This is a genomic window from Aliivibrio wodanis, assembly GCF_052920805.1.
On the sequence record NZ_JBREXA010000002.1, the window covers coordinates 403,699 to 634,384 of the forward strand.

Here is a 230,686-nt window from a genome sequence, read left to right on the forward strand (position 1 = left end):
TGAATGTTTTTTGTTGTGATAATTTGTAATTTTATATTCGCATAGTTTTTTGTATGTAAAGAATGGGCGCTGGCTATAATGTGGTCACTTATGCTGTAAAACGTGATAGTTTTAAAAATTATCACATGTTTTGTGACAAAAATGTGGCAAATTACTTCAATGGTTGCTAATCTTGCCCACAATTCTTCGAAGGATTTATCTTTTTTCAGACGGATTTAACGTTTTTTAGAAGGTTTATGATTGGCAAGTCGTTATGCCCGAAGAGTGTCATGGATGCTAAATAAAATGTATTGGAGTTAATGCATGTATAAGAATAAAATTACACAAGCAATCTTGCTTGGTGGCCTGTCACTAACACTAGCTGGCTGTGGCGATAAAACCGCAGAACAACCAGTTAAAGAAACAAAACCTGCTGAAAAAGCAGTATCAACTGAAACTACTTATGCCGATGTTCAAGAATTGACTCGTGGGAATGGTACTGAAGTTGCTACTCTTGACCCTCACAAATCTCAAGGTGTGCCAGAGTCTCATGTAATTCGTGATTTAGTCGAAGGTCTTGTAAACCAAGATGCTGACGGCAATACGATTCCTGGTGTCGCAGAAAGCTGGGAAACAACAGACAACAAAAAATTCATTTTCCACTTGCGTAAAGACGCTAAGTGGTCAAATGGCGATCCTGTGACTGCGGATGATTTCGTATACAGCTTCCAACGTGCTGTAGATCCAGTAACGGCATCGCCATATTCTTGGTATATGGAATATACTAAGATGGTAAATGCAAAAGACATTATTTCTGGTAAAAAAGACAAGAGTGAGCTAGGTGTTAAAGCGGTTGATGCACACACACTAGAAATTCAACTTGATACAGCAGTACCATACTTTGTAATGATGATGGGTCACACAACTGTGAAGCCTGTACATCAAGCAACCGTTGAGAAATTCGGCGACAAATGGACTAAACCAGGTAACTTTGTTGGTAACGGCGCATTTGTTGTAAATAGCTGGGTTGTGAATGAGCGTCTAGAGTTAGTTCGTAATGAACAGTACTGGGATAATGCAAATACTAAGCTTGATAAAGTGACGTATTTACCAATTGAAAACCCAGTTGCTGAAATGAACCGTTTCCTATCAGGTGAAATCAGCTTTACTTCTACGTTGCCAACAGAGCACTTTAAGCGCCTAAAGAAAGAGCACCCAGAGTCAGTGTCTGTTGAAGGCAGCTTGTGTACTTATTACTACTCATTCAATACTCAAAAGAAACCATTTGATGATGTTCGAGTACGTAAGGCAATTTCTTACGCAATCGATCGTGATATCGTATCTGGTGCTATCTTAGGTCAAGGTCAAAAACCGGCTTACTTCCTAACACCTGAAATTACAGCGGGCTTTAACCCTGAGCTTCCAGCTTACGGTAAAATGACGCAAGAAGAGCGTAATGCAGAAGCAAAACGTCTACTAACAGAAGCTGGTTTTGGTCCTGAAAACCCACTTAAGTTTACGCTTCTATACAATACCTCTGAAAACCACAAGAAAATTGCTGTTGCAGCAGGTTCTATGTGGAAAAAGACACTTGGGCTAGAAGTTGCTCTTGAAAACCAAGAGTGGAAAACCTACCTAGATTCTAAAGATCAAGGTGAGTTTGAAGTTGCTCGTGCTGGTTGGTGTGGCGATTACAATGAAGCGTCTTCTTTCCTAACATTAATGGTTAGTAAGAATACGACAGGTGGTAAGCACTACCTAAGCGCTGAATATGATGCACTTATCGAGAAAGCACTGAAATCAACTTCTGAAGAAGAGCGCACCGCTATCTACATGCAAGCTGAACAGCTTCTTGCAAAAGATATGCCTATCGCACCTATCTATCAGTATGTTCGTTCACGTCTACTCTCTCCACAAGTAGGTGGCTTCCCATCTGAAAATGCGGAAGAGAAAATCTACTCGAAAGACCTATATATCAAAGCTAAGTAATCATTAGCAAATAAAACTATAAAAAAAGCCACTACACGCAGGATAGCGTGTAGTGGCTAGATCCATCTTTATTTTATTTTTTGTCACAGACTGGAAGAGTGAATTATGTTTCAATTCATTATCAAACGGATACTTGAAGCAATCCCAACTATGTTGGTATTGATCACAATCTCTTTTTTCTTAATGAGATTTGCACCTGGTAACCCATTCTCTACTGAACGCCCACTTCCACCAGAAGTTATGGCGAACATCAATGCAAAATACGGTTTAGATAAGCCTGTATTTGAGCAATACACCACTTACCTTGGCAATATTCTTCAAGGTGATTTTGGTCCTTCATTCAAATACCAAGATTACACAGTTAACGAACTTGTTGAAGCGGCACTGCCTGTTTCTGCAAAAGTAGGTTTCTTTGCCTTTATCTTTACGGTTGTACTTGGGGTATCGATTGGTACGTTAGCCGCCTTGAGGCAAAACACCTGGCTCGACTACAGTATCATGTCCACCGCCATGGTTGGGGTGGTAATGCCATCCTTTGTGTTGGCACCAGCCCTTATTTATTTATTCTCCATTGAACTTGGTTGGTTTCCCGCAGGTGGCTGGCATGATGGTTCATTCAAATACATGTTCTTACCAATCTTGGGTATGTCATTCCTTTACGTTGCAACCTTTGCTCGTATTACTCGTGGTAGCATGATTGAAACTCTTAACAGTAACTTCATCCGTACTGCTCGTGCAAAAGGCTTGAGCTACCGCTACATCGTTCTAAAACATGCGTTAAAACCAGCAATGCTGCCTGTTGTTTCTTATATGGGTCCTGCATTCGTAGGTATTATCACCGGTTCTGTTGTTATCGAAACTATTTTTGGTTTGCCTGGCATTGGTAAGCTATTCGTAAACGCAGCTTTCAACCGCGATTATTCGTTAGTAATGGGAGTTACCATTTTAATTGGTTTCCTATTTATCTTATTCAACGCAATTGTTGATGTATTACTAGCTGTAATTGACCCGAAAATTCGTTTTTAATAGGGGACGGACGTATGTTAACTAAAAAAGAAAATTTAGAAGCGATCGAAGCTTTCTCTGAAAATCTTGAGATCGAAGGTCGTAGTTTATGGCAGGATGCTCGCCTACGTTTCATGAGAAACAAAGCAGCAATGATCAGCCTTTGTGTACTTACGGTAATGACATTAGCTGTTATCTTTTTACCAATGTTCAGTCAGTATGCTTATGATGATACGGATTGGTATGCATTGCATGAGGCACCAAGTGCTGCTCACCTTTTCGGTACGGATAGCTTAGGTCGTGACTTATTTGTTCGTACTCTTGTTGGTGGCCGTATCTCATTAATGGTAGGTATCTTAGGCGCATTAGTTGCGGTACTTATTGGTACACTTTATGGTGCAACATCAGGTTTTGTTGGCGGCAAAGTTGACAGAATAATGATGCGTTTTATTGAGATCCTTTATGCGGTTCCATTTATGTTCCTAGTAATTGTACTAGTGACTTTCTTTGGCCGTAATATTGTACTTATCTTCGTCGCTATCGGAGCGATTGCTTGGCTAGATATGGCTCGTATTGTACGTGGACAAACACTAAGTCTACGTAGTAAAGAATTTATCGAAGCAGCCCACGTTTGTGGTGTGAGCAAGTGGGGTATCATCACTCGCCATATCGTTCCAAACGTATTAGGTATTGTTGCAGTTTACTCTACACTACTAATTCCAAGTATGATCTTAACGGAATCTTTCCTATCTTTCCTAGGTCTTGGTGTTCAAGAACCAATGACCAGTTGGGGTGCTTTGCTTCAAGAAGGCGCTCAAACAATGGAAGTTGCGATTTGGCAGTTAACTTTCCCCGCTTTATTTATGGTTGTTACCTTATTCTGCTTTAACTATGTAGGTGATGGTTTACGTGATGCGCTGGATCCAAAAGACAGATAACCCTCTGTATGGACAGTTAGTTATTAAACAAATTTGAGCAGGAAAGAATTATGAGTTTATTAGATGTAAAAGATCTGCGTGTAGAATTTACAACTCAAGATGGCAATGTAACCGCAGTAAATGACTTAAACTTCTCACTACAACAAGGTGAGACATTGGGTATCGTAGGCGAATCAGGTTCTGGTAAATCACAGACTGTATTTGCCTTGATGGGACTATTGGCTAAAAACGGTATTATTACTGGCAGCGCAAAATTTGAAGGTAAAGAAGTTTTAAACCTTCCAGAAAAAGAGTTAAACAGCATTCGTGCTGAGCAAATGGCGATGATTTTCCAAGATCCAATGACGTCACTTAACCCATATATGAAAGTTAGCGATCAGTTAATGGAAGTATTAATGTTGCATAAAGGTATGGGTAAATCGGAAGCATTTGAAGAATCAGTTCGCATGCTAGAAGCTGTTAAAATTCCTGAAGCTCGTAAGCGTATTACTATGTACCCACATGAGTTTTCAGGTGGTATGCGTCAACGTGTAATGATTGCGATGGCATTATTATGTCGCCCAAAACTATTGATTGCTGATGAACCAACAACGGCGTTGGATGTAACTATTCAAGCGCAAATCATGCAATTATTGAATGAACTAAAAAGTGAGTTTAACACCGCTATCATTATGATTACTCATGATTTGGGTGTGGTTGCAGGCTCGTGTGACAAAGTATTGGTTATGTACGCAGGTCGTACCATGGAATATGGTTCAGTGAATGAAATTTTCTATGAGCCAAGCCACCCATATGCCGAAGGCCTACTAAAAGCGATTCCTCGATTAGATCAAGAAGGTGAGATTTTACCAACTATCCCTGGTAACCCACCAAATTTACTTCGTTTACCTACAGGCTGCCCTTATCAAGAGCGTTGCCATCGTGTAATGGACCGTTGTAAGCAAGAAGCTCCGATCCTGCAACCATTTGCAGACGGTCGATTACGTGCTTGTTTTTCTGATCAGGAGACGTGGTAATGTCAGCAGATAAAAAATTAATACTAGATATAAAGAACCTAAAAGTTCACTTTAGCATTCCATCAAAATCAGTATGGCCTTGGGCTAAACCTGCAAATTTGAAAGCTGTAGATGGTGTTAACGTTCGTTTATATGAAGGTGAAACACTGGGTGTTGTAGGTGAATCAGGTTGTGGTAAATCAACATTTGCACGTGCCATTATTGGTTTGGTAGAAGCAACAGAAGGTGAAGTAGTTTGGCTAGGTCAAGATCTTACTAAGCTGGAAGATGAGCCTTTGCGTCAAAAACGTAAAGAAATTCAGATGATCTTCCAAGATCCATTAGCTTCACTAAACCCACGTATGACGGTTGGTGATATCATTGCTGAACCATTACAAACGTTTTATCCAAAGCTTACAAAAGATGAAGTAAAAGATAAAGTTAAAGAAATGATGACAAAGGTGGGCTTATTACCTAACGTTATTAACCGTTACCCGCATGAATTCTCTGGTGGCCAGTGTCAGCGTATAGGTATTGCTCGTGCGCTTATTCTAAAGCCGAAGATGATTATTTGTGATGAGCCGGTATCTGCACTCGATGTTTCGATTCAAGCTCAAGTAGTTAACCTACTTAAAGAGTTACAAAAAGAACTGGGTTTAAGTTTGGTGTTTATTGCTCACGATTTATCAGTAGTAAAACACATTTCTGATCGTGTATTGGTAATGTACTTAGGCAACGAAGTTGAGTTAGGTGAATCCGATGCGTTGTTTAGTGAACCTAAGCACCCATACACTAAAGCGCTAATGTCAGCCGTTCCAATTCCAGATCCAAAACTTGAAAGAGCAAAAGTGATTGATATGCTAGAAGGTGATCTACCTTCTCCTATTAATCCACCATCTGGTTGTGTATTCCGTACACGTTGCCCACAAGCAACTGATGCGTGTGCAGAAACAAGACCAGAGCTAAAAGGAACAGATGTACATGCTGTTTCTTGTTTGGCAGTAACAGATATTTAATACTTTAAAGACCATCATAATAGGATTATTTATGATGGTACTTTTATCAGACTTAGAAGTATTCAGCCTGTGACAGGCTTAAGCGCGATAGTTATTTATATCGCGCTTTTTTTGTATCTAAAACAAGTGGTAATTATTTTTGGTTAATAAATTCGCTTTAATGTTTATAAAAAGTTAAATTTATTTTAAATCTAGCCGATATTAATTTAATCATAATTAAATAGCTTTTGACTAAAATAATTATAACTGAGCTCATATTAGAAGGATATTATATGCAGTCACTTTCTCTTCAATGGAAAATTACTTTAGCAGCTGCTATTGGTCTTTTTCTTTTAACCTCATCATTGATTGGCTTTTCTATTTTTTCTTCACTTGATAACCAAGCTGTTGTGCAAAAGAAAATGTCGGATTCTGTTATTCATCAAACTCAAGCTCGATTAATCTCTGAAGCCAAAAACCAATCTAAACAAATCCAAAAATATTTAGATGAGGCGATATATAGAGCTGAAATGCTGACTGAAAGTGCATTATTTTTCAGACAGAGCGCTGAAGATACTTTTATGGACAGTAGTGATTTACGTCAGTCTCTAAGTGACATGCTAAAAAGGCCTGTTGAAAAATATGAAAATATCTATGGGACATATAGTGTCTATAAGCAAGATAGTTTAGATGGCGAAGATTTTAATTATCATAATGCAGAATATGTGAGTTCAAATGAGGTTGGTCGTTTTGCACCTTATTGGTTTAAGTCTTCAAATAATGAAGCTAAAAAACGTATTTTTACAGAAAAAGAGTTAAATGGTGACGGAAATTATTGGTTTACATGTAGCTTAACGGAAAATCGATTATGTATTGTTGATCCTTTTTATTATGAAGGAAACGGGGTAAGAAAACTAATTACCTCGATTACGCTACCACTAATTACAGAAGATGAAACTGTTGGTATTCTCGGTATTGATCTTGATATTGATCGCCTATCTTATTTAGTTGATGAGGCTGATAAGGCCATTTTTGAGGGTAATGGGGCAATCTATGTAGTGAATCGAAAAGGTAATATTATTCTTTCCGATCAAAAAAATATTTCTTTTGGTGACTCATTAGCGTCATTACACTCGGCGTTATCGGTTTTGCCTACGTGGCTAAATCAAGATAAGGCACAGTTATTGTGGTCTGACAATCAAGACAAGTTATTTGTGTTTGTTCCCATTAAATTAAAAACTGAATATTGGGGGATTATCATTGAAGTTGACCGTACTTCGGTCTTTACTGAGGTTGATGAACTAGAAAGTGTACTGATTGAGAATGGAAATGAATTCTTATTCATGCAGGTTGGTGCTGGCTTAGGATTGACCTTTTTAGTTCTGACGGCTTTATGGTTTGCAACTAGACAGATTGTAAAACCTATTTCAGTTGTCGCGGAACGTTTAAAAGATATCGCTTCTGGTGAAGGTGACTTAACCCAGCGTCTTGTCATACAAAGTAAAGATGAAGTAGGGCAATTAGCGCATTGGTTTAATGCTTTCTTAGAAAAACTGCAATTTACAATTAAAGATGTCGCTCAAAGTAGCGATGAATTGTCTAATGTGGCCGCGCGATCTAGTGTTATTGCAAGTGAGTCTAAAGAAGGGAGCGATATTCAATTTAAAGAAGTGGATATGGTTGCTACTGCTGTGGAGGAGTTAACTCAAACAGCAAGTTTAGTTGTTGATCATTCTACATTGGCAGCCGATGCGGCTAAACAAGCAGAATCTGCATCAAACCAAGGAAAAGAGTTAATACTAACGACCGAGTCGGTGATCCAATCTTTAGTCTCTAACATGGAAAAAGCCGTTCCAGTAGCTCAAGAATTAGAAAGTAATAGTATTAATATTACGACGATATTATCGGTTATTGAGGGTATTTCAGAGCAAACAAATTTATTAGCACTGAATGCAGCGATTGAAGCGGCTAGAGCGGGAGAGCAAGGGCGAGGATTTGCAGTTGTTGCTGATGAAGTTCGTCAGCTTGCGAGTCGTACTGGTGATTCTGTTGATGAGATCCGCACGGTTATAGAGCAGTTACAATCAGGAACTAAATCAGTCGTTTCAGCTATCAAAGAAGGTAATACAATTGGATTAGAGGGTGCTTCAACCATTAAATTATCAGTAGAGAGCCTACAGCAAATTAGTGATGCAGTGGTAACGATACAAGATATGAACATGCAAATTGTGAGAGCCGCAGAAGAGCAACAAGCGGTGTCTAATGAAGTAAATCAAAGTGTCAGCAATATCAGAGATACAAGCCAGAAGATGCTAGAGCAAGCGAACTTAGGTGAAGAGGTAGGTTTAGAACTGTCTTCTTTATCTACGCAGCAAAAAGAGCTGATGTCACAGTTTAAAGTTTAAGAGTTTTTAAGATAATAAAAACGCCCATAGATTTATATCTGTGGGCGTTTTTTATTTAGTAGGTAAATCAATATAAGTCGATTTACAGTGATTATCGTCTATTCTTCGTCTTCCTCTGATTCTACAAACCAGTAACCAATGTTTACAAATTGCAGTAAGTTAGCGACTGAATGTGGATCTTGAAGTAAGTTCTCAACATCAAGCAATGTGAATTCTGGTGTTTCACATAATGCGATCACATCATTTTTTACTGTTAGTGGGAATACATAGCTATCACCATCAATATAAAGTGTCATGTTATCTTCACATGCTTCTGTTTCATGATAGAAAGCACGGACTCCAGCCACTTTAATCAGAGCTTGACCTGATTGTAAGTAGCTTAATAATTCTTCTGTCGTCCATTTCTCAGAATCAGGAAGGATGTTTAAATGATGACGAGAGTTACTTAAATATTCCCCCATAAACTGCTTTAAACTTTGCTCATTAGACATGGCATTTAACATCATGGCTTTTAAGTCTTCAAAGCTTTGTGTTGTAATTTCAGTACCGTGAATTTGCGCTTGAAGATTTGGATTATGGTAATGAACATCACTCTGTTCATTTTCAATAATGAAATCAGCAAAATTACTGACTAATTCTTGTTCTTTTGGAGAACGGAAACCAGCGGAGTAACTCATTGATGGTTCTAGGGCATAGCCGTCATGTGGGAAGCCTGGTGGAATGTAAAGAATATCACCAGGTTCTAAAATTTGATCAATAATAGGGTCAAATCCAGTGATTTGTTTTAATGCACCATGACGGTGTTCTTCTTGATATTCACCGATATCACCCACACGCCAATGACGCTTACCTTGACCTTGAATGATGAATACATCGTATTGATCAATGTGTGGACCAACGCCACCATCGGGCACTGAATAGCTGATCATGATGTCATCAAATAACCAGTTTGGCATTTGTTTGAATGGTTTAAATAGCTCAGCTGCACCTTCATGCCAGTGGTTAGCCGCTTGAACAATAATAGACCAATTGGTTTCACCAAGAGTATCGAATAGTTCTTCGCTTAATGGACCGTGTTCTGCTTTCCATTCGTTGTTCAAGTTAGAGACAAAGCGAGAATCTACATCACTTTCTAGCGTTAAACCGGCTAACTCTTCAGGTGTTACTGGATCTTGAAAGTTTTCAAAACCACCTTTGATGATAACTGGTTTTTTCTGCCAATATTCAGAGAGAAATTCTTGTAGGGAAAAGCTTAGTTGATACATGATTTTATTTCCAATAAAAATGCCCGATAATCGGGCATTTAGAATAAATTTAGGGTGAAGTTCGAGCTTAGAATTTCACGTTATTATGGTATTGGTTTAGGACTGCAACCATTTTTTCCATCGTCTCTTTTGGAGGAGGATTCACGCCATCCAGAGGATACTTAAGGCCCATAGCTTCCCATTTGTGGGCACCTAATTGGTGATAAGGTAGTAGCTCTATTTTTTCGATGTTATCCATATCTTTAATGAATTCACCTAACATATGCGCTGATTCTTCATCGTCCGTATAACCTGGGACAATTACGTAGCGAAGCCACGTTGTTTTTCCAATTTTTTGTAAATAACGAGCAAAATCAAGCGTACGTTTATTTGAGACACCAATGAAATCGTGGTGGATTTCATCTTTCATATGTTTGATATCAAGCATTACTAGATCTGATGCTTCTAATACTTCATCAATCACATCGGTGTGCTTACGAATATAGCCGTTTGTGTCTAGGCAAGTATGCATCCCCTCAGCTTGTGCTGCACGGAAGAAATCACGAACAAATTCAGGTTGAAGCATAGCTTCGCCACCAGAACAAGTAATGCCGCCACCAGACGCTTTCATGAAGTGGCGGTAGCTTTTGGCTTCTTCAATTAATTCAGTAACGGTGACTTCTTTACCTTCATGAGTATCCCAAGTATCGCGGTTATGACAATACATACAACGCATTAAGCAGCCTTGTAAAAATATGATGAAGCGAATACCTGGACCATCAACGGTACCACAAGATTCAAAAGAGTGAATACGACCTACAGACATGACGACATTTCTCCGAACTATAATTATCCTGTTATTTTATTATACTTTGGGGTAATTAAGTAGGGTAAACCAGAGAGAAATTAGGGGATTTAAGGGGAAAACAGAAATAAAAAAGCCCCACCAAAATGGCAGGGCTCAATGCTACTTAATTAACGCTGAAATTATAGAGTTTCAGTGAAAGTACGTGCGATTACGTCTTTTTGTTGTTCAGTAGTTAGAGAGTTAAAACGCACAGCATAACCAGAAACACGGATAGTCAGTTGTGGGTAGTTCTCTGGGTGCTTAACTGCGTCTTCTAGAGTTTCACGGTTAAGAACGTTTACGTTAAGGTGTTGACCACCCTCTAGGTTCGCTTCGTGGTGGAAGTAACCATCCATTAGGCCAGCAAGGTTAGAACGACGGTTGTCATCGTCTTTACCTAGGAGCGTTAGGAACGATAGAGAATGTGTAAGAGATACCATCTTGTGCATCAGCAAACGGTAGTTTACCTACTGATGTTAGTGATGCTACTGCACCTTTCTCATCACGGCCGTGCATTGGGTTAGCACCAGGAGCAAAAGGAGCACCTGCTTGACGACCATCTGGTGTGTTACCAGTTTTCTTACCGTATACAACGTTAGAAGTAATAGTAAGGATAGATTGAGTAGGGATAGCATTACGGTACATAGTAAGCTTACGGATTTTACCCATGAACGTAGAAACTAGTTCACATGCAATATCATCAACGCGAGCGTCATTGTTACCAAATTTAGGGTAATCACCTTCGATGTCGAAATCGATAGCGATGCCATCTTCGTCACGAATTGGTTTAACTGTCGCGAATTTGATTGCAGATAGTGAATCGGCTGCAACAGATAGACCAGCAATACCACAAGCCATTGTACGACGAACGTCACGGTCATGAAGAGCCATTAGAGACGCTTCGTAGCTGTATTTGTCGTGCATGTAGTGGATAGAGTTCAATGCTGTAACGTATTGAGTTGCTAACCAATCCATGAAGTGATCTAGACGATCCATTACTTTAGCGTAATCAAGAACTTCATCAGTCATTGGCGCTTCTTTAGGGCCAACTTGGATTTTCAGCTTCTCATCAACGCCGCCGTTGATAGAGTAAAGCATTGTTTTCGCAAGGTTAGCACGAGCACCGAAGAACTGCATTTGCTTACCAACGATCATTGGAGATACACAACAAGCGATTGCGTAATCATCAGAACCTAGGTCAGGACGCATTAGATCATCATTTTCGTACTGGATAGAAGACGTATCGATAGATACCTTCGCACAGAAACGCTTGAAGCCTACAGGTAGTTGCTCAGACCAAAGAACCGTGATGTTTGGCTCTGGAGAAGGACCCATAGTGTAAAGGCTGTTTAGGAAACGGAAGTTAGTACGTGTAACTAGTGTACGACCGTCGATACCCATACCACCCATAGATTCTGTAGCCCAGATTGGGTCACCAGAGAACAATTCATCGTATTCAGGAGTACGTAGGAAACGAACCATACGAAGCTTCATTACGAAGTGATCGATCATTTCTTGAGCTAGTTCTTCAGTTAGAAGACCTGCTTCGATATCACGTTGGATGTAGATGTCTAGGAAAGTCGATGTACGACCTAGAGACATTGCTGCACCATTTTGAGATTTAACAGCAGCTAGGTAGCCGAAGTAAGTCCACTGAATTGCTTCTTGAGCAGTAGTAGCTGGCTCAGAGATATCACAACCGTATTTAGCTGCCATAACTTTGATTTGACCTAGAGCACGGTGTTGCTCAGCAATTTCTTCACGAAGTTGCATTGTTGCTGTTAGATCTTCGCCTTTTTCAAAACGTTCTTGTAAAGAAGCGAATTGAGCTAGCTTGTCTTTGATTAGGAAGTCAATACCGTAAAGTGCAACACGACGGTAATCACCAATGATACGACCACGGCCGTATGCATCAGGAAGACCTGTTAGAACACCTGATTTACGACAGTTTAGGATGTCTTTAGTGTAGATATCGAAAACACCAGCATTGTGTGTTTTGCGGTATTCAGAGTAGATTTTTGAAACCATAGGATCAAGTTCACGATCATATGCTTTACAAGAACCTTCAACCATACGTACGCCACCGTTAGGGATGATTGCACGTTTTAGAGGAGCATCAGTTTGAAGACCAACGATTGTTTCTAGGTCTTTGTTGATGTATCCAGCGTCATGAGCTGTAATGGTAGAGATAAGAGAAGTATCAAAATCAACAGGTGCATGAGTTGCGTTTTCCTGTTTGATGCCTTCCATTACTTTAGCCCAAAGCTTGTTAGTTGCTTCAGTACCTTCAGAAACTAGGAATTCTTCGTCACCTTCATAAGGTGCATAGTTCTTTTGGATGAAATCGCGAACGTTAACTTCGTTTTGCCACTCACCGTCTGCAAAACCTGTCCAAGCTTTAGCAAATTGCTCTGCCATGATATACCTACCTTTTTAGTAGAAAAAATACGTACTATTTAAGTGGTGTTATGAATAGACCACAACCCGTATGGGCAAATAGTACACTCTAATATTAATAACAATATGGATGGTTATAAAACCTAGCCTATAAGCATTCATATTGCGACTAACCGTTCGATTTTTCAAGAATACATTAAACTTTTTTTGTAAACCTTAAACTAAATCAATAAATCTTCAATTTTTTTAATAAAGATGGGGTAACTGTTGACGCTACCCCATAAGTATTATAGGTCTGAACCTAGATTACCATACTAAGTTACAGAAATGCAGGAATGCCATACTGACCTTCAAGCATACCAACCGCTAGCATAGCGATTAAACAAATCACTAATACACCACCAGGAATAACAATACGGTCAATAAAAGAAAGATTCTTAGGACGTTCTTTATCGCCGATTAAACCGTTATTATCAAGTAGCATTGTCATAGCCCAAGCTAATACTGGGTTGGCAACAGCAGCAGCAAAGATACAGATACCCGCAGATTGCGCATCTTTACTTTCTTTAACCATCTGGACACCAGCTTCAAGCATTGGTAAGAATACACCAACCAATAGAGCCATACACATTACTGGTGGCCATACTGCTACATCCATTGGGAAACCAAGGATAGCAATAGTCATTACAATAATACCAAGAAGAATTGCACCGCCTGGAATAGGACGTTTAGCAATAGCCGCTGGGATCATGTATGTCCCCCAAGACGATGTAATGTTACCACCACCAACAGCAGTACCTACCATTTGACGAATAGAACACATAGTCATTGTATCATCAACATCCATCAATACTTTTTCAGTACGACGTGGGTAGTTTAGCTCTTGGAAAATACGGTGACCAAGGAAATCTGGAGACCACATTGCAACAGCAAGAATAGCAAATGGTAAAGAAGCTAAGAAGTGTTGTAGGTTTGGAAGACCTAACATCCAACCTTCAGTCGTAGAGCCCCACCAATAAACTGGGTTTAGGTTAGGAATACCCATTTGAGTTTCAAACTTAAGGTCAAAACCTGCGCCCAGTGCAAGCGCTACTGCTAAGCCAGCAAATGCACAAGCAGGGATAGCTAACCAGCGTTTGTTAATACGAGCAAGGTAAGCGTATAGAACGATGTTTACTGCTAACACGATTAAGCCAATATAGCCCAAACCACCTTCAAGGCCAGTAGACCAAGATTGGATTTTTCCAATTTGACCCATTGCACCGCTAAAGCCTAAGAAAACAAGAAGGCCACCAGCGACCCCTTCAGAGGTCAAGTTAACAAGCTTGGAACCTCCTTTGAAGTAACTTAATAGTAAGCCGAATACACCTAATAAAATGGCAAGAGCAAGAGGGTGTGCACCAGCTAACGCGATCGCACCGATAAGTGGGATCATTGGGCCGTGGTTACCTGCAAGGTTAGCGCGAGGGTTGAAGAAACCAGAAGCTAAAATACAGAATAAAAACGCAGGGATTAGCATTTCAACACGAGCAACTTCAATGGCAAATTCTTTACCTAAGTTGATGTGTGGCCAGGCTTGTGTAAGACCATCGGCCCAAGACATCATCACAGCAGAGTACATTGCGATGATACCAATAGTGCCTGCTAATGCTGGAACAAGATCTTCAAGTTCGAAACGGAAATCACGGCCAGGTAGGTTTAAACCAAAGCGACGTGGCTTCATTATTTGCAGTTCATGATCTAAATAGTCTGAACGGCTATTGAACTCAGAAGCAGGGCGGTGTAACTCGCTATAGCTCTTTTCGTTCTGCTCTTTGTCTATAGACATAGAATCCTCATATTAGAAATATTAAGTAATTAGAAATCAATATTGATAGATATTGATGTTGTTTTTGTTATTTTCGATGAGTGTAGCACATGAAAAATCATCTAATGATTGATCTTGATCACTTTATATTTGTATATGAAAGAAAACTACAAAATGAGAACGTTAATACTTTATAGGTATAATGTTAATTTAATCAGTAGTGATCGTTTTTATCTTATTAAACAGTTGCTTATGTCTTATTTTCTTTAAGGCCGCTCTTTTTCGAGTTCACGTTTTTTTGTTAAAGAATATGAATAAAAAATTAAATATAGCAGTAATTCGATTACATGTGGAACGTGTTTATTGTGGTACATGTGAGTTTTGTGAGGCAAATTTAAAAATCCGCCCCTATTGAATGTTTTAATTTTGTTAACTTGTCATTGTGAATAATTATCTTATAAAACTAACCTTTGTTGAATATAAATTTACAATTGGGTGTATTTTTAGTTTTATTAAAAAGAATTATATTAATACTGAGAGGTCGCTAGTTAACAAATTGTTGCTTGCGCTGTTTTTGAGTGTTAAATTCTACAAATGAACGAAAAATCAAAATAATTAGTGTGTATTTGAATTAGGAGTTATGGCGCATGAAGGATGCTGTCGCGCTAGAAGTGAAAGATTTACACAAACACTTTGGGCAAAATGAAGTCTTGAAGGGTATTTCTTTAGAAGCGAATAAAGGTGATGTGATTTCCATTATTGGATCATCAGGTTCAGGTAAAAGTACCTTCTTACGCTGTATTAATTTACTTGAAACCCCTACTCAAGGTGAAATTTGGGTAAACGGTGAACTCATTGAGATGAAGAATAACCGCTTAGGTGAATCTATTCCTGCGAATGAAAAACAAGTTCAACGAATTCGTTCTCGCCTTGCGATGGTTTTTCAAGGTTTTAACTTATGGTCACACATGACAGTGCTTCAAAATGTGATAGAAGCACCTATACATGTTTTAGGAGTACCGAAAGCAGAAGCTATTGAGAAAGCTGAGCAGATTTTAAAACAAGTTGGCTTGTATGAACGTAGAGACTACTACCCAGGGCATCTATCGGGAGGACAACAGCAACGTGCGGCTATTGCACGAGCTTTAGCGGTTGATCCCGAGGTAATGTTATTTGATGAGCCAACCTCTGCTCTTGACCCTGAATTAGTAGGGGAAGTTCTTGGAGTAATGCGAGATCTTGCTGAAGAGGGGCGCACCATGTTGGTAGTAACACATGAAATGGCGTTTGCTCGTGATGTATCAAATCATGTGATGTTCTTACATCAAGGTTTGGTTGAAGAGCAGGGCGATCCCGCTAAGCTTTTTACTAATCCAGAGTCAGAGCGTTTAAAACAGTTTATTTCATCTATTTATTAGAAGTCGATGAGTACCTGAGTAAGAAAAGAAACACAACAAACAGTATAAATATAAAAATCGTTAGTTACAGGAGCAAGGAAATGAAGAAGTGGTTATTAGCAGCAGTTGTTGCATCTACAGCCGTCACTGGCGCAGCTCAAGCAAAAGAATGGAAGCAAATTCGATTTGGTATTGAAGGAGCTTACCCTCCGTTTAGTTGGACCGAGCCTTCAGGTGAACTTAAAGGCTTTGATGTTGATATCGCGAACGCACTATGTAAAGAGATGGAAGCGCGCTGTAAAATAGTAGCGCAAGATTGGGATGGCATTATTCCATCGCTGCTTGCCCGTAAATATGATGCAATTATTGCCGCAATGTCGATTACTGAAGAGCGTAAAAAGAAAATTGATTTCACAGAAAAATACGCATTGATCCCGAATAAATTTGTGGCTAAAAAAGGTACAGATTTAGTAATGACAAAAGCAGGTCTTAAAGGCGTAACTGTTGGTGTTCAACGTGCAACAACACACGATAAATACCTAACAGATAACTTTGGTAAAGGTGTTGATCTTAAACGTTACGGTTCATTTGATGAAGCATACTTAGATCTTAAAGCAGGTCGTATTGATACGGTTCTAGGTGATGCATCGGCATTAGAAGAAGGTCTTCTTAACAAGGCTGGCGGTAAAGCGTATGAGTTTGTTGGCCCATCACTAACGGATCCAAAATGGTTTGGCGATGGCTTTGGTATTGCGACTCGTAAGCAAGATAAAGACTTAACAAAGCAATTAAATGCAGCGATCCAATCGCTACGTGAAAAAGGTATTTATCAAGAAATTGCTGCTAAATACTTCAACTATGATGTTTATGGTGAATAAACACTAGAGTGAGTAGTAAAGGGAGGAGGCATGTTAAATGTCTCTTCCATTATTTCTAATAGTGATACTTACTCCAATATATATCGAGAGATTTTTATGTATTGGAGTGAGTACTAAAGCGGAAGCTTGGAAGCAGTATGTTAGATTTACAAGGATATGAATCCTCCATTTTAGAAGGTGCAATAGTGACGCTACAAGTCGCACTATTATCCCTGATTTTAGCGGTGTTCTTAGGTTTACTAGGTGCGCTAGCTAAGATGGCCCCTTATCGTTGGGCAAGATCAATCGCAACTGTTTATACAACCGTTGTACGTGGTATTCCCGATCTTGTATTAATGATGTTGTTATTCTTCGGTGGCCAAATGCTATTAAATAATGGCTTGTATGCTACCAATGAATGGATAAATGAGTGGATGACAAACTCAAATCCAGATCATGAGTGGATATCTTATCTTCCAGACTATATTGAAATTAGCCCATTTATTGCTGGTGTATTAACCATAGGGTTCATTTTTGGTGCTTACATGGCTGAAACGTTCCGTGGTGCCATCATGGCAGTTGACCGTGGTGAAATGGAAGCAGCAAAAGCGTATGGCATGAGCGGTCCAATGGCTTTCCGACGTATTTTGTTTCCACAGATGATCAGACATGCATTACCGGGGTTTGGTAATAATTGGTTAGTGTTGCTTAAAACTACCGCCTTAGTGTCGATTATTGGCTTGGAAGATATGGTGCGAGTCAGCTCTATGGCAGCAGGAACAACGAAAATGCCATTTACTTTTTATATGACAGTTGCTTGTATTTTCTTATTATTTACCGCGGTTTCAACAGGTGCTTTAAAACTGGTTGAACGTAAATTCAGCATTCATATGAGGTAAGCATGGATTTTTCAATTATTATTGAGAGCCTACCGATTTATTTAGATGGGCTTTGGACAACAGTTTGGTTAGTAACTCTTTCTCTCGTTATTGGCCTGTGTATAGCGGTGCCTTCTGCGATAGCAAGAAATAGCAATAACCCATTAATTTGGGTTCCTGCTTGGGCTTATATTTATTTTTTCCGTGGAACTCCGTTATTAATCCAGTTGTACCTTATTTACTATGGTATGGATCAGTTCTTCCCTGTGAAAGATACGCTATGGGAACATGCATCGTTTTGTGCTTTAGTCGCTTTTGCTCTAAATACTGGGGCATACACTTCAGAGATTGTTCGCGGTTCAATTAATGGTTTACCACAAGGTGAAATAGAAGCGGCGAAAGCGTATGGTATGAGCCAATTTCAAACCTACAAACGCATTATTTTGCCAAGCGCACTGCGTAGAGCGCTTCCTGCTTACAGTAATGAAGTTATTTTCATGTTACATGGTTCTGCGATAGCGGGCATTGTGACCTTAATGGATTTGACTGGCGCAGCACGATTAGTGAACTCACGTTATTACGCACCTTTTGAGTCATATATTGCCGCTGGTATGTTCTATATGTGTCTAACCTTTATCATTATTTTTGTATTTAAACAGTTAGAAACACGAATGCTTAGATTTATGAGACCATTAAGCTAATTGTATTTTAAGTTATAATCAAAAAGAGCACAGCACTGTGCTCTTTGTGTTTTGATGCAGCAGAACTAGATTATACTTTTGAGGATATCGTTATGAACTTATCATCTTTATTGATAAGGCTAATAAAATTAGTAGTTATTTGCGCGTTGTTTTTGAGTCTTTTTGATTTCATTGAGCATGGTGAAATACTTTGGTACCAACGTTGGTTTTAATGGCAATGATAAAGAAAAAGAGCACTTTTATGTGCTCTTTTTTACTTTATAACCACTGATTAAATTAGTGCTATACAGCGACATCAAAAAATAAATTTACATCAGTCAGTTCACTGATCTCATCCATGTAATTTTTTAGATGTGGAGGAAAATCCAGCCCTTTCACTACAGTCAAATTACGCAAGAATGGGAACAAATTAATGTCATCCCAAGTGATCTTATTGCCTTTTTCTGATGGTAAGGTAATGAAATTCACATCAACTAAAAGAGGTTTTAACGTATTAATGTACTCATCACTTTGAGTAAGCGCCTCTTTAAAGCTCATGCCAATGAAGGCTTCTTTTTTCTCTGTATACCAAGTGACAGCTTCAGGGCGTTGAAACTCTTGTAAATTTAGTTGAGTCCAACGAGGGAATGTTAAGTTAAAGAACAAAGGACGAGCGGTATCTAGCCATTCTGAAATTTCATCAGCATGAGTCGCTTGTTCAATCACAGAGTGATGGTCGTGCTTATCAAGAAATTCTGCGATATCAAGGCTTTCAGCCATGTAACTGCCGTCTTCTTTCTCTAAAATTGGAACCATATTTGCGCCGACTTTCTCGATTCGGCTATCAACATCATCATTTTGCATATAAATGAATTCAATAGGCAGTTTTTTAATACCTGCCACCATTTTAGCTTTCATGCAAAATGGGCAATGTTCAAATAAGAATAATTTCATACTACTTCCTTATTAAAAAAGCCTCACTTTAGAATATAAAGTAAGGCTCAAATCGTTATTTAAATGTAGACCAGATTGGCGCGTGATCAGATGGTTTTTCAATGCCACGAAGTTCGTAATCAATGCCAGCTTCAGTACACTTAGCTGCAAGTGTTGGCGTTGCCATAACAACATCAATACGAAGACCTCGGTTATCAACAAAGCCTTTAGAGCGATAATCAAACCAAGAGAATTGATCGGTTACTTCTGGGTGAAGGTTACGGAAGGTATCTTCAAATCCCCAATCTTTTAAGGTTTGTAGCCATTCACGCTCTTCTGGTTGGAATGAACACTTGCCTGTTCTTAACCAACGTTTTGCGTTCGGCTCACCAATACCAATATCTAAATCAATAGGGCTAATATTAATGTCACCCATTACAATGAGTTCTTCATCGCTATTGTGGTGGGTGTTTAGGTGAGTCATTAAATCTTTATAGAACTGACGCTTATATGGGAATTTGGTTTCATGCTTGATGCTATCACCCTGCGGGAAATAACCATTCATAACAGTAAACTGTGAGCCATCTTCACGTTGATGTGTTGTCATGATCATACGTTTTTGATGTTCTTCAGTATCGGTATCAAAACCATATTGAACAGAGATAGGCTCTTGCTTACATAGCATAGCAACACCGTAATGCGCTTTTTGTCCATGAAAATAGACTTTGTAACCCATCGCCTCAACGGCTTCTACAGGAAACATATCGTTATGTACTTTGATCTCTTGAAGACCAATAACATCAGGGTTGTGCTTATCAATGATAGCTTGAAGTTGATGAAGGCGAGCACGAAGGCCATTTATGTTGAAGCTGATTACTTTCATTGCTTTTGAGACTCCTTGTTTTATATCGGGTTTCGTTAGTTTTCAATGTGTTAGTTATGTGAGCAAAACTAAATAAGGGTAATGAAAACTAATGGTTGTTAACCGCTGCCGCCACTTTGTCGCCATATTTCATGTCGTACTTGGTGGCATTTAATGGGTTTAACGAAACCGCATCATTTAGGTGATCAGGTGCAAAATGTGAATAAGCCATAGTTTGCTTAATATCCTGATGACCGAGGATTTTCTGTAATACCAAGATATTACCACCATTCATCATAAAATGGCTCGCAAAAGTATGTCTCAAAACATGAGTGGCTTGTCCTTTGGGTAAATCAGGTAATGCCAAGGTTAGCCATTTATGAACAACACCATAGCCACAGGTAAAAACTCGGCCAGAAGTTGATTGATAAAGTTCATCGTATAATTCTTTAGAAATGGGAATAGTGCGATTTCGTTTCCCCTTGGTATTAATGTACGTGATCTTATACTCAGATAATTGAGAGCCTTGAAGACTTACCACTTCCATAATTCGCGCACCGGTGGATAAGCAAATTTTGATAATAGAAGAGAGCTGATCACCAATAGGGCTTTTTGATACAAACAAAAGCAAATCATCAATCTGAGCTTTAGATAAAAAAGTGAGCTCACTTTCACCTGTTTTAATCTTCTTGACACCCAGCATTGGGTTTGGGAAATCCCATTCTTTAATTTCAATTAAATGGTTAAATACACCTTGTAGAGAAAGCTGGTCAAAGTTATGCGAGGCTGGTGAAAGTTCACCGCCGCTTCGTCCTGTTCCTCGGCCTCGTGTTTTCCTATTTGCCCGGTAATGAACAAAATCAGTCGGTGTTAAACGTAAAGCGATTGGGTCGTTCAGTTCTTCACATACCATCATTAATCGGCGATAAGTAGTCACGCCAGATCGCAAATGTTTACCATGCAAATTAAACCAAAGAGTTAGCAACTCAGAAAGAGGGCGTTTGTCCTCTTTTGTACCAAGCCATGGTTTGTCGTCAATGGTTTTCATAGTGAATGCTTCAAATGAGGCAGCTTCGCCTTTTGTGGCAAAGCGTTTACGGATCCGTTTACCTTCTCGGCCTGTTGGATAGCACTCACATATCCAAGGCTTCTTACTTCCATCTTTTAAGTTATGTACTGACATACTAAATATCATTAATCATGTATAAATATACAGTGGTTTGCATGGGGTTAAATTGCAATGTTTATGAAGAACGATGGTATACAATGGTAGTTAATGGTGACGCTATATGCCTCAATATGACTCAATACGTATAAATATAAAAATATTTATTTATTTATAACGTCGATTTTCGACGCTCTGTGAATGCTCAGAGTAAATAAAATATTTACTTATGAAACTGTATTGCCTAAATCAAATAAACGTGATTAGGGCTGTCTCTGTGCGTCTAAAGCATACTTTTTTGGGGTGTTTTAGGCTTAAATAAAGAAAATACTAGATGTATATACAGCACAATAATGGGGTATTGACGGCATCGTCAGAATTGTATTTAATGGCAAAAGTTCACGACGGTGGACATTAAAAGACATGTAAAATACTGTTAGGAGTGATTACCTAATAGTATATCTACTAAGGGTGATATCTTAGTAGTTGGAGAAATCCAGCAAGAAGCCGCTTACCGATATGAGCGGCTTTTTTGTGCCTGAAAGAAAGTACAGAGCTATATTGATGTTTTTGTTATTAAAGTTATTAAAATATTTATGAAATGGATCTTATGTTTAAGGCTTGCGCGATAAGTTTGATGACTGTAATATTTACTACATGTTGTAACTTGAGTGTCTAATCAACACAAGATAGATGCAGCTAGAAATTAATTCAGCCATATATCAAGCAGGATTAATTTTGGCGGTTGCTATGTTCGTAGCAGGCGTAATTTTAATGTATATCGGAGGGCTGTCGTAATGACTAGTTCTATTAAAAAATGGGGCATTGCCATGCCTCACCAAAAAATTGGCTGTACTCCTGTGGTTCTTTCTGCAAAGGAAGTAGCTCAACTCTTAAAGCTTTTAGGTTCTACGACTAAAAAAGCACTCGCCTTTCAAGCTATTGCACAAAAGCAAGGTATTCGTACTGATGAAGTACGTTTGTTTGCTAACTGTAGCAACGTTCCGAATGCAGCAATTGATGCAAATAAAAAACTAATGAACTACGGCCTCATGTTGATTTGTGATAAACCAGCACATAAAGCTTATAATTCAGGGTTTCACTTTTGGTATTTAGTTGAAGCACCAATTCAACAGGTTCCTGTTGCTATGGCAATGAATGACAGCCGAATTTAGGTAGGGGTATTAGGTGCTTCTACATAGTAGAGGCACCAACTTTGAGGGCTAGCCTTTCTTTTTATTAATTGTAATTATCAAGTTCGTCTGCAATTGATATTTCTAGCCGTTTTGTTAGTTTAATTTTTTCGTGTTTAGGTCTATTTAGTATCATCTTACGTAATAACATTTTCACTTTATTGCTATATCCATTTTCAGCTGCATCATTTAGTATCCAGTCAATTTCAGTTGCATGCTGTGAATAAAGTAAATATACATCTTGCCACCAGATATCTTTTATTAATTTATGTGTAGGTATTGAACGTAAGTGAACAATTTGGTTAGATGTTAAATACTCCTGAAATCTTAGATGTCCAAAACTATACTCTTTATTATGTTCAAGTAATAAAATTTCAGAAGGAAAGATTAATTCGCTAGCAATTTTTTTTGCAGTGTTTAAATCATTAATTTTATCATTTATAGTTGATACTATAGAATCATAACTTAAGCTTCTTTTTTTACTTCTGTGCATTTCATATGCTAATTGATAGGAGTGTTTTATTAAATCCTCTGGGTCTACTTCAGATCTATTTATGCCCTTAAACTTATCGAAAACTCCACTTAATAGTTCGAAGCGTTTAAAGTATAAGGATGATTCACTTGTAGGTAAATCAACAGATTTCTCTTGAAGGGTTGCCATTATTGTGGAAGATAAAGGATTGGTAATAATATTATTTAATTCTTTATGCACTTCTAGATGAGACATTAAAGGCTCAACCATTGTTGAATCCATATTAAACCATTTATTGAAAAACTCTCTTTTTTGCTGTTCATTAAATGGCAATAACGAAACATTTGTAAAGTTAAGGCTAGATACTTTTGCTACATTAAATCTTGAAGATGTAATTATTTGGCATTTTTCATATAAATTTGAAAAAGAGATTAATTGTTCAATTATCCATTTGTCCTGAACTATAGCTTCATCAATACTGTCTAAAATTAATTTGCACTTTTCCGTTTGTAATTTGTTTCTTATAATTGATTCACTATATTCATACAACCCAATTTTATGTAAGTGTTTCATTAAGCCATGGATTAAACATATATTATCTTTATTTTTAGATAACGATGCTAATTCATTTAATGTCATATATATGATAAGGTCATTTGAATGGTTATTGTATATTTTCTTTGCATAAACTTGTAAATTAGTTGTTTTTCCTGAACCTGAAGCTCCTAGTATTATTGTGTTTAATTCAGTATTTAGCACATCATTTACATGAATCTTATGTTCCTTTTGATTTATATCCTTAGTAGAATATGATATTTCGTTATTAAATAAGGTTAAAATTTCCGTAGCGGTTTCAATGCTTTTTATTTTTAATAAATATTCTTTTAAACCATATTTTTTAGGATCGCATATTTCATTTATTTCACCTATTAGTGAGTTTATTTTATTACATACATATGTTGAGTTAATATCTAATTCAAAGTCTATTTGTATCAGGCTTTGTTTATGGCGTAATAGATTTCTTGTATCTAATTCTATATTTTTTTCATTATATATGATTCTTAATTTAGATACCTCTTCATAAAAAGAGAGTTTGTCATTTTTAATATCACAATCATCATATTTTGAACTTAGAAACTCGGAAAATTCTTTAGGGTTATGGTGTGATGGGTAGTGAGCTTTATAAGGACTCTGAGCAATTTTATGAGCCAATTCATCATTTAGTCTATCAATATTATCTTGTGTGAAATTTATTTTTTTATTTATTACTTTTGATTTGTTGGATAACAATAATCCATTATTTAAGTGTTCATCTTTAAATAATTCAATATTAATTATTCTTTTTAATGTGTTATTATTCTCTGATAATAATTCAAATTGATTTAATTTGGATTTTAATTTGTTATTTTTAGGTATGTATAATCTTTTTAATATATTGTTGTTTTTATTCCCTGCAATTAATTGAGTTTCACAATAAATGTCACATAGGTTTTTCTTATGTTTGAAGTTCAATGCGGACATTAACATTTCATTAGATAGTTTTGATTTTATTTTATCGCCAATGTAGTTCTTGTCACCTAAAAGCCTTCTAACTAATTCTGGTGTATGTTGATTAATTAACTCAACTAACATATCTCCATTAATTATTTGAATTCCTTGCTCAATAAGTGATTTTAATGCACCTTGATGAGAATCATAGGTTCTATCACTTATTGGGTAAGGAGTTATAAAGACTAAAGTTTTAAGTTTGACTTTATCTCCTGTTTTTTGGTCTACAACTCCTTCATTCTTCATTTGTTCAAGTTGAGTCATTAATTGTTGGAAACTATTTATAGAAGAGTTAGGTGTAGCCTTAATTTTCTTAACCTGAACTCCAATATATTCATTAAATCCAATAGGTGATTTATTATAAATGATAATATCTCTACCTTTTTCAATCCCTCCGCCACTGAAATCGACATCACACTGATAGATCTTTTTTAAAAGAGGGATTATGATTTCTTTACTTAAATCATTTTCTTTATAGTTTATTAATTGTTCAATCATTATTTTCCTAGCCTGGAATTATTAAATAAGAGCAATATTATTAATTAGAGGATTTAAATATGTCTATTTATGACTCATTCAACCAGCCTTTTTCTTCTCATCAGCGTTACTAGCCTCATGAATCGGCGTAACCGGAGTGCTTTGCGTTTGTTGGTGTTGCGGTTGTTCTGCCGGTACCATCTTATTAAAGGTCTTCGTTACCGCTGCAAACTCTTTCATTTGTTTGAGGAAATCAGGAACGTTGCTGGTATCAGCTTTACCATCGTTAAATGAATAGAAGTTTTTAATCAATTCACTTTTAATGTCCATTTTTTTATCGTCATTATTAAAGTCAGCAAGGTAAGAGCCTAAAGTTGCCAACTGTGTACCGCGTTGGCGGTATAGGTTTTCTTTATGGCGATGGCTAGCAGATTCTTTTAGTAAATAGATTGCAGGCATAGAACAGAAGGTAAGAGTTAAAAATCTAGGTAAGAACCATGAAAGGTAGCTTGTATTTGCAGGTAGTTCGGTTAATAAAACAAGGAACCAAGCAGCAAAACCAATAAGCACAAATAACAAACCAACACCAAAGAATCGCATCTTATCTGCAGCTGTTTTTTCTTCATCTGCTTGCTTAATATTTTGATCAGATAATTTACCATCACCTGCTATTTTATATAGCTTTTTCATTTCTTCAAATAAAGATCTAAATGCTATCTCATCAGCTTCTACTGTTTTTCTTAACAACTCTATTTCGTTACTTTTTTCTATTACAGTAGATTCGAGTTCCTTTTTTATTAGCTCCGTTAGCTCTGGTACTTTTCTACCTAAAGATAATTCAGAATCATTTGCTGTTTTTATTAATTCATTTATTATTTTTTCGTGTGAATCAAAATTAAGTTTTGAGTAATGTTCAAAATCTTTTTTATAATTAGAAATGTTAGTGTTGAATTCTGATGACTGGTCTGAAATCATTTTATTTGTTTCAGATTGTAAATCTTTTAGAGTATTTATATTATTCGTTAGGTCAAGTATAACCATAGGAAGAACGTCATTACTCATATCATCTAATAATGAGGATATTTTTATTAAATTTGATTCAAATTTTTTGATATCAATAATGCTTAATTTATTTATTGCATCATTATCATTATCATTAATGTAACTAGGGTTTATTATTTTCATGCCAGATGAATAAGACGTATGGCTTAATTTATTTATAGTGTTAACTTCAGACTTTATTATATTAAATCTATATATTGATTCGGAAATTAAATTATATAATATATTGGGTTTACTGTCTTTTTCTATAATGCTAAATATTCGCTCATTTACATATAATAAATTATTGTATATAGGGTTTATGACATTAGGATCTGTGCTTACGACAACTAGTCCAATTGTTTCATCTATTAATGTTGTTATTTTTTCTTTTTGATTAATTATATCCATTACTTACCACCCATAACCAAAACAACCTTACCCAACACATCTAATTGACTCTCATCAATCACAGTATCTCCAAGCATTACCTCGCCCAGTGGCGAACGCTCAAGCTCAACAATTGATGCAATTTTCGTTAAGTAGCTACCGCTAACAATCTTCGTTGTGTTCTTATCAACAAAAAGCTTTTGACCATTAAAAGTAACTGTCATCAAATTATATCTAGCGATCTCTCATCTATATTCTTTATAGAATATCATTATGTATTAAGTAACGTTAGTAATAATTTTTGATATTAGGAAGTTGAAATACTTTATTACGACAGAGTCGGTATTAAAGGATATGCTTGGTTAAATGATGTCTATACCTAATCATTCAGGAAGATCTGAAAAGTTACCCACGGGGTAACTTTTTCAGATTTAATGTCTTTCGCAGTGATATACATACGGATGTAACTCTATAAAGCTGAGGTTTATGCTTTCATAGACGTTAATTTAAGAGAAAGGTTAATTCATTAACCTAGCTGAAGGCTGGCAAGTCTCACAGCGCCAAGTACATTTCTGCTCCCCAAAGCCCGCTTTTATCCATGCCATTGTGACACTTGTTGAAGGGTAGCAAAAAGCCTCCTTATCGCAAAGGCTGCAAGTTTTCCATTTTAATACTGAAGCTCTATTCATATTTAAATTTTTTGTAATCATAAAATAACCCACCAAACCAACACTGTGTTTATATACAGTTATTATTGCAAGGGATTACCTTATTAACAATACAAATTTTATAGGTTAGATCACGGTTAAGTTATTAACATTTTTATCACAGTATGGCATACTTGGATTGTGATTATGTTCGGGGGAATAGTTCACATGTTACTGTCAAAAAATAAACAGAAAGGCTTTACATTAGTAGAGCTTGTTTCATGTATTGTGTTGTTGTCAATATTATCGATTACAGCCTATAGTAAAATGCCATCAAGAAGTAGTTTTGAAGTTGCAGCCTTGTGTAATCAAACTCAGTCGGCATTACGTCGTGTGCAAGTACAAGCCATGAATGATGTTGTTATAGAGCTACAAGATCAATATCAAGTTAATGTATCTGCAACATTGGTTCAGTGGCAGAAGGGAGCTTCATCTGCACTAAATTCGTCAGTGGATTGTGTTGGCGTTAGCTGTTCAAATCTTGTTAACTCTGGTGGTTCAATAGAATTTGATTTAGATCAGGGTGGGGCTTCTCAACTTAAATTTGATGGTTTAGGTCGACCGAGTGATTTGCAAAGTCACACGATCTCTTTTAAAGAGTCAGGCACGGTTCAAAAAAGTTTAAGCATAAATCAAGAAGGTTTTATTGATGGCTGTGTTTAAACAGAGTAATGCTGGCTTTTCTCTTATTGAAAATATTTTAGCTATTGTATTATCTTCTATTGTTGTGGCTGGAATGATCACTATATTTTACCCATTGGCTCAGAAAAGTAGCGATCCAATTATGCAAGTACGTGCAACTGAACTTGCTCAAATGACGCTACAAGAAATTTTTAGTCGAAGATTTGATGAGCAATCGGATCTCGCTGGTAATAATGAGCGCTGTGGGGAAATTCAAAATTGTACCTCTAGTGCAAACCTTGGCACTGATTCTGAGCCAAATAAAAGTCAATGGGATGATGTTGATGACTTTATAACATCAATAAACAATGAGTGCGTTAATCGCAGTGACTTTGTAGCAGCAACAACCATGCTAGGTTTGGGGTTACCTGCGATTTATCAGAATTATAATGTTTGCGTATCGGTGACTTACCCAACGACAACATTGGATGGCGTCACTTTAAATTCAGAGTCATTGATTAAATTGGTGCAAGTTACTCTACTTACGCCAAATAATAGTCGAATCGAATTCTCTGCATTAAGGAGTAACTACTAATGCGAAGTGTTATTAAGTCGCATGGATTTACTCTGATAGAGATGATAGTCAGTATGATTATCCTTGGTATTATCTCTATCGGCTTAATTAATTTTGGCGTACTTGGCGGTCAAACATATGTAGATGTGCGCAATCGTGATGATATGTTGAATCAAGCACGCTTTGCATTAGAAAGAATCAATCGAGATGTACGTCATGCAGTTCCGATGAGTTTACGAGAAGAGGATAATGGAAAGTGTATTGAATTTGCACCGATTGTTTTTTCGAGTGAATTTAATAGCGATGCAATTGTACTCGGTACTAACGAACTTCCTTTTTCTCGAATGCTATTACCAGAAGAAATAACGATAATTCAAGAATCCTGTACTGGCACCTCGTGCTATATGACAATCTATCCATTGAGCCCTGATGATATTTATCTTCCGAATTTAACCGATAGGTCATTTACTTACTCAGGGGTAACTAATAGTGCTCTTACATTACAAGAGCTTATTAATACCTCAATAAGTACAGTAACCAATCGCTTTTATATTTATTCATCTGAAGCTATTTCTTACTGTTTTGATAGCAGCAATCGGTTATTACGAGGCCGCTTTGATATAAATAACCCGACTTCGCCAGTAATTAACGTGCCTGTTGCTTCATATATATCATCGACTGAATCTAGCTTTGATTATGATCCTACCGGATATCGTCAAAATGGATTATTAGAGATCGAATTAATGGTTGAAAAAAATGGTGAGTCACTTGAATTTTATCACAATGCACATGTGTTTAATGGACAATAAATAAAATGAAATCGAATAGAAATCAAACGGGCGGTGCATTAATCATGTTGATATTTACGGTTGTTATCTTATTTAGCTTAGCGGGTTCCATGATGAAACTTTCTGAGAATTCGCAATATTCGGTAAGCTATGAAGTTCTTGGTACCAGAGCGCACTGGACTGCAAGATCCGCAATTGAATATGGAGCTCAGTTATTACGGCCATTAAACTTACCAGTAGCAAGCAGTTGCTTTACCGATATTACAGCTATTTCATTTGAAGACTTTAATGGGATAGAACAATGCACGGCTTCCTTATTATGTACTCAGTATGTCAGATTAGATGAAAACGAACATTTTAGATTAGAGAGCATTGCAAGCTGTACTGCTGGTGATATATCGACTCAGAAAAGAATTCAAGTAGAGGTGAGTTTATGAGAATAACCATTATGACGTTATGTCGATTATTCATTATTGGAATGTTATTTTCTACAGCTACTAATGCGGCAAGTGTTTCCGGTTATATATATGAAGATTATAACTTTGGTGGTGTAGTCCGTCCATATAACTCTTCAAAAGGAATGTCTGTATTATCCCTTGTAGTACATAAAATAAGACTTACGGGAAATGGGTTTAATATAACAACATCATCATCATCTGGTTATTACAGTTTTTCTGGGATCCCATCAGGTATCTATACTATTTCATTATATAGTGCGGTTCCGGGTTACGGTTCAGGGAGTAATGATATGGATGGTTCATTATACTCAGAGCGTGGAGATTGCTCTGATTGTCGTCCTGTTCAAATCTACCCATCCATATCTGAGGGGTTTTCTACAGAAGTATATATTTCTGGGAATACTAAAGGTGTTAACCTTGGTATTAATTATAGTACGATCACTAATAATAACGATAATGGTGATGGCTCATTAAGACAGTTTTTAGTAAATTCTAAATATCTGACAACAGGACGTGGAATAAATGGATTAACTAAGCGTGGGTTAAAGCAGGATAATCATCAGTCTTTCGCTGATAATGCAATATTTTCTCCAACAATGGCAAGTAGTACAATTATACTAAATTCCCCATTAACAATGGATGGTTTTTCATATACAAATATTGATGCAAAACAGTTAAATATTACTTTACGAAATCATAGGCAGCCATTAAACAGTGATTATGGTATTAAGATTTCAAATTCTCATGTAATTAAATTTAATAATTTCATTATGAGAAGTTTTGATGATGCTATTTATTTAGATAGTAGTCAAAGCTGTCAAATTACAGGGAACTCGCTTTATAATTTACGAGATTCAGGTATTATTCTTTGGGGTGGTAGTGAATACAATATCATCACTAATAATATTATTGATTATGCTGTAAGTGGTGAAGATACTCATAATCAAGCAGCATCTATTTTTGTTTACCAGTCAAATGACAATATTATATCAAATAACCATATTTCAAATTCTGGATTTTATAATTCAAATTATTCATGGTCAAACTCAATATCTGGTATAAGAATATTGGAGAGTGATGATAATAAATTAAGTCAGAATACATTTTATAATACAAAAGGTATTGGTATTGATCTCACTGGAGGTGGAACAAATGCTGGTGTTGGCGAGGCTGATACAAATGATGATGTTTATTTCTCTAGTTTAATTAATGCTTCAAATGGATTTATTGATACGCCGATTATTAATCAAGCAGAGTTGAATGGCACGATTCTAAGTATTAGTGGCTACATAGGTACAGGTATTAAGCAATCTACGTTTTCTAATATGACAGTAGAAATATATGAAGCAGATCTCAATGGTGCTTATTTTTCTTCAGGATTTACGGCAGGTAAGCATTATTTAGGATCTTGCATAACTGATTCTGATAGTCATTTTTCATGTTCTATATCGAGTGTATCTGGATTAACTGGAAATAGTAAAATAAATGCGATTACTGTGAATACATTAAATGCCTATTCAGATACATCAGAATTTAGTCCATTTGTTTCATTAATATCTCCATCAGATTACGGTGATACGCCTGAGAATATCAATTTAAATAATGGATGGGGTAATGCCTCTTATCCAACTTATAGAGTCTCATCAGGAGCTAGTCATCAGAAGTCGTTGTTCTGTTTAGGGACTACAGACCCTAATGATTGCCCGGCTTTTTATGATACCGAAGCTGATGGCGACGGCACAAAGTTAACGGCTGATTCGGAAACTACCGATGATGGTGTTTTATTTAATCCAAATGACCCAGTTCTCAGTCAGTCAAGCAATCAGCCAGTTCTACAAACGAATATTATGCATGATGATGGCTCCGTTTCTGTTGTAGAGAATGAGCTTATCATTACTGCCTCTCAGCCTGGTTTTATTAGCATTTGGCTAGATTTGAATCAAGACGGTGACTGGGAAGATACTGCACCAGATGGGACTTCAGAGCATATTATTCAAGGTGCTACGATTGTTCAAGGCAGTCAAAATAGCATCAAATTTTCATTATCGGCATCAACGCCTCATGGAAATAACTATTTACGCATACGATATGCATCGACGGTTTCTGAGATTAGTTCACCGACAGGTATAGCAACTGATGGTGAAGTTGAAGATTATAACGTTGTTATTGCTGCGCCATCTATCTCGTTTGGCGGTTGCTTAGCTGGTGTGCAAAATGGGTCATTTGAACTTAACTATAATAATCAATTTACCCCTGATGATGAAACACCAGGTTGGTCAGTAATACCAGTTGATATTAATCCTAGCGATCAAGAGAATGCAAAAAAAATTGAAATTGCTACATATTCAACATTTGAAGGAGTGACACCACCTAGAGACGGCACTCAAAAAGTTGCCGAGCTTAACGCGTATGTGCCAGGTATGCTGTATCAAGATATTGTGACCCTGCCAGGTGCAGAGCTCTCTTGGTCTTTTGACTATATTCAACGTAGTGCTCAAATGCGGGAGTGTAGCAATTTCGGTTCTTCTGTATGTGATCAAAAAATACGTTTTTCTTTGGGTGGTGTGGATGAAACGTCTCCATCTTATGCGTATTCATACGATGCAACACCAAATTGGTTAAACCATAACTCAACGACAATCAGTCCAAAATACATCGTACCTGCAGGTCAATTTGTTACACGACTTGCGTTTAAAGCTGAAAAACCATCAAAAGGTAATGCAGCGGATTCTGTGGGTAATATTATCGATAACGTTCAGTTTGGCTGCACAGAAGAGTTTGATTATGGTGATGCTCCTAATGAAGATATAAATACAGGTTGGGAAGTGTCAACTTTCCCTGTCACTAAATCTGATGATGGAGCAAGACATTATTATCAACCGGATGTTTTCTTAGGTACGCTAGTTACTAAAGATACTAATGGTAATCCAGAACGAACAGCAAGTAGTGATCTTGGTGATGATGGTGTTGAGATCAATCCAAATAACCGCCTCATCTCTAAAGCAAGAAAATCGATATTTCACACTAATTACCTTGATGATAACGGAATGGAGCAAATCGTTACCAATGAGTTGGTGATCACAGCCTCTAATAAAGGGTTTGTGTCTGTTTGGTTAGACCTCAATCAGGATGGTTCTTGGTCTGGTTTTACTAGAAATAGACAAAGCTACTCAGAACGTGTACTAACTCTTATACCAGTAGAGCAAGGAGTTAATACGATCCCACTTTCTTTGTCTGCCTATGATGTTCATGGTGAATCATGGATGCGAGTTCGTTATTCTACATTAGCAGCAGGTCTCTTAGAGCCAACGGGCGTTGCTTCGAACGGTGAAGTGGAAGATTACCAAGTGTGGATAGCAGCACCATCACTAGATATAGCAAGCTGTGATGCCGGATTACAAAATGGATCGTTTGAACAACTGTATTTAGAACATGGACATAATGGCTATGATACGCCAGAAAGCTCGATAGCGGGTTGGTCAGTGGTTCAAGTAAACCCGAAACTTATGCCTCACTCTGGGAATATTTCTGACCGAAACCAAATCGAGTCAAGCCGTTATGGATTGTTTGTTACTGATCCTCCTCTTGATGGTAGTCCTAATGTTGCTGAGCTTAGTGCCTATCATCCTGGTATTTTATATCAAGATATCGTTACAGAGCCTGGTACTGTATTAACATGGTCGTTTGATTACTCAAAACGTACTATCAATGGTAGCTCATCAGAAATTATGTCTTTGGATATTGGTTCTCCAGACAATACCACTTCACAATTATCTGTTGTAGGGCAACCTTTTTGGCAGACGTTCACTGGATTATACAAGGTTCCTTCTGGCCAATATTTAACACGTATTGCTTTTCGTGGTATCGCGCCAAGCGTCGCTTCAGCGGGTAATATTATTGATAATGCCAACTTTGGTTGTGTAAGCGGCTTTGACTATGGCGATCTCCCAAGTAAATACAATGATAACGACGAGTTTGACTATCACATTGTCTCTAGTCAGCTTTATATTGGCGATAACATTCCTGATGTAGAGACCAGCCCTCAAGGTAATGATACGGCTAGTGGGGATGATACCAATGGGATTAATGATGAAAATGGCTACCCTAATAATCTCTATATCGACACAACACATGCGTGGAGTACAGACGTTACGGTTGTTAATAATACAGGTTCAGATGCCTTTCTTGTCGGTTGGATAGATATTAATACCAATGACAAAATGAACGATCTTGAGAGTACTTATCAGCGTATTCCATCGAATGGCAGACAGACAGTGACTTTAACTTGGAGTGCAACGCAACTAGCCGATGCAGGTTCACAAATGTCGCCAAGTTATATGCGGTTGAGAGTAGGAACACAGCTTGATTTAGATAACGTAATTGACGATAGCTTTATTCAATTTGGTGAAGTTGAGGATCATCGTGTTTATTTAATGCCTCAACCTATTATCCCAGAGAGTACCTGTAGTAGCTTTGTTCAAACTAAAGCAACAGGAAGTAAGTTTTCTTATTCTAAATGGAATGTAAAAAATGGGGTTGTCGAGTTTAGTGATCTTAATAAAAAATTAGCGGTTCCTTGGATTAACGCAATAGGTCTTAATGTTATTGATGGTCTTATTTATGGAATAAGTGCTGAAACCTCAAAAGGCCAAGGAAAGGTTCAGCTAGCGGTTGCTGACCAATCTCCTGGCGCTGAGTTTATCCCTTTAGGCGAAATTAAAGCGGCTCATGATCTAACGTTGATGAATTTAAAACATAAAACGTATATTAGTTATGTAAAAGGACAAACGTTAACCTTTGGTAAAGATGCCTCATCTGTTATCAAAGCCAACCAAGGTGCCGTGACGTTAGATGGTAAGTACTTGATTCTACTTTATCGTCAGTGGGGTGAGTTGATAAAAGTAAACTTAAAAACGCTAGAGTTTACAGCTGTGGGAATTGATATTGCGAAAGGCTTTGCTATAAATTCATTACCATGGGACCCAGACATAGCCTTTACTTTTTATGGTGATCAAAACCTAGTTTATGGGGTGCGGTTAAAATCGAAGAAATATTACACTTTAGATATTAATTCTGGAGAGGTCAAAACCTATAACTTTACTTTTGAAATACCAACTGCATTGGTTCCGGGCGGAAGTTTAGGGTATTCAGGAGGTTATGCAATGGATACCTCTGGGATTATTTATGCGATGACGAATGGCGGAAATCATGACACTGACGGTGATGGCACGTATGATTTAATGAATAAAACAGCTTTATATCGAGTCGATACGACCTCTGGTAAAGCCAGCTTCCAGCTAGAAGGACAGAATAAATCCTTGAATGTGAATGATGCTGCGGGTTGTTTACGACAAGCCGATTATGGTGATGCTATGATTGATGACGGTGGAGACCCCCCTCATCATTACAAATCTAGCTTATATCTTGGCGCAACTTGGAACTCTAACTTCTCTTCATTATGGGATGCAGAGGCTAATGCTGATCTTGATGATGATGGTCTACTATCTATTGATGGTTTATCTGTCGGTCCGATTGATCATCATATTCCACTACAAGATGGTAAAAAACATCGACTTGTTATTAATGCATCTCAAGCTTCAACCTTAAGTATGTGGTTTGATTGGAATGGCTCTCAAACGTTAGAGAGCAGTGAAAAAAGTGTATTTAGTCTGAGTTCAGGTAATAACAGCATTGATATCACAGTACCAAAAGGGACTAAAGGTGATGTGTTAATGCGCATGCGAGCAAGCTCTGTATCAGTGCCTTCAACTGGTTTGGTTATTGGTGGTGAAGTTGAAGATTACTTATTTGAAGTTAAGTCAGCCGTTTCTGATATTAGTGTCGTTGCGGATAATTACAATCCATTAACGTGTGAAGTGGTTACTATCGATGTATCTACTTTAGATGATAATGGAGTGCCAATTAAATTTGATGATGATATTGAAATATCTGTTAATAAACTAAATGGTAACGGGTCATTATCTGGCTCTTGTTGGTTATCTGCATCAAATAGCGACCCTAGCTCTGGCTCTAATAAATGTGATTCACCTATTATTATTAAATATAACAATGAGAGTGTACGACAAGTCTATTTAGAGAGCTATTACGAGGGAATGGAGCTATCAGTTCATGCAGAAGTAGTGACTGATAATAACATTGACGATGATAGTAATGGGATTATTTTCCGCAAAGAAGGCTACGTACTTGATGTAGAGTTGGGGGATAATCATCCTATAGCGTATTCACCTTATTATTTATCTGGTGAACCGTTTACACTCACATTAACAAGACAAACGGTGGTAGATAGTGGTGGTTCACCAGTCTGTCAAACAAACAACGATTATGAAGGCACTAAAAATGTAAATTTCAAGGTTGATTATGCTCAAGGGACACAAAAACCCATGGGGTTACGTGTCGGTGATGTTTCTGCACCAGAAAATGTGTTTGACTCGGGTTATACACCGATAGTAACCGATTTTGTTTCTGGTAAAGCGACTATGGATGCGGCCTATTTTGATGCTGGTGTTATTCAAATTTCGACAGAATATGTACCTGATGGAGGAATGAGTAGAGGTTGGGATCACTCTAAGTCTATGAGCGTAGTTCCTTATGCTCTAGGGCTTGAAACTATTGCGGCAAGCTTGAATGGAGTTGGGGTAGTTAACCCTGTTGGAGTCACTGAGTTTGTACCTGCTCAAACATCATTTGATGTGACAGTGAAAGCGGTTGCTAAAGGTGGGACCCTAACTCATAACTTTAATTATGTAGCTCCAACGGTAATAGGTAGCATTGTTACCCCTGTTAGTAAGACGCTTGGCCAACTAGATATACCTACGACACTTGATTTTGTTGAGGGAATATCTGAAGTTGTCGGTTATAAGTATCATGAAGTAGGTAGTATCGACTTAAATTATGCCGCTGAAAGGTATTTAGGTTTAACAACCACTCATTTAACTCTTGATACGGGTTCTATTGGTCATTTTTATCCTGCGCAGTTTGAAATAGTGAGTCATTCATTTAGCAGTGATATAGAGCACGTTACAGGAAGTGATGAGTATTGGAGCTATTATGGCAAGCCTGATCTTGAATTAGCGTTAACCTTAGAAGCTCAGGGCGCTGAAGGTGACAGTTTAAGTTATTACGACGAGCGACTCTTTACTTCCGCAAGCAGTTTTGAACCTGTGGATATCGAGTTCACTATTTCTAATTCAGGTTTAGATCTTTGTGCAGATGAAATATTGGTAACACAATTATTACCAATTGATTTTACAAGTAATAAGTGTAATTTCTCAGGTCAATGGAGCAGCGGTCAGTATTCTGTAAATGAGAGTAATATGTGGGTCGTTCGTTCGGTAGATGCTCAAGGCGAACCACAAGCTCCTCAATCAGAGATAGAAACCACGCTTCTTTCTAATAATGAGAATGTTCCATATATTCTTAGCGGGCAAACAACCGCGAAGATAAGTCATCAATTTAGTGAAACCTTAGACTTACGATTTGGACGACTGACGTTAAAGGATACTCATGGTCCAACGATGACGCCTTTGCCTATAGAGATGAATATAGAGTTCTGGAATGGCGATAGCTTTGAGGTTAACACTTGGGATAGCTCCAGTGAGACAGCATTAATAGGCAGTTTTACCGCACCTACTACAACACCAAATAATTTGAATGTAATTATTCCTGTCCCAACGTTATTGGAAGGCCTATTTGATTTAAATATTTCTGGTGATATTCAAGGCAGTGCAGTACTGCAATTTGATTTACAAGATATGACAGTAGCAAATGCCATTGATGACGATAGCTCAGATTGGCTAGGTTACTGTTGGAGTTTGGATGAAAATAATACAAACGAAGATGAGTGTAGCGATGCAAATATGTATCAACAAAATCCATCTGCAGTTGTCGTATTTGGCGAGCAACGCAAATCTAATAACTTGATCTTCTGGAGAGAGTTATTTAATTAGAGTAACGTATTTGCAATAGCATTAATGAAATGGCCGATCTTTGATTGGCTATTTTTATACCACTCACAGTAAGTAAGTGATCAGAAATAGCGAAGTAAAAATGCTTGAGAACAAGGCGGCACTTTTCGACAAATAGTTTCGGTAAGTAGTTATCCTACAATCAAAAATTTAAACGCAGTTATCGAGTATTTTAACCAACTAGGATGATCAGTTATTTACTACGATTGGTATTATATCTATTAATATTGGATTGGTATTACAGAAGAAATAGCAGGCACAAAAAAAGCCAACTCATTTCTGAATTGGCTTTTCGATCTCTAACGAGATAAATAATGGTGGGGGGGGACGGATTCGAACCATCGAAGCTTACGCGGCAGATTTACAGTCTGCTCCCTTTGGCCACTCGGGAACCCCCCCAACGAGGATTTTTATACTTAACTAACTCGTTTCCCAACAGAGTAATCAAGTTATCTTAATCGTTAATAACGAGTAAGAAGAATAATGGTGGGGGGGGACGGATTCGAACCATCGAAGCTTACGCGGCAGATTTACAGTCTGCTCCCTTTGGCCACTCGGGAACCCCCCCAACGGAGATTTTTATACTTAATTAATTCGTTTTCCAACAGAGCAATCAAGTTATCTTATTCGTTAATTACGAGTAAGAAGAATAATGGTGGGGGGGGACGGATTCGAACCATCGAAGCTTACGCGGCAGATTTACAGTCTGCTCCCTTTGGCCACTCGGGAACCCCCCCAACGAGGATTTTTATACTTAACTAACTCGTTTCCCAACAGAGCAATCAAGCTATCTTATCCGTTAATAACGAGTAAGAAGAATAATGGTGGGGGGGGACGGATTCGAACCATCGAAGCTTACGCGGCAGATTTACAGTCTGCTCCCTTTGGCCACTCGGGAACCCCCCCAACGGAGATTTTTATACTTAACAAACTCGTTTCCCAACAGAGCAATCAAGTTATCTTATCCGTTAATAATGAGTAAGAAGAATAATGGTGGGGGGGGACGGATTCGAACCATCGAAGCTTACGCGGCAGATTTACAGTCTGCTCCCTTTGGCCACTCGGGAACCCCCCCAACGGAGATTTTTATACTTAATAAACTCGTTTCCCAACGGAGTAACCAAGTTATCTTAATCGTTAACACAATCAAGAAGAATAATGGTGGGGGGAGGGACGGATTCGAACCATCGAAGCTTACGCGGCAGATTTACAGTCTGCTCCCTTTGGCCACTCGGGAACCCCCCCAACGGAGATTTTTATACTTAACAAACTCGTTTCCCAACAGAGCAATCAAGTTATCTTAATCGTTAACACAATCAAGAAGAATAATGGTGGGGGGGGACGGATTCGAACCATCGAAGCTTACGCGGCAGATTTACAGTCTGCTCCCTTTGGCCACTCGGGAACCCCCCCAACGAGAGATTTTTATACTTAGCAAGAGTTTTCCCAACGACCTTGCCAAGTTCGGAGCGAATAATAGCAAACTTCGTTTTTCTGTAAAGCACTTTTCTTTGTTTTTTGGTTTGAATGATTGGTTTTTCGTCAAAAAGGGGTAAAAAGCACCATTTTTGAACAAATAATATAAAAATGGGTCATATGGAAGTGATTGTTTTTACAGTTTATTGCACCATCTTTACATTCATTGACGAACAAAAGCGCTTTCACTTGGTAAACTAGAGCCAGTAAGTAATTTTAATAATTCAAATAATAAGTATCAATATGAATCAAACTAAGTCTATTACTCTTGCGGTTTTATTAGCATGCACTTTATCAACACCTTCTTATGCTAATAAATCAAGAGGAAATCAATCGGTTGCTGTTGTCTCTGAAGAGGTTGCAACTCATGAAATATCTCAATCATTATCTTTAATCGGTAAATTAGAAGCGGCAGAGTCTGTCATTATCTCTCCAGAAGTCTCTGGAAAAATAGACCGAATTACGGTTAAGGCAAATCAAGAGGTTAAAAAGGGGCAGCTTTTAATTCAATTAAATGATGATAAAGCCAGTGCTGCTATTAAAGAGGCACAAGCGTATTTAAATGATGAAAAACGTAAATTGAAAGAATTTCAACGCTTAGCGAAAAAGAACGCCATTACTCAGACTGAGATTGATGGTCAAAAAGCCAGTGTTGATATTGCCCAAGCACGTTTAGAAGCGGCAAATGCAAACTTATCAGATCTTCATATTTCAGCTCCTTTTTCTGGCACGGTTGGATTCATCGATTTTAGCCGCGGAAAAATGGTTAATGTAGGTACTGAATTACTGACCTTAGATAACTTATCTTTAATGCAGTTAGATCTGCAAGTACCAGAGCGTTATCTTTCTATGTTATCTACTGGCATGAAAGTAGATGCTATGAGCCAAGCATGGGGGAAAACGGTATTTTCAGGAAAAGTGGTGGGTATTGATTCTCGTATTAATGCAGAAACCTTGAACTTACGTATCCGTATTGAATTTCCAAATAAAGATCTAAAAATGAAACCGGGTATGTTAATGGCGGCAGAGTTGGACTTCCCAGCGATTAATGCACCAATCATTCCAGTACAAGCATTAGAGTACTCAGGTACAAAACGTTATGTTTACGTAATTGGTGATGATAATAAAGTGACTCGTACTCAAGTTACACTGGGCGCTCGTGTTGAAAATCGCGTAGTGATTGAATCTGGTTTAGAGATTGGTCAAGATATCGTAGTTCAAGGCTTAGTTAATATGCGTGAAGGCGTGACCGTTAAGTTACTTGAGCAAGAGACTCAACCTACCGTTAAAGGACAATAATCATGTGGTTATCTGATACCTCAGTAAAAAGGCCCGTGGTTGCCATTGTTTTAAGTTTGTTGTTGTGTGTGTTTGGTGCGGTGTCGTTTAGTAAACTAGCCGTACGTGAAATGCCTGATATTGAAAGCCCTGTGGTTTCGATTAGTACTCGTTATGAAGGGGCTTCAGCGACTATTATTGAAAGTCAGATCACGACCGTATTGGAAGATCAGCTTTCAGGCATTAGTGGTATTGATGAAATCGAATCAACTACTCGTAACAGCATGTCTCGTATTACCATTACCTTTGATTTAGGTTACGACTTAAATACCGGCGTGAGTGATATTCGTGATGCGGTAGCTCGTGCCCAGCGAAGCTTGCCTGATGAAGCTGATGATCCGGTTGTCTTTAAGAATAATGGCAGTGGAGAAGCGTCTTTATATATTAATTTAAGCTCAAGTGTTATGGATCGAACCGAGCTTACCGATTATACCGAGCGTGTATTGGTAGACCGTTTTAGTTTGATTACTGGCGTGAGTTCGGTTGATATTTCTGGTGGTCTTTACAAGGTTATGTATGTAAAGCTCAAACCTGATTTAATGGCAGGGCGAGGCGTTATTGCTTCTGATATTACCGCGGCGCTTCGTTCAGAGAATATCGAAAGTCCGGGTGGTGAAGTCCGTAATGACGCCATCGTGATGTCGGTTCGAACTGAGCGTCTCTATAACCAAGCAGAAGACTTTAATTATCTAGTTGTCAAAACGGCTAGCGATGGCACATCGATTTATCTAAAAGATGTCGCTGATGTGTTCATTGGTGCTGAAAACGAAAATTCGACCTTTAAAAGTGATGGTGTCGTTAACGTAAGCATGGGGATTGTTCCTCAATCGGATGCAAACCCGTTAGATGTGGCGAATTTAGTTCATGAAGAAGTGGCTAAAATTCAGCAGTTTTTACCTGAAGGCACTCGTTTAGCTATTGATTATGATTCTACCGTATTTATTGATCGCTCAATTTCTGAGGTGTACAGCACACTCTTTATTACTGGTGGTTTGGTTATCTTGGTGCTTTATATCTTTATTGGCCAAGCTCGTGCAACACTAATCCCAGCGGTTACGGTTCCTGTCTCTTTGATTTCGTCGTTTATGGCGGCGTATTACTTCGGTTTTTCAATTAACTTAATTACCTTAATGGCACTGATTTTATCGATTGGTTTGGTGGTCGATGATGCCATCGTAGTGGTTGAGAATATCTTCCATCACTTAGAAAAAGGAGAGTCACCGCTTTTAGCTGCCTATAAAGGTACAAGAGAAGTGGGCTTTGCTGTAATAGCAACGACCTTAGTTCTGGTAATGGTATTCTTACCGATCTCATTTATGGACGGCATGGTAGGTCTATTATTTACTGAGTTCTCTGTATTGTTAGCAATGTCTGTGTTGTTCTCATCATTGATAGCGTTGACACTGACCCCAGTACTAGGCAGTAAGATCTTAAAAGCCAATGTTAAACCAAATCGTTTTAATCTTTTTGTCGATAAACTATTTGCTAGTTTAGAAAGAGGTTATCGTAAATCGGTTAGCAAAGCAGTGGCATGGCGTTTATTAGCTCCTGTTATTATTTTAGCGTGTATTGGCGGTAGTTACGGTCTAATGCAGCAAGTGCCATCTCAATTAACACCGCAAGAAGACCGTGGCGTATTGTTTGCGTTTGTTCGTGGTGCTGATGCCACCAGTTATAACCGAATGAGCTCGAACATGGATATTGTTGAAGAGAGACTGATGCCATTACTTGGTCAAGGATTCTTAAAATCATTCAGTATTCAATCACCCGCTTTTGGTGGTAATGCAGGTGATCAGACTGGTTTTGTTATCATGATCTTAGAAGATTGGGCAGACAGAGATCTAACAGCTCAAGAAGGATTAGGCTTAATTCGTAAAACCTTAGTCGATATTCCTGATGTTCGTGTATTCCCAATGATGCCAGGCTTCCGTGGTGGTTCAAGTGAGCCCGTGCAGTTCGTACTTGGTGGTTCAGATTACAAAGAGCTACAAAAATGGGGTGATGTATTAAAAGCAGAAGCCAATAATAGCCCATTGATGGAAGGTGCGGATATTAACTATTCTGAAAAAACACCAGAGTTAGTTGTGTCAGTTGATCGTAACCGTGCTGCAGAGTTAGGCATTAAGATCTCTGATATCTCAGATACCCTTGAGATCATGCTTGGTGGTAAAAGTGAAACCACGTATGTGGATCGCGGTGAAGAGTACGATGTGTATTTACGAGGTGATGAAAATAGCTTCAATAATGCTGCGGATCTTAGCCAAATTTACATGAGAACGGCGACTGGAGAATTAGTCACTCTTGATACGGTAACTAAAATTAATGAAGTTGCATCTGCTATTCGTCTATCACACACCAATAAACAGAAATCCATTACCTTAAGTGCCAATCTAAAAGATGGTGCGACATTAGGTGATGCTCTGGATTATCTGGATGCAAAAGCAATCGAAATGCTACCGAGTGATATTTCAGTCGCTTATACCGGTGAGTCAAAAGACTTTAAAGAAAACCAATCAAGTATTTTAGTCGTATTCGGATTAGCGTTACTGGTTGCTTATCTTGTTCTGGCGGCACAATTTGAAAGCTTTATTAACCCAATGGTAGTGATGTTTACTGTTCCTATGGGGGTGTTCGGTGGTTTCTTAGGGCTAGTTATTATGGGCCAAGGACTGAATATTTATAGCCAGATTGGTATGATCATGTTGATCGGAATGGTAACCAAAAACGGGATCTTGATTGTTGAGTTTGCGAACCAGCTGCGAGATAAAGGCATAGAGTTAGAGCAAGCGATTGTTGATGCCTCAGCGCGTCGTTTACGTCCTATTTTAATGACTGCCTTTACGACATTAGCGGGTGCGATTCCATTAATAATGTCTACAGGTGCAGGTTACGAAAGCCGAGTGGCAGTAGGTACGGTTATCTTCTTTGGTATGGCGTTTGCGACCTTGGTAACGTTATTTGTTATCCCTGCAATGTATCGACTAATTTCAGGACAGACGCATTCACCGGGTCATGTAGAAGCGTTATTAAATAAAGAATTAGACCATGATATTACAGGGCGTATTTCGCATTAGTGTTGTGAGATAAAGGTTTTTGCAAGATTTAAAGCACCTAAATAATATTTAGGTGCTTTAATTATACCATCAAAGGCTAAAATGATTGCTTAAATTCGTGAGCGGGATTAGCCCTTTATTAAGGCGTTTCTTTAGTAAAAAGAATAACCAACGGAAAGCTGGAAACCATCAAAAGATGTATTCTCCATCGCTTGATCAAATCCTGCATCAGCGAATACGTTTGTATACTCAAAACGTACTAGTACATCATTATGACTATTCCACTGAATGCCTGCACCAGCTTCAAACAATCCTCCCGACTCGCTTGAATATTTCCCATTGTTAATTAAATCAGCCGTATTAATTTTAGCGAATGAAGCTCCGAGCTTAGCAAATATCTCAATTCCTGATTGACCAAAAATAGCAGTTGAAGGAACAATAGCCGCACCTAATTGATGGACTTGAATTGAAAAATCATCAATTGCAAGTTGAGAACTAATATCAAATTCAGTTTCTGAATAACGATAAAAAGTTTCAACAGCAAGGTACTGATTAATATGATAACCAAGACCTAAGCCAAAATTAGGTTTAGTCGTTTCTTCATTTACAATTAGTGTATTTGGTAAGTCTTTTTTGAATTCAACTAAACCTGTATTTAAATAAAAGTAAGATTCCGGTAAGGCATCTTTTTTATTTGTATTAGAGCTCGGCTGTGAATAGTCGGCGAGAGCGCTAATTGGTAATAAGGCTGTTAAAAGTGCAATTTTTTTCATCAAAAGAATTTACTCATGAGTTAGGGGTTTTACTAGACGAATATATTTTACTTCATCTAAACGAGTATCGACTTCTTGTCCATCAAAAAAATCAATAACATAAGCTTTGATTTCTGCATTAGTATTTAAAAAGTCACCAGTAGAAGACCAGTAAGGAGATGAATGCATTGTTGGGAAAATAGATAAATCACTTGATGGAGAATAACAAGAGTAATCTACTAATGATGCTAGTTCATGGATGTTTGGTAAATTAAATTCAGTTACCGTTTGGGCTGCTTCTAAAGCTGATTTCCAATCTCGAAGATCACTAGCTTTGCCATCACAGGCATTTGTAAGTTCATTGTAGTTTTCGCCAAAGTTACACTTTTGCCACACTAAACTATTTTTTACATCAATAATAGTACCGTCATGCTTGTCAACGAATTGCCCTGCGAAGTGACTTTCTGGTACCGTATCTGAGCAGACCTGCGCTAGTAAAGCCGGAGAAGTCATCAATAATGTACTAAGTAGTGTTATTTTCTTTATCATTGTTCTACCCCTCCTCGAACGGCAATAGTTGTATTAAATGTATTTTTATTACATAAGTGTGCTTTAGCTGTTTCTATATCAACACACCAAGCTGAGGCAGGAGTATTGATAGCACTTGCACTAGTCCAAACCAATTGTTGGCTTGATGTGCTATTAATTAATTGGTTTCTTGGTGGAAAGTAGTCAATAGCATTTGGGTTCACTGAAGTATCGAGAATTAAAAATGAACGTAATTCAGACGGTGTTGGTAAACGCCAATCCTTGAAACCACATACACCATTTGAATTTAATTTAGCAATATAAGTATTGCTATTACAATTCTGTGAACTTGGGTCATAATTGGCCATTTCAGAGTCTGGGAAAGAACAAAAAGAGCTAACAGGGTAATCTGAGTGGGTAAATCCACTTCCTAAAGACCCTGGAACATTATTATTTAATGTGGCATCAGGTTCGTACCAAGTATAAACACCAGCAATATTATTCCAACGTGATGATTGTGTTTTGTACTCACTTGGATAACTGTTCGCGTCTGGGTCGTCTTTGTAGTCTTGAATACGCTTATCAATGGTTACAACTGAATCACTTAGCGGTGCAAGATAATCACCTTTGGCTTCAATATAAAGGCCAGTTGTCTGATCTTGAATACAGGCATAATTACTTGAATTCTCATCAAGTGGCTCACCTGCATAATTGTGTTTCAAAAACGAATAACCAGCATGGCCGTCAATAGGGCTAGGATCTGTAATATCTCTGCCTCTTTCGGCATCTTGACCTGGGTATTCAGCATTAGGACCTGAAGCATTAAAAGTATTACCATCATAAACAGTGGTTAAACCGGTATCATTTTGACTTGTATCACCAGCAATAAGAATAGATAGTTTCCCTCTTTCTCCTGGTTGATAAGTTCCGGTGGTATCCATACTAAATGCGATTAACTCACTGTACTCTAAATTAGTATCTGTGTTGATATTTAAATCAATCGAAGAAGTTAATGATTTTGGTTCAATAACAAGAGGAAGAGGGGTTAGTAGTGTGTAATCTTCGTTTGCAGTTGCTGTACCACTTTGCGTAATTATGATCTCTAACCTACTGGTTGTTCTATGGCTTAATGTCAGTGAGTAACTTAAATTACTGTCCCCTTCTTTGGCGTTAGTAAATACGGTATCAAAGTTAACCCCCGGAACAGGATCTGAATTTTTAATATTAATTGCATAGCTATTTTCAGGAATTAAATAACTAGAATTATCAGCAGTAAATGACAGCGTAAAGCTAACATCATTTTCGTGTAATTGATTATTTCTTACTGTAATAGGGAGTTTAACTCTTTCATCACCGATATTGACAGCAACACTTGCATTTGTTGAAGCCTGATAATGATAATCAGAGTTTGATTGATCAGAAGTTGCGGTATCATCAGCAGTAGTGTAATGAATAGTAAAGTCATGCTGACTCGGTTCTGACAAATAGACCTGAATATAATCGACTGAAGTAGCATTAAGTGGTTCAGTTAATGTTGTGCCTTCAGCAATAGAAAGGGTTATTGCTGACTCCGGTGGCACGTTCTTATCCCAGTCGCTAGTTTCATCATTACAACCGATGAGGGGTAAAGAACAAGCGAATAATAGGCAAATCTTTGAATATTTCATTATATAGCCTGTAGTATGAGTAATTATTAATAGAAGAATTATCCCACAAAACAAGCCATTATGTGAATGCTTGTCACAGTTTCACTACGATAACTGTGACAAATAATAAATTTTCTAATTCTTTTTATGTAATTCATTCATGGTATCAAGCTTATTATTTATATAAGTATCTAATCCATTTTGGCGTAATTCGCATGATGGGCAATCACCGCAACCATCCCCAATAACTCCGTTATAACAGGTTAATGTATGGTTGCGAACATAGTCCAGCTTTCCATATTTATCAGCAAGCGCCCATGTTTCTGCTTTGTTTAGCCACATTAATGGCGTATCAATGCGAAGCTTACGATCCATGCCTAAAACAAGAGATTGGTTAATAGACTTTACAAACTCATCACGACAATCAGGGTAGCCAGAAAAGTCAGTTTCACACACACCAGTGATTACTGATTCTGCGCCCAATTGATAGGCATAAATACCAGCAAGTGTTAAGAAAAGAATATTACGACCAGGGACAAATGAATTTGGTAGGCCATTTTCTTGCAGCTCATGAGAAACAGGGATGTTATCGCGAGTTAATGAGCTGGCAGCGAGTTCATTTAATAAGCCGACATCCATCACCTTATGAGAAGCAGCTCCGAGCTCTAGTGCCACTTTTTTAGCGACTTCAATTTCTTGATTATGACGTTGGCCATAATCAAAAGTAATACAATGAACATGGTCATATTGAGTCAGTGCTTGAATTAAACAGGTAGTGGAATCTTGACCGCCACTAAAAACAACAATTGCTGTAGACATAAGGTAATGAATCTCAGTAGGATTATTTATAGGCTATTGTAGTAAAAAAGCCACCGATGATCGATGGCTTTATCGTTATTACCAATTGGTATAATCCTAGCTGGACGTTATTATTTTATCGATTCGTTATAATTGGCCGGTTTTCTCAAAACGAGCTAGTTGATCTAAACATGGTGTTAAATCGCCAATATTATTAGCAACCCACTCGTCATTATAATAAGTATCAAGGTATCGATCACCACTATCACACAGCAAGGTAACAATAGACCCTTTTTCGCCACGTTGTTGCATTTCACACGCTAGTTGTAAGGCTCCAAATAGATTGGTTCCTGTTGAGGCACCTGCTTTTCGACCCAAAATGTTTTCTAACCAGCGAGCAGTTGCAACGCTTTCTGTATCTGCAATCGTTCGCATTTCATCAATAACGCCAGGAATAAAACTTGGTTCAACACGAGGGCGACCAATGCCTTCAATTTTACTGCCGCAGTCTAAAGTTAGCGCTTTATTACCTGTTTTATAATAATCGTGAAATACTGAGTTTTCAGGGTCAACCACACACAGTTTAGTATTGTATTTTTGGAAACGAATAAAACGACCGATAGTTGCAGAAGTACCACCAGTACCCGGATTCATTACAACCCAAGTTGGTTCAGGGTGATCTTCTAATTTCATTTGGTTAAAGATGCTATCCGCAATATTGTTGTTACCACGCCAGTCAGTAGCACGCTCGGCATAAGTAAATTGATCCATATAATGACCATTTAACTCTTCAGCAAGACGACGAGATTCAGCATAAATTTCATCAGAGCGCTCAACAAAGTGAGCTTCACCACCGTAGAATTTGATCATCTCGATTTTTTTGCTGGCTGTTTTACGAGGAACGACGGCAATAAATGGTAATCCCAATAAACGAGCAAAATACGCTTCTGATACCGCAGTGCTACCAGAAGATGATTCTATAATTGGTGTATTTGGACCAATCCAACCATTAGAGATCGCATAAAGGAAAAGAGAACGCGCTAAACGGTGTTTTAGAGATCCTGTTGGGTGTGTGCTTTCATCTTTTAGATATAAATCAATACCATCAAGCATAGGTAAATCAAGTTTAATAAGATGCGTATCTGCAGAGCGTTGGTAGTCCGCTTCAATTTTACGAATAGCGTTGTTAATCCAGTTATGATCTGTACACATGATACTTTCCTCTAAAGGTGATGATGTATCTAATGTACCTATATTTACTGAGAAAAACTTTACTTTAAATCTACTAAATCACCAGTAAAGGAGAAAAAAATTCTATATAAGTGAATTTTTGTAGATTTAAAATGAAATATTAGCAAAGATCACTGAATGATCTTTGCTAAAGATAAGATATTATTGAACTAATTATTATGTGTATAAGGCCCTTCTGTCACTTGCTCTAAAACTGTGCCATTATTATCGAGCACTTTTGAGGAAACATAATAAATGTAGGTTGTATTTTTAGCTCCTGTGAAACTTAGACTATGAGCGGTAGTTTGATTATCATTAGTAAAACTGCCACAACAGTTAAAAATAACTTCGGAGGTTGATACTATGTTAGTATTCCACTCTATCTGAAAATTTCTTCCTTTGAGCTTACTACTTGTTATATTTGAAATGCTGAGATCGTCATTTTCTCCTGTTCCGGTATCTCCTCCATCACCAGTGCCATTACATAACACATCATCGATACCGACTTCATCCCAAGCTGCTGCAACATTTGAGCTAGCTAGAATTGTATTATCCGCAACTGCTAGTGTTGCGTCTCGTGCATCACAGAAAGAAGCGTTAGGAGCTAGTGAGGTAAAAGCATCATAAACAATTTGAGAGGCTTGATGTAATCCAATTCCTTCAACTCTAGATACGGAACTATAAGCAGCATTTACTCCTCCATTAACCAGTAAATAGTACCAATGGTTAATAATACCGCTGTTGATATGAACACCTCCATTGTCGCCAGAGCCTGTATATCTATTTGCATAATGAGTTGGATCACCATGTAAACTTGGATTCGCCATATTACGAATACCATTTCCATTAATAGTTATGTCTTCACCAATGCTCCAGTTACCATGGTTTGTTGCCGTGATTATTTCATTATTCTGCCAGTCTCCATCATTGTAAAAAAATTCAATATTTGTCCCCATAATATCAGAGAAGGATTCGTTAAGAGCACCAGATTCATTTTGATAAATAAGATCACTCGTTGCTTCTGTTAAGCCGTGCGCTAGCTCATGACCAACAACATCTAAATCCCCAGAAAGGTTTGTAAAAGTTACGTTATCACCGTCGCCATAAGCCATTTGATAACCATTCCAATAGGCGTTGTTGTAATTTCTTTTTACATGTGCGGATGAAACCATTCCCTGTTGATAATGGATTAACCAATTAAAACCTAGTTGAGAGGTAAAATAATTATCGGTAATATTGGCGTAGAAGTGAGCATCAACAAGTGCTGCTTGTCCGGGGGATGTCCTACCTTCAATTATCCAGTCATCATCATTATCAATAGCAAGTGTTCCTGGTAAGCGGTTTTTTCCTTTTGCATCGTAAGTGACTATACGTTGATTTGATGAGATTAATTCATAGCGATTACCGTTAAGGGTGGTTAAACCAGTCAAATCTTTTTGGTCTCCAAGTACGCCAATACCACTGCCTGTCGTTAAACCATCATAAGCATTTAAAATAACCCCACTCTCTGAATCAACCCAATGAAACCATCTTGATGTTTCTTTTTTATTTTCAACGATATAAAAATGACGACCGTTAATAGGATTGATATAAAGTGTAGAACGCCATTTTCCTTTTGAACCAATTTTCTGTTTTACCGTTTGAATGGCTGCTGTGTTGTTTAAGTGAATTCGATTAGTCGTGATGAATTTAGAGTAATGACGGCCAATTACGGCTATCTGCTGATTATTTTGATCGCTAATTATCGTGAGTTTTGCTCCAAAAATAGGGATGTCAGTTAGCATTTGTTGGTAATGAGTGGCTTTGAATTTTTTGTTAGATAAAGAGTTCTGCTTTATTAATCTGATGTCAGAAGGAAGTTCGAATAACCATGCATCTTGTCCTTTTAGATTATGGGTATTGAACGTTTTTAGAGGAGGAGCTGCAAAGATAGACATTGAAAAAAATAAAGCAATAATTGTGACTATAATTTTTTGAAACATCATAACCTCCAGTGCTTTTTTATCGAATGACAAATAAGACCGTAGATGCTTTAGCCATCATCAATAAAAAAGTGCTTGGTGTATTGAAAAAATAGTTACCTTAAGCGTAGGGCTGAGTGGCTTGTTATACAAGTTTCATTTTATAGATGAGATTGGGATTTATTTCTAGAAATGCTTTATGATTATCTACGTAATTGAGTAACGAAAAAACAAGCTTTTGAATAATAGGTAAAATAATTATGCGTCATAGTTTAGACAAGGTAGATACTACCTTACTTTCATTACTGCAAAAAGACAGCACAATCTCATTACAAGATCTAGCAGAAGCCGTTAACTTAACTACCACACCGTGCTGGAAGCGATTAAAACGTCTAGAAGAAGATGGTGTAATTGAAAAGAAAGTGGCCTTACTTAATCCTGAAAAGTTAGGATTGAGTTTTAACGCGTTTGTCTTGATTAAAACATCAAACCATTCTCAAGAGTGGTATAACCAATTTGTTGATACGGTGTCTGATTTCCCTGAAGTGATGGAGTTTTATCGCATGGCGGGTGAATACGACTATATGATGAAGGTACTTGCTGAGGATATGAAGTCATTTGACGGATTTTACAAAAAACTAGTGAATAGCATAGATGGAATATCGAATGTAACGAGTACCTTTGCTATGGAGCCATTAAAGTACACGACTGAATTGCCTTTATAGTTTTAAAGTTAACAATGCAGGTAGACTGTAGACCTGCATTGCTTATCACTCTGGTTCTATTTTTTCTTCATTCTCATCACACCTTCCTGCATTGCAGAAGCGACAAGTTCACCTTTCTGGTTGAACACTTCGCCACGAACTAGGCCACGTGAGCCACTCGCATTGGTACTTTCAATTGAATACAGTAACCATTCATCCATCTTAAATGGACGGTGGAACCACATTGAATGGTCAATCGTCGCTACTTGGAAGTTTGGTGTTAATAAGCTGACTTCATGTGGATGAAGGGCGGTAGGTAAGAATCCCCAATCAGACGCATAAGCTAATAAGTATTGATGAATTAATTGGTCGTCTGGTAATTCGCCATTGGCTTTAATCCATAAATGCTGTGTAGGCGCTGCTTTTTTAGGATCTAATGGATTAACAATATTTACAGGGCGAACTTCAATTGATTTTTCACCGCAAAAAATCTTTTGCACAGCAGGAGGGAGTACATGCTTAATAGCTTCGGCAAGTTGTGTTTCTGAAGCAAAGTTCTCTGGTCCTGCAATATTCGGCATGCTTGATTGGTGTTCAAAGCCAGGTTCATCACCATGATAAGACGCCGTTAAATAGAAAATAGGGCGTCCATTTTGAATCGCTTTTACACGACGAGTGCTAAAGCTTCGTCCGTCTCGTAAGTTTTCTACATCATAAATAATGGCTTTTTCAGGATCGCCAGGATAAAGAAAGTAGCTATGAAAAGAGTGCACTGTTCTATCATTATCAACGGTATAGCGAGCGGCTGAAAGCGCTTGTCCAATGACTTGCCCACCATAAACCTGTGGTAAACCAAGGTTTTCACTTTGACCTCTGAATAAGCCTTGCTCTAACTGTTCTAGTTGTAAGAGAGTTAATAATTCATTTAATGGTTTATTCATTTTTTTCCTTAATACCTTTGACGTTATTATTATATTGTGAGGGATATTTTAATTAAGTTCAATAATCTAGATGTGAAGGCTGGTGTCCACTTTTATATCAAAATGGTGTAATTTCCCCCTGACTACGTTAATTTTCTGTCAAAAGTCATTTCAACTACAAGACAGAGTGTAGTATTCGGTTTATATTTGTTTGGTTTTAATCACACAATAATTTTATACCAATGTATTCAGTAGATGACCTATTTATTGAGTTATTTAACTAATAATGAACAGTTAGTTACAGGAATTGGTATTATAAAAAGAGAGAATAAAATGAAAAAAACATTATTGATTGCTCTATCTGTGGTTACTGGAATTACAATGGCTGGCTGTAATTCAACAGATAAGACAAGCAAAGTAGTAAGTGAACAAGAAGTCATTGTGCAAGAAGATACAGCACAAGTAGTCGTTGAAGATAAGCTAGATGTTTCAGAAACGCAAACTGTTACCGGTAGCGTTGGTTACAGAGAACGCATTGCATTACCTGAAAATGCAGTAGTAACGATAACCTTAGCTGACGTTTCTTTAGCTGATGTTGCCTCTAAAGTGATTTCAGAGCAGAAATTTACAACTGCGGGTAAGTCATCACCGTTTGATTATTCTTTAGAGTTTACGACGGCTGATATTCAGGCTAATCATCGTTATTCAGTACGCGCAACAATTAAGGTTGATGGTAAGTTACGCTTTACTACAGATACAAATTACGCAGTGATTACAGATACTGCACAGACGCTACAACAAAATTTAGTGTTAAAAAGTGTTCGTCAATAAATCGAAATACATATTTGTGGATTAAAGAGGTTATGGCGACTTTTTAAAATATAGATTCATTTAAATGTAGGATACTCTCGTTTGTGATGACAGAAAGGTGAGGTGTATCCGTGATAAAAGTCGATATTGCCGCTAAACTGAAATTATACCTAAATAAACAACTCTATACCAAGGAGGGGTGGTGATGTTTCTAGCGGTGCTATCGATTTTATTAAGTTTTATATTAGTTGTCATAGGCGTTTTAGCATTTGGTGTTAGTGAGGGACAGTTACCATTTTTAGCTCTTGCTATTCCGATGTTATGGCTTATTCCTCAAGGTGGAGTGGCTACTTGGATTCTATTAGCTGGTTTTTCTCTGTTTGGTATGACTTTAAACTCTCAGCCTTTATCTCTTTCTGTTGCAGTTTGGACATTGTTTCCATTATTGATGGTGATTTTTTCTCGTCGTAAAAGCATACATTTAATTGCATTTATCGTATCTGTAGTTATTGCGATGGAGGCTGGAATAATGGCTTTACAATATGAAGAAAAATTAGATGGTAGTGCGTATTTAACTTTACTTCAAATTGTAAGTGTTGGTTTAGTGTGGATTGCAGCAAGAAGCTGGAAACCTGTGAATAGCAACGCTTGGTGGCCATTAGTGTTAGTTATCCCTTTATGGATAGGTGGCTTACAACACGCAGCGCTTGTTGCATTATCAATAACAGGATTAATTGTTTGCTTACAAAGTATTGCTCGTTCAAAATACCGTGATTGGTTGTCTATGATGTCGTGGTTATTACCGGTTATAGCTTTTAGTACGTTGGTCATCTCCCCAAAATTTGAAGTGCCAACTGCTATTATGGTGTCCTGGCTAATGATTCTGCTGATAGGTTGGGTAACTGACTTTATGATGCAGCTAGATGATGAGCCTATTGATTAGGCTCACCATTTGTTTATTTTCTATGAATTGATAGAAACGACACTGGCTTTTTCGTGTTCTTTCTTATCGATTGCTGTGGGTAAGGTAGCGTTTACTTCAATCGCTTCTTCAATCTGAGTTTCTGCATTATCCTGATTATGAATAAGATCATCATAATGGCAGGCTTGATCTCGACCGCGTCCCTTTGCTTCATATAAAGCAATATCAGCAAGTTTAGTTAAATCATCAGATTGAAGACCATTTTTAGGATAAGTAGCAATACCAATAGAGACGCCTAGTTTACCTAATGATAGATCTTTAATCGCAAGATGAAGGTCGCGAACGGACTCACATAATTTAGTTGCAACAGTAAGCGCTTCTTCAGCTCCTGTATTAGGCAAGATGATAGCTAACTCTTCACCACCAAGACGACAGATTGTATCTTCACCACGCATAGTATTGAGTAATAACGTTCCAATTGTTTTCAATACGTAATCACCAGCATCATGACCGTAGTTATCATTGAAGCGTTTAAAGTGATCAAGATCGAGCATAAGAATAGACATTTCTTGTTTGTGTCTATGCGCACGCATCAGTTCTTGGTTAATCGTTTCTTCGTAGTAACGGCGATTATACAGACCCGTTAAAGGATCACTGATGGCTTGTTCTCTTAGCTTCTCTTGTAGGTTCAAGTTAGCAAGGGCAAGGCCTAAATGTTCAGCAACGGTAAAAGCAAGCTTTTGGATATTTTCATCTAGCTCTTCTTGCTCACCAAGATAAATATGCATCATACCAATGGTATTACCATGGGCCGTTAATGGAATACAAAGTGTTTGGTCGATCCCTGTGGCTGCCATATGAGAGCAGGGTAGAGTCGTGTATTTATCATTAGCGAGATGAAATTTACCTTTACGTAACGCCCAACACTCTTCTGGAGCGTAAGTTTTGCTACCTGGCCATACTCCGCCCCAATCCAACTTAACAAGCAGTTGGTTACGAGATGAACGCATTAACGAAATAACGCCATTTACGTTACCAAGAATTCGAGGAAGGATATCTTCGACTACCATTTGAGCTTCATTAATGGAATTACAGGCAGCCAGCATAGTCGCAAGGCGGTGCAGTAATTCAATCTCTTGAGTACGCTGCTCAATACGCTCTTCTTGTTGATCTTGCTCATTCTGTACTTGCTGAGTAATAAGCTTATTACTTAATAATGATGAGCCAACAACAAGTGAAATATTAATGCCCATTAAAATCATTAGGATATTCATTAGCTCTTCTACCATTGCGTCTATACGCGTTAATGGTGTAGCTACCCTAATAATGTAAGTTTGACCTTGATAATCTAATGACTTTGCGGAATACAATAAATTTTTAAAGCGAGAAGTACTAAATCGAGTTGTGCTGCCATAACTCAGATTCTTAGCATCAACGACTTCTTTTCTGTTTAAGTGATTTTCCAGTTGTAATACGGCTTCTAAAGAGATATCACTATCTGCAATCGGCGTACCATCAGCTTTGATAATTGTGATGTGATCTTCTTTGGCTAGCTCTAGTTTAGTTTTGATATAAACGTCTAGTGCTTTTAAATCAGAAAAAGAAACTTGATCATCACTTATGTCCTTTATGACGCGTGAGATCTCTTCAGATAAACCGCCTTCAACCTTATTTTCAAGCCAATCTGACAGTGTTGAATTAAATACAAACAAGCCGAGAGTCATGGTGAAAATCATGGATATGATAGGTAAATAAAGCCATTTTTTGCTGATGGTATTTTTTTTCATTTGTCTTACCTATTGAGTCCAGTACCATCAAATGGACTGCCATTCTATATATAAGCTTTAAGAATATATTAAATTAATGTAAATTCCCAGAGAGTTTAAAGAATTAATAAGTATGATAGGCTAATTAATATAAATGAGGAATTAACATTGGTAAAATGATGATGAGTTAAGGAGTTTATATGGCTCTAGGTGGTATTCAGCGTAAGTGAATCTTAGCTAAATTATAGAAATGGTAGGCTGGTTTTGTCTCGCAGGTCAAATGTTGTACGATTATTTAGAGTAATCATACAACATAAAACCAGAGAGTTGTTGCTTTGTGATCTTACAGTTGCTTTCGTAATTCCTGTCTTGTTTCAGCAGAAACAACAGACCAATGAGTGCCTTTTATTGCGCCTTCTAGAGACCATAAAAGTTCAGCACTAACAGAGTTAGAATGGGTTTGCTGAATGGCTTTATAAGCATTTACAGAACCAATATTACGTAGCTCTTCAACAGTAGTAATGCCTGCTTTCTTAAGCATTCGTTCTGTAGCTAGTCGCAGGTTAGGCAGATCTTTAATACGTGTTGGGGCTGCAGTTTTCTGTTTTTCTTTGTCTTTTTTTGCAACGTCAAAAGCAACAACTGCTTGAATTAATATTAAATCAGGTTCTTTCCAAGACTCTGGTGAAATGGCAAAGTATTTGGTAACAACGGGAAAGCCTCGTTTTTTATAAACATAAGGTTCTAACCCTTGCTCTTTAAATAAGTTAATCGTCTCTTCACTACCTCTTAAATGAAGTTTATCTTGCACAACAAGGGCAAACATAGTGTCATCAATAAAGACACCAAAACCGCCAAACATTGAACGAGATGTGACTTTCCCAAGAGAGGAAAGAAGACGAAGTGAATCTTTTAGTATTGGTTTATCCATTGCAATAATTCTCGGTTAGTTAAGTCTATGTCACTAAACAACTGAGCCCGAGGAAATACTAGCAAGTTTAAAGCCCAACATTGTTATATTTAGGTAAAATAACAACATCGAGTGGAATACTTACCATCGGCAACCCCGCTACCATATATATATAAATACGTAGGCCGGAAGCTTTGCGTCCTATGCTTTCACATAGTTTGCCCTGTTTGTGACATCATTGATGATATAGCAATCAACAAAGGGAGTGACTGCAAAAACTCAATAATGTGATATTGGTTCATAAAAACAAGGGTCATTTCTGTTAACTCAGTTCAGGTTTTCAATAAAACCTGAACTTATGACTTGATTTTTATAGAACTCTAGTTTGTTATTTGGTTCTATTATGAACACTATTACGAGAAACAACGGCTGGTTGCATTTCAAAAATACGGCGTTCATGATGTTTATCTTTTATACGCTCGAGTAAAATTTCAACTGCCGTTTTTCCAACTCTTCGTTTTGGTTGGTGGATAGTTGTTAAAGGAGGTGAAAAGTAAGCCGATAATTCAATATTGTCATAGCCAATTACAGAAATATCTTCTGGAACTTTTAACCCTGATTGTTGAATCTTACTGATGGCGGCTAACGCCATAATATCATTAAAACAAAATAGAGCAGTAGGGCGATCTTTTGCTTCGGTTGCTAATACTTTCTCAACTGCTTTTGCTGCTGAAGAGCATTCAAAATCACCTTCTAAAATCCATTCAGGATTAGAATCTAAATTTGCTTCGGAAAGTGCTCGGTGAAAACCATGAACACGTTCTTTACAAGTCAACTTATCTAATTGTCCTGTGATACAAGCAATGTTAGTGTGACCATTTTCTATTAAGTGTTTTGTTGCAAGGTATCCACCTTCTTCAGAGTTATCTATGATTTTATCTGTATGAGGGCTATCAGGTCCCCAATCCATAACAACCATTGGTAATTCGGTATTTTTTTCAAGCAAGGCTAAAAGTTGTTCATTTAGGTCTGAACACATAACCAACAACCCATCAACACGTTTTTCAGAAAGCATACGAAGGTAGTGTTTTTGTTTGTCTAGATCACCTTCAGTATTACACATGAATAAAGTGTAACCTTGTTTATAACAATAGTTTTCAACACCATGCATAACTTCGGCAAAAAAGGGATTGAAAGATTGAGTTACTAACATGCCAATAGTACGAGTAGTATTACATTTTAAACTGCGAGCAACAGCACTTGGTGCATAATTTAACTCTTCAACGGCTTCCCATACACGTTTTTGTGTTGCTTCTGCAACAAAGCGTGTTTTGTTAATTACGTGAGAGACGGTTGTTGTCGACACTGTTGCTAATTTTGCGACGTCTTTAATTGTAGCCATATAAGAGCCTTAAATAGTGATTAAGGGGCTATTTATGTTCCAGCAAATTGTTTTGCTCTATAGAGAACTGATGGAAGATAAATAGGCCCTAAATATCATATGATTAATGATATGGTATAAATAAAAAAACCGCTTTAAAATGCGGTTTTCATTTTATGTTCAAATTTTATCGTTTGCGTTCACATTTTATATGTAAAGCATAGTGCAAACAATTATTGATTTCATAAATTTTATTTGTAACCTGATTTACATCACGTAGTTATTTATTTATGTCATCAATAAAGGCTGTTTTTTACTCACCAGTAAGAAATAGCATGTCTAATTGTAAAAATGTCACAAGAAAATGGGTAACTGCAGCATAGAAACCAAACTCATCACGCTCTTTACAGATTTGGCTGAATCGTGGTGTCCAAGATAATAATTGCTCATTAATAAAATTTTGTTGAGCTGTCATATAAAGCTCAAAGTCTTCCTCTGATGACTGTTGGTTTGTCATCACAATTAGATTACCTAGAAAATCAAGTTCTATTGCAATATGATCAGCAGGCTCATTAAATTCTGCTTTTTGTGCAATATTATACTTTGTAAGTAGCTCACGCATATCTTGCGCTGGTTTAGCATTAAGCAGACCTGATTTATCAAGGTATAGTGAAGCATAAGGCAAAGCACTACTTTTATCTGAACCTAAAAAGGCTTCACAGAAATCAGCTGATAACTCAAGTTGAGCGCCTTCACGAGTTTGTAATTGATTTAATTTATCAATTAAAGTATTTACAGAAGCGGTAAGTTCTGGTGTTTCTGCTAAATTTGATAAAAACGTACGGATTTCAAAGCTGTTATATTGTTCTATTTGTTCTTCTGTTAACTCACTTGCTAATAAGCTAGATAGCCACCAGTAAATTTCGGCACGTTGTTCATTAAATGCAGTTAGATCGTTCATGTATATTTTGCTCCAAGAAATTTATGTGAGAATTGTACTGGATAAGTATGAAAAGGAATAGCACCTATCATTAACAGGGTGTATAAAGATATTTGTAAAGGTTACAACTCAATTTTTGTTTGATAATTGTTTTGAATCAAATAATTTACAGAAATATCAATTGAGAATTGGCATTATTACAAAATATGAATAGAATAAGAAAAGAACCATCCAATATAACCATAAAAGAGAATATTATGAGCTATCACATTTTAGTTGTTGAAGACGAAGTGGTAACTCGCTCTAAACTTGTAGGCTACTTTGAAGCCGAGGGATATCAAGTGAGCGAGGCTGAAACAGGGGCAGAAATGCGAACTATTTTGGCTGAACAAAAAGTTGATTTAATTATGCTTGATATAAACCTACCAGGAGAGGATGGTTTATTGTTGGCACGTGAACTACGTAGCCAATCTAATATTGGTATTATTCTTGTTACAGGACGAACTGATAGTATTGATCGTATTGTAGGGCTTGAAATGGGTGCTGATGATTACGTCACAAAACCAGTAGAGCTACGTGAGTTATTAGTTCGAGTTAAGAATTTATTTTGGCGTATGTCATTAGCGAATGAACCAGTAGAATTAGATGAATCTAATGTCGTTCGCTTTGGTGAGTGGACTTTCGATATTCAGCGCCGTGCACTATCAAATAGCGGTGAGCCAGTTAAATTAACAAAAGCTGAGTACGAGTTGCTAGTAGCACTTTCTTCATATCCGAATACGGTATTATCTCGTGAACGTATTTTGAATATGATCAGTCATCGTGTCGATGCTCCCAATGATAGAACAATTGATGTGTTGATTCGAAGAATGCGAGCGAAAATGGAAGTTGATCCAAAAAATCCACAGATATTTGTTACCGTTCATGGTGAAGGATATATGTTCGCCGGAGATTAGTGGTTAAAACCCCAAAAAAGTTAAATAAAGCCATTCATTTTAAGTGAGTGGCTTTTTTATGCCTATAATTTAATAATAGTAATCAATCTAATTCTGTTCATGATTCAAACGTTTTAAGATCTTTAAGTGAGCAGCTCTATACTGTAGATAGCATGTCAAGAATACGGTACGACTGATAAGGTAACTACTTAAACAGTAGTTGCAGCCTTTTAGTTATTTTTATAAAGTTATCAATAAGAGTCCTAGACTCCGTCTATTCAAATATAATTATTATAGGTCTGTAATGAAAAAATTTTTTAAAATGGCAATAGTTGCTTCTGCTTTAGTTAGTGTTATTGGTTGCCAAAGTACTGCTGAAGAGCCGAGTTCTGTTACGGAGAAAAATACATTAACACCGTCAATTTCTACCTTTAATGAGCTTAATAAACAATACTTATTAGATAAAGTAGCATTTGATTCTGTTGATGAGTTTAAAATTTATTCAGAGGAGGTATATCAGAACTTAAGAGAAGAGTGGGATGAAGCAAAAGAACTCTTTGCTGAAATAGAGAGAGAACCAGGCTTAACAGGTGAGGAATACTCAATGTTTTCATCGGGTTCTTATGCTGCTAAATATATGTCTTTAGTGGCTTCAGCAGATGCGGAGTTCTCTAAGCTAAAAAAATATAAAAAAAATGCAGATGTTGTGCTTTCTGGAGCCATAGCTCAAATGGCTTACCTTAAATCTATGAAGGTAAACAAGTATTTCTCTGAAGAGTATTTAGAATTAAATGAACAATATAAAGAACTGTTTGTTGTTATTGTTGAAGATGATATTGCTGAGGCACAAACAGAGCAAGCAGAATTTTTAACAAGTGCTAAGGTTCTTGAAATAAGAACAGCTTTGAAAATTCATGTCGAACCTTTAGAGAAAGAGTTTTCATCTTTATCCAACGATGGCTTTAAAGCGGTTGCTCCGATTAGTTATGGACAAACAAAAGCGGAATTAGAGAAAACAAAAAAAGCGGTACAAGCAAATAATCGAGATATAATTCTTGTTACCGATGTTGTTGCTAAAACAAGATTCCAACTTGCACACTTAAAAAATATGGCAGCAGAAGTTAAACTATTACAGGCGGTTAAAAAAGGAAAGTTTGAGCAACCAGTATTAGAGTTCGAAAATAAGTTACTTGCGATCTCTCATGCAATTAATGGTGATGATTATAGAGACCAACCTTTAAGAATCCAAACGGAGTTAATTTTATCAGCAGTGCAGCAAATGCACGAAATAAATAATACCGTAGATTTGGAAGATAAAATTAAAGAGCTAAATTCTCAAGTGGGAGCATTAGAAACGACGGTTGAAACACAGACAAATGATCGTGCCGCGGTTCAAAAGCAGATAGTTATTCTAACCCAACAATTGGATCGCAATGACCATTTGATTGATAATCTTAATGCAGTAATTTCATCGTTTAAAGAAAAAGAAAAAGAAAAAGAAAAAGAACTTAAAGAAGCACAATTAAATCAAGTTAAAATAGAAAGTGTTGAAAAAAAAGAAGCAGTAGTTTCAGATAAAGTAACTGAGATTAAAAAAGAAGGATCCGAAAATAGAATAAGTTTTTGTTTTTGTTTTAAATAAGGCGCCCTATCATTTTTTTAGGGCGCTTTTTATTGGATATTCATCCGTTTCTGATACACTGCGGCTGTTCATTTTTTTGAGGTACATCATGACATCACCAGAACCTAAATTAACCCGTTTAAATAAATTTATTAGTGATACGGGTTATTGCTCGCGTAGAGAAGCAGATAAACTGATTGATCAACAACGTATTACCATTAATGGCAAAGTCCCTGAAATGGGAACAAAAGTTGCTGAAGGTGATGAAGTTCTGGTTGATGGTAAACCACTAAAAGCGAAACAAGAGCGAATTTATATTGCTTTTAATAAACCAGTAGGCATTACTTGTACTACAGAGCGTCATGTTGAGGGTAATATTGTTGATTATATTAATCATGAACAACGTATTTTTCCAATTGGACGATTAGATAAGCCTTCAGATGGTTTGATCTTCTTAACCAGTGACGGTGATATCGTAAATAAAATTTTGCGAGCAGGTAATGCACATGAAAAAGAATATGTAGTTCGTGTTGATAAACCAATTACAGATGACTTCTTACAGAAGATGGCTGCAGGTGTTCCTATATTAGATACAGTGACACTACCTTGTAAGATTAAACTAGAATCACGATTTGTGTTTCGTATAACTTTGACTCAGGGCTTAAACCGTCAAATTCGTCGTATGTGTGAATACTTAGATTATGAAGTATTTAAGCTAAAGCGTGTTCGTATTATGAATATTGACCTTGGTAAATTGGCTTCTGGTGAGTGGCGCTATCTAACAGCATCAGAAATGGATGAAATTAATAGTATGATTGGCGAGTCGAGTAAGACAGAAGAAGCCTCTCGTAAGATTAAAGAAGTCGATGGTAAAATTCGAGTGTTAAAAAAAGCAAGTTCAGGTCGTAATCATCATTCGAATAATACTTTTAATGAAAAACGCCGTGAAAAAGCCAGAGATGATCGCTTTGATAAATCAAGTTCAAGCCGTAGTACTGAAAATAGTGATCGTAAACCTAAAGGGAAAGGACAATCAGAAATCAAAGTGTGGCGTGCTAAATAGATTGTTTTTTCAACATGTTAGCTGAAACTTCATCATTTTGATGATAAAGTCTACAAACAGAGGGTTAAATGCAATTTTTTATTTGACTCTTTTTTAAAATCAGTTACATTAAGCCCCGTAAAGAGATGGCGCCTTGGCAGAGTGGCTATGCAGCGGATTGCAAATCCGTGGACCTCGGTTCGACTCCGGGAGGCGCCTCCATTTCTTTAAGTAATACAGATGAATTAAAAATTATTGCGTTAAAGCGATAATTAAAGATGGTGTCAACCTCTCTTAAAAATAGAGACATGGTTAGAAGCATCGCATTGAATTGCGTGCCCTGGTGGTGGAATTGGTAGACACAAGGGATTTAAAATCCCTCGGCGTTCGCGCTGTGCCGGTTCAAGTCCGGCCCGGGGCACCATCTATTCATTAATATTGTTACCATAGACAATATTACGTTAAGAAAAATATGGCGCCTTGGCAGAGTGGCTATGCAGCGGATTGCAAATCCGTGGACCTCGGTTCGACTCCGGGAGGCGCCTCCATATTACAAATAAACCAGCTTAATGCTGGTTTTTTTGTGTCTAAAATTCCTGTTTTTTCTCTTTTCTACTTAGATACTAATCTGAACACTCTTCTTGGTTAAAATTATCTGACTATTTACACTGAACATCCTAGCTGGTTAAAGTGAACGATAACTGCGTTGAAATCTTTGATAGGAATAAGTTTTTAATTTTAACATTTACTTTATAAATGATTGAAGTCTTAAAATCTGCTAAATTGTATTAATGTGTCAGACTAGCCCTGACAAAGTGAAAATTTAGTTATATAGACCTAAAAAATAAAATAGAAAAACTACAGTAGCCTATTAGTATCTTATTGATATTATTGACTTAGATATTATTAGTTTTAGAAAGTTTAAGTATTTACACCTGTAAGTATGAACGGTGAGAATGAATTATGCCGCAACAAAAACTCGTTATAGTTGAAGATGACCTAAAACTTCAAAATATGTTACATGATTACTTTGTAAAACAAGGATTTAATACTATTCTTGTTAGTGATGGTAATGAAGCTCCGAATGTTATCCTTAGTGAAAAGCCAGATATAGTACTACTTGATTTGATGTTGCCGGGTAAGGATGGCCTGACAATTTGTAGACAGATAAGAAATGAATATCGGGGTAAGATCCTTATGCTTACTGCAAGTGATGATGATTTTGATCACGTAGCAGCGCTTGAAACAGGAATGGATGACTTTATTACTAAGCCAGTTAAACCTCGTGTGTTACTAGCTCGCATTCGTATGTTATTACGTAGGAATGAACAATTACCAGAAATCGAAAATAGTCAATTACTTCAATTTGGACAATTGTCTTTAAATAAAGCACGTCGTAGTTGTGAGCTGTTTGGGCAAAATATAGTGATGACAGACAGTGAATTTGATCTATTGATGCTTCTTGCTTCCTCGGCAGAAGAGGTGCTTTCTCGTGATGTATTGACTAAATTACTTCGAGGAATTGAATATGATGGTATTGATCGAACAGTAGATAATAAAATTGTAGCGTTGAGAAAAAAACTAGGTGATGACAGCGTACCACCTAAAAAAATCATTACGGTTCGTGGTAAAGGATATCTATTTATTCCTGATGCGTGGGAATAGTCAAAAATTTATAGTATAGGATTAAAATGCGAAGAATATATCTAGAGTCACTTGTTGGGCTTATATTGTTGTTTATGTTGAGTTTGATTGGTTATGAGGTAGTGATCTATCAATGGAACACTGATTACGATTATGTATTGCAAGAACATAGGGCTGACGCCTATCTAGATATGGTCAATAAAATTTCTGATAATCAAGGTAAAGAGGCTGCTTTGCAGTCAGTTAATGATTATGTGGATAAAACACGCCAAATACTAACGATAATTCCAATAGGTGAAGAGCCTGATATAATTCGACAGAATATGACAGATCACCCTAATAAGCATTGGTATTTTGATGATGACCGAGTGTTTTGGTTTACGATTAATAATAGTGATGATATTTATAATGTTGATGTAAATGTCGATGCTCCTTTGATTCAGAAAATAGACTTTGCTGATAATATAGTTTGGTTATTTTTCCTTTTGGGTTTTGCTCTATACTGTGTTTTATTAATTTGGTTTATTGGACGTAGAATCCGAGCGCTGGAGAAGGTGACGCTTGAATTTGCAAATGGTGATTTAACTGCACGTTCTTCTGAAAAAGGGTCAACAAAGGTTGGTAGCTTAAATCAAAGCTTTAATCATATGGCAGATAAAATCTCTGCATTAATTATTAGTAATCGTGCATTAACCAGTGCGGTTGCACATGAATTAAGAACGCCGATATTTAGAGTTCAGTGGCAAGCTGAGGTACTCGCTGATACTTCATTGAAAACTGAACAGCAAGCAAGCGTGGCAAGTATTATTGAAGACACAGAAGAGATGGAAGGAATGGTTAATGAGCTTCTTTACTATGCTCGTCTTGAAAGACCTGATATGGAATTAAATCTTGAGAGTCTTCAATTAAATGATTGGTTGTCTGTACAAACACAGCGTTGGAAAAAAGAAACATCACACGATATATTTTTTGAACAAACTGAAAAAGATTATCTGGTTGAAGTTGATGTTCATTTACTTAAACGAGCATTAGATAATTTGGTGCGAAACGCTTATCGTTTTGCAAACAATTGTATATTAATAACAATTACAACAGACATGCAGGTATTACATATTTCAGTACATGATGATGGTCATGGAGTAGAAGAAGAATACTGGCCCTATTTATTTAATGCATTTTACAGTGCCGATCCTGCTCGTAATAAAAAACAATCAGGACATGGATTAGGCCTTGCCATTGTGAAGCAAATTGCTGAACGGCATAAAGCGAAAGTTAATGTAGAGCATAGCTATAAAGGTGGGGCTTGTTTTCGCTTTTCTCTTCCTATTTATCATATAGAGCAGCCTGAAACCACCATAGAAAAACAGTAAAATATGTTATGAAGAATATTATATTTAGAGGCTCACAAATGTGAGCCTTTTTTGTTTGTAGGTTTATCTTACAGAGCATGACAAAGCGATACAAAGAGTAGACATCGTTATCTAATAAAACAGTGTACATTACCTTTAACTTACACATTAAGCTTTAACACTTTACAAGGTAATTAAAATGAAAAAAATGATAGCGATTTGTGCGTTTTCAATGTTGCTTTCTGCTTGTGCATATAATCAAAAACCAGTGGTTGATATGACAAATGTAAATGCAGATCAATATGAGAAAGACTTTGAATATTGTCAATCTTATTCTGAAAAAGTAAATAAAGAAGAGGCGGCAACAACAGAAGCTAAGAATGGAGCATTATCAGGATCTCTTCTTGGTGCTGTTGCTGGAGGTTTGGAAGATGGGATCGGTGGAGCAGCCGTGGGTGCTATTGCGGGAGGTGCAATTGGTGGTGGGATTGGAGCAGCAACAGGAGCTAATGAGTCGACAAAAGTACAAAGCAAAGTATTACGTCGATGTCTAGTAACAAAGGGCTATACTGTTTATGATCTTGACTAAGATACCTCTCAGTTTTTTATTTCTGAATAATAAAGTCACTAGCTAACAGGCTATCTGCTAAGATTATGTGCAAATATCGAGTGAGTAGTTTGCTTTTTAATCACTTGAATCAATTAGATATATTTAATGGTTGACTCATAATCTTAATCAGTTAAAGTGTATCTCGTTCTCAGGCAGAAACGTCTGAAAAAAGAATTTTACGAAAATTGGATATGTCTTTCGAGACAATGGTGCCGATTATCGCAATCAAGAATTGCGTGCCCTGGTGGTGGAATTGGTAGACACAAGGGATTTAAAATCCCTCGGCGTTCGCGCTGTGCCGGTTCAAGTCCGGCCCGGGGCACCATCTTTTAAGAAAACTCATCAGTAATGATGAGTTTTTTTTTGCCTAAAAATCAATATAGACGTCTAGATGTAAAGATTTTCAAACCTTCCTAGTTACTGTATAATACGCACCTTTCTAATCTTTAATCCTATTTTTGCTTCAAGGCGAACATTATGAACCTTTCTGCTAAAACTGTTGTTGTCATTGCTATTGGTGCTGCTTTGTATGGTATCGGTGGCCTACCTATGTTTGGTATTCCTGTCTTTGCTAATACGACATTAAAACCTGCGATGGCTGTACTTGCATTATTCTCTGTACTTTATGGCCCAATAGTTGGCTTTCTTGTCGGTTTTATCGGACATTGGGTAACAGATTTATTTGCAGGCTGGGGTGTTTGGCTTACGTGGGTACTAGGCTCAGGTATTGTAGGTATGGTTATTGGATTATTTCCAATCATTACTAAAAATCGTATTGAATCAGGATTGTTTGACAAGAAAGACTTTTTGATTTTTGTTGTATTAGCGTTTGTAGGTAATGTTATTGGTTATGGTACTTCCGCATTCTTAGATACAATTCTCTATGCAGAACCATTTACAAAAGTATTTACACAGCTTTGTATTATCGCCGCAGGTAATACCATATTAATTGCAATTGTAGGCTATTTTATTTTGACTAATTTAGCAAAACGTAAACAACAAAGTACTAACCTAACAGAGGCTCCATAATTAATGAGCGTAACCTTTTCTAATTTCTCTTTTCAATATGCGTCACAGGATAAACCGACGCTTAAGAATATCAATCTAAGGATAGAGCAGGGAGAAAAGATTTTAATTATCGGACCAAGTGGTAGTGGTAAATCTACATTAGGTCAGTGTTTAAATGGCCTAATTCCTCATACGATTAAAGGTGAGAGCAAAGGCCAACTTACCATTAACCAGCAAGATGTATCTGACTGGAGTATTGAGAAATATACTGAAAATGTAGGTACTGTTTTACAAGATACTGACAGTCAATTTGTTGGCTTAACGGTTGGTGAAGATATTGCGTTCGCTCTTGAAAATCAAATGGTCTCAAGAGCTAAAATGTATCCGATCGTTCGTGATACCGCAAAAATGGTAGATCTTGAGCAATTATTAAATAAATCACCTTATGACCTAAGTGGTGGGCAAAAGCAGAGGGTTTCTTTAGGTGGGATCCTTGTCGATGATGTTGATCTTCTATTATTTGATGAGCCTCTAGCAAGCTTAGACCCTAAAACTGGCAAAGCAACCATTGAAATTATTGATGGGCTACATAAGAATAATAATAAAACGATTATTATAATAGAACACCGTTTAGAAGATGTTCTGCATTGCCCTGTTGATCGTATTATCTTAATGGATCAAGGTGAAATTGTTGCTGATATGACACCAGATGCATTGATTCAATCGTCATTATTAACAGAACACGGCATTAGAGAACCATTATATGTCTCATTATTAAAGCGATGCCAGTTAGAACTTTCGGCAATCCCAGCGATTAGTAATTTATCTTCAATTTCTCCTATGCAAGTAAGTAGTGCTGTAAACGCATGGTTTACAGATAGTAGTAATGATAGTTTTAGAGAAAAAAATGATGAGACCTTATTAACAATAGATAACCTCACTTATTCATATGACGGTGAAATTAATGCGTTAGAAGCGATTTCTTTTACTATCAATAAAGGAGAGTTTGTATCTATCTTGGGTAAAAACGGTTCGGGTAAATCGACGATAACGAAGTTAGTTATGGGAGTATTACAGCCAGATCAAGGCTCAATTGTATTAAATGGACAAGATTTAGCTGAACTGTCCATTTATGAACGATCAAAGAGAGTGGGAGTTGTATTACAAAATCCAAACCATATGATCTCTCACCATATGATTTATGACGAAGTAGCGTTTGGCTTAATAAATAGTGGATTATCAGAAGACGATATCGAGGCGAAAGTTCTTAATGCACTTGAGTTGTGTGGACTAAGTCGCTTTCGTCATTGGCCGATCGATGCACTAAGTTATGGACAGAAGAAGCGAGTAACAATAGCCTCTATTTTAGTTCTTGAGCCTGAACTATTGATCCTCGATGAACCAACAGCAGGGCAAGACTATAAGAATTACACTTCAATGCTTGGTTTTATTAATCAATTAAATCAAAATCTTGGGCTAACAGTAATGATTATATCTCATGATATGCATTTAGTTCTGGAGCATACAACACGAGCGATTGTTATAGCTGATAGTAAGTGTATTGCCGATCAAGGTGTTACACAAGTATTCAGCCAACCAGAGCTTTTAAATCAAGCAAATCTAACGGTTACCAGTTTATATGAATTAGCTGAAAAACTAGAGATTAAAAATATTACAGGCTTTATGCAGCAATTTATTACCGAAGAACATGAGAGTAAGCAAGATGTCCACAAATAAGCAAAGTTTTGGTATTAATTATGTGGATATTGATACTTGGCTTCATAAACTAAATGGTGTGACTAAGTTTCTTCTGTTTATTACTTGGATAACCGTAGTATTAACCACCTTTGATTTACGAATTATCATTCCATTAATTATTGTTGGTTTATCTTTATTAAAGGCAACAAAGGTGCCTTTTTCTGCCTATAAACCATTATTAATTGGTACGGCAACGGTATTAAGCATGAATGCAGTCTTTATGTTTTTACTGGCGCCGAATCAAGGTAATGAGTTGTTAGGATCAACAACGGAGCTTATGCCAATTTTTGGTAGCTACGTTATTACTCAAGAAACACTATTCTACTTAATCACAGTCACACTAAAATATTTTAGTATGTTCCCTATCGCCTTGGTATTTGTGTTTACTACGCATCCAACAGAGTTCGCAGCAAGTCTAAATCGTTTAGGTTTGCCTTATAAAATAGCTTATGCTGTTAGTTTAACCTTACGGTATTTACCTGAAGTGAAAAGTGACTTTGTGAATATTATGCATGCACAGCAAGCTCGTGGCGTTGATTTATCTAAAAATGTATCAGTTTTTGCTCGTATAAGTAACCTTGCAAAAATATTAGGACCTCTAATATTTTCCAGTTTAGATCGTGCAGATGAAATCTCAAATGCAATGGTATTAAGAGGATTTGGTCGAGCAAAAAGTAGAACATGGTTTAGTGAAAAGGCAATAACAAAGAGAGATAAAGGGATCATGTTTGGGTTATTTATCATTGCTAGTTTAGCGATTGCCAAGCGGTTTATAGAAACATCTTTGTTTTGGTATCCGTTTACTTAGAATAAAAATATAAAGAAGTAGGCCATTTGTGCCTACTTTTTTTATTTGTTTTGACTAAAATGTTCAATAACTTCAGAACTGATATTCTCATGGCTAAAAATAAGCATGTCAGCTAGCTTCTCTACCATTTCTTCAGGTTCTAATTCACTAAATATTACATTATTAATTAGCTTTTTGATGAGTATTTCTTCATGCTCTAGAAATCCACGAGCATCAATATCTATTGGAATATCACTCGGCATACGATCAAACTGTAGAAAAGCCATCTCATTATTTACATCAGACTTTAAAAGTTGTTCGGGAAACCACTCTTCACCGGTTACAACTTCTAAGTCTTCGTTATGAGTCGCTTGAATATTTTGTAAATTTTGAATCAGTTCAGAAATTTTCACATTTTTTTCTCAAGAAATGAATTATCATCTATTAGCAACGACACTTTAGTTAACATTTATGCCTATTAGCCTTTATTTTAATAGGATTTAATGTTTATTATTAAGTTGTCTATTTGTTAATTTAATTTAGAGTGTGCCTTTTGTATAAATACAATATTAATTTAAAACAGTCATTTTTTCTAGTAGTACTGCTTATTGTTGCGAACTTAACCTACGCAAATGATGAGTATAAATTAGGTAAAGAAAAAGAGTGGGGTATTGCAGGAGTCGTGAGAACGGCAAGCATACCTTATGCTACAGAGAGTGAGACCGTTTCTTCTTTTGTTCCAATGATGTTTTTTGAAAATGAACATGCATTTATTCATGGTATGGAAGGTGGACTGTATTTATATCAAGAAAGTGATTGGCAACTAAGCGCACTAATGAGGCTTCGTTATTTTGACCTGCCTAAAGAAATTCAAAATTCAGCAGGTGGTGATGTTGTAGATACAGGTATTCAAGCTCGTTATCAAATTGATAAAGAATGGTTTTTTGATTCAGAGATAATGGTTGATCCTGAGTTTCGCTCGTATATGAATTTTAGGTTAGGCGCTGAGATTGAATCTGGTGATTGGTGGCTCAACCCTACACTAGAAACTCGTTGGAAAGAGGCTGATTTTAATAGCTATTACTATGGTCTTAGTGAAGATTCGAATAAAACCTTAGGTGCTGGTATTGATGTTAAAGCGGGCTTTATGTCTCGTTACCATGTGACTTCAAATTTGTATTTATTAGGAGGGAGTTATCTTTCACGCTTAGATAATAATGCTTATAGTAGTGAACTAATTGATAGTCGTTGGCAGTTTGAATATTTTGTAGGTGTGGGGTTTCTTCACTGATAGTAGTACTTCGTCACGAAAAGATATTAGTAATAAACCGTACTTACGAATAGCTCATGGATGGGCTACGCCATCTAATATTGGTGATATCATTCGTTTAGAATCAGAAAAAGATGAAGAAAATAATCAATTAACATCTGTTTTCTATGGTCTACCTTTAACTGATGAAATATTTTCGTTACCAATCGATCTTTATTTAACCCCAGGTTATGTACAACATTGGCAATCTGATGTTCAAAACTATAGTTCTGAATTTGTAGTAGCAATTAAAGCATATGCAACCATTTCATGGCCTACGAAATGGCGATTTGGTGTAGCTGAAGGCTTATCATATATAAATAATGTATCTTATATTGAGCAAACAGAGATGGATGAAAAAGGGTACCGTGAAAGTAAGTTACTCAATTATTTAGATTTTTCTTTTGATGTAAATTTAGGGGACCTATTTGAACAAAGTGATTTAGATGGTGTTTGGGTAGGGTATAGCATCCATCATCGCTCGGCTATTTTTGAAAATTCATCTCAATATGGACGCATTAAAGGTGGGAGCAATTATAATACGATTTATGTTCAGTTTGATATTTAGTCTAAATATTTGAACTTAATAGTAAATGGCACTCGTTCTGAGTGCCATTTGAATATGAAAAAAGGTTTACTATAAGCTATTTTAACCGCACTTAGAGTCTCCACAGTTTAAGCACGTTTGACAACCATCTTTGACAATCACTGATTTATTATGGCATTTATAACAAAGAGTAGCACTTGGTGGAAAATTAGCTGAAGCCTCAACTTCTTCTTTCGTTTCTTGTTGTTGTTCTAATTCTGCTTTTTTTGCTTCTAAAAAGGCTTTCTGATGCTCATCCATTTCAGGGTCTTCAATTAGCCCAATGCCTTTTAGGTGCTGTTCAATTACATTACCAATTTCAGCAATTAATGAAGGAACATATTTACCTTTATTCCAGTAGCCACCTCGAGGGTCAAAGACAGATCGAAGCTCTTCTACAAGGAAGGCACAATCACCACCTTTTCGAAAAACCGCAGACATAATACGAGTCAGTGCAACAATCCATTGGTAATGCTCTAGGCTTTTTGAGTTAATAAAAACTTCAAATGGACGGCGGATCTCATGCTTTGTTCCTTCATTTAGTACAACATCATTGATTGTAATAAATAGTGAATGCTCTGACACATGCTCTGGTGTTTTTAACTTGTAGGTTGAACCTAACAGTTTTTCTGGTCGTTGGATCATTTCATGCATTTGCTGGATGTTTGTTTCTGGTACAGCTTGTTGAGCAACAGGCTCATCGTCTGACTTAACTTTAAAACCAATAATTTTACTGTCAATCTTCTTGACCATGGATAAACCCTTTACTGTGTTAATAGGAGGAGAAAACAACTATATCTATTTGGATTAGTGTTACTCCCCAGTTATGTTTTGATGGAATATATTACCTAGAATTTACCGTAGTAACCTTCTTTTAGCGCATCATATAAGTTAGCAGCGCTGTGCATTTCACCGTCGTACTCAATTTGCTCATTGCCTTTAGCTTCGATAGTTGTACCATCTTCTAATGTGAAACAATAAGTTGTCTTTTCAAGATCTTCTTCTTTTACTAAGACCCCTTGGAATACTTCAGGGTTAAAACGGAAAGTAGTACAGCCTTTTAAGCCTTTATCATAGGCATCCATATAAATTTCTTTAAAGTCTTCAAATGGAAAGCTTGTTGGAACATTCGCTGTTTTTGAAATAGATGAATCAATCCATTTTTGAGCAGCAGCTTGAACAGCTACGTGTTGGCTTGGTGTTATATCGTCGGCAGTAATGAAATACTCTGGTAACTGAGTTTCACTATCCGTGCTATAAGGCATTGCTTTTTGATTAATAAGCTCACGATATGCTAGTAGTTCAAAGCTATAAACATCAACATTTTCTTTTGATTTTTTGCCCGTTTTAATCACATTGCGAGTGTAGTGGTGTGCAAAGCTTGGTTCAATACCATTACTGGCATTGTTTGCAAGAGATAGAGAAATAGTACCCGTTGGGGCAATAGAACTATGATGAGTGAAGCGAGAGCCGTGTTCTATTAATTGCTCAACCAATTCAGGTTCAACTTCTGCTAATTGTTGCATATAACGACTGTATTTAGCGTGTAATACTTTACCTAGGATTTTATCTCCTAACTTAATACCGTCATTCAGCATTTCTGGGCGCTGACGAAGCATTTTAGCTGTTACGATAAAGTTTTCTTCCATCACAGGTGCTGAGCCTTTTTCATGCGCTAATGCAAGGCCAGCTTTCCAGCCTGTAATTGCCATTTCTTGTGCTATTTTCTCTGTAAAACTGACCGATTCTCTACTGCCATATTTATGCTGTAACATTGTTAATGTCGAGCCTAACCCAAGAAATCCCATTCCATGACGACGTTTATTTATGATTTCATGACGTTGTTTTTCTAATGGTAATTGGTTGATTTCAACTACGTTATCAAGCATACGGGTAAAGATTGAAATGACTTTTTTATAAGCGTCCCAATCAAAATATGCCGAATCTGTGAATGGGTTTTGTACAAATTTAGTTAAATTAACTGAACCTAAAAGACAAGCACCATAAGGTGGAAGTGGCTGCTCACCACATGGATTAGTTGCACGAATTTCTTCACAGAACCAATTGTTATTCATTTGGTTTACTTTGTCGATCAGAATAAAGCCAGGCTCTGCATAATCGTAAGTGGATGTCATTATTACATTCCAAAGATTACGAGCAGGTAAGGTACGATAAACTTTACAGGCAACCAAGCCTAGGTCGTTTTCAGCTAATCCCTCTTTTGTTGGCCAATCAGCCCAGACAACATTCTCATCAGAGTATAGATCCATGTGGTCTAGTTTGGCTTCTTTTACTGTAATAGGAAAAATAAGTTGCCATTCAGCATCTTTTTTCACTGCTTCAACAAAGTCCTCTGTGATTAATAGAGATAAGTTGAATTGACGTAGACCTGCCATCTTCTCTTTTTGCTCGAATAAAATCGATAACATCAGGGTGACGAATATCCATGGTACCCATTTGTGCCCCACGGCGGCCACCAGCAGAAGAAACGGTAAAACACATTTTGTCGTAAATATCCATAAACGACAATGGACCAGAGGTATAAGCGCCAGCACCTGAAACGAAAGCACCACGAGGACGTAAGGTTGAGAAATCATACCCAATACCGCAACCTGCTTTTAAGGTTAGACCTGCTTCGTGAACTTTACCTAAAATATCATCCATTGAATCACTGATAGTCCCTGAAACAGTGCAATTAATGGTTGATGTAGCAGGTTTGTGCTCAAATGCTCCTGCATTAGAGGTAATACGTCCCGCAGGAATAGCACCATTGCGAAGAGCCCATAAAAACTCCGTATTCCAGTGTTCTTGAATGTCTGATGACTCAAGAGCTGATAGCGCTTTTGCGACACGTTTAAACGTATCGTCCATAGTGAGGTCAATACGTTCGTTCTGTTTGTTTTTTAGGCAATACTTGCTTTCCCAGATATCCACAGATGTTGATTGGTAAGGAATATTATTGGATATGGAATCGAAATCTAGCGTATTTTTAGATTGTGACATCAAGATACCTTAACAGCTTAATAATGAGAGGGATTCTGAATGTTTTATTCAGCGGGCAGATCAAAACATTATCTAGAGAAATCTTCAAGTCTTGACAAGAAAAATAGAAGGATCTGTCAATAAAACGTCAGTGTGTCAATTTTTATTGTTTAATTTCAAGGGGTTATTTATTGATAAATTTGATACTTAAATGTGCATTGTTTGGTGCTATTTTTTGATGTATGTCATAAAGAATAATCTTTCCTATAAATTTCACGTTCAGAGTGATGATTATTCTTTGTGATGAAAAATAAGTAAGCTATTATTTTTGGAACAAAGATCAAGAAATTCTCATGGAGTGAGTAAAGGATTACTATGCGAATATTTCAAAAAATAACGATAGGGATGCTAATTCTTTCTATTATTACGTTGATTTGGTATCACTTTCGTGGAGATACTAAAACGTTAACTGTTGACCCTAAAATGTATCAATTTTATGCAGCAGATGATAGGAAAATTGGAGGGGTCAGTGAGGCTGTTTTAGTTGAAAGGAATGGACACCCATCGTTAAAATGTGACATGAAAAAAGCAGATTATGCATGGCCATACTGTGAAGTCGCTATTCGTTTTTCTGATAGTATTTTTGAAGGGGTTGATTTGTCTTCTTACTCTAAACTGATTTTAGATATAGATTATAAGAGTGCAGATCCTAATGGGCGATTACGAGTCTATTTAAGAAATAGTAACCCTATATATACTAAAAGAAATGATGAAGCGTCTTTAAAGTTCAATGGTGTCGAATATGAACCTGGATTTAACGCAGGTGTAAAAGAATTACAACTTGCTGACTTTCAAGTAATGACTTGGTGGATCGCTGACTATAAGGTCCCAGTAGAGCATGCTGCACCCAGAGTTTTCGAATGTATCTATTATTGAAATAGCAACATCATCGACCGTTAAGAGTGGTGATTTTGAAATAACGGTTAATAGCATTGAATTTCGTGGATCTTGGATTAAAGAAAATACCTTACTAAAAATTATTTTATATGCTTGGCTCATCATGATCATGGGTTATGTATTGTATGAACAAAATAGATTAAACCAAAAACTGCAAGCAAGTAGTTATCGTGAGACTCGTTTGCGTAAGCTGAATGGAAACCTTAAAGAAAAAAATATAGAGTTTGCTGAGCTAGCACACCGTGATTCGTTAACTGGGGCTCGAAATCGAAATGCAGTTCGAGATTGGTTAGAGCGAATGTCTCAACAAGTACGTTGGGGGAAACAAACATTTTCAGTTATCTATATTGATATTGATTACTTTAAGAAGGTTAATGATGAGTTAGGTCATCAAGTTGGAGATGATATTTTAAGAGAGTTTGTTTTAGTTATTACTGGAGCAATCAAAAGTACTGACTTTTTGGTTCGCTGGGGAGGGGAGGAGTTCATTGTTTTCAGCCCAAATAATAACTTAGAGCAAGCAGCCGAGAAAGCCGAGCATATTCGTCATACTATTGAACATCATTCATGGTGCCATAATAAACTTTTAACTGGTAGTTTTGGTGTTGCTGAAATGAAAGATGAGCGTATTACCGAGGTAATAGCACGTGCAGATGATGCTTTATATAAGGCTAAAAATCGAGGGCGAAACCAGATCGTGACTAGTAAGAATATCAATGTATCTGAAAATCGATATTTTAGTTAATTTTAAAGCCTTATGACAATGATGTGATATGGCTTTTTATTGTAGGGGAGCCTCAGGTAAGGTCTTATGCTTAATTGGCTCTTTAGGCCCTAAGAATTTCGGTTGAACATTAAAAATATACAAATCAAGAATAGCTTTTGTTCTTGCTAATACTTCTCGTAATCGAATTTTAGTATTAGCCCAGCCTGTTGGGGAAGGGACAATAAGACAAACAGTATCCATTGAAAAGTGATTAGCAATAAAAACAGCGCGTTGACAATGAAACTCTTGTGAAACAATGGTTAAGCTGTTTGCCTCAAAAACCTGTTGAGCTCTTTGAACTGAGTCTAGGGTTCTAAATCCTGCGTAATCTAATGTAATACTTTCTTCTGGTATTCCTGCTTTTAAGAGATCTCTTTTCATGGTCCATGGTTCATTATATGAACGGTGAGCATTATCACCACTCAATAAAAAATGAGTGACCTTATTTTGTTTATATAATTTGATAGCCGCATCAATACGATATTGATAGTAAGGATTTAATGTTCGACGAATGTATTTACTAGTACCAAGAACCAAGGCAGTTTCTTGTACTGGTAGTGTTTCAATACTTTTGTATAACTGAGGGGCTGATGAGAGAGAGATCGAGAGATCAGCCAGCAATATAACAGATGTGATTATTCCAATAAGGATTGCTGTTATTTTTAGCCACTTTGCAAATTGGTTAATTAACTGGGATCTCATTGTGCCTCAATTTAGCTGAATGGAAAGTTATACTTGGCGATTTTTTTGTGCCCACATACCAATAATAATAAAGGTAGAAAGAACAATAGCAAGCATAAAAGCAGGTTGTATAGAAAGCAAAGCCGAGGTGAGAAAAGGTGATGCTTTTACGATTAATAGACCGTAGCCAAAAGCATTAACCCCAATAAAAGCTAATGTTCGAATTAAAAAATGCTTTCCTGACAAAAAAGCTCGGAGTCCTCGGTTTATATCGCCACCAAGCATGACTAATGCACAAGCTATCATCGCCACTGAAATATCAGATAAATATGGAGTTAGATAATTACCAAGAGTATTAAAAAAAGAGAGTATTTGATTCATATAGTTAAGTTATTTTAGTGTCTATAATTATAGTATCGGCAGGATGTATTATTTATTGAAAAACCAGAGTGTCATTACCCTGGTTTTTTTGGTTACTACCTAATTGATAGGTATTGTATTAAAAAGCAGTACGTTTGTAACGACGATAAACTGGCTTCCAGAAATATTGCTCAATTTTTTGCATTAATGCTTCATCAGTAATTTCTAAGGCATAACCTTGTTCAATGGCTTTTTTAGCCACGGCAAAGGCAATTTTCTTAGAAACCGTGTGAATTTCTTCTAATGGTGGAAGTAGAGCGCCTAAGCCATTAATCGCAAGTGGAGAACACTCAGATAAAGCACGGCTTGATTCCATTAGCATCTCATCAGAAACACGGGTAGCTTTAATCGCTAAAACACCTAAACCAATACCAGGGAAGATGAAACTATTATTACATTGTGCAATTGGGTAAGTTTGACCATTATGTGTAACAGGATCAAATGGGCTACCTGTTGCCACTAATGCTTGTCCATCAGTCCAACGAATAATGTCATTCGGTGTTGCTTCAACACGACTTGTTGGGTTTGATAATGGGAACACAATAGGGCGTTCACAGTGTTTATGCATCTCTTGGATAACTTCTTTGCTGAATAAACCAGGAGCTCCAGAAACACCAATTAGAACGGTTGGTTTAGCATTGCGCATAACATCAACAAGTGAGTAGTTTGGTTCTTCAGATGTCCATTCTTTTGTATTTTCAGTTTTTTGCACTAGGCGTTGTTGGAAATCAAGTAGGTTTGGCATGCCTTCTTGCAATAGACCCCAACGGTCAACCATGTATATTTGTGAGCGGGCTTGAGCATCGGAAATACCTTCTGATACCATTTGAGCAATAATTGCTTCAGCAATACCACAACCCGCAGAACCTGCGCCTAAGAATGTAACGCGTTGCTGTGATAAAGAGCTTCCTGCCGCTTTACACGCCGCAAGTAGTGAACCTACGGTAACTGCTGCGGTACCTTGGATATCATCATTAAAGCAACAGATACGATTTTTGTAGCGCTCAAGTAAAGGCATTGCATTTTTTTGAGCAAAATCTTCAAATTGAACTAAAGCTTGAGGCCAACGACGTTGAACAGCTTGAATGAAGTCTTCAACGAAATCTTTATATTCGTCACCAGTAATACGAGGGTGACGCCAGCCCATGTACATTGGATCAGCAAGACGTTGAGGGTTATTCGTACCAACATCAAGAACGATTGGTAACGTATGAGCAGGACTGATACCGCCACACGCCGTATAAAGTGCTAATTTACCAATAGGGATGCCCATGCCACCGATACCCTGATCACCAAGACCAAGAATACGTTCACCATCGGTAACCACAATTACTTTTACGTTTTGGTTTGCCGCATTATTTAATAGGTCATCGATGCGGTTTTTGTTCTCATAAGAGATAAATAGGCCACGACCACGGCGATAGATGTTTGAGAAGTTTTCACACGCAGCACCAACGGTTGGCGTGTAAATAATAGGCATCATTTCGCTGATATGATTTTGTACTAAGCGATAAAATAACGTTTCATTTGTGTCTTGAATATTACGAAGATAGATATGCTTGTCCATATCATTTTCAAAGCTTTGGTATTGCTTATAAGCACGGCCTGTTTGCTCTTCGATGCTTTCGATAGCTTCAGGAAGTAAGCCTTCTAAGTTAAAATATTTACGTTCAGTTGTACTAAATGCGCTGCCTTTGTTTAGCAGAGGAGTACTTAGAAGTGCTGGACCAGCATAAGGGATATATAGAGGACGTTTGTTGTTATTCATTGTTATGCTTCTTCAAATCAAGAATGAACCACAGATCCTATGCCTACTTAACGAAAATATCAAAGTGTGAATGAAAATAAAATGCGAATACAGTCATGTTTTTATCAATCAAATCCGATAGAGTAGTGAAATATTCTATTATTTTTCGGTTTATATGTTTTTGTTACCAATTAATGCGATTTACTCTAAGTTTTCGTCTTCTATTTTACATAAAAATGTGGTTGTTCAATCTGAAACCGGATCAGGTAAATCAACGCATCTTCCTTTATGGGCGGCAGAACATGGTCGAGTCTTGGTGATTGAGCCAAGACGAATTGCCTGCACAGCTCTTGCTGAATATCTAGCGTTACAAGAATCTTGTACGTTAGGGAAGGAAATTGGTTATGCGATTAAACTTGATATTAAATATAGTGAAGAAAGTCGAGTTGTTTTTGTCACTCCTGGTATTGCTTTAAAATGGTTTATGGAAGATAAACTAGCGACATTTGGTCTGGTCATGATTGATGAATTTCATGAGCGACGTTGGGATACTGATCTTTTGTTGTCTTTACTTAATTCGTATAAGAAACATCGTTTAATTTTAACGTCAGCCACCATGGATAGTCAGTCATTAGCCGCTTATATTGATGCTGAATTACTGATGGCTGAAGGCCGACAATTTGCTGTTAATTTATCGTATGATGCTGAACACGCTCAGAAGATGCCGTCTAACAAAGAGTTGGAGGCGCGTATTATTAATACGATAGAATCTGTCATTCAGTTAGGTGAGGCCGGTGATATTCTAGTATTTCTACCAGGGAAAAAAGAGATCACACAATGTATTCAAAGTGCTTCGGCCAAATTTCCACATTGTCTAGTTCTTCCATTATTTGCAGGCGTATCTGATACCCTTAGGCAGCAAGCTTTAGCGCCATCTCAGCAGCAACGAATTATATTTTCAACCAATGTAGCTGAAACCTCTCTTACTATTCCAAATGTTACAGTGGTTATTGATTCAGGACTTGAACGAAGAACACAGCAAAGAAATGGGCGAACAACACTGTCATTGCAATTCATATCTAAAGCAAGTGCACAACAACGTTCAGGTCGGGCTGGGCGAACTCAAGAAGGGCAAGCGATCCGCTTATATGGTGAACATGCACCGCTTGATAGAATGACACCTCCTGAACTACAGCGAGATGAGTTAGTTGAGGCGGTTCTTGCTGCTGCAAGTTGTGATTCCGTTTTGCGAAGTCTAGTATTTTTAGAACCTTTACCAGAAAAATCACTCCGAATAGCTGAAGAAAAATTACAGAAAATAGGGGCCATTAATTCAGAATTGAACATTACAGATTATGGTTTACGCTTATTTCCATTACCAATCGATACACTGTTTTCTCATCTGATTTCTGAAATAGAGGGTAAAGCAGAGAAAGAAACCGTGGTTGATTTAGTTGCTGCACTTTCTGTCTCAAATAAACTGTTCTCAATATCTAAATCCGATATTGCTTTAGATGAGTTTTTACGTTGGAATCCTCAATCGTGTGACTTAATTACACTAGTTTCAATTATTCGCGGACATGAATGCCATGGATTAAATATTGATAATGAATTACGTAAAGAGGCACAAACGTTAGCTATACAAATTAGAACGGAATTAGAATTGCCAGATCTAGAGGTAAGTAGCCGTTTAAAAAGAGAAGAAGTATTAATTCAAATTATCTCTAAGTTGCCTGAGTTAGTTTTTGTTCGTCGAGAGAAACGCCGAGAAGCTTTTGGTAATGGTTATTTGGAAGTGGTTCTTGGACGTAATAGCCATTTCTTATCGACACATGAAGCAGCTATTGTTTTTGATCAGTTTTCTCTTCCTGGTAGAGGTAGTAAGCAAACTCTTACCATTGGAACAGTTTTATCTCCTATCAATATATTATGGATAATAGAGGCAGGACTTGCTGAGTGTCGTCTGGGCGAGTGTATTAGTGATAAGGAAAATATTAAAATTGCTCATGAATATTATTATGCGAGCCGTAAACTAAAAACGGAGTATGTTGAACCGTCTGAAAAGGATGCTATTCCTGCAATTGTTTCTCAAGTAAAAGAAGGATATTTATTTCCACAGTTAAAAGAGAAAAAAGAGGGAGAAATTGCCGCTTGGTTGCTTTATTGCCAATTAAATGGCAATAAATCAGATAAAACTATAACGTTTGAATCTTGGTTTACACAACAACTAACTGAATTAGGCGTAACGTCTTTGGATGATTTAGCATTGTTTGATGAATCCGATTTTGTCTTTAATGGAGTCCCTGAGTGGGAATTAGATGATTTTTTAACGAAATACCCACAAACAGTAATATTGCCTGATTTAACCTTATCTGTTGATTATTTCCCACAAAGTAAACGAGTTTTACTAACATATAGAAAAGGTGGAAGAAAAGGAGATGTGAAAAGATGGGAAATCCCTCCTTGGTCTGGCTGGAGAATTCAATATCAAAAAGCCAGTCGTAAAATCGATATAAAATAGTTAAGTTATATAAAATGTAATGTAGGTATGCATTTTGCTTATATATGAAAAAGGCAAGTTACTGACAAAAGGTCAATTATGAAAAAATGGATGCTATTGATTGCATTGGCGATACCCGTGATGACATCAGCAAAAGAGTTAAATCGTATTCACGGTTATGAAGACAGTTATTTATTAGGCAGTTATACCAACGACATTAATAAACAAACTTATATTGATGGTGGGTTTGAAGATGCCGATGGTTTACAGCAAATTGAAGTGAAATTTCAGTTTTCTTTGGCTGTTCCAATAATGCCAATTAATCAAAGTACTTCTTTAATGTTCTCTTATACTCAAAAGTCTTTGTGGCAATTAGCGAATAACGATATATCGTCACCGTTTAGAGAAACAAATTATAAACCTCAGTTTTTCTTGATGCATCAATCAAATATGTTGTTATTTAATAGCGCTGAAATTGGCTATATGCATGAGTCAAATGGGCAAACAACCAGCCTATCACGTAGCTGGGATCGTATGTATGGGGCGCTAGAGCGATTAGATGGACCAATACAATATGGTATTAGGGGTTGGTATGTATTCAAAGATGAAGAAAATAATGAAGATATCACTGATTTTTTAGGCGACTATGACGTTTGGATTAAAATGGGTAATGAAGTAGGTACATTTAATACGCGTTTTCATCATAACTTCAGTACTAATAAAGGCGGCATAGAAGCAGGTTACACATTGAATATAAACAAATTTGTTGGTTTTTATACTCAAGTTTGGACAGGGTATGGTGAAACACTAATTGATTATGATCATGACCAAACACGAATTGGTATTGGAATGAAACTACTTCCACCAAATTAATCGTTTGTTATAGATAATATTTAACCTCCAACTTGGAGGTTTTTTTTGGTTATGATCTTCTGACATCTGATGATGATCATTGCGGTAATCATGAATTTGAATTACGATCGCGACAAATTTTTACTAGAGTAAAAAATATGATAATAATGATGTTACTGAGTTTTGTTCTTATAGGTGCTGTTTTGTGGTGGTTTTTTAGCCGTAGTCATGCTACTTCACTTAATCCTGTTTGGATGATTTTTATCGTTGTCATTAGTATTATAGTAATTTTCTCATCGGGTTTACGACCTGAAAAGTTTGCTGTTAATAATAAAGTGATTACTGAGCCTTTAGGCCCGTTATCGTATGACGATAAAATGCGGTATTTAGAAGACCAATTAAAATTATCACCAAATGATGCGGATCTTTGGTTTGAAATTGGCCAAGGCTATTTACTTAATGGCGAATTAAAACCGGCTAATATTTGCTTTGGTTATGCAATACGATTAACTGAAGAACCAACGGCAAATCAGTACGCTGCAAAAGCAACAGCTCAATACTATTTACACTCTCAGCTGTTTGACGAAGAAATTGAGGAGCTACTGAATAAAGCATTAGCATTAGATGAGTATAACCAAGCCGCATTAACTTTAATTGCTTCCGATCATTTTGTGACGTTCCGTTATCAAAAAGCGATTAATGCTTGGCAGAAGATTTTAGATTCAGAAAGAGTCGATGTAGATAGAGTCACTATTATTAATTCAATTAACCAAGCAAAACAGCTGATGCAAGCTCGCCGCTAGTTAAAGAGTTAAAGATATGAAAAAGCCGACACGTCATCTGAAGTGTCGGCTTTTTTATTGGTGCTTAGTTAATAAGATTTATCTCTTATTTGACGATTATTTTATTGGTGCATAATCGGTTGATTGACGTTCTTTAGCTTGATTTTCCCACTGAGGAACCACTGTTTCTAAGAAGTGTTTTTTCTCAGCATTCATGCCTTCCATATCCATGCCTAAGGCTTTTTGTGCCGCTGCCTTAGTTGAAATGTCTGGAATTGCGATAGGGTCGGTAATGCCTTTTTTCGCTAGTAAACGAACTAACTTAGTACGAGCATCTGCAGCTTTATCAACAGCAGTCCCTAATACTTCTAGAGCGATCTCAGGTGCATGCATATGAACGCCGTGTGAAGCAATCGCATAATCCCAACGCCATTGTGCATGACGAATATCTTGTAGGATTGGCTCCATTTCTTTTTCAGTTGCGCCAGCATCCCATGCCGCACCCGCTTCAAAATGAGCGGCTACAATTTGACGTTCAGCGGTTAGCTTCATTTTTACTACTTGTGCTTTACGACTAGCAACAACGCCTTGTAGCATTTCTTTAGATTGTGTATGGCAGTTTGCACACGTATCTTCAAAGCGATCGAACGGGTTGCCTACTTTATGGTCAGTATAAACTGTGCCATCTTCTTTTTTCACTTTTGGCATATGACAATCAACACAAGTTACGTTGTTTTTACCATGAATGCCTTCTCGCCATGTTTCGTAGCCTGGGTGTTGTGCTTTTAGCATTGGTGCTTTAGATACTTTATGTGTCCAGTCTTTAAAGCCAATCTCGTCGTAGTACTCTTCCATTTCATCAACCGTAGTCCCTTTATCCCAAGGGAATTTAACGGCTTTGGTTTTTCCTGTGAAGTAGTATTCTACGTGACATTGACCACAAACAGAGGCTTGTTGATCTAAACGAGATTGATCACCAAAAGGTTTACCAATTGCGTCCATCGCTCGTTCTACGTGCGGCTTAGTAATAGCTAAAGCAGGTTCACCATTTTTAAAGCCTTCACTACGGGTATCATGACAATCGGCACAGCCAATCGGGTTTTGAATTTCGCTACCCAGACGTGCCCATTTACCAGAGAAGTAACCGTCTTCGCCTTGCTCTTCAATTACACGGCCAACATCAGGGCTTTTACAGCTCCAACATGCCATTGGCATAGGGCCTGAATTTGCATCCGTTGGGCCAGCTGTTCGAAGGGTTTGTCTTACGTCATCTATCGCATAAAAATGTCCACGAGCTTTATTATAGTCTTTTGCAAAACCATAACCTGCCCACATGATCACCATATTTGGGTCTTCGGCTAACGCATCTTCAATTTGTACGCTGTCAGAGGTAGAGCGCCATGATTCATATTGATCGGCATGCTCTTTTGCATAAGCTTCATTACGAGGGTCAACTCGCTCAGTTTTTTCAGATGCAGCAAAGCTGTGGCTACTTAATAATAACGTAGTCACCATGGCAATTGCAGCGGCTGAACGACGGGTCCATTGCTTTTTCACAGTAAGTATCTCCAATATTCTTGTTATGAATTAGCCAAGCGTTGTGAAAGCGACTATCAATCAGAATTGGAAACATAATGAGTATATCGTAGATAAGGGACGGTCATTTTTTCATCGGGGTTTGTATTGATTTACATCAAGTTACATAAGTGATCTATATCACTAATAAATACTTATACCCCTAAAGTGTTAATTTAAATGCACCTTATTAATAATGGTTCTTATTTGCTTTAAATAACAGTGAGATAAGGCTATCTGCGCCATGTCACAAAAGTGGTAGATAGATATAATCAACAGGACACATTTTGTATTATTTCGATACATTTATATATAAACTGTCTCTGTTAAGCGTTGTGGCTAACTATCCAATGAGAATTGATTTCAATGAAGAGCTTATTTCTTCATCAATACAATAACTCATCCATTTTATTTTATGCGTCCGATCTTTAATTGATTTGACTGACATAAAGTAGGAAAGGGAAGGATATAACATGGGCAAAGTTAATTTAGCCATAGCCACAATGTTGAAGCTACTCTTCGCATTTTGTCTCTATGGTTTGTCTCTCAATGTTGCTGCAGATGAATCGCCCCAAATAGAGGCTGACTCATCAACTCGACATGAAGTGACGTTAATTCGTGACCGAGGACTACGCATGTACTCAATGTCATAAAGATGAAAAAGAAACACTTAAAGGTTCACACGGTGAAGATGCATTTGCCATTCTTAAACGTGATGTGAATTGTGTAGAGTGTCATAAATCAATTGGACCTGAACACCGAGATGGTGCACCTCAAGTTATCAAATATTCTGCGGCACAATCAAAAGTCGGCACGGAAAAAGTGACCCTCTCGTTTGATGAAATTTTACAAGCTAATAGCCAATGTACTGATTGTCATACCTCAGAAAGATTACGTGATGATAGCTGGACGCATGACGTTCACGCCAAAAACTTAACCTGCTCATCTTGTCATATTGTGCATGGAGAAAAAGAAGCGGTACTTTCTTTTGACCATTCATCAAAGATAAAGATGTGTGTTGATTGCCACGCTGATTTTAATCAGAAAGAAAATAAGCTAGGAGAATAGTATGAGTTGTTCTAGACGAAATTTTTTAGCGGGTTCAGGTGCGGTTATCTTTACTACTGGAGTGGCGACTACCTCATTAATGAGCAGTAAAAAAACGCTGGCTTATTCGATGGAAGACGGCGCGAAACGCTATGGTATGGTGCATGATGAGACGGCCTGTATTGGTTGTACTGCCTGTACTGAAGCATGTCGAGAAGTGAACAGCGTGCCAGAAGGTGTTTCTCGATTAGAGATTATCCGTAGCGAACCGCGCGGAGAGTTCCCTGATGTCGATTACCGCTTTACTCGTAAATCATGCCAACATTGTGAAAATGCTCCGTGTGTAATGGTGTGTCCGACAGGCGCTGCTTATAAAGATGAAGCAACAGGTATTGTTGATATTCATAATGAGAAATGCGTAGGCTGTGGTTATTGTTTAGCGGCGTGTCCTTATCAAGTACGTTTCTTTAATCCTGTTACCAAATCAGCAGATAAATGTGATTTTTGTCGTGAGACGAATTTAGCTCAAGGCAAACAACCTGCGTGTGTTGAATCGTGTCCAACAAAAGCACTGATCTTTGGTGACTTGAACGATAAAAATAGTGAGATTAATGCGGTATTAAGCAATAGCGTATTCTATCGAGACAAAGTGGACCTAGGCACTAAGCCTAAGTTATTTAAGATCCCAAACCAAAAAGGGGAGATTTAAGATGAGTGCATGGGAAGCTGCGTTTAATTTTGACTCCTTAGTTTGGGATTGGATCATCGCGATCTATCTTTTCTTAGCCGGTATGTCTGCTGGTGCCGTTATGATTTCAATTTATTTGAAGCGTAAAGTCATCGAAGGAGATCCTGCGCATAATGGCATCATTAAAGCCACGGCGATTTTAGCTCCATTTGGAATTATTGCTGGCTTAACTATTTTGATTTTCCATTTAACGAAACCGTTATCTTTTTGGAAAATAATGATCTTTTTTAACCCTACATCGGTAATGTCGATGGGGGTTATCTTGTTCCAAGTATATATGGTTGTTTTGTTTGCTTGGATAGGGGTTATTTTCAGAAAAGAAATCATGGCTTTCTTAAAAGGGAAGTTTGGTTTCATTGATGCAATTTTGCTTAAAATAGAACAGTTTGAGAATGCATTAGAAGTCGTCTTAGCGGTGTTAGCTATTATGCTGGCTGCTTATACTGGTTTCTTGTTATCTGCATTACAAACTTACCCAATGTTAAATAACCCAGTACTGCCGATTTTATTCTTGTTCTCAAGTTTATCTTCAGGTGCTGCGGCGTGTTTATTATTTGGTATTTTAGGTTTTGGGGAATCGAGCACAAGCACTTCAGTAAAGTGGATTCATAATTTCGAACGACCAGTTGTGCTGTTCGAGTTATTTGTTTTAGTTACGTTCTTTACTGGATTAATCTTCAGCGGAGGCCAAGGGGAAGTTGCCGCTTGGGCTGCGATTGGTGGTGGATTTTGGGGCACTTGGTTCTGGGTTGGCGTTATTGGTTTGGGTATGATTGCGCCATTGGCCCTTAACGCTTTCGCACCAAAAGAAATGACACATGGCAAAGGCTTTATCTTTGTTGTTACGTCACTAAGTTTACTTGGTGTATTAATGCTGCGAACATTTGTTCTCTATGCAGGGCAAATGACCGTCGTATAATGTAGTATCGTCATGTTTATCTTAAGTTACTTATTTAAGTCACACTAGGATAAGCATGACGTTTTTATTTTTTGAGGGATCAGTGGAGTCGTATGATTGCTGAAATAGGTCAATTTTGGTTAATAGCAACGATGGTGTTATCTTTTGTTGCTTCCATATCTGCTATATATGGAATATCACGTTCTCAGAATTCTTGGGCTACGTTAATTTTTCCTCTCTCGATTCTTAGTACTTTATTCTGTTTTCTTTCTGTGTCTGCATTGGGATATGGCTTCTATATTGATGATTTTTCTATTCGATATATTGCTGAACACTCTAACTCTGCATTACCTGTATTTTTTAAAATTGCCGCTATTTGGGGTGGTCATGAAGGGTCATTATTGTTTTGGGTATTAACTTTAGCACTATGGGCAGGGTTAATTACGCTAAAGAGAAAAACAATACAAACAGAGTACGTTATTCGAGTTTTATTAGTGCTTAATGCATTAATTGCTATTTTTTCAGCCTTTACTTTATTTGCTTCAAATCCTTTCATTATTTACGTTAATACACCATTAGAAGGTCGAGATTTGAATCCAATGTTGCAAGATATTGGATTGATATTTCATCCACCATTATTGTATTTAGGTTATGTAGGTTTTGCCGCAACGTTTGCTTTTGCGCTTGCCGCATTAATGATGAAGGACGTACCGCAATATTGGGTACAACACGCAAGACATTGGACACTACTAGCGTGGTCATTATTAACTGTAGGGATCAGTTTAGGCTCTTGGTGGGCATATTATGAACTTGGTTGGGGTGGTTGGTGGTTTTGGGATCCGGTTGAAAATGCGTCGTTATTGCCTTGGTTAACCGCAACGGGTTTATTGCATACTTTAATCGCGAGTAATCAGAAAAACCAACTCGTAAAAACGTCAATGATCCTATCGTTAATGACGTTTTGTTTGAGTATTTTAGGCACCTTTGTCGTTCGATCTGGGGTATTAACTTCTGTCCATGCATTTGCAGTGGACCCAACGCGTGGGATCATTCTGCTTCTGATCTTGTTTGTGGTTATGTTGGTTTCTTTATCTCTGTATGCATTCAAAAGTAGACAGTTAAATAGCCAACCTATTCGTCATTTTATCAGTCGTGATTTTTTGTTTTTATTGTTAGCTGGTCTATTTTCAATCGCAACAATTACAGTATTACTTGGCACATTCTATCCTATGATTTTCCAAATTTTCGGATTAGGAAATATCTCTGTTGGAGCACCCTATTTCAATCTGTTATTTGTGCCAATGGCGATCGTTGCTTTGTTCATGATGGCCGTGTCGGTCTTTGCTCATTGGGAAGGAAAGACGACAAATGCAAATACCAAGACGATCGTTATTTCAAGCTTAGTTTCTATTGTGCTAGGACTCGGAATATATCGTGTTCAATATGAAAATATAGCAGTAATCCCTAGCTTGGTTTGGGTGTTGGCTTTCGCGGTAATAATAGGTTCGGTGTGGTCGCTGCAACAGTCTAAAGGCAAAGCGATAGGAATGGTTATCGCGCACATTGGTATTGCTATTGTTATGATTGGTGCGGCGATGAACAGTGAGCACTCTTTTGAAAGCAGTGCAAAAATGGAACCGGGTATTATAGCTAAACTCGCCGATTATGAGATCACTTATAAAGAAACCGAACTACTGGTAGGTTCAAATTACACCGCAGAACAAGCAAATTTATTGATCAGTGAAAATGGCAAAGAAATAGCGATGGTTCAGCCACAACGCCGTCATTATCAAGTTCGTGTCATGAACATGAGTGAACCTGCAATGCATTGGTTTTGGCATGGTGATATATACGTGACGTTAGGCGAAAAATTAAAAGACGGCAGTTTCGCATTACGTTTACAATATAAGGCATACGTTCGATGGATTTGGTTTGGTTCTATTTTGATGGCGCTAGGCGGGGTATTGGCAATGATAAAGCGAAAGAGTAGTAAGAAATGAAGCCAGCAATAAAAGTAGGATTAGCGATTGTAATATGCGCGATAATCTTTAGTGTGTTATTTACAGGATTAGAAACCAAAGAGTCGAGTACATCAACGGCGATGGTGGGAGAGATCGTGCCTACGTTTGAATTACCAGAAGTCATGGATACGTCTATATTATTAGATGAATCGTTATTTCAGCAACAGCCACTAACTTTGCTAAATGTTTGGGCTGCGTGGTGTGGGATTTGCAAAACAGAACATCAGTTTTTGCATCAGTTAAAAGAGCAGGGCATAACCATCATTGGTTTAGATTATCGAGATGATCGCATTGCGGCTAAACAAGTGCTAGAGCAGACAGGTTCGCCATATCAAGCGGTGATTTTTGATCCAAGAGGATCGCTCGCAATGGATTTAGGTGTTTTTGGTACGCCGACCACTTTCTTAATTGATCAGAAAGGAGTGATATTGCATCGCTTTACTGGCGCTTTAGATGAGAAAAAGTGGCAACGTGAATTTGCTGACTTTTTTGAGGAGTAATAATGAAGCGTTTTTTTAATCTATTGGTGCCAGTACTCTGTTTATGCTCCGTATTTTCCGTTAATGCATCATTGGATAGCAGTAATAGTTTATTTGTTGCCGCTGACAAAGCGACGATAGAAAGCGTAGAACTGTTTAAGTTTGATTCTTCAGAGCAACAGCAGCAAGCGATAGCCTTGGCAAAAAGCTTACGTTGTCCACAATGTCAAAATCAAAACTTAATTGAGTCAAATTCACCGATAGCGAAAGATCTCCGCTTAGAAGTGTATCAGCAAATCAAAGCGGGAAAGACAGATGAAGAGGTCGTGAGTTTCATGACGCATCGTTTTGGCGATTTTGTTTTATATGAACCGCCATTAAATGCTAAAACCTATGTACTTTGGCTATTGCCGTTATTGTTACTTATTGGCTTTGGCATTATGGCGGTTAAATCAGTGAAGAAGAACGTTAATTCACTTTAGGAGATGTTGTCTCTAAATTAATCGTTGGTACACAAAGAATCAAAATCGATGCACTGATCAGTGACGCAATAAGATCTGTTGGCCAGTGCATTCCAAGCCAAACACGACTAAAGCCAACGCCTACACCCCAAGTAATTACAACTGCGGTTAGTGCATAGTGCTTATGTCGTAGCAAAAATCCCCCCCAGAATAAAACACAGATAGCGGCGAAAATAGTATGGCCTGATGGGAATGAATAATTCATGCCTTGACGCCATTGGTCTATACGTGCGGGGCTTACTTGCTGTTTAACTTGAGTAATAAGAGTTTCTTTGTTTTCTTCACTGAGCGTATAAAAATCAGCGGTATTATCGATTAAATCAACCTGAACTAAAGCTTGAGTGTAAGGGCGGGGGATCTCTGTCACCGCTTTAACACCAATTTTTAGCATTAAACTTAATAGTAAAAGAATTGCAAATTGTAGGTAGAGAGAAAGTATCTTCTTTATTGGTAAACGTTTGATAATAGGAATACAGCAGAGTATCGCTGAAGTAAGCAGAAACATTGGAGAGCCTGCTGAGCTGCTGAGTGAAGTTAGAATGAGGCTTTCAGTATTTGATAAAAGACCGAATAAATTAGGAGTAGGCGCAAGGAAAAGCGCTATTAGCATACTTAAGATAAAGAAAATAAAGGTGATTAATTCGTAGATTCTATTTTTTGGGGTGAAAGTAAATTGCATAAGGATTCGGTCAAATAAATATCAATGTGATTAGTGTACCTTTTCTCAGGCGATTAACGTCAAAATTAAGTAAGGAAAGGCATTATGAATGTAAGAACTGATGATACAGAACTTTTTTTTGTTTATAAATCATGGTCTAATTACATGTCACTTCTTATTTGGTACCTACATGACTTCAGTTATTCGTCGAGCACAAGAAACGGATCTTTTTCGCTTAAATTCAATGATGTATCAACTACATGATGAGCATCATCAGCAATGCCCTGAGTTATTCAAAACGGCTTCAGAGATAGAAGAAGAGAAAAGTATTGCCCGCTATTTAGATGACCCAGAATGCATGGTGTATGTAGCAGAACTCGAAGGTGATGTTATTGGTTTTGTGACGGGGCATTTTTGTGAATTGATTTCAACGGTTAGTAAACCAGTAATGATGGCAACGATTGATGAACTGTATGTTGAACAAACAAGTCGTAGAGAAGGCATTGCTGAGAAACTAATAACAAGAATGGAACAAGAATTAAAAGACTATGGTGTTAAAGAGGTTTTTGTTGAAGTGTGGGGTTTTAATCAAGCCGCATTAGATTTTTATCATCAGCAAGGCATGAAAGAACATATCCATTATTTACGTAAAGCCCTAAAAGAGAGTGAAATATGAATAAGATATTTACTCTCTGTTTATTGTTGTCATCGTTTGCTACCTCATTTTTATCAATACCAGCACTAGCGGATCAAGAGGTTACTTCAAAAGGAGCCGTCTGTGTTGTGGATGATGGCTTTCGTGTCGTTTTGATTGAAGAATTGATTACGGGAAAACTATCATTGCCCGGAGGGTTGATTGATGTGGGGGAAACGCCTCAGCAAGCCGCAGAAAGAGAAACATGGGAAGAAGCAGGGCTTGTTGTTACAGCAAAAGAACAATTGTATAAAGACGATAAAGCCACGTTTTTTCGCTGTGTAAGTGATTCTGAAATTGTCGTTTTTGACCTCCAAACAAATGATGGTTTATTTCGAATTCCATCTTGGTTCTCTCCTCATTACGGTATCGAAACTGAAGCCGTTTATTTGAGTGAACCATATAAAATAACTCCAGAGCAGTACCGCTATCCACAACAACTAAAATTACTTCAGCATTGGTTTGCTAAACCATTAGACAGTGATAACCAAATCACGTGGGTAACGGATCTTATTGGTCAAGCGAGCGATATTCACCAAGCTGAACTGGGGCTGTTGATGTCGTTACGCGAAAGTATAAATAGTTTACCAACGGTTATTAACACGAGTATTAAAATATTTTTCACGATAATTAATGAAACAGGTACAGAAGCTTTTTTCTACTTTTTATTTATTGTCGCATTGGTTTATTTTGGTCGAGGAACCGCATTAACCTTATTGTTTGGTATTGTGTTAACTATCACTTTTACAGAATTGGCAAAGTTAGGTCTGGCTTTACCACGCCCATTTGTTTATGTCCCTCAACTACAATTAACGCAAGCTAATGGGTTTGGAATGCCAAGCATGAGCGCCATGCTTGCTACCGTTATTTACGGAGTATTTTATCTCGCTTTAAAGAAAAGAGATCTAGCACCAGCATTACTTAACCGTTTTGTATTATTTTTTGTTGGCTTAATAATAACTCAGTCTATCGCTCAGGTATGGCTCGGTATTCATTTTCTGACGGATGTCATCGTGGGGATCGCTCTGGGGGCGATGGTGATTGTTCATTTTTCAAATCTGCAGAAAAAACATGGAGATTTACTGTATCGCGTGATTGAGAGTATACAGTTTTGGTTAATTATAGCGATTATCTCAAGCGGTATTGCGTTTACCATGCAATATATGAATTATTTATATATGGCAGCGATATGTTGGGGAGTGGTCCTTGCTATTCTTATATCAAAAGGTGTGGTGATAAAGAGCCTAAAAACTCGCGTGATTACCTTACTTACTTTATTTGTCGTGATACTACTTACTCGATATGGGGTGAGTGTATTATTAGATTCATTAGAAAGCAGCTCTCTTATTGTCTTAATGGTGAAAGCGATAGCAAATTTCTCATTGATATTTGTGATTATCGTACTGGCAACTTGGTTACCGTGTCGCTTAGAGAGTAAAAAGGCGTAACAAAGAAAAAGAGTTAAGAAGGATTGCTTGGTTGTCTTAATTGAACTTTTAAGACAACCAAGGAAAGAGTATTATCGCGTTATTTTGAATGTGCTTCTAGCCATACTAAGGCTTCATTCTGGATTGATGTTCTTGTCGTTTTGTATAACTTCTCACCTGTAAAATCACGATATATTTCTGCTTCTGGGTAAGATTTTGCTGCGGCTAAATTAAACCAAAAGTATGATTTCTCCATATCTTGTTTAACGTTTACCCCTTTGAAATAGAGAAAACCAAGATTACGCATGGCTGTAGCATTACCTAATTCTGCCGCTTGTATATAGAGCAGTTCTGCTTGATGAATGTTTTGCACTAACCCGTTACCTTGTAAATATAAATCTGCAAGGTTGTTCATTGCATTGCTGTTATCTATAGCGATGGCTTTATTATACCAGTCGATAGCGATAGGGAATTTTTCTTGGGATTCATACACCTTACCGAGATTGTAATAAGCCATTGAGCTTTCATTTTTTGCAGCTTTGGTAAAGTATTGAATGGCTAAACTAGCGCTAGATTCAGTACCAATTCCTTTTGCATAAATGACACCAATCTTATTTTGAGCCTCAATAGAACCATTATTGGCAGCACTTGTTAACCAGGTAATTGCTTCTTTATAATTGTGTTGATTTAGATAAGCCGTACCTTTTAAATAATCATTGTGTGCCTCTGTATTAGCAAAAGCTAAGGAGCTGCATAGTGATACAGATAATAGGAGAGTTTTTAATATTAATTTCATTACAGAACCAGCGAGTTAGCTAATATAGAATGTTATGTTATCAATAAAATAAGAGAGCAGCGAGAGATAAATTTATAGGTTACATTAATGTAAATAATCGGATAAAATAGTTACAGGTTTTCATTCTGTAAATTGGGCGTATTTTGGTAAAACTGACATTAATCAAAGGGATCATAGCGTTAATTATCATAACGATGTTGTCATTGGTATATTATCACCTTGGCTTTAACCGTGTATTGGTACTAAATGGTGATTCTGAGTTCAACTTACGTGTTAATACAGATCAAGACCATGGTGGAAATTCGTCTGGAGAATTACGTAAATTAGCTAATGGAGAGCTGTTATTAGTTTGCGATATCGGTGCAAATTATGACAGCCCTTTTTGTGAATTGACGTTTGAGATTGTCTCACAAGAGCGAACTCTTGGTATTGATTTGTCATTGTATGAAACGGTTTCGTTCGATATAGAATATCAAGGTGAAGGGATACCTATGGCTCGTTTCTTAGTTCGAAATAGAAATGATGCTTACAGCACTTCTGATTTACTCTCTGACAAATTTAATCAATTTGAGTTTGATCCAAATTTGTATACCGTTAAATACCCACTCGGATTTAAGTATCTTAATGTACCTACATGGTGGATTAACTATTATAAGCATCCGGTAGAGCTCACGGCTGTTGATATCAGTAACACTGTTTTGATTGAAGTTGGCACCCCAGGCTCTGTCGAACTCGGTCATCATGAGTACTTAATCAAAAATATTATCTTTAAAGGTAAGTATCTTCCGCATAATGAATTTTTACGTTATATATTATTGATATGGGTTTTATTCTTATCTTCTTATGTTGTTTCTTATATTTTAAGTATGAAAAAAACCTTGATTAGAGAGAAAGACCAGCAAGCTCGTTTAAATAATCAAATGTCTAAACTTCGTCATCAAGCCACGAATGATCCACTCACGGGAATTCGAAATCGTAATGATATCGATAAGGTTTTTTCAGACTTGGTAGACATAAGAAACTCAGGAACCGCGGTGTCAATATCGTTATTTGATATTGATCACTTTAAATCTATTAACGACAATCACGGACATGGCGTTGGTGATCAAGTTCTTGTCCTGCTGTGTAATGTAATACAAGAGAAATTACCCAACTCATCAATATTTATTCGTTGGGGTGGAGAAGAATTCTTATTATTATTTGTTGATATGAACCTAGTTGAAAGTGTTGATATTTCAGAAGATCTTCGCATTACTCTTGAAAGTGCAGTGTGGCCTGAAGAGCTAAATATTACAGCCTCGTTCGGGGTTGTTCAATTGGGTGATGAATCAGTTCAAACAGGAATAGAGCGCGCAGATCGAATGCTTTATAGGGCCAAAGAAAGCGGACGAAATTGGGTGGCAGCAGAGCAATTACCTGGTCAACACTTATCGAGTGCTAGTTAATACTAATGGCGCTCTGCTAATAGAGAGCACCACATAATGTCTACTTGTTTTGAATGGCAATGGAAGGAGGGGAAATATTCGTTTTTTTAAATTCTTCCATTACACGAAGAGTAATATCGGTTTCAAATAATTTCTCAACTTTAATATCTACCACATAGGCTTTACAGGTTAGCTGGATTGCTAAATAGTTGTCTGTGATGGTTTGTTTCACGAGTACAACAACTGGTTTTGGTAGATGGATATAACGGCTTGATGAGGCCGCTTCTTGAATAATATCACGAGCAGTATTGATATCTTGATCCATACCAATATAGAAAGGGATAACCACTTGCATATCCAATGCACCGTAGTTACCACTCATTGCGACCTCATTTAAAAATTTATTGTTTGGGATCGTAATAATATCGTCATTAAGAGTTTGCATACGAACAGAGCGTAAACCAATAGCAATGATGTCACCGTAATGCCCTTCAAAAGTGACTCGGTCGCCCACTTGAAATGGTCGGTCTATCATTATTGTTAGACCTGCAATAAACGAGGCGGTAAGATCTTTTAATGCAAAACCAACCGAAACCGCCAGAGTCCCCCCAATCAATGCGAGAACCCTTTCATCAACGCGGAAACTGAGCATGAATACCGTTATCCCCGTCGACATATAAATAAAGAATTGGAAAAATGACTGCAGTTTTTGCATTAGCATTCGGCGTTGTGCAAATTGACTGCTAATACCATCAACGATCGATTGAGTAAAACGAAGCAATAGCCAAGCAATAAAGACAATGATGAATGAGAAGGCAACACCGCTCCATCGGATCAAACTTGCGAATTGGTGCAGGTTATCAAGCGACTGAGGGTCTTCAGCAAAGGCGGTGTACCCAAAGCTGAACGTAATAAAGAAGATAAATAATCGAAGCATATTATTTCACCAATAAGTGTTGACGATGAAGAACATTAGTAATGTGACGGAACCAGTGATCAGAAATTCGAGCTTTATTATCATTCCATTCTATATAACCACGGCTTTGAAAATAACGCAGTGTACTGATCACTTCTGCCATGCTTAAACGGCTGCACTCACTGACATCAGAAGGTGAAGCGATCTCAAGTTGCACAATTGAACGAAGTACTGCAAGCATTGGCTTAGGCATTGTTTCTAAGTCATCTGAATGAGGGGCTTTGAATAAGCGAACCAGTACAGCTTCAGTGTCTTTATTACGATGTAAAGATAATCTAAAGAAGCGTAGCGCGACCGTAGGGTTTCCATCTGAATAGTCCCATAAGATGCGATAGAATCCATTTTTAGCTCGTTCTTCTTCTGTTAAGTTCTCTTCATCCCATTGTCTTGGTAACACTAAGCCATCAAAGGAAATAGAAGGACATTCGTCTTCAGTTTCAGTTTTAGGTGTGGTGGTAATTCGAGACTCAAGTAAATTACCGATCTGTTTTTCATTCCACTTTGGCATGAAAGTAACTAAATCAAATAATAGACGTTCTCCACGAGCACGATCAATAAATCGCCAACTTGATTTTTCAATAGCCAGTACGACGCGATGACTTTTACGAGCTCGACGGAGTAAATTAGTCAGCTTCATGAGATCGATTAACCCGTTGACTTTGGGTTTCACTAGGCGTTGTGCATTATCAAAAGCCATCAAATAACAGGCCTCACTATTTCGCAAATGCTGAAGAATGTCTTTTTCACTTGATCCTTCATCGATACCTAGCTGTTTTGCTAATTCTGGTAATAAAGCAGAGTATCCATCGTATGGGCAGTTTAAATAGAGTGGTTGCGCATTTTTTTCTTTATTAAGCAGTCGATTAAGTAGGGTTGTTGTTCCTACTCCACGCTCTCCTGATAGGACACAAACGGCAGGACTATCTGTTAAAAGATAACGAGATAGGGCAGACATTTCTTCTTTTGCGTACTCGTCAATTAAGGTCGACTTTTCAGATCCAGGAGAAATATACTCAAAAGCTACGGCTCCTTTAATGCGAACTAAGTTTGAGTGTTCACGAGAAACTTCGGTTTGTTTTGCCACTTCTATTCTAAATAAATAGGCTAAGGCATGGCTAAACGCAGTGTATTGAGACAAAGCACTAATTACATTGTGCTGAATTGAACGCCAAGATAGCCAAGCTGCCCCACAGGTCGTTGCAGCAATAGATATTAACAATGTGTTTTGGTTACGAACCGCCCATTGTATAGAAACAGGAAGCGGATCAAGATGATGGACCCGCTCAAAAATAGTTGTTCTCCATTGTCTTAATGTATAAACGGTAAGAAGAACAAAGAAAAGAGACACTAACGAATTTATCCAAGCATAAATAGTCCCTTGCCCAAGGGTCCTTGATGATATTTGTAAAATCACGCCAGCAACAATTATTCCCCAGACATAATGACGAATGGTAGCTAAACGTAGTGCAATTATTTCTTTTTTATTATGCTTACTGTTGCGATAAATGAATTCAAGAACAAAACTTACCGCAATTGAACCACCTAAGATCCACCATGTGAATATTTCGAGAAAGATTAGATGCTGCAAGCTAGGTAATGTAGAAATAATACGCAGTGTAGCCGTAATAAGCAGTAACCAAGCGATAGCTGAATGTGCACGAGTAAGATACCAAATACCACGAGTCAACAAGGTAGGCTTTGTTGTTCCTTCAAGTTTTGATACTTTAAAATCATGAATTAAGCGAACATAATTTTTCATCCACCAACTAAAGATAAAAAATACGATGAGTACTTTAAAGGTAACAGTGATAATTGGAACAGGAGAAACCCTTAAATCACGCAATAGGTTCTTAAAGCTACGGATTTGATAATGGAGATAATACTCAATATTTAACTGCGTAATAGCGAGTTCTGAATAAAATTGAGTTACACCATAAGGCCCAAACCCAGTAAGTTGTTCCCGGGATATAGGATCTGTTAGTGTTAAAAGCTGCTGTTTACTTAAATTTAATGAATTTAATGATTGGTGGTTACTTTCTACCGTTAACCAATGAATATTATCATTGTTATTTGTATATTCGTTAAGAGCATTCTTAAGATTAATTGTTTGTTTTTTTTGCTGAGTAATGGTTATAGAAAGTAGACGTTTAACTTGCGCATAATCATTATTAGAAAAAAAATGTTGCTCGGGCAGCTTACTTATACTCTGTTCAATGTGCTGAGCTTGTGGTGTGATTTCTATCGATTGCTCATTAGATAACCCCCAGTTAGCGTAAGTCAGTTGAGAAAATACGAGAAGAAAGATGCACAAAAATTGATGGGACAATGTTTTCATATAAGCCATGAGTATAAATAATATATTTTAATACCTTAGCTAGTTTTCCTAAAAAAACCAGCGACAAAGTTCGGAATAATAGATATATACACTATAAAGAATCACATTCTGTTTATATTGGTTTTTTTTCATAAAAAATAGAGAGATAAATCTATTTTTGTAAAAGGTAGTCATTCTAATTAAGAGGGAAAGCCATTAGAATAGACAGTTGAAGCCGTATTCCTTTTTCGATGACCTTTTGATATGTATGTGTTCTTATTTTTTAGTAGTGTGATTTTTTTGATTGCAGTCATTTTGCATTTTCAATCTATTGAAAAGAAAAAAATGCTGATTGTAAAACAAAGAAAGAACAGTACTTATAATTCAGTCGTTACACTTGATAATGATACTGATAGACAAGATAAAATTGAGCGTGCGAAAAGTGGAAATCTTACCGCTCAATTAGCCTTGGGTGCAGATTTAGAGTTGATTGATCAAAACAGTGCTATTAAGTGGTATCTTGCAGCAGCAGAGCAGAATAGCCAGCAGGCCTTTTATGCGCTAGTACGTTTATATGATGAAAATTATGATGATCCAGAAGCTAATGAAAAATTAGCATTTTGGACGGCTAAGTTAGGAGAAAGTCGAGGAGAGATGCCTGCTTCGCTTACCCTAGGTAAGCTATATCTTGAGGCTAAAGGCTGTGAAAAAAATATTGATTTAGGTATTCAGATTATCACGAAATTAGCCCTAAAAGACTATTTAGATGCACAATTTTTTCTAGCCCAGTGGTATCAAAAGCATGAGGATGGGCATCCAGAAGGGTTTTACTGGATGCTAAGAGCTGCATATCAGGATGATCAAAAAGCAATGATAACTGTGAGTTCTTGTTATTATCATGGTATCGGAACGACAAAAGATATTTTTAAGGCTATCTACTGGTCTGAGCGTGGAGGGGAGCTTAAAAGCCCTGAATCTCAGTTACGTTCGGCGCAGTATAATCAAAAAATATCCTCTTCTCATAATGCAGTGGCTTATATTTGGGCTTATCTTGCCGTTGCAAATGGTTATGAAGAAGCACACAGTTTAAAAAATGACTTAGAAGCGAGTCTACCTTTAGAGAATTTATTAACCATTCAAAATGTAGCACGTAAACTACATGGATTAATGAGTGAAAAGGAAGTAAAGAAACACGCTGTCATTCGATTACTTAATAAGTTTTACGTTAGGGATAATTACTTCCCTCCAGAAAATATAGACGATGAATGTGCAATGTATGTTGAATAATGATGGGGTAGAGTCTTTGCCTTATTCTTAATAGTAATAATTAGATCATGTGATTAATTGCCTTCTACAAACTACAAACATAAAAAATGCCAGTCCTTTATGGGACTGGCATTTTTATGAGTATCAAATTACTTATCGATTAATCATCACGCATAATACCAAGAATACTTAGTAAGCTGATGAAGATGTTGTAGATAGAAACATACAGTGTAATCGTAGCCGAAATATAGCTTGTTTCACCACCACGAATGATTGATTGTGTTGTCAGTAGAATTGCACCTGTAGAGAACAGAATAAACATACCGCTCATAGCAAGGTGTAATAAAGGCATCTGTAGGAAGATATTAGCGACCATGCCGATAAGTAGAACAACAAAACCAGCCATTAACACACCGTTAAGGAATGATAAATCACGCTTAGTTGTTAATGCATAAGCTGATGCTGCCATAAATGATAATGCAGTACCACCAAGTGCAGTTAAGATCACATCACCCATACCTGCACCAATGTACATATTTAGGATTGGGCCTATGGTGTAACCTAAGAAACCAGTGAATAGGAAGGTGAATACAAGACCCATGCTATTGTTGCGGTTTTTTTCTGTTAAAAATAGTAAGCCGTAAAAACCTACAAGCATAATGATAATGCCTGGGCGAGGTAAATTAAGAGCCATTGAAACACCAGCAACAAGTGCTGACCATAACAGTGTCATAGATAGTAAAAAATAAGTATTACGTAATACTTTATTTGTTTGTAGAGCCGACTCTTGCGTATGAGTTTGGCCGAACATTTGATTATTCATCGTATTCCCCTTGGAATGGACAGACATAAATATATAGACAGTTATGGTGCCTATAGTTCAAAAAATCAAGTAAGTTCTAATTTTTGAACTGAATTAATTGAGCTAGAAGCCATTTTACATCAGTACATTAACTTAGCATATGAAGTTTGTAAGTATCTGTAACAAAAAACAGTAATCATAAGATCACTGCTTTTTTATAATGTTTTTACTAATTATTTAGTACTAATATTTTGATCTATTTAAGTAAATAGCTGAAGAGTACCTAATGATGTAAAATCTGACTTAAAAATAATTGAGTTCGATCAGATTGTGGATTTTCAAAGAAATCTATTGGGTTGTTTTCTTCAATGATTTCTCCGGCATCCATAAAGATCACCCTATCTGCAACTTCTTTAGCAAATCCCATTTCATGGGTTACACAAAGCATAGTCATACCTTCATCAGCGAGTTCTACCATTACGTCTAATACTTCACGTACCATTTCAGGATCCAGTGCTGAAGTCGGCTCATCAAATAACATGACTTGTGGGTTCATACACAGAGAACGTGCAATCGCAACTCGTTGTTGTTGTCCACCAGAGAGTTGCCCTGGATATTTATCAGCTTGATCTGGAATTTTAACGCGATCTAAAAATTGCATTGCCAGAGTTTCAGCTTCAGCTTTGGGCATTTTTTTCACCCAAATTGGAGCAAGAGTACAATTCTCAAGAACGGTTAAGTGAGGGAAAAGATTAAAGTGCTGAAAACACATTCCAACCTCTTTTCTTACTGCTTCAATATCTTTTAAATCTTCTGTCAACTCTGTACCAGAGACAAATATATGACCTTTTTGGTGTTCCTCTAGGCGATTAATACAGCGGATCATGGTTGATTTACCTGAGCCTGAAGGGCCACAAATAACAATCTTCTCGCCTTTTTTTACCTGTAAATTTATATTCTTCAGGACATGAAATTGGCCATACCATTTGTTCATATCTTCTAATTGAATCATATAATCTTGTTGATTTGTCATCATTACATCCTTGAATTTTTAGATTATCGCTTGTGGCCAGTATGAAGCTTGTTTTCTAAGTAGATGGAATATCTAGACATAGAGAAACAGAATACCCAGAAAACCAAAGCGACAAAAACATAACTTTCCGTAGAAAACCCTAACCACTCAGGGTCTGTATTTGCTGCCTGACCAACCCCTAACACATCAAACATTCCTATAATAAGAACAAGGCTAGTATCTTTGAACAAACCGATAAAAGTGTTTACGATCGAAGGAATAGTGATTTTTAATGCTTGTGGCAAGATGATTAAACGCATCTTTTTCCAGTAGCCTAACCCAAGCGCATCTGCTGCTTCATATTGGCCTTTTGGAATTGCCTGTAAGCCACCTCTAACTACTTCAGCCATATAAGCGGCACTGAATAAAACCACTCCAATGAGAGCTCTAAAGAGCTTATCGAGTTCCATTCCTTCCGATAAGAATAATGGAAGCATGACAGAAGCCATAAAAAGAACAGTGATTAGTGGAACACCACGCCAAATCTCAATATACACAGTACACATACTACGAATAATGGGCATTTCAGAACGACGACCTAGTGCTAGTGCAACACCGATTGGTAGTGATACAACGATACCGACAATCGCTATAACCAAGGTGATCAGTAAACCACCCCAGAGATGGGTGTCAACTACAGGTAATCCTAATACGCCACCATAGAGTAAAAATGTAGCAAAGAAAGGGAAAATGTTTACAAATACTAACCAAATAGCCACTTTTTTAGGCGTATGTTCATAAGCTAGTAGGGCAACAAAGATGGCTAATAGACCATAAAATAACTGAGGACGCCAAAGTTCTTCAGTGGGGTAGAAGCCATACATGAACTGATCCCAACGGACGTTGATCATTACCCAGCAAGCGCCTTCACTTGTACAGGCATCACGTGTTGTTCCTATCCAATCGGCATTGATTAAAGCCCAATTAACAGCACTCCATAATCCATTAAATGCCAAATAAGCGATAATGATCGTTAGTAATGAATTAACAGGACCATTGAATAAATGCTTTTTGAGCCAAGTTATCACACCGACAGTGTTTGCTGGTGGTGGTAAATTTGGCTGAAACTGATGTGTGCTCATAATTACCTCTCAACCAATGCGACTTTATCGTTATAGATATTCATCAAGAATGACGTTAAAAGGCTTAATGTTAAGTAAACCGCCATTGTCATCGTGATGATCTCAATTGCTTGTCCGGTTTGATTCAATGTTGTCCCTGCAAATACAGAAACTAGATCAGGATAACCAATGGCCATCGCTAGTGATGAGTTTTTCGTTAAGTTTAAATATTGGCTTGTTAAAGGTGGAATTATGATACGCATTGCCTGGGGAATAACGACAAGCTTTAGTGTTTTATTCTTTGGTAATCCTAGTGCCATTGCGGCTTCAGTCTGACCATGGTTTACAGCATTGATACCAGAACGTACGATTTCTGCAATGAATGAGGCAGTATAAACGCTTAACGCTACGACTAATGCGGCTAACTCAGGGATAATGCTGATACCACCCCGAAAATTAAATCCTTTCAATTCAGGATATTCAATTGAAATTGGCATTCCAGAAAGGAAGAAGGAGAATGAAGGTAACGTAATTAATAATATAATAGAATAACGAAAAACAGGTGTTTGTTGACCTGTCAGCGTTTGTTTATTACTTGCCCATTTAGCTAAAAAAATAATGAAAACGATAGCCAGTACAATAGCCATGCCAATAAGATTTGAACCTTCTTCAAACACAGGGCTAGGGAAAAATAATCCTCGCACATTTAAAAAGACACTTTCACCCAAACTTAAGCTCTGTCGAGGTGAGGGAAGCGCTTGTAATACCGCGAAATACCAAAAGAAAATTTGCAATAAAAGAGGGATATTTCGAAATGTTTCAATGTATACCGCCGCGCATCGACTTACTAACCAGTTGCTAGATAGACGGGCAATACCAACGGTAAACCCAAGTACAGTGGCAAATAAAATCCCGAGAACAGAGACTAGTGCCGTATTTAAAAGTCCAACAACAAATGTACGACCATAAGTGTGTGTTTCATCATATTCTACTAATGATAAACCGATACCAAAACCTGCTTCTTGATTTAAGAAGCTAAGTCCGGTAGCGATACCACGAGACTCTAGATTAGATAAAGCATTGTCTATAATGGAATAAAAGAAAAAGGCAAGTAAAGCAACTGCTAATACTTGAAATAAAATCGAACGAAATGTTGGATTATAAAAGAGGTTTTGATTTTTATAGGACATACAGCTACAACCTTAAATCCATTTATAAGAGAGGTGACAGCATGCCTTAGACACAGAGGTCACCTCAAACATTGTATTACTTTTAATTATATGATTTATTTAACATTAAATTTATCGGATTGGTGCGGCATACATAAAGCCACCGGCATTCCAAAGCGCATTAACACCACGAGATATTTGTAGCGGTGATCCTTTGCCAATTGTACGTTCAAAGCTTTCCCCATAATTGCCTACCTGCTTCACTACTTGGTAGCCCCAATCATCACGGATCCCTAAGCCTTTACCTTTAGGACCATCAACGCCTAGAATACGTTTAATATTTGGATCTTTTGATTTAAGCATTTGATCGGCATTGGTTGAGCTAATACCATATTCTTCAGCATTAATCATCGCGCTTAATACCCATTTATTGATATTAAACCACTGGTCATCACCTTGGCGAACAACTGGGCCTAGTGGTTCTTTTGAAATTATTTCAGGTAAGACTTGAGCACTTTTGGGATTTTTAAGATTTAGACGAAGAGCATAAAGACCAGATTGATCTGTTGTTAATGCATCGCATCGACCAGCATCAAACCCTTTAGAGGTTTGAGCGGCGGTATCAAATACCACAGGTTTGTATTCCATGCCATTGTTACGGAAGTAGTCGGCAAGGTTCAGTTCGGTGGTTGTGCCTGATTGAACACAAACAGACGCGCCATCAAGTTCTTTTGCACTGGTTAAGCCAAGGTCTTTTTTCACCATGAAACCTTGGCCATCATAATAATTAACACCAACAAAGTTTAAACCAAGAGAGGTATCACGGTGTAGAGTCCAAGTAGTATTGCGAGATAAGACATCGATCTCACCAGATTGAAGTGCAGTAAAACGTTCTTTAGCTGTGAGTGGAACATATTTTACTTTTGATTTGTCACCTAAAACAGCGGCTGCAACAGCTTGACAAAATTCAACATCAATACCTTCCCATTCGCCTTTTGAGTTTGGGTTTGAAAAGCCTGGAAGACCGGTACTAACACCACATTGTAAATATCCATTTTTTTTTACTTTATCTAATGTGCCTTCGGCAGCGACTACCTGTGTTGACATCATTAATGTAGCGACGGTGAGTGCAGTGTAGAGTGTATTTGTTTTAAATTTCATCTGTGTTCTTCCTTGTAATCCATTATTGAACTGGCGTATCACAATCTAATTTGTTGCGTTGCCATTAGTGAAAAGGCTGCTGTTTTTATAAGCAGCTGTATTTAAAACATATAGAATAGTTAATGATTTGTGAAATTGACTCTTGATAAGCCAGTAGATTATATGACTATATTTCACAGGTTTAATAGTGAATAGTATCGATACTTATAGGTTAGGGTAGTGGTATTGATCTCCCTTAATACATACAGATGTTGAATAATTGTTAATTAAATTATTTTTTGAATATGTTAAGCTCACAATGTTCGAAAGGTGAATGAATACCTTATTTAGCCAAAGCAAGGTATATTAAAGATTGAAGATAATAAAGTGAAAAGAAGAGAGTAATAATGAGATATTTTCCCATATTTATGGATATTAAAAAACGACCTGTATTAGTGGTTGGTGGTGGGGAAGTTGCGTGTCGTAAAATAGACATGTTATTGCAAGCTGATGCAGATATCACAGTGATTGCCCCTTCAATAAAAACATACCTAATGAATTATGTAGAAGAAGGTAAGATTCAATACACTAAAGGCTTTTATCATCGTGATTTATTAAACCAAGAATACATTCAAGTGTGGGCAACAACTGATAATTCCGAATTGAATCACCAGGTATATCATGATGCCCATGATGCGGGGATTTTAGTCAATGTTGTTGATGATACTGAACATTGTGATTTCATTACGCCATCAATGGTGAATCGCGGTCGGGTACAAGTCGCTATTTCAAGTGGGGGATCTTCACCTGTATTAATTCGGATAATACGAGAACAGTTAGAAACTCAATTGTCATCAAAGATAGCAATGCTTGCGGATTTTGGGGCGGACAAAAGAAATGTGATCAAGCAGCACTTTGCCACTGTTGATGAAAGACGAAAATTTTGGGAAATATTCCTACGTTCACCAGAAATAGAAGCCATTACAACTCGAAATGAACTAGAGCAACTGTTCTCTCTTTATCTTTCAAAAGATATTAGTGTTAAAGCTGAGCGCAATTGGATTGAATATCACCATGAAACAGAAATGCTAACCTTAAAATCATTGCGATTAATGCAACAAGCGGAATGGGTGATTTATCTTAATGATTGCCCGTCAGAGTTTGTGGAACTATGCCGTCGTGATGCTGAACGTATTTCTGTTAGTTCTGAGCAAGAAATAGCAGATTACCTGCAACAAGCTGAAAAAGAGCAGATTAGAGTGACCATTTTAATGAAAAAAGGCCAGCTTATCTCTAATACTCAACTTCAAAATTACTTATCAACGGATATTTATGTTCCATCACTTTAAGGAGTGTGAATGCAATATTTAGCAATAAAAGACGCTATCGAGGAGCAAATCGAAAGTGGCATGCTAAAAGCAGGGCATAAATTACCTTCAGAAAGAGTACTAGCTGAGGCATTTTCGACAACACGTATAACCTTACGTGAAGCACTTAATCACCTTGCTCTTTCTGGTAAAATCTATCGGGAAGAGAGGCGAGGTTGGTTTATTTCGGCAGCAAGGTTCTGTTTCAACCCCAAGTTCGATACAGATCTCTCTATAATACTTCAAGCACAGAAATGGCTATTTTCAACAAGATGCTTAGATGAAAAAAGGCTTCTTGCACCAAAAGAAATCGCCGATAAACTTCAATTAGAGCCTTTTTCTTATGTGCGTCAATACACCAAACTATGGTTGATTGAGGGACGAAGCGCAGCGATTCAATATCAGTATGTTGCTGAAAGTGAATTTTCATCTATTGAAAAGATGGATCGAGAGGAAAACCTTGTAGAATACCTGCAAGAACATTATTTATATAAGGCGAATCGAAATAGAGTTGCAGTTGGTATCGCACCTGCGACAGGGTTTGAGTCTAGTGCGTTACATATTAGTAGTGGAAGTATATTGTTATCAGTAACTCAGACTGCAATAAATAATAAAGAGAGTGCTTATTTATTGCAGGAGCTACGTATTTGTCATGATATGGTAGCAGTAGAAATTGATTAAAAAGGACTAATTTGTTTGATTTTATCGATTAGTTCGCCCTCCGTTAGAGGCTCTGAGTCAAGATCGAACTCAGCAGAAGCACCACCTTTCAACATGTAAACAGTGGTACCGCAATGATCGTAGTGGTACCACTTACCATTAATACACACATCGGTATAACACTTAGGGTTTCTTAATAAAGTCATAAAATCACTCCTTGATACATTTAGTTTCCTTGATACCTTTAGCTAACAACTTAAAGGTATCGTGCAACCTGAAGTCTACTTTTGATTTAGATCAATACTGGGTCATATTGTTATCGGGTTGCTACTAAAGTGTTACTTAAGTAGTTTTGGTGCTTGTGCTCCAGCAACAGGGCGGTTAACTGAAAGAGTCCTTCCTTTTTTTAACCCTTTTTCATAGTCAGCGGTAATATTAGCCATGGCGTCTTTTAATTGTTGTTTAAAAGTTTCGCGGTCAATATTTTTAAATTCTTTATCAATATAGTCATTAATTTTATTTGCTGATTCATCGTCAGGAGCAATGACAGGAAGCTTTTCAAGAGCTCCTTCAATCCAACCTGCTAAGAAAGAATTAACACGTTTGGTGACCTCTAATTGACCTTTACCTGAGCCTGCAAAGCTATTTTTGAACTGCCCAGTTTGTTCATTCATTTCTCGATATACAATGTCAAAAGCAAAAGCGGCAAAAATAGCACGATCAGCTGAGCCAATAAACTCAACCTTCTTTAATCCTTTGTGATTGAGTAAAACTGCCTCTACTCCAAATCGAGTATTAATACCACGAATGATTTTCAAAATATTGCTCCCCACATTAGCAGGAAGAAGGTGAGAGCTTTGAGTCTTCCCCATCTTGATAAATTCAATATCATCTTTTTCAAGACCATATTTAAGCATAAGGCGATGCGCCATTCTAATGGCTTGAGCGGCTTCATTCACATTTGCTGAATTACCAAGTTCAAGACATTTAGCGATCTTTTTTAGAGCCTTTTGCTTTGCAGATGACATAAATTTACCTTAGTTTTTATGGGGCAACCATTTTACCTGTCTATGCCTTTATTTGGAAGAAAATAGAGTTATCTAATTGGCTTATTGCGATGAGTTTATTAAAGGTTGAGAGGTCGTTGGAATTAGGTAAAATTAAAGTGTACTATGCGGAAAAATGAAATTATGTCATACATGCTAGGTAATTTAAATGTCGAGTTCTTCTAATGCAGAGTTAAAATCTCGTGCAATAGTTTGTTGTATTCAAGATGATAGAGCAGTTAATGCGATTGACTCTGCAATTGATAAGATTAAAACATTATATATAGAAGAGCAGCTAGAACCCAAAAAACTGTTTCTTGATTTTTTGTATGTTTATCGTATCTATCGATCAACGGATTTTGAGCAAGCGGCCATTGAGTTTCAGCAGATTTTAGAGCGTTGTGAAAAAGAAGGCGAAGAGCAATTATATTCTTTTATCTTGCTTCACTTAGGGACGCTTTATTCCTTTCTGAGTGATTACCAAACATCATTACAGTATTTTCTTCGAGCTGAAGAATCACAGCAATACAGTGATCAAGCCTATCAAGCTTTATTGCATGTCAACATTTCTGGTATCTATAGCCAAATACTTGATTATTCAAGCTCTGCTAATCATGCTTTAAAAGCTGTTAATGTACTTCGCTATTTTAAAAACGCACCTCTTTCAGTACTCGCTTATCTTAATTTGGGGCATTCAATGGTGCATCTTAATGAATTTGAAGATGCGGGCCACTGGTTATATAAGAGTTTATCACTAGCAGAAGAGATCCAGTATGATCGAGGTATTCCTTATGCTGAGTTATATACCGCAGTTTTAGAACAAAAAAAAGGAAATATTAAGCAAGCTGAATGTTTTTATATAAGTAGTTTTCAGGCATTTAAAGTACAGCAAGATCCACAAGGAATTGAAGAGTGTGGATTATTATTTACTCAACTCTTACTGGAAAATAAAAGATATCAAGAAGCCTTAGATTTTTGTGATGAGGTTGAAAAAGCACCTTATTATCAACAAAATATTTTAAGTCATTTTCAAGTGTTTAAGTATAAAAGAGAAGCTTTGACCCAGCTAGGGTATATGGACTCACTTCAATGTTTGATAGATAAACAATTAGAGTTTGCGGAATCAAAATTATTAGCGCTGAAGCAGCGAGAGAATTCATATTTTCAATCCATGATTGATATGATTAAAAAACAAAAAGAGCAGCTTACCTTTGAGTCGGTTAATGAATACTTAGATCGAATGTCTTTACTTGGTCAGAAGCTAGCTATCGCGGATAATCTTTATCAAGGAGTTGAATCATTGTTTCATGATATCCAACAAATTATTCCCGCTACATTTGTAGGTATTGCTCTTTATGATGAGAAAATGAATTTATTGAATTATGATTATTTATATGAAAATCAAAAGTTTTTAGCTTCATTCTCAGTAAAATGTGACAGTGTTAAGGTGCTAGGACAATATTGCTTGAAGCACCGTGAGTCACTATTATTGACTACAGCAAGTTATGATGAAGTTCGTGGCTATTTAGATCATGACCCTATAAATGAAGAAGTTTGGGTCGGTGATGATACAAAAGAAAGTACGGCATCAGTTATCTATGTTCCTATTACTTTAGGGGAGACTCTATTAGGGGTAATGACTGTTCAACATATGGAAACACATCAGTATAAACCGCATCATTTAAAATTAGTTATTCAGTTAGTTAACTTTTTAGCAGTGGCGATAAAGAATGTGCAACAAAAACAAGAATTACTGGCGAAGCAAAAAGAATTAGAATCAATAAATAAACAGTTAGAGTACATTTCAACTAGAGACCCTCTTACTGGTTTAAATAACCGTCATGAACTTGAGCGTTTGTCTCCAGACTTACTCTCGCACTCTTATTCTCAGAGTAAACCTCTAGCAACACTTATGATCGATGTTGATTATTACAAAGGATTTAATGATTTATATGGGCATGATGCAGGGGATAAGGTACTTATCTCTATTGCGAATTTATTACTAAATCATTTTAATCGACGGGAGGATTATATTTTTCGTTACGGTGGTGATGAGATTTTAATTTTGATGAAAGATACCCATCTTGAAGAGGCAGAAAAGATTGCAATAGCTGCGCAGCAAGAGTTGTTTGATTTAAATATCTTGAATGAGGCATCATTAGTGTCAGATAGAGTGACATTATCAATAGGTATACATAGCCAACAATGCAAAAATATTCAGGTAGAGAATATTACAGACTATATTAAAGCGGCAGATGGTGCTCTCTATGCTGGAAAAAAATCGCAAAGGAACACCATTACATTAACAACAAATATCTAAGATACTAGATCCCTAGTTCATCAAATAGTGAATCATCGATATCTTGATTACTTGCTTCTTTTGTAGATGATTTTTTTGATGTACCTTTGTGTTGTTCAAATAGGTCATCAGTATCAAATTCTTCTTCTTGTTCGAACTCTTCAAGTTGAATAAATTCTGTTTTATCCATTGCTAGCTCAAGATAGAAAATATTATTATCTTCAGTTGTAAAGGTAACACGACGTGCCTGTGGGCGATCTAAATTAGTATCAACTGACAGAATAATCTGCTTGTTAAGTGATAACATTTTAGGTTGGTTCTGCGAAATAGTTGTTTGCAATGTCTTACGGATTTGGCCAGTAAAATCACCTACAATTTGATTCATTAGCTCGCCTAATATATCACCGACCTCATCAGATGTGTGTAAAATTGCAAGTTCTTCTTCTGGCATTCCCATATTTCGCATGTACTTTGTGTATAACTCTAATGCTGAATCTTTAGTAAAGTTTGTGACAACTAAACCAGAAAATCCGCCATCAAAGAGTACAAAACAGCCAAAATCAGGTTTAAGACTTGTTTTTGAGATTTTTTGTACCATTGCAGAGTAATTTACTGAGCTATTTGTGGCTTTAGTTAAAACACCAGACATTGAACGACATAGCGTAAGTAGAATGTCATCAGTAGTGATTGTTTTTGTTTTTTTCATTGCCGCTTTCATAGTTTTCTCTATAGAAATGTCACGATTAGATGAAGTGGTATATAAGTAACTAATTTAAGAATACCATGCTGTTTGACTTGTGTGTATTACAATATAATTATAAATATTTAACCGATATAGCATAGACGAGATGTTTTATCCATTCGAGATGTTGTAAAGTGTGTGTAGAACAACATTAATGACGCTGAGGATCAGCGATTGAAGGAGCAGGGAGCAATGTTACCAGTATTACCATATCAATCTATTATCGACCCAACGGTCTTAGATTATTTAGAGACATTAAAACAACGTGATTTTAGCGGCGATATAGAAACGACCTATTCAAGTCGCTTAGCTGTTGCTACTGATAACAGTGTATATCAGCAATTACCACAAGCGGTTTTATTGCCTAAAAACACCAAAGATGTTGAATGCTTAGCAAGATTGGCAAGTGAAGATAAGTATAAGGCAGTGACGTTTTCTCCCCGAGGAGGCGGTACCGGAACGAATGGTCAATCGCTTACACAAGGCGTAGTGGTTGATTTGTCTCGCTATATGAATCAAGTATTAGAGATTAATATCGAACAAGGGTGGGCAAGAGTCCAAACTGGTTTGATTAAAGATCAACTGAATGATGTATTACGGCCATACGGATATTTCTTTTCCCCTGATTTATCAACCAGTAATAGAGCGACTCTTGGGGGGATGATTAACACAGATGCGTCCGGCCAAGGCTCACTTAAATACGGGAAAACATCAGATCATGTGCTAGCAGTCACTGCTGTACTAGCCAATGGTTCATGTTTGAATACAGAGATTTCTTATGATAAACAACCTGAAAGCGTGCGCTCAGTATTAGATATCACAGCGAGTGTCTGTCGTGATAATCGTCAGAAAATAGAAGATAAATTTCCAGATCTTAATCGATTTTTAACTGGTTACGATTTAAAAAATGCACTCGATACTGAGCTTGACCAATTTGATATAACGCGGGTGTTATGTGGTGCAGAGGGATCATTAGCCTTTTTAACTGAGGCCAAAGTTAATATTACGCAGATCCCAAAAGCCAGAACATTAATTAATGTTAAATATAATAGCTTCGATGCAGCTCTTCGTAATGCTCCATTTATGGTGGAAGCGAATGCGCTCTCTGTTGAAACCATTGATTCACGCGTTTTAAACTTTGCAAAACAAGATATTGTTTGGCATAGCGTTAGTGATTTGATCACAGATGTGCCAAATAAAGAAATGCTTGGCTTAAACATGGTTGAGTTTGCAGGCACTGATCTTGACGTGGTAGAGCAACAAATAGCAAGCCTTACTAATAAGCTCGATGAATTAATGCAATCAGAAACGGCAGGTATTATTGGTTACCAAGTGACGACTGATGTGGCCAGTATCGGTCGGATCTATGCTATGCGAAAAAAAGCGGTAGGCTTATTAGGGGCAACAAAAGGGGCAGCAAAACCTGTTGCTTTTGCAGAGGACACTTGTGTTCCACCTGAGAATCTTGCTGACTTTATTCAAGAGTTTAGAGAGTTATTAGATTCATATCAATTGAATTATGGCATGTTTGGTCATGTGGATGCTGGAGTTTTACATGTTCGTCCTGCATTGGATATGTGTGATCCAAAACAGGAAGCCTTGATGCATACCATTTCCGATCAAGTGGTGGCTTTAGTTTCCAAGTACGGTGGTTTGATGTGGGGAGAGCACGGTAAGGGCTTCCGATCAGAATATGGACCAGAGTTTTTCGGGGAAGAGTTATTTATGGAGCTTCGCCGAGTCAAAGGAGCTTTTGATCCACATAATAAAATGAACCCAGGAAAAATTTGTACTCCACTTGAAAGTACTGATCAGCTAGTGAGAGTGAGTGATACTAAAAGGGGCTATTATGATCGTCAAATTCCTATTGAAGTAAGGGATAGCTTTAATCAAGCGATGGAATGTAATGGTAATGGCCTCTGTTTTAATTATGAAGCTAGCTCACCCATGTGCCCATCGATGAAGGTAACTGCTGATCGTCGTCATTCACCAAAAGGTCGTGCAGGTTTAGTGCGTGAATGGTTACGTCAGCTGTCAGAGCAAGGTATTGACCCAATCGCGCTTGAACAAAGTCTTTTAACTAAGCGTACCAGCATAAAACAGATTATTGATCGTATTCGTAACCGCATGAATAAAGATAAAGAATACGATTATTCTCATGAAGTACATGAAGCAATGATGGGATGTTTAGCATGTAAGGCTTGTGCAAGTCAGTGCCCAATTAAGGTTGACGTTCCTAGTTTTCGTTCTCGATTTTTAAATATTTATCACAGTCGCTATCAACGTCCAATGAAAGATTATATGGTTGCGAATATAGAGACAATGCTCCCGTTAATGGCGGTAATGCCTAAAGTTGTTAATACAGTATTAGGTCAGCCGTTAACTCAAGCCTTAACTGAAAAAACAATTGGTTATGTAGATATGCCATTGCTTTCTGTCCCTACTTTAAAAGATAGATGCAAAGAGAAACACCTTCCTATTTTTAATTTTAACAATTTAAAAGATATGTCTGATACAGAGCGTCAGCAATGTGTATTGATTGTTCAAGACCCTTTCACCAGTTACTATGATGCAAGTGTTGTTAGTGATTTTGCAGAGTTAATTCAGCGCTTAGGCTTAAAACCTATATTGTTACCATTTAAACCAAATGGTAAGGCTCAGCATGTAAAAGGATTTTTAAAACAATTTACCTCAACTGCAAAATCTAGTAGTGAGTTTTTAAATCAGATTGCGACTTTAAATATTCCAATGGTTGGCGTAGATCCTGCATTAGTTCTCTGCTATAGAGATGAATATAATGAAATGTTAGCGGATAAACGAGGTGATTTTACGGTATTAACTGTACATGAGTGGTTGTATCCTAAATTATCTTCTTTTACAAAAGCGACGGTATTTGATACTCGACCTTGGCAACTTTTTGCCCATTGCACTGAAAAAACTAAAATGCCAAACTCAGAAAAAGAGTGGGGCAAGATTTTTCAGCATTTTGGTCTAACATTAGTAACAGTGCCTGTAGGTTGTTGTGGTATGGCGGGAACTTATGGACATGAAGCTGATAAATTGGAAACATCGAAAGCAATTTATGAACTAAGCTGGAAGAGCAATTTATCTACGTTGGAAAAAGATCGTTGTTTGATAACAGGTTATTCATGTCGAAGTCAGGTTAAGCGATTTGAAGGAGAGCAATTGAAGCATCCACTACAAGCGCTACTGACCAATATTTAAATAGCTTAATTTTGCGTTGCTTTATGATAAAGTAGCGCAGAAATTTTCGAGTAGTATGTGAACGCCTTTTCGTGTTGAACTAATGTTGAATCTTAGGTTGTTTCGCGTTTTACAGATTGGTATATTGTGGTTGTTATTTTTACTAGAGTTATAATATAAATGAGCAGTGCTGAATTAATTAGACGTATCCCGCAAATGAATGTTTTGGTTTTTACCGAAAAGCGAGAGCGTAGCACTCAGATCCGTCAGTTTTTTCAGAAAGCTGGTTTTAAAAATGCAGACAATTTCAATGTCAGCATGAAGGCATCAGAATTACCCGTTTATGACTACTATTTTATTGAATATCATTATGCAGAGCATGAAGTGATTAGTGAGATAGTAAAACATGCTCGCGCAAAGGCACCATTTGGAAAGCGACCAATTTTTATTGTAGATATTGATAATGAAGAATCTCAAGTCGATGATATAAATGCACGAGAACTTTTTCCAGATTTTGTGGTAAATAGTCCCATTAACTATGGCTATATTGATGAATTAATTAAGAAATCATTTAACCTAACTCTGTTAATTGAGAAATTGATCGCGGAAGTTAAAGGCTCAAAAGCCGCATTTATTAAACGAGCTCAAACCTATACTGGTACATACAAAAATCGTATGTTGCTTAATATGACGCTAGAAGAGTTATATAAAGCTAAAGATGCACTTACTTTTAAAAAAGTGTATCAGCGTCATGATAAAAGTGAAATCATGCCGCAAAACTTAATGGCTTATTGCCAGATGATAGAAAAGCCAAAAGCAATTCCTGTATTAGAATTACTGCTTCGCTCTAAGAAGTATCAATTTCAAGCGAATCTAATGCTGTCGGACATTTATTCTGAAGCAAAGCATCTTAGTAAGATGCAATCTTCATTAGTAAAAGCCTTTGATAATAATCCTAGAAGTGATAGAGCATTTTATTCATATTTAACGTTTATTATTGTGAATAATAAACCATTATTATTACATAATATGATTATGAAGCGTTTTTATCATATAAGCATTAGTCCAGCGACATTAAATAAAATGATTATGGATATTGCTGATGTAGTGTATAAGCACCCAATAACCTTTAATAAAGAACAATATCGTTCGTTTTTTGGTCAGTTGGTCGCGACATTGAAAAAGCGTATTTCAATGGATAAACGTGATGAATTACAAGGTTATATTAATATATTTATTGCTCGTCAGTTGCTTAAACAAGGCAAACGTTATAAAGCAAAAATAATGGCAACAACCTGTTATCGTCGCTTTTTATCAGAGCGTAAAGTTGCTTCTGATGAGTTCCGCGTCGCTACTTTTGGGGTATTAGCGATGTCAGGTGAAGTAAAATTGTGTATTAATTTATATAAAGTTTTTGATCAAGCTGGTCTTAAAAAAACAGCGCCACAGCTTTTACAGCAATCAATGGTACATTTTCAAAAGTTAAATAAAGTATATCAATGGCTAAGAGCGCAGAAAGCAGCTGATGATAATAAAAATCAATTGATAAAAATAGGTCAAACATACCCTTACTCGTCAGATCTAAACTATATGCTGCTGACTTTAACCTTGAAAGGAAAAAATTTGATGAAAGATCCTAAAAACATTAAGCAATGCCTAGGGATTATTCATCGAATGGAAAGAAGTAATAATACGGCAGGATATGAAAATGTAATGTCATCAGTTGAACAAAACAAAAAAATATTAATCGATGTTTTGTTAGGTAGCTCATAAATTGACACTCTTATTTTCTTAATAGGCTTCATTTATCACAGTGATAGGAAAGAGTGATTTAGCATTTTTCCAAAAATGGTCCACACTTAAGTTATCAAAGTGATTGATAGCACGTTAGGGGGCTATAATGGAAAATAAAAAAGTAAAACAATATATGAGCGCACGACCTCTTTATTTGACAGCGGATATGTCATTATCAGCGGCATTAGATCAGTTTATTACTTCACAACATATTGGCGGTCCTGTTGTGAATGAGCAGCGAGAAGTGATTGGCTTTATTTCTGAGCAAGATTTAATTAAATCACTTATTGGTGTCAGTTATCATTGTCAAGATACTCATCTTGTCGGTGATGTTATGAGAAAAGATGTATTAACCGTGACTCCAGAAGATACGATTGTCGATTTGGCACAAATCATGACAGCTGATAAACCTAAAATTTACCCAGTAGTAGATGAAGGTAAATTAGTTGGTATTATTACCCGTCGTAATGTTCTTCAAGCTATCAGCGAATCTATTGGGCAATGTTTTAAGCACCCAGTGTAATTACGGTGTATATAACTAATTAAGTAAACCTATCTAAGTCCGAGAATAGTATTATTCTCGGATTTTTAGTATCTAGACTTCGGGATTTTTTCATTTTACTGAATCATCACGGGTTCAGGGTATCTGTAAATAAAAAGTTATCTGGGTCTTCTACGTTTCTTGTTGGAGTAGAACCCGGTAACCATAAGGGTTAGAATGTAGTGTTGATTTCAAAATGTCCTGCTTTTTATGAAAGATTTACGCATCTCACTAGGTATTAAAACTCTTGATATTGAATCGCAACTCATTGATTGAAAAGGTCTAATAGTAATTACTGTCACAAGTACGCAAACTCAAACTGACTGCCATAAATGTGAGCATTGCGATGATCACCCAACCACAACTGAAAAATATGACTGGTGCGCTAAAGGTGGGAAGGTGACGAAAGGATTGGAAGACTATTTGATGCGATGTGTCATTAATAGCACGGTAGGGGACGTATCCAAAAAAGAACGAATTGGCTATCGCGTATTAGTGAGTATCATGAAGTCGCGTATAGATAAATCTGTTGACTGGGAGCAGTATTCGAATATTCACACGATTGGCATTGATGAAATAAGTAACTGTAAAGGTCATCAAGATTTCATTGCGATTGTGAGCACCAAAAATAAGTACGGTGAAATGTGTCTGCACAGGTATGTATGATGGTTTTGTCTATCCAGAGATAGAAGTTTTCGGAAAACAAGCAGTTATCATTGATAGGTATCATGTAGCTAAGCTCTATAGAAAACCCCTGGACGCTTTCAGGAGCAAGGAAATGGTAAGGCTTAAGAAAGAGCTTACTGTGGCAGAATATAGTGAATTAGAAGGTATGGTATGGATCTTACGCAAGCAGCATGAATGTCTAACCGAAGCTGACAAAAACAAACTAGCATTGCTTTATCTGCAATCACCGATACTAAAAAAAACGCATAACTACGCGCTAAAACTGACACAAATCTTCAATATCCACTCTAATAGAAAATCTGCGCTCTCGAAGATTGACCGCTGGGTAGAAAGTGTGGAGCGTAGCGAGCTTACTTGCTTTAACCGCTTTATCAAGACTCTAAAAAATACAAAGGGTACATAGCTAATTATTTTAAGACGCGAAATACGAGTGGTTTTGTCGAAGGACTAAATAATAAAATTAAAGTAATAAAACGACGTTGCTATGGATTTTTTAAAACGGAGTCATTATTTCAGAGGTTGGTTCTGGGATTTGCAGGGGTATAAATGTTCGCATTTTGACCAACAAGAAACGTAGAAGATCCATATTTTTTAACGGCAGGTTTTTGCGTGGAGGTTAAAAGTTAACCACTCATGCGGTTGCCCACTTCATTATGTGCCCATCACTCTCACAGAGTATACGCATTAATTAGTGTTAATTTGATATAGATCTTGTTTTATTTTAAGTCAAAGATAATAAATAGTAATGGCATAACCACCGCTGAACTTATATTCCATAACATATGAGAAATAAAGACAGAAAGGCAAGCATAAATATTACCATATCTCATCCGTACATATTCGTATGTTAAAGCTAGAGCAAGTCCAGTTGCCAATACTATAATTGCGTTTATCGTAGAATTACCTAGGTGACACAAAGAAAATATAGTAGCTGAACCTACTATTGAGAATGTTGGGCTTCCTTTTGCGTGACGAAGGATCGCTTGTATAAAACATTGAAATATTAGAGTTTCAGTAAATGGAGCATCAATTAATAAAAAAAACAATACAGCAACAATTTTATCATCACTAGTGTCCAGAAGAACATTACCAAAATCCTTGAGAATGAAATAATCAAAAAAAAGAAAGATTAATGCCCATAGCAATGCTAACCCGTAAACACGAATAAAAAACTTTTTCCTATTTAATTCTAACGTCGAGTAAATTAAAAAATTCATCCGGTTAATCAAATTAAATCTCCATATTTAGTACTAACTAAATATACAATGCCTCATGAAAAATATATAACTTTAAGCTTATTTTAATAGTCCAAAAATTATGAAATCAACTATAAATCTACCTGATTACCACTTAAATTCAGCTTATTAGACTACACTTAAAGTGAAGCGAAAAATGAGGTGGTTATCATGGCTAAAAATAAAGTCCAATTTCAAAAAAGTATTTCAATACATGGGTTTATTTCACAGTTAGGTACTGAAGAACAATGCCGTAAACGACTGTTCGATATGCGATGGCCTGCTGGTTATCGATGTGATAATTGCGGTCATAATAAATACTGCGAACTTAAATCAAGGCAGCTTTTCCAATGTAACCTGTGCCACTACCAAGGCTCATTAACTTCTGGAACCTTGTTTTCCGCGTCAAAATTGCCATTAAACATATGGTTTTTAGCTATTTATCTCATCACTCAAGAGAAGAATGGCATTTCAGCATTAGAGCTTTCTCGACAGCTTGGGGTTTCTTATAACGCAGCATGGCGTATGAAGCATAAACTAATGCAAGCTATGAAGGAACGAGACGATGAAACACAATTGAATGGTTACATTCAACTAGATGATGTTTATTGGGGAGGCGTTCAACGTGGCACTCGTGGTAGAGGGGCAAAAGGAAAACGTCCTTTCGTAGCGGCGGTATCTATGAATGGCGAAGGACATCCAATAAGTATGCGATTTAGTGTTGTGACTGGCTTTAAAATCAAAGAACTAACAAGTTGGGCAAAAGCGCATTTAACGCCAAAATCACTGGTTATCTCTGATGGTTTAGCTTGCTTTAAAGGCGTTGAGAAAGCCGATGTGTTTCACCATGCTATTGTTACAGGTGGCGGAGCTGATTGCGTTAAATTACCCTACTTTCAGTGGGTCAACACCATGATTAGTAATGTAAAAAACTCAATGCATGGGACTTACCATGCAATAAACAAGAAACACCTTCCTCGTTATTTGGGAGAGTTTTGTTTTAAGTTCAATAGGCGCTTCAATCTTGAAAAGATGCTTGATCAGCTTATTTACTCAAGTATTCAAACTGCACCGATGCCAGAGCGATTGCTTAAGCTAGCTGAGTCTCGGTGGTAATCAGGTAAATCTATAAGTAACATATCAATAACAGCTATTTAATCCATATACTTCAGCATAAATATCAGTAAATTTTTATTGCTAATAATTAATCATATTCTATTCACGTCAAATGTGATATAGCACATTCATTTATTTCCTATATGAAAAATAAGATTTCAAATATAGAAATAAAGCTCGGGGCTTCTGCGTTTCTTGTTGGAGTAGAATCCAGTAACCATAAGAGTTAGAATGTAGTATTGATTTCAAAACGTCGAATAGTAATTACTGTCACAAGTACGCAAACTCAAACTGACTGCCATAAATGTGGAAAACCCGCGACAAAATGCTATGGGTACTCATCTCCAATTAAAATCAGGCATACCTCAATTTTTGATACTCAAGCCCTATTAAAAATCAGACCGGTTCATTATCAATGTGAGCATTGCGATGATCACCCAACCACAACTGAAAAATATGACTGGTGCGCTAAAGGTGGGAAGGTGACGAAAGGATTGGAGGACTATTTGATGCGATGTGTCATTAATAGCACGGTAGAGGACGTATCCAAAAAAGAACGAATTGGCTATCGCGTACTAGTGAGTATCATGAAGTCACGTATAGATAAATCTGTTGACTGGGAGCAGTATTCGAATATTCACACGATTGGCATTGATGAAATAAGTAACTGTAAAGGTCATCAATATTTCATTGCGATTGTGAGCACCAAAGATAAGTACGGCGCATTAACTGTGATTGCTGTCCTTGATTCGATACCTGAGCACTTAAGAAGAACGGTGAAATGTGTCTGCACAGATATACATGATGGTTTTGTCGAAGAACTAAGTAATAAAACGACGTTGCTATGTATTTTTAAAAACGGAGTCATTATTTCAGAGGTTGGTTCTGGATTTGCAGGGGTATAAAATGTTTATATTTCAGCTGTATTTTGCTTCTTAATATAATTAATTAACTATTTTATACCTCTTTAGGTAATGTTGCATCAAATGTACCTTACTCAAGGCAATAAGCTGTATTTGATAATTATTAATTATATAAACTCTTCTTGACCTTGGAGTTAACTCTAAGGTTTATAGTTAGTGTAGATAAACAAATTACCTAACAGAAAGGATACTCTCATGTGTACAGCTCATAAAGCGACACCTAACCAAGATCATAAGCATAATCCATCAAGCTCTTGCTGTGCTACACCAAAAATCACAGCAATCAAAGCAGAAACTGCAGTTTCAGATTGTTGCAGCAGTATTGATAAAGCAACAGATGCTGACTCATGTTGTGGCTCAGATCCTGGAGATTCAGACCCCTTAGTTGTTTCCTCTATAGCGTCAAACAACACTTCATTATCTCGCAGTTGGCTTATTGCCGAAATGGACTGTCCAAGCTGTGCTGCTAAGTTGAAAAAAGCCATACTCGCTATTCCAGATGTCATTGATGCTAACGTTATTTTTGCAACCGAAAAACTGACGGTAAGAGTGAAGAACGAAGCGGTATTTGAACAAATCATTACCGTGGCTAAGACAACAGGCTTTCCGTTATCTGATATAGGTGCAAAAAACACATCAGAGAGTGACATTAAGCCATTCTGGAAAAAGAATATATTATTATTAACTTTGGTTGCTTTTTTAGTTATTGCAACGGGTATTAATTTAGTAAATAAAGAGTTAGGCGCAATCGCCTTTACTGTTGCGGGTCTATTTGGATTAATTCCTATTGGACGCAAAGCGATTCGTTTAGCGATAAATGGATCGCCATTCTCAATCGAAACCTTAATGACAGTAGCTGCAATTGGTGCTGTGTATCTAGGTGAAACCGTTGAAGCTGCCATGGTTATCTTATTGTTTATGTTAGGTGAACAATTAGAAGGCTATGCGTCGGCAAAGGCGAGAAGTGGTGTAAAAGCGTTAATGGATTTAGTGCCTGATACTGCAATTCGTATTAAATCGGATGGCACTAAAGAAGAAGTACCAGCATCAGAATTAAATGTAGGAGATAAAGTTCAAGTTTCTCCAGGGGATCGTTTAGCCGCAGATGCTATTTTACTTTCTGAATTCGCCTCTTTTGATGAAAGTGCATTAACCGGTGAGTCAGTTCCTGTAGATAAAAAGGCTAACGATCCATTAATGGCAGGATCAATTGTGAATGATCGCGTGATTGAAATTCAAATTACCTCTGCACAAGGTGAAAATGCCATTGACCGTATTTTGCACTTAATTGAGGAAGCTGAATCACGTAAAGCACCGTTAGAACGTTTCCTTGATAAGTTCAGCCGTTGGTACACACCTGCGATGATGCTGCTTTCTTTATTAGTTATTATTATTCCGCCATTGATGTTTGGTCAGTCATGGGACACTTGGATTTACCGTGGTTTAGCGATGCTATTAATCGCTTGTCCTTGTGCGTTAGTGATATCAACACCAGCAGCGATTACTTCTGGTTTAGCAACTGCGGCAAAACGTGGAGCTTTGATTAAAGGGGGAGCTGCATTAGAAGAGCTTGGTCATATTCAAAACATCGCATTTGATAAGACGGGAACATTAACGCAAGGTAAACCGATACTTACTGATATTAGAGTGCTTGTTGAGACTGAAACTGAACACAGTATTTTATTGCAATCAGCCGCAGTAGAGATGGGCTCATCACACCCATTAGCAAGAGCTGTTGTAATCAAAGCGCAAGAACAAGGCCTTACTGTTATTGAAGCAGACGATCGTGAAACCGTTGTAGGTAAAGGGATAAAAGGGATTGTTGATGAAAAACAAATTGCTCTTTATGCACCTCAACAATTTGATGGAGAAGTTACTTCTGAAGCCGAGAGCCAAATCGCGTATCTAGAAGAGCAAGGAAAAACGGTTGTTTTAGTGCTAGTGAATGATCAAATTTCTGGTTTATTAGCGTGGAGAGATGAATTACGTCCTGATGCAAAAATTGCTGTACAAAAGCTAATAGCACTCGGTATTACACCCATCATGTTAACGGGTGATAACGAACGTGCTGCTAAAGCGATTGCGACAGAGCTAAACATAGATTACAAAGCAGGGCTATTACCTTCAGACAAAGTGAAATATGTTGAGAAATTAACGGCTAATGCAAAAACAGCAATGGTCGGTGATGGGATTAATGATGCGCCAGCAATGAAAACGGCCTCTATTGGTATCGCAATGGGAGGCGGAACGGACGTTGCTCTTGAGACCGCAGATGCCGCGTTGACTCATAACCGTTTAGAAGAGCTAGCACCAATGGTTGCCCTATCAAAAGCGACATTGAGTAATATTCGTCAGAACATTACATTAGCACTTGGTTTAAAAGCGGTATTCCTAGTGACCAGTTTATTGGGTATTACCGGTTTATGGGTAGCAGTTCTAGCAGATAGTGGGGCGACAGCACTTGTTACCTTGAATGCACTGCGTCTATTACGTTTTAAAGAAAAAGCACAGTAAATACAGTATTTAAATAATTAATTAACTTCAAAGCCAACTAAATATTGTTGGCTTTACTTTTTGAGCACAAAGTCATAAGTGATAAACAGTCTTTATCTAATCACACGAAATTAACCGTATTTAATAGCTTCGTTTTTGATTTTTCTAAAATAACTTAGATTTTATTCTTTTCATTATGGTCAGTTATTTTACTTAAATAGAGGATAACTGCTGAGTTTAAATATGTTTCTCTGTCTAAAATACCTGTTTAGAGAGATTTATTTACCTATGTTCTAATGAATTATAAGCCTAATTGTAATATAGTTCGCTCAGTGGGATTTATAATATATGAGTGAAAAATTTAAAAGGTACTGCATAATGAATAAGAAGTTCGTTCTAAGCGCGTTGATGGCTAGTTTTTTATTAACGGGTTGTGAAGTTGAAGAAGATACTGGGGATCTTGAAAAATATAGATTTGATTTTCAGAGCTTTAACTTATCGAATATAGAGAACCTGTCAAGTTTAGCTGATGACGATATTAATATTGGCTTGAAATATGAGAATAACAGTGAAGTATCTATTGCGAGTATTCATGAATATGGTTTAGATGAATCAGGTTACTTCCAGATTTCAGAAGAAGATATTAGATTACCTTATACTTTTACATTCTCATTAAAAAATGTAAATGATAATGAAATTTTGTCAAAAAGAGTGCTATCTATTGCGAATGATCAAATTTTATTTGCTATAGGTCCAGATGATACAGGTGATTATGACCTCGATGTTTTTGAAAAGCCTAAATTCTCGAGCTCAACATCAACATTAACAGTTATTAATTATCGAGATCTGAATGCAACTTATTCCACATCTGTTGAATTAGATGGTAAAGAGAAAATATCGTCATTGTCACCGAAGAAGCTGTCGGGGCAAATTACGGTTGATCATAATGAGGAATATAAGTTAGATATTTTACTTAAGGGCAATGTATTGAGCTCGTGTACTATTCCAAGTACGTCGAACAATGTGAATCGTGTTGTTATATTTAGTCCTGAAAACATAGAATCACTTAAAGATGGCAAAAATTGTTATATCTTCGATTTTGATAAATAACAAGTAAGCCAGCTTATTGTGAAGTAATATATCAATAGTAAAGTTTATAAATAAAAGAACACTAATACTATCTAGTGTTCTTTTTTTATACATGAATAGTCAAGACTTTATGGCTGATACCCAAAAAATTGATTGAAAATGAATCAGCTTACATATTTTATGTGATACCAATCGTTTTTCTGTGCAATATTGTAATTTTTCATCATTCCTTTCGAGATCCTAATCACACTAATTAATGAATCGATTGGGTAAAGTAACTTCATCGAATCAAATATAACTATTTAAATTAACGCGACCCTACAATCGCAAGGAGTTAACCATGACAGCAGCAGTATTCCATTTAGGCGTAACACAAGCAGATCTTCAAGGTGCAGAAATGGCGATCATCCCTGGTGATCCAGCACGTGTTCAGAAAATCGCAGAGCAAATGGAAAACCCTAAGTTTCTAGCAAGTCACCGAGAATACACAGTATACCTGGCTGAACTAGATGGTAAGAAAATTGTAGTATGTTCAACAGGTATTGGTGGTCCGTCTACTTCTATTGCAGTTGAAGAGCTAGCTCAACTTGGTGTTCGTACTTTCCTACGTGTTGGTACTACGGGTGCAATTCAACCGCATGTAAATGTTGGTGATATGATTGTAACAACAGGTTCTGTGCGTTTAGATGGCGCAAGTCTTCACTTTGCTCCAATGGAATTCCCAGCAGTTGCTGACTTTGATGTTGCAACAGCAATGCGTAAAGCAGTTGTTGATCAAGGTGCTAATGTACACACAGGTGTTACAGCATCAAGTGATACTTTCTACCCAGGTCAAGAGCGTTATGATACGTTCTCAGGTCGCGTAGTTAAGCGTTTCCAAGGTTCTATGCAAGAATGGCAAGATATGGGCGTACTTAACTTTGAAATGGAATCTGCGACGTTATTAACTATGTGTGCAAGCTCTGGTCTACGTGCGGGTTGTGTTGCGGGTGTAATTATCAACCGTACACAAAAAGAGACTCCAGATCACGCAACACTAAAAGAAACAGAAGCACGTTCAATTAAAGTTGTAATTGAAGCTGCTCGTAATCTTCTATAATAGAATAGTATAAACAGATATAAAAATGGCGCTGGTTCGTAATGAATCAGCGCCATTTTTGTTTAAATAAGTCTATAATACCAATTCCAGTAATTCTCTAGTCATTATTACTGGTTAAATCACATAATAGCTTCGTTAAAAATTATTTAAGTAGAATAACTACTTATCAGAATTTTTGCCTTGCTCTTAAGTGGTTTTCCTGCGTAATAAATAGACCATTTAATTAATGGCAATGGTATAAATAATGAACAATAAAAAGGCCAAATTAATGGCCTCTATCTCTTGTTAGATCAATTTCAGTATTTATCGATTATTGTAATTCGGGTGATGATTAATGACCACCAGCCGCTAAGAACCAATTTAAAAGATGCTTTTTAAGTTCACCTAACTCATCAGGACCAATAATCGCGAGCCCTAAATCTTGTGCTCGCATAATGTCATTATTACGTAAAGGGCGGAAGCTAACCAACATAGCTCGTGCTTGTAAACCACCGAGAAGATCACGTAATGACTCTAATTTATAAAGAGTATCATCGCCATCATCTCTCATACCTTTGGTCTTACATTCAATGATATGCAGCTTGTTGTTGACGATGCTGACCACATCAAGCTCGTTACGAACGTCTTTATCACCAATTTCGCGATGTACTTGAACATTCAATGAGTGATCTTGAAGCGTAGGTAAATATTGCTGAATATCAACAACGGTATTGTGAACCAGAATCTCTAACCATTCGCCGTTAGCTAAGCGTCGCGCTTCTTCGCAGTCAAAAGTTAAGGTGCCGTTTTCATAGGTAGCCAAACCAGTTTCAACTAAGTCAGTTAGCAGCATATTCAGTTCTTTGTAGCTTTGCTGTTTTTCAGTAACTTCAACATCTAAGCGTTGTTCTTTACGACATGTTGTTGCCAAGTAATTAAGTGTAGCAAGGCCCGGGCCTAACTCTAATGCGTTACTTGCCCAGCGCTGGCAGAGCTCACGTAATCGCTTATCAATATTTTCAGGTAGCTCTGTTTCGGAGAACTCACAACGAGCACCAAAAATGGCAAGGTAGTCACTTAGTTTAATATTATCTGCAACGTGTTTTTGCTTGCGACCATCTGGATATAACCAACACAATTTATCGCTGAACGGTTCGACAACAAAAATTGGCCAATGATATGAACGAAACACTTCATAGGCAGAAAGGAGGCGATGTCGAAGGCCGCAGCTTGCATTTAATTTGATATCACTAAAGTGAAGTTTCATTTCAGAAGCAAGTGCTTGTAAAGACTCTTTAATTAAATGCGTATCTACAATATTCGGGATTTCATAAAAATCTGAAGAAATACCTTTATATTTGAGGATCTTTTCCAAACGATGAAACATATCCTTTTGAGTGTCATCGCCAATAAAAATCATGTGCTCACCTTTTACGGAGAGATCAAGAAGGGGAGTGATAAGACGGACGGGGTCTTGATCTAATATGCCAACATGAGTGATCATGAAATAATCCTTGTAATGATAATTACACATAAGTGTTGCTCAAGGCATGTGTAACCAAATAATTATAATTTTAAGAGAATATTAATCCAATACCTACTTACAGAATTGGTATGGTTTTTCTATTCGATACTATTGTAATGAGGGGCTTAATGAGAAAAATCAACCCATTGTTAAATATTCTTATTTGGGCTTAATAAAAAAAGACGATAGAATGGAATCAAATGCCTTAAATACAGAAGAATTATGAGTTATTTACCTTTAGATGAATACAATCGCAAATGGATTTTTACTCATCAATCTATGCCAGTTGATGATGAAGTATTACCATTAATTAAGCCATTCACTCAGGCAAAGTCTGCTCAGGTTTGGAATGATTTTATCAGTGCGAATAGTCCAACGGCTGATCATTTTGGTTCAAAAGAATGGCCAATGAAAAAAAGTTCATGGAGTAATGAAATTGATTGGCAACATCGTTGGGATAGTGACAACGAATCATTACCAGAAGAAGTGTTAGAGTTCATTGATTGGGCTGATGAAGTCACCATCTACTTTTGTTATGAAAAATACAATGTAATTGAAACTTCTTGGGGAACATTTAAGAAGACGTGGAAAAACTTCTTATTTTATGATGATTTACCAATTTTAATAGGTAAGAAGAAATCACAAGCCTTATGGTTTAATTCTAAAGGTAAAGTGAAGTTAGGTTCAAGAAGTTAACTTTAGATAGATAAAATAACAAAAGGCTCATTGTCATTGACGATGAGCCTTTTTTGAATCATGAGTGGTAGTCTTTAAGAAGTGGCTCTTGAAATTACATACTCGGGAGCATGTATTTCGAGATAATGAGAAAAGCTATCCAGTTCTATTTTTAAATCTTCAGTGCTTGCTCTATTTAAATGGATGATAAAACGTTGAAACTCATTGATATCCAATATCTGTTTGTTGTACATAATCCATTCAATAACTAGCTCTTGAGGGGCAGGGATTAACTCACTGAACCTTTTGGCTGCATTGCGTAACTCTTGAGTGCCGAAGCGAGACCAACCAACAAAATAAAGTAACACCATAGTCGCTAAAATAACGATATGGATCATTAGAATTACCTTTAAATTGTGATGAATTCAGTATACCGAATTCATCATCTTTTTGAAGAGAATTTTTGTTAGTTTGCGTAGCTTTGACAAAAATGAGACAAAACGACTCATTTTTGTCATGTATCTACACTAATTTATTAAACGTAACCCTGCAGGTAAGGCGTCACCAAACAAGCGCTTAGAGTCTGCTTCTGTTAATGCTTGTTGGTTAGAGACGAGTTCAATCCAGCTTTGTGGTGATCGGCTCTTTTTCAGTTTATCAATGATACTCTCACGCAACTCGCCAGAAACATCTAAAGTTCTATCACCAGTAAGGCGTGCCATCATTACGGCGGCAAAACCGGCCATTGGTTGTATTTTCCAATCTTGCTCTAATAGTGTTGGTAACCATTGAGCCACTTGGGTTGCTGGTATCAAATTATGCTGACTTCCATAGAAAGGAGAACGAGAGCAAATACGACCTAAAGCCCACCAATGCACTTGAGGTTGATTTCCACTTTTAGCATGACCTAACACCCACGTTGAGATCAGAGTTTTGTCTTCGACATCTAAATGCTCTAAAGCGGCCGCTAAACGTACCATTGCTTCATAGCTTTTATTTGTCGCATCTTCTAGAGTCTTAGGGTTACGTAAAGAGCCTGGGTGTAAATACTTGGCAATATCAGCCAAAATAGTCTCTTGTTGCTCTTGGCTTAAACCACCAGAGATACGACGCCAGAATGTCCACCAATCATTCCAAGATTGCTTTGATTCAAATTGAATACCTTGTTGATAGGTTTCCCATGCTTGGCTAATTTTCCATTCGTCAGCAGGGTAGCCAAAACCAGGACGTAGTGCAAAACCAGTCATTTTTAACCAATTCTGTTCATGTTTTTCTGAACGACGGCGACGTTTTTTACTGTCTAATAATGCAGTAGCTAATTCACGAGAGGTAATTAAATCCCATGATTCACGTTTACCTATCAGTTTCTCTATGTTTTTAGAAAAAGCTTTAATGGCATTAGGATTTTGTTTACTGCCGCCATAAGCTTCTTTAATATTTTCTATCGCATTAGGAAGGCGAGGAGGTAAACTGATTTGGTCAGCTAAGTTCGTACTTTTATTCGATGCTTGGTTACGCACTTCAAATTCAACTAACCAACGCTGTGAATCGTCTTCAACGGAAACACATTCAATTTTAATTGTACCTACTTCGGTGAATTGACAAGCTAACGTGACTTCTACGCGATCTTTTTGGTTTGCATGTAACTCTTCTTTAGCTTTACTCGATTCAAGTGTAACGACATAAGGCGGTAAGCTAACAAAGCTTGGATCTGCTAATTCAGTGATCATACCTGAGGTAGCAAGTTGGTCTTTTGTCGTTGAGAGTAGGTTGAATCGAACTGGTTCGCCTAATGTTAAAGAAAAACGACGGCTTGTCATGCGGATCTCTTCACCTTCGTCACTGCCTTTTGCTAATAAACATAGACCTTGCGGCTGTTTATTTTTTTCTTCTAATTGTAGATAGAATGAACGAGCAGAGCCTCCACCAATTTTAAGCTGTGCACCATGACGAGCTTTACCATAAGCGACAGCACCGTAAGCAACCGCTAAATCAGGATGAGGGTTTGATAGTAAGGTTACGGTGTCACCTTTCCAGCAATTCATTAACTTAAGTGAGCGATCAGCCAGAAGCGGGCTATTAAATACCCCGCCATTTAATAATAAGCCAACAGGTATCGCACGATCATTATGATCCGCAAGATCAAGTTGATCCCAACCTAATGCTTTGGTAGAAACTTCTTTATGATTGTCTAAAAATTGAGCTAAGTGCTTGCTGATAGCAGGATCAGAAGCATAAGGAAGACCAAATTCAACGACGGCGGTTTGACGTTGATTAGGACGCTCATCAAAATCGGTTAGAGGTAAAAAACCTTCTAATGCAATTTCATGTACTTCTTGTTTGGTTAATTCAACTTTACGACTGCTACCGAGTAATTTAGAACCAGAACCAAGTAATGTAATATGACCAGAGTCAGGTGAATTAGCAGATAATAAACGCTCTTTGGTTTTACGAGTTTGTTGAATTAGCTTAGTTAATGCAGCAGCGGTCATTTTTTTTCCGCTATTTAAGCGTTGTTCTGCTAAATGTGCTAACGCTAAATCAATGTTGTCACCACCAAGCATTAAGTGATCACCTACACCGATACGATCAAGTGATAATTCATCTTTATCAAAACGTGCTTGGATTAAACTTAGATCGGTAGTACCACCGCCAACATCGCACACCACCATTAGTGGTACGTTTTTGAGAATGTCTTTTGCTGTATCTTGATGATGGTGATACCAGTCGTAACAAACCGCTTGTGGCTCTTCTAATAGAATAATTTTATCAAGACCAGCCAGTTTTGCTGCTTGAATAGTAAATGAGCGAGCACTTTCATCAAATGAAGCAGGAACCGTAACAACGACCTCTTGCAGTTCCATTGGAGCATCTGGATGGTGGTAATTCCAAGACTGACGAACGTGGTTCAAATAACTTGCACTAGCAACAATAGGGGAGACTTTTTCAACATCTTCTGCTCCAGCCCAAGGTAGAATATCTGAAGTGCGGTCGACTTTAGTGTGAGATAACCAGCTCTTAGCACTGACGACTTGACGGCCTTCGACTTTTGAGCCTAATTCACGCGCCCATTCGCCAATGATTGCATTCTTTATCTCGCCATCAATCGCTTTTACATTCCAAGGTAGAGTTAAATCGTTATCGCTGATCTGGCTTTGAGACGCATGGTAGCGAAACGAAGGGAGTAGAGGTTTACGAGCGACTTCACCCGGCCCAATTAATTGGTCAATATTGAAGATCTCAATTGGGCTAGTTTCAATACCAAGAGAGACATCAGTATAAGCCACAACAGTGTGAGTAGTACCGAGATCGATACCAATTAAATAACGATTAGAATAACTCATAAAAACTCCAATGAAGCTGCAATAAAAAAGAAGGCGGCAGCGATAAAATGTAGGGGCATATAATAAAAGAGTTCAGCCCCTATAACGGTGACTGAACTCTTAAAGAAGCATATTAATGAAGATTAATAACTAAATTATGCTTCACGAACATCGAACTCTACATGCCATTTCTCACCGCTATCGGCAGCAATGGCTTCAAGATAAAGAGTACCAAGTTCAGTCACTTTAGAGGCTAAACGAACAGGAACTACTTCACCTGCAGAGCGACCGTCAGTAACAGGAAGCGTCACTTGAATTGCAGGAAGTTCTTCTAGCTCTTCTGGCATCCAGAAATCAAGGTGTGTACCCGCTTGATCATCACGACGAGTGGTAGAACCGTAGAACTTAAATTGTACAGGTTGGCCAATCACCAAACCAAATTGTTGACTAGGTACATCAGCATGAGAGCCTTCTTCCATACCAAATGGAGCAACACATAATGCTTCCATTGGTGGTTCCATTCCTGGAATCGCAGGCATAGAGCTTTCGATACCTACATAATAGCTTGATGCGATACCACCGCGGATACGAACGCCTTTACCTGTGCGAACAGAACCGTAGTAAGACGCGCCAGAAGCAACGGCTAGGTCAAGGTCTAACCCTTCAAGTAGTTTTGCATCTTCCGCTTCTGCATCAATTAACCAGTCATTAATAATACCTAGCAAACGCTCAGAAAGAAGATTTGATTTTAGAACACCACCGTTTAAAAGAATCGCAGTAGGTTTAATAAAATCAGATTCGTTTTGTTGGCCAAATACTTCGTCAGTCGCCGCTTGTTGACGAGTTAAGAAACTAGCTAGATGACGAGTTACCGCTGCATCTTGTGCATAAGGTAGACCCATTTGAGTCAGTGCGCCACGTGCAGATTGAACTGGATGCTCAGTAACAGGAACAACAGGGAAGAAACCTTCTACCAATGTTTGCTGAACTTCTTCTTGAGTTAATTCAGTTTGTAGTGTGCCACCTAACAATTTAGACCCACGGCTAGGAACCACAATAGGAACTGAGCGTAATTCAGAATCGTTTAGAAGGGCTTCTTTTGCATCACGACAAGCATGAGTCATCACCTGGATTTGCCAAGGTTGAAGTTGCTTACCTTCTTGCGCTAGCTTCATCTTTAAACGATAAGCCAGAGCCAAATCCATGTTGTCGCCGCCAAGAAGAATATGGTCACCTACCGCAACACGGTTTAGGCTCAAGTTTCCTTCTTCTTCAGTCACTGCAACTAATGATAAATCGGTAGTACCGCCACCAATATCAACCACTAAAATCACATCACCAACAGAAACTTGGTCACGCCATGAATCGCCGTTATTTTTAATCCAGCTATATACAGCAGCTTGTGGCTCTTCTAGTAACGTAAGGTTAAGGAAACCAAGATTATTTGCAGCTTCTGCTGTTAAGTCACGTGCCGCTGGATCAAATGATGCTGGTACCGTAATTGTAATGTCTTGTTCATTTAGAGGATGCTCAGGGTTTTGAGAATCCCATGCATTCTGAAGGTGTTCTAAATAACGTTTAGTCACTTCAAGAGGTGACGCTTTAATCACTTCTTCAGGACTATTTAATGGTAAAAATGCTTCTCGACGATTTACACCACCATGACATAACCAGCTTTTTGCACTTGCGATTAAACGAATAGGGGTTTTACTGCCAAGGTTACGAGCAATGTTACCCACAATCGCGTTTGGTTTTGTTGTCCAAGGAAGTGTGGTATCACCTTCTAATAGCTCCGCTTCATGTGCTTGATACATAAATGAAGGCAGCTGTGATTTTTCTTCAACTTGACCAGGAGCAGTTAGTTGAGGAATTGACATAACTTGAACACTTGCGTCTTCATTATGTAAATCAACATAAGAAAGCACACAGTGAGTTGTACCTAAATCGATACCAATGCTGAATTTAGCTTGTTCCATTACAGTTCTACCTCTGCTGGGGCAACGATTGTTGCGTCATAGCCATCTACTAACTTAGGAAGTTTAATTTCTGTCACTTTCCAACCACGATGGATTAGTGTGCCGTTAAATGGTGCTTCACCAATAACATTACCAGTTAAGCGAATTTCTGACGGATTAAAACCTGCAGGGATTGATAAACGAGATTCTTCTTCTTCAGTACGAACTGGTGCAAGTGTGAAGTATTCAGATAATACTTTTTGACCACCTTCATGAATAACACGAGCAGCTGCGCCCACTTCAGCATCAGCAAAGCCTTTAAGATCTTCTTGCATAAAGTCGATAAAACGAGCTTCGTTTTTGTAGAAGAGAAAGTAACTGGAGAGCAGATTCAGGAGTAGAGGCTTTTACTTTTGGCTCTACCTCAATAATTTTTTCGATGATCTTTTCTACTTCAACCACTTTTTCGATTTCTACAATCTTCTCAACTGGTTTTTCAACGATTTTTTCTTTTTCAATTTCAACAATCTTTTCTACTTCAACCGTTTTTCCTTTTTTCATCGCAAAAAGCAATACGAATAAAGCAGAAGTACCGAATAGGACGATGTGACCTAAATCGAAGGTAGAAGGAATAGCATTTACGTCAAAATTCATAATTCATTCTCTATATTTTTGGGTGCAATGCACCAAACGTTTTTAACTAAATTGTGGTGAATTGTAGCATATTCAAGGGATAAGAGATAAAAAGAAGGCTAGAGAACCAAGATAACAGATACCGTTTGGCGCTATTTTGAACAAAATTAAATCAAATCAAGAAAATTTTACATTTATTATGGATTTGGTTTCGTTAACTTTTAATAACGATTAGAATTAAGACATATTAACTGCTTGAGGAAATAAGGTGTTTAAAAATAGTTATTTCCATGTGATTACAAGTTTTCTCTTGGCTCTTTTTTTAAGTTTGCTGTCGATGAGGTTTGTCTATCAATCTAATTTAGATAACAATCGCCATAATTTTTATAATGAAGTTGAACGACAATCAGTTTTACTTTCTCTATTAATAGAAAAAGATATCGATTTTATTGGTGCAGGAGCTAATTTTTATCAAGCAGGCTCAAAACAAGATTGGCAACAATTTCCTTTATTTGCTAATTCACTTATCTCAAGTTCGAAAAGTCTTATCTCATTACAATGGATGCAGAAAGTAGAAAAGCAAGATATTGAGCAATACGTAAAAAATGTTAAGACAATATTCCCTTCATTTTCTCTCTATACAGTCCCTAAAAATCAGCCTAAAACGTATGGTTATGTTATGAAGAATAATATGCCAATTTATGTTGCGACAGATATTTACCCAAGAGATAAGTTAAATATTCCATTACTTGGGTTCTATTCATCTCGTGAACGCTTTCAACTTGTCCTTGATGAATTTATGCAAACAGGTCGACCAAGCGTGTCTGATAAGATACGTTTACTACAAGACAGTTTAGAATCGAATGCTCCTAAAACAGGGATGTTAGTTTACCATCCAGTATTTTCTGCAGATAAAAAAAGTTTAAAAGGGGTAATGGTAGGTGTACTCCGTATTAATAGTTATTTTGAAAAATTAGTATCATCAACCTCATTAGGTGAATCTCTTGTGATCCGAATTGTTGATACCGGATTTGATGCTGAAGATGATCCTATTATGTATGAAAGTAAACGATGGGATGATTTTTCAGGGTTAACCTATATTAGCCGTATTAATATTGAAAATCGAATTTGGAAAATTGAATATAAAACCAATAATCAACTGGCAAAAAATCAGAGAGTAACGCTAGCTTGGATGTTTATAGGAGCATTAGCGATCTCAACATTAATTGCGTTATTGATCTTTATGGTAATGAGAGATAAAGGACAAATTGAAGAACAGTTAGCGATTAGGACTAAAGAATTACACTATTTGGCTATGCATGACGACTTAACTGGACTATTAAATCGCCGATCAGTAACGGACATATTTAATCAATACATAGAAAATAAAAAACCTTTTGGATTGATTTGTTTTGATGTCGATAATTTCAAACAGATTAATGATACGTATGGTCATCCTGAAGGCGATCAGGTTTTAAAGCATATTACGGCGATTACAATTCAGTTACTTGGAAGTGCATCTTCTATTGCTCGATTAGGTGGTGATGAATTTTCAATATTGCTCGAAGTAAAAAACAGAGAAGAGCTTAAACAAGTGGCAGAAGATGTTCACTTAGCGATAGCTCAATCACCAACGCTTCATTATGACATTGAGATAAAGCAAACGGTTAGTTTAGGTGCTGCTCTTTGGCGAGGAGAAAGTCGAGAGGACTTGATTAAGGCTTCTGATCAAGCATTGTATGAAAGTAAAATGAAAGGCAGAAACCAAGTTACTATATGTGAGTGATTTTTCAGCAAACAATTAGCGATAGTATCGCGCTATGCGCTTTGATTAGGTAGAATAACGCTCCCATTTTATTTGAGTAGCAAGGATCTCCATGAACTTTAATCGTATCGTCTGTTTTGATTTGGAAATGTGCTGTTGGAGTGTCGACGGCAAAGGAACAACAGGGGAGATCATTGAAGTAGGATTAGCTGAACTTGATTTGCAGGTTGGTGAAGTAGTTAGGCGCGCTCAATATTATGTAAAACCTGAAGAAGATGAAATTTCGCTCTTTTGTGTTGAGCTGACAGGAATTACTCCACGTAAGATTGAAAAGCAAGGTCGACCGTTAGAAGGTGTTTTAAAATCGATGATTAAAAACTTCGGAGGCACAAATAAAATTTATGCTGCTTGGGGTCACGATGAGCTGATTTTAAAAAAAGAATGTGAAGCAAAAGGTATTGAGTTTCCATTTGTTGAATTTATCAACTTAGCAACGTTATATCGCATTAAGTCACGGAAGAAAAATGATCGAATGGGTCAACGTAAAGCGATGGAAGAGTTAAATATTGAGTGGGAAGGAAGACAGCACTCAGGTTATGTTGATGCATATAACTTGGCACAATTAGCTTTAAAAATATTATAAGACTTATACTAATAAGAAACGAAAAATATAAAAAAGGAGCTAATTCAGCTCCTTTTTCTGTTTCTCGATTTAATTGAGATTATTTATTGTCGCGTTTATATAATTCAACAAATGCACGTTGATAAGCAGATGCGATTTTAGTTAGAATATTTTTAGCCATAGCGTCACCTTTATACTTTTTTTAATAAATATCTTGTCTCTATGGCGCGAATTATAGATATTTTAAAAAGTAATAACAGCGAGTAAAATTAATTTATTGCATTAGTTTTTCTAATGATTTATACCTATAATCGATAGGTTCTAATTAGCTCTTTTTGTTGTGAAGCAATGCCTGCGACCTCTATTGTTGATTCTACAAAAGCATGAAGCTGTAGTTCAATGTCATGGCCGTGTTGATTAATTTGGTTGATGTTATTACTGACTTCAGTGGCAGCTTGCGCTTGCTCTTCAGTTGCAATAGATACTTGTGAAATTCGCTCACTGATCTGAGTCACTGTTGCTGAGATATGCTTAAAAGTACTGCTCACATCAAGGCTAGATTCTAATGCTAGTGTCATTTCGCTTTGACTAAGAGCAATTGATGTTTTCGCGTCATTAGCTGCGGTAAGTAAATCACTCATAGTTTCCCTGATACCAGTTGTCTGTTGTGAAGTACTGCCTGCCAACTGGCGAACTTCATCTGCGACAACGGCGAAGCCTCTTCCTTGTTCTCCTGCTCTTGCAGCCTCAATTGCAGCATTTAAAGCCAGTAAATTGGTACTGTCTGCTAATCCTGCAATAATCCCAACCATTGACTGTATTTTCTCTACCTCTCTATCCAAGGTTGCCATTGCGGTTACATTTTTACTAAGAGCATCATTCAGTTGGGTTAATCGTGTTTTATTCTTATCAAGGACGGTTAAGCCAATATCAGCAGCTTGGGTAGCCTTATGAGTTTCTTGATGTGATTCTTGTGTTAATTGGGCAACTTCACTGATGGAAGAGTCTAGCTGAGTAACAATTGAGGTCATCGCTGTTAAGGCTTCGTTTTGCTGCGTTAATCCAGCTTCAATATCATTGGAAACACTACTTGTAATTTCTGAGGTTTGATAAAGTACATCACAGTTATTTGACATATTTACAATTGAATGAGTTGTAGAGTTGATTACTTTATTTAACTTTTTTGCGATCATTTGTAGTTCAGTAGGCCCAATCTCGGGTACTTGTTGTTGATAATTATGAGTTGATAGTCGTTTTAAATGTTCAATGATATTGGTTAATCCTTGTGACATCCAAGATCGTATCCAAGTTGCTACAATCCATAATGTTATGATTAAAAAACAGCTAACTAGTAACATCACTTTTTTGAAAGTAGTAATTGAATCATTTACAGAGATCGCGCGCTTATGAAGCGATACTTCCATAGAGTGCGAGATCTCACTAAGTAGGGTGGTTACGTCTAATGAAATATCAGAAGCGGCATCGATCAATTTTTGTTGTTCTTGCAATAGTGACAGCGCAGTAAGTAATTGTTGTGGAATTGAACGCTCATTTTTTAATTCATTCATTACTATTTCTAACGGTGCGGTTAAGCTCATATAGGAAGGTAAATCTGGATACAACAAGGCTAGATCATCATAAGCTAACTCTAGAGCCGCGATTCGATTATAAATTTCACGATACAATTTTTTTGCTTCTAGCAACTCATCTTCTGCGATTAAACTTAAGAAGGTAGTTTCTAGTGCCATCGAACTGGATACAAACCGGCTAGAAGCATCGTCAGCCTCAGAGCTATTAGTGATTAAAAAAGCACTAATACGGTTCATTTCTGAGCCTATTGAGCTTAAACCATAGCGAAGAGAAGGCAGTTTTTCTGTGATTGATTCTGAGAGGGAAAGGGTCTTTTTTTGTATCGATAAGATACGTGAAGAATAGGCGTTTAATTTCTGTATAGATTGCTCAATTTGGCGGTATTGATTTGCGATTAGTTGGGTTTCTGGCGTAGAGGCTTTCTGTTTTAATTCACGGATTTCAATTTTTGCTTGTTGTTGATATTGCTCGATAGTATTTTGAATTTGGCTAAGATCATTTATATTTTTAGCGTGTAAGCCATCGTTCATGAATGTGACTTGCTGCAAAATGTTTTTTGTCAATTTAGCATTGGATAATGCAGAAGGAAGCATAGTCTGACTCAGTTGAGTAAACTGCTGTCCAACACGGTCAATTCCACGGCTACTTAGTAGTGATAGACAGATAAAGCAAAGGACAATACTGGTTAATAAAATAGTAAATACATGGACTAATGAAATTGATGATTTTTGAAAAGGTTTCATTTATAACCTACACAAATGGAACAAGAAATTATGTGTTAAATAATAAATAGGGTGAATGACGGTAGGGTTACAGAGATATGTCAGTTTTATGAATCAAAAAAAGGAAGCCAAATGACTTCCTCTTTGTTTTATAAGCAGTTAACTAGATAAAAAGTTATGCTTGTGCCTTTTCGACTTGCTCATCGGTACTTTGTTCACCAAGCACTCGGCTTGTTATTGTACCTGCTGTCATTGCGCCACTTACGTTTAGTGCAGTTCGAGCCATATCAATAAGAGGTTCGATAGAGATAAGTAGAGCTGCAATCGTTACAGGTAAACCCATTGCAGGAAGTACTATCAAAGCTGCGAATGTTGCACCGCCACCGACACCGGCAATACCAAATGAGCTTACCGTGATAATGGCAACAAGAGATAGAATAAAGTGAGCATCAATTGGAATTCCCATTGTTGGAGCAACCATTACTGCTAGCATCGCAGGGTAGATACCAGCACACCCATTTTGACCAATGGTTGCCCCAAATGTTGCTGATAAATTCGCAATTGCCGGTGGAACGCGTAGCTTAGTAATTTGAGCTTCAACATTTAATGGGATTGTTGCAGCAGAACTACGAGAGCTGAATGCAAACGTCAATACAGGCCAAATTTTCTTGAAGTAATCAACAGGGTTTACACCAACAAATGAAACCAATAAACCGTGAACGACAAACATCAGAAGAATTGCGACATAAGAAGCAACAATAAAACCAAGGAGATTTAAAATATCGGCAGCATTGGATGTAGCAACAACTTTAGTTAATAGCGCTAAGATACCGTAAGGGGTTAAAGCCATGATCATCTTAACCAAACGCATTACAATTGATTGTGCAACCTCAACAAAGGTATTAATCGGGCCTGCTAGCTCTTCTTTCTCTTGGCTTACTTTACGCGCCGCAATACCAGCAAGGATAGCAAAAATAACCACTGCAATAATTGATGTTGAGCGAGCGCCTGTTAAATCAGCAAATGGGTTAGTAGGAATAAAGCTAACTAACATTTGAGGAATAGTTAAATTACTAACACGGTCAATGCGAGATTCTAGTACGGCAACACGAGCGGTTTCACGAGCACCTTCTGTTAATCCTTCAGCAGACAGCCCAAACATCTGCGTTACACCGATACCAATAAGAGCAGAGATCATTGTCGTTATTAATAAAACACTGATAGTTACGCCACTGATTTTACCTAGTGAACCTGATTTATCGAGCTTAACAACCGCAGAAAACATAGAAACTAATACTAATGGCATGATAACCATTTTTAGTAATCCCACATAACCGCTACCCACAATATTGATCCAATCAAGTGTTGTCTTGATTACAGTACTGCCTTCGCCATGAATTACATGAAGACCTAAACCATAAAGACTACCAGCAATTAAGCCGATAAGAACAAGGCGAGACAGCGTATATTCTTTGCGCTGTTGGGTATTAAGAAAGAAGATAAGACCGATAAAGACGATCAAATTGATGATAACGGCTAATGACATACTGCTTTTCCTGTTTATTTAGTGCGCTCGTTATGTGTCTATTTGAAACAAGCCCTTTGTATTTAAAGGCATAATAACGGTAAGGCTGTCGGTAAGATAAGTGATAAAAGTTATCATATATAACCAAATGGAATATATATTGATTTTTTGGTTATGGTTAAAGCAATAAGGGGATAAATTGAGTATTTGTAGAACAGAATAGGGGGATGAGGTACCATTTCTAAATAATAAAGAGTGAGTGGAAGGAAAAGTAAATGGAACATGAATTCTGGGAAAGTAAGTGGGCAAGTAATGTAATTGGTTTTCACCTACCTGATACAAACCCAATCTTGACTCAATATTGGTCAGCTTTAAAGCCGCAACGTAATGAGACGGTATTTGTTCCTTTATGTGGTAAGTCGATGGATCTTGATTGGCTTGCTGAAAAACATAACTCAGTAACGGGTGTTGAGCTAAGTAAAATTGCAGTTAGAGCCTTCTTTGCTGAGCGCTTATATACACCAACTGTTACGGCATTAACTAGCACTCTTGAACTATATGAGTTTGATGAGTTAACCATTTATTCTGGTGATTATTTTACCGCACCAATTGAAGCCACTGATTTGATTTATGATCGTGCAGCATTAGTCGCGCTACCTAAAGAAATGCGAGCAGAGTACGTACAAGTATTACGCTCTCGTTTAAAAGAAGGTGGGCGCATTTTATTGGTTACATTAGACTATGACCAAACTGAAATGGCAGGGCCTCCATTCTCTGTGCCAGAAGAGGAAGTTCGTACACTATTTTCTGGTATGACAGTTACTCGTTTACAACGTGATGAAGCAGATGCTGAGCATCCTAAAATTAAAAAAGGACTATCACGATTTGCTGAAGAGGTGTGGTTGATTGAGAATTAGATAACTCACCTGAACATAAATTGTTTACTACGATGAAAGCCGCTTAATTTAACTTGGCGGCTTTTTTGTTGATGATGTGTTACTTCATCATAAATTTTGTAATTTGAAAAAGTTGTTACATGGAAATGTGATCATGCATTATTTATAAAGTAGGGGATGTCTTTATGCTTCGTTATCTCCTTACAAATAAGATAATGATAATTATGAAAAAAAATATACTAGCCTCTGCAATTTTACTTTCATTAAGCGGTTATGCTGCGGCGGCGGATGGCGATATCGTTGATGTTACTATTCTTGGTACATCTGACATTCATGGACATTTCATGCCTTGGGATTATTCGAGCGATAAACTCAATATGAAAGGCAGCTTGAGTCAAATTGCCACCAAAGTAAAAACCATTCGAGATGAACAAGATCATGTAATCTTGGTGGATGCAGGCGATACTATACAGGGTAATTTTGTTGAAACCTTTAAAGATGAACCTACTGATCCAATGATGCTCGGCTTTAATGAGATGAAGTATGATGTTTGGGTTCTCGGTAATCATGAGTTTGATTTTGGTCTAGATGTACTTAATCGCTCTTTGAGTCAGTTTAAAGGCACATCATTAGCAGGAAATATCAAACGAAAAGACGGCAACCCATTTTTACCAGCCTATAAAATAATTAAAAAAAATGACATTAAAATCGGCATGATTGGTATGGATACACCAATGACTCAAGTATTTGCTGAAGGTACAAATCGCTTAGAGGGAATGACATTTACTAATCCATCTTTAGAAGTGAAAAAAGTCATCAAACAGATAGACGATAAAGTGGATGCGATTGTATTAGTCGCTCATATGGGGCTTGATAATGAAAATAACATTGAAGCCACAGGGGTGACTGACATCGCAAATGATAACCCAGAAATTGACGCGATTGTTGCAGGTCATATGCACACCCGAATTGATAAAGCGACAGTAAATGGTGTGATTATTACCGAACCAGACAAATATGGACGTGCGCTTTCTCGTATCGACTTACAATTTGAAGAGAAAAATGGGCAGTTTACTCTCGTCAATAAGGATAGCTTCACTTACAAAATTAAAGGTGTTGAATCAGACGAGAAGATGGAAGAGTTATACGCACCTTATCATAAGCGTTTGCGAGAGAATGCGAATCGTGTGGTGGCAGAACTATTGGGTGTTGATTTAGTACCAGAGAATGAAATTGCAGGTATACCACAAGTCCATATTCAAGATACGGGGATCAGCGCTCTTTTCCAAGAAGCGAGCATGCATTACGCACCATTGGCAAACGTGATTGCTTTGCAAATTGATAACGACATGGCAGAGCTCGATGTAGGCAAAATCAAAGCTAAAGATATTGCTTATAACTACCAATACGCGGGTGGTGAAATTACTGTTTACGATATGACGGGTAAAGAGCTTAAGACTTACATGGAATGGTCGGCAGGTTATTTCAATAGTGTAAAAGAAGGGGACGTGACTTATAGTTTCAATCTTGATCGTCGCTCGTCAAAATATTCAACTAATGACTTCTTTGCTGGGGTAACTTATACCATTGATCTAACTAAACCTGCAGGCCAACGTATCACAAATCTTGAGTTTGCTGATGGAAAAGTAATAACGGATACAACCCCAATAAGAATCGGAATGAATAGCTACCGAATGGGGCATTTAACCAAAGCCGGTGGCGTACTTGAAGGACAAGTTTTCCCTGTGTTATTTGATACCGAAGAAGAATTTGGTGAAGATGAAGGGACGATTCGTAATCTAACTATCCGATATTTAAGTGAAGTAAAACATGGTAAATATGAAGGTAAACCAATGAGTCGTTGGGCACTAAGTGGTCTTGATGGTTATGAAAAAGAACGTGAAATAATAAAAGGCTTAGTAAACAGTGGAAAAATTAATGTCCCAACCAGTGATGATGGGCGTTATACCAACGTTGAGTCGATTAACGTAAAAGGTAAGGTGTTTTCGACGAAAGAGGAATTAACTACTTATCTAAGCAAGCTTGAAAAAGAGCTAAAAAAGGCGACAAAAGAGGCTGAAAAAGCCCGAATTCACCGTGATATGGTAATAGCGAAAGCGCTGAATTAACGGAATTACCTCGCTAATAATTGGCTATTAGTGGGGTATTTTTAAGGAAGAAGAGCGCACTCCTTAGGGATATGCGCTCTTTTTGTTATGCTTCAGTTAATATAGGATCTTCGCATGCTACGGCCTTACTAGGCAGCTTTACTTCTTCAAGACGAGCGGTGAAGTGACGTAAAACTGGCGGCTCATAGGTAAAGCTAAGGCCTTTTACATTCTTCGCATTTTCTTTCACTTTCTCAAACGCCTCAATAATAAAGTCCATATGAGTTTGTGTGTAAGTTGCACGAGGAATGGTTAATCGTAGTAACTCAGCTGGGCACGGGTGCTGCTTGCCAGTTGCAGGATCTCTTCCTAGTAGTAATGAACCAATTTCTACAGCACGAATACCTGCAACTTTATATAGCTCACAAGCTAATGCATGAGCAGGAAATTGCTCGCTAGGAACGTGGGGTAATAGTTTACCTGCGTCAACGAATGCAGCATGACCACCCGCTTGTTGGCATACGATCCCTAGAGCCTCTAAACCATTAACTAGATATTGAACCTGGCCAATACGATAGGCGAGCCACTCTTGACGCATTCCGTCATACAAACCAACAGCGAGGCGTTCCATTGCTCCGCCTTCTAATCCACCATAAGTAGGAAAACCTTCTTGTATCACACATAAAGTTCGGCACTCGGTGTAAATATCCATTAAGGAATCATCTTTAAAGCAGAGTAGGCCGCCCATTTGTACCATGGCATCTTTCTTAGCTGACATGGCTAGACCATCGGCATATTTATAGGTTTCTTTGGTGATCTGTTCAATTGTCCAATCTTGGTATCCAGGTTCACGCTGCTGAATAAAAAAGGCATTTTCAGCATAACGAGCAGAATCCATAATCACTGGAATATCGTATTTTTGTGCTATCTCGTAAACGGCTTTTAAGTTGGCAATAGAGACCGGCTGACCACCTGCTGAGTTCGACGTAATAGTACTGACAATGTAAGGTACGTTTTCTGCTCCTGCATCAATAATGGCACTTTCTAATTTATCTAAATCAAAATTGCCTTTAAAATCTGCATTAACAGCAGTATCAAATGCTTCTTTAATGTAGACATTTTTTGCTACACAACAATTGATTTGTGTATGGCCTTGGGTGGTATCAAAGAAGTAATTAGATAGAGCTACCATTTTGCTTCGTTCTAAGCCTTTCTCTATTTCTCTTTTTTTGATGAGTACGGGGATATAGATTTGCTCCGCCCCGCGGCCTTGGTGAGTTGGAATGGTTAATTCATAACCGAAAATGTCTTTTACTGCGTTGGATAGGGCGTAATAACTGCGACTACCACTGTAAGCCTCGTCACCACGTAACATTGCAGCTTGCATGTTTTGAGTGATAGAGCCTGTGCCACTGTCAGTAAGTAAATCAATAAAGACATCTTCACTATCGAGCAAAAATGGATTCATACCTGCTTTGATCATCGCTTCTTCTCGATATTCTCTAGTAGTGCGCTTTACTGGTTCAACAACACGGATACGAAATGGTTCAGGTAAGTGTTTAAAGTTTTCCATAATATATATCTCACAAGGTATTATTATTTTATTAATTAGATAAAATTAATATTTTAGATACAAATAACCACTTCACTAAATAAATAGTAAAATAATATTTAAAATCAAAAGTTGATTATTTATATTTATCAGAAACTAAATGCATATCCATTAATAAAATTAATAGATAGTGATTAATCTGATGAGATCAAGCGCAAAGCACTCAATGTGATAGTAATATCTTGAGAAGTTACTCTGAAGAGAGAATGAATGAAACTTGATAATCCATGTTATACCAGGCTAACAAGCCTAACCATGGTGGAAATTGCAACTTTATAGACATAATTACAGAGTACCCTATATTTTGAAGCAATAATGATAATTCATTAATTATAAAACCATATATAACATAAAAGTGTATTAAATAATCAGATATGTGATCTACATAATTAACTTTAGTTAAATATTAAGGAAATATGAAGATAGGATCACAAATAAAAATAATTCATATATATCTATTATTATTCTCACACAAAAAGTGAGAGTGAAAAATATAATTAGTCATGTAATTAATGCAGTAACATCAAATTTTTATATGTTTATAAAATTAATTCGTTAACTTGTAATTCTTGTCACAGAAATGCTTTCGTTTGAGCATCACAATGCGGCAGCTTTCGAACGAGTTTATTTTTTTGTCGTTCGAGCTATATAACCATCGCAAATATATAATGGAGTTAACTATGTTTGGTATATTCAAACCTAAAATGCATATAGATCGTCTTGCATCCGATCGAATAGACGGCACTTATAGCCGGTTACGTTGGCAGTTGTTTATCAGTATCTTTGTTGGCTATGCTGGCTATTATCTTGTACGGAAAAATTTCAGCTTGGCTATGCCTTATTTGATTGATCAAGGATTTAGTCGTGGTGATCTTGGTGTTGCTTTAGCCGCGGTCTCTATTGCTTATGGTCTTTCTAAATTCTTAATGGGTAGCGTATCAGACCGTTCAAACCCTCGATATTTTTTAAGTGTAGGCTTACTTATGTCTGCCGCTGTAATGTTTTGTTTCGGCTTTATGCCGTGGGCAACCGAAAGTATTGCAGCTATGTTTATATTACTTTTCTTAAATGGTTGGTTTCAGGGAATGGGCTGGCCTGCATGCGGAAGAACGATGGTGCATTGGTGGTCACGTAAAGAACGTGGAGAGTTAGTTTCTGTTTGGAACGTAGCGCACAATGTGGGTGGTGGCTTAATTGGTCCCCTTTTCTTACTAGGTCTTTGGGCTTTTAACGATGATTGGCGCTCAGCATTTTATGTTCCTGCAATTTTTGCCACGTTAGTTGCTGTTTTTATTTGGGCTACATTGCGTGATACCCCTCAATCTTGTGGACTTCCTGCGATTGAAGAATATAAAAATGACTACCCAGATGATTATGATAAATCTCACGAAACAGAGATGACAGCGAAAGAAATCTTCTTTAAATATGTTTTCAACAATAAGTTACTTTGGTCGATTGCGATTGCAAATGCATTTGTATATTTGATCCGTTACGGTGTACTTGATTGGGCGCCAGTATATTTAAAAGAGGCAAAAGACTTCACTGTAGATAAATCGTCTTGGGCATATTTTTTATATGAATGGGCAGGTATTCCGGGCACGCTATTGTGTGGCTGGGTATCGGATAAAGTATTTAAGGGTCGTCGTGCACCTGCGGGGATTCTATTCATGGTATTAGTTACCATTGCAGTGTTGATTTATTGGTTCAATCCTGCGGGTAACCCTACGATAGATATGATTGCTTTAGTAGCTATTGGTTTCTTAATTTATGGTCCTGTGATGCTTATTGGTCTTTATGCTCTGGAGCTTGTACCAAAAAAAGCAGCAGGTACAGCAGCTGGCTTAACAGGATTATTTGGTTATCTTGGTGGTGCAGTGACCGCAAATATTATCCTTGGTTATACAGTGGATCATTTTGGTTGGGATGGTGGTTTTATGATACTAGTGGTCTCTTGTATTTTATCGATTCTGTGTCTGATGTATGCGTTCATTGGTGAATCTAATCATCATAAAGCGAAAGAGAAAAAGCAAATTCCACTGGTTTAATACTATTGGAGTAACATCCAACTTTGCACTTTCAGTAAGCATCTTCTTAATTATAGGAAGGTGCTTTTTATGTACAGGCGTTGATATATATAATGCAGCTAAATAACAAAGTGTTAATTTATTTAGCTGATTACTGGAGATATCTCGGAAAAAAGAAGAAGCATATTCTATACTTAGGTTAAATGGAGTAAAGAAAATAGGAAGGGAACACCATGAAAAGAGTAATATTATTGATAGGTTGTCTTTTATTTAATGTTGCTGTTTTAGCACAAGATACACTAATTGTTGGAGTTGTCCCTCAATTTGAAAGTCATCGAATTCGAGATATTTGGCAGCCAGTGATTGATGAGCTATCAAGTCGAACAGGTCTTCGGTTAGAACTTAGGCAAGCCATTAATATCCCAAGTTTTGAAAAAGAATTAGCTGATGAAGTTTATGATATTGTTTATCTTAATCCGTACCATCTCTTAATGGCAAATCAAGATAATGGATATCTACCCATAGTAAAAGATTCTACTCGCTTATTATCTGGGATTTTAGTGGTTTCAAAAACAAGTGGGATCACATCTATTGAGCAGCTTAATCAACAGGAAATTGCTTTCCCAGCTCCCAATGCACTTGGTGCATCATTAATGATTAGAGCAGAGTTATCCCGGAAAAATATTGAATTTACCCCAGTGTATGTTCATAGTCATTCATCTGTTTATCTAAATACAGCTTTAGGTGTAAGCAAAGCGGGTGGAGGTGTTCTTCATTCACTTAAACAACAGAAAGACAGTATACAAAGTAAATTAACTATTTTGTATCAAACCTCAAAAGTAGCTCCTCATCCTGTCGCTATTCATCCTAGGATCCTTGGTCTTCAACCTGAGATCTATACTGCTTTTGAAGCGATGTTTAAGAGTGAAGAAGGAAAAGAAATGCTTAATAAGATCCCTATGCGAGGTGTTGAGGCTGCAACATTATCTGACTATGATAATTTGAAAACACTAAACTTAGAACGATTTGTTGAGAAGTAACTTGTGAAAATTATCACGAAGTTCATTACGTTATATTCAAGCATTTTAGTGTTGGCATTATTGTGGCTGCATTTTATTTGGGCTCCAAATCTTTTTGAAGAGCAGCGTGAACAATCGATACAATTTGAAACAGCTAAACTTATTATTTTAAGTAATGCAATTGAAAGTAATATTATCACACAAGATCTTGCCGCTCTATTTACCACTCTAGAAGCCACATTAATCGAAAATGAATATTGGACTTACTTGGTAGTAACTCAACCTAATGGGACTCGATTATTCCCTTTAGAGGAAGATACCGCATCAATGAATAAGTATGAAAAAATATCTTATTTGATTAAGATTAAGGAAGATAAGTTAGCAAATATACATCTTTTCATTAATCTTGAACACATTACAGATAATGTTAATTCGTCTGTATTACCTATTTATATAGGAGTGGTTTTAGTTTATTTACTATTTATTACATTTACACTGTTTATTATTTATTACCTTATTTTTATTCCCTTGAATCAGTTGAGAGAAGATGTTGAGAAAGTTGCTAATGGTGATTTAAATATACAGTTTAAAGATCATAGTCATGATGAAATAGGGCAATTTAATCAGTCGCTTAGTAAATTGGTGATGGAAATAATAGACAAAGGAAGAAACTTAGAGGAGAGTGAAAAGCGATTAAAAATACAAAAAGAACGTGCAGAAAATGCCAGCCAAGCGAAAAGTAATTTTGTTGCCTCGATGAGCCATGAAATTAGAACACCGATGAATGCAATAATGGGTAGCGCACAAATACTGAAGCTGACTTTAAAAGAAAAAGAACAGCTAGATAATGTAAACCAGTTAATTATCTCTAGTGAACATCTTCTTGCAATACTTAATGATGTATTAGACCTCTCTAAAATAGAAGCGAATAAAATAAACCTAGAGAGTGAATCTTTTAACTTATTAATGTCACTTTCAAAAGAGTGTGCTCTACATCAATCAGTTATAAATAATGAGCAGGTTAAGTTGCATTTTATTTCATCTGAAAATGCGATCGAATGGGTGATAGGTGATGTCACACGGATAATGCAAATTGTGAAGAACTTAATAACAAATGCATTAAAATTTACGCAAAAGGGAGAGGTTAGATTAACGTATTCAACTAAGAGAGTTGGCAATAAAGCACATATTGCAATTTCCGTGTCTGATACTGGAATTGGGATTGCAGAAGATAAGCAACAACAAATCTTTGAACAATTCTCTCAAGCGGAATCTTCAATAACACGTCGTTTTGGTGGCTCTGGTTTAGGTTTAACTATAGTGACAAAGTTACTTGATGCAATGGAAGGGACCATTTCTGTAGAAAGTACGGAAGGGAAAGGAAGTAAGTTTACTATAAATGTAACATTGAAAATAGATGAGTCTATAAAGTCGGCGATTAACATTAAATCTAAGATCTCTCAACCTAAGCGGCAATATAAAATACTTCTTGTTGATGATAATAAAGTGAATGTTCTTATTTTTTCAAAATACTTAAAACTTGCAGGTCACAAATATGATGTTGCTCATGATGGTGAAACCGCTGTAAATTTAGTGAAAGAAAATAAATATGATGCAGTATTAATGGATTATCATATGCCAATAATGGATGGTAAAGAAGCCACATTGAAGATTAGGGGTTTAGAAGGGAATAACAAAAATACGATTATTATTGGCTGTACCGCTGATGCATTTAATGAAGCTAGATCTGAGTTAATAGAATGTGGGCAAAATGAAGTGATAACTAAACCAATAAAGCCTGAAGAGTTTTTTAATACGTTAAATCAACATGTAATATAAATTTCTATTTAAAAAAGATCAAATTTCTTGTGAAATATATTGTTACCTTTATACAAGAAATAACATAATTTGGTTTTTAAAGTGAAAGTTCTGAGATAAAATGAGGTATAGAACATCATTCTTTATTCGCTTGATAGGTATCATTCAGAAGGAGGTGTGTTATTGCTAATGTCAAGGAAAGTAAATAATGAAAAAAACAATTTTGCTTGTTGTGTGTATTATGTTTGCAATTGCTGCTACAGCGAGCATAGTATCAACCTCTTATATTTCTAATAAAGAAATTGATAGTATCATCTTAAAGAAATCACAAGCTCAAGCTTCTTTATTAGCGATTAATGTAGGATATATACTAGAAAATTCTTCTCAGCCATTGATCGATCTACAAAATTTGATGACCTCTTTAAAAGGGCGATCAGATATTACTTATGCGATAGTTATCGATAAAAACATACAAGCTGTTGCACATAGTGATCAGAAAAAACAAAATAAGATTTATGAAGATAGCTACACAATAAAAGGTGCAAGGCAAGGTGTTGAACAATACTCAAAATGGTATGCCGATGTACAGGAAGTATGGGTATATGACATTATGTCGCCAATTTATGTCAATGGACAGCTTTATGGTACGGTGGATATTGGTATTCCGGTTACAGAAGTGAATGATGCCGCAACAGGGATTTTAATAACTCAACTTATCACCATTGTAGCTATCTTTATTATTTGTATTTGTGTCCTTGTGTGGTTTATGGGGCGCTTGTTCAAGCCGCTATCAGGGTTACAGTTAGCGTTAGAAGATATATCAAAAGGGGATGGCGATCTAACTGTAAGGTTACCAATAAAAGGTCATGATGAAATTGCTCATATCTCGATTGCTTTTAATACATTTGCTGAAAGTATTAATAAAATCATTACTCAAGTTGTAGAGACTGGTTTGGCATTGGGGAATTCGGCTACGGAGTTGAGAAACCAGTCAATAGCTTCTCTTTCTAGAGGTGAGGAGCAGAGTGAGCAATCGTTATTAGTTGTTACCTCTATGCATGAGATGATCGCAACCATTAATGAAATTTCTCTAAATGCAGCGGGTGCTGCCGACTCGGCTGAAAATGCAAATAGAGAAACGCAAGAAGGCAATACAACCCTAAAAGAAGCCACATCAACCATTAGTTCTTTAGCGGATGAAATAAATAATACGGGTATGGTTATTACATCTTTAGCAGAAAGAACTCAATCCATTGGTTCAATACTTGAAGTTATTAGAGGTATTTCAGAGCAGACTAACCTTCTGGCTTTAAATGCGGCAATAGAAGCAGCTCGTGCAGGTGAAGCGGGAAGAGGTTTCGCGGTTGTAGCTGACGAAGTGAGGAACCTAGCGACTAAAACGGCTCAGTCGACAGGTGAAATTCAAAAGATGATAGATCACTTACAAAGTGAAGCTCAAAGTGCGGTTAATGCGATGAACAGCAGTAAAGAGCTAACAATAGAAGGCTCCAGAGCAACAGAGGAAGCTCAAGATGCTTTAGCAAGAATATCTAAGCAAGTGACAGCGATACTTGATTTGAATACTCAAGTAGCCACAGCAACAGAAGAGCAATCAAGTGTTGCGAATGAAATAAATATGAATTTAGATGCGGTTAATAATTCAGTTACTGCAGGGGTTCATGCTAGTCAAGAATTAGAGCTTACCAGTAAAAATTTAGAAGAGTTAGCACACAGATTAGATCGTCATGTTGGTTCTTTTAAAATCTAAAAGTATTAGAGAGTAGGCATAAAAAAGGGCAGTATAGTTACTGCCCTTTTATTAGTATTAAAATTGGTATTATAGGTAAAGTTTTACAAGATCACTTGCTTCAACTTCTTTACCTTCAAGTTGTTGGTTCCAGTTAGTACCAACTAAAACACCATCTTCAGATAACGTAACTAACCAATCTTCAGCAAAGATATCTAGTGGGATTTCTGTTACTTCAAAATCAGCCCATTCTTCAACATTATGGAATGCTGCATCTTCTTTATTAGACCAGAATGGCATTACTTCAGAGTTTTCAAATTCAGTTGATTCAACAGAGATCCAACCTTCTTCGTTATAAAGACTCCAAACTAGTTGCGTTTCTTTTGTTTCTGCAATGAAAAGATCTAAGTTTGCTTGAGTATCTGATGTTAATTTGCTCATGATGATGTCTCGATTAAAATAAACATAATGAATAATAAAGGATTATGAGAAATTTGATACTTAATTCTTAAGATTTAGAATAAAGGTAATAAAAAGGCGAGAAGAGGTAACCTTCTCGCCTTAAAATTATTTCATTTTTTTACAGATACTTATACAACGCGGCAAGCAAAACCTTTTAGGTAGAAACCTTCAGGGTAAGCAGAGTCAAGAGGGTGATCCGCTGCTTGTTCAAAACGCTCAATAAATTGAACTGTACGTTTAGCATCAAGCGCTGCATCTGCAACGATTTTTTGGAATAAACCCGTATCCATCAGACCAGAACAAGAATACGTTAATAGCGTACCGCCTGGGTTCAAGATTTGCATAGCAAGCATATTGATGTCTTTATAACCACGACATGCACCAGTAAGCTGATTTTTTGATTCAGCAAATTTAGGTGGATCCATGATCACAACATCAAATTTAGTGCCGTTATCACGGTACTCACGAAGTAGTTTAAATACATCAGCGTTTAAGAATTCAGCTTTAGATAAATCAAACCCGTTAATCTCAGTATTGTTCTTCGCGTTATCCAGTGCTAGTTGAGAAACATCAGCATTGATAACGTGTTTAGCTCCACCTTTAAGAGCGTAAAGACCAAAACCACCGGTGTAAGAGAAACAGTTAAGTACTGTTTTGTCTTTCACGTACTTGCATGAACGCTCACGGCTATCACGTTGATCAAGATAGAAACCTGTTTTATGACCATTGACGATATCAACGCTAATTTTTACGCCGTTCTCTTCGATGATTACAGATTCTGGTGGCTCTTCACCATGTAGAACGCCAGTGCGTTGTTTTAGACCTTCTTTTTTACGAACAGAAACGTCAGAACGCTCGTAAATATTACATTCTGGATAGCATTCAATTAATGCTTCAACTAGTAGATCTTTGTTTGCTTCTGCGCCAGCACTTAATAATTGGCAAACAAAGTAGTTTTGGTAACGGTCAATCGTGATACCCGGTAAACCATCAGATTCAGCAGCGATTAAACGGTAGCCAGTTAAGCCTTCACGCTCAGCAAGAACATCACGCAAGCCTTGTGCTTGATTTAAACGACGAACAAAGAAGTCTTTATCAACGGCTTCGTTTTTATCAAACGTCCAAACACGAGCGCGGATTTGAGATTGTGGAGAAAAAGCACCACGAGCAAGCCACTCGCCACTGTTTGAATAGATCTCAACTGTTTCACCTAGCTCTGCTTTTCCATCAATGCGGTCAATACCACGAGAAAAGATCCAAGGGTGACGGCGACGTAATGCTTTATCACGTCCTTTTACTAAATAGATTGAAACAGTCATATTGATGCTCTGATGAGTTAATTAGGGGGCTATTCTCTTTGATGTCGCAAGGAAAAGCAAACGAATACCAATCGTAGTAAATAACTGGTCATCCTAGCTTGTTAAAATGCTCGATAACTGCGTTAGAATTTTTGATTGTAGAATAACTACTTATCGAAAAATTCAGCCTTGTTCTCAAGCATTGTTTCTTCGCTATTTCTGATCACTTACTTACTGTGATTGGTATAAGAAGGAGTGAAGAGGGGATTAATCTAAAAGTGCGGAGTTAGATATTAAAAATGCAGTAATAAAATGAATTATTACTGCATGAATTAGGCTATTGAAATGTTAAATTTGAAGAGGCTATGCTTTTAATCCATTAAGCAGCAATTCTAAATCTTGGCCTTTCAAACGCAGTTGCTCGATATTAGATTCTGAGTCTTTGATCATATTATGAACTTGATTTGATTGAGTTCGAACATCTTCAACTGTTGAAGCAATACTCACCGCAACATCGCCTTGCTGACTGGCTGCTGTTGCAATTTCATTATTGCTTTGTGCAATAGTATTGTTACGAGCAGCAATGTTTGAAATGTCGTTATGTACCTGCTGCATTAACTCTTGACCAGTTTCAGCATTACTTACTGTATTTGATGTTAGAGATAACAAAGATTTACTGTTATTTTGCAGTGCTTCAATCATCGACTGAATTTCAACGGTAGCTTGTTGAGTTCGACTAGCTAATGTACGAACTTCATCGGCAACAACTGCAAACCCACGACCTTGTTCGCCCGCTCGTGCGGCTTCAATCGCAGCATTCAAAGCCAGTAAATTGGTTTGTTGTGAAATACCATTGATAGTAGTGACGACCTCATCAATTTTTGCAGCATTAGAATCTAACTCTTGTACAGCGTTTGCCGCTTGATTTATCTCTTCTGATAACGCCTGAATCGCTTTTACTGCAGCATCTACTTGAGATTGCCCTGTTCGTGCAGAATCCATCGCATCGGTTGATTGAGAAGAAGCTTCATGAGTATAATTAGCCACCTCTTGAATTGATGTCGCCATTTCTTCTGTTGCACTTGATAGTAAATCGAGTTGTGCAAGTTGCTTATCAGAAGCATCTGAACTTTTATGGCTATTTTGGCTTAACTCAGAACTCATCTGCTGAATCAGTGCAACAGATTCTTGCATTGCTAATACTAATTGCTGTTCACGATCAGCAAGTTTGTCTATCGTCATTGCGATTGTGCTGAATTCATCTCTAACCAAGAAAAAATTCATTCGTTGGGTTAAATCACCAGATTCAAGCGTCTCTAGTGCTTTATTCATGGTGAACATCGCGCCACCAATGAAAGTCATTATGTAATAAACACCAACAGCCATTAATAATAAAACAGCAGCTATTAGGGATATTTGTAAGCTAGATAAAGTAGACCAAAGCGTAACGTTTGAATCTGCACTGATACTGTAATTACCAGAATTAACAAATGCACTGTGCTCGCCCGAACCAACGGAAAACTCAGCAGATTGAGAGAGAAGGTTTACTGCATCTTGTCGTGAAATATTTTGTTGATCCAACATAGAGGCAACGAATTGAACCTCATGCTCTAGTGTTTCAGCCATCATGCTATCAGCAGCAGAATCCATAATTGCTGTTAGACTTAAAAGGGCGATAATTGGAAGTAAGAAAAGTAGATAAAACTTTTCTTGAATTTTTAGATGGATAAGGTATTTATCAATCCAACGAAATGCTGATTCTTTCATATTAGATCCGTATATATGATGGGGGGATTGATAATATATTATGATTAAAAAACATTATTATAAATTACAGTTAATAGGTGAGTTATGTCACAAAAATCGTTCAAGTTTACTGTAAAGGGAAAAGTACAGCGTGTAGGTTTTCGTTTTCATACCGCGCATACGGCATTGAAACTTGATTTGGTCGGTTATGCTCGAAATCAAGCGGATGGTTCTGTTGAAGTACTTGCTTGTGGAGAAGAGGAAAAGGTAAATGCATTAGCAGAATGGTTGAAAATAGGGCCTCAATTAGCTCGTGTAGATTCTATCGAGAAAGTTGAAACCCAGTGGCAAGAGTTGTCTGATTTTAAAATGTATTAAAGTGATGATTCTACTTGTTAATTGCTTATATTAGTAAATGCTTTTAGTGAATATAAGCTTAAAGACATTTTGCAGGCTTTGGTAAACCCGCCAGTTTTGTGGCTTGTTTTGCAGGGCCTAATTTGAATAGTTTAAATAGGTATTTGCTGTTGCCTTTTTCTGGGCCATGTTCTTTTTCCATCGCTTTTACCAGCATACGAACAGCAGGCGATGTCTTGAATTCTTCATAAAAAGAACGAACAAAGCGAATAACTTCCCAGTGAGCGTCAGTTAATTCGATATTCTCTTCTTTCGCGAACAGTGGAACTAACTCTTCACACCAATCGGTATGATTCATTAAATACCCTTGAGCGTCGCGTTCAATGTGCTTACCGTTAAATTCCATACAGCCATCTTAATGATTAGGATTGATGCATTAAGTTTAGCAAAGGGAGCTCTATTCGGGCAATCTAATCTCTAAATAACCGTACAGTTTGATTGTTTATCAAGCGCGTTTTAGATTTTTAGACAGTGGATTATTACAATAAAGTAAAACAGATTTTTATCTCGCTAAGGTAGATAGAGTTAAGAATGTGATAGAATCCTTGCAGTTAATGAATAATAAAAATTCAGTAGGATATATTTTGAGTCAATCAAATCAAAATTCAGCAGCAACACTTAGAAAAGCCCTAAGTGAATGTATGCTGCGTGACCGTTTTCGCCTAAGTAAACGCATTCATGGCGCATCACGCATTAAAAAAGAAGAATCAAGAAACGCCGTGTTTGATGAAATTGCATTAGACATCGCACAATCTATGCAGGTTGCTAATAACCGTGAAATGGATCGCCCGACGATCAAATACCCAGACCTGCCTGTTAGCCAAAAGAAAGACGACATAGCAGAAGCCATTGCCAATAACCAAGTGGTTATTGTTGCAGGTGAAACCGGCTCAGGTAAAACCACACAGCTGCCAAAAATTTGTTTGGAATTAGGTCGTGGTAAATTTGGTAATATCGGTCATACACAGCCACGTCGTCTTGCAGCGCGTTCGGTTGCCGATCGTATTGCAGAAGAGATGGAAACACAGCTGGGTAGCCATGTTGGTTATAAAGTTCGATTTAACGATCAAGTGTCAGAGCGCACCCAAGTTAAATTGATGACTGACGGTATTTTGCTGGCTGAAATCCAAAACGACAGATACTTAAATCAGTATGACACCATTATTATCGATGAAGCGCATGAGCGTAGCCTGAACATCGATTTTATTATGGGTTACTTGCGTGAACTACTACCAAAACGCCCTGATCTAAAAATTATTATTACCTCGGCAACCATCGATCCTGAACGTTTTTCAAAACACTTTAATAATGCACCTATTATTGAAGTATCAGGCCGAACTTTCCCTGTTGAAACGCGCTACCGTCCTATTGTCGAAGATGGCGATGATACTGATAGAGATCAACTGGAAGGTATTTTTGATGCAGTTGATGAGCTATGTGAAGAAGGGCTAGGGGACATTCTGTTGTTTATGACGGGTGAGCGAGAAATTCGTGATACTGCAGAAGCACTAGAAAAACGTAACCTACGAGACACTGAAATTGTGCCTCTCTACGCGCGTTTATCGTCTCAAGAGCAGAACCGAGTGTTTCAACCTCATGCTGGTCGTCGAATTGTATTGGCAACTAATGTGGCTGAAACCTCGTTAACCGTTCCAGGTATTAAGTACGTCATTGACCCAGGTACGGCACGTATCAGTCGCTATAGTTACCGAACGAAAGTGCAACGTCTACCAATTGAAGCGATCTCTCAAGCAAGTGCAAATCAGCGTATGGGCCGTTGTGGTCGTGTATCTGAAGGTGTGTGTATTCGTCTGTATTCAGAAGAAGACTTTGTTGCACGTCCAGAATTTACCGACCCTGAGATCTTACGAACTAACTTAGCGTCTGTTATTTTGCAAATGACGGCGTTAGGTTTAGGTGATATTCAAGCTTTCCCATTTGTTGAAGCACCAGATAATCGCAATATTCAAGATGGTGTAAAACTACTTGAAGAGTTAGGGGCAATTAATCCTAACGCTAAAGATTCAAAGAAAAGCTTAACTAAAGTTGGACGCGAATTGGCTCGTCTGCCGATTGATCCACGTTTAGCTCGAATGGTTCTAGAAGCGCCAAATTACAATGCATTGCAAGAAGTGATGATCATTGCTGCGGCGTTATCAATTCAAGATCCACGCGAGCGTCCAAGTGATAAAAAACAGCAGTCTGATGATAAACATAAACGCTTTAATCATGAAGATTCGGACTTCTTGACCTTTGTGAATGTATGGCAGCACGTGAAAGAGCAGCAAAAAGAGCTGTCAAGTAACCAATTTAGAAAACAATGCCGCAAAGATTTCCTAAACTACTTACGTGTTCGTGAGTGGCAAGACGTTCATTACCAATTAAGCCAAGTAATGAAAGAGCTTAATTATAAAGTGAATCAAGAAGCGGCAGGGTATCAAGGCGTTCATACTGCAATTTTAGCCGGTATGCTTTCTCATATTGGTCAAAAAGACCAAGAGAAAAATGAATATCAAGGTGCTCGAAATGCGCGCTACCATATTTTCCCTGCGTCTGGTTTATTTAAAAAACAACCCAAATGGATAATGGTTGCAGAGCTGGTTGAAACCTCTAAATTATGGGGTCGTATCGTTGCGAAAATTCAGCCTGAATGGATTGAACCATTAGCAGGACATTTAATTAAACGCAGCTATAGTGAACCACATTGGTCTAAGAAATCAGCTGCAGTAATGGCGTACGAAAAAGTTACTATTTATGGCATTCCAATTGTTCCTAAGCGTCAAATTAACTATGGTTCGATTGATGCGCCTGTATGTCGTGAAATATTTATTCGCTCAGCGCTAGTTGAAGGGGATTGGAACACCAATCATAAATTCTTCAAAGAAAACCGCAAGCTCTTGCAAGAAGTTGAAGAGTTAGAGCATAAATCCCGTCGTCGTGACATTTTGATTGATGATGATCAGTTGGCTGAATTTTATGACCAACGCGTAAATACAGATGTTGTTTCGGGTCGTCATTTTGATTCTTGGTGGAAGAAAACACAGAAAGAGACGCCAGATTTACTGAACTTTGAAAAAGAGATGTTATTCCGTAATGATGCAAGTCATGTGACGGATCTTGATTACCCTAATTTCTGGCATCAAAGTAGTTTAAAACTGAAGCTAAGTTATCAATTTGAACCGGGCCAAGATAGTGACGGTGTAACGGTACATGTGCCATTACCAATCTTGAACCAAGTGACAACGGATGGTTTTGATTGGCAAATTCCAGGTCTACGTCATGAGATGGTCGTTGCTTACATTAAATCGTTACCAAAAACACTTCGTCGTAACTTTGTACCAGCGCCGAATTATGCGGATGCGTTTTTATCTCGCGCAACGCCATTTGATGCCCCGTTATTAGACAGTCTTGAAAAAGAACTGCGACGCATGACTGGGGTAGAAGTGTTACGTGAAGATTGGAAATTAGAGCAAATTCCAGATCATTTAAAAGTAACCTACCGAGTTGTTGATCACCGTAACCGTAAGCTGAAAGAAAGTCGTGATCTATATGATTTAAAAGATGGCTTAAAAGATAAAGTTCAAGAAACCTTATCTCAAGTTGCAGATGATGATATCGAGCAAAAAGGACTTAAAACGTGGAGCTTTGGTGAGCTTCCTGCACTTTACACACAAAAACGTGGTGGCTTTGAAGTTAAAGCTTACCCTGCAATTGTAGATGGTAAAGACAGTGTTGAAATCAAACTGTTTGAAACAGAAGAAGAGCAACACAATGCAATGAAGGCAGGCCAACGTCGCTTGATCCTTCTTAATGTTCCGTCTCCTATTAAGTACTTACATAGCAACTTACCAAATAAGTCAAAACTAGGCTTGTACTTTAATCAATACGGTCGAGTGTTAGATTTAATTGATGACTGTATCGCTTGTGGTATTGATAAGTTGATTGAAGAGAAGGGTGGCCTAGTTTGGGAGCCTGAGGCTTTCGACAAAATGAAAGAACACATTCGAGCAGAGCTTGGAGATACGGTTGTTGAGATAGCTAAATTAGTTGAAACGATTTTAACGACGGCTTTCCAAATACAGAAAAAGCTAAAAGGCCGTGTTGATTTAAGCATGGCGTTTGCACTGTCTGATATTAAAGCTCAGATAGAGAACTTAATCTTCAAAGGCTTTGCAACAGAGTGTGGTTGGAAGCGATTAGCAGACATTCATCGTTATATGAAAGCAATTGAACGCCGAATGGAAAAACTTCCAATTGATCCAAATCGAGACCGTGTTCACTTATTGAAAGTGGAAGGCATTAATAATGAATATAAAGAGTTATTAAATAAAATCCCGAAAGGGCAGCCTATTCCAGATAAAGTAAAAGAGATCCGCTGGATGATAGAAGAGCTTCGAGTAAGCTACTTTGCCCAACAACTTGGGACACCGTACCCAGTTTCTGATAAACGAGTAAAAAATGCCATTGCTGAGTGTTAATGTTTTCCGTACACTACGCTTAATTTCGGCACATTAATTGCTTGTTATTTTATAATATTGAAAAGAGCGTCAAAGATTGCCGCTCCCTCTAGTAAAAATAGGATTTAAGATGAAAAAGACACTTTTAGCGTTAGCTCTAGCGAGCGTATCAGTAACAGCGGCTGCTGATTCACTGATTTACGGTGGCGTACAAGCTGGTTCTGCTGATTTTGCTGGCGAAAGTTCTACGGTATACGGTGCTCATATCGGTACAGGTATTCTTCCTTTCATCGGTGTTGAAATGGGTGCTTGGAACCTAGGTTCTTATGATTATTCTGGTGCTGCTGGTTCTGCTGATGTAACTTCAGTTAACTTTGCTATTAAACCAAGCATTGATTTTGGTCCACTGCATGTTTACGGTAAAGCGGGTATGCATAGCTGGGAAGCGGAAGGCACAAACGGTTATAAGTCTGATGATGGTGTTGATCCATTCATCGGTTTAGGTGTTGAATACAGTGTATTCCCAATGCTAACTCTGGGTGCAGGCTACAATAACTTCACTGTTGGTGATGAAAATATTGATTTTGCATCTGTTAACCTAACAGTACACTTCCTATAATCATCTGATTATTAGAATGTTAAATACAAAAATGGCGACCAATGTGGTCGCCATTTTTTTAAGCTAAAAAAGTTAAATATTAATCAACTAATTGATATTCTTCTTTTAATACTTTAATAATCTCAGCTTTTGGATTATCACTTAACGTAATTGGGGAGCCTGTAATTTTAGCTGCAATGTCTAAATACGTTTTCGATAAGTCCATCATCGCTTCTAATGGAAGTTCATTTTCTTGTGCTAAAGCAAAACGTTCTTCCATACGATTTTTGTTTAAAAGAATATCAGGTTCAGCAAAGTGATTTAATAAGAACTGGCGGAAACCTTCTTTTGAGTTCTCAATAATATGACCAGAGCGATAGGCATTTTTATCCCAAATACGAGATGAATCAGGTGTTCCTACCTCATCCATATAGATCAATTTCTCATTGCCCTGTGCATCGCTAACGTAACCAAATTCAAACTTCGTATCGACAAAGATTTGATCGATTTTATTCAATGCTTTGGCGATAACCGCAAAACCTTCTTTAAGTAGTTTTTCATAAGAAGCAATATCTTCAACAGAAGAAAAATTGAATTTATCGTAGTTATCTTCAATGTTTTTACGTGTGATATTGACATCATCTACTTCAGGAACACCTTCAATACCTGTTAACACGCCTTTTGTTGATGGTGTTAACAGTAGTTCTGATAACTGCTCATCTTTCTCTAGACGCTCAGGTAGAGTAATACCACAAAACTCTCGTTCGCCTTGAGTGTAAGCACGCCACATTGAACCTGTAATATATTGACGACAAATAGCTTCAATCATCACAGGCTTTGCTTTTTGAACAATCCATACAAATGGGTGAGGGATATCAAGAATATGGCTGTCTGCTAAATCATTATCTTTAAATAACTGAAACCAATGATTTGAAATCGCATTTAAGGCTGCACCTTTACCAGGAATTCCTTTTAATCCACCTTCACCATGCCAAATACAATCAAATGCAGAGATACGATCACTAATTACCATGATAGCTAAAGGTGCATCAGCTGCGACATTGTAGCCTTTTTCTTTAATCAGGCGGCGGCTGTCTTCCTCTGTTAACCAATATACAGAACGTACTTTACCACTGTGTACAGGCTTATCGGTACGAATTGGGAGATCATCATTAACAGCAAGTACTTGTTCGGAAAGACTCATTGTAGAATTCCTATATAAACGATTTAAATACAGGATGCATCATACCAGAACTATGTTGTACTACCAGAACAAAAGCAAACGATTGCTATTTATTGGGTAAATATTCTAAGTTGAGCAATTGAGTAGCAATCAGTTAAACTGTTTAGTATGTGGAATAATTAAAGAATGAGTGCGATGTCATTGAAAAAGGCTGTTGTTTTAATCACCTTATTGTTAACTAGTCAAGCTTGGGCTGGTATTTGCCCAATTACCGTAAAAAATGATGTAATATTAACGTCGGTAGGAGAGGTTAAGGTTGAGAATACTCAAGATAAACTCAGAATCGATAAAAATGGACATGTTTTTATCAATGGTAATGAACTTAAATTGACGTTAGAACAAAAACAAGCGATTGAAGAGTATCAGCAGCAGTTAGCCAATTATCTACCAAGTATTGTTGATTTTACCGATAAAGGATTTGCAGCGGCGAGTGAGTTTGTTAGTGATATTGAAACATCATTTAATGCTGAAGGTTCATTTGAATCGGTTAAAGAAAAAATCAATGATTATAAGCAAACAGCTAAACAGCAGTTCTATCAAGGCAAAGATCTGGTATTAGAACAGAATTTTTTTCAAGATATAGAAACTGGTTGGAAGCAAGATCTTGAGTTGATGGTACAAAGTTTAGATAAAGAGTTGTTCTCAAGTGTATTTAACTCGTTATCAAATAAAATGAAAGAAGGAGAATTTAATTTCTCTGAATTACAGCAACAATTTAGCGATGTACAATCATCAATAAACACTAAAATAAAAGAACATAAACAAGAAATGAAAAAAGAAGCAGGAGCATTGTGTGATTCAGCAACCGAAATTGCCGATGAAGAACAACAGTTACATGAATTGATCCCAGAACTAAAAGCATACCCTGCGTTTACTATTTAACAATAAAGAGATAAAAGAAATGTTCGATACAGCTCAAACGATAGTTTTCTCAAAAACAGTCTGCCCATTTTGTGTTAAAGCAAAAACAATTTTAGACGATAAAAATATAGAGTATAAAGTTCTGACATTAGACGTCGATCTAAATAAAGATGAAATGGTTGCTTTAATTCAGGAAAAAGAGGGAATCGTTGTAAATACAGTGCCTCAAATTTACTTAGATGGAAAATATATTGGTGGACACGACGATTTAGTGGCGTTTTTTGAGCGTCAAGAGACCGACATAGATTTAGATGATTTTGAACTGTAGAATAACAATTAACTAACTATATTTACGGTTAATTTAAAACTGTAATACATACTAAGAGTGATGGACATGTGGAATTCTATTCTAACATTGATACAGGATGATAATGCGGTTGTTTTACGCTTTCCTGATAAATTTCAGCCGGATGCTGAACCAACCTTAAAAGGATTTAAGCAATCTTTAGAGGAAATAGGAGCAAATGGTTTTTTCTTTGATGAGAAAATTATTTCTTCTATCATTAATGATATTAAAAGCGGCATGATCAGTAATCACCAGAATCGTCAGGTTGCTGAGCGTCGTGATGCCGAAGTTTTCATTGCGCTTGAAGAGCGAGACATGAAAGCAACGATGGCAGTTATTGGTGCATATGGCGGTAGAGATCTTCAAAGCAGTGATATTATTTCAGCACTAACAAGCATGGAAATCACTCGTGGTATTAGTAAAAATGCATTAAAAAAAGTAATGGTCTTGAGTCGAAATTTAGCCTCAGGTGAAAAGGTATCACTCCTAGTTGCTAAAGGTAAGGAACCCGTTGATGGTGATAATTCAAGCTTTACTCCTTTAGTTGAAGATTTTCGTGATCAAGCTTTACAACCTCAAGAGAAAGAAGGCGAGGAAGATAAAGTTGATATGAGAGATCTAGGTGAGACTATTACAGTGGTTGAAGGTGATGAGTTAATTCGCCGTACACCTCCAACTAATGGAATTGATGGTTTTACGGTGAAAGGTGAGATAATTCAGGCAACACCAGGTAAGAATATTAAGTTAAGAGCTGGTAAAGGCGCAATGATCTCTCCTAATGACTCAGAGTTAGTCATAGCTCAAACATCTGGTATGCCATGGATTCATGATGATGGTGCTGATGTAGATAATGCTATTTGTTTGAATGCAGTTGATATTTCGACAGGTCATGTAAAATTTAAAGGCAGTGTTATTGTAAGTGGTGATATTGCTGCAGATATGATTGTAAAAGCAACGGGTAGCGTAACTGTTGGCGGTTTTATTGAATCGGCTAATGTCCAAGCTCATGGTGATGTTATTGCAATGAAAGGCATTATCGGGCATCACGTTGAAGATGGTGAAGACCATACATGTTTTGTTAAAGCTGGTGGTAAGATTACCGCGAAATTTGTTCAATCAGCAAACTTACAAGCTTCTGGAGATATTGAGTTAGGTTTACATTCAATTCAAAGCTTTGTCAAAAGTAAAAACTCTGTGACAGTGATGGATAAGACCGGCCGTAATGGTTCTATCGTCGGTGGTGAAATTTACGCTGGTTCTAATATTACAACCGTAAACTTAGGGGCAACAGCAGGTACAGAGACTCTGGTTAATGCCTTCACTCGATTTGATAAATATAAAGAAAATATTGCGGATCTAAATACCAAATATAAAGCAGCACAAGAGAATACGATGAAAGTGGTTCGTGCTGAAATGGATTTATCTAAGATTCCAAAATCAGAACGTACACAAGAGCAAATTGAACGCGTTCAAAATATGAAAGAAGACTCGAATAAAGAAATTGCACAGGCGATGAACAGGTTCCAGTCTGCGGAAGAAGAGTTAAGAAAGCAGTTAACTGAGAATGTAGTTAAAGTAACAGAGCGTATGTATCCCAAAGTGACAATTCAATATTCAGACGAAAAAGTCACAACAAAGCGTGAACATAGTCCATGTAAGATCTACTTTAATGAATATGAAATTAAAATAGATCCAATTGTTTCTAAAAATGCGAGTTTAACTAGTGACTGATAATTCTATTAGTTTTAGTTAAATAGTTAGTTAGTTTAATTATAAAACCGCTCTAGTAGCGGTTTTTTGTTATTAAAATGTGTAGGTGTAAAATATGTGTTAGATCAATGAAAACGTAAAAGAGCTAAGAATTTCTAAGTGTGATCAGTAACCATTTTTATACTTGCGATGTCATTCATTTACGAGATACTTATAGTCTGTAGTAAAAAACTTGTGCTTTTCAATAGGATGTTGAAAGTAGATGTTGGAATATATCGAGGCAAATATGAGTATGATTATTGAGTTTGATTACAGTTTATTTTTAGTTGATTCAACAAAACAGAAGTGGACATTTTCACAAGCTTTAAAAAGCTTGATCCCTATGTTTGGAACAGTGTGGAATGCATCTGTTCATGACTCTACTCCTCTACAAGAAAGACTACGTTTAGAGGCGTTACAGGTTCTTTCTTCCCATATTAATGATGAATCTAATATTGTTCGGCTTATTCGGCTAGCTCGAATCGAAGGTATTACAGATTTACATATTAAGCTACCTTATACTTTAGATACTGAGCAAATCGCTTACATACTAGATAATACTTATACTAATATTTTACAATCAGATGACGGTATTGATTTATTACAAGTACACCTGAATGAAAGAGAGTAAATTTAGTGTACCAGCGTATGATTTCGCTTTAATTCTAGCCAAGTTGAATGCGAGTAATAATAGCAAGTCGAGTTACAAATAATGGCACTAGCTGTACCTAATTTCTTAGCCTTTTGTATTGTTTCTGATTCAGTTAATTGGTGAGAGGCTTTTAGTCTAACCAGTTTATTTAAGTCAATACCGTGCTTGAGTAATATGTCACAATTTGGCATTGATGTATTAGCTGTAATAAAAATCCATTTATTCTGTTTTGATAGACTTTTTAGTGTTTGCATGAAGTGTGATTGACTTTGTCTGCTAACTTGATGTGCGGCATTAGAAACCAGCAATGGAATAGGTGCATGATCAAAGAAGTTTGAGTAAGTAGTTAATGCCATTGCAGTATTCATAATAAATTACCTGTTCATCCATACAGTGTGTATTTGTACAGTACTTTTTATTTATCTAATGATCAAGAAAATTTTACTTATTTGGTGAAAAAATCAGCTTAAAAGCTCATAACTTGATGATTATTGTATTAATCAAAGGAATTTTAAGCATCAATAATTAGGTTTGATATAATGGACGCAGAATTTCTTAAATTGAAAATGTTATGTACGATAAATCGTTATTAGAGCCAATTCACTCTTTTTTACAATGTGAAACTCCAGATGAATGGATTGAGGAAGCTAAGAAACCTGAGAACCTTTCAATTATTCTTCGCGATCATTTGATGTGTGAGCTTAAAGCGGCACAAAGCGCTCTGTATTTAATTCGTAAATACGCTGTTGATGCTGAAAGCACCAATGTACTTCTTGATTGGTTTAAGCCATATGAAGATTTTGCCTATAAAAAAACAGGCAGTTTAGAGACTCTGAAAGGGAAGAGTAATATCTCTAAAAAAATTACAGCACGTAAAGATTCACCATATAGCCAAGACTTAATTGATAAAATGGTACTGTTGATTAAAGAAGAGTTACACCACTTTTATCAAGTGCTTGAGATTATGGAACAACGTGATATTCCATATCAAAATATCAGAGCAGGCCGGTATGCAAAAGGGATGTTCACTAATATTATTACACATGAGCCGTGTACATTGATTGATAAGCTAATTATTGGTGCCTTTATTGAAGCTCGTTCTTGTGAGCGTTTTGCTAAATTAGCGCCATATTTAGATGATGACCTTGCTAAGTTCTATATATCGCTATTACGCTCTGAGTCACGACACTACCAAGATTACCTTATTTTGGCTGAACAAGTTTCAGGTGGAGATGTGAGTGAGCGTGTAGCGCATTTTGCAAGAATTGAAGCGGACTTGATTCAATCACCGGATACTGATTTTAAATTTCATAGTGGTGTACCAGTGGGCGTTTAATTTAGTTATAAAACGGTAATCGCAGACATAAAAAAAGATCGCACTTAGCGATCTTTTTTATGTCTGCAATTAAATGGCTATAAAAGTTACCATTTTTTCTTCGGTTGGAACAAGACATCGATGTCATCATCTTTAGTCTTATCTAACTGATCTTGCAGCTCTTGGTCTTGTTTCTTTTTAGTCTTATTGTTTAATTCATCAAGCATATCTTGAAGTTGGCTACGTGCTTTATTTGAGTAACCATCATTTTTACTTGCTAGTGCGTCGATACCTTTTTTAAGTAATTGACGTGCAGTACCAGCTTGGCCACGTTGTGTTGCATCTTTAGCACGTTTAACTACGTTTTCAATATTAATTCGAACTTGAATAGATTCTAAACGTGCATTTTCAGCCACAAAAACTTGAGTGTTTACTCGGCCTTTTTTATGCTCTGTACGTAATGTATCACGAAGACGCTTAACTAACTTCAGCATAACAATTGCTTGCTTATCATTACTTGGTACTTTGAAGTTGGTGCTATCTCCGCCAGAATAATTTGTTTTTAACTGTTGAAGCTGTTGCTCCATATTTTCAATACGACCAGCATAACTACGATCATTTGGGTCAAGGTCTGCAATGGCGCGTAACGCATCAAGGATCCGCTGATTTAGACAAACAAGTAGTTCTTTACTGTAAGGTAAATGATGAGCATTACCGATTAATTCTTCTGTGGAATCAATAATAACCATATGTTTTGCGGACTCATGCTTTTTAGCTGACTCAATCTTTGTTCTGTATTGAACAATGACGTTATAGCCAATAATTAAAGTCAGTAGAATTGCAAAAAGTCCAATTATAAGAGCAATATTCATATTTTATATCATACATCCAGTCATAATGATCATCAGTGTAACACCTTGTAAACTAAATGAATAGCAAGGCTTTCGCTAACCCTGATAAATTAGTTTAAGTAAGAGTGTTATTATACTCGGGATTACTTTTACTTTATCGACATTTGTTCACATTTCTTTAATGTATTTGTTTGTTAATTGTTCGATGCTGTATGATTTAAGCATAACACTTTGAAAATATATAGAAATAGGTATATAACAGTATTGAATAAGAATGATTAGTTTGATGTAAAGGATTACAGGAAATACAGAATGAAATTACAGCAATTAAAGTACATTGTTGAAGTGGTAAACCACAGTCTTAATGTTTCTTCTACAGCAGAATCGTTATATACCTCTCAACCTGGCATCAGTAAGCAAGTTCGTCTTTTGGAGGATGAGTTAGGTGTGCAGATTTTTGAGCGAAGTGGTAAGCATCTAACAAGAGTAACCCCATCGGGTAATGAAATTATTAAAATATCTCGTGAGATCTTATCTCGTGTTGAAAGCATTAAATCGGTAGCAGGGGAGCATACTAACCCTGAAAAAGGAACGTTAAATATAACGACAACACATACACAAGCTCGTTATGCTTTACCTGATGTAATTAAAGGATTTAAAAATCGTTATGCCGATGTCTCGTTACATATGCATCAAGGTACACCAGCGCAAATGTCTGATGCGATAGCAAAAGGCACGGCAGATTTTGCCATTGCAACCGAAGCCCTACATTTATATCAAGATGCAATCATGTTGCCTTGTTATCACTGGAATCGTTCGATTGTAGTGACTAAAGACCACCCATTGGCTCAAAAATCAAAGATTACGATTGAAGATTTAGCAACCTATGATTTGGTAACATATGTATTTGGCTTTACTGGACGTTCAGCGCTAGATAGTGCTTTTAATAAGGCAGGATTAAAACCTAGAATTGTCTTTACAGCGACAGATGCAGATGTGATTAAAACTTATGTTCGCCTGGGGATTGGTGTTGGTGTTATTGCAAGTATGGCAATGGATCCAGACAGAGATTCTGATTTGGTTGCTTTAGATGCAAGTCATATCTTTGATGCCAGTACTACGACCATAGGGTTTAAACGCGGCTCGTTCTTAAAGAGCTACATGTTTGATTTTATGGAACGCTTTGCACCGCATCTAACACGCCCAATCGTTGAACAAGCGATAATGCTTAAAAATAATCAAGAAATTGAAGATATGTTTAAAGACATTAATCTTCCTGTCCGCTAAGATCACCCTGATACTATTTTTAGGGTACATTCATGCATTCTCAACACTTTTTAGATATGGACCGTTTGTTAACTCAAACGGTCTTTTTTTGGCAATTTTCAGCATTTCATTGTGCAGATTATCCGTGGCGTACCACAGATATAGAATTGAGTGAATGGCTTGATGAATTGTCACTTGAAGATGTTCAGCATTTAAAATTAAACCCTGAGGAATTAGTCAGTCGTTTATCTGTTTTTATTCCGCAATTATCTAAGCTGTACCCTCTAAGTCAACTGACGGCGTTTGATGTTCCTGTTGCTGCGACATTAAAAGGATTAGATTCTGGAATTAGTGGTCGTAAATGGCAACAAATTACCAAATTAAGTGCTTTAGGTGCAGATTTTTATCAACCAGAAAATGAGTGGTTAGAGTGGTGTGGCGGCAAAGGTTATTTAGGCAGAGTTTTAGCTGCAACGACAAGCAAACCGGTAATAACATTAGAATGGCAACAGTCACTATGTGATAGTGGACAATCATATGCAGAAAGTCATCAATTAGATATGACTTTTAGACAAGGAGATGCTCTTTCTCCACAAAGTGATAAGTTACTAAAAGAGAAGCAACACGCAATAGCATTGCATGCGTGTGGAGACCTTCATGTGAATTTACTTACAAAAGGGATCTCACAACAGATTGATGCAGTAACTATTTCCCCTTGCTGCTTTCATTTAACCAAAGAGCCACAATATTCTGCTTTATCACACTTAGCGATACATTCTTGTTTACTTTTATCCAAAGATGACTTACGTCTGCCTTTACAAGAGACCGTTGTTGCAGGGCAAAGAACTCAGCGTCATCGTCAACAAGAAATGTCTTTCCGTTTAGGTTTTGATGCATTGCAAAGAACATTGACGAGCAAAGATAGCTACCTTCCTATTCCTAGTATTAAAAAATCATTATTAAGTGATGGGTTTGGTGCGTTCTGCCATTGGGCTGCGGGTAAAAAAGGTCTAACATTAACGGATGATATTGATTATGACATCTGGTTAGAAAAAGGAAAAAAAGCATTTGTGATGATGGAAAAATGCGATTTGATACAGCACTTATTTAAACGCCCCCTAGAAATTTGGCTTTGCTTAGATCGTGCTTTACTAATGGAAGAGGCGGGGTATGACGTTCGTATTGGTGAGTTTTGCTTAAAAGAAGAAACCCCTCGAAATATTGTTATTCAAGCAAGAAAACAGAAGTAATAATAAACAGATAATAACTGAAATTGCCAACATTATATTATTGAAATAACAAATGCTTTTGAAATAATAAAGGCGCTAAATTAAGCGCCTTTCAATTGATTTTAAGCAATTAGTAGAGAATTAAAGAACCGCTGCAATCCCTTTACATAAAGGAAGCATATTGTCTTTTGTCATGCCAGCAACACTTATACGGCCAGAGCCAACAATGTAAATTGCAAACTCATCTTTTAAGCGGTTAACTTGCTCTTTAGATAGACCAGAGAAAGAGAACATGCCATTCTGACCTTCAATGAAGCTAAAATCTGCTTTAACACCTTGTTCTTTTAGTGTTGTTACAAAAAGAGTACGCATTTCTTGGATACGGTCACGCATCTCAGCAACTTCTTGTTCCCACTCAGTACGCAGCGCATCATTATTTAGAATGTGCGTAACGACAGCAGCACCGTGTGCTGGTGGATTAGAGTAGATAGAGCGAATGATTGCTTTTACTTGAGAGAAAGCATCAGAAGCAACAGCGGCATCTTTTGCTACCAGTGTAAATGCACCAACACGTTCGTTGTATAGACCGAAGTTTTTCGAGAATGAACTTGCCACTAATAATTCTGGGCAGTATTGAGCGAAAGTACGAAGGCCTGAAGCATCTTCTTCAACACCTTTAGCAAAGCCTTGGTATGCAAAATCAAATAAAGGTAGTAGCCCTTTTTCTGAACATAGTTTTGCTAACTCTTCCCATTCAGATGCCGTTGGATCAATACCCGTAGGGTTATGGCAGCAACCGTGAAGAAGTACAACATCACCAGCTTCAGCTTGTTGTAGGTCTGCTAACATTGCAGCGAAATCTTTTGATTTAGTTTCAGCATTGTAGTAACTGTATTGTGCTGTTTCAATGCCAGCGGCAGTAAATACACCAATGTGGTTTGCCCAAGTAGGGTTACTGATCCAAATTTTCACATCGCCAAGTTGACGCTTAATGAACTCACCAGCAACTCGTAATGCACCAGTACCACCTGGCGCCTGAGCTGTTTGTGCTCGTTTGTCTGTAATAACTTCTGCTTCAGCACCAAACAACAGTTTTTGAACAGCAAGTCCATATTCTGCTGTACCTTGAATGGTTAGATATGATTTTGTTTTCTCAGTATCAAGCAATACTGCTTCTGCTTTTTTTACTGTTTTCAATACAGGGGTTTGACCTGACTCGTCTTTGTAAATACCAACACCTAGGTTGATTTTTTCAGAACGTGGGTCATTTTTAAATTCATCAGTTAGGACCAAGAATAGGGTCAGCGGGAGCGGCAGCGATTTTTTCAAACATAGTCATCATCCATGGTGAAGGGTAAAATAAAAATTAAGAATCTATTTAGCTATTTATACCTGTTAACCTTGTAAGTTTGCAACGGTTAGATAACGAAAAGATCAAATTTAATGCTTTTAATAGCGAAATAGAAATTAGAGTGATAGAAAAAGACAACAGAATAGCGATTGAATGCCGTTCTGTTGTTTTACTGAATCAACTGATTTAAAAATAAAGTTAATAAGTGATCTTTATTTTATTTGATGCATCGATAGCATCCTTAATAGCACCCTTAATGGTATCACGTCGTGTGATTGCAACCCCTAAACGACGGCGACCATCGATCTCTGGCTTACCAAATAATTTCACTTGAGTTTGGGGTTGGCTTAATGCATCAGACAATCCATCAAAGCGAATGTTATTTGAAGTCCCTTGACCAAGAACAACTGAAGATGCAGAAGGACCATATTGAATAATATTGAATAATATTGTTGATTGGCATTCCTGTAAATGCACGAACATGCAGAGCAAATTCAGACATCTCTTGGGAAATTAACGTAACCAAACCAGTATCATGTGGGCGAGGGGATACTTCATTAAAATAGATATGATCACCTTTAATAAACAGCTCAACGCCAAACAGACCGTAGCCACCTAATGCATTTACTACTTTTTCTGCTGCATCTTGTGCAAGTTTTAAGGCTGATTCAGTCATTACTTGAGGCTGCCATGATTCACGGTAATCCCCATCTTCTTGTCGATGACCAATTGGCGCACAAAAATGAATACCATCAACAGCACGAACGGTTAATAATGAAATTTCATAATCAAAATCAACAAATCCTTCTACAATAACTCGGCCAGCACCGGAGCGTCCGCCATCTTGAGCGTAATCCCATGATGCTTGAATGTCAGCTTCTGTTTTAATGACACTTTGGCCTTTACCTGATGAGCTCATGACAGGTTTAATTACACAAGGCATACCTACGAATTGGACTGCTTCAACTAATGCTTCATAGCTGTCAACAAAACGATAAGGGGAGGTTGGAAGGTTTAACTCTTCAGCAGCTAATCGGCGGATCCCTTCACGGTTCATTGTTAGTTTGGTAGCATTTGCAGTAGGAACAACATTAAGGCCTTGTTTTTCTAGTTCCACTAATTTATCAGTCGCTATAGCTTCAATTTCAGGCACAACGTAATCAGGTTGTTCTTTATTAATAATTTCTTCTAATGCGTTCGCATCTAACATATCAATAGCGTAACTGCGATGAGCTACTTGCATTGCTGGTGCATGTAGATAGCGATCAACTGCAATCACTTCCAAGCCAAGACGTTGACATTCAATCGCCACTTCTTTACCAAGTTCACCAGAGCCAAGTAATAACACTTTTGTTGCAGAAGAAGACAGAGCTGTACCAAACATAATCGATTCTCATGTAGTTGTGAAAAGTAACAATGGAATGATACCTTGTTTCCACCAATACGCAAACGTTTGCCTTTGAGTTTTTATTTATCGCGAATTTTTTAGGATGGGATGAATGTCACACTGTAGAGTGAATTATAAATAGTGTGAATATGTTGAATTGTATTCAGTGCCGCGATTGGTATGCTACTTCTCTTTGATGTTAATAACAGTATTGTATTATATGGATAGTGAAACAAATTATGTCGCCCACTCAGGCCCTGAACAGCAAGTGGCCTTTTATGGACTTTTAGAAAATAAAAAGTTTGTTGTGAGTGATTGTATTAACATTAAAGATACTCCGAATGGCTTAGGTAACCCACAGTGGTTAACGCAACAAAAAGAAGCCAAAGAGAATGCTCCAATTGTTGATATTTTATTAAAAGGGGGAGCTCGATTTATAGGTAAAACTCATATGGATGAGTTTGGTCTAGGACTTCATGGTAGAAATCCGCATTATAAATCTATTGAGAACCCAAATAGTGAAGGTAGACTGATTGGTGGGGCATCATGTGGTGCTGCTGCTGCAGTGGCAAGTGGTCGTGCTGATATCGGTTTAGGTATTGATGTGGGTGGTGGCATTCGTATTCCTGCCGTTTATTCTGGACTCTATGGTTTTAAGTCTTCTTCTAGCGAAGTTAATATGGAAGGGATCGAAATATTAGCAAAAGAAGAAACCTCTCTTGGCTGGCTGGCTAATAGCCTTTCTGATATTAGAAAAATAGCGACTATGTTAACGCCAATGTCACCATTGATGACCGTTGAGCGAATTGTTGTTTTAGATAACTTATTTACCGATATTCCAGAGGAAGCTAAATCAAGATTAGAAGAATTACTTAAATCAGTTCCTTATGAGGTAGTTCGTAGCCGCTCAATCAGTAAAATCATCACAACCAAAGCTGCTGAAAGTTTTAAAGTGATCTCTGTGATCCGTTCATTACGAAAAATAGAACCTTGGATCGAAAAAAATAATGAAGATCTAAGTGATGAAATCAAAATAAAAATGAAATGGTTATCAGAACTGAAATACAAAGATGAAAGGATAGCGTTAGAGCAGAGAGAGTTAGTACAAACGGTTTTAGAGTCAATACTGGATAATAAAACACTCTTATTAATGCCGACAACAGCTAATATTGCACCACCAGTGTCTACCTCTAGTGAGCAATTGTATAACCTGAATTCATTAATTTTGAAGTACACATCTTTAGCGAGTTTGGCTGATCTACCTCAACTGCATTTGCCGTGGTTTAAAGTAAAAAATTCGCCTTGGGGCATCTCATTGATTGGTCAGAAAGGAATGGATAGACAGTTAATTGATGCTGCGATCCGTTGGAAAGGCAATCATTAATAAAATAGAATGAAAAAGAGAGGAGACTAGAATCTCCTCTTTTTTTTAGTGCTTATAAAGAAACATACTCAAGTGCAACATTAGCATTTAGCGCTTCTAACGTACTTTTTGTAATAGCTAAGTGGCTAATCGCACCTTTATGATCTTCAATTAGAGCAGCAGCTTTAACATCAAACAAATTCTCACGGGACATATTTGCATGAATCAAAGCTACTTGAAGTGGTGGTAGACTTGGATTGAATGCCGCATTTTCAGCATACATACCGTGATAGATTTGACCGCTCTTCATTTCAAGCGCAATACCGCTGATATTATGTGAATAAGGAGCATGACTTTGATTTGCTGCTTTTAATGCAGAAATCAGCAATGCCGAACTTGTGTCTAATGTTAGATTATGTGAAACCTCAGCAAGTAGGCCGCCTTCAATCCCTAAATCTTTAGGACCAAATGATTCAGGTAAATACTCTTGTAAAGATTTTTCATCACGCTCAGGTAACTGAACCATTAATGTATCAGCGGTTGTTAACTCATTCATGAACTGACGACAGTGACCGCAAGGGCTAAAATTAATCGTAATGTCCGAAATCCCTGTTTCACCGTGAATCCACGCATGGCTAATTGCAGATTGTTCAGCATGAACCGTTTGTCCTAATTGGACATTACTAAATTCCATATTAGCGCCAAAATACAAATGACCAGATTGGCCACGAGCAATCGCTCCCACATAGAAATTAGAGATAGGGGCAACAGAAAAGGCCGCAGCAAGAGGAAGCAATGCTAAACGTAATGCTTTGTCACTGAGTTGAGTTTCAGATAATAAAGCTTGAAACTGCTCTTTGGTGATAACACCTTTAAATTGTGGAGTGATTAAAGGAGATAGCGCCGATTGTAAATCTGTAGACAGATCTGCAAGAGCATTTTCTAGACGTTGTTGTAATGTTGTCATTTGTAGAGTGGTCATCGGTGTGATCCTTTTTAAATTCTTCTGGACTCATTATTAGGGACTATAGTCATAGAAACGTAGATCAATATCACACTCATTAAGGTAAATATACATTAATTACATCAATGAGAGAGAGGTCACACGTATAGTGGTGGCATTTTGAACAATTATAAGCAAGGTGCTATTAATTGTAATAAAAATTTTTCCGATGATTGTCTATTTTACATAAAATGTATTTAAAATTATTTTTAGCTATAACCCTGTTTTTTCGAAAAGAAAAATATCTATTTAATAAAGAATTATAAACTCTAGCATGTAGAATTGTACCTAAGCTATATTATACTTTCTTTTGATGTTAATGGTGTGATTGCTGCTCATCTTTACTGTTAAGATAAGTGCGAGTAAGTGTTAACCACTAGCGGTAAGTTTTTTCTGTTGTTGATATTGAACTACAAACACTAAGTTATAAAAGTAAGCTGACCTTGCTATTGATTTATAACTTCGAGCCATTGTTGATAATGGAATGTTTATATTAAATGGTTTTCATTTTTTTATATGTCTTTACGTTTCGATAATGTTTCAATTTTGCAGTGTAAGTTATTAGTTTAATTGATTGTTAATCATATTAACCAGTTTACTAAAATGCAAACGTTTGCAAAGTGTGCGTTTGGTCATAAAACTTATTTTTTACAGATTAATATACTGAGGTGTAATTGCGGTGACATGATTGCTCCCTATAATTCAATTGTTCTTATTTATAATAATTATTATTAGGAAAAGTTGAAAATGAAGTTTTTTGATTCAATAGCAAATAAACTTGTATCTAGTGGTGTTTTATTTTTGATATTAGCTTCTTCTGTAACTTTTTATTACATAACGATGCAACGAGTAGATTATGTAGAAAATGAAGTGAGAAAAGAGGTTGAATTAGTCACTACAAGTGCAGCTAGTTCGATTAAAAGTTTTTATTCAGAAAGAGCAAGAGTTGTTACGACACTTTCTGAAAATACTTTTATGAAAAAATGGTTTAATGATTATGATTCTCGAGGTAGTGATATAGATTCAGATCCTAATTATCAAATGATTACATCAATGTTTAAATCTGTTTCAGAGCAAGATCCAGTCATTAAATCGGTATTTTTCTCTCCCGCTAATACATATGAATATTTTGATAAAAACGGAAGATATAGCGATACAGATTACTATACAAACAAACGACCGTGGTGGTATGAGTCCTTAGATAAAAATCAATTATTTATCAATGATCCTCAAATAGATATGGTAGATAACAGTATGGTTAGTTCAATAAAAACAACTATTTATAATGATGGTAATGAACTTATAGGTGTTATGGGAATTGACATTCTGAGTACGGAGATTAAGAATGAGATTATAGATAATCTTAAATATAATGGTATTGGGATAGGTTTTTTATTTACAGCGAACAGTAATTTAATTGTCTTTAGTGATGAATCTTCTGCTCTTGATATGTCATCATTCCCAAAACTAAGTGAAGTGAATAATATTGGTTCAGGAACAAAAGGATTTGAACAAATTGAGGGAAAATTAGCTGGGTTAGATTTAAAAGAAATAACAATAAAATATAAAGGGGAAGAGCAACTTGTTTTTGTAAATAGTGTTATCGATGAGTCAATAGGATTAGATTGGCGAATTGGGTTTATTGTACCCAAAAATATAATATCGTCTCAAACCAAACCAATTGGTTATTAATTTATTCCTTATCGCGATAGCGACTATTGCTTTTGGGTGTTTAATTATGTTCTTTATGATTAATAGATTATTAACAAGGCCTCTTAATAAAGTTGTAATGGCGATGGATGATATCGCAATGGGAGATGGTGATTTAACTCGTCGATTAGATGAGAGTAAGCCTGATGAGTTGGGAAAATTGAGTTCATCATTTAATATATTTGTTACTAGTATTCAATGTATTATTAAGCAAAGCCGAGATGTGACAAATAGTATTAACTATGAATCGGAACAGCTTGAGTTATTAAATACTCAGTTAGGTCATGATACATCGGGACAGAAAAGATTCTTGGAGCAAATTGCAACCGCTGCAACGGAGATGACTCAAACTATCAGTAGTATTTCAGATAATACCAAAATAACCAAAGATTATGCGATTCAAGCTCATATGCATTCTAATCAAGGGCAAGTTTTGGTAGGTAGTGCAACTAAGCTAATGAGTGATTTATATCAAGATGTATCTACATCTGAAGCCGTTGTTAATAAATTAAATGAAAATGCTTCATCAATTTCTAGTGTATTAGAAGTTATAAAAAGCGTTGCAGAACAAACCAATTTACTTGCATTAAATGCAGCAATTGAAGCAGCAAGAGCTGGAGAGCAAGGCAGAGGTTTTGCTGTAGTTGCTGATGAAGTTCGTACGCTTGCAAGTCGTACTCAAGATTCGACCATTGATATTGAATCAATAATTGAAACCCTCCAAATTTCAGCCGTCGATGCAGTCGCTTCTATGAATGTTGGCCGCTCTAAAGCAGAGCAAGGTGTAGAGCTTATTAAAGAGGTAAGTGAAAAGTTAAACCAAATAGATCAATCGATTGGTTTAATAGATAAGCAATCTCAAGAAGTCTCCTCAATGGTTCAAGAACAAACTGTCGCTTCGCATGAAATCAGTAATCAGACCGTTTCAGTAGATAATTTAGCAGAATCTATTGTCGTTAGTATTGGCAGCGTATCTGAAAAAATTGCGGTTCAAAAAGAAGTGTTAGGGACTCTATCCTCAACAATAGGTAAGTTTGCTATATAGTGAATAATACCAATCCATATAAGTAAATTCTTAGAGACTTATGTGGGTTGGTATCACTTATCAAGTATGACTAAATTTTAATATATGAAATTACATTGATTGATTTAACCAAACCATAATGGCATATGCCACAGGGGCTAGAAGAGAGGTAATTAGGCCACATATTACTAATGCTAACGAACTAAATGCCGCATCTTGGGGATTTATTTCAGCTGACTGAGCAGTACCAAGTGCATGAGAGACATTACCCATGGTTAAGCCTCTCGCCAGTGAACTTTTAATGCCTATAATATTATAAATAGGATAGGCACAGATAGCGCCCATTAAGCCCGCCAATAACACCAAGATAGCCGCAATAGCAGCTTCACCTTCTAATTGAGTTGAGATTGCCATTGCAATAGGAGTGGTTACTGATTTTGGTAATATACTTGCAACCAGTTGCATATCAGCTCCCATCCATACCGCTAAGAATGCGCCAGAAAACATTGAAAACAAAGAACCAACACTGCAAGCTAGTAAGATAATCTTCCAGTTTGATCTAATATGAGGCAGTTGTTCATACAATGGATACGCCAAAGCAACTACGGCAGGTTGTAGCAAGTAGCTTAAAAAAGCATTGTCAGCGTAGTAAGTCTCATAAGGCACTTTTAATATCATCAAAACAGGAATGACAATAAAGACACTCAATAATAATGGATTATTCAGTGGGTGCGGGTAGCGTTTTGCAAACCAACGTGCCGAGTAAAAAACAATAACCGTTAAAATAACCCACATTATTTATTTCCTCTATCAAGACGATCAATAAACAATGAAAGGCAGACTAACACTAATAGCGACCCGCCCGCGGTACTCACAATAATAGGTATGGCGTTATCGAGCAGTAAATCAAAATGCGTCATTAACCCAACCGAAATTGGAATAAATAGAATCAACATATTACGCATAAAAAATTGGCAACCAGTGGCTGTCCAATCAGGTTTGCATACACCTATGACCATTGCAGTAAATAGAATAAGCATTCCAAGAATACTGCCAGGAACAGAGATATTCAGCCAGGATTGAAGACCGTTACCAGCAAACAATGAAGCAAAAATCCAAGCGAAAGAATAAATATATTTAATCATGATACTAACTGTTGTACGTAATTATAAACGGCGCGAAGGATCGCAGTTTTTTTATCATTGCCTTCAGACTCAAGGTATAAGCTTTCAAAGCGTGTTTCGTAATCAGACATGTGCGTCTCAAAATAATCTTGTAGATGTGCTTGCCAGCGTAGTTGTTCTGATTCATTTAACGTGTGCGGGAAGTTACGAGCACGATAGCGGAACAACAATGGTTTGATTCGTGGGTCACTGACATTAGGTTCAAAATCAATCAACTGCTCAGGCGTTGACTGACGGATCATATCAATCGCGGTTTTATCAGCATGAGAGAAAAATCCATCGTATAGAAGGGTATCTACATTGGTTGATTTTTCATAATTAGGTTCAATACTGTACAGCGCAATTAGCTTTTGTCTGATCTCAGGGTTATCACGGATCACTTTAAGATTTTTTAAACAGGCGGCTCTATCTACATTTAGGTTTTCAGCATTCTCTGCCGTCAGTGTTTTAGCAGGCGCAAGAATAGGGCACTTGTTTAAATGCACTAATTTTACAGGAACAGGCAATTCGTCAGGGGCTAGATCAGCACGCTTGGTGTACATACGTTGATGTAATTGCTCTGCATCTAATTCTAGGAACACGCTTGGATCTAATGCTAAATCAATCGTAATGACGGCGTTGTTATTGGTTGGATGCCATGCAACAGGTACAATCCAACTAATATTGCCTCTATCTACGCCAAACATACCAGACACGTGCATTAACGGTGTCATTTCAACAATATCGATTAACGTTGCCGCTTTCTTTTTATGACGCATAGAAAGCAGATAGTTAAACATTTTAGGTTGTGCTTTTTTAACTACTTTAGCTAACTCTATGGTGGCAATAACATCGGCCATCGCATCGTGGGCATTTTCATGTTCAATGCCATTTGCTTGAGAGAGTTTTTCTAATCTAAAGCTTGGTTTGCCTTCTTCGTCTTTTGGCCATTGAATACCTTCAGGACGCAGAGCATACACCGCACGCATTACGTCTAATAAATCCCAACGCGAGTTGCCGTTTTGCCAGCTCCAGCCGTAAGGTTCAAAGAAGTTACGATATAAGGTGTAGCGAGAAACTTCATCATCAAAACGAATGTTGTTATAGCCTAGCGAGCAGGTATTTGGTTTTGATAATTCGTTATGGATTTGAGTAATGAATTCAGGCTCTGATAACCCCTTGCTCACCGCGGTTTGTGGTGTGATACCCGTAATTAAACACGCTTCAGGCGAAGGTAAGTAATCAATTGGAGGGCGGCAGTAAATAACTAATGGCTCACCAATGATATTGAAATCTTCATCGGTACGAACCCCAGCAAATTGGCATGGGCGATCGAGAGATGGGCTAGTTCCCCATGTTTCATAATCAAAGAAGAAGAAGGACGGGTCATTACTACTATTCATGGCTATATTCCAAAAGTATCGTATTCATATAATATGCCTAATTAAACAAGGAGTTAAAGTATTAAAAGTCTATCTATTCAACGTGCCATATATAGATAAATAGCGCTTAATATTCGCACTTTCGTCCAAATCGGTGTCCAATTTTGACTTTCAGTGCGTCCAAAAAATCACTTAAATTCAACGAAAATACTGTCCGAATTTAATTCACTAACCACATAGCCCAGCTCAATCAGCAATTGGCGTAATGGTTGTACTAAAGCATAGACTGCTTGGTCTGTTTCATCTTCTATTTCAAGATATGAGATATCAATCACAGTGTTTAGTTTACCAAGCTTTATTGCATCATTAATAGCGGTAAACGAACGAATTTTTAAATTTTCAAATAAATGTTGCTGTGCCTGCAAAGCCATTAACTTTGCTTGCTGTGCAGTAATTAACCTTTCAGGCTCGCTATGCAGGATCAAACTCTGCTCTAAGCGGTTCACAATCTCAGAATTAACCGAGCGGCCATTAAGTTCAGCAGCTTTATGAATTTGATCTTTAAGTTCAGTAGGGACACGAACATTAATCTGTGGTGGTCTTGCCGTCATGATTTAACCCAATTTATAGAACAATTTGACAATGGTAGCCAATTGCTACCATAATTCAATGGTAGCCAAATGGATACCATTTGAAATCAAATTAAAGATTAGGGTGGAGCAATGAATCAAAAAACAGCAAAAAGACCGAATCCATACGGATTAAGATTATCGGATGACTTAAAAGCAGAGCTAAAAGGAAAAGCAGCAGAATCACAACGCTCATTGAATGCTGAAATCATCTATCGACTAACGCAGTCACTCACCAAGCAATCAATTTAGGGCAAGAACATGGCGATTTTAGACAAGCAATTGAAAGCCATTCATAAGCAAAACTACGCAGGAACGCCAGAACTCAGTGATGGTGAAGGCTTAGTGGCGCGTATAACCCCAAAAGGAAAGATAACCTTTCAGTATCGATGCCGATTCAATAAGAAAAACCTAAGAATTAGAATCGGGCGTTACCCAAACATCAGCATTAAAGAAGCGCGACGCATTCACCATGAGATGATCGAGTTAAGAGAGCAGGGCAGAAACCCAGAAATAGCGCTAACAGGTGAGACAGAATTTGTAACCTTAAATCAGTGTTTAGATTATTGGTTTGATAATCATGTAAAGCATTTAAAGAAAGGAACAATTGAGCTGTATGTGTCTGTAGCTAAAAACTACTTCTATGATGCGTTCCCTGAAATGAATGTAGAAACCATAACAGCGCGAGAGTGGATGGTGTGGTTAGATAAAATTGCAGAGAAGAACCCAAAAATGGCCAATTCAACCTTTGCCAAGATGCGAGCTTGCCTAAATTACTGCAAACATAAGTTCTTAATCGATAATACAAACTTCGAGCGATTACATCAGCGCCATGTAGGAACGCCATCAGAAGTAGGAACAAGAGTACCAACGTGGGACGAACTCAGAGAAATTTGGGTAGCCATTGAACGAACGCAAGCAAGTACTGCCAATAAGACTCTACACCAGCTGACTATGTTATGGGGTAATCGACTTTCAGAACTGCGATTAGCAAGAAGAAGCCATTTTGATATGGAAAGAGGGGTTTGGACCGTACCCAAAGAGCTAAGTAAAACAGGTAAACCGATCCGTCGACCAATACCAACTAAAGTGAGATCAATATTAGAGCGAGTAATGGCAACCTATGATGATGTGTTGTTCCCTGGCTTTGATTTGAATACACCGATAACCATATCCGCCGCGAACAAATACATTCGTCGTTTACGCGCAACTTTAAAGCTTGAGTATTGGCGAACGCATGACTTCAGACGCTCGTTATCAACAGGTGCTTCAGAGCTTGGTGTTATGCCTCATCTGGTGGAGAAGATGCTAGGCCATGAATTAGGTGGAGTTTTATCCGTATACAATAAGCATGATTGGTTAGATGAACAGTTAAAGGCTTATGAGTGTTATGGGGATAAATTAATTAATTTTTAGTTGCTAAAATAATGTAGAAAACGAATCTATTACAATAAATGATGAGCTTTAAAAGATCTAGTCGACATTATGTATTCAAATCGAATGCGAAATCTTATTTATTTATATAGAATAATGTTTAAGTTAACGGTGCTCCATACTGAGCACTATAGTAATTAAATTTTTCTAATTTATTTAAGGTTTGTATTTAATGTCGAATAAAGGTTCCGAATGGAATTTATGGGATTTACATTTTCATACTCCATCGTCATATGATTATAAAGATAAAACAGTTACTAACAAAGAGATTATTGAAGAGCTGAAAGCTAAATCAATCTCGGTTGTTGCAATTACAGATCATCATATTATTGATATTGAAAGAATAGTTGAATTACAGGAATTAGGTAAACCTGAAGGGATCACTGTTTTGCCTGGGATTGAGTTTTTGTCAGATGCTCGTGGAAAAGATCCTATACACTTTATCGGAATATTTTCAGAAAGTGCTGATTTAAAGCATATCTGGGGGCAGTTACAGCATAAGACAGACCTTCATAAAATTGAATCTGAAGGTGTTAAAGAAAATACTATTTATTGTAAACTTGATGAAACGATATCTTTAGTTAAAGAACTTGGTGGTATTACTACAATTCATGCTGGTGGAAAAAGTGGTTCAGTTGAAAATATTTCACATTCTTTACCTCATAATGCAGCTCAAAAAACCAACATAGCACATGCTATAGATATTTATGAGCTCGGAAAAGAGTCCGATCAAGATGGTTACCGTAAATTTGTATTTCCTCATATAGAGAAAGTTATTCCAATGATCATCTGTTCTGATAATCATCATATTAAAAAATATAAATTTAAACAGAATATGTGGATAAAAGGTTCCACAAATTTTGATGGATTAAGATATGCATTGAATGAACCAGAAAGTCGATTTTATATTGGAATAGAACCTTCTGTTTTAACAAGGGTTAAGGCAAACAAGACAAAATATTTAAGTTCATTATCGATTACTAGAACTGGCGCAAGTGACTCTAATAATAAATGGTTTGATAATATAAATATTCCTCTCAATAAAGAGTTGATAACTATCATCGGCCATAAAGGTAATGGAAAAAGTGCGGTCTCAGATATTATTGCGATGTGTGCTGATAGTGAACATTCTGATGATTTTTTATTCCTACATAAAAATAAATTTAAAAAGCGAGGCTTAGCTGAGCGTTTTAGTGCAACTCTAACTTTTGAAAGTGGTCGTACATTGTTAGATCGTCAACTATCTCATACGGTTGATCCTACACAACCTCCATTAGTTCGCTACTTACCTCAAAGTTATTTTGAAAAAGTTTGTAATGAAATAGGGAAAGTTGAGGCATTTCGGGAAGAAATTGAAAAAGTTGTATTTCAATATGTTCCTGAACATAAAAGAATGGGAAAAGGTTCATTCAGTCAACTTATTGAACTGAGAAAAAATGCTACGCACTCTTCATTAGGAGGATTAACAGAAGATATATCTTCTATTAATGAAAAGATAATATCTTTAGAGGATAAATTACACCCTGATAATCTTCAAATATTGCGTAATCAAAAGGAAATTAAGGAAGAAGAATTACGAGTACATTTAGAAACTAAGCCTAGAGAGGTAAAAGACCCTTCGGTATTAATTCAAGAAGCAGAGACCCAAGAAAAAAAAGAGAAACTACAACGTTTAGAAACTGAACTATTAGAGCTGAATAAAAATCATTTTGACCTTACAGAGAGTGCAAGCCTCACTTCTAATCATATATACGAATTAACTGGATTTAAGAATCGCTTAAGTCAGAAAATTTCTGAAATTTAAGAAATGATTGATTTTGGTAAATTGAATTATGAAAGTTTAGGGTTAAATTTCAATGAGTTAGTTTCCGTTGAGTTTAATGACCATGTTATAGATAATCTTATAAGTAATATTGTAAACACTCAAAAAAGTAACACAGAACAATTAACCATTCAGGATGATTTCAAAACCATTAATATTGATGAACTTACTTTAAGCTCAAAAATTGAAAGATGTAAGTTTGAAATAAGTAAGATACAAGATTTGTTCACCGGAGAGCAACGTGAGTATCAGCAATATTTAGTAGCTTTAGCCCGTTGGGAAAGTGGTAAAAAATCAATTATTGGTGAGTCGACCCAATCTGGAACACTATCTTATATTAATGAAATGATCCGGTATATAACTGATGACTTATTAATCGAATTAACTCAATTGCGTAAAGATAGAATTCTTAAATCACGGAAGATATTTACAATAAAATCAGAAATAAAAGATTTTTATGATGAAGTAAAACTAGAAATAGATAATAAGCTAAACGTATCAGATGTGTCTGGTCTAAATATTTGTTAGTTCTTTTTATCCAGAGGTAGATATAGCAGGACAAATTTTATCCCATATTAAGCAAAATCGTACTGGTACATTTTATGGGGCAGAAGAAGGTTCTATATTATTAAATGAAGAACTAATTTTAACAACAGATTGGAATGATCCTGATAGCATCTCTAATTTCTTAGATAAATTTATAGAAAGTTTAGAAAGTGATATACGACAAGGTAAAAATAACACGATTACCAATATAGTGGACGTGGTTAAATCTAGAAAAGAACTTTACGATATGTTGTTTAGTTTGAGGTTTTTAATGCCTTATTATGATTTGCAGCAAAATGGAAAAAGCTTAGAGCAGTTATCGCCAGGTGAAAAAGGAGCTCTGTTATTAGTATTCTATCTAGTACTTGATAAAGAAGACATACCACTAATAATTGATCAACCTGAAGATAATTTAGACAATAATAGCGTTGCTACTGTGCTTGTTCCGTATATCCGTGAAGCTAAAAAACATAGACAAATCATAATGGTAACACATAATCCAAATTTAGCTGTTGTTTCAGATTCAGAACAAGTCATCAAAGTTATGCTAGAGAAAGAAAATGGGAATAAATTTTCTTTCTCTTCTGGTGGTATTGAGTCTCAAGAAATTAATGATCAGATAGTTGAAGTACTTGAAGGAACCATACCTGCTTTCACTTCAAGGCGTAAGAAGTACAGAATCTAATAGAATATAGGCACTATTTTATATTAAAGTAGTGCCTACTTCTATTTAGTAAATACTAATCAATCAATGCCCAATCTTCAATTTCCACTCTTCAACAGCAGAGCGTAACCATCTAAGCGGCATTCTTGTCACTGGCGGTGGAAAGCCTCGGTTCTTGCGCCACATATACACAGTTGCTTTACTGGTAAGGCAAAACATATCTAAAACCTCATCATGGCAAATTAACTGCTTTGATGATTTAGGATAATCAGCACCAAGTTCTTCTTCAATCTCTTTGCTTGGAGCTGCCGATGGTAAAGGCTTTACTGAATACGAAAAAGCCATACTTGTAGGATAGTTATTTTCCATAATTAACCCTTATTCTTTGTTGAGAATGAATAACACACATAAAAAATCAAACAGCCAATGCCATAAATTGCTAAGCTCATTGTGAAGCCTCCTTGCTTGGTTCAAATATTCGTACACGATTAATAGTATGGAAACAGTTGCTATCGCCTTTAAAAAGACCGCCTTCTTTCAACTTGGCGCAACCTTGCGGCAATTGCTCACCACACATTTCACACGTACCAAGATCATCTTCAATCTTTGGTATCTCGGAATAAACCCGATGAATTAACGATTGGAGAGCTTCTTCACTGCTATACGCTTTATCAGGAAAGGCGAAGAACTCACAAATTTTGCTTAACTTGTTTTGCTCAACAGAGTGCAAAGGAACGCGAAGATCAATCACACCGTGTTTCTTTTTGTTATTACGTAACTTTTGAGCGCGTTTACGGTTTTGTTCTTTGATTTTGTCTATTGAAGGCATAGTCTTTCACCTTCTGAACCATGTATTGGCGTGTTTACGCGAACGCTCTTACCATCATGAGAGCCTGTAAGGTAATCAGAGATAGAGCCGCCTTTGCGCTGTCTTGATTTAGCCTTTTTATCACTGTATGAACCAATGTGTTTACGATAGTTGGTTATGCGTTCTTTCTCTTCTGGTGGTAACTCTTCAACATCTAAGTTACTTACAACAGAATTTACCCAGCCGTCACAATAACAATCAGCTCGCTTTGTTTTATTCTGCTTAGAGGTAAGAGGGTGGACAGTAGCCAAGAACGCTTTACGAGCCAGTTTCAATTGACGAAAAAGCACATAATGAAGAAGAAAGAAGCCCTGAATACCTACCATCAATGGCTAAATAATTGCTGTCACCACTGTCTTAGTGCTGATCTAGTTGCTTAAGAGATCGTTTAAAAGATCATTAAAATCAAATCGAAAGTTCAATTCTCATTGTTAATTACAGAGGGTAGTAAAATCATGGCAAATTTAGCCAAAAATGAGCATATTTCAGAAAATTTATTGAAATGCGCACGTTCAGTTCCACACCAAGTTGGACTGCTTAAATTGAGCAAGACACAGTTAATTGTTCTGCATTCGATTAAAGAGGGTGAAGAGGTGACGCCGTCACAGATTGCGGATAGATGTGGTTTGTCATCAAGCTGGGCAAGTTCGTTGTTGAAGAGGCTGGTGGAGAAATATTATTTAACTCGTAGTTGTATGCAGCAGTTAACGGGTGGGGTTGAGTATAGTTACCAGTTAGCATAGTATGCTGTTTAATATATGCTGAATGGTTTAAATATGACTCTATATAAGTATCGTGCAATTGACAAAAACACATTAAACATTTTGATAAATAGAGAAATATACTTTTCATTATCTAAATACTTTAATGACCCATTTGACTCACAATTACTTCCAGGTGATTACATTAAATCTCTAATAAAAATGGGAATTTATGATACTACATCAGCGAATTATTTTGATGAGGAAAACTTAAAAGATGCCCAGAATAAGCATGGTATTTATTGTCTAAGTAAAGATAATGATAGTCTACTAATGTGGTCTCATTACGCAGAATCACATACAGGTATTTGTTTTGGTTTTAGAGATAACTTTTCAAATCACATTGAAGATGAGATGCTTGTTGACACTATAAATATGGAATATATCTCTGAGAAAGAACATGTGTTTTCTGACGTATATAAGAAATTGCTTAATGACGATTATCATGATGAATCGGGGAGGTTTGATATTGTTTGTTCCTTACATCAAGATACTTTGAGCGCTCTTTTTGGGAAAAAACATGAACATTGGATTTATGAAAATGAGGTTAGGCTAATTGCTGAAGAGAACGGAGTATTTAATTTTTCACCTGAAGGCTTAGAGTGTATTATTTTTGGAATGCGAATATCGAAGCAAGACAAAGCAACGATATTATCATTATTAGATCTCCCGCAGTGGAAAAATGTAAAGGTATATCAAGCCAATCCAAAAAGATTTGAATTGGCTCTTGAAATTAAAGAGCATAATCTATTAGGTACTTCTTGAACCTAAATCTCAACCTACGGGGCTACATCCCGGGGAATAAAAATTTTTCGGGCTCTATGGTCACCACCAACAGGTGACCAATAGGCACGCCGATTACTTAATTTTGGCTTAACGTGATGCGTAACGTTATTTAATATGTGTGAGTTAACCAAATTTATAAAACGCTTATGGATGTAAGGCGCTTTATAACAAATGCTGTAGAAGTGATTATTCTTTTTTATAGTCAATTATATTCGGTCATGTTTTTTAAGAAATGTCATTTGTTTATCTTTACAGCCTCTAGGTGTTGGTGAACCTTTAAGTATTTTTAATGGAGGAGAGGAAATGTTCTTTCGACCTGATTCTTCAAAATATACCATATCTGCCAATATGAGAAGTTGTCGTGTTAAACCCCAACGAGCATGAGCACTAATTGGATTTGAATGAATTAAATCGTAATCAGCATAATGGTGTTCATCTAATGAACCCAGTGTATCTGGACCAGCAGGGAACCATCTAATGAGACTAAGGATTTCTCCTTTAACAGAAAGAGTGTATTGATTTTCCTCTACACTGAATCCTTCACCATCTACCGGACTTGTGTTGAATGCCCAAACTTCATCTACACGAGGGTTTACTCTTATTGCTTTCATTGCAAGCCCACCGCCTAAAGAAAAACCAACAGCAACTAATTTTTTGTCATTTAGTTTATTACCGTAATATGTAATGACTTTATTTATATAGTTTTCACTGGAATTAAATTGTAGCCTCATAATCTTTAAGTTATGCGCCCAGTCATTCCATTCATCGCTTCCACGAAATGAAATTACAACTTCTTCTAAGGTAGTTAACGAATCATCTGTGTATATTTCAAAAGTAGAGGCCTGAAATCCAGTTTTATCATCATTTTCCTTTACTTGTAAGTTTATTACTTCAACCATATAGGGAGGGAGATTGAAATGTCTATCTTCATCTTCTCCTGGTTTCTGTAATACGACCGATCCAGCAACGGCATAAAGATATCCTTCTTTTGCTAAACGTAAACTTTTGTCTTTTTGTGGGTTAATCGAACCATCTTTCTGATAATTTTCATTAGTTAAGTCTAGGTATCTAGCATTACACCAAACAAAGCCCTCGTCTCTGTTAGATATGCAGCCTGTTACTAATACTAGACTGAGAATTATGAATAAAAGTTGTTTTAAGTTCATGGCTATCCAGCTCCTAAAGTTAGTTCAGATTACCTTTTTCCAAGATAAATGTAGCAGACAATAGCAAATTTGATTTATTAATATGAAAAATATTGAGTATGAACGTTACAGAGGCGAGAGATATGAGAGAAAGTATGGAATAATATTTGGGTTTAATGTTCCGTAGAGTATTTATTTATAATAAAAGCGTCCTTATTGCGTCTTACATTATGCCAAGGTTACTTATTTTAAATATAAATCAGTAAGTTGAAGCGTTGATACCACAACCAAAAAAGAAGAAACTTGGTGCGTTATCCTGCGGCATAAGTGTGTCCAATTAATAGCAATACATTAATTATCAGAGATGAAAGTTAGCAGAGAGCTTGGTTTGTGAATATTTCTATTTGTTGAGTGATGATACTTGCTGGTTCATCTTGTCTATTAGTCTATAGAGAATCACCAGCAATAAATTGTTTATTGGAAGCTATTAATTGTTGTCATTGACTTTATCATTGTTGGGACTTTTTGACTCTTTAGTACGATCTAGCCCCGCAACGGATAGTCCCATTAAAAAAATAGATAGAAAATTGAATGCAAAGCCAAATCGTTCATTCACTGGGGTATCTATTGAGCTAGTCCAATATGTAAATTTAAAAGCTAGTCCTGTAGTTAAGTCATATCGATAGCCTGGATTATATATGACTACAACCTGCAATAAGAAAAAGATGAACAATAACCAGTTGGCCATTTTCAAGCTTTAGATACAGCATGACGCAAAAGGATAGTCCAGCGAATACATATACAGCATATACTATGTTTACTAAGCCATATTTGAAATGATAAGCAACGATCTTGGAAGCTCCCATCAATATCATTGATAGCGAGAAAATCAAAAGTAACTTGTTAGTTTTAGTCATATTATTTTTCCTTGATACATAAATTTGCATAAAATCCATTCATTACGTGAAGTTACTTCCTGAGATTGTTGATATATTCCTGAACTCTTCTACGATTATCGGCATGAAGCTTATTACCGCAGGGCTCTGAACGATAATGAATTGTTGGATCAGAATATATTGGCAACCTAATCTTTTCGTAACTCATTACTGTCCCTGCATTTGAACACTTATAAGCACGAGCATATGGTTTGATTAGATATCTATTTTCAGGTCGAGTAGAGCGTTCTAATTCTCCTTGGCGAAGTGAAAACAACCAGGTTTCAGAGTGGTTAGCCCACATTAAATGCCCAAACTCGTGCTCTAAAGTATCAGGAGCTGCATCATCCGCTAACAAGATATAACTGTCACTTAGCTCCCAATCAGTAGCCCCAATGGTTCCATCTTCAAAAACTAAATGATCGCTAGGGACAACCAAAACATAGAAGTCCAAAGGGTTTTCTCTCAAAGGTTTTAATACATCATTCCCAATAGCCATACTTGCTTGATTATGAAGCTCATCAAAATATTCGCTACCAGACAATTCTAAATCGATATATTTAAATGAAACTAATTGTCTACGTAAAGCTAAACATGAATTTACTAGAATAGTATTTGAGAACTCAACTTGCTTTTGCGCTAATTCTTTCTTGTATGACTCTCTGAGAGAAGAGTCAACAATATATGAAATACGAGTAATAACTGTTGGCTTTGTTATTTCACATAGGGGAAGCTCTAATTTAGAACGATTATATGAAGTATGATCAGGTTGATTAAAATAGAATGAAATTATTATTAATATAATAGAAATAATAATTAGCACTTTTTTCATCTACAAGCCTTTTCTATATAATCGTTCTTAAATTTGATCTTTTAAACTAAAGTACACTCGATAAACTGTTCATGCTGAGTGCAGTAAATGATATTAAACATGAACTAAATGTTAGAGCCATTTATCTCTGCTTGAATAAGTTTCTTTGTTTCATTTTTAGAAGTAAACTGAATAGGAAGCCCATTATTTTCACCATACCAAATGACAGTGCTTAATGTATTTGTCAAGCCATCTGGTTGTGTATATGTATAATTTGTCTCAAACTTACATGACTTATAAGTACCTGCTGGCACAGTAATTGTTTCAAAACCTTTATATTCAGATGTTATATTCTGTACCGATTCGAAATCACTCACCAAGCCTTTCGATATCATGGTTACTGTTTCTTCCTGAATATCGCCACTATTTACGTCAAACTTAGTTATAAGACCAGGTATATAATAGAATTCATTATCATCATCACGACCACCTAAAAGAGTAAATTGTTTATTATAGGTATCGACTGAAAAATAGCGCTCACCTTCTCCATTAGATTGGATTTGGGCTGATTGGCCCCTGTATTCAGTTTCCTCTATTCTATTAACAGTAGAATTTTCAATGTTATTATCCTGGTCTTTATAAGTGACAGAATACGTTGTCCCTACTTCATATAGCGTCTTATTAAAACATATAGAGGCATTTTCTTTATTTATGTTTTCATCAGTATTACTGTTGCAGCCACTAACGGAAAAAGCCAATATAAAAAATGGTATTGCTCTTATTTTCATTTTTAGCACTCATGTATATTATAAATCTATTTATTTTATATAAAATATACCATTAAGTTATAAGTAATCCTATAAAAATATTTGTAAGAGTATCGTTACTAGCAATATTCGGGATTTTTTATCTCAAAGATAGAGCTAAAAGTCGATGAGATTACTGTTTAAACGGTATGCTGAGGAGAAGAAAGAGTTTGATGAATATACCAGCTTTACAAGACGTGTGAGTAGGTCGAATATTCTTTGGGGGTCTAAGAGGAGAGTAGTAGAAAGTAAGAAGGCGAAGAGGTTAGTGACCTTTCGCCGACTTGATTCTACAGGTTGAGCTTTTATTTCGATACCAGTTATAATTGAGCCTCTATTACTGGTGTTACTTTTAATTGGCTTGTTGCAATTCTGCTAAATTATATTCTCTAATATCTATTTTTGCGTAATCGTTGCAACCTGAGCACGCGTAGTATTTCGCGCCATCACAATATTTATGTTGTAGAACCATTGCAGGTTTTCTGCACCAGTCACAATGACCTTCTAAATTAAACATAATACTTCTCTACTTTCTTATTTTTCAATTCCACACAGTTCGAGTTACATTTCTGTAACATTCGAAGTGGTGGCATTATATCGGCAAAGCCTAATTTGTAAAGGTATTCTCTGATTTTTGGGGCTACTGTTTCTTAATTGCATTATAAGCTTTATTAATTTCGGCTAACATCACACCGTCTGTCCCGTGATCAGGGTGATGAAGCTGAGCAAGCTTACGATATTGCTTTTTAAGTTCAGAGCCGCTATTTCTCGTAGTTACACCGAGCAATTGATAAGGAGTAAAGTGTGACGAGGATGACTTTCTGGATGTATCTAGTTCAATATTTAGTCGCTTAATTGTTACTTCTTGAGCATCAATACGACTTTTTAATTTATCATTATTTTCTTGTAGGTGTTTTAGTTTTTCACTTTGTAGTGATTTAGCAAAGTTGGTATTAGGGGACGTCGATACTTCTTCTTTATTATGTTTAATGGTCTTTTTTAATCGTAATAAAAGAAATATTAAGATTACAAACATGATAGCGATAAGCAGGTAAGTACCAAAAGTAATTAGAACTGCAGGTTTTTGTATCTGTTTAATAATGATCGTTTTCGGTTCAGCTTCTGGCTTAATAAGTTCTGGTTGAGTGACTTCAACTTTTGTTTCGATCTCTTTTTTAGTCTCTTGCTCTAATTGTTGTTCGGCTAACGATTTTAATACTCGATTATAACCAAGCATCGCTTCACCGTGGCCGTTATGCGAGGCGATTTGATACCATAGTGAAGCATTATATAAGTCAACTTTTCCAGATAATCCGTACTCGTAAATCTCACCTAAGTAGAATTGAGAAGGCGGATGATTTTGAGTGGCTGCGCGGGTAAACCAATAAATGGCTTGTTTGCTGTCTTGGGCAACACCATAGCCATTTTTGAAAATTTGACCAAGGTTAAACTGAGCGGTGGTATTGTCCTGTATTGCAGCTTGTTTATACCATTGAATTGCATGATCAATATTAATCGGACGATTAGTGCCAGATTCATACTCCATAGCAAGTTTGAGCTGCGCACGCGCATCCCCCAGTTCAGCTTTATCTTCTAAAGGATCAGCATAAACAGAGAAAGAAAACAACATAATGAAAATAATTAAAAATCGAGACATAGTAGCTAAAAATGGTCACAAGTTAAAAAGGCGGCATTAGTGTAGCGAGTTGAAGATGGGAAAGTAAAGATAAAAGACAAATGAATGAGAAATGTTAAACATAAATGGTGCATAAATAAAGTAAAGTGCCTTTAGGGAACTTAAAGGCATATTAGAGCCTTCATATTATTTCTGTAATAACTTGATTACGTCCGGCCTCTTTAGCACGGTATAAAGCGGCGTCTGCGGTTTCATAGAGATGTTCCATTTTGCATCTAGGCTCTTTGGTTGTAACTAAACCGAATGAAGCAGTCAGAACAGGTGCAGTGTGACTGTATTTATGTTCTATCTGTAACCTTTCGATAGCTATTCTAAACTCTTCAACAAATGATGTTGCTTCTTCAGGGGTTAAGCCTGAGAAAATAATCCCGAATTCTTCTCCTCCTAATCTAAAGCAATAATCTGATGCTCTGTGGCACTTTGATTTTAGAGTATTAGCGAGTGAGATCAGTTGATGATCTCCATTATGGTGACCATAGTTATCATTGTATTGTTTAAAGTAATCAATATCTAAAATAACAAAACTGAGCCAATCTTTACTGCGATGAGCCCTGTTAATCTCAGCAGGTAATATTTGATTGTAATGGCGACGGTTAAATAAGCCTGTTAAGGAATCGGTAATGGCTAGTTTTTCAATCTTTTTCTTTTCTTCACGAAGTTGTTTTTCGATCTGTTTTCGCTCTGTGACTTCATAATTTAATTTCTGATTTAGAGTTGAGAGCTTATGAGTCCAGTAACTGAGTAGCATCAGCACTAATAATGACGCGAGGACGATCTTCCAAACGAGTCCATAATCGACAGAGTGCTCATAACGTAATGTTACCCAACGAGAATAAATGGACTTCTTTTCTTCTTCGGAAAGTGAATCGAGTGCTTTTTGTAAGATACTGTGAAAAATGGGCCAGTCGTTACGAACGGCCATACTGAGATCGAAACGATACGGTGTCGCTCCTGAGATCTTTAAATTTGTATACCCATCTCGCGCCATCACGTAATTGGCGGTAGCGATATTACCTACATAGGCAGACACTCGACCAGAAGAGACTGCTTCAAGTGCCTCCGAAACATTATTGACGGTAAGTAGCTTAATCTTTGGATGATTTTTAAGAAGTAACTCGTGGGAGGCATACCCTTTAACGACCACAATTTCTTTACCGTTTAATGTCTTAATGTCAGGAACATAAGGAATATCTTGATTGGTAATAATCATCATCGGAAAACTAAGATAGGGACGAGTAAAATTGAGATACTCTAAGCGACTTGAAGTGATAGCTAGGGCAGGGAAGACATCTAACTCTCGTCGCTTCGCGGCTTGAACAACGTCTAGCCAGTTCATATTAATGCTAGGAACTAGCTCTATACCTAAGCGTTTTGAAATAAGGGCGATATAATCAGCAGAGATCCCTTGATATATATCTTGGTTATTAACAAACTCAAACGGTGGCCAGTTGATGTCGATAGCTAGCTTAAGGCTATTATGCTGTTTTAGCCAGGTTATCTCTTCATTTGTTAGTTTTAGCGCTTTAGTCCCTTTGTAGTAGGTATCTAATAAGTATTTAATACTGAAGTTATAGAATGTGTTTCCCTGCTGATTTTTTGATAGTGCTGTGAAGTCAATACGTTGCCAAGTATCACTAATAAGGGTTTGAAGCATATCTATGTTTTGACTATTAATTGCAAACATACGAGAGTGGAACTGGGTTGATTCCGAGGCAAAATCAAGGCCATTAAGGTAGTCATTGAGTAAGATTAATCCCCATGCTGCTTCAGAAAAATGACCGCCGATCGAAACATAGGGTGCACCATCTTTAATTGCTTGAAGCGCTTCTGGTTGCCAATCAATACCGCCAATAATAATATTATCGACAGGTATAGCTAGCTCTGTGATTGCTGCTTTTACTCCTAGAGCTATTTCGTCTGAAGCGGCCCATACCATATTGATTTCAGGGTGTTGTTGATAATGTGTTTTAAAGATGCGTTTAGCTTCGGTTCTGCTCCAATTTGAACCGGTATGATCTTCTGCAACTATAGATACTCTAGATTGATGCTTGATGAATTGATAAAGTCCTTGATTACGCTGTTGAGCTGATACTTCTTTAAGATTCCCATTAATGACTAACATATTTACTTTTTCAAGTTTATGAACATCAGCCATAACTAAAAGCTGCTCTGCTAATTGAGCGCCTGATTTTTGATCATCAGGTATGATACTACCGATCCAAGTTCGGTATTTTGTACGGGGTAGTAGGTCGTCAGAAATAAAGCCAGTATTGTAAAGAATACTAGGTATATTATGACGGTCGGTTATTTCTAAAACTTGTTCTCCGACTTGTTCATAATTCATAAACAAGATCCCATCGACTCCTTGCTTACTTGCTTCAGTAACCTGCCGTAGCATAGTTTGTGACTGGTTATTTGCATCATAAACTTTTAGGTCAATATTGAGATCATTGGCAGCGGCTTGAACAAATTTGATATGAGATTGCCAAAATGGGGTCTCACTGACGTGGCACAAACAGCGCTATCTCTGTTGCCATAACTTGCAGTGGTAATAATAAGTAAAGAAGCAATATAATAGGAGTTTTCATTGATACTCTTCTCATTATGAATTTACTCAAGTATAGCAGCGGTATTTCAGTTAGTTGTATTTTTTCTAATTCTTGTTTTTTAAACAATTATTGCATATTAGGAATAAACCAGAGAATTATTGTTATAGTCCTTTATGGCTGTTGATACTAAGATTAGTAGTGAAAAGGGCTATATTTTAGATTCTAATAATTAGAACTTAGCTGTGCTTATTTAAATACATATTATTATCTGCATACTGTAATAGGGAATCTGTATTTTTTCCATCAATAGGATATTGTGCAACACCGATACTTGCAGATATGGATAAAGGTAAATCATTTACCGTTAATGGAAGGCCTATTTCATGTCTTAGTTGCTCGATCAGCAGTTCAACCGTTGGTATTTCTTTGCTCGATGAGAAATACAAAACAAATTCAGATCTCCGCCAATTCGGGCGCAAAAATTATCGCCCAGCATTAAAGTCTGTACTCTATGTCCAAACTCAATAAGTACATTATCGCCAACAGTATGACCATAGGTATCATTAATTGGCTTAAAGTTATTTAAATCGATATAGACTAAGAAAAAAGACAATAATGGTGAATGTTTTATTTTCTGTTCAATGATATGAAGTAACTGCCTTCGATTTGGTAGATTGGTTAAACCATCATGGTTGGCAAGATACTCAACTTGTCGTTTTTCATCTTCGACCTTATCACGTAGTTCGATAATTTTTTGATGAGATAAACTATTACTAATTGCAATACTTAAATAGCTGGTAGCACTTTCTAATAGTTGTGTTAGCTGGGGAGTAAATATATCAGATCTCGTACTTTGAAGAGTCCAAATGCCTAATTCTTGATTGTTTAAATGTAAGGGTAGATAAATAGCCGATTTCATGATGGTTGTATCACTAAGGTAACCATCGTTATGGGATAATTTGGTATTCATCTGGTAGTAATGTTTTCTGTTGTTTAAAACAATCAATGCAGTGGCTATCTTCTTGCTCTAATGAAAGAGTGAATCCCTCCGTTTTAACGCCACTTTCAATAACGTGTTCAAAAATAAGTGTTTTATTTCCATCAAATAAACCAATTGCAATGTTGTTAATGCCAATATGCTGTTGAAAGTCTTTAAATAAGATGCTAACAATCTCAGACATTTTAAGGGAAGAGGCTATGTTTTTTCCTATACGCTCTATTAGCAACATACTTTCATGAAGTTTTTCGAGTTTTTTTCTCATCACTTTTTCTGAATGAGCTTGCTGGCTTAAAGATTCTATTTTTGAACTTTGTTCAAGCAGTGCGATTTGTTGCTGGCCATCAAAGTCAGTCATTTTTTTTTGTAAGTGATTGCTTTTCTTGAGGTAGAGATAGCCATCGACATGGTTGACTATTTCTGAATAGCAATGCCCTAATAGTTCGTGTGATTTAATAATAGAGTAAGGAACATATTTAGGATTGTAGTCCGTAATGAGTTCAGACAAAACAGAAATAGCTTTATTTAACTCTCCTAAATCAACGAGGGCAGAAGAGTATTGATATACCATGCAGTAGTAAGAAACACCCATCGTGTCGTAGTTATATTTCTTTAACAGATCTTGGTACAGTGTCATCGAGGCTTCAGGTTGATTGGTAAGACTGAGTTGTTTTGCAATGTATTGTTCTACGAAAAATAGAGCATTTGGGTTTTTACTTTGAATCGCTAATCGTTTTGCTTGTGTTAAAAGCTGACTTGCTTTAGATAAAGCATTTTTTTCTTGCTCAGCTGCAGCACTGTATGAATATAAAACGGATAGGTTATCATCTGGTATCTGTTTAATAAGATCGTATTTTTCGATAATTTGATTGAAATTTGTTAGTTCTTTATATAATGACGTAAAATCATAGCTCTCTAAATAGAGGCTTAAGATGTTTAACCTCACTGGAACGCTGAGTAATGGTTTATTTAAGTCTGCTGAGTATTCTAAGGCTTGCTTAAAAGCATCAATCGTTGATTGATAAAGACTAAATTCAGAATAGGCGGCACCAAGTCCATTAAGACCTCGAATTATCTCTTCTTTTTCATTTAACAGCTTATTGATATGAATGGATTCTAGAAAATATTCGATTGCTTTTTGTGCGTCACCATCATGTAAAGAACACCAGCCATAATGAAGCTTGCATTCGGCAAGTAAGGCCTGATCAACATCGCAGTCATCAATAATACCATCAATTGTCACCAAAGATTTTGAAGTGTCTTGTCGCATTATTAGCCAACTATAATCAAGTTGCTTTCTGATCTTCAAGTTACTTCGTGAAGCTTTTTCTTTAGTGAACATAGGCTTTCCGTGGAGATTTGATTGATCGTTATTTAATGAGTATATATTTTAAAGAAACCCTTAACAATATGCAGTACCTTAATGTAGCTCGAAGATTTGTAAGAAATTTTGTATATTTGAAGGTAATAATGATTTGAAAGATAAAGCTATGTTAGTTGAAGTAAGAGAGTTGGCTGATATAGCAATGAATGTAATTACCTAGGTAGAAATAATTATATCATTTCTACCTAGGTGGAAAAATTCACTGTACCACTGTTATATCAAGTTACACTTAAAATTAGAAGTAATGGAACACAGGAGGCTCGTGCATTAAAAAGTTTTGGTGTGAAATATTCCAAGCGTAAGCTCCTGCTAGAGAAAAGATCACATAATCACCGATGTCGATATGCTCAATATATTGATTTCGTGCTAGGACATCTTTTGGTGTACATAGCTGACCAACCAGCGTGGCCGTAGCATGGCTTATCGAATGTGAAATTTCGGGTTTCAGGTTACTTTCCACAATCGAAAAAGGGTGATCATGGTTTTGTGCTGCGGGCGTGCGAAAGTGATGAGTACCGCCGCGTGCGATCACAAAATTCTCGCCAAGATTTTGTTTAATATCTAGCACTTCCATTACGTAGTAGCCGCAAAATGCAGAGATGTAGCGCCCACACTCAAAGCGCAGTGTCCAATCTTGTAGTTGCTCTTTGGCAATCAAAAATTCCAATTTGTCACAAAACTCCATCCATGGAAAATGCTGTTTAGGATCTTGATAATTGATCCCCATACCTCCGCCGAGATTAATTGTCAGCTCATCGAGTGAAAATGTATTTTTCCAAGATTTCACCACTTGGAAATAACGTTGCATTAAGGCGAGGTGGCGTTTGACGTCAAGTTGGTGTGACATCAAGTGGAAGTGGAAACCTTTTAGCTTTATTAAGGGGAAATCACGTAAGTATATCAGCGCATTGTTTAACTCATTCTCATCTAAACCAAACGGGGTCGGTTTTCCGCCCATGGCTAATTTACTAAGTGTGATATCACCAATGTCGATATTCATACGTAGGAAGATCGAGGCTGGGCGATTTAACTCCTCCGTCAGTATACCAATGCGTTGCAACTCTGTGAGGCTTTCTACATGAATTGCATCAACATTGAGTTCTATCGCTTGTTTTAATTCACTTGGCATTTTTCCTGGGCCACCAAAAATTAGTGGTTGGTTGAGTTGTTGTTGGTGTAGGTGAGTAAGCTCTCCACCTGACGCCGCTTCAAAACCATCAACATAAGGAGCTAGAGTTCGTAATATTGGTGCAGAAGGATTCGCTTTTGCGGCATAAAATAGCTCAACGTTTCTCGGTAAGACATGGCGCATCTGTTTGATATGCAGTTCTAATGCGTTAAGGTCATACAGATAAGCACACAGTGGTTGCACTTGCTGTTCTGCCAGTCGCTGAATTTCTTGCTGAATATGTGTAGGGAGCAGGCGAGAATTAGGCATGAGAACCTCCTTGCTTTTTTGTTGTCCAGGGCACCGAAACTTGAGTGTAGCCAGATTCTTTATCGGCATTTCTCATCAAACGTGTTGTGAAGTTATTTTTACTTGGGAAGTAGCCACCATTGAGTAATGCAATCAATTCGGGTTGTTTACCATTGATTGACTGCCAGCGAGTAATGGCGTCTTTTAATGCTTCCCATAATGCCTCTTCAAGTACTGAATTCCCCTCTGCGATAAAGAAAATAGCTTCACTGATGTTGTTAATGAAAGTGCAGTAACCGATACGATTCCAGCCTTGTTCACGGCTGTAGTAAACAGATTGACGAGCACGATCAGATAGTTGATGTAGAGTATCTGGCGACCAAAACTCTGGCAGTAATTTGGTGCCTTCTAAGTCTCGAATCCATACACAGCATGGCATATCTTTTTCAAAACCAATCAACGTATTTTGTAAATGAGGTTCAAACGCCACACCATGCTTAAAGTAGTAGTTAAATATACCCGGGATTAAACAATGTAAATAACGCTCGAACCATAATATTGCTACACTTTTATACTGGTTTTGTGTTGATTTTGCCTTATGTTTGAGTTGAGTAGCGATGCAACTGTTTCCGTCTTTGTCGTAGGCAAAGAGGGCTCCGGCTAAAGTTGGTTGCAAGATATCAGTTTCACTCAAGGTGAAGTTTTCTCTATATAAAATACCAAATGATTCACGAGCTTTTATGATATCGCTATGTTGCTGCTTGGGGATGGAATCTAGATTTAATGTGGTGGCGTAAGGCTCTGTCATTACTTTAAATACAGGGTTGTGTAGCTGTTCGCTTTCTTTTATTGGATGAAGAATCGAGGTTAATTGAACCGCACTATCGAGTTCATACCATGCATTTTTACGTACACAGTTAGTCAAACGTACGTTGATAGAAAATTTAGCGAACCAATCCATATCAGGGTGATAAAGAGTGCGTACCGATGAGGTGGGTAAGAGCTTTTCACCACCTAAACCCAGAGGAGTAATTCTCCCTTGTTCGATAGCTCGTTTGACCGCTGGATTTTGTAAAAGGGTGTAATTTTCCCAAGGGTGGCAGGGATAAAGCATGGTTGCCGCAGAATGACTCTTTTCTGGTGCGAGTTGTTCCAGCATTTTTTGTGGTGAAGTTCGATTGTCTGAGCTCAAGACATCGAGCAGCGCGGTATCGACTTCAAACCAATACAGAGGAACTTTAGCTCCAACCTCAGGGGAGCAAGAGAGTAAATCATCGATACTGACACCTGAGCGACTCTTTGGCGTGGGATGAAAAGTATGCCCCCATAGCAATGATTGTTCTGATGCGATAAACGCATTGTGATACTGAGAGGTATTGCCTAGATTGAGGAACTGTTCGGTGATCAACAAGCTGTTTTCCATTTGTTCGACTAACTCGTGATTGAATGGAATCACTAACACCTGTTTTAGATAATTGAGTAGAAGTGTCAGAGTTTGCGTTGCATCCAGTTTGCACCAAGTTGTGCCGGGCATTTTAGCCCAAGGTGTATCACTGAGTTTTATTTTTCCCAGTTTACTGATGTACTCAACGGGTAAAACCAACAAACCATTCTTCTGAGATTGGTTTTGGTGAGGTAAGTGAATAGCTACACGTTGATGAGCACAATAATTTTTTTTCAGAGTTTGAGGCAGAGAGGCAGAGCTAAAGTGCCAATCGACTTGATCTTTCGGTATTGCGTATTCACGTAAATAGCAGTTAACCACACCCATAATAGTATTGATTTGGGCTTTTTCACGATTGAAAAGCATTTTTTTACGGCTTAAAAGTTCTGTGTTTTTAGCTGAATGTTCAGTCGGAAGTAATTGAGTGAATAACATTTTTATGTCCAAATTTTGAATGGATGATCAGCGCAATAACGGTACTGCTACTGACCAACGTAGAAAGTAAGAAAGGAACCTCAAGCCAACCTAAACTTGAGACGAAAGATGCACTTAACCCTGCTCCAACTCCGCCCCATTTAGACATGGCATCAAAGCGTGAAAACACTTTGCCGCTTTGTCGTCGATCAATTTGGTTTGCTAAAGCTTGGTGTAAGCCGTGATAACAGCAGACCATGCCAAGGCCAAAGACAATGCGAGCAACAATCAGCATTGCTTGATAAGAAATAAGATGCATTGCCGCGCTGAATGACAGCAAGATAAACCCTAGCCACAAAATACACTGTGGATGGTGTCGATTAATCAATTCTGAGAATAGATGAACTTTCCAAGCAAAGATCAAGTAGATACCATGTGGTAGAGCGTATAAAAAACCAATCCATGCTTGATTTGTCACGCCGTATTGCTGCACATAAGGTGAGAAATAAGGGAACGTGACTACCATGGCAAAAGCAAAACTAAATTGTGCACCAAATACCCAATAAAGGGCACTTAATGGTTGAACTTGAGTGCATTGATTTTCATTAGATGATTGGTCTTTTTTAGTTTTTCTTTTTTCAAGGGGATCGGCTGGTAGTGTTAAGGTGATCGCTAGCGCCAATAAAGGTAAAGCGGAGAGCCAAAGATAGGCGTTAAGTGGGTTGGTTTCTGATAAACTCCAACCTAACCCAATCGGCGCAATGATTAACGCTAAACGGGCAGAAAGCTGAGTCTTATTTAGTGACTTACCCAGTGTTTTTGCATCTTGAATTTGGCTAGATAAATAGCTATTTGAGGCGGCCATGGTGCCACCAAAGGTTCCTTGAACGATAAGACCAAAAACAAACATCGTTAGGTTATCTGCTAAACCACACAGTGCGAAGCCTGTTGCAAGTCCGAGTTGAGCACGCAATAAAGAGCGACGTCTGCCATATTTATCGGCAAATTGTCCCCAAAAACGAGCCGCCACAGCAGTGCAAAAGGTAGGTAGAATAAATAATATCCCCGCCCAATCGGTATCGATGTTCGCGTCAAGTGTCGGTAAAACCATCGGTAAAAACAGAGGCATTCCCAAGGCTGCAAACGCCGCAATAAAGTGGCAGAGCAGCACGCAATAGATGAGTTTGGTCATTATGAATTAACTCACGCTCTGCTTGATGGTTTCAAGATAAGCGTGTTGTGCTTCTTCACTGGTAAGCAACAAGAAGTTTGGTGCCGACAAACCATAGAATTTATTAATATCGCTTGCGCCAGATGCTTCTTTTGATAATAAGCTGCCTGAACTTAATAAATACTTGGCGTACAGGTTTGGGGAGTCAAATAACATCTTGTGTGCGAGTGTGATGTCGTGCTCTTGGTTACCTAACTGGTAAAGTTGTTGTGAAAGACTGTCTGCGACCGTTGCATATAGCGAAGCCGAAGATGCAACTCCTTTCTCAGCCATTGCTTCCACAATTGCAGCTATGTCTAATTGCAAAGTAATAGTGGTAAACATCTGACCAAGAGCCAGTTCGTTATCTACTATGATGCGATGATCTAGTAGTTGGTCGCATTTTACAGGAGAGTGCTGCTCAAACGCTTGGAAACGCTCTGGCCAAATACGCGCGGCATCATTATCTTTCATAGCTAAGGTCATCTTACTTTGCTTATCAAAGGCGATGATGGCGTTTTGTTGATTCGATTCCAAGGCGATGCCGTAGCGGATCCACAACGTGAGGTGTACTTTGCACAACAGGTCAACATAATCCTTAAACCAAGCCAGTGTGTCGTGTTGATAATACTGATCGGAAAGATGCTCTAAGAATAAACGGCCATCAGGCATTGGACTGGCAAGAGCAGCAACTGGCACCAACGCTTTGTCTTGGAAGTGACTCAGTGGATATTCACGCACGATGTAAGCGAAGGTTTTATCGTCTCCAACGTGGCCGCCGTGCTTCTCATTGCAATGAAAAAACGAGCCGTGTAAGTCTTTATCGTTTTGTTCTAAGTGTGTTAGCAAGCGTTCAAACCAGTGACCATCATAGAGCGTGGATGGCTTGATTAATCGGATGTTTTTGGTACCCAATGAGCGCATGATCAATGGCACTTTGATGTGGATATGTGGTGCTTGTTTTACGACTACGGTACGTACCGATAGGGTCGGAGTGACATCAAGGTACGCCAGAGGTGCTTCAATGACACCTTCTGGTAAAGAGGAGAGACTTTGCAGCGTTAGTGGATGCGCAGGGAACAGTTCATGGCTCAGAGAAAAATCTTCTGGAATTCCCACTTGTTCCATTGTCGGCCAGCATTCCGGTTGTGGGCTGGTCAAAGTAACGAGTGACTTTTCAATCGCAAGCCAACGAAGAGTAAAGCTTTGTGCAAACTCTGGTGCGTACTCTTTGAGGTCTTGATCGCTCAAACCAAACTTAGCGCGAGCTGTTGGGTAGTAAGGGTGATCGAGGTAGGACGCAATTTGATCAGCACGTAAGAGCTTTTGTTCCCAACGATCCAGACGCGAGATAGGCTGCATGAGTGATTCAGAATGTCGAGAGAAGGCTTCATCACACATACCTTTGTGTTTCTCTGCGCATTCGAGTTCTTGTAAGTAGCTATCTAGCAACGAGTGAGAGCTTTTGTCAGCACTTTCTTTTAGTAATCCAATCCAATCATGGTAATCCTGTTGCTGTTCAATACGGTCATTTCTCTCGATAAACCAACCATTACCGCCAGAGCCATCAGGTTGTCCGTATACCCATCTTTGCATGTAATAACTCGGAGTGACGGGTAAGTAGAGTGTAAAATGCAAACCAGTAAAATTAAGCCATGTTTGCGCGCGAGGATAGGAAGAGATATTGAGCTTACTTGGGAGCTCAGTGTTAAATCTACTTCGAGACACTAATTCAAAGAGGTCTTCACGTAGGCAAGTGTCGATTAAGCGTTGAGTTAGGTATAAAGCGTTGTCGTTCATGCTGTCACCTCGCTGACTGATGTGAGATTAAAGCTAGATATTGCTTGTTGGCGTGTAAATTCTAAGGATTGCTCAGAAGGAGACACGATTGAAATTCTTGCTAAGTAATCTTTGTTGGAGAAGCTTTGTCGGAAAATATCTCCCGCCTGTTTAAGCACTTGCTGCTGAGTGACGATATCGCCCTCTTGGTGAGTGAAAGAGGTTGATGTACCTTCAATAATTCCGTCTTGTTCTGCCACCACGTAATGTATATGTGCACTACCATTTATGTGGAATGCCCGATCAATTTTATTACCAAGATGAAGATTTAAGATGGTGGAGAACCAATTTCCACTGCTGAGGTTATCGAGTAAGAACTCTCGCCCATCGCCAATACTGCGATAGTTAATTTCGACTAATACTGGACCCAATTCAGTAATGATGAATTCGCTATGGCAGATGCCAAAACCAACGCCAAATGTTTGAAGCTGATTCACACACTCATCACGATATAGAATGCTATTGGGTCCATTCCAACTAGCCGCAGTCTCTATGAAATAAGGAGGAGCCGAAAGCTCTACATCGAATCCACCTAGAGCAATCAGTTGCTCGCCATCGCCCAAAGTTTCTACCGTAATGAGAGGCCCTTGTAGAAACTCTTCTATTAAGATCGGGGTCGTGGGGTGTTTTTGCCAAAACGCATCGCAATAGTTGTCTAGTTCAGCTTTATTGTTGCAGCGCTGAACATCTATGCTAGCGACACCTTCTTTAGGCTTAGCAACGACAGGGAAGGTCAATTTAAGTTCAAGCACGGTATCTCGATGTAACAGCGCACTGTGAGTGTTGGGCAGAGATTTTTCGCTTAATACTTGGCGGGTTAAATGCTTGTTCTTTGCATTTAATGTGACGGTCCAATCTTTTGCGGGTACATCAAAAAATTGACCACAGATAGCCGTGGAGGTTTGCAGGTGGTCGCTGTTGCTAAAAATGGCATCTGGTTTCAGACCATTTTCGGTAATTATTTCTATGAGTTCAAGCGGATTGAATACATCACATTCCAGAACGGTATCAGGGTTGAATTGGTTATCTTCACTGGCCAATTTTAAATGGCTGAGCTTATGGTCGGTGATCAAAACGACGTGAAGACCCATCGCTTTTGCTACGGGTACGAAGCCGTGGATGATGGCATCATTCACGACATGACTTACGATTATCATTGTTGATTTCATGGGTTTTTCCTAATTTTCCTAACGTTGTTACTGCCTGAATACAATCAGTATTTACTCAAATTTTTGGTAAGAATTTGTAATTATTATTTTATCTTATTGATTACTTTGTCATTAATTTCGCGCTCTGATTTATAAGGGAAATCAATATAAGACATAAAATTAATAGTTGCAAATACAAATGATATTTGTTTTTATTCGCACCTTGGCGGTGTTTTATAAACTGAAATGGAATTAGAAATGAACATGAAATTGACTTTATCTCCTCTTACTTTGGCTATTGGAGCTGCATTGGCGGCAACAGTCGTGACTCCTAATGTGTTGGCGGCAGAAGAGGTAACAACGAATGAAACGATGCTAGTTATCGGTCATCAATATGAAGGTTATGCCGAGCATATGCCGCAATCGGGAACGAAAACGGATGTCGAGTGGTTAGATGTGCCACAAGCCGTCTCTGTGGTTACTAAGACAGAAATACAAGACCGCGGTGCAGTGCGTTTAGTCGATGCTCTTGATGGTGTGGCAGGGGTAAATAATACCTTAGGTGAAGGGAGCCGAGACCAATTTGTGATTCGTGGTTTTGATGCGCTTAACGACATGTATCGCGATGGCATGCGTGATGACGGGACGCTGCAATCGTATCGTAGTCTGGCTAATATCGAACGCGTTGAAGTGGTAAAAGGCCCTGCGGGTGCACTTTATGGCCGAGGCTCTGCTGGAGGCATTATTAACTTGGTTACTAAGCGGGCTAACGGCGATAATTTTACCAGCGTTAACGGCAGCGTTGGCAGTAATAGTCAATTTGTTGGGCAGATCGATAACTCAATGGCAATTACAGATAAGGTCAATGGTCGGATCAACGTGGAATATCGACAAGCGGACTCTTATGTCGACCATGTTGACTCTAATGACTTCTTTATTGCTCCTACTATTCGAGTATTGCCTGCTGAAGGTCATATTATTGATTTAGATGTTGAATACGCGCATCAAGAGTTGGTGCCATATCGTGGTGTACCATCGAAAAACGGTAAGCCTGTCGATGTTTCGAGCAGTACTTTCTTTGGTGGAACGAACGATTATCAAGAATCGGACAATATTCGACTTGCGGTTAATTACGAGTGGCAATTGAGTAATAATTGGATATGGACAAATCGTGCATCCTATAGCCATATCGAATTAGAGCAAAAAGGCACACGTCAGGGCACAGTAACAGGGGATAAAGTTTCTCAAACCGTTAACAATTTTGGCTATGACCCTCGTACCACTACGACGTTGCAATCGGAATTAGTTTGGGAAACAGAATCTAACCAAATGATGATCGGTGCCGATTATAATCAAATTAATATCGATCTCACATTGGCAAGTGATAAAACGCTTCCGCCGAAAGATATTTACGATCCTGTCGTTGGTCCAACGCCTGATCCGGGCTTTAAACCTTTCCGTGATAATACGACAACGACGACTGGCGTTTATATTCAAGATGTTTACACCTTTGGGGATCTTTCTGTTATTGGTAATGTTCGCTACGACTCTATGGATCTTGAACAGCAAAAAGCAGGAGCAGCAAAAGAGAACTTAGACGATAACAAAATGAGTTACCGTGCAGGGTTAGTCTACCGCCTTAATGATGATATGTCAGTGTACGCAAGCATGGCTCGTTCATGGCAGTTACCTTACTCTGGCATTTATATTAATCCTAAATTAGCAGAGTTTTTCCATACCGATCTGAAAGAAGTGGGTGCAAAAGCTTACTTATTAGACGATGCGTTGATGTTAAACGCGGCGATCTTCCAAATTGATCAAGAACAACCACAAACCAATGTGGACGGAGATGTTATCAACAAGATTGAAGCCCGTCATCAAGGTATTGAGTTGGAAGCGCGTGGTCAGTTTACAGATAAGTGGGATATTTCGGTGGGATACAGCTACCTAGATGCGGAAGATAAAGAAACTGGTAAAAAACCGAATGATGTTTCTGATCACCTGTTCTCACTTTGGAGTACTTATCAATTAGGTGACAACTGGCGATTGGGTGGTGGTGTGAAATACGTAGGTGACCGTTATGCGGGTAATGATGAAGCTGTAGCTTTAGGCGATTACACCACCGTCGATTTGATGGCAGCATACACTACAGGCCGTCACAAAATCCAAGCGAATGCTTATAACGTGTTGAATGAGGAATATATTCTGGGTGCGACGAATGGCAAGTCTGGTTTGAATCAGATCGGTTACGGTGCGCCAGCAGAATTCATGCTTAGTTACGGATACCAGTTCTAAAATCATTGCCCTTAACCTGCTTATATATAGGAGATTTTCATGTTTTACCAGAATTTGGACGGTAAACTTCAAATACAACCCCAAGCACAACTTAAACTGCGCCTGAGTGTACTTGCGGCAGCCATCGCATCAGTAACTTCCATGAATGCATTCGCTGCATCAGAACCTGAAACGACAACTATGGAAACGATTGTCGTGACTGCTAGTTTAATCGGTAACTCAGAAGTCGAGGATGTGAAAGAGTATCCGGGAGCTCGTACTGTTCTTACTAATGAGCAAATTAAAAAGACCGCGGCGCTCTCTATTGATTCAGCATTTCAAAGCGTTCCTGGAATTAAAGTTCAAGATGAAACTGGCACGGGTGTTCTACCTAACATCTCGGTGCGCGGCTTAAAAGCAAGCCGCAGTGGTCATGCTCAATTTCTAATGGATGGTGTCCCACTAACGTTGGCACCTTATGGTCACACCGGACAGTCGATTTTCCCTGCAACACTGTCTATGCTTGACCGGATAGATATTGTACGTGGCGGTGCTGCCGTACAGTACGGACCGAACAACGTTGGTGGTGTGATCAACTTGGTGACAAAGCCTATCCCAAACTCTTGGGAAACTGAAATCAGTAATCGCCTCACTGTATTTGAAGATGGTGATACACCACTTAACGATTTTTATTTGCGCACCGGTGGTTGGTTAACAGATACGCTTGCATTACAACTAGAAGGTAACTTCTTAAAAGGCGAAAGTTTCCGTGAACACTCTGATACTGAGGTAAAAAACTTCCAAGCTAAAGTGCAATGGCTGATGAGTGATACTCAGGAACTACAAGCTTTTATTCAGCGCTATGATGCCGACACGCAAATGCCAGGAGCGCTATCACCAGAAGATTATAAGAATGATCGAACTCAATCAAAACGACCTTATGACGAGTACCAAGGTTCATCAACGCGTTGGAGCGTGAAATACCTGCAAGATTTGAATATTGCGGATAGTGCTGAATTGGAAGTGCTGACATTTGGTCATAGTTCTGAACGATTCTTCCAATGGGGGTTTAATGGCGCGGGTGGTCACTGGGCGGATCCAGCATTACCATCAACTGACATTCGTACTTCACCGCGTGAGTTTACCGTTTATGGTGTTGAACCTAAATTAGCGATGTACTTTGACAGCAACACAGTGACGCAAAATTTAATTGTGGGTGCGCGTTACGTCAACGAAAATATCGATTACAAGCTGACTCAAACTCCAATTGCGGGTGGTGCGACAAGTGTACCTCGTGATTGGCATCTTGATACCGATGCTTTTGCAGGTTACATCAGCAATGAAATTGGCTTATTTAATGATGCATTAAAGGTAACGCCGGGCATCCGCTACGAGTCAGTTGATATGAAGTTCGATGATCTGGGTAAAGCGCAGAGTACAGATAATAAGGTAACAGAATGGTTGCCGGGCTTAACGGTGGCGTACCATCTAACGGAACAATGGGTCGGCTATGTTAACGCACAGAAGTCTTTGCGTGCACCACAAATTGCTTATATCCGTGGTTTAGGTGAAGAGGGCAGTGAACTGGCATGGAACTATGAACTGGGTGCTCGTTACAATCAAGATTCAACCAGTTTTAGTGCAGCACTTTATCGTATTGATTTTAAAGATCAGCTGCAATGGCAAAGTGCGACGCAAACTTTTGATAATATTGGTAAAACGCTTCACCAAGGTATTGAAATTTCTGGTCGTTATATTCCCCAAAAGCTTCAAGCTCTGAGCTTAGGTGCTAGCTATAACTACTTGGATGCGACTATGGAAGAAGATGGCGCAAATAAAGGCAATCAACTTCCTTACACATCTAAACACCAACTGAATTGGGATGCAACTTACGCCTTTATGGGGGTAGACACTACGCTATCTGGTTACTATTTCAGTGAGGCTTACTCTGATAATGCGAATACAAGCGCTGAGGATGCAACGGGTGCGAAAGGTAAAGTACCTGCGTATATGGTATGGAATTTCAATCTAGGTTCCGATTTATACAAGGATGAAAGTGGCAAGCTACGCATGAATGTCGCAGTAAACAACCTGCTTGATGAGGATTACTATTTCCGCGGTATTGATACTAGCCCTGTAGGTCGTTATCCCGCTCCAGGACGATCTTACACTTTGGATCTAAATTACCAGTTTTAGAACGTAACTAATTGAAACTAAATATAAATAAAAGTCGCCAATAATAATTGGTGACTTTAACCGCTTTAGTGTTAAAGGAAATTAAATATGAAAAATAATTCTCGACTTTTGTCATTGAACGGATTGGTGGTAATTTTTGCTTCATTATTTTTTAGCTTGCTCTCATTTTCGAGTTCAGCAAGCTCGCGAGTAATACAAGACGAGCAAGGTCAGTTTGAGATCGCCACAACGCCACAACGTATTGTCGTGTTGGAATTCTCATTTGTGGATGCCTTAGCTGCTGTGGGGGTTTCTCCTGTTGGTGTGGCTGACGACAATGATGCTTCGCGAGTGATTCCTGCGGTGCGTGAATTGATTCAACCATGGAAATCGGTTGGTATGCGTTCTCAACCGAGCTTAGAAGCCATTGCAGTATTAAAGCCCGATCTGATCATTGCTGATGCTGAGCGCCATCGTACGGTCTATCAAGATTTACAACGCATCGCGCCTACACTACTGTTAAAAAGCCGAGGTGAGACTTATCAAGAGAATTTGAAGTCCGCACTCAAGATTGGAATAGCTGTTGATAGGCTATCAGAGATGGAGCTGAGAATTCAACAGCATCAACAGGCGATGGCTGACTTCAAAAGTCATTTTTCCCTTAAGGAAACCATCCAATTTGCCGTGGTGTCGGACAAAGGTATGTGGTTACATAGCCCTGCCTCTTACGCAGGAGGAGTGCTCACCGCATTGGGCATTGCCAGTCCACTTGTTGCATCAACAGAAAAAGCGTATTTACCAACCAGTTTTGAGTTATTACTGAAAACCAACCCAGATTGGCTACTTCTAGGGGCTTATTCTCACCCGAATATTGTCGACGATTGGCAAAAAAATTCGCTATTTAATGCACTAACATCGGAGAAAAAGAAACAACTTATCGAGGTTTCACCTGAGCTTTGGTCATTGAATCGAGGTATGTTGGCTGCTGAGCAAATAGCTCGAAATCTTGAGCAGATTTTGGATCGATCATGAGCTCTTTGCTGCTTTCTGGTAGTAAACTTGATATTAATAACCAACGTCAGTCGATACTTCAGTGGCGAGGGCTCTTGTTTACGATGCTGGTATCGAGCCTAGCGCTCTCTGGTTACATGGCTTCTATGTTGGGGTGGTCTAATTTTTCGCTAACGTTTAATGATTTGATTCAGTACTGGTTTGCGTTTGATGAAAGAAATATGACTCATCAAATCTTAGCGACATTAAGAGCGCCAAGAGCTTACGCAGGATTATTGATTGGGGCAAGTTTGGCTGTTTCGGGGTTATTGATGCAGGGGTTAACGCGTAACCCGCTCGCGTCTCCTTCGATTCTCGGGATTAACGCTGGTGCGGCTTGTTTTATGGCGTTAGCCGCAATTGGTATACCTTTGGTTAGTGCAATCAATCCAATCCTCAATGCCGTTTGTGGTGCGTTATTAAGTGGTGTTACCGTGATGCTTCTTGGAGGATTTTTTTCTTCTCGTTCACATCCTTTACGTTTGGTTTTGGCTGGTATTGCCATCAGCGCGTTACTTGTTGGTTTAACGCGAGCGGCACTGATCCTTGCTGATGATATGGCTTATAGCGTGTTGCACTGGCTTACAGGCTCATTGTCTAGTGTGAACTCTGAACAATGGCAGCAGCTTTGGCCGCCAGTATTGATTGGTTTGATATTAGCAATGAGTCTTGCTCGTAACCTTAATTTGTTGGCTCTTGGAGAAGAGGTTGCCGTTGGATTGGGGAGTAACATTTGGCTTACTCGTATTGTTAGCGGAATGACTATTGTGCTACTTGCTGGTTCGAGTGTTGCTATTGCTGGGCCTATTGGTTTTGTGGGTTTATTAGTCCCTCATCTTGTTAGGCCTATAGTGGGTCATAATTACCATTTACTTATTCCAATTTCCGCATTGGTTGGCGCAGCGTTGGTGGCATGGTCAGATGCGTTATCACGAGCGATTGCTTTCCCAACTGAAACGCCCGTTGGTGTTATTACTGCATTGCTTGGAACGCCTTGTTTTATTTTGATTGCGACGAGGAGGTCATGATGACCCACCAGACGAAGATTGTCTTGTTGTTTGGGCTGTTGTTGATAGTGGCATCCACAGGTTTGTTTGTTGGCGCTGCTTCACTTTCTGTATCTCAAGTTGTTGAACATTTAATCACGTTTTCCAGTGATGATTTTATTATTCATCAATATCGATTTCCGCGTATGTTACTTGCCATTGGTGTGGGAGCAGGGTTAGGGCTCTCTGGCGTATTAGTTCAAGGAGTGATACGTAATCCGCTAGCATCCCCTGATCTCATGGGGATCAGTGCAGGGGCAGGGCTTGCCGCGACAGCGAGCTTAGTTTTGTTTCCTAATGCACCAATTAGTATGCTTCCTCTGATTGCAATGTTCGGTGGGGTTTTCGCCGCTGTGCTGATTGCAGCACTGGCATGGTGGACAAAACCAACCCCTGCAAAATTAGCGTTAATTGGTATTGCAGTGAGTGCATTTCTTGCCAGTTGCATCGACTTCTTACTTGTCACTAATCCCATTGAGATCAACACGGCGATGGTATGGCTAACAGGTAGCCTTTGGGGGCGAAACTGGCAACAAGTGCCCTTTATTTGGAGTGCATTACTCTTGCTATTGCCAATCGCGTTTTGGTTGGCTTGGCGTTTGGATGTGATGGGACTTGGGGAAGAAAGTGCGACAACACTTGGTACTAAGCCAAAACAGATACAGGCTTTCGCGTTGTTGGCCGCAGTATTACTTGCCAGTATCAGTGTTTCGGTTGCAGGGACGATCAGTTTTGTGGGTCTATTAGCTCCTCATTTAGCTCGTTTATTATTTGGACACAATCATAAATTATTGGTCCCTAGCTCTGCATTGTTAGGCGCGATTCTAGTGACTTGTGCTGACGGACTGGCAAGAGGATTACAACCACCGATTGAACTGCCTGCTGGTGTACTTACCTCTGTGATTGGCGCGCCTTATTTCATCTTTCTTATTTATCGTTATCGAGGTTGGTAACCATGCTTGAAACACAGAACCTTTCCGTCGCGTACGGCAAACAAACAATTATACCGAACCTTTCGGTTTCAATTCCTAAGGGAAAAATTACCGCCTTAATTGGACCAAATGGATGTGGTAAATCCACCTTGCTAAAAACCTTGGTTAGAATTAATAAACCAATAGCAGGAGATGTACTGTTTGAAAATAAATCGTTATCTACCTATGGTGATAAAATACTCGCACGCTCGTTGTCACTCTTACCACAAATATTGGTAAATCCGGAGGGAATTACGGTAAGAAAATTGGTCGAGTATGGTCGCTCTCCTTATGTATCTCACTGGGGAAGATTAGGAAAAGAAGATCAATTAATTGTCGAACAAGCGATGCGCGATACAGGCGTGTTTGAGTTTGCAGATAAACCCGTAGAATCACTGTCTGGTGGTCAACGTCAAAGAGCATGGATTGCGATGGTGATAGCGCAAGATACGGATGTTGTGATGCTCGATGAACCAACAACCTACCTTGATATGTCGCATCAAGTTGAATTAATGAATTTGATGCAGCAGATGAATGCCAAAGGAAAAACGGTGGTTGTTGTACTACATGATCTCAATCAAGCGTGCCGATACTGCGATCACTTAGTCGTCTTAGACCAAGGACGCCTCGTTACCGAAGGATCACCCGATCAGGTGCTGACAGAAAATATACTCAGTTCTGTTTTCGATCTCAAAGCTCGTGTATTTCGTGACCCTATTTCAAATACGCCGATGTGTGTGGCGATTTAACTGTCTTTAATCGTTTCAAATTTCAGAATGATATACCTCAATAACACAGCTAAGTATCCAATATTCGTGTGTAGTCAAACATAGCCTCACCATGTCCATTGTGTGAAGTAATTTGATATCGCAATGATGCTTATTGTGACGATCTAGCATGCAATAAAAAGGCGGTGACAGTGTAGCGATAGGGGGGGGAAGTAAATACAAAAGGATAGTAAGGAGGTTTGTAACTATGAAATACCTTATTTACATAAACAAGAGAAGCAGACCTAGAAGTTAATTATCCAGTTTGACCCCCTCTAGCTTATATAGCTATAACTCTTGTTCTTATATTCATTTTCTTATTCGTACGTAGGGGAAATCATGCTCTGTCGATACCGCCTGCTTCCAGGTTACTCGCTTACTCAAAAAGATCTTCCGTATATTTTAACACCCAATGAATTTACCTGCTTAGTAAGGGACGTGGCTAATATCGTTTCTCTTCGACGCTCTCTACCTGCCAAACTTCAGCATAATAGGCACATAGCCAGTGCGCAAAATACACATATTTTGACACGTAACTTGAGGCGATTAATAGAAAGAGGTGAATGGGTAGCATTATCTATGTTCCCTCAAGCAAGAGATATTGAACAGTTACGTTTACCTTTGATGTCTGGATTACAACAGCGTATTGAGAAAGTGCAAAACCCTACGAGTCTAGTGCGGTTCAAAACGACACCCACATTAAGGCATCAATCCTCTCACGCTGCGTCACCAGCGGTTGTCACTGAAAAGAGTTTAGATAACAAAATTATTGTAGAGTTTGCAGGTCAATGGCCTAACAATGCCGCATCGATTTCGATATCTAAGCTTAAAGGTTTAAATGAGAAAACCAAGAAAATACAAAAGGATCGTAAGTTCTTCCATCGAAGTCTCACTGAGTTTTCAGATTTAGATAAAGAGCCAAGAGCACTCTATTTAACCATTCCCAAAACACACTCTGCAAAAGAGCTTAATTTTTTGCTTGCTGACATGATTCGTCCAGTAGAAAAAGAGACAGAAATGGGAGAGTGGGAGACAGTGTTAGTGCCAGTAAGGCCCTTAATATATACCTCAGAGCTGCAAGAAAAAGATAAATTAGCGGATGTAATAAAAGGCTATATTTATATCTTTTGGAAACAGAAACTATGGCGAGAGGTTTCTGTTGATAAAAATAGTGCATTTAGTGATATTGATGTCGAACATTACCGCAACCTAGCGAGTGATAATTCGAGTAAAAATCAAAGAAGATCAGAAGGGCATCCATTACCTCATCTTTGGCTTCCATATAAAATAGCAGGAGAGGCTCAAATAGCAGATAAAGGGTTAGCACTTCTGTTTAGTCGAACCGCACTTTCTTGGAAAACGATCCAAGAAATAGAAACAGATCCTGAGCTATATAAGACGTTAATATCGGCAGATGAATTAGAAAGTTACTCAGTGAATCAGTCATTTGATAACCAAAATAATATTGTAGCTATAGATCTACAAGAGTTCTCATCGCTTAATAAAAATAAGTTGAGTGATGCTTTAAGCGCACCAAGTCAAGGTTACTTAAACCAACAAAATAATAAAACCGCAGTAATTAGGTTAACCAATAATAGTGGAAGACTAGGTATTATATTAAGAGATCAATTTGATCAGCGTTATGCCAACATGGATTACATACTTGAAGCTGATGGAAAAACATATGAAAGAATAACCGATGAGTTTGGTTTTATTTCTCTAGATGATTTTGCTCAATTAGAAAGTGTGTTTATCAATATGAAAGCGAATGAGTACGATGTGGATTTTTCAAATCGACTTTTTGTAGAGATCGGAACGTTAAAGCCATTGAAAGATGAAACTGGATTAAATCAACGACTAAAGAACCATGATTTTATAATAGCTGAACATGATGATCTTAATGAAGGTCTTCAAAAAAACGCGCTTAAAAATATGCAATATCACTGTAATTTAGCGATGAATGCCACGCGAAACGAAGAAACCATCGATTGGTTTGATTGTCATGACGCAGAATAATATAAAAGCTAGGGAAAGTATGAATTCAACATCAATATCACAGCAGCCGAATTTTGATGTGTTGCTCAATCAACTTGAACATAACCGTGCGCTGATCTTACGACTTAATGATAAGAAAGAAGAGTTGGGCGAAAATGAACTCGTCATCCAGAGAGAGATCCGTTTACGTCGTGATGAGCTTCAACAAAAGCTAGATAATATTGATGAGCTCATTGCTGATCATAAAAGAGAGCTAGAAGATAACCCTCAACGTGGTGAGTTAGGTAAAGATGATCTTGACGTTAATCTAGAAAAACTAAATCAGCGACAACAAGATTATAAAGACCGTTATCAAAATGCAGAATTTCAGAAAATTAAAACGGAGGATGACGAGTATTACCCTGTTCAAGATTGGGATTTTGAATTGCAGGATGATAAGACGTTCCCTCCTTTTATACCAAGAGAAACTAGGCAGGTTTGTACTCATAAAGCTGAGAATAAATTAAATGGTAAATCTACCCATATAACGAGTAATAGAAGGGTAAATTACAGCATTGCTCATTTTGTTTATGCAGATGATGGTTCGCCACTTGATAACCGATATATTTGGTACTGGATGGAAGAAAGAAACCATTATGTAGGTACAGGTGAGGCTGATTGGGCCCCAACTGACCCTCAAGTCGCGATAACCAACAGTTCGGGATTTGCACAACCTATTCTAGTCACTTCATCCAATTTGATGATGGAGACAAATAAAGAAACTAAAGAAGGTAGGTTACGTTTAGAAAAAACACTGTCAACACAAGCATTCAAAAAACAGCGAGTTGGTGAGAAAAGTTATGCTTCATATGGTATTTCATCTTCAGCGATAACTCTGACAACTCGAGCTCGTTTTTTTGCATACCCTTTAGATGAATATCCTTTTTTGTCTAAATCGATGGAAACTCTTTCTGCTATGAAAAAAGAGAAAGCCAACAACGCTTCATCGGGCGATTGCAGTGAAAGTGTCGTTGCGTTTGGTGTGAGTCCTGACGAGCTTGATACAAGTAAAAACAAATATCAAGAATATCTTTATAACGACAAGATTGCAGTTCATTGCACATTGCCAGAGTGGGATCACCGTCTACGGAAAGCACTCGATATTACTCAGCGCCAGATTAATGAATATAACCTTGTTTTGAGCGCCTTCTATGTTCGTTTGTCAGCGTTGAATGAAATGATTGATTTGGTTAAGTTACAAACTGAATATCCATTTAAAGGGGTCGAGAAAATGGATTGGACAGCTTTGACACTTAATGGAATAAAAATGAAAGTGTTGGGCATGACATGGGATGTATTCTTTCGTAATGAAGATAAAGAAAGGATCTTAGAAGCGGCAGATCGCGAGTCATTATATAAGGCATTAGTTGCGTTAAGAAATGCCATGATGGAAACCATGGAAAACCCAGAGAGTGCAGGAAGTAAGCTTCATAATGCACTAGCAAGAGAGAAAGAAAATGTAAATCGTAGTTGCGATCAGTTATGGAATTTAATCAATTCTTCAGCCTTAAAATTTGAACTACAGCGTTATGTCGAATGCGCAAAAGCAGCCATTAATGATGAATCACAGCATGAACATATTAAAGATGGATTTGTTCCCGGCCCTTATATGGTTGAAGAGGGAAACTGGGCGTTAATCTTTAACACCATAGCCGAGTGTTATGCGGCATTGTCTTCATCTTCTAAGTATAAGCAAAAATTATTTGATGAGGTTGTTTCACCAAGTTTAGAGTCATTATTATTGATTGACCCTGAGCATGAAGTGTATAAGCAGTTTGATAGAGTTTGGGGAAGTTTGAATACTCAAGATAAAAAGGTTGCTGTTGGTATCGGCAGTAACGATAAGCGGGCAGCTAAAGACAATGCATATATTTTAGATCAGGTTTATACCTTATTAGAGTTATCTACAAAAGAAATAGATTCTAAATCAAGCAGTTTATTAGATGTTGTTTTTTCTGAAGATGTATTAATTACTTTTGAACAAATATGGAGTTTAAAAGGGCTCGTAATCCCCGGGCCCGGATCACCCTGTGTACTTCAAGTGATACTCTCTTGTTTTCAAAAAGAAATTTTTTCTGAACTGTACAAAAAAATTAAAGGGGATTCAGCGTATCATTTAAGGTTTTTTAATTCTGTATCAAGAGTTTTTAAGGTGCTAGAAGTAGCAAAAAAAAGTTCACTTGATGAAAGTATTACCTCAATATTTAGATCATTTGTCATTACTAATAGTGAAAATGGAAATCGGGTTAGAAGAGAATTAGCCTCAGAGACGTTAAGATATTATGCATCTGGTGTTGCAAGTGGCACCGGTAATACAAGTGAAGAGTTTTATAAACACTTTGATGGCAGACAAAGTAAATATAAGCAGTTTGCGTTTGCTAAAGTACTTTACGTGTATTACAACTTAACCACTACTATTCAAACCGCATTAAGTATTGAAGATCAAGCGAAAGAGAAAGGCTGGGACAGTAATAGAGTCCAGTTAGAATTAATTAAATCTACATTAACGGTCACTTCAGATACGTTAAGCATGGCAAAAAGTATTGCTGTAGTAATAGAGAGACTTAAAGTAACAACCATTGGTAAAGGGAATTTTGACTTTTCTATAAAGTTACTGGGTAGCTCTCTTGATCATTTGGCCAAAATATTAACAGTCGTGACGCTTATTACCACAGCCATAGATATTAATGAACATGACCCCGCAGATGGCGATGCCCTGTTAATGGCAAGTACCGCCTCTTTAATCGCAGATAGTCTACTGTTATATGGTTGGATGGCAAGCAGTGGTGTGTTAGTAGTGGTAGGGACAGCAATTACAGTTTTAGTGATTGCTGTAGAGTTAGTGCAAATGTATCAACTTGCTAATAGCGCAGAAGCACAAAAAAGACTTTTAACACTTTGGTCTCAATTTAAAGAGGGCTTTGAAAGGGATAAAGTCACCGCTTTGATCAATAGTAGCGAGGTAGTCACGACACTAAGAGATTATCGTTCAAGGACTCCACTTGAGCTTGACGTTGATGAGCATTACAACACCTCAAAAGATGAGCTTATCAAGGTACTACATAGCTCGCCATTTGAGCAGCTAAACTTTTGTCAAAAAACCAAAGAAGAGGTTGTTATAGTCGCTGATAAGTTATCGGAATCTATATGGGAACAGTTCACAAACAAAGGATATGTTGAGCTAGGTGACTTATCATGGAGAGCGGTTATTCCAATGTACTTATTGGGCTATCAAAAGCCACACATCGAATCTCTGGTTACATTAGATACTCGCTTAGATGAATTTTCTGGAATAAAGAATATTAACGATATCATTAATTATTATGAGCAAGTCAAAAATATAAATATAGATTCAGGTAATAATAAAGAGTCTGTTTTTATTTCTATGGTAAATAGCAATATAGAACATCAATCTGATCGTATTCATATAGCTACTCTGCTTGAACGAGGTGTATTTATTCCACCAAATAAAAAGGAACAACGTTTCTTCTTAGATTCTGTTTGGCAACACGAAACTTATCGTATTCCAAAACTAAAATCAGAAGGGTTTAAATGATGAATCTAAAAAAAAGCTTGGTTTCATATATAGCAGTATTACTAATTGCGTTTAGTAGTTTTCTTCAGGCATCTCCCTTATCAAAAGAAGAGCAAGCTCATGTTATTATTGTAACCTCTCCAACGGCTCAAAAATTACAAAAACTAGCTGATGATATTGGGACGGATATTTACTTTTATGTCGAGGGTTTGACTGCTCATTTTGGGCCAATATCTTCAGGTGAAACTCACTATGTAACGCCTTCAATAGTACTAAATACTGGTGAAATGATCATTGGTACTGAATATATACCGAAAATATCAGTATTACTTAGTCAAGTTGGAAGTGTGAATCATGCAGTAGTTAGTGGAGAAGCTTTATTAAGTGAACTAATTATTACAAATTTGAAAAAAACTCAATATTTAACATTATGGAATGCGAGATATAATTTTGAATATCTTGATCTAAATGACTTTAATAATTTGAAAGGGTTGGAGGTTATGTGGGGAGGAATTAAAATAATAGACCTACCACAAAAAGGGAAACTCAGTTATATTGAAATAGAGAGTGGTAAATTAGAGGATGTAAATAACTTTGAAAGGCAAGAAAAATTAAATAGCCTTGTTTTAAAAACAAAGAAAAGTAATGGCTATAAGGATTTATTTGGTAATAAGTCATTAAAGAAATTGACATTAGTTATGGGTGAAGAAAGATTAGACGTAAGTAGTATGAAAAATCTAGTTTATCTTTATTTATTTTATCCTAAACATGAAGATTTTGAAAAAATAGAGGATCTGGTTAATCTTGAAAAGCTAGAGATATGGTGGGGAAAGGATGATGATCTTTCGAAGATTCAACTACCAAACTCCCTCAGAATAATAAAAGTATTTGAGTCAGATAAAAATTCAATAATGCCACTAATAAATTTACCTAACTTAAAAGAAGTTATATTTAGTGGTGGTGATATTGTTAAAATTCCAATATTAGAAAACTTACCTAAGCTAGAAAAACTAGCAATATCTAAAACTAAATTAACGTCATTAGACGGTATAGAAAAACTAACAAGCTTAAAATACGTCAGATTTGAAAATAATGAAATTACAGACATATCAGCGCTTTTCCCATTAGAGAATTTGATTGAAATTGATTTATCGGATAGTAAGTTTAAGAGGCTAGAGTATATAGGTAAAAAACCGCATCTTGATATACTTAAACTAAGCGATAGTGAACTTGAAAGTGTTGATTTTGATGCGATAGCTAAATACCCATATTGTTCTATTTCAATTGAATTTACACCGTTTGAAATGAATGCACCCGATGATGATCTAGATAAGATATATAATCTATGGGAAAAAGGGCACTTATAAGATGAAAAATAAAAGTAAATTAACGAGGCGGTGTAATCAGATTGTTTTCTCATTTATAGCATTGGTATTAATCACGTTTAGTAGCTTACTTCAGGCATCTCCTTTATCAAAAGAAGAGCAAGCTCATGTTATTATTGTAACTTCTCCAACGGCTCAAAAATTACAAAAACTAGCTGATGATATTGGGACGGATATTTACTTTTATGTCGAGGGTTTGACGGGAAAAACGGGAGGGAAAATTGGCAGAAGTGAAGGTGTGATTTTTGTACCATCTATAATTACATTTGATGGAGAGCGAATTTCAAGTACAGCATCTATTCCTAAAATTACGGTATTATTAAATGAGTCAGGTGAAGCTATTCATGCTATTTCTGGTGGGCGAGCTAAATTAAGTAAAGAAATATTATTTAATTTGATGGATGTAGAGTATTTAGGGTTGTGGGGAGTCGACTTTCGATTTGAACATTTAAATTTAAGTCTATTTACGAAATTAAAAAGATTGAGAGTAACTGGTGGAGAGATAAAAACGCTTAGTTTACCGAAGTATGGAACACTTACTTATGCGATTATAGAAAGTGGGACATTAGTTAATATTAATCATTTATCTCAGCAAAAAATACTGCAATATTTATATTTAAATGCAAAGGAAAGTATTGATTATAAATTTTTAGAAAAAAACGAATCATTAACGCACCTGATATTAATGCTAAATATTCAAACTATTGCGATTGAAACATTAATAAATGTAAAAGAAGTCACATTATATAACCCTAAAGGTAATGATATCGAAAATATTTCAAAGTTGAATAAATTAAAACATTTAAGACTTAAATGGCCAGAGGATAGAGGGATATCTACAGTGAAATTACCGAAGTCATTAGAGATATTAATGATAATGAATCCTAATCGATATTCAATAATGCCATTAATAAATTTACCTAACTTAAAAGAAGTTATATTTAGTGGTGGTGATATTGTTAAAATTCCAATATTAGACAACTTACCTAATCTAGAAAAACTAGCAATATCTAAAACTAAATTAACGTCATTAGACGGTATAGAAAAACTAACAAGCTTAAAATACGTCAGATTTGAAAATAATGAAATTACAGACATCTCAGCGCTTTTTCCATTAGAGAATCTAATTAAAGTTGATTTGTCACAGAATAAAATCACAGAATTAGGCGATCTTGGTAAAAAGCCAAATTTAAATGTAGTTAGATTAAATTTCAATCCGATAGAGGCTTTTGATTTTGAGATGGTTTCTAATTATCCATATTGTGCATTCACTATAACTGGAACACCTTTTATTCGAAATGCGCCGAAAGAAGATAAGCTCAAGCTGAAAAATCTATGGCAAAAAGGGCACTTATAAGATGAAAAATAAAAGTAAATTAACGAGACGATGTAATCAGATTATTTTCTCATTTATAGCATTGGTGTTAATCACGTTTAGTAGCTTACTTCAGGCATCCCCTTTATCAAAAGAAGAGCAAGCTCATATTATTATTGTAACCTCTCCAACGGCTCAAAAATTACAAAAACTCGCTGATGATATTGGGACGGATATTTACTTTTATGTCGAGGGTTTGACAGGAAATATAAGTACAAAAAACATTCTATATGTACCAGCTTTGTTATCAGTAAATAATGGTACTATCGTTGGTACAGCTAGTATTCCTAGATTAAGTATATTATTAGATACTTCAGGGAAAACGCTTCAAGTGCTTGGTGAAGGGGGTGTTAGATTATCAGAAGAAATAATAACAGAGTTAAATGAAACAAGATATTTATCCTTGTGGGATGTTAAATATGATATTGATTCTTTGTATTTAAGTGAGTTTTCAAATTTAGAAGGCTTAAGAGTTATTAACAATGATTTAATATTAATTAATTTACCGATAAATGGTGTGTTGAAAAAAATTGAAATTCAAGATTTTAAATTAAAGGATATAAATAATTTTGAATGGCAAGATAAGTTAAAATCATTAAGATTAGAAGCAATAAATAGCATTGGTTATAAAAAACTTGAGAATAATTCGTCTTTAGAAAAATTAGAGTTATGGATGGGGAAGGATTCGATTGATGTTAGTAAGATCGTTAATTTAAAATCTTTAGCTATATTTAACGTGGAATATGACAGTATTAAGAATGTGGTTCACTTAGATAATATAAAGTCTCTTACATTTTGGTGGGCTAAGGATGAGCGGATCTCGACAATATATCTTCCAAAAAGTATAGAGGTTTTTGCGATGATAGTTTCAAGTAGAGAAGCCATTATGCCGTTGGTTAATTTACCTAAATTAAAAAAAGTAATAATTAATAGCGATACAATAAAAGGACTGCCTAAATTTGAAAGTATTCCTACACTAGAAAACCTACCTCAATTAGAAACATTAGAGATTTCTGATAGTAAGTTAACGTCATTAGACGGTATAGAAAAACTAACAAGTTTAAAATACGTCAGATTTGAAAATAATGAAATTACAGACATCTCAGCGCTTTTTCCATTAGAGAATCTAATTAAAGTTGATTTGTCACAGAATAAAATCACAGAATTAGGCGATCTTGGTAAAAAGCCAAATTTAAATGTAGTTAGATTAAATTTCAATCCGATAGAGGCTTTTGATTTTGAGATGGTTTCTAATTATCCATATTGTGCATTCACTATAACTGGAACACCTTTTATTCGAAATGCGCCGAAAGAAGATAAGCTCAAGCTGAAAAATCTATGGCAAAAAGGGCACTTATAAGATGAAAAATAAAAGTAAATTAACGAGGCGGTGTAATCAGATTGTTTTCTCATTTATAGCATTGGTATTAATTACGTTTAGTAGCTTACTTCAGGCATCCCCTTTATCAAAAAAAGAGCAAGCTCATGTTATTATTGTAACCTCTCCAACGGCTCAAAAATTACAAAAACTAGCTGATGATATTGGGACGGATATTTACTTTTATGTCGAGGGTTTGACGGGAAAAACGGGAGGGAAAATTGGCAGAAGTGAAGGTGTGATTTTTGTACCATCTATAATTACATCTGATGGCGACCGCATTTCAAGCACTGCTTCTATTCCTAAAATTACAGTACTATTAAATGAGTCAGGTGAAGCTATTCATGCTATTTCTGGTGGTCGAGCTAAATTAAGTAAAGAAATATTATTTAATTTGATGGATGTAGAGTATTTAGGGTTGTGGGGAGTCGACTTTCGATTTGAACATTTAAATTTAAGTCTATTTACTAAATTAAAAAGATTGAGAGTAACTGGTGGAGAGATAAAAACTCTTAGTTTACCTGAGTATGGAACACTTACTTATGCAATTATAGAAAGTGGGACATTAGTTAATATTAATCATTTATCTCAGCAAAAAATACTGCAATATTTATATTTAAATGCAAAGGAAAGCATTGATTATAAATATTCCTGATTACCACTTAAATTCAGCTTATTAGACTACACTTAAAGTGAAGCGAAAAATGAGGTGGTTATCATGGCTAAAAATAAAGTCCAATTTCAAAAAAGTATTTCAATACATGGGTTTATTTCACAGTTAGGTACTGAAGAACAATGCCGTAAACGACTGTTCGATATGCGATGGCCTGCTGGTTATCGATGTGATAATTGCGGTCATAATAAATACTGCGAACTTAAATCAAGGCAGCTTTTCCAATGTAACCTGTGCCACTACCAAGGCTCATTAACTTCTGGAACCTTGTTTTCCGCGTCAAAATTGCCATTAAACATATGGTTTTTAGCTATTTATCTCATCACTCAAGAGAAGAATGGCATTTCAGCATTAGAGCTTTCTCGACAGCTTGGGGTTTCTTATAACGCAGCATGGCGTATGAAGCATAAACTAATGCAAGCTATGAAGGAACGAGACGATGAAACACAATTGAATGGTTACATTCAACTAGATGATGTTTATTGGGGAGGCGGTTCAACGTGGCACTCGTGGTAGAGGGGCAAAAGGAAAACGTCCTTTCGTAGCGGCGGTATCTATGAATGGCGAAGGACATCCAATAAGTATGCGATTTAGTGTTGTGACTGGCTTTAAAATCAAAGAACTAACAAGTTGGGCAAAAGCGCATTTAACGCCAAAATCACTGGTTATCTCTGATGGTTTAGCTTGCTTTAAAGGCGTTGAGAAAGCCGATGTGTTTCACCATGCTATTGTTACAGGTGGCGGAGCTGATTGCGTTAAATTACCCTACTTTCAGTGGGTCAACACCATGATTAGTAATGTAAAAAACTCAATGCATGGGACTTACCATGCAATAAACAAGAAACACCTTCCTCGTTATTTGGGAGAGTTTTGTTTTAAGTTCAATAGGCGCTTCAATCTTGAAAAGATGCTTGATCAGCTTATTTACTCAAGTATTCAAACTGCACCGATGCCAGAGCGATTGCTTAAGCTAGCTGAGTCTCGGTGGTAATCAGGTAAATATTTAGAAAAAAACGAATCATTAACGCACCTGATATTAATGCTAAATATTCAAACTATTGCGATTGAAACATTAATAAATTTAAAAGAAGTCACGTTATATAACCCTAAAGGTAATGATATCGAAAATATTTCAAAGTTGAATAAATTAAAATATTTAACACTTAAATGGCCAGAGGATAGAGGGATGTCTACAGTGAAATTACCGAAGTCATTAGAGATATTAATGATAATGAACCCTCATCGATATTCATTAATGCCATTAGTAAACTTACCTAACTTAAAAGAAGTTACCTTTAATGGCGGTGATATTACTCAAGTCCCTATACTAGAAGACTTGCCTCAGTTAGAAACATTAGAGATTTCTGATAGTAAGTTAACGTCATTAGACGGTATAGAAAAACTAACAAGTTTAAAATACGTCAGATTTGAAAAGAATGAAATTACAGACATATCGGCACTTTATCCATTAGAGAATTTGATTGAAATTGATTTATCGGATAGTAAATTTAAGAGGTTAGAGTATATAGGTAAAAAACCGCATCTTGATATACTTAAACTAAGCGATAGTGAACTTGAAAGTGTTGATTTTAATGCGATAGCTAAATACCCATATTGTTCTATTTCAATTGAATTTACGCCATTTGAAATGAATGCATCCGATGTTGATCTAGATAAAATATATAATCTATGGGAAAAAGGGCACTTATAAGATGAAAAATAAAAGTAAATTAACGAGGCGGTGTAATCAGATTGTTTTCTCATTTATAGCATTGGTATTAATCACGTTTAGTAGTTTACTTCAGGCATCCCCTTTATCAAAAGAAGAGCAAGCTCATGTTATTATTGTAACCTCTCCAACGGCTCAAAAATTACAAAAACTAGCTGATGATATTGGAACTGATATTTACTTTTATGTCGAGGGTTTGACTGCTCATTTTGGGCCAATATCTTCAGGTGAAACTCACTATGTAACGCCTTCAATAGTACTAAATACTGGTGAAATGATCATTGGTACTGAATATATACCGAAAATATCAGTATTACTTAGTCAAGTTGGAAGTGTGAATCATGCAGTAGTTAGTGGAGAAGCTTTATTAAGTGAACTAATTATTACAAATTTGAAAAAAACTCAATATTTAACATTATGGAATGCGAGATATAATTTTGAATATCTTGATCTAAATGACTTTAATAATTTGAAAGGGTTGGAGGTTATGTGGGGAGGAATTAAAATAATAGACCTACCACAAAAAGGGAAACTCAGTTATATTGAAATAGAGAGTGGTAAATTAGAGGATGTAAATAACTTTGAAAGGCAAGAAAAATTAAATAGCCTTGTTTTAAAAACAAAGAAAAGTAATGGCTATAAGGATTTATTTGGTAATAAGTCATTAAAGAAATTGACATTAGTTATGGGTGAAGAAAGATTAGACGTAAGTAGTATGAAAAATCTAGTTTATCTTTATTTATTTTATCCTAAACATGAAGATTTTGAAAAAATAGAGGATCTGGTTAATCTTGAAAAGCTAGAGATATGGTGGGGAAAGCATGATGATCTTTCGAAGATTCAACTACCAAGCTCCCTCAGAATAATAAAAGTATTTGAGTCAGATAAAAGTTCAATAATGCCATTAATAAATTTACCTAACTTAAAAGAAGTTATATTTAGTGGTGGTGATATTGTTAAAGTTCCAATATTAGAAAACTTACCTAAGCTAGAAAAACTAGCAATATCTAAAACTAAATTAACGTCATTAGACGGTATAGAAAAACTAACAAGCTTAAAATACGTCAGATTTGAAAATAATGAAATTACAGACATATCAGCGCTTTTCCCATTAGAGAATTTGATTGAAATTGATTTATCGGATAGTAAGTTTAAGAGGCTAGAGTATATAGGTAAAAACCGCATCTTGATATACTTAAACTAAGCGATAGTGAACTTGAAAGTGTTGATTTTGATGCGATAGCTAAATACCCATATTGTTCTATTTCAATTGAATTTACACCGTTTGAAATGAATGCACCCGATGATGATCTAGATAAGATATATAATCTATGGGAAAAAGGGCACTTATAAGATGAAAAATAAAAGTAAATTAACGAGGCGGTGTAATCAGATTGTTTTCTCATTTATAGCATTGGTATTAATCACGTTTAGTAGCTTACTTCAGGCATCTCCTTTATCAAAAGAAGAGCAAGCTCATGTTATTATTGTAACTTCTCCAACGGCTCAAAAATTACAAAAACTAGCTGATGATATTGGGACGGATATTTACTTTTATGTCGAGGGTTTGACAGGAAATATAAGTACAAAAAACATTCTATATGTACCAGCTTTGTTATCAGTAAATAATGGTACTATCGTTGGTACAGCTAGTATTCCTAGATTAAGTATATTATTAGATACTTCAGGGAAAACGCTTCAAGTGCTTGGTGAAGGGGGTGTTAGATTATCAGAAGAAATAATAACAGAGTTAAATGAAACAAGATATTTATCCTTATGGGACGTGAAATATGACATTGATTCTTTGTATTTAATTGAGTTTTCAAATTTAGAAGGCTTAAGAGTTATTAATAATGATTTAACATTAATTAATTTACCGATAAATGGTGTGTTGAAAAAATTTGAAATTCAAGATTTTAAATTAAAGGAGATAAATAATTTTGAATATCAAGATAAGTTAAAATCATTAAGATTAGAAGTAATAAATAGCGTCGGTTATAAAAAACTTGAGAATAATTCGTCTTTAGAAAAATTAGAGTTATGGATGGGAAAGGACTCGATTGATGTTAGTAAGATCGTTAATTTAAAATCTTTAGCTATATTTAACGTGGAATATAACAGCATTAAGAATGTGGTTCAGTTAGATAATATAAAGTCTCTTACATTTTGGTGGGCTAAGGATGAGCGGATCTCGACAATATCTCTTCCAAGAAGTATAGAGGTTTTTGCGATGATAGTTTCAAGTAGAGAAGCCATTATGCCGTTGGTTAATTTACCTGAATTAAAAAAAGTAATAATTAATAGCGATACAATAAAAGGACTGCCTAAATTTGAAAGTATTCCTACACTAGAAAACCTACCTCAATTAGAAACATTAGAGATTTCTGATAGTAAGTTAACGTCATTAGACGGTATAGAAAAACTAACAAGCTTAAAATACGTCAGATTTGAAAAGAATGAAATTACAGACATATCGGCGCTTTATCTATTAGAGAATCTAATTAAAGTTGATTTGTCACAGAATAAAATCACAGAATTAGGCGATCTTGGTAAAAAGCCAAATTTAAATGTAGTTAGATTAAATTTCAATCCGATAGAGGCTTTTGATTTTGAGATGGTTTCTAATTATCCATATTGTGCATTCACTATAACTGGAACACCTTTTATTCGAAATGCGCCGAAAGAAGATAAGCTCAAGCTGAAAAATCTATGGCAAAAAGGGCACTTATAAGATGAAAAATAAAAGTAAATTAACGAGACGATGTAATCAGATTATTTTCTCATTTATAGCATTGGTATTAATTACGTTTAGTAGCTTACTTCAGGCATCCCCTTTATCAAAAGAAGAGCAAGCTCATATTATTATTGTAATCTCTCCAACGGCTCAAAAATTACAAAAACTCGCTGATGATATTGGGACGGATATTTACTTTTATGTCGAGGGTTTGACTGGGAGACTAGGATCCTTAGTTGATCGTAATGGTAATACACTATTCGCACCATCGGTTGTAGTTTATGGTAAAAATGGGAGAATTAGTGCAACAAGCTCGATACCTCGCTTAACAGTCTTACTTAGCGATTCTGGTGAGGTTCTCATATCTATAGGTGGTGGGAATGTAAAGCTAACAAGTGAAATAATTACTAACCTAAAATCTGCACAATATTTAAGTTTTTGGAGTGTAGATTACTTATTTGACAAGCTCGACCTAAGCCAGTTTTCTAATTTGAAGGCTATAGAGTTAATGTGGGGAGAGATTATATCTTTAGATTTACCAGCAGACGGACAGCTAATTAATGTCAATATTGAAAATTCTAGTTTAGAAATAATTAATAATTTTGATAAGCAACAAAAATTGCAAGTTTTACATTTGAGTGTTGAAAATAGCGTCGGTTATAAAAAACTTGAAAATAGTTCGTCCTTGGAAGTTTTTAAGTTATGGATGGGAAAGGACTCGATTGATGTTAGTAAGATCGTTAATTTAAAATCTTTAGCTATATTTAACGTGGAATATGACAGTGTTAAGAATGTGGTTCAGTTAGACAATATAAAGTCTCTTACATTTTGGTGGGCTAAGGATGAGCGGATCTCGACAATATCTCTTCCAAAAAGTGTAGAGGTTTTTGCGATGATAGCCTCAAGCAGTAAATCAATAATACCATTGATAAACTTACCTAATTTAAATGAAGTCATACTAAGTAGTGATAATATAAGAGGGTATCCTCAATTAAAGATAATCCCTCAATTAGAGGACTTACCTAAATTAGAAAAATTAGTCATTATTAAAAGTAAGTTAACGTCATTAGACGGTATAGAAAAACTAACAAGCTTAAAATATGTCAGATTTGAAAATAATGAAATTACAGACATATCAGCGCTTTATCCATTAGAGAATTTGATTGAAATTGATTTATCGGATAGTAAATTTAAGAGGCTAGAGTATATAGGTAAAAAACCGCATCTTGATATACTTAAACTAAGCGATAGTGAACTTGAAAGTGTTGATTTTGATGCGATAGCTAAATACCCATATTGTTCTATTTCAATTGAATTTACACCGTTTGAAATGAATGCATCCGATGATGATCTAGATAAGATATATAATCTATGAGAAAAAGGGCACTTATAAGATGAAAAATAAAAGTAAATTAACAAGACGATGTAATCAGATTGTTTCGATTATTTTGTTACCTCAAGTTCTAAATCGAATGTGGATTGAGTTTACTGATGATTCTGTAACCAATTTGGATTATATATATCTACTTTTACTCGCTTGGATTATACAAGCTTTTATATCTCCCTTTCTTTTTAGAAAAGAGATTAAGTAGAATTTATTTATGAATAGGAGGTTAATCCCTTAGCTGATTTTTCCCCTCACTTCGCATAAAATTAAAAAGAGATAATCATGTCAGTGTAGGAGTCGATGAGTATGAATGAACAAACAATAGAACAGGGGCTAAAAGCGCTCTGCTTAATTGATAAGGACTTGGAAGCCGCTGTAAAAATCCAAGGTTCTCCATCACCGAGAGTTAATCCCCATGGTTTTGAAGCTTTCTTATCTATAATTGTCAGCCAACAACTGTCAACTAAAGTAGCTTCGGTGATAATGGGGCGCTTAGTTGCTTTATTGGAAGAGGTGACTCCTGAACGTTTGCTGAGTGTTGAAGAGCAAAGCCTTCGAAATGTTGGTTTATCTTGGCGTAAAATTGAGTATGCAAAAGGGTTAGCGTTAGCGGTTCAGTCTGGAAGTCTTAATATTAACGGATTAGAGGCATTAAGTGATGAAGACGCGATTGCTGCGATAACCAGTTTAAAGGGCTTTGGCCGTTGGAGTGCTGAGATTTATTTGATGTTTTCATTAGGACGACAAGATATTTTTCCTGCGGATGATTTAGGCGTATTGATTGCGTTAGGAAGACTAAAGGGACTTGCTGATAAACCAACGCCAAAACAAGCGAGAGAAATGGTAGGTCATTGGCAACCATGGAGGAGTGTCGGTTCGTTATTCCTTTGGCAGTATTATCATCAAGATACGTAGTTTCTTATTTAAATCCGAGAAAAAGGGCGCATGAGTTTCCTCGATACGCCCTGAATTTTCT

General features: G+C 37.1%; 177 protein-coding genes, 11 tRNA genes, 9 pseudogenes and 1 riboswitch. Of the genes and pseudogenes, 110 read left to right on the forward strand and 87 right to left on the reverse strand.

Annotated elements, in window-relative coordinates:
• Positions 1 to 303: 303 nt before the first annotated feature.
• From ACU5DF_RS09775 to ACU5DF_RS09800, 6 genes are all read left to right on the forward strand, one after another.
• On the forward strand, positions 304 to 1,968 hold the full coding sequence (locus ACU5DF_RS09775) for an ABC transporter substrate-binding protein (protein WP_446712713.1): 1,665 nt from the start codon (positions 304 to 306) through the stop codon (positions 1,966 to 1,968).
• A gap of 105 nt (positions 1,969 to 2,073) precedes the next feature.
• On the forward strand, positions 2,074 to 2,994 hold the full coding sequence (gene oppB, locus ACU5DF_RS09780; RefSeq protein WP_045102378.1) for an oligopeptide ABC transporter permease OppB: 921 nt from the start codon (positions 2,074 to 2,076) through the stop codon (positions 2,992 to 2,994).
• A 14-nt stretch (positions 2,995 to 3,008) separates the two neighbouring features.
• The gene (oppC, locus tag ACU5DF_RS09785; protein ID WP_045102377.1) at positions 3,009 to 3,911 is read left to right on the forward strand and encodes an oligopeptide ABC transporter permease OppC; all 903 of its coding nucleotides are present in this window, start codon (positions 3,009 to 3,011) and stop codon (positions 3,909 to 3,911) included.
• Between the two features lie 50 nt (positions 3,912 to 3,961).
• Positions 3,962 to 4,927 (forward strand): ABC transporter ATP-binding protein, encoded by a 966-nt coding sequence (locus ACU5DF_RS09790; RefSeq protein WP_446712714.1) that lies wholly within the window; start codon positions 3,962 to 3,964, stop codon positions 4,925 to 4,927.
• Positions 4,927 to 5,922, forward strand: coding sequence for a murein tripeptide/oligopeptide ABC transporter ATP binding protein OppF (gene oppF / locus ACU5DF_RS09795; RefSeq protein WP_045102375.1), 996 nt, complete (start codon positions 4,927 to 4,929; stop codon positions 5,920 to 5,922). Before ACU5DF_RS09790 ends, oppF begins: the two co-directional genes overlap by 1 nt.
• A gap of 272 nt (positions 5,923 to 6,194) precedes the next feature.
• Complete coding sequence (locus tag ACU5DF_RS09800) at positions 6,195 to 8,306, forward strand: methyl-accepting chemotaxis protein (protein ID WP_446712715.1); 2,112 nt, start codon at positions 6,195 to 6,197, stop codon at positions 8,304 to 8,306.
• A gap of 98 nt (positions 8,307 to 8,404) precedes the next feature.
• Here ACU5DF_RS09800 and ACU5DF_RS09805 read toward each other — a convergent pair whose 3' ends face one another.
• The 4 genes and pseudogenes from ACU5DF_RS09805 to ACU5DF_RS09820 form a co-directional block, all read right to left on the reverse strand.
• Positions 8,405 to 9,571, reverse strand: a complete 1,167-nt coding sequence (locus tag ACU5DF_RS09805) for a JmjC domain-containing protein (protein ID WP_446712716.1) — start codon at positions 9,569 to 9,571, stop codon at positions 8,405 to 8,407.
• A gap of 67 nt (positions 9,572 to 9,638) precedes the next feature.
• Entirely contained in the window at positions 9,639 to 10,376 is a 738-nt protein-coding gene (gene pflA, locus ACU5DF_RS09810; protein ID WP_446712717.1) for a pyruvate formate lyase 1-activating protein, read from the reverse strand.
• 161 nt (positions 10,377 to 10,537) lie between these two features.
• Positions 10,538 to 12,815: pseudogene (gene pflB / locus ACU5DF_RS09815) on the reverse strand (formate C-acetyltransferase).
• Between the two features lie 298 nt (positions 12,816 to 13,113).
• Complete coding sequence (locus tag ACU5DF_RS09820) at positions 13,114 to 14,622, reverse strand: DUF3360 family protein (protein WP_446712718.1); 1,509 nt, start codon at positions 14,620 to 14,622, stop codon at positions 13,114 to 13,116.
• A 626-nt stretch (positions 14,623 to 15,248) separates the two neighbouring features.
• Between ACU5DF_RS09820 and ACU5DF_RS09825 the strand changes: the two genes are divergently transcribed.
• The 4 genes from ACU5DF_RS09825 (at position 15,249) to ACU5DF_RS09840 (ending at position 18,434) form a co-directional block, all read left to right on the forward strand.
• Positions 15,249 to 16,019: an ABC transporter ATP-binding protein gene (locus ACU5DF_RS09825; RefSeq protein ID WP_045102369.1), complete on the forward strand. Its 771-nt coding sequence runs from the start codon at positions 15,249 to 15,251 to the stop codon at positions 16,017 to 16,019.
• Between the two features lie 80 nt (positions 16,020 to 16,099).
• Positions 16,100 to 16,876 carry an L-arginine-binding protein AotJ gene (gene aotJ / locus ACU5DF_RS09830; protein ID WP_045102368.1) on the forward strand — a complete coding sequence of 259 codons (777 nt, stop codon included), beginning with the start codon at positions 16,100 to 16,102 and terminating at the stop codon, positions 16,874 to 16,876.
• Positions 16,877 to 17,013: 137 nt separating this feature from the next.
• Positions 17,014 to 17,754: an ABC transporter permease gene (locus tag ACU5DF_RS09835; protein WP_045102367.1), complete on the forward strand. Its 741-nt coding sequence runs from the start codon at positions 17,014 to 17,016 to the stop codon at positions 17,752 to 17,754.
• Positions 17,755 to 17,756: 2 nt separating this feature from the next.
• Positions 17,757 to 18,434, forward strand: coding sequence for an ABC transporter permease (locus ACU5DF_RS09840; RefSeq protein ID WP_446712719.1), 678 nt, complete (start codon positions 17,757 to 17,759; stop codon positions 18,432 to 18,434).
• A gap of 282 nt (positions 18,435 to 18,716) precedes the next feature.
• Here ACU5DF_RS09840 and grxB read toward each other — a convergent pair whose 3' ends face one another.
• The 3 genes from grxB to ACU5DF_RS09855 all read right to left on the reverse strand — a co-directional run bounded on the left by grxB (position 18,717) and on the right by ACU5DF_RS09855 (position 21,391).
• Positions 18,717 to 19,367, reverse strand: coding sequence for a glutaredoxin 2 (gene grxB, locus ACU5DF_RS09845; RefSeq protein WP_446712720.1), 651 nt, complete (start codon positions 19,365 to 19,367; stop codon positions 18,717 to 18,719).
• Between the two features lie 55 nt (positions 19,368 to 19,422).
• On the reverse strand, positions 19,423 to 20,229 hold the full coding sequence (gene xthA / locus ACU5DF_RS09850; RefSeq protein ID WP_446712721.1) for an exodeoxyribonuclease III: 807 nt from the start codon (positions 20,227 to 20,229) through the stop codon (positions 19,423 to 19,425).
• An 88-nt stretch (positions 20,230 to 20,317) separates the two neighbouring features.
• Positions 20,318 to 21,391, reverse strand: a complete 1,074-nt coding sequence (locus ACU5DF_RS09855; RefSeq protein ID WP_446712722.1) for a phage integrase — start codon at positions 21,389 to 21,391, stop codon at positions 20,318 to 20,320.
• A 779-nt stretch (positions 21,392 to 22,170) separates the two neighbouring features.
• Between ACU5DF_RS09855 and ACU5DF_RS09860 the strand changes: the two genes are divergently transcribed.
• Positions 22,171 to 22,548 (forward strand): hypothetical protein, encoded by a 378-nt coding sequence (locus ACU5DF_RS09860; RefSeq protein WP_446712723.1) that lies wholly within the window; start codon positions 22,171 to 22,173, stop codon positions 22,546 to 22,548.
• 64 nt (positions 22,549 to 22,612) lie between these two features.
• Here the strand turns inward: ACU5DF_RS09860 and ACU5DF_RS09865 are convergent, their stop codons facing one another.
• The 3 genes from ACU5DF_RS09865 to ACU5DF_RS09875 form a co-directional block, all read right to left on the reverse strand.
• Positions 22,613 to 25,084 (reverse strand): NACHT domain-containing protein, encoded by a 2,472-nt coding sequence (locus ACU5DF_RS09865; RefSeq protein WP_446712724.1) that lies wholly within the window; start codon positions 25,082 to 25,084, stop codon positions 22,613 to 22,615.
• Between the two features lie 78 nt (positions 25,085 to 25,162).
• Positions 25,163 to 26,515: a hypothetical protein gene (locus ACU5DF_RS09870; protein ID WP_446712725.1), complete on the reverse strand. Its 1,353-nt coding sequence runs from the start codon at positions 26,513 to 26,515 to the stop codon at positions 25,163 to 25,165.
• Complete coding sequence (locus tag ACU5DF_RS09875) at positions 26,515 to 26,718, reverse strand: hypothetical protein (RefSeq protein WP_446712726.1); 204 nt, start codon at positions 26,716 to 26,718, stop codon at positions 26,515 to 26,517. Before ACU5DF_RS09875 ends, ACU5DF_RS09870 begins: the two co-directional genes overlap by 1 nt.
• Before the next feature lie 651 nt (positions 26,719 to 27,369).
• Here ACU5DF_RS09875 and ACU5DF_RS09880 point away from each other — a divergent pair.
• The 5 genes from ACU5DF_RS09880 to ACU5DF_RS09900 are packed head-to-tail and all read left to right on the forward strand — an operon-like array spanning position 27,370 to position 37,609.
• Positions 27,370 to 27,864, forward strand: a complete 495-nt coding sequence (locus ACU5DF_RS09880; RefSeq protein WP_446712727.1) for a prepilin-type N-terminal cleavage/methylation domain-containing protein — start codon at positions 27,370 to 27,372, stop codon at positions 27,862 to 27,864.
• The gene (locus ACU5DF_RS09885; protein ID WP_446712728.1) at positions 27,851 to 28,417 is read left to right on the forward strand and encodes a type IV pilus modification PilV family protein; all 567 of its coding nucleotides are present in this window, start codon (positions 27,851 to 27,853) and stop codon (positions 28,415 to 28,417) included. Before ACU5DF_RS09880 ends, ACU5DF_RS09885 begins: the two co-directional genes overlap by 14 nt.
• Positions 28,417 to 29,205, forward strand: coding sequence for a PilW family protein (locus ACU5DF_RS09890; protein WP_446712729.1), 789 nt, complete (start codon positions 28,417 to 28,419; stop codon positions 29,203 to 29,205). The genes ACU5DF_RS09885 and ACU5DF_RS09890 overlap by 1 nt, the downstream gene beginning before the upstream one ends.
• 5 nt (positions 29,206 to 29,210) lie before the next feature.
• A complete protein-coding gene (locus tag ACU5DF_RS09895) occupies positions 29,211 to 29,621 on the forward strand; it encodes a hypothetical protein (protein WP_446712730.1) in 411 nt (136 codons plus the stop codon).
• Positions 29,618 to 37,609: a GEVED domain-containing protein gene (locus ACU5DF_RS09900; RefSeq protein ID WP_446712731.1), complete on the forward strand. Its 7,992-nt coding sequence runs from the start codon at positions 29,618 to 29,620 to the stop codon at positions 37,607 to 37,609. The genes ACU5DF_RS09895 and ACU5DF_RS09900 overlap by 4 nt, the downstream gene beginning before the upstream one ends.
• Positions 37,610 to 37,942: 333 nt before the next feature.
• On the opposite strand, the gene ACU5DF_RS09905 is transcribed toward ACU5DF_RS09900, so the two are convergent.
• The 7 genes from ACU5DF_RS09905 to ACU5DF_RS09935 all read right to left on the reverse strand — a co-directional run bounded on the left by ACU5DF_RS09905 (position 37,943) and on the right by ACU5DF_RS09935 (position 39,040).
• Positions 37,943 to 38,026: transfer RNA gene (locus ACU5DF_RS09905), tRNA-Tyr, on the reverse strand.
• 85 nt (positions 38,027 to 38,111) lie between these two features.
• A tRNA-Tyr gene (locus ACU5DF_RS09910) sits at positions 38,112 to 38,195 on the reverse strand.
• A gap of 85 nt (positions 38,196 to 38,280) precedes the next feature.
• A tRNA-Tyr gene (locus ACU5DF_RS09915) sits at positions 38,281 to 38,364 on the reverse strand.
• 85 nt (positions 38,365 to 38,449) lie between these two features.
• Positions 38,450 to 38,533, reverse strand: a tRNA-Tyr gene (locus ACU5DF_RS09920).
• 85 nt (positions 38,534 to 38,618) lie between these two features.
• Positions 38,619 to 38,702, reverse strand: a tRNA-Tyr gene (locus tag ACU5DF_RS09925).
• An 84-nt stretch (positions 38,703 to 38,786) separates the two neighbouring features.
• Positions 38,787 to 38,872 (reverse strand) — tRNA-Tyr (locus tag ACU5DF_RS09930).
• Between the two features lie 84 nt (positions 38,873 to 38,956).
• A tRNA-Tyr gene (locus ACU5DF_RS09935) sits at positions 38,957 to 39,040 on the reverse strand.
• A gap of 306 nt (positions 39,041 to 39,346) precedes the next feature.
• On the opposite strand from ACU5DF_RS09935, the gene ACU5DF_RS09940 reads away from it, so the two are divergent.
• Both ACU5DF_RS09940 and vexH read left to right on the forward strand, forming a co-directional pair.
• Positions 39,347 to 40,402 (forward strand): efflux RND transporter periplasmic adaptor subunit, encoded by a 1,056-nt coding sequence (locus ACU5DF_RS09940; protein WP_446712732.1) that lies wholly within the window; start codon positions 39,347 to 39,349, stop codon positions 40,400 to 40,402.
• Between the two features lie 2 nt (positions 40,403 to 40,404).
• Positions 40,405 to 43,515, forward strand: a complete 3,111-nt coding sequence (gene vexH / locus ACU5DF_RS09945) for a vibriobactin export RND transporter permease subunit VexH (protein WP_446712733.1) — start codon at positions 40,405 to 40,407, stop codon at positions 43,513 to 43,515.
• A gap of 131 nt (positions 43,516 to 43,646) precedes the next feature.
• Here the strand turns inward: vexH and ACU5DF_RS09950 are convergent, their stop codons facing one another.
• The 6 genes from ACU5DF_RS09950 to ACU5DF_RS09975 all read right to left on the reverse strand — a co-directional run bounded on the left by ACU5DF_RS09950 (position 43,647) and on the right by ACU5DF_RS09975 (position 50,433).
• Positions 43,647 to 44,267, reverse strand: a complete 621-nt coding sequence (locus tag ACU5DF_RS09950) for a porin family protein (RefSeq protein WP_446712734.1) — start codon at positions 44,265 to 44,267, stop codon at positions 43,647 to 43,649.
• A gap of 9 nt (positions 44,268 to 44,276) precedes the next feature.
• Positions 44,277 to 44,795: an Lcl C-terminal domain-containing protein gene (locus ACU5DF_RS09955; protein WP_446712735.1), complete on the reverse strand. Its 519-nt coding sequence runs from the start codon at positions 44,793 to 44,795 to the stop codon at positions 44,277 to 44,279.
• A complete protein-coding gene (locus ACU5DF_RS09960) occupies positions 44,792 to 46,441 on the reverse strand; it encodes an Lcl C-terminal domain-containing protein (protein ID WP_446712736.1) in 1,650 nt (549 codons plus the stop codon). The genes ACU5DF_RS09955 and ACU5DF_RS09960 overlap by 4 nt, the downstream gene beginning before the upstream one ends.
• A gap of 114 nt (positions 46,442 to 46,555) precedes the next feature.
• Positions 46,556 to 47,239, reverse strand: coding sequence for a 7-cyano-7-deazaguanine synthase QueC (gene queC, locus ACU5DF_RS09965; protein WP_045102355.1), 684 nt, complete (start codon positions 47,237 to 47,239; stop codon positions 46,556 to 46,558).
• A 126-nt stretch (positions 47,240 to 47,365) separates the two neighbouring features.
• Complete coding sequence (locus ACU5DF_RS09970) at positions 47,366 to 48,430, reverse strand: PLP-dependent cysteine synthase family protein (RefSeq protein ID WP_045102354.1); 1,065 nt, start codon at positions 48,428 to 48,430, stop codon at positions 47,366 to 47,368.
• Positions 48,431 to 48,618: 188 nt separating this feature from the next.
• A complete protein-coding gene (locus ACU5DF_RS09975) occupies positions 48,619 to 50,433 on the reverse strand; it encodes a M4 family metallopeptidase (protein ID WP_446712737.1) in 1,815 nt (604 codons plus the stop codon).
• 236 nt (positions 50,434 to 50,669) lie between these two features.
• Between ACU5DF_RS09975 and ACU5DF_RS09980 the strand changes: the two genes are divergently transcribed.
• Positions 50,670 to 51,134, forward strand: coding sequence for an Lrp/AsnC family transcriptional regulator (locus ACU5DF_RS09980; RefSeq protein ID WP_045102351.1), 465 nt, complete (start codon positions 50,670 to 50,672; stop codon positions 51,132 to 51,134).
• A gap of 56 nt (positions 51,135 to 51,190) precedes the next feature.
• On the opposite strand, the gene tesB is transcribed toward ACU5DF_RS09980, so the two are convergent.
• Complete coding sequence (tesB, locus tag ACU5DF_RS09985) at positions 51,191 to 52,054, reverse strand: acyl-CoA thioesterase II (protein ID WP_446712738.1); 864 nt, start codon at positions 52,052 to 52,054, stop codon at positions 51,191 to 51,193.
• 312 nt (positions 52,055 to 52,366) lie between these two features.
• On the opposite strand from tesB, the gene ACU5DF_RS09990 reads away from it, so the two are divergent.
• Positions 52,367 to 52,864 (forward strand): YbaY family lipoprotein, encoded by a 498-nt coding sequence (locus ACU5DF_RS09990; RefSeq protein WP_446712739.1) that lies wholly within the window; start codon positions 52,367 to 52,369, stop codon positions 52,862 to 52,864.
• Between the two features lie 184 nt (positions 52,865 to 53,048).
• Entirely contained in the window at positions 53,049 to 53,786 is a 738-nt protein-coding gene (locus ACU5DF_RS09995; protein WP_045102349.1) for a VP0952 family biofilm-associated protein, read from the forward strand.
• A gap of 20 nt (positions 53,787 to 53,806) precedes the next feature.
• Here the strand turns inward: ACU5DF_RS09995 and ACU5DF_RS10000 are convergent, their stop codons facing one another.
• From ACU5DF_RS10000 to torD, 4 genes are all read right to left on the reverse strand, one after another.
• Complete coding sequence (locus tag ACU5DF_RS10000) at positions 53,807 to 55,552, reverse strand: sensor domain-containing diguanylate cyclase (RefSeq protein ID WP_446712740.1); 1,746 nt, start codon at positions 55,550 to 55,552, stop codon at positions 53,807 to 53,809.
• Positions 55,553 to 55,874: 322 nt separating this feature from the next.
• Positions 55,875 to 56,462, reverse strand: a complete 588-nt coding sequence (locus ACU5DF_RS10005) for a TfoX/Sxy family DNA transformation protein (protein ID WP_045102348.1) — start codon at positions 56,460 to 56,462, stop codon at positions 55,875 to 55,877.
• Positions 56,463 to 56,587: 125 nt separating this feature from the next.
• Positions 56,588 to 56,674: riboswitch (cyclic di-GMP riboswitch) on the reverse strand.
• A gap of 155 nt (positions 56,675 to 56,829) precedes the next feature.
• A complete protein-coding gene (gene purR, locus ACU5DF_RS10010) occupies positions 56,830 to 57,843 on the reverse strand; it encodes an HTH-type transcriptional repressor PurR (RefSeq protein WP_446712741.1) in 1,014 nt (337 codons plus the stop codon).
• A gap of 292 nt (positions 57,844 to 58,135) precedes the next feature.
• Entirely contained in the window at positions 58,136 to 58,783 is a 648-nt protein-coding gene (gene torD, locus ACU5DF_RS10015; RefSeq protein ID WP_045102346.1) for a molecular chaperone TorD, read from the reverse strand.
• A 236-nt stretch (positions 58,784 to 59,019) separates the two neighbouring features.
• On the opposite strand from torD, the gene torR reads away from it, so the two are divergent.
• From torR to ACU5DF_RS10080, 13 genes are all read left to right on the forward strand, one after another.
• On the forward strand, positions 59,020 to 59,718 hold the full coding sequence (gene torR / locus ACU5DF_RS10020; RefSeq protein WP_045102345.1) for a two-component system response regulator TorR: 699 nt from the start codon (positions 59,020 to 59,022) through the stop codon (positions 59,716 to 59,718).
• 283 nt (positions 59,719 to 60,001) lie between these two features.
• Entirely contained in the window at positions 60,002 to 61,339 is a 1,338-nt protein-coding gene (locus tag ACU5DF_RS10025) for a hypothetical protein (protein WP_446712742.1), read from the forward strand.
• An 88-nt stretch (positions 61,340 to 61,427) separates the two neighbouring features.
• Positions 61,428 to 62,381, forward strand: a complete 954-nt coding sequence (gene rluF, locus ACU5DF_RS10030; protein ID WP_446712743.1) for a 23S rRNA pseudouridine(2604) synthase RluF — start codon at positions 61,428 to 61,430, stop codon at positions 62,379 to 62,381.
• 127 nt (positions 62,382 to 62,508) lie between these two features.
• Positions 62,509 to 62,582, forward strand: a tRNA-Cys gene (locus ACU5DF_RS10035).
• A gap of 115 nt (positions 62,583 to 62,697) precedes the next feature.
• A tRNA-Leu gene (locus tag ACU5DF_RS10040) sits at positions 62,698 to 62,784 on the forward strand.
• Between the two features lie 50 nt (positions 62,785 to 62,834).
• A tRNA-Cys gene (locus ACU5DF_RS10045) sits at positions 62,835 to 62,908 on the forward strand.
• Positions 62,909 to 63,323: 415 nt separating this feature from the next.
• On the forward strand, positions 63,324 to 64,025 hold the full coding sequence (locus tag ACU5DF_RS10050) for a response regulator (protein ID WP_045102343.1): 702 nt from the start codon (positions 63,324 to 63,326) through the stop codon (positions 64,023 to 64,025).
• 26 nt (positions 64,026 to 64,051) lie between these two features.
• Positions 64,052 to 65,374 carry an ATP-binding protein gene (locus ACU5DF_RS10055; protein ID WP_446712744.1) on the forward strand — a complete coding sequence of 441 codons (1,323 nt, stop codon included), beginning with the start codon at positions 64,052 to 64,054 and terminating at the stop codon, positions 65,372 to 65,374.
• 178 nt (positions 65,375 to 65,552) lie between these two features.
• The gene (locus ACU5DF_RS10060; RefSeq protein ID WP_446712745.1) at positions 65,553 to 65,942 is read left to right on the forward strand and encodes a glycine zipper family protein; all 390 of its coding nucleotides are present in this window, start codon (positions 65,553 to 65,555) and stop codon (positions 65,940 to 65,942) included.
• A gap of 259 nt (positions 65,943 to 66,201) precedes the next feature.
• Positions 66,202 to 66,288: transfer RNA gene (locus ACU5DF_RS10065), tRNA-Leu, on the forward strand.
• 152 nt (positions 66,289 to 66,440) lie between these two features.
• Positions 66,441 to 66,992: an ECF-type riboflavin transporter substrate-binding protein gene (locus tag ACU5DF_RS10070; protein WP_446712746.1), complete on the forward strand. Its 552-nt coding sequence runs from the start codon at positions 66,441 to 66,443 to the stop codon at positions 66,990 to 66,992.
• Positions 66,993 to 66,995: 3 nt separating this feature from the next.
• Positions 66,996 to 68,708 (forward strand): ABC transporter ATP-binding protein, encoded by a 1,713-nt coding sequence (locus ACU5DF_RS10075; protein ID WP_446712747.1) that lies wholly within the window; start codon positions 66,996 to 66,998, stop codon positions 68,706 to 68,708.
• Positions 68,695 to 69,537: an energy-coupling factor transporter transmembrane component T family protein gene (locus ACU5DF_RS10080; protein WP_045102338.1), complete on the forward strand. Its 843-nt coding sequence runs from the start codon at positions 68,695 to 68,697 to the stop codon at positions 69,535 to 69,537. The genes ACU5DF_RS10075 and ACU5DF_RS10080 overlap by 14 nt, the downstream gene beginning before the upstream one ends.
• Before the next feature lie 41 nt (positions 69,538 to 69,578).
• Here ACU5DF_RS10080 and ACU5DF_RS10085 read toward each other — a convergent pair whose 3' ends face one another.
• A complete protein-coding gene (locus ACU5DF_RS10085; RefSeq protein ID WP_045102337.1) occupies positions 69,579 to 69,929 on the reverse strand; it encodes a VC1380 family protein in 351 nt (116 codons plus the stop codon).
• Positions 69,930 to 70,117: 188 nt separating this feature from the next.
• Here ACU5DF_RS10085 and ACU5DF_RS10090 point away from each other — a divergent pair.
• Positions 70,118 to 71,393 (forward strand): annotated as a pseudogene (locus ACU5DF_RS10090) (MipA/OmpV family protein).
• A gap of 81 nt (positions 71,394 to 71,474) precedes the next feature.
• Here ACU5DF_RS10090 and ACU5DF_RS10095 read toward each other — a convergent pair.
• Entirely contained in the window at positions 71,475 to 72,164 is a 690-nt protein-coding gene (locus ACU5DF_RS10095; protein ID WP_045102336.1) for a TSCPD domain-containing protein, read from the reverse strand.
• Positions 72,165 to 72,259: 95 nt separating this feature from the next.
• Positions 72,260 to 74,414, reverse strand: a pseudogene (locus ACU5DF_RS10100) (adenosylcobalamin-dependent ribonucleoside-diphosphate reductase).
• A gap of 354 nt (positions 74,415 to 74,768) precedes the next feature.
• Between ACU5DF_RS10100 and ACU5DF_RS10105 the strand changes: the two are divergent.
• Together ACU5DF_RS10105 and ACU5DF_RS10110 are read left to right on the forward strand one after the other, a co-directional pair.
• Entirely contained in the window at positions 74,769 to 75,329 is a 561-nt protein-coding gene (locus tag ACU5DF_RS10105; RefSeq protein WP_446712748.1) for a hypothetical protein, read from the forward strand.
• Entirely contained in the window at positions 75,292 to 76,095 is an 804-nt protein-coding gene (locus tag ACU5DF_RS10110) for a GGDEF domain-containing protein (RefSeq protein ID WP_446712749.1), read from the forward strand. Before ACU5DF_RS10105 ends, ACU5DF_RS10110 begins: the two co-directional genes overlap by 38 nt.
• Positions 76,096 to 76,131: 36 nt before the next feature.
• On the opposite strand, the gene ACU5DF_RS10115 is transcribed toward ACU5DF_RS10110, so the two are convergent.
• The 3 genes from ACU5DF_RS10115 to ACU5DF_RS10125 form a co-directional block, all read right to left on the reverse strand.
• Complete coding sequence (locus tag ACU5DF_RS10115; RefSeq protein ID WP_045102333.1) at positions 76,132 to 76,818, reverse strand: SanA/YdcF family protein; 687 nt, start codon at positions 76,816 to 76,818, stop codon at positions 76,132 to 76,134.
• A 27-nt stretch (positions 76,819 to 76,845) separates the two neighbouring features.
• Positions 76,846 to 77,178 (reverse strand): DUF3392 domain-containing protein, encoded by a 333-nt coding sequence (locus tag ACU5DF_RS10120; protein ID WP_446712750.1) that lies wholly within the window; start codon positions 77,176 to 77,178, stop codon positions 76,846 to 76,848.
• 118 nt (positions 77,179 to 77,296) lie between these two features.
• Positions 77,297 to 78,985 carry an NAD-dependent malic enzyme gene (locus ACU5DF_RS10125; RefSeq protein WP_446712751.1) on the reverse strand — a complete coding sequence of 563 codons (1,689 nt, stop codon included), beginning with the start codon at positions 78,983 to 78,985 and terminating at the stop codon, positions 77,297 to 77,299.
• A gap of 154 nt (positions 78,986 to 79,139) precedes the next feature.
• Here ACU5DF_RS10125 and ACU5DF_RS10130 point away from each other — a divergent pair, with 154 nt between their 5' ends.
• The 3 genes from ACU5DF_RS10130 to ACU5DF_RS10140 all read left to right on the forward strand — a co-directional run bounded on the left by ACU5DF_RS10130 (position 79,140) and on the right by ACU5DF_RS10140 (position 83,119).
• The gene (locus ACU5DF_RS10130; protein ID WP_446712752.1) at positions 79,140 to 81,485 is read left to right on the forward strand and encodes a DEAD/DEAH box helicase; all 2,346 of its coding nucleotides are present in this window, start codon (positions 79,140 to 79,142) and stop codon (positions 81,483 to 81,485) included.
• 78 nt (positions 81,486 to 81,563) lie between these two features.
• Positions 81,564 to 82,337 (forward strand): phospholipase A, encoded by a 774-nt coding sequence (locus tag ACU5DF_RS10135; protein ID WP_045102329.1) that lies wholly within the window; start codon positions 81,564 to 81,566, stop codon positions 82,335 to 82,337.
• 137 nt (positions 82,338 to 82,474) lie between these two features.
• Positions 82,475 to 83,119: a heme lyase gene (locus ACU5DF_RS10140; protein ID WP_446712753.1), complete on the forward strand. Its 645-nt coding sequence runs from the start codon at positions 82,475 to 82,477 to the stop codon at positions 83,117 to 83,119.
• A gap of 96 nt (positions 83,120 to 83,215) precedes the next feature.
• On the opposite strand, the gene nrfA is transcribed toward ACU5DF_RS10140, so the two are convergent.
• The gene (gene nrfA / locus ACU5DF_RS10145; protein ID WP_446712754.1) at positions 83,216 to 84,655 is read right to left on the reverse strand and encodes an ammonia-forming nitrite reductase cytochrome c552 subunit; all 1,440 of its coding nucleotides are present in this window, start codon (positions 84,653 to 84,655) and stop codon (positions 83,216 to 83,218) included.
• A 491-nt stretch (positions 84,656 to 85,146) separates the two neighbouring features.
• On the opposite strand from nrfA, the pseudogene nrfB reads away from it, so the two are divergent.
• From nrfB to nrfF, 6 genes and pseudogenes are all read left to right on the forward strand, one after another.
• Positions 85,147 to 85,741: pseudogene (gene nrfB / locus ACU5DF_RS10150) on the forward strand (cytochrome c nitrite reductase pentaheme subunit).
• A gap of 1 nt (position 85,742) precedes the next feature.
• Positions 85,743 to 86,429: a cytochrome c nitrite reductase Fe-S protein gene (gene nrfC, locus ACU5DF_RS10155; RefSeq protein WP_446712755.1), complete on the forward strand. Its 687-nt coding sequence runs from the start codon at positions 85,743 to 85,745 to the stop codon at positions 86,427 to 86,429.
• A 1-nt stretch (position 86,430) separates the two neighbouring features.
• Positions 86,431 to 87,387: a cytochrome c nitrite reductase subunit NrfD gene (gene nrfD / locus ACU5DF_RS10160; protein ID WP_446712756.1), complete on the forward strand. Its 957-nt coding sequence runs from the start codon at positions 86,431 to 86,433 to the stop codon at positions 87,385 to 87,387.
• Positions 87,388 to 87,479: 92 nt separating this feature from the next.
• Entirely contained in the window at positions 87,480 to 89,366 is a 1,887-nt protein-coding gene (locus ACU5DF_RS10165) for a heme lyase CcmF/NrfE family subunit (RefSeq protein WP_446712757.1), read from the forward strand.
• On the forward strand, positions 89,363 to 89,887 hold the full coding sequence (locus ACU5DF_RS10170) for a DsbE family thiol:disulfide interchange protein (protein WP_446712758.1): 525 nt from the start codon (positions 89,363 to 89,365) through the stop codon (positions 89,885 to 89,887). The genes ACU5DF_RS10165 and ACU5DF_RS10170 overlap by 4 nt, the downstream gene beginning before the upstream one ends.
• A gap of 2 nt (positions 89,888 to 89,889) precedes the next feature.
• Positions 89,890 to 90,348 carry a heme lyase NrfEFG subunit NrfF gene (gene nrfF, locus ACU5DF_RS10175; protein ID WP_446712759.1) on the forward strand — a complete coding sequence of 153 codons (459 nt, stop codon included), beginning with the start codon at positions 89,890 to 89,892 and terminating at the stop codon, positions 90,346 to 90,348.
• Here the strand turns inward: nrfF and ACU5DF_RS10180 are convergent.
• Positions 90,335 to 90,892: a phosphatase PAP2 family protein gene (locus ACU5DF_RS10180; protein ID WP_300179243.1), complete on the reverse strand. Its 558-nt coding sequence runs from the start codon at positions 90,890 to 90,892 to the stop codon at positions 90,335 to 90,337. The two genes, nrfF and ACU5DF_RS10180, sit on opposite strands and share 14 nt — an antisense overlap.
• Before the next feature lie 343 nt (positions 90,893 to 91,235).
• Here ACU5DF_RS10180 and ACU5DF_RS10185 point away from each other — a divergent pair, with 343 nt between their 5' ends.
• Together ACU5DF_RS10185 and ACU5DF_RS10190 are read left to right on the forward strand one after the other, a co-directional pair.
• A complete protein-coding gene (locus tag ACU5DF_RS10185) occupies positions 91,236 to 91,721 on the forward strand; it encodes a GNAT family N-acetyltransferase (protein ID WP_045102319.1) in 486 nt (161 codons plus the stop codon).
• Complete coding sequence (locus ACU5DF_RS10190) at positions 91,718 to 93,187, forward strand: bifunctional NUDIX hydrolase/phosphatase PAP2 family protein (RefSeq protein ID WP_446712760.1); 1,470 nt, start codon at positions 91,718 to 91,720, stop codon at positions 93,185 to 93,187. Before ACU5DF_RS10185 ends, ACU5DF_RS10190 begins: the two co-directional genes overlap by 4 nt.
• Positions 93,188 to 93,266: 79 nt before the next feature.
• Here the strand turns inward: ACU5DF_RS10190 and ACU5DF_RS10195 are convergent, their stop codons facing one another.
• Complete coding sequence (locus tag ACU5DF_RS10195; RefSeq protein ID WP_446712761.1) at positions 93,267 to 93,962, reverse strand: tetratricopeptide repeat protein; 696 nt, start codon at positions 93,960 to 93,962, stop codon at positions 93,267 to 93,269.
• 143 nt (positions 93,963 to 94,105) lie between these two features.
• Between ACU5DF_RS10195 and ACU5DF_RS10200 the strand changes: the two genes are divergently transcribed.
• On the forward strand, positions 94,106 to 95,407 hold the full coding sequence (locus tag ACU5DF_RS10200) for a GGDEF domain-containing protein (protein WP_446712762.1): 1,302 nt from the start codon (positions 94,106 to 94,108) through the stop codon (positions 95,405 to 95,407).
• Between the two features lie 40 nt (positions 95,408 to 95,447).
• Here the strand turns inward: ACU5DF_RS10200 and ACU5DF_RS10205 are convergent, their stop codons facing one another.
• The gene (locus ACU5DF_RS10205; protein WP_446712763.1) at positions 95,448 to 96,323 is read right to left on the reverse strand and encodes a mechanosensitive ion channel family protein; all 876 of its coding nucleotides are present in this window, start codon (positions 96,321 to 96,323) and stop codon (positions 95,448 to 95,450) included.
• A gap of 1 nt (position 96,324) precedes the next feature.
• Positions 96,325 to 98,697 carry an ATP-binding protein gene (locus ACU5DF_RS10210; RefSeq protein ID WP_446712764.1) on the reverse strand — a complete coding sequence of 791 codons (2,373 nt, stop codon included), beginning with the start codon at positions 98,695 to 98,697 and terminating at the stop codon, positions 96,325 to 96,327.
• A 270-nt stretch (positions 98,698 to 98,967) separates the two neighbouring features.
• On the opposite strand from ACU5DF_RS10210, the gene ACU5DF_RS10215 reads away from it, so the two are divergent.
• Positions 98,968 to 99,963, forward strand: a complete 996-nt coding sequence (locus tag ACU5DF_RS10215; protein ID WP_446714221.1) for a tetratricopeptide repeat protein — start codon at positions 98,968 to 98,970, stop codon at positions 99,961 to 99,963.
• A 139-nt stretch (positions 99,964 to 100,102) separates the two neighbouring features.
• Here the strand turns inward: ACU5DF_RS10215 and ACU5DF_RS10220 are convergent, their stop codons facing one another.
• The 5 genes from ACU5DF_RS10220 to ACU5DF_RS10240 all read right to left on the reverse strand — a co-directional run bounded on the left by ACU5DF_RS10220 (position 100,103) and on the right by ACU5DF_RS10240 (position 105,156).
• Entirely contained in the window at positions 100,103 to 100,765 is a 663-nt protein-coding gene (locus tag ACU5DF_RS10220) for a Bax inhibitor-1/YccA family protein (RefSeq protein ID WP_045102312.1), read from the reverse strand.
• A gap of 262 nt (positions 100,766 to 101,027) precedes the next feature.
• Positions 101,028 to 101,777: an amino acid ABC transporter ATP-binding protein gene (locus tag ACU5DF_RS10225; protein ID WP_446714222.1), complete on the reverse strand. Its 750-nt coding sequence runs from the start codon at positions 101,775 to 101,777 to the stop codon at positions 101,028 to 101,030.
• A gap of 23 nt (positions 101,778 to 101,800) precedes the next feature.
• A complete protein-coding gene (locus ACU5DF_RS10230; RefSeq protein ID WP_446712765.1) occupies positions 101,801 to 102,898 on the reverse strand; it encodes an amino acid ABC transporter permease in 1,098 nt (365 codons plus the stop codon).
• Positions 102,899 to 102,900: 2 nt separating this feature from the next.
• Positions 102,901 to 104,067, reverse strand: coding sequence for an amino acid ABC transporter permease (locus ACU5DF_RS10235; RefSeq protein ID WP_446712766.1), 1,167 nt, complete (start codon positions 104,065 to 104,067; stop codon positions 102,901 to 102,903).
• Positions 104,068 to 104,178: 111 nt separating this feature from the next.
• A complete protein-coding gene (locus tag ACU5DF_RS10240; RefSeq protein ID WP_446714223.1) occupies positions 104,179 to 105,156 on the reverse strand; it encodes an amino acid ABC transporter substrate-binding protein in 978 nt (325 codons plus the stop codon).
• A 437-nt stretch (positions 105,157 to 105,593) separates the two neighbouring features.
• Between ACU5DF_RS10240 and ACU5DF_RS10245 the strand changes: the two genes are divergently transcribed.
• Both ACU5DF_RS10245 and ACU5DF_RS10250 read left to right on the forward strand, forming a co-directional pair.
• A complete protein-coding gene (locus tag ACU5DF_RS10245; RefSeq protein WP_446712767.1) occupies positions 105,594 to 106,535 on the forward strand; it encodes a precorrin-2 dehydrogenase/sirohydrochlorin ferrochelatase family protein in 942 nt (313 codons plus the stop codon).
• A 9-nt stretch (positions 106,536 to 106,544) separates the two neighbouring features.
• Entirely contained in the window at positions 106,545 to 107,234 is a 690-nt protein-coding gene (locus ACU5DF_RS10250; protein ID WP_446712768.1) for a GntR family transcriptional regulator, read from the forward strand.
• Here ACU5DF_RS10250 and ACU5DF_RS10255 read toward each other — a convergent pair.
• Together ACU5DF_RS10255 and ACU5DF_RS10260 are read right to left on the reverse strand one after the other, a co-directional pair.
• Positions 107,231 to 107,419, reverse strand: coding sequence for a hypothetical protein (locus ACU5DF_RS10255; RefSeq protein WP_446712769.1), 189 nt, complete (start codon positions 107,417 to 107,419; stop codon positions 107,231 to 107,233). The genes ACU5DF_RS10250 and ACU5DF_RS10255 overlap by 4 nt on opposite strands.
• 132 nt (positions 107,420 to 107,551) lie before the next feature.
• Entirely contained in the window at positions 107,552 to 108,241 is a 690-nt protein-coding gene (locus ACU5DF_RS10260) for a DUF2786 domain-containing protein (RefSeq protein WP_446712770.1), read from the reverse strand.
• A 187-nt stretch (positions 108,242 to 108,428) separates the two neighbouring features.
• Here ACU5DF_RS10260 and ACU5DF_RS10265 point away from each other — a divergent pair, with 187 nt between their 5' ends.
• A complete protein-coding gene (locus ACU5DF_RS10265; protein ID WP_446712771.1) occupies positions 108,429 to 110,579 on the forward strand; it encodes a sensor domain-containing diguanylate cyclase in 2,151 nt (716 codons plus the stop codon).
• 4 nt (positions 110,580 to 110,583) lie between these two features.
• On the opposite strand, the gene ACU5DF_RS10270 is transcribed toward ACU5DF_RS10265, so the two are convergent.
• Positions 110,584 to 111,264, reverse strand: a complete 681-nt coding sequence (locus ACU5DF_RS10270; RefSeq protein WP_446712772.1) for a DUF3334 family protein — start codon at positions 111,262 to 111,264, stop codon at positions 110,584 to 110,586.
• A 228-nt stretch (positions 111,265 to 111,492) separates the two neighbouring features.
• Between ACU5DF_RS10270 and ydiJ the strand changes: the two genes are divergently transcribed.
• The 5 genes and pseudogenes from ydiJ (at position 111,493) to ACU5DF_RS10295 (ending at position 118,072) form a co-directional block, all read left to right on the forward strand.
• On the forward strand, positions 111,493 to 114,525 hold the full coding sequence (gene ydiJ, locus ACU5DF_RS10275; protein ID WP_446712773.1) for a D-2-hydroxyglutarate dehydrogenase YdiJ: 3,033 nt from the start codon (positions 111,493 to 111,495) through the stop codon (positions 114,523 to 114,525).
• Positions 114,526 to 114,684: 159 nt separating this feature from the next.
• Positions 114,685 to 116,277: a hypothetical protein gene (locus tag ACU5DF_RS10280; RefSeq protein WP_446712774.1), complete on the forward strand. Its 1,593-nt coding sequence runs from the start codon at positions 114,685 to 114,687 to the stop codon at positions 116,275 to 116,277.
• A gap of 127 nt (positions 116,278 to 116,404) precedes the next feature.
• Entirely contained in the window at positions 116,405 to 116,821 is a 417-nt protein-coding gene (locus ACU5DF_RS10285; protein WP_045102298.1) for a CBS domain-containing protein, read from the forward strand.
• Between the two features lie 417 nt (positions 116,822 to 117,238).
• Positions 117,239 to 117,505, forward strand: coding sequence for a hypothetical protein (locus ACU5DF_RS10290; RefSeq protein WP_446712775.1), 267 nt, complete (start codon positions 117,239 to 117,241; stop codon positions 117,503 to 117,505).
• Positions 117,498 to 118,072: pseudogene (locus tag ACU5DF_RS10295) on the forward strand (ISL3 family transposase). Before ACU5DF_RS10290 ends, ACU5DF_RS10295 begins: the two are co-directional and overlap by 8 nt.
• A gap of 170 nt (positions 118,073 to 118,242) precedes the next feature.
• Here ACU5DF_RS10295 and ACU5DF_RS10300 read toward each other — a convergent pair.
• Complete coding sequence (locus ACU5DF_RS10300; protein ID WP_446712776.1) at positions 118,243 to 118,743, reverse strand: CPBP family intramembrane glutamic endopeptidase; 501 nt, start codon at positions 118,741 to 118,743, stop codon at positions 118,243 to 118,245.
• Between the two features lie 189 nt (positions 118,744 to 118,932).
• On the opposite strand from ACU5DF_RS10300, the gene ACU5DF_RS10305 reads away from it, so the two are divergent.
• The 5 genes from ACU5DF_RS10305 (at position 118,933) to udp (ending at position 125,481) form a co-directional block, all read left to right on the forward strand.
• Entirely contained in the window at positions 118,933 to 119,877 is a 945-nt protein-coding gene (locus ACU5DF_RS10305) for an IS1595-like element ISAwo1 family transposase (protein WP_446712777.1), read from the forward strand.
• A 482-nt stretch (positions 119,878 to 120,359) separates the two neighbouring features.
• Positions 120,360 to 120,782: a hypothetical protein gene (locus tag ACU5DF_RS10310; protein WP_446712778.1), complete on the forward strand. Its 423-nt coding sequence runs from the start codon at positions 120,360 to 120,362 to the stop codon at positions 120,780 to 120,782.
• Positions 120,783 to 120,995: 213 nt separating this feature from the next.
• Positions 120,996 to 123,314, forward strand: a complete 2,319-nt coding sequence (locus ACU5DF_RS10315) for a zinc/cadmium/mercury/lead-transporting ATPase (protein ID WP_446712779.1) — start codon at positions 120,996 to 120,998, stop codon at positions 123,312 to 123,314.
• A 357-nt stretch (positions 123,315 to 123,671) separates the two neighbouring features.
• Complete coding sequence (locus ACU5DF_RS10320) at positions 123,672 to 124,403, forward strand: hypothetical protein (RefSeq protein WP_446712780.1); 732 nt, start codon at positions 123,672 to 123,674, stop codon at positions 124,401 to 124,403.
• Between the two features lie 319 nt (positions 124,404 to 124,722).
• The gene (gene udp / locus ACU5DF_RS10325) at positions 124,723 to 125,481 is read left to right on the forward strand and encodes a uridine phosphorylase (RefSeq protein ID WP_045102293.1); all 759 of its coding nucleotides are present in this window, start codon (positions 124,723 to 124,725) and stop codon (positions 125,479 to 125,481) included.
• A 331-nt stretch (positions 125,482 to 125,812) separates the two neighbouring features.
• Here the strand turns inward: udp and ACU5DF_RS10330 are convergent, their stop codons facing one another.
• The gene (locus ACU5DF_RS10330; protein WP_045102292.1) at positions 125,813 to 126,964 is read right to left on the reverse strand and encodes a DUF1887 family protein; all 1,152 of its coding nucleotides are present in this window, start codon (positions 126,962 to 126,964) and stop codon (positions 125,813 to 125,815) included.
• 243 nt (positions 126,965 to 127,207) lie between these two features.
• Here ACU5DF_RS10330 and ACU5DF_RS10335 point away from each other — a divergent pair, with 243 nt between their 5' ends.
• Complete coding sequence (locus tag ACU5DF_RS10335; RefSeq protein WP_045102291.1) at positions 127,208 to 127,681, forward strand: DUF2947 domain-containing protein; 474 nt, start codon at positions 127,208 to 127,210, stop codon at positions 127,679 to 127,681.
• Between the two features lie 74 nt (positions 127,682 to 127,755).
• On the opposite strand, the gene ACU5DF_RS10340 is transcribed toward ACU5DF_RS10335, so the two are convergent.
• From ACU5DF_RS10340 to ACU5DF_RS10355, 4 genes and pseudogenes are all read right to left on the reverse strand, one after another.
• Positions 127,756 to 128,058, reverse strand: a complete 303-nt coding sequence (locus tag ACU5DF_RS10340; RefSeq protein ID WP_045102290.1) for a hypothetical protein — start codon at positions 128,056 to 128,058, stop codon at positions 127,756 to 127,758.
• Between the two features lie 129 nt (positions 128,059 to 128,187).
• Complete coding sequence (locus tag ACU5DF_RS10345) at positions 128,188 to 131,004, reverse strand: Hsp70 family protein (RefSeq protein WP_446712781.1); 2,817 nt, start codon at positions 131,002 to 131,004, stop codon at positions 128,188 to 128,190.
• A 134-nt stretch (positions 131,005 to 131,138) separates the two neighbouring features.
• Complete coding sequence (locus tag ACU5DF_RS10350) at positions 131,139 to 132,959, reverse strand: Hsp70 family protein (protein ID WP_446712782.1); 1,821 nt, start codon at positions 132,957 to 132,959, stop codon at positions 131,139 to 131,141.
• Positions 132,959 to 133,592 (reverse strand): annotated as a pseudogene (locus tag ACU5DF_RS10355) (DUF2760 domain-containing protein). Before ACU5DF_RS10355 ends, ACU5DF_RS10350 begins: the two are co-directional and overlap by 1 nt.
• A gap of 247 nt (positions 133,593 to 133,839) precedes the next feature.
• Between ACU5DF_RS10355 and ACU5DF_RS10360 the strand changes: the two are divergent.
• Together ACU5DF_RS10360 and ACU5DF_RS10365 are read left to right on the forward strand one after the other, a co-directional pair.
• On the forward strand, positions 133,840 to 135,357 hold the full coding sequence (locus ACU5DF_RS10360; RefSeq protein ID WP_446712783.1) for a sensor domain-containing diguanylate cyclase: 1,518 nt from the start codon (positions 133,840 to 133,842) through the stop codon (positions 135,355 to 135,357).
• Positions 135,358 to 135,448: 91 nt separating this feature from the next.
• Positions 135,449 to 135,979 carry a 3'-5' exonuclease gene (locus ACU5DF_RS10365; RefSeq protein WP_045102285.1) on the forward strand — a complete coding sequence of 177 codons (531 nt, stop codon included), beginning with the start codon at positions 135,449 to 135,451 and terminating at the stop codon, positions 135,977 to 135,979.
• A 284-nt stretch (positions 135,980 to 136,263) separates the two neighbouring features.
• On the opposite strand, the gene ACU5DF_RS10370 is transcribed toward ACU5DF_RS10365, so the two are convergent.
• Together ACU5DF_RS10370 and ACU5DF_RS10375 are read right to left on the reverse strand one after the other, a co-directional pair.
• Entirely contained in the window at positions 136,264 to 138,291 is a 2,028-nt protein-coding gene (locus tag ACU5DF_RS10370) for a methyl-accepting chemotaxis protein (protein WP_446712784.1), read from the reverse strand.
• Between the two features lie 154 nt (positions 138,292 to 138,445).
• Positions 138,446 to 139,816, reverse strand: a complete 1,371-nt coding sequence (locus tag ACU5DF_RS10375) for an L-cystine transporter (RefSeq protein WP_446712785.1) — start codon at positions 139,814 to 139,816, stop codon at positions 138,446 to 138,448.
• 254 nt (positions 139,817 to 140,070) lie between these two features.
• Between ACU5DF_RS10375 and ACU5DF_RS10380 the strand changes: the two genes are divergently transcribed.
• Both ACU5DF_RS10380 and ACU5DF_RS10385 read left to right on the forward strand, forming a co-directional pair.
• On the forward strand, positions 140,071 to 140,712 hold the full coding sequence (locus ACU5DF_RS10380; RefSeq protein ID WP_446712786.1) for a thiopurine S-methyltransferase: 642 nt from the start codon (positions 140,071 to 140,073) through the stop codon (positions 140,710 to 140,712).
• A gap of 203 nt (positions 140,713 to 140,915) precedes the next feature.
• Positions 140,916 to 142,820: a bifunctional metallophosphatase/5'-nucleotidase gene (locus ACU5DF_RS10385; protein ID WP_446712787.1), complete on the forward strand. Its 1,905-nt coding sequence runs from the start codon at positions 140,916 to 140,918 to the stop codon at positions 142,818 to 142,820.
• An 85-nt stretch (positions 142,821 to 142,905) separates the two neighbouring features.
• Here ACU5DF_RS10385 and tnaA read toward each other — a convergent pair whose 3' ends face one another.
• Positions 142,906 to 144,372: a tryptophanase gene (gene tnaA / locus ACU5DF_RS10390; protein WP_446712788.1), complete on the reverse strand. Its 1,467-nt coding sequence runs from the start codon at positions 144,370 to 144,372 to the stop codon at positions 142,906 to 142,908.
• A gap of 719 nt (positions 144,373 to 145,091) precedes the next feature.
• On the opposite strand from tnaA, the gene glpT reads away from it, so the two are divergent.
• The 4 genes from glpT to ACU5DF_RS10410 all read left to right on the forward strand — a co-directional run bounded on the left by glpT (position 145,092) and on the right by ACU5DF_RS10410 (position 151,040).
• Positions 145,092 to 146,456, forward strand: a complete 1,365-nt coding sequence (glpT, locus tag ACU5DF_RS10395; RefSeq protein ID WP_446712789.1) for a glycerol-3-phosphate transporter — start codon at positions 145,092 to 145,094, stop codon at positions 146,454 to 146,456.
• A 212-nt stretch (positions 146,457 to 146,668) separates the two neighbouring features.
• Entirely contained in the window at positions 146,669 to 147,475 is an 807-nt protein-coding gene (locus ACU5DF_RS10400; RefSeq protein WP_045102279.1) for a phosphate/phosphite/phosphonate ABC transporter substrate-binding protein, read from the forward strand.
• Between the two features lie 3 nt (positions 147,476 to 147,478).
• Complete coding sequence (locus tag ACU5DF_RS10405; RefSeq protein ID WP_446712790.1) at positions 147,479 to 149,293, forward strand: ATP-binding protein; 1,815 nt, start codon at positions 147,479 to 147,481, stop codon at positions 149,291 to 149,293.
• 187 nt (positions 149,294 to 149,480) lie between these two features.
• Positions 149,481 to 151,040 (forward strand): methyl-accepting chemotaxis protein, encoded by a 1,560-nt coding sequence (locus tag ACU5DF_RS10410; protein ID WP_446712791.1) that lies wholly within the window; start codon positions 149,481 to 149,483, stop codon positions 151,038 to 151,040.
• 69 nt (positions 151,041 to 151,109) lie between these two features.
• Here the strand turns inward: ACU5DF_RS10410 and ACU5DF_RS10415 are convergent, their stop codons facing one another.
• From ACU5DF_RS10415 to ACU5DF_RS10425, 3 genes are all read right to left on the reverse strand, one after another.
• Positions 151,110 to 151,460, reverse strand: coding sequence for a DUF2750 domain-containing protein (locus ACU5DF_RS10415; protein WP_045102277.1), 351 nt, complete (start codon positions 151,458 to 151,460; stop codon positions 151,110 to 151,112).
• Positions 151,461 to 151,609: 149 nt separating this feature from the next.
• On the reverse strand, positions 151,610 to 152,800 hold the full coding sequence (locus ACU5DF_RS10420) for a class I SAM-dependent methyltransferase (RefSeq protein WP_045102276.1): 1,191 nt from the start codon (positions 152,798 to 152,800) through the stop codon (positions 151,610 to 151,612).
• Between the two features lie 342 nt (positions 152,801 to 153,142).
• Positions 153,143 to 154,546: a methyl-accepting chemotaxis protein gene (locus ACU5DF_RS10425; protein WP_446712792.1), complete on the reverse strand. Its 1,404-nt coding sequence runs from the start codon at positions 154,544 to 154,546 to the stop codon at positions 153,143 to 153,145.
• A gap of 84 nt (positions 154,547 to 154,630) precedes the next feature.
• Between ACU5DF_RS10425 and yccX the strand changes: the two genes are divergently transcribed.
• Positions 154,631 to 154,903 carry an acylphosphatase gene (gene yccX, locus ACU5DF_RS10430; protein ID WP_446712793.1) on the forward strand — a complete coding sequence of 91 codons (273 nt, stop codon included), beginning with the start codon at positions 154,631 to 154,633 and terminating at the stop codon, positions 154,901 to 154,903.
• 58 nt (positions 154,904 to 154,961) lie between these two features.
• On the opposite strand, the gene ACU5DF_RS10435 is transcribed toward yccX, so the two are convergent.
• Complete coding sequence (locus ACU5DF_RS10435; protein WP_446712794.1) at positions 154,962 to 155,288, reverse strand: TusE/DsrC/DsvC family sulfur relay protein; 327 nt, start codon at positions 155,286 to 155,288, stop codon at positions 154,962 to 154,964.
• A gap of 208 nt (positions 155,289 to 155,496) precedes the next feature.
• Between ACU5DF_RS10435 and hrpA the strand changes: the two genes are divergently transcribed.
• Both hrpA and ACU5DF_RS10445 read left to right on the forward strand, forming a co-directional pair.
• Positions 155,497 to 159,420, forward strand: coding sequence for an ATP-dependent RNA helicase HrpA (gene hrpA / locus ACU5DF_RS10440; RefSeq protein ID WP_446712795.1), 3,924 nt, complete (start codon positions 155,497 to 155,499; stop codon positions 159,418 to 159,420).
• Between the two features lie 109 nt (positions 159,421 to 159,529).
• Entirely contained in the window at positions 159,530 to 160,018 is a 489-nt protein-coding gene (locus ACU5DF_RS10445; RefSeq protein ID WP_045102272.1) for an outer membrane beta-barrel protein, read from the forward strand.
• Between the two features lie 79 nt (positions 160,019 to 160,097).
• Here the strand turns inward: ACU5DF_RS10445 and ACU5DF_RS10450 are convergent, their stop codons facing one another.
• Positions 160,098 to 161,201 (reverse strand): phosphoribosylaminoimidazolesuccinocarboxamide synthase, encoded by a 1,104-nt coding sequence (locus ACU5DF_RS10450; RefSeq protein WP_446712796.1) that lies wholly within the window; start codon positions 161,199 to 161,201, stop codon positions 160,098 to 160,100.
• Positions 161,202 to 161,375: 174 nt separating this feature from the next.
• On the opposite strand from ACU5DF_RS10450, the gene ACU5DF_RS10455 reads away from it, so the two are divergent.
• From ACU5DF_RS10455 to ACU5DF_RS10470, 4 genes are all read left to right on the forward strand, one after another.
• Entirely contained in the window at positions 161,376 to 162,122 is a 747-nt protein-coding gene (locus ACU5DF_RS10455) for a DUF2884 family protein (RefSeq protein ID WP_446712797.1), read from the forward strand.
• Between the two features lie 19 nt (positions 162,123 to 162,141).
• The gene (locus ACU5DF_RS10460; protein WP_045102269.1) at positions 162,142 to 162,429 is read left to right on the forward strand and encodes a glutaredoxin domain-containing protein; all 288 of its coding nucleotides are present in this window, start codon (positions 162,142 to 162,144) and stop codon (positions 162,427 to 162,429) included.
• A gap of 66 nt (positions 162,430 to 162,495) precedes the next feature.
• Positions 162,496 to 164,178 (forward strand): flagellar assembly protein A, encoded by a 1,683-nt coding sequence (locus tag ACU5DF_RS10465; protein WP_446712798.1) that lies wholly within the window; start codon positions 162,496 to 162,498, stop codon positions 164,176 to 164,178.
• A gap of 265 nt (positions 164,179 to 164,443) precedes the next feature.
• Positions 164,444 to 164,827 (forward strand): hypothetical protein, encoded by a 384-nt coding sequence (locus ACU5DF_RS10470; protein ID WP_045103319.1) that lies wholly within the window; start codon positions 164,444 to 164,446, stop codon positions 164,825 to 164,827.
• A gap of 2 nt (positions 164,828 to 164,829) precedes the next feature.
• On the opposite strand, the gene ACU5DF_RS10475 is transcribed toward ACU5DF_RS10470, so the two are convergent.
• Complete coding sequence (locus tag ACU5DF_RS10475) at positions 164,830 to 165,216, reverse strand: hypothetical protein (RefSeq protein WP_045102267.1); 387 nt, start codon at positions 165,214 to 165,216, stop codon at positions 164,830 to 164,832.
• A 203-nt stretch (positions 165,217 to 165,419) separates the two neighbouring features.
• Here ACU5DF_RS10475 and miaE point away from each other — a divergent pair, with 203 nt between their 5' ends.
• A complete protein-coding gene (miaE, locus tag ACU5DF_RS10480; RefSeq protein ID WP_446712799.1) occupies positions 165,420 to 166,184 on the forward strand; it encodes a tRNA isopentenyl-2-thiomethyl-A-37 hydroxylase MiaE in 765 nt (254 codons plus the stop codon).
• Between the two features lie 86 nt (positions 166,185 to 166,270).
• On the opposite strand, the gene ACU5DF_RS10485 is transcribed toward miaE, so the two are convergent.
• Positions 166,271 to 167,035 carry a DNA repair protein gene (locus ACU5DF_RS10485; protein WP_446712800.1) on the reverse strand — a complete coding sequence of 255 codons (765 nt, stop codon included), beginning with the start codon at positions 167,033 to 167,035 and terminating at the stop codon, positions 166,271 to 166,273.
• Between the two features lie 291 nt (positions 167,036 to 167,326).
• On the opposite strand from ACU5DF_RS10485, the gene cysB reads away from it, so the two are divergent.
• Both cysB and ACU5DF_RS10495 read left to right on the forward strand, forming a co-directional pair.
• Positions 167,327 to 168,301 carry an HTH-type transcriptional regulator CysB gene (gene cysB / locus ACU5DF_RS10490; RefSeq protein WP_045102264.1) on the forward strand — a complete coding sequence of 325 codons (975 nt, stop codon included), beginning with the start codon at positions 167,327 to 167,329 and terminating at the stop codon, positions 168,299 to 168,301.
• Positions 168,302 to 168,333: 32 nt separating this feature from the next.
• Positions 168,334 to 169,530, forward strand: a complete 1,197-nt coding sequence (locus tag ACU5DF_RS10495) for a methyltransferase (protein WP_446712801.1) — start codon at positions 168,334 to 168,336, stop codon at positions 169,528 to 169,530.
• A 120-nt stretch (positions 169,531 to 169,650) separates the two neighbouring features.
• On the opposite strand, the pseudogene ACU5DF_RS10500 reads toward ACU5DF_RS10495, so the two are convergent.
• A pseudogene (locus ACU5DF_RS10500) lies at positions 169,651 to 170,842 on the reverse strand (amino acid aminotransferase).
• A gap of 216 nt (positions 170,843 to 171,058) precedes the next feature.
• Positions 171,059 to 172,244, reverse strand: a pseudogene (purT, locus tag ACU5DF_RS10505) (formate-dependent phosphoribosylglycinamide formyltransferase).
• A 223-nt stretch (positions 172,245 to 172,467) separates the two neighbouring features.
• Between purT and ACU5DF_RS10510 the strand changes: the two are divergent.
• Complete coding sequence (locus tag ACU5DF_RS10510; RefSeq protein WP_446712802.1) at positions 172,468 to 173,631, forward strand: amidase family protein; 1,164 nt, start codon at positions 172,468 to 172,470, stop codon at positions 173,629 to 173,631.
• A 52-nt stretch (positions 173,632 to 173,683) separates the two neighbouring features.
• On the opposite strand, the gene cdd is transcribed toward ACU5DF_RS10510, so the two are convergent.
• Positions 173,684 to 174,577 carry a cytidine deaminase gene (gene cdd, locus ACU5DF_RS10515; protein WP_045103318.1) on the reverse strand — a complete coding sequence of 298 codons (894 nt, stop codon included), beginning with the start codon at positions 174,575 to 174,577 and terminating at the stop codon, positions 173,684 to 173,686.
• 783 nt (positions 174,578 to 175,360) lie between these two features.
• On the opposite strand from cdd, the gene ACU5DF_RS10520 reads away from it, so the two are divergent.
• Both ACU5DF_RS10520 and ACU5DF_RS10525 read left to right on the forward strand, forming a co-directional pair.
• Positions 175,361 to 176,305: a cache domain-containing protein gene (locus ACU5DF_RS10520; protein ID WP_446712803.1), complete on the forward strand. Its 945-nt coding sequence runs from the start codon at positions 175,361 to 175,363 to the stop codon at positions 176,303 to 176,305.
• Between the two features lie 46 nt (positions 176,306 to 176,351).
• On the forward strand, positions 176,352 to 177,368 hold the full coding sequence (locus tag ACU5DF_RS10525) for a methyl-accepting chemotaxis protein (protein ID WP_446712804.1): 1,017 nt from the start codon (positions 176,352 to 176,354) through the stop codon (positions 177,366 to 177,368).
• A gap of 90 nt (positions 177,369 to 177,458) precedes the next feature.
• Here ACU5DF_RS10525 and ACU5DF_RS10530 read toward each other — a convergent pair whose 3' ends face one another.
• The 4 genes from ACU5DF_RS10530 to ACU5DF_RS10545 all read right to left on the reverse strand — a co-directional run bounded on the left by ACU5DF_RS10530 (position 177,459) and on the right by ACU5DF_RS10545 (position 180,503).
• Entirely contained in the window at positions 177,459 to 178,142 is a 684-nt protein-coding gene (locus tag ACU5DF_RS10530; protein ID WP_446712805.1) for a CidB/LrgB family autolysis modulator, read from the reverse strand.
• Positions 178,142 to 178,492, reverse strand: a complete 351-nt coding sequence (locus ACU5DF_RS10535) for a CidA/LrgA family protein (protein WP_446712806.1) — start codon at positions 178,490 to 178,492, stop codon at positions 178,142 to 178,144. Before ACU5DF_RS10535 ends, ACU5DF_RS10530 begins: the two co-directional genes overlap by 1 nt.
• A complete protein-coding gene (gene sbcB / locus ACU5DF_RS10540; RefSeq protein WP_446712807.1) occupies positions 178,489 to 179,913 on the reverse strand; it encodes an exodeoxyribonuclease I in 1,425 nt (474 codons plus the stop codon). The genes ACU5DF_RS10535 and sbcB overlap by 4 nt, the downstream gene beginning before the upstream one ends.
• A 167-nt stretch (positions 179,914 to 180,080) precedes the next feature.
• Positions 180,081 to 180,503 (reverse strand): Arc family DNA-binding protein, encoded by a 423-nt coding sequence (locus tag ACU5DF_RS10545; RefSeq protein WP_023603441.1) that lies wholly within the window; start codon positions 180,501 to 180,503, stop codon positions 180,081 to 180,083.
• 111 nt (positions 180,504 to 180,614) lie between these two features.
• Between ACU5DF_RS10545 and ACU5DF_RS10550 the strand changes: the two genes are divergently transcribed.
• The 5 genes from ACU5DF_RS10550 (at position 180,615) to ACU5DF_RS10570 (ending at position 185,008) form a co-directional block, all read left to right on the forward strand.
• Positions 180,615 to 180,773: an Arc family DNA-binding protein gene (locus tag ACU5DF_RS10550; RefSeq protein ID WP_122032974.1), complete on the forward strand. Its 159-nt coding sequence runs from the start codon at positions 180,615 to 180,617 to the stop codon at positions 180,771 to 180,773.
• A gap of 9 nt (positions 180,774 to 180,782) precedes the next feature.
• Complete coding sequence (locus tag ACU5DF_RS10555) at positions 180,783 to 181,937, forward strand: tyrosine-type recombinase/integrase (protein ID WP_446712808.1); 1,155 nt, start codon at positions 180,783 to 180,785, stop codon at positions 181,935 to 181,937.
• 190 nt (positions 181,938 to 182,127) lie between these two features.
• Entirely contained in the window at positions 182,128 to 183,759 is a 1,632-nt protein-coding gene (locus ACU5DF_RS10560) for a PHP domain-containing protein (RefSeq protein WP_446712809.1), read from the forward strand.
• 3 nt (positions 183,760 to 183,762) lie between these two features.
• The gene (locus ACU5DF_RS10565) at positions 183,763 to 184,305 is read left to right on the forward strand and encodes a hypothetical protein (protein WP_446712810.1); all 543 of its coding nucleotides are present in this window, start codon (positions 183,763 to 183,765) and stop codon (positions 184,303 to 184,305) included.
• A gap of 289 nt (positions 184,306 to 184,594) precedes the next feature.
• Positions 184,595 to 185,008, forward strand: coding sequence for a P-loop NTPase family protein (locus ACU5DF_RS10570; RefSeq protein ID WP_446712811.1), 414 nt, complete (start codon positions 184,595 to 184,597; stop codon positions 185,006 to 185,008).
• 63 nt (positions 185,009 to 185,071) lie between these two features.
• On the opposite strand, the gene ACU5DF_RS10575 is transcribed toward ACU5DF_RS10570, so the two are convergent.
• The 3 genes from ACU5DF_RS10575 to ACU5DF_RS10585 form a co-directional block, all read right to left on the reverse strand.
• Positions 185,072 to 185,356, reverse strand: a complete 285-nt coding sequence (locus tag ACU5DF_RS10575; protein ID WP_446712812.1) for a helix-turn-helix transcriptional regulator — start codon at positions 185,354 to 185,356, stop codon at positions 185,072 to 185,074.
• 76 nt (positions 185,357 to 185,432) lie between these two features.
• Positions 185,433 to 185,816, reverse strand: a complete 384-nt coding sequence (locus ACU5DF_RS10580; protein ID WP_061036785.1) for a hypothetical protein — start codon at positions 185,814 to 185,816, stop codon at positions 185,433 to 185,435.
• On the reverse strand, positions 185,804 to 186,181 hold the full coding sequence (locus ACU5DF_RS10585; protein WP_446712813.1) for a DUF7168 domain-containing protein: 378 nt from the start codon (positions 186,179 to 186,181) through the stop codon (positions 185,804 to 185,806). Before ACU5DF_RS10585 ends, ACU5DF_RS10580 begins: the two co-directional genes overlap by 13 nt.
• Positions 186,182 to 186,310: 129 nt before the next feature.
• Between ACU5DF_RS10585 and ACU5DF_RS10590 the strand changes: the two genes are divergently transcribed.
• Both ACU5DF_RS10590 and ACU5DF_RS10595 read left to right on the forward strand, forming a co-directional pair.
• Entirely contained in the window at positions 186,311 to 186,598 is a 288-nt protein-coding gene (locus tag ACU5DF_RS10590; protein ID WP_446712814.1) for a MarR family transcriptional regulator, read from the forward strand.
• 33 nt (positions 186,599 to 186,631) lie between these two features.
• Positions 186,632 to 187,381 carry a DUF2971 domain-containing protein gene (locus ACU5DF_RS10595; RefSeq protein ID WP_446712815.1) on the forward strand — a complete coding sequence of 250 codons (750 nt, stop codon included), beginning with the start codon at positions 186,632 to 186,634 and terminating at the stop codon, positions 187,379 to 187,381.
• Between the two features lie 227 nt (positions 187,382 to 187,608).
• Here ACU5DF_RS10595 and ACU5DF_RS10600 read toward each other — a convergent pair whose 3' ends face one another.
• The 14 genes from ACU5DF_RS10600 to ACU5DF_RS10665 all read right to left on the reverse strand — a co-directional run bounded on the left by ACU5DF_RS10600 (position 187,609) and on the right by ACU5DF_RS10665 (position 205,218).
• Entirely contained in the window at positions 187,609 to 188,568 is a 960-nt protein-coding gene (locus ACU5DF_RS10600) for a Tle-like phospholipase domain-containing protein (RefSeq protein ID WP_446712816.1), read from the reverse strand.
• A 948-nt stretch (positions 188,569 to 189,516) separates the two neighbouring features.
• A complete protein-coding gene (locus ACU5DF_RS10605; protein WP_446712817.1) occupies positions 189,517 to 190,314 on the reverse strand; it encodes a hypothetical protein in 798 nt (265 codons plus the stop codon).
• Between the two features lie 104 nt (positions 190,315 to 190,418).
• Complete coding sequence (locus tag ACU5DF_RS10610; protein ID WP_446712818.1) at positions 190,419 to 191,081, reverse strand: TapB family protein; 663 nt, start codon at positions 191,079 to 191,081, stop codon at positions 190,419 to 190,421.
• Between the two features lie 370 nt (positions 191,082 to 191,451).
• Positions 191,452 to 191,616: a hypothetical protein gene (locus ACU5DF_RS10615; protein ID WP_099047727.1), complete on the reverse strand. Its 165-nt coding sequence runs from the start codon at positions 191,614 to 191,616 to the stop codon at positions 191,452 to 191,454.
• A 123-nt stretch (positions 191,617 to 191,739) separates the two neighbouring features.
• Positions 191,740 to 192,756, reverse strand: coding sequence for a J domain-containing protein (locus ACU5DF_RS10620; RefSeq protein ID WP_045102252.1), 1,017 nt, complete (start codon positions 192,754 to 192,756; stop codon positions 191,740 to 191,742).
• A 160-nt stretch (positions 192,757 to 192,916) separates the two neighbouring features.
• Positions 192,917 to 195,310 (reverse strand): diguanylate cyclase, encoded by a 2,394-nt coding sequence (locus ACU5DF_RS10625; RefSeq protein ID WP_446712819.1) that lies wholly within the window; start codon positions 195,308 to 195,310, stop codon positions 192,917 to 192,919.
• A 270-nt stretch (positions 195,311 to 195,580) separates the two neighbouring features.
• Positions 195,581 to 195,823, reverse strand: coding sequence for a diguanylate cyclase domain-containing protein (locus tag ACU5DF_RS10630; protein WP_446712820.1), 243 nt, complete (start codon positions 195,821 to 195,823; stop codon positions 195,581 to 195,583).
• Complete coding sequence (locus tag ACU5DF_RS10635; RefSeq protein WP_446712821.1) at positions 195,745 to 196,314, reverse strand: diguanylate cyclase domain-containing protein; 570 nt, start codon at positions 196,312 to 196,314, stop codon at positions 195,745 to 195,747. The genes ACU5DF_RS10630 and ACU5DF_RS10635 overlap by 79 nt, the downstream gene beginning before the upstream one ends.
• Positions 196,292 to 197,683 (reverse strand): tetratricopeptide repeat protein, encoded by a 1,392-nt coding sequence (locus ACU5DF_RS10640; protein WP_446712822.1) that lies wholly within the window; start codon positions 197,681 to 197,683, stop codon positions 196,292 to 196,294. The genes ACU5DF_RS10635 and ACU5DF_RS10640 overlap by 23 nt, the downstream gene beginning before the upstream one ends.
• Before the next feature lie 277 nt (positions 197,684 to 197,960).
• The gene (locus ACU5DF_RS10645; protein ID WP_446712823.1) at positions 197,961 to 199,163 is read right to left on the reverse strand and encodes a type III PLP-dependent enzyme; all 1,203 of its coding nucleotides are present in this window, start codon (positions 199,161 to 199,163) and stop codon (positions 197,961 to 197,963) included.
• Entirely contained in the window at positions 199,156 to 201,021 is a 1,866-nt protein-coding gene (locus tag ACU5DF_RS10650) for an IucA/IucC family protein (RefSeq protein WP_446712824.1), read from the reverse strand. Before ACU5DF_RS10650 ends, ACU5DF_RS10645 begins: the two co-directional genes overlap by 8 nt.
• Positions 200,993 to 202,192 (reverse strand): MFS transporter, encoded by a 1,200-nt coding sequence (locus tag ACU5DF_RS10655; protein WP_446712825.1) that lies wholly within the window; start codon positions 202,190 to 202,192, stop codon positions 200,993 to 200,995. The genes ACU5DF_RS10650 and ACU5DF_RS10655 overlap by 29 nt, the downstream gene beginning before the upstream one ends.
• A 6-nt stretch (positions 202,193 to 202,198) precedes the next feature.
• Positions 202,199 to 204,010, reverse strand: a complete 1,812-nt coding sequence (locus ACU5DF_RS10660) for an IucA/IucC family protein (protein WP_446712826.1) — start codon at positions 204,008 to 204,010, stop codon at positions 202,199 to 202,201.
• Positions 204,007 to 205,218: an ATP-grasp domain-containing protein gene (locus tag ACU5DF_RS10665; RefSeq protein ID WP_446712827.1), complete on the reverse strand. Its 1,212-nt coding sequence runs from the start codon at positions 205,216 to 205,218 to the stop codon at positions 204,007 to 204,009. The genes ACU5DF_RS10660 and ACU5DF_RS10665 overlap by 4 nt, the downstream gene beginning before the upstream one ends.
• A 237-nt stretch (positions 205,219 to 205,455) precedes the next feature.
• On the opposite strand from ACU5DF_RS10665, the gene ACU5DF_RS10670 reads away from it, so the two are divergent.
• The 18 genes and pseudogenes from ACU5DF_RS10670 to ACU5DF_RS10755 all read left to right on the forward strand — a co-directional run bounded on the left by ACU5DF_RS10670 (position 205,456) and on the right by ACU5DF_RS10755 (position 230,625).
• Positions 205,456 to 207,492, forward strand: a complete 2,037-nt coding sequence (locus ACU5DF_RS10670) for a TonB-dependent receptor (protein ID WP_446712828.1) — start codon at positions 205,456 to 205,458, stop codon at positions 207,490 to 207,492.
• A gap of 39 nt (positions 207,493 to 207,531) precedes the next feature.
• Positions 207,532 to 209,667, forward strand: a complete 2,136-nt coding sequence (locus ACU5DF_RS10675; protein WP_446712829.1) for a TonB-dependent receptor family protein — start codon at positions 207,532 to 207,534, stop codon at positions 209,665 to 209,667.
• 87 nt (positions 209,668 to 209,754) lie between these two features.
• On the forward strand, positions 209,755 to 210,678 hold the full coding sequence (locus ACU5DF_RS10680; protein ID WP_446712830.1) for a Fe(3+) dicitrate ABC transporter substrate-binding protein: 924 nt from the start codon (positions 209,755 to 209,757) through the stop codon (positions 210,676 to 210,678).
• Positions 210,675 to 211,724, forward strand: a complete 1,050-nt coding sequence (locus ACU5DF_RS10685) for a FecCD family ABC transporter permease (protein WP_446712831.1) — start codon at positions 210,675 to 210,677, stop codon at positions 211,722 to 211,724. The genes ACU5DF_RS10680 and ACU5DF_RS10685 overlap by 4 nt, the downstream gene beginning before the upstream one ends.
• Positions 211,724 to 212,695, forward strand: a complete 972-nt coding sequence (locus tag ACU5DF_RS10690) for a FecCD family ABC transporter permease (RefSeq protein WP_446714224.1) — start codon at positions 211,724 to 211,726, stop codon at positions 212,693 to 212,695. Before ACU5DF_RS10685 ends, ACU5DF_RS10690 begins: the two co-directional genes overlap by 1 nt.
• A 2-nt stretch (positions 212,696 to 212,697) precedes the next feature.
• A complete protein-coding gene (gene fecE / locus ACU5DF_RS10695) occupies positions 212,698 to 213,462 on the forward strand; it encodes a Fe(3+) dicitrate ABC transporter ATP-binding protein FecE (RefSeq protein WP_446712832.1) in 765 nt (254 codons plus the stop codon).
• Between the two features lie 357 nt (positions 213,463 to 213,819).
• Positions 213,820 to 215,496 carry a hypothetical protein gene (locus tag ACU5DF_RS10700; protein ID WP_446712833.1) on the forward strand — a complete coding sequence of 559 codons (1,677 nt, stop codon included), beginning with the start codon at positions 213,820 to 213,822 and terminating at the stop codon, positions 215,494 to 215,496.
• 19 nt (positions 215,497 to 215,515) lie between these two features.
• Positions 215,516 to 219,070 (forward strand): hypothetical protein, encoded by a 3,555-nt coding sequence (locus tag ACU5DF_RS10705; RefSeq protein WP_446712834.1) that lies wholly within the window; start codon positions 215,516 to 215,518, stop codon positions 219,068 to 219,070.
• On the forward strand, positions 219,067 to 220,416 hold the full coding sequence (locus ACU5DF_RS10710) for a leucine-rich repeat domain-containing protein (RefSeq protein WP_446712835.1): 1,350 nt from the start codon (positions 219,067 to 219,069) through the stop codon (positions 220,414 to 220,416). The genes ACU5DF_RS10705 and ACU5DF_RS10710 overlap by 4 nt, the downstream gene beginning before the upstream one ends.
• Position 220,417: 1 nt before the next feature.
• Positions 220,418 to 221,791, forward strand: coding sequence for a leucine-rich repeat domain-containing protein (locus tag ACU5DF_RS10715; RefSeq protein WP_446712836.1), 1,374 nt, complete (start codon positions 220,418 to 220,420; stop codon positions 221,789 to 221,791).
• Between the two features lies 1 nt (position 221,792).
• Positions 221,793 to 223,169 (forward strand): leucine-rich repeat domain-containing protein, encoded by a 1,377-nt coding sequence (locus ACU5DF_RS10720; protein ID WP_446712837.1) that lies wholly within the window; start codon positions 221,793 to 221,795, stop codon positions 223,167 to 223,169.
• 1 nt (position 223,170) lies between these two features.
• Positions 223,171 to 223,842, forward strand: a complete 672-nt coding sequence (locus ACU5DF_RS10725; RefSeq protein ID WP_446712838.1) for a hypothetical protein — start codon at positions 223,171 to 223,173, stop codon at positions 223,840 to 223,842.
• A gap of 63 nt (positions 223,843 to 223,905) precedes the next feature.
• Positions 223,906 to 224,851: pseudogene (locus ACU5DF_RS10730) on the forward strand (IS1595-like element ISAwo1 family transposase).
• 48 nt (positions 224,852 to 224,899) lie between these two features.
• Complete coding sequence (locus tag ACU5DF_RS10735) at positions 224,900 to 225,571, forward strand: leucine-rich repeat domain-containing protein (RefSeq protein WP_446712839.1); 672 nt, start codon at positions 224,900 to 224,902, stop codon at positions 225,569 to 225,571.
• A gap of 1 nt (position 225,572) precedes the next feature.
• Positions 225,573 to 226,793, forward strand: coding sequence for a leucine-rich repeat domain-containing protein (locus tag ACU5DF_RS10740; protein WP_446712840.1), 1,221 nt, complete (start codon positions 225,573 to 225,575; stop codon positions 226,791 to 226,793).
• 150 nt (positions 226,794 to 226,943) lie between these two features.
• Positions 226,944 to 228,320, forward strand: a complete 1,377-nt coding sequence (locus ACU5DF_RS10745) for a leucine-rich repeat domain-containing protein (RefSeq protein ID WP_446712841.1) — start codon at positions 226,944 to 226,946, stop codon at positions 228,318 to 228,320.
• A 1-nt stretch (position 228,321) separates the two neighbouring features.
• Positions 228,322 to 229,698, forward strand: coding sequence for a leucine-rich repeat domain-containing protein (locus tag ACU5DF_RS10750; protein ID WP_446712842.1), 1,377 nt, complete (start codon positions 228,322 to 228,324; stop codon positions 229,696 to 229,698).
• 318 nt (positions 229,699 to 230,016) lie between these two features.
• Positions 230,017 to 230,625 (forward strand): DNA-3-methyladenine glycosylase family protein, encoded by a 609-nt coding sequence (locus ACU5DF_RS10755; protein WP_446712843.1) that lies wholly within the window; start codon positions 230,017 to 230,019, stop codon positions 230,623 to 230,625.
• Positions 230,626 to 230,686: the final 61 nt, after the last annotated feature.

What these genes read in the sequence shown, in the direction of transcription:
- ACU5DF_RS09775 (WP_446712713.1), top strand. Translation starts at nt 304, where the DNA reads ATGTATAAGAATAAAATTACACAAGCAATCTTGCTTGGTGGCCTGTCA.
- oppB (WP_045102378.1), top strand. Translation starts at nt 2,074, where the DNA reads ATGTTTCAATTCATTATCAAACGGATACTTGAAGCAATCCCAACTATG.
- oppC (WP_045102377.1), top strand. Translation starts at nt 3,009, where the DNA reads ATGTTAACTAAAAAAGAAAATTTAGAAGCGATCGAAGCTTTCTCTGAA.
- ACU5DF_RS09790 (WP_446712714.1), top strand. Translation starts at nt 3,962, where the DNA reads ATGAGTTTATTAGATGTAAAAGATCTGCGTGTAGAATTTACAACTCAA.
- oppF (WP_045102375.1), top strand. Translation starts at nt 4,927, where the DNA reads ATGTCAGCAGATAAAAAATTAATACTAGATATAAAGAACCTAAAAGTT.
- ACU5DF_RS09800 (WP_446712715.1), top strand. Translation starts at nt 6,195, where the DNA reads ATGCAGTCACTTTCTCTTCAATGGAAAATTACTTTAGCAGCTGCTATT.
- ACU5DF_RS09805 (WP_446712716.1), bottom strand. Translation starts at nt 9,571, where the DNA reads ATGTATCAACTAAGCTTTTCCCTACAAGAATTTCTCTCTGAATATTGG.
- pflA (WP_446712717.1), bottom strand. Translation starts at nt 10,376, where the DNA reads ATGTCTGTAGGTCGTATTCACTCTTTTGAATCTTGTGGTACCGTTGAT.
- ACU5DF_RS09820 (WP_446712718.1), bottom strand. Translation starts at nt 14,622, where the DNA reads ATGTCTATAGACAAAGAGCAGAACGAAAAGAGCTATAGCGAGTTACAC.
- ACU5DF_RS09825 (WP_045102369.1), top strand. Translation starts at nt 15,249, where the DNA reads ATGAAGGATGCTGTCGCGCTAGAAGTGAAAGATTTACACAAACACTTT.
- aotJ (WP_045102368.1), top strand. Translation starts at nt 16,100, where the DNA reads ATGAAGAAGTGGTTATTAGCAGCAGTTGTTGCATCTACAGCCGTCACT.
- ACU5DF_RS09835 (WP_045102367.1), top strand. Translation starts at nt 17,014, where the DNA reads ATGTTAGATTTACAAGGATATGAATCCTCCATTTTAGAAGGTGCAATA.
- ACU5DF_RS09840 (WP_446712719.1), top strand. Translation starts at nt 17,757, where the DNA reads ATGGATTTTTCAATTATTATTGAGAGCCTACCGATTTATTTAGATGGG.
- grxB (WP_446712720.1), bottom strand. Translation starts at nt 19,367, where the DNA reads ATGAAATTATTCTTATTTGAACATTGCCCATTTTGCATGAAAGCTAAA.
- xthA (WP_446712721.1), bottom strand. Translation starts at nt 20,229, where the DNA reads ATGAAAGTAATCAGCTTCAACATAAATGGCCTTCGTGCTCGCCTTCAT.
- ACU5DF_RS09855 (WP_446712722.1), bottom strand. Translation starts at nt 21,391, where the DNA reads ATGTCAGTACATAACTTAAAAGATGGAAGTAAGAAGCCTTGGATATGT.
- ACU5DF_RS09860 (WP_446712723.1), top strand. Translation starts at nt 22,171, where the DNA reads ATGACTAGTTCTATTAAAAAATGGGGCATTGCCATGCCTCACCAAAAA.
- ACU5DF_RS09865 (WP_446712724.1), bottom strand. Translation starts at nt 25,084, where the DNA reads ATGATTGAACAATTAATAAACTATAAAGAAAATGATTTAAGTAAAGAA.
- ACU5DF_RS09870 (WP_446712725.1), bottom strand. Translation starts at nt 26,515, where the DNA reads ATGGATATAATTAATCAAAAAGAAAAAATAACAACATTAATAGATGAA.
- ACU5DF_RS09875 (WP_446712726.1), bottom strand. Translation starts at nt 26,718, where the DNA reads ATGACAGTTACTTTTAATGGTCAAAAGCTTTTTGTTGATAAGAACACA.
- ACU5DF_RS09880 (WP_446712727.1), top strand. Translation starts at nt 27,370, where the DNA reads ATGTTACTGTCAAAAAATAAACAGAAAGGCTTTACATTAGTAGAGCTT.
- ACU5DF_RS09885 (WP_446712728.1), top strand. Translation starts at nt 27,851, where the DNA reads ATGGCTGTGTTTAAACAGAGTAATGCTGGCTTTTCTCTTATTGAAAAT.
- ACU5DF_RS09890 (WP_446712729.1), top strand. Translation starts at nt 28,417, where the DNA reads ATGCGAAGTGTTATTAAGTCGCATGGATTTACTCTGATAGAGATGATA.
- ACU5DF_RS09895 (WP_446712730.1), top strand. Translation starts at nt 29,211, where the DNA reads ATGAAATCGAATAGAAATCAAACGGGCGGTGCATTAATCATGTTGATA.
- ACU5DF_RS09900 (WP_446712731.1), top strand. Translation starts at nt 29,618, where the DNA reads ATGAGAATAACCATTATGACGTTATGTCGATTATTCATTATTGGAATG.
- ACU5DF_RS09940 (WP_446712732.1), top strand. Translation starts at nt 39,347, where the DNA reads ATGAATCAAACTAAGTCTATTACTCTTGCGGTTTTATTAGCATGCACT.
- vexH (WP_446712733.1), top strand. Translation starts at nt 40,405, where the DNA reads ATGTGGTTATCTGATACCTCAGTAAAAAGGCCCGTGGTTGCCATTGTT.
- ACU5DF_RS09950 (WP_446712734.1), bottom strand. Translation starts at nt 44,267, where the DNA reads ATGAAAAAAATTGCACTTTTAACAGCCTTATTACCAATTAGCGCTCTC.
- ACU5DF_RS09955 (WP_446712735.1), bottom strand. Translation starts at nt 44,795, where the DNA reads ATGATAAAGAAAATAACACTACTTAGTACATTATTGATGACTTCTCCG.
- ACU5DF_RS09960 (WP_446712736.1), bottom strand. Translation starts at nt 46,441, where the DNA reads ATGAAATATTCAAAGATTTGCCTATTATTCGCTTGTTCTTTACCCCTC.
- queC (WP_045102355.1), bottom strand. Translation starts at nt 47,239, where the DNA reads ATGTCTACAGCAATTGTTGTTTTTAGTGGCGGTCAAGATTCCACTACC.
- ACU5DF_RS09970 (WP_045102354.1), bottom strand. Translation starts at nt 48,430, where the DNA reads ATGTGTACAGATCATAACTGGATTAACAACGCTATTCGTAAAATTGAA.
- ACU5DF_RS09975 (WP_446712737.1), bottom strand. Translation starts at nt 50,433, where the DNA reads ATGATGTTTCAAAAAATTATAGTCACAATTATTGCTTTATTTTTTTCA.
- ACU5DF_RS09980 (WP_045102351.1), top strand. Translation starts at nt 50,670, where the DNA reads ATGCGTCATAGTTTAGACAAGGTAGATACTACCTTACTTTCATTACTG.
- tesB (WP_446712738.1), bottom strand. Translation starts at nt 52,054, where the DNA reads ATGAATAAACCATTAAATGAATTATTAACTCTCTTACAACTAGAACAG.
- ACU5DF_RS09990 (WP_446712739.1), top strand. Translation starts at nt 52,367, where the DNA reads ATGAAAAAAACATTATTGATTGCTCTATCTGTGGTTACTGGAATTACA.
- ACU5DF_RS09995 (WP_045102349.1), top strand. Translation starts at nt 53,049, where the DNA reads ATGTTTCTAGCGGTGCTATCGATTTTATTAAGTTTTATATTAGTTGTC.
- ACU5DF_RS10000 (WP_446712740.1), bottom strand. Translation starts at nt 55,552, where the DNA reads ATGAAAAAAAATACCATCAGCAAAAAATGGCTTTATTTACCTATCATA.
- ACU5DF_RS10005 (WP_045102348.1), bottom strand. Translation starts at nt 56,462, where the DNA reads ATGGATAAACCAATACTAAAAGATTCACTTCGTCTTCTTTCCTCTCTT.
- purR (WP_446712741.1), bottom strand. Translation starts at nt 57,843, where the DNA reads ATGGCTACAATTAAAGACGTCGCAAAATTAGCAACAGTGTCGACAACA.
- torD (WP_045102346.1), bottom strand. Translation starts at nt 58,783, where the DNA reads ATGAACGATCTAACTGCATTTAATGAACAACGTGCCGAAATTTACTGG.
- torR (WP_045102345.1), top strand. Translation starts at nt 59,020, where the DNA reads ATGAGCTATCACATTTTAGTTGTTGAAGACGAAGTGGTAACTCGCTCT.
- ACU5DF_RS10025 (WP_446712742.1), top strand. Translation starts at nt 60,002, where the DNA reads ATGAAAAAATTTTTTAAAATGGCAATAGTTGCTTCTGCTTTAGTTAGT.
- rluF (WP_446712743.1), top strand. Translation starts at nt 61,428, where the DNA reads ATGACATCACCAGAACCTAAATTAACCCGTTTAAATAAATTTATTAGT.
- ACU5DF_RS10050 (WP_045102343.1), top strand. Translation starts at nt 63,324, where the DNA reads ATGCCGCAACAAAAACTCGTTATAGTTGAAGATGACCTAAAACTTCAA.
- ACU5DF_RS10055 (WP_446712744.1), top strand. Translation starts at nt 64,052, where the DNA reads ATGCGAAGAATATATCTAGAGTCACTTGTTGGGCTTATATTGTTGTTT.
- ACU5DF_RS10060 (WP_446712745.1), top strand. Translation starts at nt 65,553, where the DNA reads ATGAAAAAAATGATAGCGATTTGTGCGTTTTCAATGTTGCTTTCTGCT.
- ACU5DF_RS10070 (WP_446712746.1), top strand. Translation starts at nt 66,441, where the DNA reads ATGAACCTTTCTGCTAAAACTGTTGTTGTCATTGCTATTGGTGCTGCT.
- ACU5DF_RS10075 (WP_446712747.1), top strand. Translation starts at nt 66,996, where the DNA reads ATGAGCGTAACCTTTTCTAATTTCTCTTTTCAATATGCGTCACAGGAT.
- ACU5DF_RS10080 (WP_045102338.1), top strand. Translation starts at nt 68,695, where the DNA reads ATGTCCACAAATAAGCAAAGTTTTGGTATTAATTATGTGGATATTGAT.
- ACU5DF_RS10095 (WP_045102336.1), bottom strand. Translation starts at nt 72,164, where the DNA reads ATGGTCAAGAAGATTGACAGTAAAATTATTGGTTTTAAAGTTAAGTCA.
- ACU5DF_RS10105 (WP_446712748.1), top strand. Translation starts at nt 74,769, where the DNA reads ATGCGAATATTTCAAAAAATAACGATAGGGATGCTAATTCTTTCTATT.
- ACU5DF_RS10110 (WP_446712749.1), top strand. Translation starts at nt 75,292, where the DNA reads ATGCTGCACCCAGAGTTTTCGAATGTATCTATTATTGAAATAGCAACA.
- ACU5DF_RS10115 (WP_045102333.1), bottom strand. Translation starts at nt 76,818, where the DNA reads ATGAGATCCCAGTTAATTAACCAATTTGCAAAGTGGCTAAAAATAACA.
- ACU5DF_RS10120 (WP_446712750.1), bottom strand. Translation starts at nt 77,178, where the DNA reads ATGAATCAAATACTCTCTTTTTTTAATACTCTTGGTAATTATCTAACT.
- ACU5DF_RS10125 (WP_446712751.1), bottom strand. Translation starts at nt 78,985, where the DNA reads ATGAATAACAACAAACGTCCTCTATATATCCCTTATGCTGGTCCAGCA.
- ACU5DF_RS10130 (WP_446712752.1), top strand. Translation starts at nt 79,140, where the DNA reads ATGTTTTTGTTACCAATTAATGCGATTTACTCTAAGTTTTCGTCTTCT.
- ACU5DF_RS10135 (WP_045102329.1), top strand. Translation starts at nt 81,564, where the DNA reads ATGAAAAAATGGATGCTATTGATTGCATTGGCGATACCCGTGATGACA.
- ACU5DF_RS10140 (WP_446712753.1), top strand. Translation starts at nt 82,475, where the DNA reads ATGATAATAATGATGTTACTGAGTTTTGTTCTTATAGGTGCTGTTTTG.
- nrfC (WP_446712755.1), top strand. Translation starts at nt 85,743, where the DNA reads ATGAGTTGTTCTAGACGAAATTTTTTAGCGGGTTCAGGTGCGGTTATC.
- nrfD (WP_446712756.1), top strand. Translation starts at nt 86,431, where the DNA reads ATGAGTGCATGGGAAGCTGCGTTTAATTTTGACTCCTTAGTTTGGGAT.
- ACU5DF_RS10165 (WP_446712757.1), top strand. Translation starts at nt 87,480, where the DNA reads ATGATTGCTGAAATAGGTCAATTTTGGTTAATAGCAACGATGGTGTTA.
- ACU5DF_RS10170 (WP_446712758.1), top strand. Translation starts at nt 89,363, where the DNA reads ATGAAGCCAGCAATAAAAGTAGGATTAGCGATTGTAATATGCGCGATA.
- nrfF (WP_446712759.1), top strand. Translation starts at nt 89,890, where the DNA reads ATGAAGCGTTTTTTTAATCTATTGGTGCCAGTACTCTGTTTATGCTCC.
- ACU5DF_RS10180 (WP_300179243.1), bottom strand. Translation starts at nt 90,892, where the DNA reads ATGTTTCTGCTTACTTCAGCGATACTCTGCTGTATTCCTATTATCAAA.
- ACU5DF_RS10185 (WP_045102319.1), top strand. Translation starts at nt 91,236, where the DNA reads ATGACTTCAGTTATTCGTCGAGCACAAGAAACGGATCTTTTTCGCTTA.
- ACU5DF_RS10190 (WP_446712760.1), top strand. Translation starts at nt 91,718, where the DNA reads ATGAATAAGATATTTACTCTCTGTTTATTGTTGTCATCGTTTGCTACC.
- ACU5DF_RS10195 (WP_446712761.1), bottom strand. Translation starts at nt 93,962, where the DNA reads ATGAAATTAATATTAAAAACTCTCCTATTATCTGTATCACTATGCAGC.
- ACU5DF_RS10205 (WP_446712763.1), bottom strand. Translation starts at nt 96,323, where the DNA reads ATGCTTCGATTATTTATCTTCTTTATTACGTTCAGCTTTGGGTACACC.
- ACU5DF_RS10210 (WP_446712764.1), bottom strand. Translation starts at nt 98,697, where the DNA reads ATGAAAACATTGTCCCATCAATTTTTGTGCATCTTTCTTCTCGTATTT.
- ACU5DF_RS10220 (WP_045102312.1), bottom strand. Translation starts at nt 100,765, where the DNA reads ATGAATAATCAAATGTTCGGCCAAACTCATACGCAAGAGTCGGCTCTA.
- ACU5DF_RS10225 (WP_446714222.1), bottom strand. Translation starts at nt 101,777, where the DNA reads ATGACAAATCAACAAGATTATATGATTCAATTAGAAGATATGAACAAA.
- ACU5DF_RS10230 (WP_446712765.1), bottom strand. Translation starts at nt 102,898, where the DNA reads ATGAGCACACATCAGTTTCAGCCAAATTTACCACCACCAGCAAACACT.
- ACU5DF_RS10235 (WP_446712766.1), bottom strand. Translation starts at nt 104,067, where the DNA reads ATGTCCTATAAAAATCAAAACCTCTTTTATAATCCAACATTTCGTTCG.
- ACU5DF_RS10240 (WP_446714223.1), bottom strand. Translation starts at nt 105,156, where the DNA reads ATGATGTCAACACAGGTAGTCGCTGCCGAAGGCACATTAGATAAAGTA.
- ACU5DF_RS10245 (WP_446712767.1), top strand. Translation starts at nt 105,594, where the DNA reads ATGAGATATTTTCCCATATTTATGGATATTAAAAAACGACCTGTATTA.
- ACU5DF_RS10250 (WP_446712768.1), top strand. Translation starts at nt 106,545, where the DNA reads ATGCAATATTTAGCAATAAAAGACGCTATCGAGGAGCAAATCGAAAGT.
- ACU5DF_RS10255 (WP_446712769.1), bottom strand. Translation starts at nt 107,419, where the DNA reads ATGACTTTATTAAGAAACCCTAAGTGTTATACCGATGTGTGTATTAAT.
- ACU5DF_RS10260 (WP_446712770.1), bottom strand. Translation starts at nt 108,241, where the DNA reads ATGTCATCTGCAAAGCAAAAGGCTCTAAAAAAGATCGCTAAATGTCTT.
- ACU5DF_RS10265 (WP_446712771.1), top strand. Translation starts at nt 108,429, where the DNA reads ATGTCGAGTTCTTCTAATGCAGAGTTAAAATCTCGTGCAATAGTTTGT.
- ACU5DF_RS10270 (WP_446712772.1), bottom strand. Translation starts at nt 111,264, where the DNA reads ATGAAAAAAACAAAAACAATCACTACTGATGACATTCTACTTACGCTA.
- ydiJ (WP_446712773.1), top strand. Translation starts at nt 111,493, where the DNA reads ATGTTACCAGTATTACCATATCAATCTATTATCGACCCAACGGTCTTA.
- ACU5DF_RS10280 (WP_446712774.1), top strand. Translation starts at nt 114,685, where the DNA reads ATGAGCAGTGCTGAATTAATTAGACGTATCCCGCAAATGAATGTTTTG.
- ACU5DF_RS10285 (WP_045102298.1), top strand. Translation starts at nt 116,405, where the DNA reads ATGGAAAATAAAAAAGTAAAACAATATATGAGCGCACGACCTCTTTAT.
- ACU5DF_RS10300 (WP_446712776.1), bottom strand. Translation starts at nt 118,743, where the DNA reads ATGAATTTTTTAATTTACTCGACGTTAGAATTAAATAGGAAAAAGTTT.
- ACU5DF_RS10305 (WP_446712777.1), top strand. Translation starts at nt 118,933, where the DNA reads ATGGCTAAAAATAAAGTCCAATTTCAAAAAAGTATTTCAATACATGGG.
- ACU5DF_RS10315 (WP_446712779.1), top strand. Translation starts at nt 120,996, where the DNA reads ATGTGTACAGCTCATAAAGCGACACCTAACCAAGATCATAAGCATAAT.
- ACU5DF_RS10320 (WP_446712780.1), top strand. Translation starts at nt 123,672, where the DNA reads ATGAATAAGAAGTTCGTTCTAAGCGCGTTGATGGCTAGTTTTTTATTA.
- udp (WP_045102293.1), top strand. Translation starts at nt 124,723, where the DNA reads ATGACAGCAGCAGTATTCCATTTAGGCGTAACACAAGCAGATCTTCAA.
- ACU5DF_RS10330 (WP_045102292.1), bottom strand. Translation starts at nt 126,964, where the DNA reads ATGATCACTCATGTTGGCATATTAGATCAAGACCCCGTCCGTCTTATC.
- ACU5DF_RS10335 (WP_045102291.1), top strand. Translation starts at nt 127,208, where the DNA reads ATGAGTTATTTACCTTTAGATGAATACAATCGCAAATGGATTTTTACT.
- ACU5DF_RS10340 (WP_045102290.1), bottom strand. Translation starts at nt 128,058, where the DNA reads ATGATCCATATCGTTATTTTAGCGACTATGGTGTTACTTTATTTTGTT.
- ACU5DF_RS10345 (WP_446712781.1), bottom strand. Translation starts at nt 131,004, where the DNA reads ATGAGTTATTCTAATCGTTATTTAATTGGTATCGATCTCGGTACTACT.
- ACU5DF_RS10350 (WP_446712782.1), bottom strand. Translation starts at nt 132,959, where the DNA reads ATGGAACAAGCTAAATTCAGCATTGGTATCGATTTAGGTACAACTCAC.
- ACU5DF_RS10365 (WP_045102285.1), top strand. Translation starts at nt 135,449, where the DNA reads ATGAACTTTAATCGTATCGTCTGTTTTGATTTGGAAATGTGCTGTTGG.
- ACU5DF_RS10370 (WP_446712784.1), bottom strand. Translation starts at nt 138,291, where the DNA reads ATGAAACCTTTTCAAAAATCATCAATTTCATTAGTCCATGTATTTACT.
- ACU5DF_RS10375 (WP_446712785.1), bottom strand. Translation starts at nt 139,816, where the DNA reads ATGTCATTAGCCGTTATCATCAATTTGATCGTCTTTATCGGTCTTATC.
- ACU5DF_RS10380 (WP_446712786.1), top strand. Translation starts at nt 140,071, where the DNA reads ATGGAACATGAATTCTGGGAAAGTAAGTGGGCAAGTAATGTAATTGGT.
- ACU5DF_RS10385 (WP_446712787.1), top strand. Translation starts at nt 140,916, where the DNA reads ATGAAAAAAAATATACTAGCCTCTGCAATTTTACTTTCATTAAGCGGT.
- tnaA (WP_446712788.1), bottom strand. Translation starts at nt 144,372, where the DNA reads ATGGAAAACTTTAAACACTTACCTGAACCATTTCGTATCCGTGTTGTT.
- glpT (WP_446712789.1), top strand. Translation starts at nt 145,092, where the DNA reads ATGTTTGGTATATTCAAACCTAAAATGCATATAGATCGTCTTGCATCC.
- ACU5DF_RS10400 (WP_045102279.1), top strand. Translation starts at nt 146,669, where the DNA reads ATGAAAAGAGTAATATTATTGATAGGTTGTCTTTTATTTAATGTTGCT.
- ACU5DF_RS10410 (WP_446712791.1), top strand. Translation starts at nt 149,481, where the DNA reads ATGAAAAAAACAATTTTGCTTGTTGTGTGTATTATGTTTGCAATTGCT.
- ACU5DF_RS10415 (WP_045102277.1), bottom strand. Translation starts at nt 151,460, where the DNA reads ATGAGCAAATTAACATCAGATACTCAAGCAAACTTAGATCTTTTCATT.
- ACU5DF_RS10420 (WP_045102276.1), bottom strand. Translation starts at nt 152,800, where the DNA reads ATGACTGTTTCAATCTATTTAGTAAAAGGACGTGATAAAGCATTACGT.
- ACU5DF_RS10425 (WP_446712792.1), bottom strand. Translation starts at nt 154,546, where the DNA reads ATGAAAGAATCAGCATTTCGTTGGATTGATAAATACCTTATCCATCTA.
- yccX (WP_446712793.1), top strand. Translation starts at nt 154,631, where the DNA reads ATGTCACAAAAATCGTTCAAGTTTACTGTAAAGGGAAAAGTACAGCGT.
- ACU5DF_RS10435 (WP_446712794.1), bottom strand. Translation starts at nt 155,288, where the DNA reads ATGGAATTTAACGGTAAGCACATTGAACGCGACGCTCAAGGGTATTTA.
- hrpA (WP_446712795.1), top strand. Translation starts at nt 155,497, where the DNA reads ATGAATAATAAAAATTCAGTAGGATATATTTTGAGTCAATCAAATCAA.
- ACU5DF_RS10445 (WP_045102272.1), top strand. Translation starts at nt 159,530, where the DNA reads ATGAAAAAGACACTTTTAGCGTTAGCTCTAGCGAGCGTATCAGTAACA.
- ACU5DF_RS10450 (WP_446712796.1), bottom strand. Translation starts at nt 161,201, where the DNA reads ATGAGTCTTTCCGAACAAGTACTTGCTGTTAATGATGATCTCCCAATT.
- ACU5DF_RS10455 (WP_446712797.1), top strand. Translation starts at nt 161,376, where the DNA reads ATGTCATTGAAAAAGGCTGTTGTTTTAATCACCTTATTGTTAACTAGT.
- ACU5DF_RS10460 (WP_045102269.1), top strand. Translation starts at nt 162,142, where the DNA reads ATGTTCGATACAGCTCAAACGATAGTTTTCTCAAAAACAGTCTGCCCA.
- ACU5DF_RS10465 (WP_446712798.1), top strand. Translation starts at nt 162,496, where the DNA reads ATGTGGAATTCTATTCTAACATTGATACAGGATGATAATGCGGTTGTT.
- ACU5DF_RS10470 (WP_045103319.1), top strand. Translation starts at nt 164,444, where the DNA reads ATGAGTATGATTATTGAGTTTGATTACAGTTTATTTTTAGTTGATTCA.
- ACU5DF_RS10475 (WP_045102267.1), bottom strand. Translation starts at nt 165,216, where the DNA reads ATGAATACTGCAATGGCATTAACTACTTACTCAAACTTCTTTGATCAT.
- miaE (WP_446712799.1), top strand. Translation starts at nt 165,420, where the DNA reads ATGTACGATAAATCGTTATTAGAGCCAATTCACTCTTTTTTACAATGT.
- ACU5DF_RS10485 (WP_446712800.1), bottom strand. Translation starts at nt 167,035, where the DNA reads ATGAATATTGCTCTTATAATTGGACTTTTTGCAATTCTACTGACTTTA.
- cysB (WP_045102264.1), top strand. Translation starts at nt 167,327, where the DNA reads ATGAAATTACAGCAATTAAAGTACATTGTTGAAGTGGTAAACCACAGT.
- ACU5DF_RS10495 (WP_446712801.1), top strand. Translation starts at nt 168,334, where the DNA reads ATGCATTCTCAACACTTTTTAGATATGGACCGTTTGTTAACTCAAACG.
- ACU5DF_RS10510 (WP_446712802.1), top strand. Translation starts at nt 172,468, where the DNA reads ATGGATAGTGAAACAAATTATGTCGCCCACTCAGGCCCTGAACAGCAA.
- cdd (WP_045103318.1), bottom strand. Translation starts at nt 174,577, where the DNA reads ATGACAACATTACAACAACGTCTAGAAAATGCTCTTGCAGATCTGTCT.
- ACU5DF_RS10520 (WP_446712803.1), top strand. Translation starts at nt 175,361, where the DNA reads ATGAAGTTTTTTGATTCAATAGCAAATAAACTTGTATCTAGTGGTGTT.
- ACU5DF_RS10525 (WP_446712804.1), top strand. Translation starts at nt 176,352, where the DNA reads ATGTTCTTTATGATTAATAGATTATTAACAAGGCCTCTTAATAAAGTT.
- ACU5DF_RS10530 (WP_446712805.1), bottom strand. Translation starts at nt 178,142, where the DNA reads ATGTGGGTTATTTTAACGGTTATTGTTTTTTACTCGGCACGTTGGTTT.
- ACU5DF_RS10535 (WP_446712806.1), bottom strand. Translation starts at nt 178,492, where the DNA reads ATGATTAAATATATTTATTCTTTCGCTTGGATTTTTGCTTCATTGTTT.
- sbcB (WP_446712807.1), bottom strand. Translation starts at nt 179,913, where the DNA reads ATGAATAGTAGTAATGACCCGTCCTTCTTCTTCTTTGATTATGAAACA.
- ACU5DF_RS10545 (WP_023603441.1), bottom strand. Translation starts at nt 180,503, where the DNA reads ATGACGGCAAGACCACCACAGATTAATGTTCGTGTCCCTACTGAACTT.
- ACU5DF_RS10550 (WP_122032974.1), top strand. Translation starts at nt 180,615, where the DNA reads ATGAATCAAAAAACAGCAAAAAGACCGAATCCATACGGATTAAGATTA.
- ACU5DF_RS10555 (WP_446712808.1), top strand. Translation starts at nt 180,783, where the DNA reads ATGGCGATTTTAGACAAGCAATTGAAAGCCATTCATAAGCAAAACTAC.
- ACU5DF_RS10560 (WP_446712809.1), top strand. Translation starts at nt 182,128, where the DNA reads ATGTCGAATAAAGGTTCCGAATGGAATTTATGGGATTTACATTTTCAT.
- ACU5DF_RS10565 (WP_446712810.1), top strand. Translation starts at nt 183,763, where the DNA reads ATGATTGATTTTGGTAAATTGAATTATGAAAGTTTAGGGTTAAATTTC.
- ACU5DF_RS10570 (WP_446712811.1), top strand. Translation starts at nt 184,595, where the DNA reads ATGCCTTATTATGATTTGCAGCAAAATGGAAAAAGCTTAGAGCAGTTA.
- ACU5DF_RS10575 (WP_446712812.1), bottom strand. Translation starts at nt 185,356, where the DNA reads ATGGAAAATAACTATCCTACAAGTATGGCTTTTTCGTATTCAGTAAAG.
- ACU5DF_RS10580 (WP_061036785.1), bottom strand. Translation starts at nt 185,816, where the DNA reads ATGCCTTCAATAGACAAAATCAAAGAACAAAACCGTAAACGCGCTCAA.
- ACU5DF_RS10585 (WP_446712813.1), bottom strand. Translation starts at nt 186,181, where the DNA reads ATGGTAGGTATTCAGGGCTTCTTTCTTCTTCATTATGTGCTTTTTCGT.
- ACU5DF_RS10590 (WP_446712814.1), top strand. Translation starts at nt 186,311, where the DNA reads ATGGCAAATTTAGCCAAAAATGAGCATATTTCAGAAAATTTATTGAAA.
- ACU5DF_RS10595 (WP_446712815.1), top strand. Translation starts at nt 186,632, where the DNA reads ATGACTCTATATAAGTATCGTGCAATTGACAAAAACACATTAAACATT.
- ACU5DF_RS10600 (WP_446712816.1), bottom strand. Translation starts at nt 188,568, where the DNA reads ATGAACTTAAAACAACTTTTATTCATAATTCTCAGTCTAGTATTAGTA.
- ACU5DF_RS10605 (WP_446712817.1), bottom strand. Translation starts at nt 190,314, where the DNA reads ATGAAAAAAGTGCTAATTATTATTTCTATTATATTAATAATAATTTCA.
- ACU5DF_RS10610 (WP_446712818.1), bottom strand. Translation starts at nt 191,081, where the DNA reads ATGAAAATAAGAGCAATACCATTTTTTATATTGGCTTTTTCCGTTAGT.
- ACU5DF_RS10615 (WP_099047727.1), bottom strand. Translation starts at nt 191,616, where the DNA reads ATGTTTAATTTAGAAGGTCATTGTGACTGGTGCAGAAAACCTGCAATG.
- ACU5DF_RS10620 (WP_045102252.1), bottom strand. Translation starts at nt 192,756, where the DNA reads ATGTCTCGATTTTTAATTATTTTCATTATGTTGTTTTCTTTCTCTGTT.
- ACU5DF_RS10635 (WP_446712821.1), bottom strand. Translation starts at nt 196,314, where the DNA reads ATGAATACCAAATTATCCCATAACGATGGTTACCTTAGTGATACAACC.
- ACU5DF_RS10640 (WP_446712822.1), bottom strand. Translation starts at nt 197,683, where the DNA reads ATGTTCACTAAAGAAAAAGCTTCACGAAGTAACTTGAAGATCAGAAAG.
- ACU5DF_RS10645 (WP_446712823.1), bottom strand. Translation starts at nt 199,163, where the DNA reads ATGCCTAATTCTCGCCTGCTCCCTACACATATTCAGCAAGAAATTCAG.
- ACU5DF_RS10650 (WP_446712824.1), bottom strand. Translation starts at nt 201,021, where the DNA reads ATGTTATTCACTCAATTACTTCCGACTGAACATTCAGCTAAAAACACA.
- ACU5DF_RS10655 (WP_446712825.1), bottom strand. Translation starts at nt 202,192, where the DNA reads ATGACCAAACTCATCTATTGCGTGCTGCTCTGCCACTTTATTGCGGCG.
- ACU5DF_RS10660 (WP_446712826.1), bottom strand. Translation starts at nt 204,010, where the DNA reads ATGAACGACAACGCTTTATACCTAACTCAACGCTTAATCGACACTTGC.
- ACU5DF_RS10665 (WP_446712827.1), bottom strand. Translation starts at nt 205,218, where the DNA reads ATGAAATCAACAATGATAATCGTAAGTCATGTCGTGAATGATGCCATC.
- ACU5DF_RS10670 (WP_446712828.1), top strand. Translation starts at nt 205,456, where the DNA reads ATGAACATGAAATTGACTTTATCTCCTCTTACTTTGGCTATTGGAGCT.
- ACU5DF_RS10675 (WP_446712829.1), top strand. Translation starts at nt 207,532, where the DNA reads ATGTTTTACCAGAATTTGGACGGTAAACTTCAAATACAACCCCAAGCA.
- ACU5DF_RS10680 (WP_446712830.1), top strand. Translation starts at nt 209,755, where the DNA reads ATGAAAAATAATTCTCGACTTTTGTCATTGAACGGATTGGTGGTAATT.
- ACU5DF_RS10685 (WP_446712831.1), top strand. Translation starts at nt 210,675, where the DNA reads ATGAGCTCTTTGCTGCTTTCTGGTAGTAAACTTGATATTAATAACCAA.
- ACU5DF_RS10690 (WP_446714224.1), top strand. Translation starts at nt 211,724, where the DNA reads ATGACCCACCAGACGAAGATTGTCTTGTTGTTTGGGCTGTTGTTGATA.
- fecE (WP_446712832.1), top strand. Translation starts at nt 212,698, where the DNA reads ATGCTTGAAACACAGAACCTTTCCGTCGCGTACGGCAAACAAACAATT.
- ACU5DF_RS10700 (WP_446712833.1), top strand. Translation starts at nt 213,820, where the DNA reads ATGCTCTGTCGATACCGCCTGCTTCCAGGTTACTCGCTTACTCAAAAA.
- ACU5DF_RS10705 (WP_446712834.1), top strand. Translation starts at nt 215,516, where the DNA reads ATGAATTCAACATCAATATCACAGCAGCCGAATTTTGATGTGTTGCTC.
- ACU5DF_RS10710 (WP_446712835.1), top strand. Translation starts at nt 219,067, where the DNA reads ATGATGAATCTAAAAAAAAGCTTGGTTTCATATATAGCAGTATTACTA.
- ACU5DF_RS10715 (WP_446712836.1), top strand. Translation starts at nt 220,418, where the DNA reads ATGAAAAATAAAAGTAAATTAACGAGGCGGTGTAATCAGATTGTTTTC.
- ACU5DF_RS10720 (WP_446712837.1), top strand. Translation starts at nt 221,793, where the DNA reads ATGAAAAATAAAAGTAAATTAACGAGACGATGTAATCAGATTATTTTC.
- ACU5DF_RS10725 (WP_446712838.1), top strand. Translation starts at nt 223,171, where the DNA reads ATGAAAAATAAAAGTAAATTAACGAGGCGGTGTAATCAGATTGTTTTC.
- ACU5DF_RS10735 (WP_446712839.1), top strand. Translation starts at nt 224,900, where the DNA reads ATGCTAAATATTCAAACTATTGCGATTGAAACATTAATAAATTTAAAA.
- ACU5DF_RS10740 (WP_446712840.1), top strand. Translation starts at nt 225,573, where the DNA reads ATGAAAAATAAAAGTAAATTAACGAGGCGGTGTAATCAGATTGTTTTC.
- ACU5DF_RS10745 (WP_446712841.1), top strand. Translation starts at nt 226,944, where the DNA reads ATGAAAAATAAAAGTAAATTAACGAGGCGGTGTAATCAGATTGTTTTC.
- ACU5DF_RS10750 (WP_446712842.1), top strand. Translation starts at nt 228,322, where the DNA reads ATGAAAAATAAAAGTAAATTAACGAGACGATGTAATCAGATTATTTTC.
- ACU5DF_RS10755 (WP_446712843.1), top strand. Translation starts at nt 230,017, where the DNA reads ATGAATGAACAAACAATAGAACAGGGGCTAAAAGCGCTCTGCTTAATT.